The organism is Campylobacter sp. RM5004, assembly GCF_022369455.1.
Taxonomy (GTDB): Bacteria; Campylobacterota; Campylobacteria; order Campylobacterales; family Campylobacteraceae; genus Campylobacter_E.
In genome coordinates this window covers 1,554,194-1,784,879 of sequence record NZ_CP059599.1, presented here as the reverse complement: position 1 = coordinate 1,784,879, position 230,686 = coordinate 1,554,194, and the positions used below count along the sequence as shown (strand labels likewise).

At 29.2% G+C, this 230,686-nt stretch carries 219 protein-coding genes, 4 tRNA genes and 3 pseudogenes (2 of these 226 cut by a window edge); 138 read left to right on the top strand and 88 right to left on the bottom strand.

Annotated elements, in window-relative coordinates:
• Positions 1–171, bottom strand: partial view of an urease accessory protein UreD gene (locus AVANS_RS08840; RefSeq protein WP_239817516.1) — the 5' portion only. The gene continues 567 nt to the left of window position 1, outside the view; only the first 171 of its 738 coding nucleotides appear in the window; the start codon lies at positions 169–171; the stop codon falls past the left edge of the window.
• Positions 168–779 (bottom strand): urease accessory protein UreG, encoded by a 612-nt coding sequence (gene ureG, locus AVANS_RS08835; RefSeq protein ID WP_239817515.1) that lies wholly within the window; start codon positions 777–779, stop codon positions 168–170. Before ureG ends, AVANS_RS08840 begins: the two co-directional genes overlap by 4 nt.
• Before the next feature lie 327 nt (positions 780–1,106).
• On the opposite strand from ureG, the gene AVANS_RS08830 reads away from it, so the two are divergent.
• Positions 1,107–2,174: a DMT family transporter gene (locus AVANS_RS08830; protein WP_239817514.1), complete on the top strand. Its 1,068-nt coding sequence runs from the start codon at positions 1,107–1,109 to the stop codon at positions 2,172–2,174.
• Between the two features lie 32 nt (positions 2,175–2,206).
• Here AVANS_RS08830 and AVANS_RS08825 read toward each other — a convergent pair whose 3' ends face one another.
• Positions 2,207–2,686: a hypothetical protein gene (locus AVANS_RS08825; protein WP_239817513.1), complete on the bottom strand. Its 480-nt coding sequence runs from the start codon at positions 2,684–2,686 to the stop codon at positions 2,207–2,209.
• A gap of 36 nt (positions 2,687–2,722) precedes the next feature.
• Here AVANS_RS08825 and AVANS_RS08820 point away from each other — a divergent pair, with 36 nt between their 5' ends.
• On the top strand, positions 2,723–3,328 hold the full coding sequence (locus AVANS_RS08820) for a YigZ family protein (RefSeq protein WP_239817512.1): 606 nt from the start codon (positions 2,723–2,725) through the stop codon (positions 3,326–3,328).
• A gap of 2 nt (positions 3,329–3,330) precedes the next feature.
• Positions 3,331–3,705: a hypothetical protein gene (locus AVANS_RS08815; RefSeq protein ID WP_239817511.1), complete on the top strand. Its 375-nt coding sequence runs from the start codon at positions 3,331–3,333 to the stop codon at positions 3,703–3,705.
• Between the two features lie 141 nt (positions 3,706–3,846).
• Here AVANS_RS08815 and AVANS_RS08810 read toward each other — a convergent pair whose 3' ends face one another.
• Together AVANS_RS08810 and AVANS_RS08805 are read right to left on the bottom strand one after the other, a co-directional pair.
• On the bottom strand, positions 3,847–4,443 hold the full coding sequence (locus AVANS_RS08810; RefSeq protein ID WP_239817510.1) for a peroxiredoxin: 597 nt from the start codon (positions 4,441–4,443) through the stop codon (positions 3,847–3,849).
• Positions 4,444–4,603: 160 nt separating this feature from the next.
• Positions 4,604–5,125, bottom strand: a complete 522-nt coding sequence (locus AVANS_RS08805) for a hypothetical protein (protein WP_239817509.1) — start codon at positions 5,123–5,125, stop codon at positions 4,604–4,606.
• A 71-nt stretch (positions 5,126–5,196) separates the two neighbouring features.
• Between AVANS_RS08805 and AVANS_RS08800 the strand changes: the two are divergent.
• The 6 genes and pseudogenes from AVANS_RS08800 to AVANS_RS08775 all read left to right on the top strand — a co-directional run.
• Positions 5,197–7,359, top strand: a pseudogene (locus AVANS_RS08800) (flagellin); the annotation flags it as partial.
• 327 nt (positions 7,360–7,686) lie between these two features.
• Entirely contained in the window at positions 7,687–8,853 is a 1,167-nt protein-coding gene (locus AVANS_RS08795) for a glutathionylspermidine synthase family protein (RefSeq protein WP_239817507.1), read from the top strand.
• A gap of 13 nt (positions 8,854–8,866) precedes the next feature.
• Complete coding sequence (locus AVANS_RS08790; RefSeq protein WP_239817506.1) at positions 8,867–9,910, top strand: iron-containing alcohol dehydrogenase; 1,044 nt, start codon at positions 8,867–8,869, stop codon at positions 9,908–9,910.
• Positions 9,910–10,842 carry a D-2-hydroxyacid dehydrogenase gene (locus AVANS_RS08785; protein WP_239817505.1) on the top strand — a complete coding sequence of 311 codons (933 nt, stop codon included), beginning with the start codon at positions 9,910–9,912 and terminating at the stop codon, positions 10,840–10,842. The genes AVANS_RS08790 and AVANS_RS08785 overlap by 1 nt, the downstream gene beginning before the upstream one ends.
• Positions 10,832–11,302 carry a hypothetical protein gene (locus AVANS_RS08780; protein WP_239817504.1) on the top strand — a complete coding sequence of 157 codons (471 nt, stop codon included), beginning with the start codon at positions 10,832–10,834 and terminating at the stop codon, positions 11,300–11,302. Before AVANS_RS08785 ends, AVANS_RS08780 begins: the two co-directional genes overlap by 11 nt.
• A 98-nt stretch (positions 11,303–11,400) precedes the next feature.
• The gene (locus AVANS_RS08775; RefSeq protein WP_239817503.1) at positions 11,401–13,509 is read left to right on the top strand and encodes an autotransporter outer membrane beta-barrel domain-containing protein; all 2,109 of its coding nucleotides are present in this window, start codon (positions 11,401–11,403) and stop codon (positions 13,507–13,509) included.
• A 157-nt stretch (positions 13,510–13,666) separates the two neighbouring features.
• Here AVANS_RS08775 and AVANS_RS08770 read toward each other — a convergent pair whose 3' ends face one another.
• From AVANS_RS08770 to AVANS_RS08755, 4 genes are read right to left on the bottom strand one after another with little or no spacing between them, the layout of a single operon-like run.
• Positions 13,667–14,470, bottom strand: a complete 804-nt coding sequence (locus AVANS_RS08770) for a metal ABC transporter permease (RefSeq protein ID WP_345772315.1) — start codon at positions 14,468–14,470, stop codon at positions 13,667–13,669.
• Positions 14,448–15,173 carry an ATP-binding cassette domain-containing protein gene (locus AVANS_RS08765; RefSeq protein WP_239817501.1) on the bottom strand — a complete coding sequence of 242 codons (726 nt, stop codon included), beginning with the start codon at positions 15,171–15,173 and terminating at the stop codon, positions 14,448–14,450. The genes AVANS_RS08770 and AVANS_RS08765 overlap by 23 nt, the downstream gene beginning before the upstream one ends.
• On the bottom strand, positions 15,170–16,438 hold the full coding sequence (locus AVANS_RS08760) for a DUF1007 family protein (RefSeq protein WP_239817500.1): 1,269 nt from the start codon (positions 16,436–16,438) through the stop codon (positions 15,170–15,172). Before AVANS_RS08760 ends, AVANS_RS08765 begins: the two co-directional genes overlap by 4 nt.
• Complete coding sequence (locus AVANS_RS08755; protein ID WP_239817499.1) at positions 16,401–17,822, bottom strand: ZinT/AdcA family metal-binding protein; 1,422 nt, start codon at positions 17,820–17,822, stop codon at positions 16,401–16,403. The genes AVANS_RS08760 and AVANS_RS08755 overlap by 38 nt, the downstream gene beginning before the upstream one ends.
• A 121-nt stretch (positions 17,823–17,943) precedes the next feature.
• Here AVANS_RS08755 and AVANS_RS08750 point away from each other — a divergent pair, with 121 nt between their 5' ends.
• The 6 genes from AVANS_RS08750 to AVANS_RS08725 all read left to right on the top strand — a co-directional run bounded on the left by AVANS_RS08750 (position 17,944) and on the right by AVANS_RS08725 (position 26,526).
• On the top strand, positions 17,944–18,300 hold the full coding sequence (locus AVANS_RS08750) for a transcriptional repressor (protein WP_239817498.1): 357 nt from the start codon (positions 17,944–17,946) through the stop codon (positions 18,298–18,300).
• Positions 18,293–19,150 (top strand): cytochrome c peroxidase, encoded by an 858-nt coding sequence (locus AVANS_RS08745; protein ID WP_239817497.1) that lies wholly within the window; start codon positions 18,293–18,295, stop codon positions 19,148–19,150. The genes AVANS_RS08750 and AVANS_RS08745 overlap by 8 nt, the downstream gene beginning before the upstream one ends.
• A gap of 2 nt (positions 19,151–19,152) precedes the next feature.
• The gene (locus tag AVANS_RS08740; RefSeq protein ID WP_239817496.1) at positions 19,153–21,801 is read left to right on the top strand and encodes a GGDEF domain-containing phosphodiesterase; all 2,649 of its coding nucleotides are present in this window, start codon (positions 19,153–19,155) and stop codon (positions 21,799–21,801) included.
• 48 nt (positions 21,802–21,849) lie between these two features.
• Entirely contained in the window at positions 21,850–23,556 is a 1,707-nt protein-coding gene (gene ilvD / locus AVANS_RS08735; protein ID WP_239817495.1) for a dihydroxy-acid dehydratase, read from the top strand.
• A gap of 216 nt (positions 23,557–23,772) precedes the next feature.
• Positions 23,773–25,095, top strand: coding sequence for an anaerobic C4-dicarboxylate transporter (locus AVANS_RS08730; protein ID WP_239818552.1), 1,323 nt, complete (start codon positions 23,773–23,775; stop codon positions 25,093–25,095).
• A gap of 63 nt (positions 25,096–25,158) precedes the next feature.
• A complete protein-coding gene (locus AVANS_RS08725; RefSeq protein WP_239817494.1) occupies positions 25,159–26,526 on the top strand; it encodes a sodium-dependent transporter in 1,368 nt (455 codons plus the stop codon).
• 40 nt (positions 26,527–26,566) lie between these two features.
• On the opposite strand, the gene AVANS_RS08720 is transcribed toward AVANS_RS08725, so the two are convergent.
• Complete coding sequence (locus AVANS_RS08720) at positions 26,567–26,743, bottom strand: hypothetical protein (RefSeq protein WP_239817493.1); 177 nt, start codon at positions 26,741–26,743, stop codon at positions 26,567–26,569.
• A gap of 159 nt (positions 26,744–26,902) precedes the next feature.
• On the opposite strand from AVANS_RS08720, the gene AVANS_RS08715 reads away from it, so the two are divergent.
• The 12 genes from AVANS_RS08715 to AVANS_RS08660 all read left to right on the top strand — a co-directional run bounded on the left by AVANS_RS08715 (position 26,903) and on the right by AVANS_RS08660 (position 37,524).
• Entirely contained in the window at positions 26,903–29,011 is a 2,109-nt protein-coding gene (locus tag AVANS_RS08715; RefSeq protein ID WP_239817492.1) for an FTR1 family protein, read from the top strand.
• Positions 29,008–29,544, top strand: a complete 537-nt coding sequence (locus AVANS_RS08710) for an iron transporter (protein WP_239817491.1) — start codon at positions 29,008–29,010, stop codon at positions 29,542–29,544. Before AVANS_RS08715 ends, AVANS_RS08710 begins: the two co-directional genes overlap by 4 nt.
• A 61-nt stretch (positions 29,545–29,605) precedes the next feature.
• Positions 29,606–31,009 carry a Fe-S-containing protein gene (locus AVANS_RS08705; RefSeq protein WP_239817490.1) on the top strand — a complete coding sequence of 468 codons (1,404 nt, stop codon included), beginning with the start codon at positions 29,606–29,608 and terminating at the stop codon, positions 31,007–31,009.
• 9 nt (positions 31,010–31,018) lie between these two features.
• Positions 31,019–32,302 carry an FtsX-like permease family protein gene (locus tag AVANS_RS08700; protein ID WP_239817489.1) on the top strand — a complete coding sequence of 428 codons (1,284 nt, stop codon included), beginning with the start codon at positions 31,019–31,021 and terminating at the stop codon, positions 32,300–32,302.
• Complete coding sequence (locus AVANS_RS08695) at positions 32,289–33,428, top strand: FtsX-like permease family protein (RefSeq protein ID WP_239817488.1); 1,140 nt, start codon at positions 32,289–32,291, stop codon at positions 33,426–33,428. The genes AVANS_RS08700 and AVANS_RS08695 overlap by 14 nt, the downstream gene beginning before the upstream one ends.
• Positions 33,429–34,079: an ABC transporter ATP-binding protein gene (locus AVANS_RS08690; protein ID WP_239817487.1), complete on the top strand. Its 651-nt coding sequence runs from the start codon at positions 33,429–33,431 to the stop codon at positions 34,077–34,079. It begins immediately after the preceding gene.
• Positions 34,072–34,533, top strand: a complete 462-nt coding sequence (locus AVANS_RS08685; protein ID WP_239817486.1) for a thioredoxin-like domain-containing protein — start codon at positions 34,072–34,074, stop codon at positions 34,531–34,533. Before AVANS_RS08690 ends, AVANS_RS08685 begins: the two co-directional genes overlap by 8 nt.
• Complete coding sequence (locus AVANS_RS08680) at positions 34,530–34,994, top strand: TlpA disulfide reductase family protein (protein ID WP_239817485.1); 465 nt, start codon at positions 34,530–34,532, stop codon at positions 34,992–34,994. The genes AVANS_RS08685 and AVANS_RS08680 overlap by 4 nt, the downstream gene beginning before the upstream one ends.
• Positions 34,994–35,833 (top strand): hypothetical protein, encoded by an 840-nt coding sequence (locus AVANS_RS08675; RefSeq protein ID WP_239817484.1) that lies wholly within the window; start codon positions 34,994–34,996, stop codon positions 35,831–35,833. Before AVANS_RS08680 ends, AVANS_RS08675 begins: the two co-directional genes overlap by 1 nt.
• A gap of 188 nt (positions 35,834–36,021) precedes the next feature.
• Positions 36,022–36,471, top strand: a complete 450-nt coding sequence (locus AVANS_RS08670) for a type II secretion system protein (RefSeq protein WP_239817483.1) — start codon at positions 36,022–36,024, stop codon at positions 36,469–36,471.
• 81 nt (positions 36,472–36,552) lie between these two features.
• Positions 36,553–37,026: a type II secretion system protein gene (locus AVANS_RS08665; RefSeq protein ID WP_239817482.1), complete on the top strand. Its 474-nt coding sequence runs from the start codon at positions 36,553–36,555 to the stop codon at positions 37,024–37,026.
• Positions 37,027–37,065: 39 nt separating this feature from the next.
• Positions 37,066–37,524, top strand: a complete 459-nt coding sequence (locus AVANS_RS08660; protein WP_239817481.1) for a type II secretion system protein — start codon at positions 37,066–37,068, stop codon at positions 37,522–37,524.
• A gap of 66 nt (positions 37,525–37,590) precedes the next feature.
• Here the strand turns inward: AVANS_RS08660 and AVANS_RS08655 are convergent, their stop codons facing one another.
• The 4 genes from AVANS_RS08655 to AVANS_RS08640 form a co-directional block, all read right to left on the bottom strand.
• Positions 37,591–38,223: a hypothetical protein gene (locus AVANS_RS08655; RefSeq protein ID WP_239817480.1), complete on the bottom strand. Its 633-nt coding sequence runs from the start codon at positions 38,221–38,223 to the stop codon at positions 37,591–37,593.
• A gap of 106 nt (positions 38,224–38,329) precedes the next feature.
• Positions 38,330–38,683, bottom strand: coding sequence for a 50S ribosomal protein L20 (rplT, locus tag AVANS_RS08650; RefSeq protein ID WP_239817479.1), 354 nt, complete (start codon positions 38,681–38,683; stop codon positions 38,330–38,332).
• Between the two features lie 81 nt (positions 38,684–38,764).
• Positions 38,765–38,959: a 50S ribosomal protein L35 gene (gene rpmI, locus AVANS_RS08645; protein ID WP_239817478.1), complete on the bottom strand. Its 195-nt coding sequence runs from the start codon at positions 38,957–38,959 to the stop codon at positions 38,765–38,767.
• Between the two features lie 58 nt (positions 38,960–39,017).
• A complete protein-coding gene (locus AVANS_RS08640) occupies positions 39,018–40,163 on the bottom strand; it encodes an MFS transporter (protein ID WP_239817477.1) in 1,146 nt (381 codons plus the stop codon).
• A gap of 100 nt (positions 40,164–40,263) precedes the next feature.
• On the opposite strand from AVANS_RS08640, the gene AVANS_RS08635 reads away from it, so the two are divergent.
• The 9 genes from AVANS_RS08635 (at position 40,264) to AVANS_RS08595 (ending at position 51,181) form a co-directional block, all read left to right on the top strand.
• Positions 40,264–41,595 carry a signal recognition particle receptor subunit alpha gene (locus AVANS_RS08635; protein ID WP_239817476.1) on the top strand — a complete coding sequence of 444 codons (1,332 nt, stop codon included), beginning with the start codon at positions 40,264–40,266 and terminating at the stop codon, positions 41,593–41,595.
• A gap of 91 nt (positions 41,596–41,686) precedes the next feature.
• Positions 41,687–41,911: a 30S ribosomal protein S16 gene (rpsP, locus tag AVANS_RS08630; protein WP_239817475.1), complete on the top strand. Its 225-nt coding sequence runs from the start codon at positions 41,687–41,689 to the stop codon at positions 41,909–41,911.
• Positions 41,911–42,156, top strand: coding sequence for a KH domain-containing protein (locus tag AVANS_RS08625; protein WP_239817474.1), 246 nt, complete (start codon positions 41,911–41,913; stop codon positions 42,154–42,156). Before rpsP ends, AVANS_RS08625 begins: the two co-directional genes overlap by 1 nt.
• The gene (gene rimM / locus AVANS_RS08620) at positions 42,146–42,667 is read left to right on the top strand and encodes a ribosome maturation factor RimM (RefSeq protein WP_239817473.1); all 522 of its coding nucleotides are present in this window, start codon (positions 42,146–42,148) and stop codon (positions 42,665–42,667) included. Before AVANS_RS08625 ends, rimM begins: the two co-directional genes overlap by 11 nt.
• Positions 42,667–43,383, top strand: coding sequence for a tRNA (guanosine(37)-N1)-methyltransferase TrmD (gene trmD, locus AVANS_RS08615; RefSeq protein WP_239817472.1), 717 nt, complete (start codon positions 42,667–42,669; stop codon positions 43,381–43,383). Before rimM ends, trmD begins: the two co-directional genes overlap by 1 nt.
• Positions 43,373–43,729, top strand: coding sequence for a 50S ribosomal protein L19 (rplS, locus tag AVANS_RS08610; RefSeq protein ID WP_239817471.1), 357 nt, complete (start codon positions 43,373–43,375; stop codon positions 43,727–43,729). Before trmD ends, rplS begins: the two co-directional genes overlap by 11 nt.
• A gap of 28 nt (positions 43,730–43,757) precedes the next feature.
• The gene (locus AVANS_RS08605) at positions 43,758–44,237 is read left to right on the top strand and encodes a GNAT family N-acetyltransferase (protein ID WP_239817470.1); all 480 of its coding nucleotides are present in this window, start codon (positions 43,758–43,760) and stop codon (positions 44,235–44,237) included.
• 203 nt (positions 44,238–44,440) lie between these two features.
• The gene (locus AVANS_RS08600; protein WP_239817469.1) at positions 44,441–49,660 is read left to right on the top strand and encodes a hypothetical protein; all 5,220 of its coding nucleotides are present in this window, start codon (positions 44,441–44,443) and stop codon (positions 49,658–49,660) included.
• Positions 49,661–49,822: 162 nt separating this feature from the next.
• Positions 49,823–51,181 carry a sodium:alanine symporter family protein gene (locus AVANS_RS08595; RefSeq protein WP_239817468.1) on the top strand — a complete coding sequence of 453 codons (1,359 nt, stop codon included), beginning with the start codon at positions 49,823–49,825 and terminating at the stop codon, positions 51,179–51,181.
• 47 nt (positions 51,182–51,228) lie between these two features.
• On the opposite strand, the gene AVANS_RS08590 is transcribed toward AVANS_RS08595, so the two are convergent.
• Positions 51,229–52,302: a hypothetical protein gene (locus AVANS_RS08590; protein WP_239817467.1), complete on the bottom strand. Its 1,074-nt coding sequence runs from the start codon at positions 52,300–52,302 to the stop codon at positions 51,229–51,231.
• Between the two features lie 160 nt (positions 52,303–52,462).
• Here AVANS_RS08590 and AVANS_RS08585 point away from each other — a divergent pair, with 160 nt between their 5' ends.
• Positions 52,463–52,915 (top strand): Dps family protein, encoded by a 453-nt coding sequence (locus AVANS_RS08585; RefSeq protein ID WP_239817466.1) that lies wholly within the window; start codon positions 52,463–52,465, stop codon positions 52,913–52,915.
• Positions 52,916–52,956: 41 nt separating this feature from the next.
• On the opposite strand, the gene AVANS_RS08580 is transcribed toward AVANS_RS08585, so the two are convergent.
• The 3 genes from AVANS_RS08580 to AVANS_RS08570 form a co-directional block, all read right to left on the bottom strand.
• A complete protein-coding gene (locus AVANS_RS08580) occupies positions 52,957–54,225 on the bottom strand; it encodes an MFS transporter (protein WP_239817465.1) in 1,269 nt (422 codons plus the stop codon).
• 65 nt (positions 54,226–54,290) lie between these two features.
• The gene (locus AVANS_RS08575) at positions 54,291–55,049 is read right to left on the bottom strand and encodes a class I SAM-dependent methyltransferase (RefSeq protein WP_239817464.1); all 759 of its coding nucleotides are present in this window, start codon (positions 55,047–55,049) and stop codon (positions 54,291–54,293) included.
• Between the two features lie 9 nt (positions 55,050–55,058).
• Positions 55,059–55,826 (bottom strand): MetQ/NlpA family ABC transporter substrate-binding protein, encoded by a 768-nt coding sequence (locus tag AVANS_RS08570; RefSeq protein WP_239817463.1) that lies wholly within the window; start codon positions 55,824–55,826, stop codon positions 55,059–55,061.
• Between the two features lie 276 nt (positions 55,827–56,102).
• Here AVANS_RS08570 and AVANS_RS08565 point away from each other — a divergent pair, with 276 nt between their 5' ends.
• The gene (locus AVANS_RS08565) at positions 56,103–57,212 is read left to right on the top strand and encodes a hypothetical protein (protein WP_239817462.1); all 1,110 of its coding nucleotides are present in this window, start codon (positions 56,103–56,105) and stop codon (positions 57,210–57,212) included.
• A 70-nt stretch (positions 57,213–57,282) separates the two neighbouring features.
• Here the strand turns inward: AVANS_RS08565 and AVANS_RS08560 are convergent, their stop codons facing one another.
• Complete coding sequence (locus AVANS_RS08560; RefSeq protein WP_239817461.1) at positions 57,283–58,578, bottom strand: alanine/glycine:cation symporter family protein; 1,296 nt, start codon at positions 58,576–58,578, stop codon at positions 57,283–57,285.
• A 147-nt stretch (positions 58,579–58,725) separates the two neighbouring features.
• Between AVANS_RS08560 and AVANS_RS08555 the strand changes: the two genes are divergently transcribed.
• The 9 genes from AVANS_RS08555 (at position 58,726) to AVANS_RS08515 (ending at position 68,079) form a co-directional block, all read left to right on the top strand.
• On the top strand, positions 58,726–60,222 hold the full coding sequence (locus AVANS_RS08555) for an inorganic phosphate transporter (protein ID WP_239817460.1): 1,497 nt from the start codon (positions 58,726–58,728) through the stop codon (positions 60,220–60,222).
• 8 nt (positions 60,223–60,230) lie between these two features.
• Positions 60,231–61,577: an MFS transporter gene (locus AVANS_RS08550; RefSeq protein WP_239817459.1), complete on the top strand. Its 1,347-nt coding sequence runs from the start codon at positions 60,231–60,233 to the stop codon at positions 61,575–61,577.
• Positions 61,574–62,554 (top strand): nucleoside hydrolase, encoded by a 981-nt coding sequence (locus AVANS_RS08545; RefSeq protein WP_239817458.1) that lies wholly within the window; start codon positions 61,574–61,576, stop codon positions 62,552–62,554. Before AVANS_RS08550 ends, AVANS_RS08545 begins: the two co-directional genes overlap by 4 nt.
• Positions 62,538–63,341, top strand: coding sequence for a hypothetical protein (locus AVANS_RS08540; RefSeq protein ID WP_239817457.1), 804 nt, complete (start codon positions 62,538–62,540; stop codon positions 63,339–63,341). Before AVANS_RS08545 ends, AVANS_RS08540 begins: the two co-directional genes overlap by 17 nt.
• Complete coding sequence (gene argH / locus AVANS_RS08535) at positions 63,338–64,717, top strand: argininosuccinate lyase (RefSeq protein ID WP_239817456.1); 1,380 nt, start codon at positions 63,338–63,340, stop codon at positions 64,715–64,717. Before AVANS_RS08540 ends, argH begins: the two co-directional genes overlap by 4 nt.
• A 237-nt stretch (positions 64,718–64,954) precedes the next feature.
• Positions 64,955–65,974, top strand: coding sequence for a hypothetical protein (locus AVANS_RS08530; protein WP_239817455.1), 1,020 nt, complete (start codon positions 64,955–64,957; stop codon positions 65,972–65,974).
• A 2-nt stretch (positions 65,975–65,976) separates the two neighbouring features.
• On the top strand, positions 65,977–66,540 hold the full coding sequence (locus AVANS_RS08525; RefSeq protein ID WP_239817454.1) for a hypothetical protein: 564 nt from the start codon (positions 65,977–65,979) through the stop codon (positions 66,538–66,540).
• Complete coding sequence (locus tag AVANS_RS08520; RefSeq protein ID WP_239817453.1) at positions 66,541–67,083, top strand: hypothetical protein; 543 nt, start codon at positions 66,541–66,543, stop codon at positions 67,081–67,083.
• A gap of 15 nt (positions 67,084–67,098) precedes the next feature.
• A complete protein-coding gene (locus AVANS_RS08515; protein ID WP_239817452.1) occupies positions 67,099–68,079 on the top strand; it encodes a hypothetical protein in 981 nt (326 codons plus the stop codon).
• Positions 68,080–68,158: 79 nt separating this feature from the next.
• On the opposite strand, the gene AVANS_RS08510 is transcribed toward AVANS_RS08515, so the two are convergent.
• From AVANS_RS08510 to AVANS_RS08495, 4 genes are read right to left on the bottom strand one after another with little or no spacing between them, the layout of a single operon-like run.
• A complete protein-coding gene (locus tag AVANS_RS08510) occupies positions 68,159–68,884 on the bottom strand; it encodes a thioredoxin domain-containing protein (RefSeq protein WP_239817451.1) in 726 nt (241 codons plus the stop codon).
• A 27-nt stretch (positions 68,885–68,911) separates the two neighbouring features.
• Positions 68,912–70,633 carry a selenocysteine-specific translation elongation factor gene (gene selB, locus AVANS_RS08505; RefSeq protein ID WP_239817450.1) on the bottom strand — a complete coding sequence of 574 codons (1,722 nt, stop codon included), beginning with the start codon at positions 70,631–70,633 and terminating at the stop codon, positions 68,912–68,914.
• On the bottom strand, positions 70,627–71,733 hold the full coding sequence (locus AVANS_RS08500) for an AAA family ATPase (protein ID WP_239817449.1): 1,107 nt from the start codon (positions 71,731–71,733) through the stop codon (positions 70,627–70,629). The genes selB and AVANS_RS08500 overlap by 7 nt, the downstream gene beginning before the upstream one ends.
• 28 nt (positions 71,734–71,761) lie before the next feature.
• Positions 71,762–72,013, bottom strand: coding sequence for a hypothetical protein (locus tag AVANS_RS08495; protein WP_239817448.1), 252 nt, complete (start codon positions 72,011–72,013; stop codon positions 71,762–71,764).
• Positions 72,014–72,164: 151 nt separating this feature from the next.
• Here AVANS_RS08495 and AVANS_RS08490 point away from each other — a divergent pair, with 151 nt between their 5' ends.
• Together AVANS_RS08490 and AVANS_RS08485 are read left to right on the top strand one after the other, a co-directional pair.
• Positions 72,165–73,145, top strand: a complete 981-nt coding sequence (locus tag AVANS_RS08490; RefSeq protein ID WP_239817447.1) for a PLP-dependent cysteine synthase family protein — start codon at positions 72,165–72,167, stop codon at positions 73,143–73,145.
• A gap of 9 nt (positions 73,146–73,154) precedes the next feature.
• On the top strand, positions 73,155–73,571 hold the full coding sequence (locus AVANS_RS08485; protein WP_239817446.1) for a DUF1090 family protein: 417 nt from the start codon (positions 73,155–73,157) through the stop codon (positions 73,569–73,571).
• A gap of 38 nt (positions 73,572–73,609) precedes the next feature.
• Here the strand turns inward: AVANS_RS08485 and AVANS_RS08480 are convergent, their stop codons facing one another.
• Positions 73,610–74,164 (bottom strand): YceI family protein, encoded by a 555-nt coding sequence (locus AVANS_RS08480; RefSeq protein ID WP_239817445.1) that lies wholly within the window; start codon positions 74,162–74,164, stop codon positions 73,610–73,612.
• Positions 74,165–74,257: 93 nt separating this feature from the next.
• On the opposite strand from AVANS_RS08480, the gene AVANS_RS08475 reads away from it, so the two are divergent.
• The 6 genes from AVANS_RS08475 to AVANS_RS08450 all read left to right on the top strand — a co-directional run bounded on the left by AVANS_RS08475 (position 74,258) and on the right by AVANS_RS08450 (position 80,482).
• Complete coding sequence (locus tag AVANS_RS08475; RefSeq protein ID WP_239817444.1) at positions 74,258–75,442, top strand: saccharopine dehydrogenase family protein; 1,185 nt, start codon at positions 74,258–74,260, stop codon at positions 75,440–75,442.
• Positions 75,443–75,527: 85 nt separating this feature from the next.
• Positions 75,528–76,958 (top strand): hypothetical protein, encoded by a 1,431-nt coding sequence (locus AVANS_RS08470; protein ID WP_239817443.1) that lies wholly within the window; start codon positions 75,528–75,530, stop codon positions 76,956–76,958.
• Entirely contained in the window at positions 76,959–77,330 is a 372-nt protein-coding gene (locus tag AVANS_RS08465; RefSeq protein WP_239817442.1) for a hypothetical protein, read from the top strand.
• Positions 77,331–77,339: 9 nt separating this feature from the next.
• Positions 77,340–77,960, top strand: a complete 621-nt coding sequence (gene lpoB / locus AVANS_RS08460; protein ID WP_239817441.1) for a penicillin-binding protein activator LpoB — start codon at positions 77,340–77,342, stop codon at positions 77,958–77,960.
• Positions 77,954–79,285 (top strand): DUF6844 domain-containing protein, encoded by a 1,332-nt coding sequence (locus AVANS_RS08455; RefSeq protein ID WP_239817440.1) that lies wholly within the window; start codon positions 77,954–77,956, stop codon positions 79,283–79,285. Before lpoB ends, AVANS_RS08455 begins: the two co-directional genes overlap by 7 nt.
• 9 nt (positions 79,286–79,294) lie before the next feature.
• The gene (locus AVANS_RS08450) at positions 79,295–80,482 is read left to right on the top strand and encodes a CsgG/HfaB family protein (RefSeq protein WP_239817439.1); all 1,188 of its coding nucleotides are present in this window, start codon (positions 79,295–79,297) and stop codon (positions 80,480–80,482) included.
• A gap of 53 nt (positions 80,483–80,535) precedes the next feature.
• Here the strand turns inward: AVANS_RS08450 and AVANS_RS08445 are convergent, their stop codons facing one another.
• From AVANS_RS08445 to AVANS_RS08415, 7 genes are all read right to left on the bottom strand, one after another.
• Entirely contained in the window at positions 80,536–81,675 is a 1,140-nt protein-coding gene (locus tag AVANS_RS08445; RefSeq protein ID WP_239817438.1) for a hypothetical protein, read from the bottom strand.
• A 95-nt stretch (positions 81,676–81,770) separates the two neighbouring features.
• Positions 81,771–83,117 carry an APC family permease gene (locus AVANS_RS08440; protein WP_239817437.1) on the bottom strand — a complete coding sequence of 449 codons (1,347 nt, stop codon included), beginning with the start codon at positions 83,115–83,117 and terminating at the stop codon, positions 81,771–81,773.
• 255 nt (positions 83,118–83,372) lie between these two features.
• Positions 83,373–84,353, bottom strand: coding sequence for an OmpA family protein (locus AVANS_RS08435; protein WP_239817436.1), 981 nt, complete (start codon positions 84,351–84,353; stop codon positions 83,373–83,375).
• Positions 84,354–84,378: 25 nt separating this feature from the next.
• Complete coding sequence (gene rpsI / locus AVANS_RS08430) at positions 84,379–84,768, bottom strand: 30S ribosomal protein S9 (protein ID WP_214117629.1); 390 nt, start codon at positions 84,766–84,768, stop codon at positions 84,379–84,381.
• Position 84,769: 1 nt separating this feature from the next.
• Entirely contained in the window at positions 84,770–85,189 is a 420-nt protein-coding gene (gene rplM, locus AVANS_RS08425) for a 50S ribosomal protein L13 (RefSeq protein WP_214117630.1), read from the bottom strand.
• A 138-nt stretch (positions 85,190–85,327) separates the two neighbouring features.
• On the bottom strand, positions 85,328–86,677 hold the full coding sequence (locus AVANS_RS08420) for a sodium-dependent transporter (protein ID WP_239817435.1): 1,350 nt from the start codon (positions 86,675–86,677) through the stop codon (positions 85,328–85,330).
• Between the two features lie 2 nt (positions 86,678–86,679).
• Positions 86,680–88,035, bottom strand: a complete 1,356-nt coding sequence (locus AVANS_RS08415; protein ID WP_239817434.1) for a sodium-dependent transporter — start codon at positions 88,033–88,035, stop codon at positions 86,680–86,682.
• A gap of 103 nt (positions 88,036–88,138) precedes the next feature.
• On the opposite strand from AVANS_RS08415, the gene truA reads away from it, so the two are divergent.
• On the top strand, positions 88,139–88,870 hold the full coding sequence (truA, locus tag AVANS_RS08410) for a tRNA pseudouridine(38-40) synthase TruA (protein WP_239817433.1): 732 nt from the start codon (positions 88,139–88,141) through the stop codon (positions 88,868–88,870).
• A 53-nt stretch (positions 88,871–88,923) separates the two neighbouring features.
• Here truA and AVANS_RS08405 read toward each other — a convergent pair whose 3' ends face one another.
• Together AVANS_RS08405 and rpe are read right to left on the bottom strand one after the other, a co-directional pair.
• Positions 88,924–89,697, bottom strand: a complete 774-nt coding sequence (locus tag AVANS_RS08405) for a 3'-5' exonuclease (protein ID WP_239817432.1) — start codon at positions 89,695–89,697, stop codon at positions 88,924–88,926.
• The gene (gene rpe, locus AVANS_RS08400; protein ID WP_239817431.1) at positions 89,697–90,344 is read right to left on the bottom strand and encodes a ribulose-phosphate 3-epimerase; all 648 of its coding nucleotides are present in this window, start codon (positions 90,342–90,344) and stop codon (positions 89,697–89,699) included. The genes AVANS_RS08405 and rpe overlap by 1 nt, the downstream gene beginning before the upstream one ends.
• 119 nt (positions 90,345–90,463) lie before the next feature.
• Here rpe and rpmB point away from each other — a divergent pair, with 119 nt between their 5' ends.
• From rpmB to AVANS_RS08350, 9 genes are all read left to right on the top strand, one after another.
• Complete coding sequence (gene rpmB, locus AVANS_RS08395; protein WP_214117022.1) at positions 90,464–90,658, top strand: 50S ribosomal protein L28; 195 nt, start codon at positions 90,464–90,466, stop codon at positions 90,656–90,658.
• Positions 90,659–90,673: 15 nt separating this feature from the next.
• Complete coding sequence (locus AVANS_RS08390) at positions 90,674–91,798, top strand: potassium channel protein (protein ID WP_239817430.1); 1,125 nt, start codon at positions 90,674–90,676, stop codon at positions 91,796–91,798.
• Between the two features lie 70 nt (positions 91,799–91,868).
• Positions 91,869–92,090 (top strand): DUF465 domain-containing protein, encoded by a 222-nt coding sequence (locus AVANS_RS08385; protein WP_239817429.1) that lies wholly within the window; start codon positions 91,869–91,871, stop codon positions 92,088–92,090.
• A gap of 17 nt (positions 92,091–92,107) precedes the next feature.
• On the top strand, positions 92,108–93,199 hold the full coding sequence (locus AVANS_RS09595; protein ID WP_275583444.1) for a methyl-accepting chemotaxis protein: 1,092 nt from the start codon (positions 92,108–92,110) through the stop codon (positions 93,197–93,199).
• A gap of 131 nt (positions 93,200–93,330) precedes the next feature.
• Positions 93,331–93,417 (top strand) — tRNA-Leu (locus AVANS_RS08370).
• Positions 93,418–93,438: 21 nt separating this feature from the next.
• Positions 93,439–93,648, top strand: a complete 210-nt coding sequence (locus AVANS_RS08365; protein WP_239817428.1) for an alkylphosphonate utilization protein — start codon at positions 93,439–93,441, stop codon at positions 93,646–93,648.
• A 5-nt stretch (positions 93,649–93,653) separates the two neighbouring features.
• The gene (locus AVANS_RS08360) at positions 93,654–94,958 is read left to right on the top strand and encodes a CDC27 family protein (protein ID WP_239817427.1); all 1,305 of its coding nucleotides are present in this window, start codon (positions 93,654–93,656) and stop codon (positions 94,956–94,958) included.
• Positions 94,959–95,015: 57 nt separating this feature from the next.
• The gene (locus tag AVANS_RS08355; protein WP_239817426.1) at positions 95,016–97,223 is read left to right on the top strand and encodes a FecR domain-containing protein; all 2,208 of its coding nucleotides are present in this window, start codon (positions 95,016–95,018) and stop codon (positions 97,221–97,223) included.
• Between the two features lie 9 nt (positions 97,224–97,232).
• Positions 97,233–99,446 (top strand): FecR family protein, encoded by a 2,214-nt coding sequence (locus AVANS_RS08350; protein WP_239817425.1) that lies wholly within the window; start codon positions 97,233–97,235, stop codon positions 99,444–99,446.
• 14 nt (positions 99,447–99,460) lie between these two features.
• Here the strand turns inward: AVANS_RS08350 and AVANS_RS08345 are convergent, their stop codons facing one another.
• Positions 99,461–99,904, bottom strand: coding sequence for a hypothetical protein (locus tag AVANS_RS08345; protein WP_239817424.1), 444 nt, complete (start codon positions 99,902–99,904; stop codon positions 99,461–99,463).
• Positions 99,905–100,149: 245 nt separating this feature from the next.
• Positions 100,150–100,476, bottom strand: a complete 327-nt coding sequence (locus tag AVANS_RS08340) for a rhodanese-like domain-containing protein (RefSeq protein WP_239817423.1) — start codon at positions 100,474–100,476, stop codon at positions 100,150–100,152.
• A 113-nt stretch (positions 100,477–100,589) separates the two neighbouring features.
• Between AVANS_RS08340 and AVANS_RS08335 the strand changes: the two genes are divergently transcribed.
• The 8 genes from AVANS_RS08335 (at position 100,590) to AVANS_RS08300 (ending at position 107,391) form a co-directional block, all read left to right on the top strand.
• Positions 100,590–101,903, top strand: coding sequence for a cation:dicarboxylase symporter family transporter (locus AVANS_RS08335; protein WP_239817422.1), 1,314 nt, complete (start codon positions 100,590–100,592; stop codon positions 101,901–101,903).
• 218 nt (positions 101,904–102,121) lie between these two features.
• Positions 102,122–102,748, top strand: a complete 627-nt coding sequence (locus tag AVANS_RS08330; protein ID WP_239817421.1) for a hypothetical protein — start codon at positions 102,122–102,124, stop codon at positions 102,746–102,748.
• Between the two features lie 149 nt (positions 102,749–102,897).
• Complete coding sequence (locus AVANS_RS08325) at positions 102,898–103,476, top strand: hypothetical protein (RefSeq protein ID WP_239817420.1); 579 nt, start codon at positions 102,898–102,900, stop codon at positions 103,474–103,476.
• Between the two features lie 25 nt (positions 103,477–103,501).
• Positions 103,502–104,575 (top strand): hypothetical protein, encoded by a 1,074-nt coding sequence (locus tag AVANS_RS08320; RefSeq protein WP_239817419.1) that lies wholly within the window; start codon positions 103,502–103,504, stop codon positions 104,573–104,575.
• A 148-nt stretch (positions 104,576–104,723) separates the two neighbouring features.
• Positions 104,724–105,326 (top strand): hypothetical protein, encoded by a 603-nt coding sequence (locus tag AVANS_RS08315; protein WP_239817418.1) that lies wholly within the window; start codon positions 104,724–104,726, stop codon positions 105,324–105,326.
• 9 nt (positions 105,327–105,335) lie between these two features.
• Positions 105,336–105,977 carry a hypothetical protein gene (locus AVANS_RS08310; RefSeq protein ID WP_239817417.1) on the top strand — a complete coding sequence of 214 codons (642 nt, stop codon included), beginning with the start codon at positions 105,336–105,338 and terminating at the stop codon, positions 105,975–105,977.
• A gap of 29 nt (positions 105,978–106,006) precedes the next feature.
• The gene (locus tag AVANS_RS08305) at positions 106,007–106,858 is read left to right on the top strand and encodes a hypothetical protein (RefSeq protein WP_239817416.1); all 852 of its coding nucleotides are present in this window, start codon (positions 106,007–106,009) and stop codon (positions 106,856–106,858) included.
• Positions 106,843–107,391 carry a cysteine peptidase family C39 domain-containing protein gene (locus AVANS_RS08300; RefSeq protein ID WP_239817415.1) on the top strand — a complete coding sequence of 183 codons (549 nt, stop codon included), beginning with the start codon at positions 106,843–106,845 and terminating at the stop codon, positions 107,389–107,391. Before AVANS_RS08305 ends, AVANS_RS08300 begins: the two co-directional genes overlap by 16 nt.
• Positions 107,392–107,447: 56 nt before the next feature.
• Here the strand turns inward: AVANS_RS08300 and AVANS_RS08295 are convergent, their stop codons facing one another.
• Entirely contained in the window at positions 107,448–107,828 is a 381-nt protein-coding gene (locus AVANS_RS08295) for a hypothetical protein (protein ID WP_239817414.1), read from the bottom strand.
• Between the two features lie 195 nt (positions 107,829–108,023).
• Between AVANS_RS08295 and AVANS_RS08290 the strand changes: the two genes are divergently transcribed.
• Positions 108,024–109,469: a DASS family sodium-coupled anion symporter gene (locus tag AVANS_RS08290; RefSeq protein WP_239817413.1), complete on the top strand. Its 1,446-nt coding sequence runs from the start codon at positions 108,024–108,026 to the stop codon at positions 109,467–109,469.
• A gap of 151 nt (positions 109,470–109,620) precedes the next feature.
• On the opposite strand, the gene AVANS_RS08285 is transcribed toward AVANS_RS08290, so the two are convergent.
• Complete coding sequence (locus AVANS_RS08285; protein WP_239817412.1) at positions 109,621–111,318, bottom strand: mechanosensitive ion channel family protein; 1,698 nt, start codon at positions 111,316–111,318, stop codon at positions 109,621–109,623.
• Positions 111,315–111,953, bottom strand: coding sequence for a carbonic anhydrase (locus tag AVANS_RS08280; protein ID WP_239817411.1), 639 nt, complete (start codon positions 111,951–111,953; stop codon positions 111,315–111,317). Before AVANS_RS08280 ends, AVANS_RS08285 begins: the two co-directional genes overlap by 4 nt.
• Before the next feature lie 106 nt (positions 111,954–112,059).
• Between AVANS_RS08280 and AVANS_RS08275 the strand changes: the two genes are divergently transcribed.
• From AVANS_RS08275 to AVANS_RS08195, 17 genes and pseudogenes are all read left to right on the top strand, one after another.
• Positions 112,060–112,737, top strand: coding sequence for a Bax inhibitor-1/YccA family protein (locus tag AVANS_RS08275; RefSeq protein ID WP_239817410.1), 678 nt, complete (start codon positions 112,060–112,062; stop codon positions 112,735–112,737).
• An 89-nt stretch (positions 112,738–112,826) separates the two neighbouring features.
• Positions 112,827–113,078, top strand: a pseudogene (secG, locus tag AVANS_RS08270) (preprotein translocase subunit SecG); the annotation flags it as partial.
• Positions 113,079–113,151: 73 nt separating this feature from the next.
• Positions 113,152–113,709: a ribosome recycling factor gene (frr, locus tag AVANS_RS08265; protein WP_239817409.1), complete on the top strand. Its 558-nt coding sequence runs from the start codon at positions 113,152–113,154 to the stop codon at positions 113,707–113,709.
• A gap of 2 nt (positions 113,710–113,711) precedes the next feature.
• Positions 113,712–114,134: an RDD family protein gene (locus AVANS_RS08260; RefSeq protein WP_239817408.1), complete on the top strand. Its 423-nt coding sequence runs from the start codon at positions 113,712–113,714 to the stop codon at positions 114,132–114,134.
• Positions 114,127–115,149: a ribonucleotide-diphosphate reductase subunit beta gene (locus AVANS_RS08255; protein WP_239817407.1), complete on the top strand. Its 1,023-nt coding sequence runs from the start codon at positions 114,127–114,129 to the stop codon at positions 115,147–115,149. The genes AVANS_RS08260 and AVANS_RS08255 overlap by 8 nt, the downstream gene beginning before the upstream one ends.
• Positions 115,139–115,774 carry a protein-L-isoaspartate(D-aspartate) O-methyltransferase gene (locus AVANS_RS08250; protein ID WP_239817406.1) on the top strand — a complete coding sequence of 212 codons (636 nt, stop codon included), beginning with the start codon at positions 115,139–115,141 and terminating at the stop codon, positions 115,772–115,774. The genes AVANS_RS08255 and AVANS_RS08250 overlap by 11 nt, the downstream gene beginning before the upstream one ends.
• A 187-nt stretch (positions 115,775–115,961) precedes the next feature.
• On the top strand, positions 115,962–117,701 hold the full coding sequence (locus AVANS_RS08245) for an outer membrane protein transport protein (RefSeq protein WP_239817405.1): 1,740 nt from the start codon (positions 115,962–115,964) through the stop codon (positions 117,699–117,701).
• 13 nt (positions 117,702–117,714) lie between these two features.
• Positions 117,715–119,232: a long-chain-fatty-acid--CoA ligase gene (locus tag AVANS_RS08240; protein WP_239817404.1), complete on the top strand. Its 1,518-nt coding sequence runs from the start codon at positions 117,715–117,717 to the stop codon at positions 119,230–119,232.
• Entirely contained in the window at positions 119,219–120,883 is a 1,665-nt protein-coding gene (locus AVANS_RS08235) for an ATP-binding protein (RefSeq protein ID WP_239817403.1), read from the top strand. Before AVANS_RS08240 ends, AVANS_RS08235 begins: the two co-directional genes overlap by 14 nt.
• 43 nt (positions 120,884–120,926) lie before the next feature.
• Positions 120,927–122,378, top strand: coding sequence for an IMP dehydrogenase (gene guaB / locus AVANS_RS08230; protein WP_239817402.1), 1,452 nt, complete (start codon positions 120,927–120,929; stop codon positions 122,376–122,378).
• Positions 122,375–122,599, top strand: coding sequence for an exodeoxyribonuclease VII small subunit (xseB, locus tag AVANS_RS08225; RefSeq protein ID WP_239817401.1), 225 nt, complete (start codon positions 122,375–122,377; stop codon positions 122,597–122,599). Before guaB ends, xseB begins: the two co-directional genes overlap by 4 nt.
• On the top strand, positions 122,596–123,384 hold the full coding sequence (locus tag AVANS_RS08220) for a carbon-nitrogen hydrolase family protein (protein WP_239817400.1): 789 nt from the start codon (positions 122,596–122,598) through the stop codon (positions 123,382–123,384). The genes xseB and AVANS_RS08220 overlap by 4 nt, the downstream gene beginning before the upstream one ends.
• Complete coding sequence (locus tag AVANS_RS08215; RefSeq protein ID WP_239817399.1) at positions 123,359–124,012, top strand: ThiF family adenylyltransferase; 654 nt, start codon at positions 123,359–123,361, stop codon at positions 124,010–124,012. The genes AVANS_RS08220 and AVANS_RS08215 overlap by 26 nt, the downstream gene beginning before the upstream one ends.
• A complete protein-coding gene (locus tag AVANS_RS08210) occupies positions 124,009–124,848 on the top strand; it encodes a DMT family transporter (protein ID WP_239817398.1) in 840 nt (279 codons plus the stop codon). The genes AVANS_RS08215 and AVANS_RS08210 overlap by 4 nt, the downstream gene beginning before the upstream one ends.
• Before the next feature lie 9 nt (positions 124,849–124,857).
• Positions 124,858–126,162: a UDP-N-acetylmuramate--L-alanine ligase gene (murC, locus tag AVANS_RS08205; RefSeq protein ID WP_239817397.1), complete on the top strand. Its 1,305-nt coding sequence runs from the start codon at positions 124,858–124,860 to the stop codon at positions 126,160–126,162.
• Complete coding sequence (locus AVANS_RS08200) at positions 126,159–126,482, top strand: hypothetical protein (RefSeq protein WP_239817396.1); 324 nt, start codon at positions 126,159–126,161, stop codon at positions 126,480–126,482. Before murC ends, AVANS_RS08200 begins: the two co-directional genes overlap by 4 nt.
• A gap of 189 nt (positions 126,483–126,671) precedes the next feature.
• On the top strand, positions 126,672–127,868 hold the full coding sequence (locus tag AVANS_RS08195) for a sugar MFS transporter (protein WP_239817395.1): 1,197 nt from the start codon (positions 126,672–126,674) through the stop codon (positions 127,866–127,868).
• An 85-nt stretch (positions 127,869–127,953) separates the two neighbouring features.
• On the opposite strand, the gene AVANS_RS08190 is transcribed toward AVANS_RS08195, so the two are convergent.
• Positions 127,954–128,679, bottom strand: a complete 726-nt coding sequence (locus AVANS_RS08190) for a pyrroline-5-carboxylate reductase (RefSeq protein ID WP_239817394.1) — start codon at positions 128,677–128,679, stop codon at positions 127,954–127,956.
• Positions 128,679–129,086, bottom strand: a complete 408-nt coding sequence (gene fliW / locus AVANS_RS08185) for a flagellar assembly protein FliW (protein ID WP_239817393.1) — start codon at positions 129,084–129,086, stop codon at positions 128,679–128,681. The genes AVANS_RS08190 and fliW overlap by 1 nt, the downstream gene beginning before the upstream one ends.
• Before the next feature lie 82 nt (positions 129,087–129,168).
• Here fliW and bamD point away from each other — a divergent pair, with 82 nt between their 5' ends.
• Complete coding sequence (gene bamD, locus AVANS_RS08180) at positions 129,169–129,831, top strand: outer membrane protein assembly factor BamD (protein ID WP_239817392.1); 663 nt, start codon at positions 129,169–129,171, stop codon at positions 129,829–129,831.
• Positions 129,832–129,868: 37 nt separating this feature from the next.
• Here the strand turns inward: bamD and glsA are convergent, their stop codons facing one another.
• Positions 129,869–130,780, bottom strand: a complete 912-nt coding sequence (gene glsA, locus AVANS_RS08175) for a glutaminase A (RefSeq protein WP_239817391.1) — start codon at positions 130,778–130,780, stop codon at positions 129,869–129,871.
• A 292-nt stretch (positions 130,781–131,072) separates the two neighbouring features.
• Here glsA and AVANS_RS08170 point away from each other — a divergent pair, with 292 nt between their 5' ends.
• From AVANS_RS08170 to AVANS_RS08145, 6 genes are read left to right on the top strand one after another with little or no spacing between them, the layout of a single operon-like run.
• The gene (locus AVANS_RS08170) at positions 131,073–132,560 is read left to right on the top strand and encodes a flavocytochrome c (protein WP_239817390.1); all 1,488 of its coding nucleotides are present in this window, start codon (positions 131,073–131,075) and stop codon (positions 132,558–132,560) included.
• Positions 132,561–132,905, top strand: a complete 345-nt coding sequence (locus AVANS_RS08165) for a cytochrome c3 family protein (protein WP_239817389.1) — start codon at positions 132,561–132,563, stop codon at positions 132,903–132,905.
• Positions 132,902–133,414: a NapC/NirT family cytochrome c gene (locus tag AVANS_RS08160; protein ID WP_239817388.1), complete on the top strand. Its 513-nt coding sequence runs from the start codon at positions 132,902–132,904 to the stop codon at positions 133,412–133,414. The genes AVANS_RS08165 and AVANS_RS08160 overlap by 4 nt, the downstream gene beginning before the upstream one ends.
• Positions 133,414–134,073 carry a response regulator transcription factor gene (locus tag AVANS_RS08155; RefSeq protein ID WP_239817387.1) on the top strand — a complete coding sequence of 220 codons (660 nt, stop codon included), beginning with the start codon at positions 133,414–133,416 and terminating at the stop codon, positions 134,071–134,073. The genes AVANS_RS08160 and AVANS_RS08155 overlap by 1 nt, the downstream gene beginning before the upstream one ends.
• Positions 134,036–135,661, top strand: coding sequence for a HAMP domain-containing sensor histidine kinase (locus AVANS_RS08150; protein WP_239817386.1), 1,626 nt, complete (start codon positions 134,036–134,038; stop codon positions 135,659–135,661). Before AVANS_RS08155 ends, AVANS_RS08150 begins: the two co-directional genes overlap by 38 nt.
• The gene (locus AVANS_RS08145) at positions 135,654–136,889 is read left to right on the top strand and encodes an FAD-binding protein (protein ID WP_239817385.1); all 1,236 of its coding nucleotides are present in this window, start codon (positions 135,654–135,656) and stop codon (positions 136,887–136,889) included. Before AVANS_RS08150 ends, AVANS_RS08145 begins: the two co-directional genes overlap by 8 nt.
• 86 nt (positions 136,890–136,975) lie before the next feature.
• On the opposite strand, the gene AVANS_RS08140 is transcribed toward AVANS_RS08145, so the two are convergent.
• From AVANS_RS08140 to AVANS_RS08055, 18 genes and pseudogenes are all read right to left on the bottom strand, one after another.
• On the bottom strand, positions 136,976–139,996 hold the full coding sequence (locus tag AVANS_RS08140) for an autotransporter outer membrane beta-barrel domain-containing protein (RefSeq protein ID WP_239817384.1): 3,021 nt from the start codon (positions 139,994–139,996) through the stop codon (positions 136,976–136,978).
• Between the two features lie 118 nt (positions 139,997–140,114).
• The gene (gene mreC / locus AVANS_RS08135) at positions 140,115–140,861 is read right to left on the bottom strand and encodes a rod shape-determining protein MreC (RefSeq protein WP_239817383.1); all 747 of its coding nucleotides are present in this window, start codon (positions 140,859–140,861) and stop codon (positions 140,115–140,117) included.
• The gene (locus AVANS_RS08130) at positions 140,854–141,891 is read right to left on the bottom strand and encodes a rod shape-determining protein (RefSeq protein ID WP_239817382.1); all 1,038 of its coding nucleotides are present in this window, start codon (positions 141,889–141,891) and stop codon (positions 140,854–140,856) included. The genes mreC and AVANS_RS08130 overlap by 8 nt, the downstream gene beginning before the upstream one ends.
• Positions 141,888–143,102: an ATP-dependent Clp protease ATP-binding subunit ClpX gene (clpX, locus tag AVANS_RS08125; RefSeq protein ID WP_239817381.1), complete on the bottom strand. Its 1,215-nt coding sequence runs from the start codon at positions 143,100–143,102 to the stop codon at positions 141,888–141,890. The genes AVANS_RS08130 and clpX overlap by 4 nt, the downstream gene beginning before the upstream one ends.
• Positions 143,095–143,883 (bottom strand): acyl-ACP--UDP-N-acetylglucosamine O-acyltransferase, encoded by a 789-nt coding sequence (lpxA, locus tag AVANS_RS08120; RefSeq protein WP_239817380.1) that lies wholly within the window; start codon positions 143,881–143,883, stop codon positions 143,095–143,097. Before lpxA ends, clpX begins: the two co-directional genes overlap by 8 nt.
• A complete protein-coding gene (fabZ, locus tag AVANS_RS08115) occupies positions 143,880–144,323 on the bottom strand; it encodes a 3-hydroxyacyl-ACP dehydratase FabZ (protein WP_239817379.1) in 444 nt (147 codons plus the stop codon). The genes lpxA and fabZ overlap by 4 nt, the downstream gene beginning before the upstream one ends.
• A gap of 143 nt (positions 144,324–144,466) precedes the next feature.
• On the bottom strand, positions 144,467–145,519 hold the full coding sequence (gene flhB / locus AVANS_RS08110) for a flagellar biosynthesis protein FlhB (protein WP_345772314.1): 1,053 nt from the start codon (positions 145,517–145,519) through the stop codon (positions 144,467–144,469).
• Complete coding sequence (gene nadC, locus AVANS_RS08105; protein ID WP_239817377.1) at positions 145,519–146,349, bottom strand: carboxylating nicotinate-nucleotide diphosphorylase; 831 nt, start codon at positions 146,347–146,349, stop codon at positions 145,519–145,521. Before nadC ends, flhB begins: the two co-directional genes overlap by 1 nt.
• On the bottom strand, positions 146,350–147,465 hold the full coding sequence (dapE, locus tag AVANS_RS08100; protein ID WP_239817376.1) for a succinyl-diaminopimelate desuccinylase: 1,116 nt from the start codon (positions 147,463–147,465) through the stop codon (positions 146,350–146,352).
• On the bottom strand, positions 147,458–149,260 hold the full coding sequence (locus AVANS_RS08095; protein WP_239817375.1) for a GGDEF domain-containing phosphodiesterase: 1,803 nt from the start codon (positions 149,258–149,260) through the stop codon (positions 147,458–147,460). The genes dapE and AVANS_RS08095 overlap by 8 nt, the downstream gene beginning before the upstream one ends.
• A gap of 9 nt (positions 149,261–149,269) precedes the next feature.
• Positions 149,270–151,456, bottom strand: coding sequence for an endonuclease MutS2 (locus tag AVANS_RS08090; RefSeq protein ID WP_239817374.1), 2,187 nt, complete (start codon positions 151,454–151,456; stop codon positions 149,270–149,272).
• Positions 151,440–152,375, bottom strand: coding sequence for a tRNA-dihydrouridine synthase (locus tag AVANS_RS08085; RefSeq protein ID WP_239817373.1), 936 nt, complete (start codon positions 152,373–152,375; stop codon positions 151,440–151,442). The genes AVANS_RS08090 and AVANS_RS08085 overlap by 17 nt, the downstream gene beginning before the upstream one ends.
• Positions 152,353–153,363, bottom strand: coding sequence for a hypothetical protein (locus AVANS_RS08080; RefSeq protein WP_239817372.1), 1,011 nt, complete (start codon positions 153,361–153,363; stop codon positions 152,353–152,355). The genes AVANS_RS08085 and AVANS_RS08080 overlap by 23 nt, the downstream gene beginning before the upstream one ends.
• Before the next feature lie 9 nt (positions 153,364–153,372).
• On the bottom strand, positions 153,373–153,825 hold the full coding sequence (locus AVANS_RS08075) for a 23S rRNA (pseudouridine(1915)-N(3))-methyltransferase RlmH (protein ID WP_239817371.1): 453 nt from the start codon (positions 153,823–153,825) through the stop codon (positions 153,373–153,375).
• Positions 153,822–154,655 carry an acetyl-CoA carboxylase, carboxyltransferase subunit beta gene (gene accD / locus AVANS_RS08070; RefSeq protein ID WP_239817370.1) on the bottom strand — a complete coding sequence of 278 codons (834 nt, stop codon included), beginning with the start codon at positions 154,653–154,655 and terminating at the stop codon, positions 153,822–153,824. The genes AVANS_RS08075 and accD overlap by 4 nt, the downstream gene beginning before the upstream one ends.
• Positions 154,656–154,663: 8 nt before the next feature.
• Positions 154,664–156,998 (bottom strand): annotated as a pseudogene (bamA, locus tag AVANS_RS08065) (outer membrane protein assembly factor BamA).
• A gap of 28 nt (positions 156,999–157,026) precedes the next feature.
• Positions 157,027–158,388, bottom strand: coding sequence for an NADP-specific glutamate dehydrogenase (gene gdhA / locus AVANS_RS08060; protein ID WP_239817368.1), 1,362 nt, complete (start codon positions 158,386–158,388; stop codon positions 157,027–157,029).
• Between the two features lie 171 nt (positions 158,389–158,559).
• On the bottom strand, positions 158,560–159,939 hold the full coding sequence (locus tag AVANS_RS08055; RefSeq protein WP_239817367.1) for a TrkA C-terminal domain-containing protein: 1,380 nt from the start codon (positions 159,937–159,939) through the stop codon (positions 158,560–158,562).
• Positions 159,940–159,969: 30 nt separating this feature from the next.
• Between AVANS_RS08055 and AVANS_RS08050 the strand changes: the two genes are divergently transcribed.
• Positions 159,970–161,172, top strand: a complete 1,203-nt coding sequence (locus AVANS_RS08050; protein WP_239817366.1) for a tRNA guanosine(34) transglycosylase Tgt — start codon at positions 159,970–159,972, stop codon at positions 161,170–161,172.
• Positions 161,173–161,275: 103 nt separating this feature from the next.
• Complete coding sequence (locus tag AVANS_RS08045) at positions 161,276–161,704, top strand: hypothetical protein (protein ID WP_239817365.1); 429 nt, start codon at positions 161,276–161,278, stop codon at positions 161,702–161,704.
• Positions 161,705–161,735: 31 nt separating this feature from the next.
• Here AVANS_RS08045 and AVANS_RS08040 read toward each other — a convergent pair whose 3' ends face one another.
• From AVANS_RS08040 to thyX, 4 genes are read right to left on the bottom strand one after another with little or no spacing between them, the layout of a single operon-like run.
• Complete coding sequence (locus AVANS_RS08040) at positions 161,736–162,101, bottom strand: DUF305 domain-containing protein (protein ID WP_239817364.1); 366 nt, start codon at positions 162,099–162,101, stop codon at positions 161,736–161,738.
• A gap of 60 nt (positions 162,102–162,161) precedes the next feature.
• Positions 162,162–162,680, bottom strand: a complete 519-nt coding sequence (locus tag AVANS_RS08035; protein ID WP_239817363.1) for an isochorismatase family cysteine hydrolase — start codon at positions 162,678–162,680, stop codon at positions 162,162–162,164.
• On the bottom strand, positions 162,677–163,543 hold the full coding sequence (locus tag AVANS_RS08030) for an MqnA/MqnD/SBP family protein (protein ID WP_239817362.1): 867 nt from the start codon (positions 163,541–163,543) through the stop codon (positions 162,677–162,679). The genes AVANS_RS08035 and AVANS_RS08030 overlap by 4 nt, the downstream gene beginning before the upstream one ends.
• Entirely contained in the window at positions 163,530–164,153 is a 624-nt protein-coding gene (thyX, locus tag AVANS_RS08025) for an FAD-dependent thymidylate synthase (protein ID WP_239817361.1), read from the bottom strand. Before thyX ends, AVANS_RS08030 begins: the two co-directional genes overlap by 14 nt.
• Before the next feature lie 63 nt (positions 164,154–164,216).
• On the opposite strand from thyX, the gene AVANS_RS08020 reads away from it, so the two are divergent.
• From AVANS_RS08020 to AVANS_RS08000, 5 genes are read left to right on the top strand one after another with little or no spacing between them, the layout of a single operon-like run.
• Positions 164,217–165,386, top strand: a complete 1,170-nt coding sequence (locus AVANS_RS08020; RefSeq protein WP_239817360.1) for an MFS transporter — start codon at positions 164,217–164,219, stop codon at positions 165,384–165,386.
• A gap of 38 nt (positions 165,387–165,424) precedes the next feature.
• A complete protein-coding gene (gene recA, locus AVANS_RS08015) occupies positions 165,425–166,456 on the top strand; it encodes a recombinase RecA (protein ID WP_239818550.1) in 1,032 nt (343 codons plus the stop codon).
• Positions 166,434–167,639, top strand: coding sequence for a phosphopyruvate hydratase (eno, locus tag AVANS_RS08010; RefSeq protein ID WP_239817359.1), 1,206 nt, complete (start codon positions 166,434–166,436; stop codon positions 167,637–167,639). The genes recA and eno overlap by 23 nt, the downstream gene beginning before the upstream one ends.
• Positions 167,639–167,908 carry a hypothetical protein gene (locus tag AVANS_RS08005; RefSeq protein ID WP_239817358.1) on the top strand — a complete coding sequence of 90 codons (270 nt, stop codon included), beginning with the start codon at positions 167,639–167,641 and terminating at the stop codon, positions 167,906–167,908. The genes eno and AVANS_RS08005 overlap by 1 nt, the downstream gene beginning before the upstream one ends.
• The gene (locus AVANS_RS08000; protein WP_239817357.1) at positions 167,898–168,650 is read left to right on the top strand and encodes a UDP-N-acetylmuramate dehydrogenase; all 753 of its coding nucleotides are present in this window, start codon (positions 167,898–167,900) and stop codon (positions 168,648–168,650) included. The genes AVANS_RS08005 and AVANS_RS08000 overlap by 11 nt, the downstream gene beginning before the upstream one ends.
• Before the next feature lie 33 nt (positions 168,651–168,683).
• Here AVANS_RS08000 and AVANS_RS07995 read toward each other — a convergent pair whose 3' ends face one another.
• The 15 genes from AVANS_RS07995 to AVANS_RS07925 form a co-directional block, all read right to left on the bottom strand.
• Positions 168,684–169,634: a hypothetical protein gene (locus tag AVANS_RS07995; protein WP_239817356.1), complete on the bottom strand. Its 951-nt coding sequence runs from the start codon at positions 169,632–169,634 to the stop codon at positions 168,684–168,686.
• Positions 169,635–169,758: 124 nt separating this feature from the next.
• Positions 169,759–170,340 (bottom strand): hypothetical protein, encoded by a 582-nt coding sequence (locus AVANS_RS07990; protein WP_239817355.1) that lies wholly within the window; start codon positions 170,338–170,340, stop codon positions 169,759–169,761.
• 3 nt (positions 170,341–170,343) lie between these two features.
• Positions 170,344–172,737: a molybdopterin-dependent oxidoreductase gene (locus tag AVANS_RS07985; protein ID WP_239817354.1), complete on the bottom strand. Its 2,394-nt coding sequence runs from the start codon at positions 172,735–172,737 to the stop codon at positions 170,344–170,346.
• 440 nt (positions 172,738–173,177) lie between these two features.
• The gene (locus tag AVANS_RS07980) at positions 173,178–173,996 is read right to left on the bottom strand and encodes a hypothetical protein (protein ID WP_239817353.1); all 819 of its coding nucleotides are present in this window, start codon (positions 173,994–173,996) and stop codon (positions 173,178–173,180) included.
• A gap of 82 nt (positions 173,997–174,078) precedes the next feature.
• Positions 174,079–175,281, bottom strand: a complete 1,203-nt coding sequence (gene pepT, locus AVANS_RS07975; protein ID WP_239817352.1) for a peptidase T — start codon at positions 175,279–175,281, stop codon at positions 174,079–174,081.
• A 3-nt stretch (positions 175,282–175,284) separates the two neighbouring features.
• Positions 175,285–176,841, bottom strand: coding sequence for an AbgT family transporter (locus AVANS_RS07970; RefSeq protein WP_239817351.1), 1,557 nt, complete (start codon positions 176,839–176,841; stop codon positions 175,285–175,287).
• Positions 176,842–176,967: 126 nt separating this feature from the next.
• Positions 176,968–177,052: transfer RNA gene (locus AVANS_RS07965), tRNA-Leu, on the bottom strand.
• Between the two features lie 4 nt (positions 177,053–177,056).
• A tRNA-Arg gene (locus AVANS_RS07960) sits at positions 177,057–177,133 on the bottom strand.
• A 52-nt stretch (positions 177,134–177,185) separates the two neighbouring features.
• Positions 177,186–178,256, bottom strand: coding sequence for a GGDEF domain-containing protein (locus tag AVANS_RS07955; RefSeq protein ID WP_239817350.1), 1,071 nt, complete (start codon positions 178,254–178,256; stop codon positions 177,186–177,188).
• Complete coding sequence (locus tag AVANS_RS07950) at positions 178,253–179,323, bottom strand: GGDEF domain-containing protein (RefSeq protein ID WP_239817349.1); 1,071 nt, start codon at positions 179,321–179,323, stop codon at positions 178,253–178,255. Before AVANS_RS07950 ends, AVANS_RS07955 begins: the two co-directional genes overlap by 4 nt.
• A gap of 1 nt (position 179,324) precedes the next feature.
• Positions 179,325–180,395: a GGDEF domain-containing protein gene (locus AVANS_RS07945; RefSeq protein ID WP_239817348.1), complete on the bottom strand. Its 1,071-nt coding sequence runs from the start codon at positions 180,393–180,395 to the stop codon at positions 179,325–179,327.
• A gap of 1 nt (position 180,396) precedes the next feature.
• Positions 180,397–181,461, bottom strand: a complete 1,065-nt coding sequence (locus AVANS_RS07940; protein WP_239817347.1) for a GGDEF domain-containing protein — start codon at positions 181,459–181,461, stop codon at positions 180,397–180,399.
• 42 nt (positions 181,462–181,503) lie between these two features.
• Positions 181,504–181,602 (bottom strand) — tRNA-Sec (locus AVANS_RS07935).
• A 31-nt stretch (positions 181,603–181,633) separates the two neighbouring features.
• Positions 181,634–182,215, bottom strand: a complete 582-nt coding sequence (locus AVANS_RS07930) for a molybdenum cofactor guanylyltransferase (protein WP_239817346.1) — start codon at positions 182,213–182,215, stop codon at positions 181,634–181,636.
• Entirely contained in the window at positions 182,205–183,458 is a 1,254-nt protein-coding gene (locus AVANS_RS07925) for a 3-isopropylmalate dehydratase large subunit (protein ID WP_239817345.1), read from the bottom strand. Before AVANS_RS07925 ends, AVANS_RS07930 begins: the two co-directional genes overlap by 11 nt.
• Before the next feature lie 61 nt (positions 183,459–183,519).
• On the opposite strand from AVANS_RS07925, the gene AVANS_RS07920 reads away from it, so the two are divergent.
• The 7 genes from AVANS_RS07920 to AVANS_RS07890 all read left to right on the top strand — a co-directional run bounded on the left by AVANS_RS07920 (position 183,520) and on the right by AVANS_RS07890 (position 191,170).
• Complete coding sequence (locus AVANS_RS07920) at positions 183,520–184,800, top strand: NFACT RNA binding domain-containing protein (RefSeq protein WP_239817344.1); 1,281 nt, start codon at positions 183,520–183,522, stop codon at positions 184,798–184,800.
• Complete coding sequence (locus AVANS_RS07915; protein ID WP_239817343.1) at positions 184,797–185,108, top strand: hypothetical protein; 312 nt, start codon at positions 184,797–184,799, stop codon at positions 185,106–185,108. Before AVANS_RS07920 ends, AVANS_RS07915 begins: the two co-directional genes overlap by 4 nt.
• Before the next feature lie 10 nt (positions 185,109–185,118).
• Positions 185,119–185,844, top strand: a complete 726-nt coding sequence (locus tag AVANS_RS07910) for a CDP-archaeol synthase (RefSeq protein WP_239817342.1) — start codon at positions 185,119–185,121, stop codon at positions 185,842–185,844.
• Positions 185,841–186,914: a 1-deoxy-D-xylulose-5-phosphate reductoisomerase gene (locus tag AVANS_RS07905; RefSeq protein WP_239817341.1), complete on the top strand. Its 1,074-nt coding sequence runs from the start codon at positions 185,841–185,843 to the stop codon at positions 186,912–186,914. The genes AVANS_RS07910 and AVANS_RS07905 overlap by 4 nt, the downstream gene beginning before the upstream one ends.
• Positions 186,907–188,184 (top strand): M99 family carboxypeptidase catalytic domain-containing protein, encoded by a 1,278-nt coding sequence (locus AVANS_RS07900; protein WP_239817340.1) that lies wholly within the window; start codon positions 186,907–186,909, stop codon positions 188,182–188,184. The genes AVANS_RS07905 and AVANS_RS07900 overlap by 8 nt, the downstream gene beginning before the upstream one ends.
• Positions 188,181–189,503 carry an SH3 domain-containing C40 family peptidase gene (locus AVANS_RS07895; RefSeq protein WP_239817339.1) on the top strand — a complete coding sequence of 441 codons (1,323 nt, stop codon included), beginning with the start codon at positions 188,181–188,183 and terminating at the stop codon, positions 189,501–189,503. Before AVANS_RS07900 ends, AVANS_RS07895 begins: the two co-directional genes overlap by 4 nt.
• Positions 189,504–189,769: 266 nt before the next feature.
• Positions 189,770–191,170 (top strand): DASS family sodium-coupled anion symporter, encoded by a 1,401-nt coding sequence (locus tag AVANS_RS07890; RefSeq protein ID WP_239817338.1) that lies wholly within the window; start codon positions 189,770–189,772, stop codon positions 191,168–191,170.
• A gap of 6 nt (positions 191,171–191,176) precedes the next feature.
• On the opposite strand, the gene miaA is transcribed toward AVANS_RS07890, so the two are convergent.
• Positions 191,177–192,049, bottom strand: coding sequence for a tRNA (adenosine(37)-N6)-dimethylallyltransferase MiaA (gene miaA, locus AVANS_RS07885; protein WP_239817337.1), 873 nt, complete (start codon positions 192,047–192,049; stop codon positions 191,177–191,179).
• A gap of 52 nt (positions 192,050–192,101) precedes the next feature.
• Between miaA and AVANS_RS07880 the strand changes: the two genes are divergently transcribed.
• From AVANS_RS07880 to AVANS_RS07805, 16 genes are all read left to right on the top strand, one after another.
• On the top strand, positions 192,102–192,965 hold the full coding sequence (locus tag AVANS_RS07880; RefSeq protein ID WP_239817336.1) for a UbiA-like polyprenyltransferase: 864 nt from the start codon (positions 192,102–192,104) through the stop codon (positions 192,963–192,965).
• On the top strand, positions 192,965–193,453 hold the full coding sequence (locus AVANS_RS07875) for a hypothetical protein (protein WP_239817335.1): 489 nt from the start codon (positions 192,965–192,967) through the stop codon (positions 193,451–193,453). Before AVANS_RS07880 ends, AVANS_RS07875 begins: the two co-directional genes overlap by 1 nt.
• Positions 193,443–193,955 (top strand): helix-turn-helix domain-containing protein, encoded by a 513-nt coding sequence (locus tag AVANS_RS07870; RefSeq protein WP_239817334.1) that lies wholly within the window; start codon positions 193,443–193,445, stop codon positions 193,953–193,955. The genes AVANS_RS07875 and AVANS_RS07870 overlap by 11 nt, the downstream gene beginning before the upstream one ends.
• A gap of 9 nt (positions 193,956–193,964) precedes the next feature.
• Positions 193,965–194,933, top strand: coding sequence for a GTP 3',8-cyclase MoaA (gene moaA, locus AVANS_RS07865; protein WP_239817333.1), 969 nt, complete (start codon positions 193,965–193,967; stop codon positions 194,931–194,933).
• Positions 194,933–195,664: a 7-carboxy-7-deazaguanine synthase QueE gene (locus AVANS_RS07860; protein ID WP_239817332.1), complete on the top strand. Its 732-nt coding sequence runs from the start codon at positions 194,933–194,935 to the stop codon at positions 195,662–195,664. The genes moaA and AVANS_RS07860 overlap by 1 nt, the downstream gene beginning before the upstream one ends.
• Complete coding sequence (locus AVANS_RS07855) at positions 195,661–196,239, top strand: 6-carboxytetrahydropterin synthase (protein WP_239817331.1); 579 nt, start codon at positions 195,661–195,663, stop codon at positions 196,237–196,239. The genes AVANS_RS07860 and AVANS_RS07855 overlap by 4 nt, the downstream gene beginning before the upstream one ends.
• Positions 196,239–196,625, top strand: a complete 387-nt coding sequence (locus AVANS_RS07850; RefSeq protein ID WP_239817330.1) for a hypothetical protein — start codon at positions 196,239–196,241, stop codon at positions 196,623–196,625. Before AVANS_RS07855 ends, AVANS_RS07850 begins: the two co-directional genes overlap by 1 nt.
• Positions 196,606–197,265: an RsmE family RNA methyltransferase gene (locus AVANS_RS07845; RefSeq protein ID WP_239817329.1), complete on the top strand. Its 660-nt coding sequence runs from the start codon at positions 196,606–196,608 to the stop codon at positions 197,263–197,265. Before AVANS_RS07850 ends, AVANS_RS07845 begins: the two co-directional genes overlap by 20 nt.
• Positions 197,266–197,322: 57 nt before the next feature.
• On the top strand, positions 197,323–197,523 hold the full coding sequence (gene rpmE / locus AVANS_RS07840; RefSeq protein ID WP_239817328.1) for a 50S ribosomal protein L31: 201 nt from the start codon (positions 197,323–197,325) through the stop codon (positions 197,521–197,523).
• The gene (gene rsmI / locus AVANS_RS07835) at positions 197,523–198,338 is read left to right on the top strand and encodes a 16S rRNA (cytidine(1402)-2'-O)-methyltransferase (protein WP_239817327.1); all 816 of its coding nucleotides are present in this window, start codon (positions 197,523–197,525) and stop codon (positions 198,336–198,338) included. Before rpmE ends, rsmI begins: the two co-directional genes overlap by 1 nt.
• Positions 198,335–199,021, top strand: a complete 687-nt coding sequence (rlmB, locus tag AVANS_RS07830; RefSeq protein WP_239817326.1) for a 23S rRNA (guanosine(2251)-2'-O)-methyltransferase RlmB — start codon at positions 198,335–198,337, stop codon at positions 199,019–199,021. The genes rsmI and rlmB overlap by 4 nt, the downstream gene beginning before the upstream one ends.
• Positions 199,014–199,973, top strand: coding sequence for a hypothetical protein (locus AVANS_RS07825; RefSeq protein ID WP_239817325.1), 960 nt, complete (start codon positions 199,014–199,016; stop codon positions 199,971–199,973). Before rlmB ends, AVANS_RS07825 begins: the two co-directional genes overlap by 8 nt.
• Complete coding sequence (locus AVANS_RS07820) at positions 199,973–200,767, top strand: hypothetical protein (protein ID WP_239817324.1); 795 nt, start codon at positions 199,973–199,975, stop codon at positions 200,765–200,767. The genes AVANS_RS07825 and AVANS_RS07820 overlap by 1 nt, the downstream gene beginning before the upstream one ends.
• Positions 200,767–202,011 carry a homoserine dehydrogenase gene (locus AVANS_RS07815; RefSeq protein WP_239817323.1) on the top strand — a complete coding sequence of 415 codons (1,245 nt, stop codon included), beginning with the start codon at positions 200,767–200,769 and terminating at the stop codon, positions 202,009–202,011. Before AVANS_RS07820 ends, AVANS_RS07815 begins: the two co-directional genes overlap by 1 nt.
• 83 nt (positions 202,012–202,094) lie before the next feature.
• Positions 202,095–203,291, top strand: a complete 1,197-nt coding sequence (locus AVANS_RS07810) for a NifS family cysteine desulfurase (RefSeq protein WP_239817322.1) — start codon at positions 202,095–202,097, stop codon at positions 203,289–203,291.
• Positions 203,291–204,259: an iron-sulfur cluster assembly scaffold protein gene (locus AVANS_RS07805; protein WP_239817321.1), complete on the top strand. Its 969-nt coding sequence runs from the start codon at positions 203,291–203,293 to the stop codon at positions 204,257–204,259. Before AVANS_RS07810 ends, AVANS_RS07805 begins: the two co-directional genes overlap by 1 nt.
• A gap of 132 nt (positions 204,260–204,391) precedes the next feature.
• Here AVANS_RS07805 and AVANS_RS07800 read toward each other — a convergent pair whose 3' ends face one another.
• On the bottom strand, positions 204,392–205,069 hold the full coding sequence (locus AVANS_RS07800) for a hypothetical protein (RefSeq protein WP_239817320.1): 678 nt from the start codon (positions 205,067–205,069) through the stop codon (positions 204,392–204,394).
• A gap of 155 nt (positions 205,070–205,224) precedes the next feature.
• On the opposite strand from AVANS_RS07800, the gene AVANS_RS07795 reads away from it, so the two are divergent.
• Complete coding sequence (locus AVANS_RS07795; protein WP_239817319.1) at positions 205,225–206,184, top strand: hypothetical protein; 960 nt, start codon at positions 205,225–205,227, stop codon at positions 206,182–206,184.
• Positions 206,185–206,191: 7 nt separating this feature from the next.
• On the opposite strand, the gene AVANS_RS07790 is transcribed toward AVANS_RS07795, so the two are convergent.
• The 4 genes from AVANS_RS07790 to sstT all read right to left on the bottom strand — a co-directional run bounded on the left by AVANS_RS07790 (position 206,192) and on the right by sstT (position 212,539).
• Positions 206,192–207,082, bottom strand: a complete 891-nt coding sequence (locus tag AVANS_RS07790; protein WP_239817318.1) for a hypothetical protein — start codon at positions 207,080–207,082, stop codon at positions 206,192–206,194.
• 525 nt (positions 207,083–207,607) lie between these two features.
• Positions 207,608–209,620 (bottom strand): ATP-dependent helicase, encoded by a 2,013-nt coding sequence (locus AVANS_RS07785; protein ID WP_239817317.1) that lies wholly within the window; start codon positions 209,618–209,620, stop codon positions 207,608–207,610.
• Positions 209,617–211,314, bottom strand: coding sequence for a M3 family oligoendopeptidase (locus tag AVANS_RS07780; protein WP_239817316.1), 1,698 nt, complete (start codon positions 211,312–211,314; stop codon positions 209,617–209,619). Before AVANS_RS07780 ends, AVANS_RS07785 begins: the two co-directional genes overlap by 4 nt.
• Position 211,315: 1 nt before the next feature.
• Positions 211,316–212,539 (bottom strand): serine/threonine transporter SstT, encoded by a 1,224-nt coding sequence (gene sstT, locus AVANS_RS07775; RefSeq protein WP_239818549.1) that lies wholly within the window; start codon positions 212,537–212,539, stop codon positions 211,316–211,318.
• Between the two features lie 105 nt (positions 212,540–212,644).
• On the opposite strand from sstT, the gene metK reads away from it, so the two are divergent.
• The 9 genes from metK to AVANS_RS07730 all read left to right on the top strand — a co-directional run bounded on the left by metK (position 212,645) and on the right by AVANS_RS07730 (position 228,142).
• Entirely contained in the window at positions 212,645–213,844 is a 1,200-nt protein-coding gene (gene metK / locus AVANS_RS07770) for a methionine adenosyltransferase (protein WP_239817315.1), read from the top strand.
• A complete protein-coding gene (locus tag AVANS_RS07765) occupies positions 213,841–214,728 on the top strand; it encodes an L-lactate dehydrogenase (RefSeq protein WP_239817314.1) in 888 nt (295 codons plus the stop codon). Before metK ends, AVANS_RS07765 begins: the two co-directional genes overlap by 4 nt.
• Before the next feature lie 41 nt (positions 214,729–214,769).
• A complete protein-coding gene (locus tag AVANS_RS07760) occupies positions 214,770–217,022 on the top strand; it encodes a DEAD/DEAH box helicase family protein (RefSeq protein ID WP_239817313.1) in 2,253 nt (750 codons plus the stop codon).
• Between the two features lie 10 nt (positions 217,023–217,032).
• Positions 217,033–219,510: an AAA family ATPase gene (locus AVANS_RS07755; protein WP_239817312.1), complete on the top strand. Its 2,478-nt coding sequence runs from the start codon at positions 217,033–217,035 to the stop codon at positions 219,508–219,510.
• Positions 219,507–220,664, top strand: coding sequence for a restriction endonuclease subunit S (locus tag AVANS_RS07750; RefSeq protein ID WP_239817311.1), 1,158 nt, complete (start codon positions 219,507–219,509; stop codon positions 220,662–220,664). The genes AVANS_RS07755 and AVANS_RS07750 overlap by 4 nt, the downstream gene beginning before the upstream one ends.
• A 190-nt stretch (positions 220,665–220,854) precedes the next feature.
• On the top strand, positions 220,855–222,312 hold the full coding sequence (locus AVANS_RS07745; protein WP_239817310.1) for a type I restriction-modification system subunit M: 1,458 nt from the start codon (positions 220,855–220,857) through the stop codon (positions 222,310–222,312).
• Positions 222,313–222,320: 8 nt separating this feature from the next.
• Positions 222,321–224,510, top strand: a complete 2,190-nt coding sequence (locus tag AVANS_RS07740) for a PD-(D/E)XK nuclease family protein (RefSeq protein ID WP_239817309.1) — start codon at positions 222,321–222,323, stop codon at positions 224,508–224,510.
• Positions 224,507–227,155, top strand: coding sequence for a UvrD-helicase domain-containing protein (locus AVANS_RS07735; RefSeq protein ID WP_239817308.1), 2,649 nt, complete (start codon positions 224,507–224,509; stop codon positions 227,153–227,155). The genes AVANS_RS07740 and AVANS_RS07735 overlap by 4 nt, the downstream gene beginning before the upstream one ends.
• 486 nt (positions 227,156–227,641) lie before the next feature.
• Complete coding sequence (locus AVANS_RS07730) at positions 227,642–228,142, top strand: hypothetical protein (protein WP_239817307.1); 501 nt, start codon at positions 227,642–227,644, stop codon at positions 228,140–228,142.
• Here the strand turns inward: AVANS_RS07730 and AVANS_RS07725 are convergent.
• The 4 genes in view from AVANS_RS07725 to ccsA are tightly spaced (at most 3 nt apart) and all read right to left on the bottom strand, a layout consistent with a single transcriptional unit that may run on beyond the window.
• Positions 228,113–228,775 carry a ThiF family adenylyltransferase gene (locus AVANS_RS07725; protein WP_239817306.1) on the bottom strand — a complete coding sequence of 221 codons (663 nt, stop codon included), beginning with the start codon at positions 228,773–228,775 and terminating at the stop codon, positions 228,113–228,115. The genes AVANS_RS07730 and AVANS_RS07725 overlap by 30 nt on opposite strands.
• On the bottom strand, positions 228,768–229,529 hold the full coding sequence (surE, locus tag AVANS_RS07720) for a 5'/3'-nucleotidase SurE (RefSeq protein ID WP_239817305.1): 762 nt from the start codon (positions 229,527–229,529) through the stop codon (positions 228,768–228,770). Before surE ends, AVANS_RS07725 begins: the two co-directional genes overlap by 8 nt.
• Before the next feature lie 3 nt (positions 229,530–229,532).
• Complete coding sequence (locus AVANS_RS07715) at positions 229,533–229,949, bottom strand: hypothetical protein (RefSeq protein WP_239817304.1); 417 nt, start codon at positions 229,947–229,949, stop codon at positions 229,533–229,535.
• Positions 229,946–230,686: the 3' end of a cytochrome c biogenesis protein CcsA gene (ccsA, locus tag AVANS_RS07710; RefSeq protein WP_239817303.1), read on the bottom strand. 2,007 nt of this gene lie beyond the right edge of the window; 741 of the gene's 2,748 nt are visible here — the last part of the coding sequence; its start codon lies beyond the right edge, outside the window; its stop codon occupies positions 229,946–229,948. The genes AVANS_RS07715 and ccsA overlap by 4 nt, the downstream gene beginning before the upstream one ends.

Here is a 230,686-nt window from a genome sequence, read left to right as displayed (position 1 = left end):
ATCGCCTTCTAACAAACCACCGCCTAGTGTGCTAATATAAGCAAAAAATTCGCTATCTTCATCAGGGCAATCCACACCATAATTAACTGGAACCCTTAATAATTTTAGCATTCCATATTGGTAATGTTCTACTAACTTATTTTTAATAAGTTTTATATTTAAAACATTCACCCTAAGCCTTTAAGAAGACAATTTTTCTCAATCCAGTTAATAACACTTTCTAAACCTTCATCTTTTTTAAGGTTTGTAAAGAAAAATTCTTTATCTTTTCTAAAGTGCATTGTGTCATTCTTCATAACCTCTAAATTAGCGCCAACATAAGGAGCTAAATCGGTTTTATTGATTATGAATAAATCAGACTTAATCATTCCCGCACCAGCTTTGCGTGGGATTTTTTCACCTTGAGCAACGTCAATTACATAAATACTAAAATTTACTAAATCAGGACTAAATGTAGCAGCTAAATTATCCCCGCCACTTTCTAAAAATAATAAATCTAGATTAAATTTCTTTTGAAGTTCTAAAAGTGCCGCTTCGTTCATAGAAGCATCTTCTCTAATTGCAGTATGAGGGCAACCCCCAGTCTCAACACCTATAATACGATCAGGCGATAAAACGCTATTTTTTGCTAAAAATAAAGCATCTTCTTTAGTGTAAATATCGTTTGTTACAACACCTATTTCGTAATTTTTACTCATCGCCCTTACTAATCTTTCAATAAGCAAGGTTTTACCAGCTCCAACAGGACCTCCGACACCTATAATTACAGGTTTTTTCATAACAATCCTTTAAAAAATAAATTAATTGTCTTTTTAGTGTAGTTCCTTGTAGCTTAAAAATAGCTTAATTGTTTGAAATTTAAAAGCATTATATAAATAATTTATTTAATATTTATTAATAAATATATATAAAAACTTTAATTTTTTTAATATTTAAAATAATTTATATAAATATAATATAAATTTAAATTAAAAAAGTAAAAAATAACAAATTATTTATAAAGTTTAAGATTATTTTAATTTTATTGAACTTACAATTAAGTCAATGAATTTTCATTTTATTTAAATTTGAAAATCATTTAAAACATTTTTCACTAGGAGAACATCATGAATGATGATTTAAGGGGAAATGCCACGGCTATGACGTATGTCATATTCTTGACTGGTATTTTATTTCTTTCTTTTACTGCACCTTGGCAAAAGTTATCAAACTTTGACCCAGCAACAGGTGCTTTTATGCGTTGCTTGATAGGAACTATCTGCCTTATTCCTTTTGCTATGATGGAAGCTAAAAAAATCGGTAAGCTTACAAAAAAAGGTGTTTGGCTATCTATTTTAGCTGGACTTGTTTTAGGTATTGACTTTACTGCTTGGAACTATTCAATTTTCTTCGTTGGTTCAGGTATTGCTTCAATTCTTTTAAATATTCAAGTAATTATGCTACCTGCGTTAGCATTTATTACAGATAGAGAAAGAATTCCGTTTAGTTACTACTTCATTGCACCTATAATGCTTGCTGGTGTTATCTTAGCTGGTGGTGCGTTAGAGAATGGTATCGTTGATCCAAATGGACCACAAGTAGTATTTGGAACAGGTATTATGGCTGTTGGAACAATCTGCGGTCTTACTTCAGGATTTTGCTATGGTATTTACCTATTCGCAAGTAGAAGAGCGGGAAGAATTGGAAATGGTCAAGTTGTTCAACCTATCTTAATTTCAAGTGCTGCTCAACTTGTAGCTCCAACTATATGGGCATTTATTATCACAGGTAATGGTTTTATTTTTGATCAAGGCGTTATGGTTGATACTGCTTTAGGTATCAAAGCTATGCATTTAGACCAAACAAAAATTGAAGCTTTAACAAGTGTATTTGATAATGTTGCTGTGGGTGATCCTATTACTACAACTAACTGGCTTTGGATGATAGTTTTAGGAACTGCAGGTCAAGCTGCTGCTTGGACATTTGCTCAACATGGTTCTGTTAAGTTAAACCCAACTTTAGGTGCTGGTTTATTAATCCTAAGCCCAATCGCTACTGTTGCACTTATCGGACCTATTATGTTTGGTGAGAGCTCATCTATGCTACAAAAAGTGGGTGTTGTAATGGCACTTCTAGCTGTTGCTTATCAAAACGGCTTAATTACTGCTTTAATGAATAAAATTAAAGGCAAGTAATTTTTAAAATCTTCCTATTAATATAGGAAGATTTATTCACATTCTTTACTAATACTTAAATCGTATTCACAAGCTATATTTATATAAGCTTTCTTTTCATCGCCTTTTAGCTCATTTGCTTCATCTAAAAATAATTTAGCGCTCAAATATTTCACTGCGTTATTTTGAATAACTTCATTATTTTTACAACCATCGTTAAGTAGTTCGCATTTTTTATAAGAATAATTAGCTAAAGCACAAAGCATAGGCTCATCTTCATTGCAAGCTTTTGCGTATAATTCATAGGCTTTTTTATAATTTTGTTTTTCTAAAGCCTTGCTAGCATCTTTTGTAATAGAAGAATTTGAATTAGAGTTTGCGACACTTAAAGTAGATTTTCCTATTTTATAAATTGCTTTTATTGGCAAAGTTACAGCAGCTATTACAATATCACTAGCCAAAGATGCAACACCAGTAATTACAGAACTACAACCTAAAAAAACAAATGCAAGTAAAGTAAAAATTATTTTCATATTCAATCCTTTAATAAAAAACGCTAATATTAATAAATGAAAGTTTTAAAATCACCTTGTTTTGATAGTTTTGAAGTAAAAGGCTCAAAATTTTTATGTTTTTTTGAACCACTTAGTATAAATGAGAATGTTCACACTAGACAAGAAGAACTAAGAGCCGAGCATTTTAAATGCGTTCATGTAGTATATGCAAGTAGAGTATTAAACGAATTCGGGCAAATCGTAGAAAATCAAAGCGATGATGGAGAGCCAAAAGGAAGTAGTGGAGCACCTGCACTTAATGTATTAAGGGGAGCTAATATAGTTAATGCTGTTTGCTATGTTGTAAGATATTTTGGTGGCACATTGCTTGGGGTCGGTGGGCTTGTAAGGGCTTATTCAAATGCTGTAAATCTAGGAATTAACAAAGCTTATGAGTTTGATTTGTTGATTGATTATGTAAAAAAAGAAAGCTTTTTTTTAGACTTAGAGTATTCTCAAGTAAATAAAATTAGTTATATTTTGGATAAATTAGAGATTAAATATAATAAAGAATTTGGAATAAATGTAAGATTTATTTTAGAACTTAGTGAAAGCGAAAAAGAAAATCTTGAAAAAGAATTAAGCGAATCAATGCTTAAACTAAAAGAATATAAGGGATAAAAATGAAAAAATATATGATAGTTTGTGGTTTATTATTTTTAAGCGCTTGTGGAAACGAAGATATTAAAAATAGCGTAAAAACTTGTATGAATGATATTGCTACAAAGCCAAATGAAGCTTTATTTGATAAATGTTTTTATTATGAAAACGAGTTTCAAAGACAATTAAGTATAAATTTTGAAAATATTTTGCCAAAATTATTTGATAATTACGGCGGAATTAATGATATAGAAGTTGAAATTTTAAACAAAAATGAAAAAAGTGCAAAAGTTCAAATAATTACAAAATTTAAAAATGGCTTTGTAAAAAGCGAAAAAAGAAATATGATAAAGTTTGACAAAATTTGGAAAATGTCAGCTGAAATCATAAAAGACTAATTCCTATTTCAAATTCCACGAAAATTTCAAAGAATTTGAAATTTGATTTAACAAAATACTACAAATAATATTTATATGAATGAAAAATTTTGAAAATATTTAGAAGATTTATAATAGCTAGGGAAAGCCCCTAGCATAAAATTATAGTTTATCGCTGTTGTTAGCTAGATAATCAGCTACGCCTTTTGGATCAGCTTTCATTGCTTTATCGCCTTTGTTCCAACCAGCTGGGCAAACTTCGCCATGCTCGTTTGTAAATAGCATTGTATCAACCATTCTTACCATTTCATCAATGTTTCTTCCTAATGGTAGGTCATTGATTACTGCGTGGCGAACTGTTCCGTCTTTATCTAATAAGAATGAGCCTCTTAGTGCTACTGCTTCATCAAATAATACATCAAAACCACGAGCGATTTCTTTTGTTAAGTCTGCTACAAGTGGAAATTGAACATTACCGATACCGCCTTGATTTACTGGAGTGTTTTTCCATGCAAAATGGCAAAACTCGTTATCGCCACTAATTCCGATTACGTTAATTCCTCTTTCTTGAAAATCTTTAAATCTTTTATCAAATGCAATAATTTCGCTTGGGCATACAAATGTAAAATCTTTTGGATAAAAGAATACTACTGTTCCGTTTTTACCCATATTTTTATATAGGTTGAAATTATTATCTATTGTATTGTTTCCTAATACAGCTGGAGCTGTAAAATCAGGTGCTTTTTTTGTAACTAACATTTTGTTTCTCCTTATTAATAATTTTTATTAGTAGAGAAATTATAAACATAAAAGTTAATCATTTTGTAAATAACACTAAAATTATCCTAAAAAATTTTATAAATATTTTAAAGATTTGAAGTTTTGGTATTTTACCTACCTTATTTTGGTAGGTAAATTCTTATTCAGCAGCTTTTTCTTCTAATTTTTTTAATTTATTTTTTGCTTTCTTTTCTTCTTTGCTGATTTTTTCATTTGCTTTGTGTTCTAATTTATTAGAATCTTTTTTCATTTCTTCTTTGAATTCTTTTTTAGCATTTTCTTTGTTTAGTTTTTTATCTAATTTCTTTTCTTCTTTTTCTTTCTTAGCTTTGATTTTTTCTAAATCTTGCTTATGTTTGTTTTCAATTTTTTCTTTTTTTTCATTTATTTTTTCTTGTTTTTTTGCAAGTTTTTTGCTTTCATAGTCGTATTTTGTATCAGCTTTAATAGTTTTTAATTTTTCATTATCTATTTTGCCATCTACACAATTTTTGCTAATTTCACTTTTTTGTTTTTTAAGATAATCAAGTCTTTCAGGATTTTCTTTCTTTTGATTTTGAACCTTTACGATTTGCTCATCTAATTTTTGTAAAACCTTATCACAGCTAGTAGCCGCAAACATTGAACTCGCTAGAGTTAAACTTAAAAGTATTTTTTTCATAATTTTCCTTTAAAATAAATTAGAAAAAAATTATAAAAATATTTAATAAATAATTAGAAACTCCCCCACCATTAAGCGCTCACGCTAATGCTTCTATGAACAATAGAGCTATTGATAGCTCACTTTCAAAGCTAAACTCAGGTTTTAGAATTAATAGTGCTGCTGATGATGCTTCAGGTATGGCAATTGCAGATAGCTTAAGAAGTCAAGCTAGTTCACTTGGTAAGGCTATTATGAATGCTAATGATGCTATTGGTATTATTCAAACAGCTGATAAGGCTATGGATGAGCAAATTAAAATACTTGAAACTATTAAGAATAAAGCTATTCAATCAGCTCAAGATGGTCAAACAACTGAGACAAGAAAGGCGCTTCAAGCTGATATTTCAAGACTTATGGAAGAGCTTGATAATATTGGTAATACTACATCATTTAACGGTCAAAAGCTACTATCTGGAACGTTTTCAAATAAGGAGTTTCAAATTGGTGCTTATTCAAATGAGACTGTTAAGGCTAGTATTGGGGCAACTACAAGTGATAAGATTGGTTTAACTAGGTTTGAGACTGGGCATAATGTAAGACAAAGTGACCTTGCATTAGGAGATAAGATTAATTTAACATTTAAAAACGTAGATGGGATTAATGACTTTACATTTGAACCTGTACAAATTACTAATGGCAATAAAGTTGGTGCTGGACAAGGTTTAGGTTCATTAGTTGAAGCTATTAACAAAGCTACTGATAAAACTGGTGTAAAAGCTTCTGTTACAGTTGAGAGTGTATTCGAGCAACCTATTAAAGCAGGAACTACATTTGAAGGCTTTAGTATAAATGGTGTAACTATTGGCTCAATTGAAGTTAAAGACAAAGATGGTAACGGTGCTTTAAGAGCTGCTATTAACTCAGTTAAAGATCAAACGGGAGTAGAAGCTTCTGTAGATAGTAAGGGTAGGCTTGTATTAAATAATAGAGATGGTCGTGGTATTAAGATAACTGATGGGGTGGATAAGAACTTAGATATTGCTGCAAATCAAGGTGTTAATAATCCAGATAAGCATGTTTTATATACTTCAGGTGCTGCAGGTAATGCAACAACTACAGAAGGTCAAGCTGCTATGGACTTAAGTTTAAAAGCAACTTGGGCTGGTGGTGGTGTTACTAATGCTGGTGCTGGTAACACAGCTATTACTGGTACTACCAATTCAATTTTAAATGATAAAAATACATTTGAAGAAGTTCAAGCAGCTCACTATGAACAAGATGCAAGAATTGCAGCTGATGGATATAGACAAGGAAAAGCTATTAAGCCTGCAGCTGATGGTAAGGTAAATTTACAAAATGTTACTGCTGAAGCTCAAGGTGCTTTACATGCCTTAGCAAATAATGGTACCCAACAAACTCCAGAAGGTCAAGCTGCAGCCGCAGCTTTAACCGCAATCAAAGCAAATCATGATAGTTTAGATGATGCAAATAAAGCTATTGATAATGCTATGAAAGCTCTTCAAAAGTTAGTAGATGGTGGTAAGGGCTTAACAATGGATAAAAATGCTGCGGAAGATGCTATGGTTGCTCATGCTTTCCAACAATTCTTAAAAGGTCTTAAAGAAGGTTTAAATGAAGGTGATAGAAATGGTTTATCTGATATGATAGGTTTAAATAATGACAATAAGACCAACTTCGGAAGACTTAGCCTTGTATCAACTAACGGTAAAGACATAGTTGTAGAAGCTACTAGAGATTTTGTGAATAAAGATGGTAAATTAGAAACCATGAATATTACTAGCTCTATAGGTTATGATAAAAACGTTAGCGAAAAAACTGTTTCATTAAGAGAAACAAACTCTAAGATTGATAAAGAAACAGCAGATGCAATGGGTTATAATTCAAACGATTGGCAAGCAAGTGAAACTGCGGACAATAAGAATGGATATGCAGCAGGTGTTATGACACTAAAAGGTGCTCAAGCTATGATGAATATTGCTGAATCAGCTCAAAAAGCTCTTGAAGCAATTCGTTCAGACCTTGGTTCTGTTCAAAACCAACTTGTTTCAACTGTAAATAACATTTCAGTTACTCAAGTAAACGTTAAAGCTGCTGAAAGTAATATTAGAGATGTTGACTTTGCAGAAGAAAGTGCTACATTTAGTAAGCACCAAATACTAGCTCAATCAGGTGTTTATGCAATGAGCCAAGCTAACGCTGTTCAACAAAACGTAATGAGATTATTACAGTAGTAATAATAGAAGTTTTTAAGGTGCTTGTCACCTTAAAAACGACTAAGGTTATTACAGTAGTAATAACTAAAATAATATTAAAGGTGCTATTCTTAGCACCTTTTTTACTTCTTTAGCTTTTTAAATATATTTATTTAATGAAAATCAAACAATAAACCAAAGCATAAAGCTTTAGTTTAGAGATAATGAGAGTGAATTTGTTTGCTTAACATCTTTTATATTTTTAGCTTTTTTTGTTTTTAAATTTATTTTTTTAAATTCCTATTTCAAATTCTTTTTTAAAAATCTTTGCTAAAATCTAAACTTTATCAAATACAAGGAAAAATAATGCAATTTTTAAACATAAATAAATTACCTAAAGAAAACTTAGAAAATATGGGCTTTACTTGGCATACAGATGCTGATGGTTCGCCTTATGTTGATGACAAATTAATAGTAATTAGCGAAAAAGAAGCGAATAATTATTATGAAGCTTGTAATGAGCTTTATGATATGTTTGCAAATGCTGGTGAATATGCAATATCAAATAATCTTTTAGATAAACTTGGCATTCCTTTTAATCTTCACGAAATTGTGAAAATGTCTTGGGAAAACGATGTTCATTGGCATTTATATGGGCGATTTGACTTAGCTGGTGGGCTTGATAATTTACCTATAAAATTGCTCGAGTTTAATGCAAACACTCCTACGGCTCTTTTTGAAACTGCGATTTTACAATTTGAGCAACTTAGGCTTAATAATCTAAAAGAAGTTAATCAGTTTAATCATACTTATGAAGCTATTGTTGATAATTTTAAAAGACTTGCAACTTTAGATGAAGATGTGAGTAATTTTGATGAAATTTATGAAGGCTGGAAAATCCTATTTACTAGCGTAAAAGACGCTGAAGAAGAGCTTACTACAAGACTTCTTATGCAAATGGCAAAAGACGCTGGGTATGAGTGTGAGTTTGCTTATATTGAAGATGTAGAATTTAGCGAAGATGGAGTGTTTTTAGGTGATATAAATTATGAGTTTTGCTTTATGCTAATTCCTTGGGAAATCATAGCTATTGAAGAAAGCGAATTAGCACACTTGCTAACAAAAATCATTAAAAATCAAAAAGCAATCATTCTAAATCCAGCATATACCTTGATGTTTCAAAGCAAAGCTATTTTAGAGCTTTTATGGCAGCTTTATCCAAATCATAAATATTTATTAAAAACAAGTTTTGTGCCTTTAGAAAATACAAAGCAAGTTAAAAAACCATTCTTTGGAAGAGAAGGTGCAAATATTACGATTTTTGATAAAAATGGCGAAATTATTACGAAAAGTAACGGCGAGTATGAAAATAATGGCTATATTTATCAAGAATTTGCAGAACTTAATCATTATAATGAAGAGTTTTATCAAGCAGGGGTATTTTTCGCCTACGAAGCTTGCGGACTCGGCTTTAGAAAAGGCAATGCAATACTTGATAATTACGCAAAATTCGTAGGCCATATTATTAAATAAAAAGGAGTAAAAAATGCAAGAGATATTATCTCTTACTTCTTTTGTAGTTAATACAGATATAAAAGAGAATTTAAAACAGGAATTACAAAAATACAAAAGTATTTTAATAATAGCAGGTAATACTGCTTATTCTAAGTTTAAGCATAAATTAGATTATGCTTTAACTAGTGATTTTTATCTAACACATGCTAAAGAATGTTCATATTTAGATATTAATAAAATCTTAAATGAGTGTGAAGGAAAATCTTTTGATTTGGTTTTAGCTATTGGCGGCGGTAAGGTTATTGATACTTCAAAATATATAGCAAATAAGCTTAATTTAGAAATAATAACTATTCCAACAATTGCTGCAACTTGTGCTGCGGTGTCTGCTTTATCGGTTATTTATGAAGATGAGAAATTTAAAGAATTAGCTTTATTTAAAAATCCACCTTTAAAAACTTTTATTGATTTAGAAACCATTAAAAACGCTCCTAAGAGATTTTTAATAGCAGGTATTGGCGATACTATGGCTAAATTTTATGAGTTTGATTTGCAATTAAAATACGCAAAAGCAAATAATATAAGAGTAAATTATTCAAATCACTTAGGCAAGATTTGCAGTATTTTATGTAAGGATTTAAATTACGAATACGCAAAATCTTTAAATGATGATTTGAGTTTTAAAAATGTCGTTATGTCAATCATCGTAAATACTGGCTATGTTTCACGCTCAATAAATATTGAATACAATGGTGCTTTTGCACATGCAACTTGCTATGCGATAAGCTATGATAAATTAGTTGAAAGAGAGTTTTTACACGGAGAATTAGTAGCTTTTGGTGTTTTGGTTCAATTGGTGCTTGAGAAAAACTATGATGAATATGAAAGATTAGTGAAATTTTATAAAGAAATTAATCTTCCTACAAAATTAAGTGATTTTTCAAATACTTTAGATACTAGCAAAATTGCTGAATTAATTTTGGCTTCAAGCGATGTAAAAAATCTAATTAGCTTAGGTTTTAAAGTAAATAAAGAAGATTTAAAACAAGCTTTAATTTATAAAAAGGAGATTTAATGAAGATTGTATTTTTAGACGCAAATACCTTAGGTGGAGAAAATATTGACGCTTTTAAAGAATTTGGCGAAGTTGTTGTGTATGAAAAAAGTGCAGAAAATGAAGTGCTAGAAAGATTAAAAGATGCAAATGTAGCAGTGATTAATAAAATAAAAATGAGCCGTGAAGTAATGCAAAATTGTCCTAATTTAAAGCTAATTTTAATTAGTGCAACAGGTATGAATACGGTTGATTTAGATGCTGCAAAAGAGCTTGGAGTTGTAGTTAAAAATGTAGCTGGATATAGCACAAAAAGTGTTGCTCAGCATACTTATGCACTATTGCTAGCTTTAATGAATGAAACGCTTTATTATAATGAATATACCAAAAATAATGAGTGGTCTAAGAGTGAGTTATTTTGCGATTATTCAAGAAGAATTCACACAATAGAAGGCAAAACTTGGGGAATAATTGGACTTGGAGCAATTGGAAGAGATGTTGCAAAAATAGCTCAAATGTTTGGAGCAAATGTAATTTATACAAGCCTTAGTGGAAAGAATAATAATCCTGATTTTAAACAAACTAGCCTTGAAGACTTACTAAAAACTAGCGATATTATTAGCATTCACGCTCCACTTAACGATAAATCTTATAAACTAATAGGCGAAAAAGAATTAGCAATGATGAAAGATGATGCGTATTTACTAAATCTTGGTCGTGGTGGAATAATTGATGAAGCTGCACTTGCAAAAGCTATTGATAATAAAAATATTAGAGTAGGGCTTGATGTGGTTGAGTTTGAACCTATGAGAGCTGATAATCCATTGCTAAAAGTTAGCAAAAAGCAAAATCTTATAATTACTCCGCATATTGCTTGGACAGCTTGTGAGTGTGTAACAAGACTTGTAGGAATGATGGTAAATAATCTAAGAGATTTTTTAAATGGCAAATAAGCTTTATTTAAAGCTTTATATTAAATTATTTTTAGGGCTTATCTTAGCCCTAAGCCTTAGTTCTTGTGTTAAGCAAACGCCTAGCACAACGATTAATATTACTCTAAAAAGTCCTTTGATAAAGTTTAAAGGGCAAGGATTTTTAAGAAATCATAAAGGCGATTTAAGCCTTGATTTATACACGCTTGGAAAATATGTAAATACTCTAAAAATTAATGAAAAAATCTGTTTTGATGGCGAGTGTTATACTAAAAAAAGCTTTAATGAGAAGTTTTTTGGAAAATGGTATTATGATGATTTGTTAAAAGATATAATTGAGTGCAAAAGCATATTCCAAAAGAAAAATTTCACAAAAACTCAAGATGGTTTTATACAAAAAATTGATGATATTGAATATCAAACAAGTAATTTAAATTGTAGCTTTTCATTAAATAAAACAACAATTAAAATAAATAAATAATAAATTTTATTACTAAGCAATATTTTTTTAATAATAATCTTAAACTGATTAACAAAAAAAGTGCTAAACTTTTAAAAACTTTTTAACAAGGAGAAATTATGAAAAAAGTATTATTTTCATCAGTTTGTGCAGTGGCACTACTTGGTTCTAATGTATATGCAATAGAGAGTAATAGTGTAGGTAATAGTTTAGAAACTTTTTTAAGTCAAAAAACGGATTTAGAGAATAAAATTAATACTCAAAAAATAACAATTACCCAAAAAGAAGGAGATGTTAGCTTAGCAAATGAAGGTTATAGTAAAAAATATCAAGAATTTTTATCAGCTAATAAAGGTATTGAAAGTGCTACGCTAGTTGCGGGAGATAAAGAAGGTTTAAAAAATACAGCAGAAAGAGAACATGCAAGTATAGTAAATCAAGGCAATATCTTGAATACTCAAAAACAAAATTTAGATTCACAATTAACTGGAATAAATGATCTAATAAACAAACAAAATACAACTATTTCTGATTTGACAAGCCAAATTGCAACTTCTCAGGCTAATTTAACTGCTAAAAGAGAAGCTTATGAAAATTTAGTTAAAGAACTAGAGCCTTTACAAGAAGAACGCAAACTTTTGATAGCAAAAGAAGAAGAAACAACAAAAGCACTTGCAGCGGCAAGAGAAGAATTAGCTAAAAATCCTGATGATACAGTATTACAAAACAAAGTTGCAGAAGCCGTTAAGGCACAAAATGAAGCGCATTTAGCAGTAAGTATGAATGATGACAAATTTACACCACTAACATCAAAAAAAGATGCAGCTCACTATGATTTCATAACCGTAACAGAACAACATAACGATTTGGTTTTTAAGAAAAGAGATGAAGAAAAAAATCTTGAAACTTACAAATCAAATTTAACTTTAAAACAACAAGAAATCCAAGCTCATGAGCAAAAAATCGCAGATAATTTAGCAAAACAAGCAGAAGCAAAAACCAAAGTAGATGAAACTATGAAGGTTTATAATGAAGCATTAGCAGCAGTTGAAACAGCTAAGCAAAATCAAGCTAGTGTAAAAGCTGAATTAGATGCAGCAAGTTTAGCTTTAACTCAGGCTCAAAACGAATTAAATACTGCTAATCAAGATTTAGCTAAATTAGAAGAGGAACTAAAAAATCTTCAATCAGATATCGCAAATAATACAGAAGTAGGTAAGCAGTCTAAAGAAGAAATGGGAGAAAATTATAAAGCAAGCACGCAAGAGCTAGCAAACAAACTAATTACCTTAAGTGCAGAAAATAACGGAGATTTAAGCACAGCAACTCCTGAAGTAAAAGCACAAGCACAAGCAATAGCAAATGAAATTGCAAGCGTTATTATAAACGAGCAAAAAAGCGAAATCTCAAGCGATGTTTTAAGTTCTTTAAATGTAAGCATTAATAATATGAACAAGCGCTTAGGAGAAATTCGTGGCTTAAATGAAGATTTAGGCGTATGGTTTAGAGCTTATGGTGGTCGCTTTAGTAATGATAATAGCCATTTTAATTACTATTCAACCCAAATCGGTGCTGATAAAAAAACAGATTTTAATAACGGCGATTTAATAGCGGGTGCATTATTTGGCTATGATAAAGTAAATTCAAATGCAAAATCAAAAGGCTTTAATGTAGGCGGATATTTAAGTTATATTAGTAATGATGGATATTTTGCTGATTTAGTGCTTAAATATATTCACACAGGCTACGATAAAGCTGGTATCAAATCTCAAAACTCATTCTTAGCAAGTGTTGAGAGTGGATATAGATTTAATATTTATCAAAACACTTATTTAGAGCCAAGTTTAGAATTAATCACAGGTTATGTAGGAAAATATGAGGCACAAATTGGCAAAAACACAATCAGCACAAAATCTTATGTTCCACTAATTATTAAACCACAAGTTTTTGCTGGATATAGTGTAAATGACTTTACTTTTAGAGCTGGAGTTGGTGCGATATTAGATACTAAAAAACACACAGCAAATATTTTAATCAATGATTTAGTAAAAGGAATAAACGCAAGTTCAAGCGTAAAACTTGATAGCAATAATCGTGGTTTTGTTAGTTTAGGTGGCTCATATAAATTTAATGACAATCTAAGACTTAATTTAAGTGTAGAAAGAAGCTTTGGCTCAAGTCTTACAAACGATTATGAGATAAACTCTACTATTAGATATACATTTTAATTTTAGAATTTGAATTCGGAATTTCCGAATTCAAATTCTTTTCAAAAAATCAATCAAAAACAAAAAGCAAAAAAGATTTGAATTTTACTCATAAAACAAAGGAATTAAAAGTGAAATTGAGTGGAATTTGAATTTAGAAATTCCTATTTCAAATTCCTTAAATCTTTTTAAATATTTTAAACAAATAAGCAAGAAAAAAGCAAAAACAAGCAAGCAAAATAATGCAAGCTCCACTACTTAATTCATAAGCAATGCTAAGCACAAGTCCGCCAAGGCAAAACATAAGAGATAAGATAACAGAAACTACCATCATAGACGAAAGCCTAGTGCAAAACATAGATGAGATATAGCTAGGAATGCAAAGTAAAGCAAGTATTAAAACCATTCCAACAACCCTTAAGCTAATTACAATACAAATAGCAGACGCAATTATTAGCATATAATAAATTAGATTTGCATTTACTCCATTTGCCTTGCAAAACTCACTATCAACGCTAACTCCTATTAATTGTCTATAAAATACAAACGCCATTAAAATAAAAGCAATATCAGCTATTATCATAATCAAAATATCAAATCTCTCAACCGCTAAAATAGCTCCGAATAAATAGCTAAAAACTACGGAATTTGAATTAGGACTTAAATCGCTTAGCAATATCCCCACACTCATTCCAAAAGCCCAAACCACGCCTATTACAGCATCTTGATTTTTGTAATTTTTTGATAAATATGCAATAAGTATTGCACAAGCTATTACAAAAGCTAAGGTGCTAAGCATTGTGCTAATTCCAAAATAAAGCGAAATCCCAAGCCCACCATAAGCTGCGTGAGTAATCCCGCCAACCATTGCTACAAGACGATTTGTAAGCACTAAAGCACCTATAATCCCACAAGCAATACTTACTAAAATTGCCGAAATAATTGCGTTTTGAATAAAACTATAATTTAGATATTCCATAATTTTCCCATATATCAATTTCACATAAATTATTTTTATGTGCTGCTAAATGCAACAACCTATTATTATCAATTCCTTTTGTATTTTTATGTATATGACAAGTTCTGCATATATGAATTAATTTGTTTGCATAAGTGCTAATTAAAGCTATATCATGACAAACACAAACTATGCTTATGCCTTTTTGATTAAGTTTTTTTAATAATTCAAATACTTCAATCTGCCCTTTAGCATCAATGCTAGCAGTTGGCTCATCAAGTAATAAAATCTTTGAATCACTCATCATAGCTCTTGCTATTAATACTCTTTGTTTTTGTCCGCCACTAAGACTTGCGAATTTTTTATTTGCTAAACCACTTAAACCTAAATCATCAAGCAATGCCAAGGCTCTTGATTTTTCTTCTTTTGTATTAAAAAAGAAAGAATATTTATGAATAGTTCCCATTAAAACAACATCTAAGACATTAATAGGAAAGCTAGGATTTATCTGAGCAATTTGCGGAACATAGCTTAATTTATCCGTTGTAATTTCAATACTACCTTTACTAGGTTTTAATAAGCCTAATAATAATTTTAAGGTAGTGCTTTTTCCACCGCCATTTGCTCCTATAATTCCTACAAATTCATTATCTTCTATACTAAAACTAACATTGCTTAAAATCTCTTCACTATCGTATGCAAAACATAAATCATTTACTTTTATCATTGAAAAAATCCTATATATAAGCCAACAAATATAACAAAAATTAAGCTTATAATTTCTAATTTCTTACTAAATTTAAATCTAGTTACAATAAATGCACTCAAAAATATAGCAAGGCTCATTCCAAGTGCTATCAAAATTGCTGCTATAAAAGCAACAGCACCTAAACTTTGTATAAAACCAATAACCAAAATAAGCCCAGGACAAGGAAGCAATCCTATGCTAAAAGCCAAGAAATTATCAAGTGCTTTTTCGTTTTTTACTACTTTTAAGATTTTACTATTATTTGCTAGTTTAAAACTTTTTATATTATTTGGTTTTTCTACTATATTTACGCTTTGTTTTTTTGATAATTTTAAATAAAGCAAAATACAAGCTAATAAACTTATTAAAAATCCTGAAATTTTACTTAGATTAAACAAGCTAAAAATAGAAAAAAACCCAGCGATAATAAAAGCATTAATTAAATGAATAAATCCTACTTTTAGACTAAAAAATAATATTTGTTTTTTTGAGTTCATAAAATAAGCTGCTGTTATGCTTTTGCCATGACTTGGTAAGAGTGCGTGCAAAAAGCCATAAATTAAAGCAATAGGATATAAAAGCAAACTATTATCTTTTAATAAAGAAATCATCTTGCTTTGTAAAGCAGCTAAAAACTTAAGCATATTTTCATAAATGCTAATTCCTGTTTCAAATTCTTTTGATTTTTCTTCAATTTTTGTAGTTGTAGCTTGAATAAAAGTTGGTGCTTTAAATTCGTAATAAACAGCGTTTAAATTTATGTTTTCATTAATGCTAAAATCTTTTACTTGATATGAGTTTTCTTTTATTTTAAAATTAAAAAATCCATCAAGATCTTCAACGCTTAAAACCAAAACCCTATCAATTTTCGGAGTAAAATCATAATCTATAAAATACTCTAAAACAAGTTCTTTATCAAAACTTACTTTAATATCTTTTACAATAAACTTAATATCAATGCTTTCTCCAAAAGGCAAATCATAATATTTTAAAGTAGTTAAAAATTTTCTAGGCAATAAATAATCAAGCAAAGCAGCTTTAACCTTGATTAATTCGTTTTCATCTAAAGTTTTATCATTATTTGTATCGTAGCCATCTAGCAAGGTTTGTGAAAAATTTGAAGAAAATTCCCAAGAAATGGAATTTCCTTTAAAGCTTACATGTGCTGTTGGTGTGTATAAAGAACACAAAGCACATGCGTATATATTAATGCTTAGAACAATTATCGTTAATAATCTTAGCAAAGTTTAAAAGCTCCTTTGATATTTCGTTTGAAAGTTGGTTTATCTCAATGATTTTTAAGCCACTTTCATTGTGAATGCTTTTAGCTAATTTATCATCAAATTGTGGTGCTTTTAAGATTATGCAAGCTTTTTTGTCTTTTGCAATTTCTATGATTTTTGCTAATTCGCTAGGTTTTATATCTTTTCCTTCAAGCTCTAAAGTATATTCATTTAAGCCATATCTTTTAGCAAAATAACCCCAAGCAGGATGAGAACTAATAAAGCCTTTTATATTCACATTTTTTGTTAAATCATATATTTTTAAGTTTAATTCATCTAATTCTTTTTCATATTTTTTTAGATTTTCATCAATATTTTTTGCATCTTTTGGATAAATTTGTTTTAAAGCATTTGCTGAATTAATCGCAAGTTGCTTTAAGATAATAGGGTCAGTCCAAATATGCACATCAATACTTGAATGCTCGTGATGATGGTGTTTATGTTTGTGATTATGTGCTAGATGATGAATTAAATCTTCTTTTATTTCATCGCTTGACATATCGCTATGATAATATGTAGGCCAATTAATCATTTCTTTTAACAATTCTTCTTGACTAGAATTTCCGAAAAATATATGAAAATGCTCTAAATCTTTCGTAGGTTTAATATTATGATCGCTAAATTGCACATATTTAAACGGACTTTTATCGTTTGTTGCTTCAAATAAATATCTTACGCCTTTTTTTCCTGATTCGTAGGTTAAGATTTTAAATCCTACATATTTGTAATTAGATTTTATGCTTTTATTGTTTTGAATAAACTCAATGCTATCTTTTGTGATTATGATTTTTTCAACATCTGTTTTATAACCATCTAAATAATACTTTTTGTATTCTTCTTTGCTTTTGTCTTTTTTATCTTCTGCTTTTAATTTATAATACTCATCAAAATCACCATTTAAAGCGTAAGGATAAATTGATTGCCAAGCTCCAATCCAATCACTTAAATCTCTATTCTTTACATTAACATCATCAAATACTCCATTATGAGCGTCATCATCGTGTTCATGGTGATGTTCGTTTAATTCTTTATGAAAATATGTGTTTTTTTTGATATTTTCATCAATTTGAATTATCTTTATATTTGTGTTTTCGGCTAATCTTTTAAGCCAAACTTCTTCAATCTCAACTCCTATTCCTAAAAATACTTGAGCTTTGCTTAATTCTAGCATTTGCTTTGGCTTTGGCTCATAAGTATGTGGGTCTGCGCCTGCTGGCATTAGTGTTGTTATTTTTGCATTAGGGAGTAATTTTTTTACGATTTCAGCTTGTGGCAAAATACTAACGCCTACATTATTAGCAAATAAGCTAATGCAAGCAATTGAGCTTAATAATAGTTTCTTCATTGCAATTCCTTTTCATTAATGTTTTAAAGTTGCTAGTGTAGTAAATAGTTGCTTAAATGCAACTTAGTTGCAAAAAATAAATTAGGTTTAAATTTTAATTTTTTTTGCTATTATTCACGAGATGAATTCAGTTAAGTTATTAAAAAAACATGATATCGGTATTACAGAACTTAGGATTTTATTATTAGATGAGCTTTTAGCTGCTAAAGAGCCTATGTGTTTTGATGATTTCAAAACAAAGGCAAATAAAACTACATTTTATAGGACAATGGAGCAGTTTCAAAAGGCAAAATTAATAAATAAAATTGAGCTTGATGGCAAGGGCTATTATCAAATAAATAAGGGTAATAATGCTTTATTTGTTTGTGATATTTGTCATCATACACAAGATTTAGCATTTCCAAGTATTGATAAAATTCAAGTTAGCTCTGTTTTGGTAAAAGGCGTTTGCAAAGATTGCAAGGATAATAATGAATAAAATATTTTTTATTTTTGCTCTTTTATTAACCTTATTTGCTGATGAGAATGTTTATAAACCAATTGCTAGTATTCCTTATGATAAAGATTTGGCTAATTTAGGAAAGCAATTATATTTTGATGTTAATTTAAGCCCAAAAAAGCTTTCTTGTAATTCCTGTCATAATCTAAATTTAAGTGGTAATGGCACAAATAATTCAGGTATAAACACAGATAATGAAAACAATCCTCCTACTGTTTTAAATATAGCTTATTCAAATCTATTTTTTAAAGACGCTAGCATAACGGATTTAAAAGAACAAGTAAAAAGAACTTTAAAAACCGATATGGATATTACTCCTAAAGAATTTAATAATAGGGTTAAATTTAATGTTAAATATCAAAAATTATTTAATAGTATAGGTTTAAGTGCTAATTACGATAATTTAGTAAATGCTTTAGTAGAATTTGAAAAAGCTCTTGTTACGCTAGATTCTCCTTTTGATTTATATTTAAAAGGCGATAAAAATGCAATTAGTATGCAGGCTAAAAGGGGTTTAAAATTATTTAACTTTTACGGATGTTCATCTTGCCATAATGGAAATAATTTTGGCGGAAATATAATGGCAGAAATTAATAAAAGCTTTTCAGTAGGTTGTAATGTTAGTGATGGAAAAGTAAAAGTTCCAACTTTAAGAAATGTTACAATAACCGAGCCTTACACTTATATAGGAGCTTTTGTAAATCTTAGCGATATGATTAGAGCAATGTCGGTGTGTCAATTAGGAATAATTATGCCTGATGAAGATGTAGATGATATAGTTGAGTTTTTAAAAACTTTAGAAGGAAAAAGACCTAAAATTTTGGAATAATAATGAATAGAGAATATAAAAATATAGAAATAAAAACTTTCGTTCAAAGAATTTTACAGATTTTTATAACTGCTTTAATGGTTGGTATTTTTGTTTGTACAGGAATATTTTTTACAAAACTTCATAAAATTGATGTAAATTACGATATAAACAATCATATTCATGAAATTATGCTTGATAATCAAGAGTTAATGTTAAATATTGAAAGACCAAGTATTTATGCAAATTTTGAAAGTAGTGGAAGAAAATTAAGTGAAATTGATACTAAAACAAGTGAATTAATAGCTTTATTGAAAGAAAATAGGCAATTAAATAAAGCAGAAGAAGAAAAATTATCACAGAGTTTAGAAAAATTAAAAAATTATGTAAAAGAATTTAATAGCTTATTGGGAACTAGCGGAAGTGATTTTAAAAGCTTTAACGTTTTATATGCTCAATCTAAATTAATTGATGTAAAGCAAAATGTTTTGGAATTTATTTTTGCAACTAAAATAAGCATTAGTTCTATTAAAAACTATGTTGATTTTCTCGATACATTGATTGAAAATAATAATAATTTAATTTTAGAATATAAAAACACAATGGCAAGCTTAAAACAAGAAAGTAAAATAAAAACTGATGATATAAAATTATTAGAAGATAGGATAAAAGCAGTTGATGAAGAAAAAACCTATCTAATTCTTTCAAGAAAATTATTGCATGGTGTTAAACAACTTCATGAAGAAAAAGAAGAAATCAAAAATTTCACAGATTTTGAAAATATTCTAACTCAATTAAAACTTCAAGTATTAACAAAAATAGAGCATTTAGAAACTACAAACGAGCAATTAATATTAGTTGGTGCTATTTTTGCTGTTTTACTTGTGTTTGTTACTTTTATTATTTTCAAGTATAGCCTTGATTTAACAAGGGCTTTAGATATTTTATACAAGGCTTTTTTAAACTCTCCAATTCAACAAATTTTAATTAATACAAAAAACAAAAAGAATTTATATATTGAGTATGTAAATGATACTTTTACCTTTAATATAAACACACCAACAGAGCAAAGCGAAAATGTAAGAAAAGCTCAAGCTATGAACTTTTATGATTCTTTACATGGTGTTATTGATTTAAATGACAATGCAAAGGGTTTTGATTACGGAACGCTTATTCAAGAAAGCCATAACAAAATTCAAGAATATAATGAAAATGATATTACAGGTAGAAAAGAAACAAGGTTTTTTTCTATTTTTAGAAAAAGTATAGGTGATAATATTGAGCTTATTAATAAGGTTGATGTAACCAAAAAGATTTTACAAATTAAAGACTATAAAACTAAGCTTGATAATATGCAAAAGAAGTTAGATACCGATAGCTTAACTGGTTTATTATCATTACAGGCTTTACAAGATAAAGAATTAAAAGATGATAAGTCAAATAAAAATAACATATTTTTATATTTAAAAATTGATAATTTCAATGATTTAAGACTTAATTATTCAACAATTATGATTGATGAAATCATAAAAACTTTTGCAAGGTCTTTAAAAAATGCTTTAAATGTTAAAGATAACGATGAGGTTTTAAAAACTACAAATATATATCATTTACAACTTGATGAGTTTTGTATAGTTTATAAAAATCACGAAGAAGCAATGGCAGCAGCTGATTTAATCCAAAAACATTTTAAAGCAAAAAATGTAAATCCTATAATGGGTAAGAAAAACAAGTTTGAACTTCAAATTAATCAAAATATGGAGCTTAAAGACTTAGAATTAAACATAGGAATTTCTAGTGAGCGTGATATTAGAAAGACAAATCAAGAAGTAATCAATAGACTTGCTCAAGCAATTCTTGCAAGTTATGAAACCATAAAAACAAAAGAGCCTTATTGCGTATATAAAGAAGGTTTAAGTATAGAAAAACAACACGCAGAACAGCAAAGAGTAGTAGCACAAATAAGGTATGCCCTTGATAATGATAAGATTTTTGTAGTTTGTCAAGGCGTTCATAATTCACTTACTAAAGAAGTAAGTTATTATGAAGTATTAGTAAGGCTAAAAGATGAGCATAATAATATAGTTTCTCCGGGACTTTTCTTAGATGTTGCAAGAAAAGTGGGTCTTTATAAAAATATTCAAGAAGTAGTTATTAATAAAGTTTTTGATTTGATAGAAAATTATCCTGAAGCAAAATTTAGTATAAACCTAGCAAACTCAGATATTATCAATAAAGAAACTAGAGATGTATTTGAGAGCAGATTAGCTAGGTGCTCTCGTCCTGAAGCTTTATGTGTTGAGATTTTAGAGAGTGAAAGTATTGATAAATACGATGATTTATCAAATTTCTTAACTTCAATTTCTTTAAGGGGTTGTAAGATAGCAATTGATGACTTTGGTAGTGGATATTCAAACTTTTATAGATTATTAAAAATCAAGTTTGATTATTTAAAAATTGATGGTTCTATTATTGAAAGCTTGGTTGTTGATAATAATGCTAGAACCGTTCTTGAAACGCTAGTAGGCTTTGCTCATAAGCAAGGTTATGAAGTGGTAGCTGAGTTTGTTAAAAACCAAGAGATTTTAAAAATAGTTCAAGATTATGGGATAGAAAAGGCTCAAGGCTATGAGCTTAGCAAACCTGAAGAACCGCACAATATTTTTATTTAGAATTTGAATTAGGAATTTGAAAATCTATTAATTTAAAAAGGAGCAAGAATGAGAAGTGATGTTATTAAAAAAGGCTATACAAAAGCACCTAGCAGGTCGCTACTTAGAGCTGTTGGATTAAAAGATGAAGATTTTGCAAAGCCATTCATAGGAGTTTGCAATAGCTTTATTGAGATTATTCCAGGGCATTTTTATTTAAATAAATACGCAGAGATTATAAAAGATGAGATTAAGAAAAACGGCTGTGTTCCATTTGAGTTTAACTGCATAGGTGTTGATGATGGTATTGCTATGGGGCATAGCGGAATGCTTTATTCACTTCCTAGCCGTGAATTAATAGCAAGTAGTGTTGAAACGGTAATGAATGCTCATAGCCTAGATGCAATGATAGCAATCCCAAACTGCGATAAAATTACTCCAGGTATGATAATGGGAGCATTAAGGGTAAATGTTCCGACCATTTTTGTAAGTGGTGGAGCAATGGCTGCAGGAAAGCTAAAAGATGGCTCTCAGATTGATTTAAATACAGCCTTTGAAGCAGTTGGGGAATTTGAAGTTGGCAAAATTGATGAAGCGAAATTAAAAGAAATTGAATGCGCTGCATGTCCAGGTGCTGGAAGCTGTAGTGGAATGTTTACAGCAAATTCAATGAATTCTTTAATGGAGAGCCTTGGTATTGCACTTAAAGGAAATGGCACTATTTTAGCACTAAGTGCCCAAAGAGAAGAATTATTAAGAATTGCAGCAAGAAGAATTTGCGAAATTGCAAAAAGCGAAGAGCTAAGCGAAAAATATAAAATTAGAAATATTTTAAATAATAAAAGCCTTAAAAATGCTCTAGTTTGTGATATGGCAATGGGTGGAAGCACTAATACAATCTTGCATACTCTTGCAATTGCAAAAGAAGCTTATGCTGACGAAATAAACTTAGAATTAATGCATGAAATCGCTCAAGATACTCCACATATTGCAAAAGTAAGTCCAAGCTTGCCAGGAACTCATATGCAAGATGTAGGAAGTAGCGGTGGAATATATGCGATAATGAATGAAGTTAGCAAAAAAAGCAAATTCTTTAGCAAAGACGCACTTACTATTAGTGGAGAAAGTATCGGCGAATTAATATCAGGAATAAATCCTGATGGTAAGGCTATTAAAACGCTTGAAAATCCATATTCAGAGCGTGGGGGGCTTTGCGTATTATTTGGAAATATTGCAAAACAAGGTGCTGTAATTAAGGTTGCAGGAATTGTTGGAGATAAGGTATTTCGTGGAAAATGCGTTTGCTTTAATTCTCAAGATGAAGCAATCGCAGGAATTAGCAGTGGAAAAGTAGTAGCAGGTGATTGCGTTGTAATTCGCTATGAAGGTCCAAAGGGTGGCCCTGGTATGCAAGAGATGTTAAGTCCAACAAGTCTTATTATGGGTAGGGGCTTAGGTGCTTCGGTTGCCTTGCTTACTGATGGAAGATTTAGTGGTGCAACAAGGGGCTTTAGCGTAGGACACTGCTCGCCTGAAGCTGCTGAAGGTGGAGAAATAGGACTTATAAAAGATGGCGATATTATAGAAATTGATACTATCAAATGCACTATAAATCTATTAATAAGCGATGAAGAAATGGCTAAGAGAAAAGCAGAGTTTAAGCCTATACAAAAACCACTTAATTCAAGATGGCTTAGAATGTATAGAGCGCTTGTTAGCAATGCAAGTAATGGTGGCGTGCTAGATATCGATGGCTTAAATGAGATGAAAAACTAAGAATTTAAAATAGGAATTTCGCAAAGAAATTCCTTGATTATTATTAAAAATATCTTAATTTAAATTTTTAATTTACCTAATTCAAATTCTTTTTTATTTTTTAATAATTTTTATTTATTATTAAAATTTTTAATTGTAAAATTGCATAATTTTAAAGGAGTGGCTATGAAAAACGATTCGTTTTTAATGATAGCATTATTGCTATTTTGTGTTTTGATGAGTTCTTTTGGTTTTTTAGACCTTGCAATTGTTTTATCAGTAATTTTCATAGGTGTTAGGCTTGGTGGAATAGCTATTGGATATACTGGTGGAATAGGCGTTATTTTATTAGGTGTTTTATGTGGAATAAAGCCTGGTGAAATTCCAACTTCAGTAATTTTAATCATAATGTCAGTTATTGCTGCAATTTCGGCTATGCAACTTGCTGGTGGGCTTGATTATTTAGTAAGTGTAGCTGAAAAAATCCTTAGAAAAAATCCTAAAAAGATTAATTATCTAGCACCTACAATTACTTATTTTCTAACGATTTTAGCAGGCACAGGTCATACTGCTTTTTCTATGATTCCTGTAATTGTTGAAGTTGCAAAAGAGCAAAATATCAAGCCAAAAGCACCGCTTAGCCTTGCAGTTGTATCAAGTCAAATAGCAATTACAGCAAGTCCTGTTAGTGCTGCTGTTGTTTATCTTAGTGGGGTTTTAGAAGGTTTTGGATATTCTTATATTGCAATGCTTGGGGTTTGGATAGCAAGTACATATTTAGCTTGCATAATAACAGCATTTTTAGTAACTAAGTTTAGCAATCTTGATTTAAGCAGCGATGAGTATTATCAAGAATTATTAAAAAAAGGCGAAATCGTAAAAAAAGAAAAATCAACTCAAATAATTAGCAAAGAAGCAAAATTAAGCGTTGCAATTTTTATTATCGGAGTTTTAGCTGTAGTTTGTTATGCAACTTATCTTTCAGGCTTAAAAGCTGAGCAAATAATAATCCCACGAGATAGTGCGATTATGTGTGTAATGCTTAGCATTGCAACTTTTATTGTCTTAGTTAGTAAAATTAATACTTCTAAAATCATTGATACAAGTGTATTTAAAAGCGGTATGAATGCTTGCGTATGCGTTTTAGGTGTTGCATGGCTAGGTGATACTTATGTAAGCGCTCATTCAGCTGAAATAAAAGATTTTGCAAAAAATCTAGTAGAGCAATATCAATTCTTATTAGCATTTGCCTTTTTCTTTGCAAGCATGCTTTTATATTCTCAAGCAGCAACAGCAAAAGCAATTGTTCCATCAGTAATAGTTGCTCTAGGACTTAGTGAAAATCCAGAAAATGCAAAGATAATAATCGCTTCTTTTGCAGCAGTTTCAGCGCTCTTTGTGTTACCAACTTACCCAACTTTACTTGGTGCTGTTGGTATGGATGATACGAAAACTACTAGAATAGGAAGATATGTATTTAACCATTCTTTCTTTATTCCAGGGGTTTTAATGATTATCTTAAGTGTTGCATTAGGATTTTTATTTGTAAAATTTATTTAAAATTTACTTGCAATTAATATTGTTTTTTGTATAAAATGTATCCTTTTTACACAAAGGATACATATGAAAAGACAAACTTGGACAAATAGATTAACATATATTTTAACCGTTGCAGGTGCTACCATAGGATTTGGAGCTACTTGGAGATTTCCTTATATGGTTGGAGAAAACGGCGGCGGTGCTTATGTTTTATTATTTATAATAGCTATGTTTTTAGTAGGTGTTCCTATTATTTTGGTTGAAAATATTATAGGAAGACGCGCTCATAAAAATAGTGTAGATTGTTTTAGTAAAAAATGGCAATTTGTAGGATATTTAGGGCTTTTTGGAAGCTATGCAATTATGGCTTATTATATGGTTTTGGGTGCTTGGGTAATTAGCTATATTGTAAATATTATTACAAATAATTTAGATTTAACTCAAGTTATAACGGCTGAGCAAACAAGCTTACATTATGTAAATCATATTGAAAAATCTCCTTTAATGATAGCAATTTATACTTTTGTATTTGTTTTAATTAACTGGATTATTTTAAGGCGTGGAGTTATTGATGGGATTGAGCGATCGGTTAAATACTTAATGCCATTATTATTTTTATGCTTAATTGCTATGGTTATTAGAAATGTTACTTTAGATGGAGCATTAGAAGGAATTAAGTTTTATTTATACCCTGATTTTAGTAAGATAACTCCAAGCATTTTTTTATATGTTATAGGACAAGTATTTTTTGCATTATCACTTGGATTTGGTGTGATGATTACGCTTTCAAGTTATCTTGATAAAAAAGAAGATTTATTAAAAACAGCAGTAATTACAGGTGTTGTAAATACTCTTGTAGCAGTTTTAGCAGGTTTTATGATATTTCCATCACTTTTTTCATTCGGATTAAGTCCTGATGCAGGACCTTCGCTAGTGTTTAAGACTTTGCCTATTGTATTTTCAAATATGCATTTTGGAAATATTTTTGCTATTGTATTTTTTGTATTATTACTTACAGCAGCACTTACTACAAGTTTGCCGATTTATCAAGTAATAATTTCGGTTTTAGAAGAAAAGTTTAAAATTTCAAAGAAAACTTCAATTAATTTAGTTTTAGGTGGAATTTTTGTTTTAGGAAATATTCCTGCATTACTTAGCTATGGTGTGCTTGATGATGTTTTGATTTTTGGAAGAAATATTTTTGATACATTTGACTTTGTGAGTGGAAATATTTTATTTGTAATTACTGCATTATTATGTGTTTTATATGTTGCATTTATTTTAGGTAAAGATGAAGCATTAAGAGAAATTAGCAATGATTATGAATTAAAAAACCCTATTTATAAAGCATGGTTTTATTATATAAAATACATAATTCCTGTTGTAATTATTATTATTTTTATTAGTGGATTTGAGAATTTAAAATCGTATATTCTTGGATTTTTTAATTAATACTACGATTTAGCTTAGCTAAATCGTAGAAATTTGTGTTTTACTTAACTTCTTCTTTTACTTCCATTTGTTCTTGAACATTTTCTGTTGTTGTTTGCTCGCTTGTGCTATTTACGCACTCAGCACTTTTGCATTCTTCAGTATTTACTGCTTCAACTTCAGCAGCACATAAATTAAGACCTAAAAAGGCAACTAATACTAAACATAATCTTTTCATTTTTCTTCTCCTCTAAAAAATGTGGCGAAATTGTAAGAGCGAAATATTAAAAATGGTTAATAACTTGAAAAATTTTTTATCAATTTTATTCCTAATTGATAAATTATGAAAAAAATAATAAGTATCATTTAGATTTGATTTATTTATAAGTTTTAGAATATGCGAAAAAATTATAAAGGCTTACTTGTGAAAAAATTATTATTTCTTATTTGTATTTTAGTAACTTCAGTAATTGCTAGAGATGATGTTGATTATTTTAAAGAAAAAGATTTGATTATTGAAAAGCTTGATAAAGGTTTAGAAGCTTATAAAAAAGGCGATGCAGCGACAGCAAGACAACTTGCAAGCGAAGCATATTTTCAGCATTTTGAAAATATGGAAGGGCCAATCGGTAGAAATATCGGAAAAAAAGGCTTTTTTATGGAGAGAAAATTTACTAATCTAAGAAGCTATTATGGAAAAGGCGAAAGTATTAATAAAATTGAAGCTTTAATCTATGGTCTTAAATTAGATTTAGAAGAAGTAACGCCTATTATTCAAGATGGTTTTAAGATTAAAGCCGTAGCATCTGATCCAAATTATGATAAAGCAAAAGCAGAAATTAATGCAAGAGAAAATTTATTAAAGTCTTGCATTGAAGGCGAAATGATGTTTGGCTCAAATGAAAGCGATGCAAGAACTAAATGTGAAGAGCAAAAAGCTGCTGAAATTGCACTTTTAGCAAAAGAAGCAAGTGGAGAAGTGCAAAAGCCTGTAATGCAAAAGCCAGTGTATGATAGTCTTGAAAGTCTTCAAGCTGCTGCTTCAATTGATCCTAGACTTCAATATGTTTATGATTTATTAAGCGAAAAATTTGATGAAGCAATGCAATATAACAAGCTTGGAGAATACACAAAAGCTGCTGATACAATAGGCTCAGCAAGAGAAGAAATTTATATAAATACAAATATAGAAATACTAATCAACGCTACAAAAAATATTAATATGAGAAGCAAATTAAGAAGTTTTGGTAGTGATATTCGTAGTGGTAAAGTTAGTGAAAATGATATGAGAGAAAAAAGCGAAGAATTGCTTAATGAAATATTTGAAGTAATGACAGAAATTGATGAAAGCAATCTTGGTAAATTAAAGCTAGTTGGATATGTTGATGAAACAAAAAATGTTGATTATACCCAAGTTGCAACCGATATTAAAATCGCACTTACAAAAATAGTTCAAGATTATGAAAATGTAGGTGAAAAAGCAAGTATTAATTCTCTTCAAAGTGTTTATTTAGATATTTTTGAAGCAAAAGGTATGGAGAGTAAAATAGGTGCAATTGATTCAAGCGTTAAATTAGCGATAGAAGAGAAATTTACAAAAGGAACAGCTTTAATTAAAAGCAAGGCAAGCAAAGAAGAGTTACAAGCTAATTTTGATGAATTAAATAAATTAATTGCAAGCCAACTTGATAAGATTAGTGATACTAGTGTATGGTTTTTATTCATATCATCTCTTACAATTATTTTAAGAGAAGGCTTAGAAGCTTTAATTATAGTAGTTGCAATAATTTCATACATAATTCAAAGTGGTAATAAAGATAGATTAAACATAGCATATTCAGCTTTAGGAACGGGCGTTATTTTATCATTTATAACAGCGTTTATTGTTTCATATTTTATTAGTAATTCAGGTCAAAGTAGAGAGCTTATAGAAGGTGTTACAATGCTAATTGCAGTAGCCTTGTTGTTTTATGTTGGCTTTTGGTTGCTTAGCAATGCAAGAAATAAAAAATACGCAAGTAATCTAAAAGAACAAGCAAAAATGGCAATTACAAGTGGTAGTGCAAAAACTCTATGGTGGACTGTATTTTTAGCAGTATTTAGAGAAGGTGCTGAGACTATATTATTTTATCAAGCGTTACTTATAGATTCAGGTTCAAGCGCTGGTTTAGGTGCTGTAATAGGCGGTTTAGCATTAGGTTTAGTTATTTTAGTAATTTTATATTTCTTACTTAAAGCAGGAGCTATTAGAATACCTATAAAACAATTTTTCTTATTAACCTCAATTGTGATTTTTTATATGTGTTTTGTCTTTACAGGCAAAGGAATTATGGAACTTGTTGAGGGCAAGGTCTTAACTCCACATCTCATATCAACGCCATTTGAAAGTATTACATGGCTAGGGCTTTACCCTTATTATGAGAGCTTAGTGTTACAGGCAATAATCCTTCTTCTATTAATAGGAGGAGTTCTTTATATGCAAATCAAATCAAAGGAGAAACAATGAAAAAGTCATTGCTTAGTTTAGTTGCAGGTGCTTTCTTAGCTACTTCAGCATTCGCTGGTGAAGTTGAAATCCCAACAATTGATGGAGCAGAAAGCTATAAATTACATGGTATGGAAATAGCAGCAGTTTATTTACAACCAATTGAAATGGAGCCAAGAGGAATTGATTTAGCTGCATCATTAGCTGATATTCACTTAGAAGCTGATATTCACGCTCTTAAAGAAAATCCAAATGGTTTTCCAGAAGGTTTTTGGATGCCATATCTTACAATAGGTTATAAATTAACAAACCTAGATAATGGTAAAACAAAAGTTGGAAAGCTTATGCCAATGGTAGCTGATGATGGCCCACACTATGGTGCAAACATTAAAATGGATACAGGAATAGGTAACTATGAATTAGAATTTGTAATTGACAATCCTGAAAAACAAGGTTTTGGTCGCCACGTAGATAAAGAAACAGGTGTTGATAAGTGGTTTGATACATTTAACGTAAAATATAAGTTCAAATACACCGGAACACCTGATAAATAAGCCTTAAAAAATAGAAAGCTAATTTAGCTTTCTATAAAAATATACAAAAATAAGGACAATAATGAGTATTTATTTTATACATTTATTTCTTGAAGCTTTTGTTATTAGCTTTTTTACATCATTTGCTTGCAAAAATCATTCAGTTTATAAGATTTTAATTTCTGCATTTGTTGGTTTTATTTTTGGATATATTGCATTTTATATCATAAACTACGAAAAGCAAAACAGAATAGGATTAATCATTGCCGATAGTGTTTTGATAATTTCTTTATTATTAGTATTTTTAAGAAATATAAAAATATTTGCAATATCAAGCGTATTTTTAATAGCCTTTGCGTGTGCTATTAGATATTTTTTATTAAGTGCAAATTTTGTTATATTTGAATCTAATTTAATAGATACTGAAGGGGTTTTAAATTTCGGTTTTATTTTATTAGCTTTTTTTATATGTGCCGTATTTTTTATAAGTTTTGTATATTCTACTAAGCATGTAAAATCAAAAATTAGTATTTTAATAGCAATTATTTTGGCTTTAATGTTTATAAATGAATGTTTAGCTGAACTTGCTTTATATGGAATGAAGACAAGAAGTATCGGAGCTTTAAGCGATAGCGACGCACTTTTAAGCTATATAGGAAAGAGTAAGCATTATGCTGAGTTTTATTATTATATTTGCTTAATTTTAGGCATTATTTATGTTGGATTATGCTTAAAACTTCGCCCTAAATATACTCAAAAACAAGGCGATTTTGATATTGTTTATAGGCAAAACAAAAACCTTACAAGCACAATAAACACTCACTTTAGCATTACATTTATTTTAAGTGTTTTAGCTTTTATAATCGTTTTATTTTATGATCTAGTTGCGTCTAAGCCTATTAGTATAGATGAGCCTTTAGTAATTGCTCCAAAGAGTAAAACTCATTTTGAGTTTGAATTAGATAAAGTAAGTGATGGAAAATTACATAGATATGCTTATATTTCAAGCTCAGGTAAAAAGATTAGATTTTTTATAATCAATCGTTTTGCTGGCAAAATCACTCCTGTTGCTGTGTTTGATTCTTGTATGATTTGTGGGGATTTAGGATATATTTTAAAAGAAGGCGAATTAATCTGCGTTGCTTGTAACGTAAGGCTATTTTTACCAAGTGTAGGCAAGGCAGGTGGATGTAATCCAATTCCACTAAATTACGAAGTAGATGAAAAAAATAATAAATTATTAATTAAAGTAAGAGATGTTTTAGATGGGGAAAATTATTTTAGTGAAGTTGTTGAAATTGAAGTAATTGACCCTGTAAATCAAGATAAATTTTTAAACTCAAAAGCTAAAAAATCTTATATGTATAAAGGTATAAATTATTATTTTAGCACTGATGAAAGCTATGAAGAATTTAAAAAAGACCCTAGCAAATATGTAAGCTCAAACGATAATGCGCCTTTTAGATTAAATGGTTATCAAAGTTAAGGAGAAGCAATGTTTTTAAGAATTATAAAAAAATCAATTTTTGGCAACTTAACTCAAAAACTTCTTAGTTTTGGCACTATTTTTCTAGCTTGTTTGTTACTTGCTTGTATGTTAAATATAACTTTAGGCGTTGGTAATGAGCTTACAAAAGAGCTTAGAAATTATGGTGCAAATATTAGCGTTGTGCCACAAGGTTCAGCACTTAGTATTGAAGTAGGAAATAAGACTTTTAAACCATTTGAGAATAAAACATATTTAGAATTAAAAGATTTACACAAAATAAAAGAAATCTTTTGGAGAAACAATATAACAGCTTTTGCTCCGTTTAAAGATGAAGTAGCAAAAATTAATGGCAAAGAGATTAAAGTTTTAGGCACTTATTTTGATAAAAATATTCCTATTGATGGCGAAGAAGATTACAAAACTGGAATCACAGGCTTATTTCCTTTTTGGAAAAGCGATAAAGATTTTGTAAATGATGAAAGCAATATCCTAGAAGCAAATATAGGAAGAGAATTTGCAACTAGATTTAATCTTAAATCAGGCGATCAAATTGATGTGGAATTTGAATCAGGAATTAGAACTTTTAAAATTGTAGGAATTATTGATAATTTAGGCGAATATGATAATAAATTGCTTATAAGTATTGATAAATTAAATGAGATTTTAGGTTCAAAACCAACTTATGAAAGAGCCGAAGTTTCAGCGCTTACAATTCCAGAAAACGACCTTGCTATGCGTGCAAGACATGATAAAGATAGCTTAGATGCAGTTGAGTTTGATAAATGGTATTGCACTGCTTATGTTAGCTCAATTGCTTATCAAATAGAAGAAGACTACAAAGGTGCAAGTGCAAAAGCACTTAGCAAGGTTGCTGATGCTGAAAGCTCAGTGGTTAAAAAAATTCAAGGCTTAATGGGAATAATCTTTTTAATTTCATTAGTAGTTGCAAGCGTAGCACAAGCTTCGCTTATAAATAGCGATGTTTATAGACGCTCAAAAGAAATAGGCTTATTAAAGGCTTTAGGAGCGAATAACTTACAAATATATTTGATATTTATGGTTGATTATTTATGTGTTAGCTTGGTTGCTAGTGTGTTTGGAAGTATTTTTGGATTTTTTGTAAGTGATTTAATAGCTTTAAATATCTTTTCTCATAGCATTGCTTATAATTTTATTATTATTTTTATTTGTATGTTTTTTGCTAGTTTAATCTCAATTCTTGGCTCATTAATAGCTACAAAAAACTTTATAAAACTAGAAATCGTAGAGGTGCTTTATGGCAGGAAATAATTTTTTCATAACTCAAGTTAAAAAGAGTATAGGGTTTTCAAAACAAAGATTACTTATAATTTTAATTTCTATTTTTATGGGAACTGCTGTTGCGAATGCGTTTTTAAATATTTATTTTGACATAGATAATAAAATGAGCAAAGAGCTTAAAAGCTATGGTGCTAATATGATTTTAAGTGCTAAAGATAGCGATTATGTAAATATTAGTGATGTAAATAATATAACATCACAAATAACAAGCTCAAAAATCTTAGCAATTTCGCCTTATTTATACTTTACCCCTAGTTATTCAAGTAGGCAGATTTTAGTCGCTGGAGTTAGTTTTGATGAGTTTAGAAAAATCAATAAATTTTTAACTATTTTAAAAGGTAGTTTAAGTCCTAGCGAATACAGCAAAGCTGATAGTATTTATTTAGGAATTGATTTAGCAAATACAATTGATAAGAAAGTTGGCTCAAAACTAACCTTAAACTATAAGCAAGATTTAGGATTAGTTGAAAAAACTTTCGTAGTAAAAGGCATAATTTCTAGTGGAGATGAAATTGATGCAATGGCGTTTATTAATTTAGATTCAGCTAAAGAGTTTTCAGGTGTAAAGGATAAATATTCTTATGCTTCTTTAATAATTGATGATAATTTTGAAAACCTATCAAAGCTAAGTGCAAGTATTAATAATGAAAATGCAGAGCTTAAAACAATTCCTAGTGTTAGCATTAAAGAGGGTGCAATTTTAGAAAAAATTAAAGGCTTAATGTTTTTAATCTCTATTGTAATTTTAATAATTAGTTCAACAAGTGTTAATACAACGCTTAGTTCAATTATATTTTCAAGAAAAAAGGAAATCGCTTTACATTTAGCCTTAGGGGCTGCTAAAAGCGATATAGTAAAATTATTTGCTAGTGAAGTTTTTATACTTACCTTAATCGCTTCATTATTTGGCTCAGTTGGTGGGTATTTATTAGCACAATTTTTAGGAGCAATTATTTTTAATGCTAGTATTGATTTTAGATTAAGTGCGTTTGTAATAGCGATTTTAATTTCTTTTATTTTTGCTATTCTTGCTGCATATTTTCCTATCAAAAAAGCTTTAAGCATAGATATCGTAGGTAATTTAAGAGGAGAGTAAATGAGTATTATTAAAGTTAGTAATTTACACAAAAGATTTGATAAAGCACATGTTTTAAAAGGTCTTAGTTTTGAACTAGAAAAAAGTCGTTGGCTTAGTATTGTAGGTAAGAGTGGAAGCGGTAAAACAACGCTTTTAAATATCTTATCATTGCTTGATAATGCAAGTGAGGGCGAATATTTTTTAGATGGCATTAATGTAACTCATTTAAGCGAAGTTGATAAGCAAAAAATCCGCCGTGAAAAAATAGGACTAATCTTTCAACAATTTCATTTAATTCCATATTTAAGTGTTTTAGAAAACGTTATGCTAGCTCAATATTATCATTCTAGCATTGATGAAAGCGATGCAAAAAAGATTTTAGATAAAGTTGGCTTAGCTGATAGATTAGAGCATTTGCCAAGCGAGCTAAGTGGTGGTCAGCAACAGCGTCTTTGTATAGCAAGAAGTCTTATAAATAATCCTAGCATTTTACTTGCTGATGAGCCTACTGGTAATCTTGATGAAGAAAATGGAGAAATTGTTTTAGATATTTTTAAACAATTAAGAAGTGAAGGTAAAACAATAGTTTTAATCACGCATAACCCTGATTTAGCAAAAAAAGCTGATGAGATTATCACTATTAAAGATGGTCTTATTGTAAATGAATAAATTATTTTTAATAGTTTTTGCTTTATTTTTTGTAGCTTGCGATAATGCAAAGCTTAGCCTTAATGAAAAAGCTCCTGAAATATTAGCTAAGGATACAAAAGGTAATAATATTAAGCTTACAAGGCAAGGTATTGAAATAGTTGAGTTTTGGGAGAATGGCTGTGCTGCTTGTCTTAAAGTAATGGCTAGCCTTAATGATTATGCGCTAAATAATAATATAAAAATTTATGCAATTAATTCAATTGATGATTTAAAAACTATTAAAAAGCACGAAAATGAACATAATTATGATGCTATGATTTTTTTAAAAGATCAGCAAGACATAACTTGGTCAAGGTATGAAATATTTGCAGTTCCGACTTTATTTATCTTAAAAGACGGCGTTTATGTTGAAAAAATCTTAGGCGATAGGGGATTTAATTATATACAAGAAAAAATCAAAGGATATTTATGAGAATTGTTTTAATGCTTTTATGTTTGATTTTTTGTGCTTGTAAGGATGAGTATTTTTTAACACTTAATTCAAAAGAGCCACTTAGTTTAAAATATAATGCCAAAGAAAAGGCTTTAAAAGGTCTTGATGAGCCTTTTATGTTGTTTTTTTATTCTAAAGATTGTGGAGTTTGTGAAAAACAAATTCCCATATTAAATGAATTAAGCAAGAATTATAAAATAATAGCTGTATTAGGAAATATGAAAAATAAGGATATGGCTGTTAAGAATTTAAAAGGTGTAACATTTACAACTATTTATGATAGTTTAGATGTTGAGTATTTAAGCAATGTAGTAGGGGGTGTTTATGGAGTTCCTGCTATGTTTATTTATGATAACAATGGTAAAATGGTAAAAAAGTTCATCTCTTTAACTCCAAAATCAGTTTTAGAAAAGGAGTTAAGAGCTGTTAAAGGAGTTTGATGAGAATAATTTGTATTATTTTTTGTCTAATTTTTAGCTTGTATGCAAAAGATTATGATAAAAGTAATTTTTCAAGCGTTATAAATGCGTGCAAAAATAACAACTCTAATGCTTGTATTTTAGCAATTAGGCTAGGCTTACATATAAATAAGCCCTTTGTAGTAAAAGGTATGTCAAAAAATCTATGTGATAAAGATAATTCAGGCTATGCGTGTGCTTTTTATTCTCATATATCATTTAGCTATTTTGATGAACTAAGCTATCAAACCAGCCTTGAATACGATAAGAAAGCTTGTGATTTAGGTTATATTAGTTCTTGCATAAGCCTTGCTATTGTTGATAAGGCAAAATATAGCGAAGAAGGCAAAAAAGCCTTTATGTTAGCTAGTGAAAATTCTTTACATAAAGCTGCTTTATTATTTAATGCAATTTCTTGTGATGGTGATATAGAACAAGCTACTTTAATATGTGAAAATCTTTGCAAAAGTGGAGATTTAAAATCTTGTATGGGTTGTAAGGATTATTATATTATTGATGATGATGACTTGCTTAAAATAGCTTTGAAAAATACCGATAAAAACTGCGAAAAAGATGTAGAAAAATGCATTAATTTATACCATGCTTATGGAAGAATTGAAGATATAGATAATAGGGTTAAAATACTTATTAAGCTATGCGAAAAGGGCGATTATATGCATTGTAATTCAAACAATAATATAGATGAAAAGTATTTAAAAAAATATGAAAAAGAACTAAGAAAAGCAATTTATAAAGGTTGCAAGATTAATAAACTTTTATGCAACGAATTTCCATTCCAAAAAGGCTTTTGGTCTAAATAATTCTAACAATTACGAAATAGGAATTAGGTTCTAATTCCTATTTTAAATTCCTTTTATATCCACACGATTTATCCTATGCTAAATAAAGATTAAAAATCATTTTTACACTTATTATTTTCTTTAATAATAGCCTTAAATTAATTTTACTTTTGTGTAAATAAAGTGAAATTAATTTTAAGGAGATAGCCATGAAAAAGGGCTTTACAATGATTGAGTTGATTTTCGTAATCGTAATTCTAGGAATTTTAGCAGCAGTTGCTATTCCAAAACTAAATGCTACAAGGGATGACGCAGAAATTGCAAAAGCGGCTAGCAACTTCTCAACAGTTATCAGTGATATCACATCTTATTATACAGCTAAGGGTAAATTTGCTACAAATTTATCAGATATGACTAATGTGGCTTTAAGTGCAACTGGCGGTTTCGCTATTAAAGGTGAAGAGTGTGCGATATTTACCGCAACAGATAGCACTTTAACTATTAAACAGGGTTCATCTTTAAAAGGTACACCTAAACCTATCTGCAAATCTTTTGATGATGTAAGTAGTATTGCAGCTATTTTAGGAAACAAAAAACTTTCTGCGCATGGTGACACAGGATATAAAATCGAACTAGGTGGCGGAAATATTTCTTTCTAATTTCACTTTATTTGATGAAATAGTTTTAAGCCAAGTTAGAATTTATCCTAACTTGGCTTTTTTAAATTCTAAAGGATAAATATGAAAAAAGCATTCACGATGATTGAACTAATATTTGTAATAGTAATTTTGGGTATCTTAGCTGCAGTTGCTATTCCTAAACTAAACGCTACTAGAGATGATGCTGAATTAGTTAAAGGTGCAAGTGACTTTGCAACGGCGATAAGTGATATAGCATCTTATTATACAGCTAATGGAAAATTTGCAAATAAAATACAAGATATGACAAATGTTGTATTACAGCCTCACATATATGGAAATAAATCTTCAGCGCATATTTACCTAAAAAAACTAAATTGCGTAACAATCAATGCAGACACAAATGGTAGTGATATTAAAATCTTCGCATCTCCTGATTATAATAAAGGTATTTGTGTTAATTTTTTTACAAATAGTTCTGTTAGTCAGATTATGGGCGGTTCAGATATTAAAAATCATTTAAGAGAGTTAGATGCTTATAAGATTAGTTTGGGTGCAGGCAATGTTTCGTTTTAACCTAGAAACTAATCTAGGTTAATTCATTTAAGGAGCTTAATGAAAAAAGCCTTCACTATGATTGAACTAATATTTGTAATAGTTATTTTAGGAGCATTAGCAGCAGTTGCAATTCCTAGATTAAGTGCTACTAGAGATGATGCCGAGATAGTAAAATCAGCTCAAAATCTAGCTATATTATTAGAAGATTTAAGCTCATACTATACAACTCAAACAAACTTTAGTAGCAATTTAAAAGATATGACTTCACAAGAATTAAAAGATGATAAATTTTTTAATATTAAAAATACTGATTGCTTAGAAATAACTACTGATGAATATTTCATAGTAGTTAAAAAATTAAAAACAAAAAGCGAAATATGTGATAAATTACTAAACCTTAATTCAGTAATACAAATACTAAAAGGTAGAATTTCAAAAACAAATACTAATTTTACCGATATTTCTAAAAGCGATATTGTTTATATTCCAGTAGGTGGAAGTAATATAAGTTATTAGAATTTGAAATAGGAATTAGAATCTAATTCCGAATTCAAATTCTTAGCTTTTTAGTTATTAAAAAGCTTATCTTATATTATCTAACTTCTCGCAAGCGTATTTAAATCCTAATTCACAAGATTTTCTTAAAAATTCTAAAGATTTATTTTCGTAATGTTGCGCTACTTCATAACAACTTTTATTATCTTTGTTAAAGCAAGCATATTTATATAAATCAAGTGCTTTTTCTTCATTTATATTAGTACCTGTTCCATTGAAATACATATTTGCTAGATAATAACAAGATGAGTAATTTTTGTTTTCGCATTCTGCTGTATATAAGTCAAAAGATTGTTTATAAATTTTTTCATAATCTTCGCATTTTGTATAATTTACTTCGCAGTAATTTGCATAATCATAACAAGCTTCCGCGTTATTATTTTTACATTGTTCTTTCGCTATTTTAATAGTCTTATTTTTATATTTTTTGCTTAATTTTGAATTTTCTAAAATATCAGAATATTTGTAAATATCGCTTAATGCCTTGCAAGCGTTATAACTTTCGTATTTTTCACAAGCTATTTTATAATAAACGCTAGCGTTTTTTTCATCTTCTCTATCAAATTGATAAAAATTTGCATTTTGCATACACTCTTGCAAACTAGCACATTCGTTTGCACCTAAAGTTAAACCAAGTAATAAAATTGATAATTTTTTCATACTAACTCCTTTTTTAAAGCTAGTAATTTTAGCAAATTTTTGAAAATGTATATATGAAAAAAATAAGAAATAAAGAAAATCCTAGCTAATTTTAGCTAGGAAATAATTATAGTGCTTTTTTAGCTGCTTCAGCAATTTTTGCAAATGCTGCTGCGTCGTTCATTGCCATATCTGCTAGAACTTTTCTATCTAGTTCAATTCCAGCTTTTTTAAGACCATTCATAAATCTTGAATAGCTTAAATCATTTAAACGGCATGCCGCATTAATTCTAATAATCCATAAACGGCGGAAATCTCTTTTCTTGCGGCGTCTATCGCGGTAAGCATATACCAAGCTTCTTTCTAATTGTTCTTTAGCTTTTCTAAAGTGTTTTCTACGACCGCTATAAAAACCTCTAGCTAATTTTAATAATTTTTTATGTCTTCTGCGTCTTACTACGCCTGTTTTTACTCTTGCCATAATTTCTCCTTTTAATGGCGTTTGCCTAAAGCAAATCTTTCCCGAAACGGGGGTAACGAATGATTAAAAAATCAAAAACTCTTATTTCATACAAAGCATTTTAAGAACACGGCTCTCATTTGTAGCATGAACAAATTTTGCTGTTCTTAAATCACGCATTCTTTTTGCAGGCTTTTTAGTTAAAATGTGGCTTCTAAAAGCTGAACCACGTTTAATTTTGTTTTTGCCTACTCTAAAGCGCTTAGAAGCACTTTTTACGCTCTTCATTTTTGGCATAAGCTTTCCTTTTTGTTGAATTTTCTAAAAAAGAAGAATAGATTTTAGCATAAAAAGTTTATATATAGCTTATTTTATTTGAAAGTAAGGCAAAAATAAGCAATAAAGAGCTAATGATTATCATAAAAATAATTGAAATATCAAAATTTCCACTCAAATCTTTAAAATATCCAAAAATAATAGGTCCTATTGTTGCGATTAAGTACCCAACACTTTGTGCCATTGAGCTAAGATATACGGTAGTTTCACTATTTTTTGACTTTATTGCAATCATAGTTAGTGCAACTCCAAAAATCCCACCAACAGGAATAGAAAATAATAAAGCAGAAAATATCAAAATATATATATTTGAACTAAGTAAGCATATAAAAAATGCAAATATATTGCTAAAACAAACTAAACATAAAAGCAATGTATTATTGCTTGAATTTGCCATTTTGCTAGGGATAAAATATGCAGAAAACATAGCACAAAATTGAAATAATATAACGATATTTGTGGCTGCGTCGTTGCTTAAATTAGTTGCTAAAATGCTAGGATACCAAGTAATTATCGTATAAAATACACAGCTTTGTAAGCCCATAAATCCTGTTATTATCCAAGCTTTTTGGTTTTTAAAAATGCCTAAAAAATCTTTAAATTTTTTAAGATTTTGTTTTCTATTTAATCTATTATTTTTAATAAAAGGAAGATAACAAAACAATGCAATAATTGCAAAAACAACCCAACAAAACAAAGTTCCGCTTAAGCCTATGTATTCAGCTAAATAATGCCCAAAAACTCCAATTAAGCTAGAAACACTTAAAATCATTCCATAAATTGCCATAATTTTGCCTATATTTTTAAAATTATTTTTGATAAAACTTGGCATTAAAACATTTAAAATTGCAATTCCTAAGCCTATTAAAATAGTTCCAAAAAATAAGAAGAAAGTATTAAAAAATGCCCTTGTAAATAAACCTATAATAATTAAAATAATTGCAGAAAATACAGCTTTTGTGTTTGGTAAAATAGGAGCTATTAAAGAAAATATGAAAAAGCATAAAAGTGGCAAAGAACTTAATATTCCTATTTGGGTTGAATTAAGCTCATAAGAAAGCATGATTTTATCAACCAAAGGGCCTATTGCAGTTATCGGTGCTCTTAAATTAAGTGATATAAAAATTACACATAAAATGCTTATTAAAAAATAATTTTTTTTCATAATTTTCCTTTACAAAACTATAAAAAAATATATTAAACAATTATAAAGCATTTAAATATATAATTGTTTCTTTTTAAATTTTTATATAAGGAAGTTTTTAATGTTTGAATTAATTAGTGATTCTTTTAAGCAAGCAGTAAATAAATTAAAAACAATAGATGATGAAAAAGCGTTAAAAAACGCAATGGAAACACTGAAAAAATCTTTACTAAAAGCTGATGTTCATTTTAAAGTAACCAAAGAATTATTAGTTAATGTAGAAAACGAAGTAAAAGCAAAAGGAATAGGTCAAAAACACTTCCTAGATGCTATTAAAAACAATCTTACAAACATATTAACACCAGAAAATAAGATTAGCGAATTTAGATTTTCTCCAAGTGGCTTAACATCAGTTATGATGATAGGTTTGCAAGGTGGCGGTAAAACAACTAGCACAATTAAATTAGCTAACTATTTAAAGCTAAGAAAGAAAAAGGTCTTAGTTGCAGCGTGTGATTTACAAAGACTTGCAGCGGTAGAGCAATTAAGACAATTATGCGAAGCAAATGAAATTGATTTATTTTCAATGGATAGCAAAGACCCTTGCGAAATTGCATCTGAAGCATTAAAAAAAGCAAAAGATAATTTATACGATGTTTTATTAGTAGATACTGCTGGTCGTTTAGCAATTGATGAGCCACTAATGAATGAGCTTGCTCGTGTAAAAGAAATTGTTAATCCTTATGAGAGTTTTTATGTAGCTGATGCTATGAGTGGTCAAGAAGGTGTAAAAACTGCTGAAATCTTCAATGAAAAAATAGGAATTAGTGGTGTTATTTTAAGTAAATTTGACGCTGATACTAAAGGCGGGGTTGCTTTAGGTATAGCAAAATTATTAAATCTACCTTTAAAATTCGTAGGTATCGGAGAAAAAGTAGGAGATTTTGAAAGCTTTGTGCCTGAAAGAATTGTTGGCCGTATAATGGGTGAAGGTGACTTAGCGACTTTAATGGAAAAAACTTCTGCTGTATTTGATGAAAAAGAAGCAAAAATTTTAAGCAAAAAGATTAAAAAAGGTGAATTTAACTTCAATGATTTTATAAACCAATTAGAAAGTGTTAAGAAATTAGGTAATTTAGGCTCATTAGTTGGAATGATACCAGGACTTAGTGGGGTTGCAAATAAAGTTAAAGATATAGATTTAGAAAGTTCAAAAGAAATGATACATATTAAAGCTATGATTAGCTCAATGACACCAAAAGAAAGAGAAATGCCAAGTCTTTTAAATAATGCAAGAAAAGCAAGAATTGCAAAAGGAGCAGGACTTTCTCAAATGGAAGTTAATAGATTTTTAAAACAATTTGAAAATGCTTCAAAAATTGCTAAAAAACTTTCAAAAGGTGGTATGAAAGGTTTAAGTTCTATGTTAAATCAAGGAAATTTTCCAAAATAATAAAAAATTTTTAAAGCTTTAAACTTATTTAAAGCTTTTTTATAGACAATTTTTGTTTATAAAAAATCTTTAAATCAATCAAGGAGAAAAAATGACAGTTGTAAGACTAACAAGAATGGGTAGAAAGAAACGTCCTTTTTATCGTATAGTAGTAACAGACAGCAGAAAAAGAAGAGATGGTGGCTGGATTGAAAGTATTGGATATTATAACCCAATGAGCGAACCAGAAACAATTAAATATGATGCTGAAAGACTAGCTTACTGGAAGAGCGTTGGTGCAAAACTAAGCGATCGTGTAGCAAGAATTACAAAATAATGGTAAAAGATTTTATTTTTACATATGCAAAAACAATAGCCGCAAATCCTGAGCGGCTAGAGATTTTTGTAGAAGAAAAGCAAGATAATTTAGTAGATATTGTTATTATGGCTACTAAAGTTGATGCAGGAAGACTTATAGGTAAGTCAGGTAAAATAATCACTGCTATAAAAACAATAGCTGTTAATAATAAAAACACTCAAAAATTAAATTATAAAATCACGGTAAAAACTTTTGATGAATAATTTGGTTTTTGTTGCAAAAATAGGTAAAACTCATGGATTAATTGGGTTTTTAAAACTTCATAATAAAAGTGATTTTTACGAACAATTTAAGCCAAAGGCTGAATTTTTTGATAAAAATGGTAAGAAATTCATTATAAAATCTTTTGATTTTAATAATTCTTTAATTCAATTTGTAGGATATGAAGATATAAATAGTGCTAAAGAATTAGTAAATATGGAGCTTTATTCAAGCGTTGAGAATACTAGAAAGAATATTAAATTAAATAAGAACGAACATTTTTATTTTGATATCATAGGACTTTTAGTATATGAAGAAGATGAGCTATTAGGTAAAGTTGTAGATATTCTTGAGACTGGAGCTAATGATTTGTTAGAAATTAAAACAGATATAAATTTGCTTAATCAAGGAATGCCAAATAGTTTTTATATCCCATTTCATGATAATTTTATAATCTCAGTGAACGAGTGTATTAAGGTAAAAAATTCTAAGGTTATTTTAGAAAACTCATAATGACATTTAATTTTATAAGTTTATTTCCAAATTTAATTGAGAGCTACTTTAATGAAAGTATTTTAAAAATTGCAAAAGAAAAAGAACTTATAAAATTAAATTATGATAATCCAAGACTTTATTCAAAACATAAACATAACAAAGTAGATGATACAAAAATCAGTGGCGGAGCAGGAATGCTTATGTCTTGTCAGCCTTTATTTGATTGCTTAGAAAATTACAAAAATACTCATATTATTTTTTTAAGTCCAACAGGAAAACCTTTTAAACAAATTGATGCAAAAAGATTAGCTCTAAAAAATGAAATAACTTTCGTATGCGGAAGATATGAAGGAATTGATGAGCGTGTTTTTGAAAATTATGCTAATGAAGTTTTTAGTATAGGAGATTTTGTATTAACTGGTGGAGAATTAGGCGCTTTATGTTTGTGTGATGCCATTGCTAGAAATGTAAAAGGTGTGTTAAATGAAGAAAGTTTGGTTGAAGAAAGTTTTGAAAATTATTTGTTAGAAGCACCATCTTTTACCAAACCTTTTATATATGAATACAAAAAAAATAATATTTTTAATAAATTTTATTCAATTTCAAGTTTTGTTAAGGGTAATCACGCTAATATTAACCTTTTAAAAAATCATCTATCGTTTTGCAAGACTAAATTCCACCGCCCGGATTTACTTGCCAAGCACAATAATTTAAGGAAAAACTATGAGAAATAAATATATTGAGCAATTTGAAGCTAAGCAAATTGAAGGTAAAAATGTTCCAGATTTTAGAGCTGGTGATACTTTAAAACTTGCTATTCATATTAAAGAAGGCGATAAAACAAGAGTTCAAAATTTTGAAGGTATTTGTATAGCTCGCCGTGGTCAAGGCACAGGTGAAACTTTTATGGTTCGCAAAATAGGTGCAAATGGTGTTGGAGTTGAGAGAATATTCCCAATTTATTCAGATAGTTTAGAAAGCATAAGTGTTGTTCGCCGTGGTAAAGTAAGACGCTCAAGACTATTTTATCTACGCAGATTACGCGGTAAAGCTGCAAGAATTAAAGAACTTAAACGCTAATATTACGGAGATTTTCTCCGTTCTTCTTATGATTGAAATCAAAAAAGCTTCAGAAAAAGATTTAGATTTAATTTTGAGTTTTATTAAAAAACTCGCAGAATACGAAAAACTATCAGATTGTGTAGTTGCAACTACTGAATTATTAAAAGAATGGTTATTTGAAAAAGAAAAAGCTTATGTTTTAATAGCATATTATGATTTTAAACCTGTTGGCTTTGCTTTGTATTTTAATAATTTTTCAACATTTTTAGGAAAATGTGGCATTTATCTAGAAGATTTGTTCGTAGATAGCGATTATCGTGGTTTAGGAATAGGCAAGGCTATTTTTCGTGAATTAGCCAAGATTGCTTATGAGAATAATTATGAAAGAATTGATTTTTGCTGTTTGAATGACAATGAACCAAGTTTAAAATTTTATGAAAAAATCGGAGTATTTAGGCAAGATGATTGGGGAATGCTAAGATTAGATAAAATAGGCATTGATAAACTAGCTAATAAAAAAATTTAAATTCATAATTCAAATTCTTTTTAAAATTTTTGCATTTACTTTATAATTTAAACAATGCATTTTAATGTAAAAATTTATAATAATTTCAAATAAGAATTTATCTTAATCAATGGACTTTAGGGCAAAGTAATTAATCATAATTTTGTTAAAATGAAACATTTAATTTTTTATGAAAAATAACGATTACAAAATAAGGAAAACTCATGAAATATAAATTAAGTTTATCATTATTAACTTGTTTAGCAATCAGCGGGGGGGGGTATTTATTCGCAGAAGAATTGAATTGCAGTGGGATTAGTCCTTGTGATTTAACAAATAAAACAATTACAGTAACAGGAACTCAAAATATAACACAAGATATACAAGGAAATGGAGCAAATATCAGTGTTACTGGAAATCTAACAGCTAATAATATTACTTTAACAGGTGGTAGTTTTAAAAATGATAAAAGTGGACAAATTAATATTACAAATCTTAATGGGAGCGGTACTGCTTTTACTGGTAGTGTAGGTAATGGTGCTTTATTTAAGGTAGATAATTTTACTTTAAAGGATAAATCAAATTTTTATATTTGGCACAATAATACTGGTAATACATTTGTTAAAATAGGAACTTTAACACTAGATAATTCTTCTTTTTCTAAAAACTCAAGTGTTGAAATAAACAAAGCTATTATGACAAATGGTGCAGATTATGCAAATCATTTTTATGGAACAACTATAAATGAATTAGAAATAGATAGTACTTCTAAATTTAATAATGCTCAAGGTGGTTCTACTATTAAAAAAGTTACAAATGTAAGTCAGAATGGAGCCAAAGCAACAATTAATGCAGGTGGTGGTAATTTAACAATAGGAGATTCTGCAAATCCTACACAAAATTCTATGACAAATATAGATATCAAAGGAGGTGGTTCTTTTGAAGTTATTAATATGAAACTTGATAGCACTAATAAAATAGATGTTAGTGGTAATATTGTTTTAAATGGAAAAATAGATATTAATAGTATGGATTTATCAAAAGCAACTTCTACTCCAACTTCACATAAAATTGTTATTAAAGATAATTCTAATGTTGTAATTACAGATACAAATCTCACAAATCAATCTATAAATGCAAATAGTTCTAACGATAAAAATGGTTCTTTGACAATTAAAGGTGGAATTTTTAATAATGTTAATATAGGTGGAGCAGGAACTAATTTAGCAAATCTTACTCTTGATGCTATAAATATAGATAATGGTGGATTAAATAAAAACAACAATATAACAGCTCAAAATATAACAATTAATAATATTACAACTTCTAATAATGCAAATATTAATGCGAAAACAAAATTAAACATAACTGGTTCAACTTTAAATAATACAAACAATATTAACGCAGCTAATGCAGAAATAGGAACTTCTACAATAGGAGCGAATATTAATGTAAGCAAAGAACTAAAAGTAACAAATGGAGCTAATTTAAACGGCAGTGTAACAGCAGGAACTATTATTGCAGAAAGTGGATCTGTATTTAATGGCACTACAAAGGTTAACGATAGCATCATAGCAAATGCAGGTTCAAGTTTTAAAGGCAATGTAAGTGCAACTAATAAAATTACTTCAACAGGTGCTACATTTGATGGCATGGTAACTGCAAAAGATTTAGAAAGTTCGGCAACATCTAAATTTAATAACAACATAAACATTACAAATTCAATCACTGCAAGTGATACAACATTTGCTAAAGATGTTACTGCAAACACAATCACAGCAAATAATGGTTCTAACTTTAACGCTAACACCACAGCGACTAGCAAAATCACTTCAAATGGTGCTACATTTGGTGGCACAGTAACAGCAAATGAGCTTGAAACCTTAGCAGATAACAAATCAACATTTAGTGGTAATGTAGATATTGCAACTTCAATTACGGCAAATAATGCAGATTTTAAAGGCAATGTAAGTGCAACTAATAAAATCACTTCAACAGGTGCTACATTTGAAGCAGAAATAAAAACAGCATTCTTGGAAGCAAACGCTAATTCTAATTTTACAGCTACTAGCAATGTAAATGCAACAGATATTAAAGCAACAGGTTCTACATTTAGTGGAAACATAGTTAAAAACAATTCAATCACAGCTGATAGCTCAACTTTTGAAAAAGCAATTGATACAAATACATTAACAGCTACTAACAACTCAAGTTTCAAAGGAAATGTAACAGTAGCTAACAAACTAACTTCAAATGGTGCTATATTTAACGGCACTGTAACAGCAAATGATTTAGAAACCTTAGCAGGAACAATATCTTCAAGTTTTGCTAGCACAGTAAATGTTACAAACACACTAACATCAGCTAATGCTAAGTTTACAAACAATGTAACAGCAGGAACTATCACTGCAAACAATGGTTCAAGCTTTGGTGGAATTACCACAGCTAACACAATCACAGCTAATAGTGGCTCAGTATTTGATACTACAAGTACTGTAAAAGCAAACGATAATATCATAGCAAATGCTGGTTCAAGCTTTAAAGGCTCAACAACAGCAACTAATAAAATCACTTCAAACGGAGCTAGTTTTGATGGTACGATAAATTCAGCATTCCTAGAAGCTAACACAGGCTCAACATTTGCAGCTACAAGCACTGTAAATGCAACAGATATTAAAGCAACCGGCTCTACATTTAGTGGCACAATAACTAAAAACAATTCAATCACAGCTGATAGCTCAAGCTTTGCTAATGCAATCGATACAAATACACTAACAGCAAGTAATGGTTCTAAATTTAATAGCTCAGTAAAAGCAAATAATTTAGAGACTTTAGTAGGAACAACAGCTTCAGAATTTGCTAGCACAGTAGATGTTATAGATACATTAACATCAGCTAATGCTAATTTTAAAGGCAATGTATCTGCAAAAGAAATAATAGCTAACGATAAAGCAATTTTTAGTGGCGTAGTAACAGCAAGCGATACTATTACAGCAAACACTGGTGCAAACTTTACAAGTGAAGTTAATTCAAACATACTAATAGCAAATAATGGTTCAGTATTTGATACAGCAAGTAAAGTAAATGTAAAAGATAGCATTATTGCAAATGCGGGTTCAAGCTTTAAGGGTAGTGTAGCAACTGATTTCTTAGCAGCTGAAAAAGGTGCGGAATTTATAGGAACAACAGATGTAAGACAATTATACGCTAATGGCTCAGTATTTGGTGGTAAAGTAAGCATTAATTGTGAAGATCCAGCTGTTTGTGGTTCAGTAATTAGTGGCTCTACTTTTAGTGATTTAGAATTAAAAAACAATACTCAAGCAATCATTGATTCTGGTTCAAAAGTTGCTAATCTAACTCTAAGCGATAATACAATGGCTAAGCTAGATAACAATTCAAACATAGGTAATCTAACTTTAACAAACCAAGCTAATAAGGTTTTAATAGAAGGTGGTTCGCAAATCACAGGAACTATTGAAAACCACGGCGAAATCTATGTAAATAATGGAACAATCTCATCAGTTATTACAGGTACAGGTGATTTATTCACTAATCAAGTAACCTATGAAAAAGATGTAAGCCTAAGCGATATAAGAAATAGTAGCAATGCTACTTATAAAGGCGATACAAAAGTAAGCAATAATGCAGAAGTAGATAATAGCACATTTAATGGAATGCTTAATGTTGATAATAAGCTTACTGCATATCAAGGAAACAAGTTTAATATAGTTAAAGCAAATAGCGCTGATTTCTTATACGATGCAAATAAAGGTGCTAGTAAAGATATAACAGCAAATGATATTAATGTAACTACTGGATTAGTAATTGATAATATCAATGTAACTTCTAATAAAATTAGTGCAAACATAGCAACTATTAAAAATAGTGCTAATGTAAGTTCTTTATTAACAGGTGCTAGCGATGCGGCTACTAAAGTTTATGATGCAAATATTACCAAAGGAAATACTTATAATGTAGATAATTCAACCATTAAAGGTGGTATAAGAGCTGATAAACTAAATACAAGCAAGTCAAGCATTCATGGTCAAGTTGCAACTAATACTTTAAATGCTACAAATACGACATTTTACATCTACGGAAATGGATTTGGAGAAGATGATTCTTTATATAAAGGATATAGTGGAGCTATAATTGCTAGAGAAGGTGCAATTGGCGGTGGAAATAGAATTCAATTAGCTAATACAAATTTAAGTAATTTAACACAAGGTTTCGTTCCTGTTGCTATCATTAAACAAAGCACACCTACCGGAGGCGTAGTAACAGCAGCTACAACTTCAAGCATAGGAGAAGACTTCTTTAAAGTTACTTATAAATCAAAGTTAGCAATGTATGAATTAGTAGATAAATACAAGCACTTTAGTGATATTAATGGTAGTTATGTTTGGAGTGTTGGAGTTAGTGGAGAAGACTTAGTAAATAATACAAACATAGATAGTGTAATAAGCGGAGCAGATAGCACTAACATAGCAAATGGTGCAAACAATAATTATAATCTAACAAGCCTTGAAGTAGAAGTTGGCGATATGTTTAAACCTACTGAGTTTGATAAAGAAGCAATAGATACAGCTAAGTTCATTCTAACAAGCCCTGATTATATAATTAGAACTAAAAACAATACTTTAAGTAAAAGATTTAGAGCTTTAAAAGATTATAAATTAGGCAATGGTTTTTGGCTTGATAATCAAATGGGTTATGCAAAGTATGAATACAACGCAATCCGCTATAAGAATATGAGCGTTGGAATTGATAAGACTCATGAGTTTAATAATTCAGATTTAACTCTAGGTTTAGCTGCTAGTGTTGGTAGAGCTGAGACTAAAGGTAATTTAAGCTCAGATGCTGATTCTAAAGGATTTGGAATTTATGCGCTAAATAAATTTAATAATAATGTTTTTATAGGTGCTAATGCTTTCTATCACAATATCGCAAGCTCTTATGAAGCAAAAATGCTAGATGTAAAAGCTAATAAAAGCCACAATGTATATGAAGCAAGTATTGAGAGTGGTGTTAGATTTGGAGATAAGGTATATTTCGAACCTAGCTTAAAATATCATCTAACTTCATATAAACCAACTGCAATTAATCAAGAAGGTTTAGTATTAAAAGGAGATAGTCAGTTAAAGCATGAATTAGGAGTTGCTTTAGAAGGTGGATTTAAAGTGCCTAATGTATTTGATGCGTATTTAGCAGTAGGACTTAGCAAAGAATTAAACCACAAGCCTGATTTAATCTTCATTGATGAACTTAAAATACAAAACAAAGTAGATGGAAGTAAAGGTGATACTAGTGTAGGAATTAATTTCGGGGTTGATTATAAACTAAGCCCTAATGCTTCATTTAATATAGACCTAGGAAGCAATCTATACACTAACTCAGATAAAGAACTAAAAGGAAACATTGGTTTTTCATATAAGTTTTAATTCTTAATTCCTAATCCAAATTCTTTTAGAGTTTGGGTTGGGATTGATATAATTTATTAAAAATTTTTTATTAAATAGTTGTTTTTACACTATAAATTAAGCTAAATCTTTAATTTTTTTGCTACACTTTATACTTTTTAACTTTAAAACAAGGTTTTTCATATGGATTTTCACAGTTTTATTGAACAAATAAACGGCGTTTTAGTTGCCTATGTGCTAGTATTTGCTCTTGTTGGAATAGGGCTGATTTTTACAATTTATCTTGGCTTACCACAATTTCGCTATTTTAAAGAAGGTCTTAATGCAAGTTTTGGCGATTTATTTAAAAAGGGCAAAAACAAAAACTCAGGTATTACAGCTCTTCAAGCTATGATGATTTCAATCTCAGCTCAAGTTGGAACAGGAAATATCATAGGCGTTGCTACTGCTATTAATTTAGGTGGTGCTGGGGCTATTTTTTGGATGTGGGCTAGTGCATTTTTAGGAATGGCTACTATTTTAGCTGAAGGTGTTTTAGCACAACGCTATAAAGTATGGCAAAATGGACATTATATAGGTGGTCCTGCGTTTTATATAAAGCTTGGTCTTAAAAAGAAATTAGGCGCTAAATTTTGCAATTTTTTAGCAGGATTTTTCGCTATTGCAATCATTATTGCTCTAGGTTGTGCAGGTCAAATGACACAAAGCAATTCAATTTCAGGCTCAATTCATCAAGCATTTGGAGTAGATTTAAAAATTACAGGAGCAATTACAGCAATTATTGCAGGGTTTGTGGTAATTGGTGGGGTTAAGAGAATTGCTAGATTTGCTGAACTTGTAGTGCCTTTTATGGCTATATTTTATGTTTTAGTTGCAGTATATATTTTAATAACATTTCACGAAAATATTGGTAATGTATTTTCTATGATTTTTAAGCAAGCTTTTGGACTTGAAGCAGTAGCTGGTGGTGCTGTTGGAATTGGAATAAAAGAAGCTATTAGATATGGAGTTGCTAGAGGGCTTTTTGCTAATGAAGCAGGTATGGGAAGCACTCCACACGCACATGCAAGCGCAACTACTAAAAACTCTGTTTCTCAAGGTTTTGTTGCTATGCTTGCAGTATTTATTGACACTGCATTTATTTGCACAGCAACTGCTCTTATAATCTTACTTAGCGGTGCTGATTTAAGCTTAAGCGGAATTGAGCTTACAACTTCTGCATTTAGCATAGCTTTTGGAAGTATTGGTGTAAAACTTCTTGCAATCTGCCTTGTGTTTTTTGCATTTACAACTATTATTGGCTGGTATTATTTCGCACAAATTAATGTGCAATATCTATTCTCAAACAAAGCTTTGCCTATATTTAAGGTAGTATTTGTTTTATGTATTTTTATAGGTGCAATGCTTAAGCTTGATTTAGTTTGGAGTATTTCTGATTTATGTAATACTTTAATGGTATTACCGAATGTTTTAGCATTATTTTTATTAGCTCCTATTGTAAAAAAAGAATTAGTAAAATTTAACGAAAGTAAGAAAAAATAATTTGTAATTCCTATTTCAAATTCTAGAATTTGAAATAGGATTTTGTTTTATAGTTTTGAACTATCAAGTTCTTTAATTAGTTGTATCATATCCACATTATTGATTTTAAAGTTTATATTTTTGATATCTTTTTCAAGTTGTTCGTCTGAATATTTTCCACTATCTTTATCTGCAATAGCTTGTAAAATATCAAATTTGTTTTTTATCTCAAAAACTTGTGCAATTTTGTGTGGTTTGTTTTCAAAAATTGTATTTATTAAATCAGCTAAAGGCTTAGGAGCTTTGTTTAGGTCTTTATCAATGATATTTTTTATATTTGTTAAGTCATTGTAAATTACTAAATTAGTATTTAATTTATTAAGTAAAAGCGTTCCTACATAATCTTCTGCTTTTAATCCTGCTAATTTATTACTAGAACTTGTGCTATTTGGATTTTCTGTATCGTATTTCATTCCGTATTTTTCAAACATATCAAACATTTTTGCTAAAACATCAAAATCAAAAACTACATTAAATTCGTTTTTGTTATTTTTACCAAAAATTCTCGTATTTATTTGCATATTGCCATTTTTTGTAATGTTTTTACCCGTAATATTGCTTGAGATTTCGTATTCATCGCCTGCAATCTTAGTTAGTTCAGACAAATTAGCATTTACAAGACTTTGATAAGCAAGCATACTATTTACAACATGACCAATTGTAATTGATTCAATTTTGCTTTTTGTATAAACTTCTTTTGGCATAGATTCAAGTGCTTCTTTAATGCTGATTTCACCTTTTTTATTGCCTGTATAAATAGCATTTGTTTCTAAGCTAATATTTTTAACATGAAGAATATCAAGCTCAACACCACCACCATTAGGATTATCAATATTTATATCTATACTAGCATTTTTGCAACTTATATAAGAGCTTTTATTTTCGCACTTATATCCATCGGTTTTAAGGCTTACTGGTGTGCCTGTTGCTAAATAAACTAGAGCATTAACAGCTGCAAAAGATTCTTTTAATTCTTTATTAAGCCCATTTTCAAAATTTTTAGTAGCTTCATCGCTGATTTTGTTGCCACCACATCCTATGAAAGCAATTGCTACTGCACTTAAAGCAAGTAATTTTTTCATAACATCTCCTTTTTTTGTAATTTATAAAGTATATCAATATGTTTTTAATAAAAGAGATTATTAAAATTATCTTTAAATAATAAAAATTATTATTTGATAAATTTTTAATTAATTATTTTGAGTTATAATTTCAAAACAAATTCAAATTAAAGGAGACAAAATGTCATTAGAAAAACAATTATTACAATTACAAGCTGATGCTCACGCATTATTTTTAAAGTTTCACAACTATCACTGGAATGTAAAAGGCTTACAATTTTTCGCTCTTCATTCATATACTGAAGAAGCTTACGAAAAAATGGCTACTATGTTTGATGATTGTGCAGAAAGATTATTGCAATTAGGACATAAAGCAATAGTTTGCCCAAAAGTTTTAATGGAAACTTCAAAAGCCCCTACAACTGATAAAACTTGCTTTGAGGCAACTGAATTAGTAGGTTTAATTTTAGCTGATTATGAATACTTACTAGCTGAGTTTAAAAAGCTAAACAAATTAGCTGAAGATGCAGGCGATACAACAACTGCAGCTTATGCTCAAGAGCAAATCGCAGGATATGAAAAGTCAATTTGGATGCTAAAAAGCACAGGTGCAACTAGCTGCTGCGTTAAGTAATTAATAAAAAGAATTTGAAATTCCTATTTCAAATTCTTTTCTTAAAATAAAGCTTTTAATTCTTCTTCACTTAATTTTGCACGATTGTATTTAATCAAATAAAAATCATCTTTTTTATTAATATCAATTATAAATTCATTTTCTACTTTAGGTAAGCTTGTAGATTTGTAAGTTTTATAATCATTCGGATTATCCATGTTTTTTAGCATAACAAACCAAGCTACACAAATAATTGCAATAATTATTAAAAACTCATCATGTAAATTTGCTTGCATAAAAACACCACACAAAAACGCTCCTAAAAACGAGCCAAAATATCCGCAAGAATTAGAAAATCCTAAAACTAAGCCTTTTTGTCTTGCTTTGCAAATCTTAGAAATTGAGCTTTGCATAATAGGTTCATGTAAGCAAAATGCAATGAAATACATCACAACAGCTAAGAAAAATAAATAATAATTTGAGCTTAAAAACACAAGTGAAGATAAGCAAAATAAAGCAACTCCGCTAAGTAAAATCGTTTTGCTTTTGCCTTTTGATTCGCCTACAACTCCACCAACTCCCATCGCTAAAAATCCAAAAAACATAGCAACACTATAAACTATCCACAAATCATCGCTATTTTTATGAAATACATTTACAAAACTAAGTGGAATTATCATAAATGTGCTTGAAGTTAGCATTTTTTGTAAAAAACAGGTTATATAAAGTTTATTTAGATTTGCACTTAAAAATGCTTCTTTAAAAGGGATTTTATCTTGCTTTTGCCAAGCTGTTTCTTTTGGCAAAAACCACAATAAAACAACACATAAAACACTTAAAATCGCACTAATATAAAATAAAGCCCCAAGACCAAAAAAACTAGCAACAAGAGAACCACTCACAATAGCTACAACAAAGCTAAGTCCAATAGCACCGCCCATTAAAGCCATTGCTTTTGCTCTATCTTTTTCACTTGTAAGATCAGCAATCATCGCAGTTGCAACACCGCCAATAGCCCCCATACCTTGCAAAATCCTACCAGCTAGCATGGTATAAATATCATTTGCATTAGCACAGATTAAACAACCTATTATAAAAATAATTAGTCCTATAAACATTGTTTTTTTACGCCCGATTTTATCACTAATAGCTCCGAATGGAATGCTAAAAATCATTTGAAATATCGCATAAATACCAACAATAAGACCTGCTAAAACATTATTAGCTCCTTCTAATTCATGCGAATAAAGGCTAATTACAGGCAATACTATAAAAAGTCCAAAAAATCTTGATGCAATTATAAAGCTTAAAATTATGGTGTTTTTATTCATAATCTATCCTTTTTGATAAAAGATTATTTTACTCCTAATTTTATTTACCACTAATTTAATATGAATTATTTTTCAACGCAAAATAAAGCCCAGCTTAGTTCTTGTTTGTTTAAATCTTTGTCATTTTTGAATAATTCTTGTAATTTTTCATCTTGAATAGGATTTAGTGTTTTGTAAGAAAACTCAACGCTTTTTTTCAAACTTTCATAATCTTTATAATAATTTTCATTTTTTATGCTTATTTTATCAAGTGTGAAAAAATATCCTAATTCGTGCAAAATATTTGCCGCATAAATATAATTTGGAGTTGCGATTATATCTAAATCTAAGGCATTTATTATTTTTTCATGAATGTAAGAATTATCTATTTTATAAGTAAAATAAAGTCTTTTATTGCAAACTTTAAGCAAGGTTTTTAAAGCACTTTCTAAGTCTAAAACATCTAAACATCTACTAGCATACACCAAATCCCAAGAGCCGTTTAAATCATCAAATGAGCCATTAATAATCTTAGCATTAGGGCAATTTTGTTTAGCAATTTCTAGCATTTTAGATGAAAAATCACATAATGTAATATCGTCTAAATTAGAGTATTGTGCTAAAAAGCCACTCCCACAAGCAAAGTCAAGCAAACTAGAACAATCTTTAAAATTAACCCTTTTTAAAAACTCTTTAACATAAATTTCATGCTTTTTAAAATCACTAAAACTATTAGCTTTTTTATCCCATTCATTAGGACTTTTGCTCTTAAAATCACTTAAGCTCTTTTGCTCTTTATATAAAGAAGCAAAAGAGATTTTAGAAATATTTGCAGCTTTTAGCATATTTATCCTTTAAAAACTAGGAATTAATATATCCTTGAAATTTTTATTTAAAAATTCTCTCATTTTTTCACTTTGCATTGCTTTAAGAAGAACTTTTGTTTTTTGAGAGTTTATATTTTTACTCTTAACAGCTAAAACGCTTGCATAATCACTTGTGCTATCTTCATGCAGTATTGAATCTTTAATAGGATTTAGCTTAGCAAGTAATGCGTAATTTGTATTAATTACTGCTAAATCGCACTCATTTAGGGTTCTTGTTAATTGTGGTGCTTCTATTTCTTTTATATTAAGATTTAGTGGATTTTTGCTTATATCTAAAATGGTTTTTGTTTTAGAGTTTTCGCTAAATTCTATCAAATTACTTTTTGCTAATAATTCTAAAGCTCTAGTTCCATTAATAGGATCGCTTGGAATATAAACTAAAGCATTTTTAGGCAAATCTTTTATATTTTTTATAGTTTTTGAATAAGCTGCCATAGGTCCTATAAAAATCTTTCCTGCACTTACTAAATCACTTCCACGCTCTTCGTTAAAGCTATCTAAAAAAGGCTTTGTTTGGGTAAAATTCGCATCTAATTCTTCATCATTTACTGCATAATTTGGCAAAATATAATCATTAAATTCAACTATTTTTAATTCATAACCTTGCTCAGCAACTAAGTCTTTTACATTTTCTAAAATCATTGCAGTTGGATACGGAGTAACACCTATGCTAATTATTTTATCATTAGCATTTACTAGACCTAACAAACATAAAGATATTAATAATTTTTTCATAATTTTCCTTTAATTATTTTGTAATTAGAAGAAAATGTTTATCATTTTCTTTCTAGCTATTCGCTTGCTTTATTCTTAATTTATGCGTCTAGCTAGAAAGTTTTAGCTAGACGCTATCGCATCTGCATCATTGAAGTTCCTTTTTTGTTTTTTCAATACTACTTATATAGATTTAATAAGTGTATATTTTTTATAATATTTATCATTTTATGTGTAGTTATGAAACTATTTTAGGAATACTTTTTGCTTTTTAAATAAAACGTTAAAGGAAGATAAATGAGGGTAGAAAGTATTTCAATTTTTGATGAAGCAAAACTTCAAAAAGCTCAAAAGGCTGCAGGTGTTTCGTTTTCATCTATTTTTGCAAGTGAGTTTGCAAGGGTAAATCCTAAGCTAGAAACTCAAGCTGAGTATTCGCTAGATAAAGACATAATAGACGCTTCAAATATTTTTATAGATAGGTTTAACGATTCAAGATTTAAAGTATTTGATAACGATTTAACAAAAATCAACGCTAGTATTTCTAAACAAAACGAATTGATGAAAGCTAGAGTTTTTAATAGCACGGAATTTGGTTATAGTGTTGATAGTAGTGGCTTTTTAGGAGCTGATTTTAACAAGGCTGCTAATTTGCCAGATGATTTTAAAATACATTCAAGCACGCTTAAAGAAATCTCAAGGCAAAGTAATCTTATGACTATGCCACAGGTAGGAATTTTTAATAATATTTATGAAAATATTGATTATGCAGACACTATCAAACATCAATTTAGATTATATGAGCAAATCGTAGGAGATGTAAATAACTTTAGCAAAGATGATATTTCTAATATGCCAAATTATGTTGATTTAATAGGGCTTAAAATCAATAATGGCTACACATTTGATTATTCACAGGCAAATGTAGGAAATAAATATTATGAGAGTAAAGATGATGCTTTAAAAATAGGCTTTAAGTTTGATTATGATTTAAGTGTAAATAATAGTAGAAAACTTAATTTTGATTTAAGTCCATACATAAAAGATGGCGAGATTTCTAATGCAGGATTATTTGTTAGTTTTCTAGGTGGCACACAAGGACTAAAAGTAAGTGATAGCGGTGCAACTAAGATTAAAGATGAATATAAAGAAAGAATGCTTATAGAAGATGCTTTAAGCAAACTAGACCCAAAAGAAGGCATAGATATTTCAAAGCTAGAATTTCTAACAGGACTTAGCAAAGAAAAAATCCAAGATTATTTAGACAGATTTGAAGATGAGAAGAAACTAAGCAAAAAGGTAAAAGAGCTAAGCCAAAGCCTAGCAGTAGACGCTTTACTAAACAATAATTATTCAAATGATTTTAGAACTAGTGCTAAAGATTTTTATAAAAGAGTGCAAATATAAAAATATTTTTATTAACTAGGTTTTTAGATAAAACCAAGGCTTAAGAATTTGAAATAGGAATTTCAAATTCTTAGTTCCAAGCTGGGGTATTGCTAGTGTTTAACTCTTTAAAGTCTTTGTTAGATTTATAATTTTTAATACTTTTTAAGACTAATTTTCTTAACATAAAAATCGCAATTAGATTTATAATAGTTGTAAAAAACATTAAAAAATCAGCCAAATTCCATACAAATTTTAATTCAGCTAAAGTCCCCATAAAAACACATAAAATAGCTATGATGTTAAATATTATTAAAGCTGTTTTGCGTTGTGTAATAAACAATAAATTAGCCTTAGAATAATAATAATTGCCATAAAATGAAGTAAGACAAAACAAAATTATAAAAAAGCTTAAAATAAACGAGCCAAAATCTCCAAAATAAAATCTAAAAGCTTCATTAATTTCGTAATTTCCCTTAGCAAATAAAACAAACACAGCACTAGCAGTGCAAACTAATAAATCCATAAGAACAGAAAAACTTTGCACAAAACCTTGCTCGCAAGGATGAGCGCATTCTACACTAGCAGCGACATTTGGAGCGCTTCCCATACCTGCTTCATTTGAAAATAATCCACGCTTAGCACCTATTACAATCACACTTCCAAGCAAGCCACCACCTGCACTATTTAGATTAAAAGCATTATAAAATATTTGCAAAATCACATTTAAATCAAAATATCTAATAAAAACATAAAGAGCAAGAAGCAAATAAGAAACAATCATAAAAGGAACGATTTTTTTACCAAAACTTATTCCATTAAAAAATATAAAAGCAGCAACAAGCGTGATTAAAATCTCACTATATTTAAAATCAAGATGATTTTTAATACTAAAACCAAGCAAAGCATTAAAGCCTACAATATCAGCAAGGATTAAAAATATAGCAAAACATATAGCAAGAGTGTTTAAACCCAAGCCATATTTTATATAAAACGCCACTCCACCATAATACTTTTTATCATCTTTACGCTTATAAATTTGAGCCAAAGTGCTTTCGCAAAACGCACTCGCAGCTCCAAAAAACGCAAAAACCCACATCCAAAAAATAGCCCCAGAACCACCAGTTGAAATAGCAATGCTAACGCCTATTATATTTCCAACGCCTATTTTTGCTCCACTAGAAATCAAAAAAGCTTCATAAGAGCTTAGGTTTTTTTCTTTTGGTTTATTTAATAAAATCTTAAAAATATTTTTAATATGAAGTTGTGGAAATGCTAAGTAAAACGAGAAAAACACCCCCGTAAAAATCAACATAAAAACTAAAATATTTGAATACAAATAATCATTAATCAAGTTTAAAATTTCGGCTAATTTATCAAAATACATTTTTTCTCCTATTTTAAGATAATAAAAAAATAAGTTTATAAAAGAGTAAAAAAGCCTTTACGATAATTTTACAAAGATTTTACATTCAAGAAAACTAAGCCTTTCTTTTTAGTCTATAATTAGCCATATTTTTATTAAAGGAAAGGTATGTCAAGAGAAAACATTGTAATAACGATAATTTTTGCTATCGTTTGTGTTAGCTTTTTGTTTTGGGGCTATTCAACCACTAATTCTTATGTGTTTTTTACAATAGCTGCTATTTTTGGAGTATTTTTAGCTTTTAATATAGGAGCAAACGATGTTGCAAATGCTTTTGGAACTAGCGTTGGAGCAAAAACACTTAGCATTAAACAAGCTTTAATAATAGCTGCGATTTTTGAGTTTAGTGGAGCGTTTTTTGCTGGTGCTGAAGTAACTGCAACTATTAGAAGTGGAATTGTTAGCGTTAAAGATAATATAGAGCCTATTCATTTTGCTTATGTTATGATGAGTGCTTTATGTGCTGCTAGTGTTTGGATATTTATAGCTACATTTAAATCTTTACCTGTTAGCTCAACTCATTCTATCGTAGGTGGTATTTTAGGTTCAGCCTTAGCACTAGGTTTTATTTCACAAAATAATTCAAGTGAAGTTAGCTGGAGTGGAATAGGAACTATTGTTTTAAGCTGGTTTGTTTCTCCTGTTTTAGGCGGACTTTTAAGTTATTTTGTTTATTCTTTAGTTTATAAGTTCATAGTAATTCCAACAAAAGAAAAAACAATAGCTCTAAAGCAAATCAAAAAAGATAAAGAAGAATATAAAAAGCAATATATAGATGATTTTATGCAAAGCGAAAAATCAAAGCAATATAGCGAACTTTACGGCATTTTACTTAACGAAAAGGGCGAATATTCAAATAGATTGAAAGAATTCTCAAAGCGTGAAAAAGCCGTTGATGTTAGTGGATTTTTAAGCAAACGCATACCTGTTTTAGCTGCTTTAATTGCTTTTGTAATCTCATCTATGTTATTTTTTAAAGCTTTAAAAAATGTTGATACAGGACTAAGTCATTTTAGCCTTGCTTTAATAATTTTATTAATTACTATAAGTGCTTATATAATCTGCGTTGGAATTATTAATATTATGAAAAAAGGCGAACCAAAAAAAGCAGTAAATCGTATTTTTTCATGGTTTCAAATCTTTACAGCTTGCACCTTTGCCTTTTCGCACGGAGCAAACGATATTTCAAATGCAGTTGGACCATTTGCAGCGATTTTAGATATTTTACATACCGATAAAGTAAATCCAACTTCAGCAGTGCCAACAATAGTAATGCTTGTATTTGGTATATCATTGGTTGCTGGACTTTGGTTTTTAGGAAAAAGCGTTATTAAAACCGTTGGTAAAAATCTAGCAAAAATAAAGCCAACCACAGGCTTTAGTGCTGAGTTTGCTTCAGCTATTGTAATTTTATTAGCAACTCAACTAGGAATTCCAATTAGCTCAACTCATATTCTAATAGGAGCAGTTTTAGGAATCGGCGTATTTAATAAAAACGCAAATTGGAAAATGATGAAACCAATAGGCTTAGCATGGGTTATTACTTTACCTGCAAGCGCATTGATGTCTGCGTTATTTTTAAGCTTACTTTATTATTTATTTTAGGAGTATTAATGAATCAAATTCAAGATGACATTTTAAAAACAAGTGAAGGCAAGAAGTCTTTTAAGAATGCAATAATTAGTTGCTGGTTAGGAACTGCTATGGAGTATGCAGACTTTGCATTATACGGCCTTGCAGCTGCAACTGTTTTTAGTGAGATTTTTTATCCTGAGCAAACGCCTATAATCGCTCTAATGCTAAGCTTTGCAACCTTTGGAGTAGGCTTTGTTGCAAGACCTATTGGAGCATTATTCTTTGGTAAGATGGGTGATAAATATGGTCGTAAAAAAGTTATGATGATAACTATATTCTTAATGGGAATTGCTACAACTTTAATAGGCTTTATTCCATCTTATGCAAGTATTGGTATTTTTGCACCATTATTATTAGTAGTTTTAAGATTCTTACAAGGTTTTGGTGCTGGAGCCGAGCTTAGTGGTGGAGCTATTATGTTAGGCGAATATGCACCTAGTAAAAATCGTGGTTTAGTATCATCAATAATAGCTTTAGGCTCTAATAGTGGGACATTAATTGCTAGTGGGATTTGGTTTTTACTTAGCTTTATGAATAAAGAAGACTTTTTAGAATGGGGCTGGAGATTGCCTTTTATATTTAGCTTTTTAATAGCTTTATTTGCTTTATATTTAAGACGCTTTGTAGGAGAAACTCCTGTATTTGCAAAGCAACTTGAATTAATGCAAAACACAAGAGAAGAAAATCTAAAATCATACACTGAAGACAACAAAAGCTTTTGGCAAAGAACAAAAGCATTTTGGATAATGGTGGGGCTTAGAATTGGAGAAAATGGACCTTCATATTTAGCTCAAGGTTTTATCGTTGGTTATGTAACTAAGGTGCTTTTACTTGATAAACAAGTTGCAACTACTGGGGTATTAATTGCTTCAATTTTAGGCTTTTTAGTAATTCCTTTAGCAGGATTTTTAAGTGATAAATTTGGTCGTCGTATTATGTATAGAATATTTTGTTTATTGCTTATGATTTATGCAATTCCTGCATTTATGTTGCTTGATAGTAAAGATGAAATAATCGTAATTAGCGTAATTGTTGTAGGAATGTGCCTTGCATCACTTGGTATTTTTGGAGTTCAAGCAGCTTATGGAGTTGAGATGTTTGGTTGCAAAAATCGTTATACAAAAATGGCACTAGCAAAAGAAATAGGTGGTATTTTATCAGGTGGAACTGCACCAATGCTCGCTAGTTTTTTCCTAAGTCTTACAGGTAATTGGCACTTAATTGCAGCTTATTTTATATTAACTGCTGGAATTGGATTTGTTACTACATTTTTTGCTCCTGAGACTAGGGGTAGGGATTTAAATTTAGTTGAAGATGCTATATGAAAATTGTAATTGACACCGATATAGGAAATGGAGTTTGCGGGGCTAATACTGATGATGGATTAGCTCTAGCACTTGCACTTGCAAGTAAAAAAATTGATTTAAAAGCGATTACTACATTAAGTGGTAATGTAAGTAATCATCTAGCTTATGCAGTTGCAAGGAATTTGATTTCGGAATTAGGAGTAAAAGTTCCTGTATTTTTAGGCTCAAGCAAGGCTTTATTAGAAGATGAAAAGCCTTGGAGAAAAAGACTTGATGAGAGTGTTTATAATTTTAAATTAGAGCATTTATGGCAAGATTTTAAGCCTATTAAAACTTATAAAAACGCCAAACATAACGCTGTTTATAAATTATGCGAATTAGCAAGAGTTTATAAAAATGAGCTTATTGTTTGTGCCATTGGACCGCTTACAAATATCGCTCAAGCCTGTGTTTTAGATAGTAATTTTGCAAAAAATGTAAAAGAAATTGTAATTATGGGCGGGGTATTTGATATGAGTAAATACCCTAAGGATACTAATTTTGGCTTTGACCCTGAAGCCGCTAGAATAGTCTTAAGAAGTGGGGCAAAAATCACACTAGCACCATACAATATCACAATGCAAACAAGCTTACAGCATAGTGATTTAGAAGAAATTAGAGCAATTAATAATAAATTATGTGATTTTTTATACAAAAGCATAAAACCTTGGATAAGTTATGCAGAGCTTACAAGGGGTAGCATTGGCACTTGGATACATGATGCTTTAGTGATTGCTTATTTGCTAGATTCAAGTATTTGTAAAAGTGATGAGTATTATGTAGATGTGGAAACTTGTGGCGAAGCAAGGGGCAAAAGCACAAGATATGATAAAGTTCTTAATATGAATATAGGTATTGATACTTCTAAATTAAGCCTTGTAAAGGTGTTAAGAGATATTGATAATGAAAAATTACTAAGATTAATAAAGGCAACTTTAGATGAATTTAGCAATTGATATAGGCTCAAATACTTTAAAAATAGCTGTTTTTGATGAGGTTTTAAAAAACTATGAAAAGGTTTTAAACTTAGGGCTATTTTATGAAAATGAGTGCATTAATGATGAAGGAATTAAGGTTTTAATTAATGCACTTAGCGAGCTTGAATATGACTTAAGCAAGGCAAAAGTAGTTGCAACGGCTATATTTAGAAAGAGCAAAAACGCTAACGAGATAGCAAAATTACTTGAGCTTAGATTTGGCTTTAAGCTTAGAATATTAAGTCAAAGCGAAGAAGCAAGGCTAACTAGACTTGGGGTTGGGCTAGATGGAGATTTTACCTTAGTTGATGTTGGTGGGTATTCAACAGAAATTAGCTCAAATGATAAAAGCTTAATGCTAGATATAGGACTTTTATCATTTTATAAGCATGTAAAAGCAAATAATTTAGATATAAAAGACTATGCAAAAGAGCTTTTAAGCCCATATGAAAGTGAATTAAAGAATTATCCTAGACCTATTGTTTTAGCTTCTAAAACAGGTATATTTGCAAAGAGTATTCAAGCAAACACGCCTTATAATGAGATAGATGATTTAGTATATCATAATTCAAAAGTTAATAAAGATGAATTAAATAATCTAATAAATTTTATTGAAAACTCAAGCAAAAAGGAAAGAGAGCTAATGCTAGGAGCTAATAGAGATTTTGCAGTATATTGTGGGGCATTTTTTATAAATAACTTATTTAAAGACTATGAGTTTATAATCTCAGCTTATGGATTAAAAGAAGGAGTATTAAAAGAATGAAATTGTGGGGTGGAAGATTTAGCAAAGCTACTAATACTTTAGTAGAAAACTACACAGCAACTTTACCATTAGAAAAAAGACTTGCCTTAATAGATATAAAAGGAAGCATTGCACATGCAAAAATGCTAAAAAATCAAGGCATTATAAATGAGCTTGAAGCTAATGAGATTTTAAAAGGTTTAGAACTTATAAAAGATGAGTTTTTAAACGATACTTTTAGCTTTAATATAAGCGATGAAGATATTCATATGGCTATTGAAAAAAGGCTAAAAGAATTAATAGGAGAAAGTGCAGGCAAGCTGCATACAGCAAGAAGTAGAAACGATCAAATAGCAGTAGATGAGATAATGCAAATGAAGGAATTTGTATTAGGAATTAGAGCTAATCTAAAGGACTTAATGCAAGAGATTTTAAACCAAGCTAAGACAAATTTAGATTTAATTATGCCAGGATTTACTCATCTTCAAACAGCTCAACCGATATTATATTCTCATTGGATTATGGCTTATTTTTGGATGTTTAAAAGAGATTTTGATAGATTTGGCAATCTTTTTAACTCACTTAATGAATGTCCTCTAGGCTCAGCTGCACTTGCAGGAACAACTTTTAATATAGATAGATTTTTTACAGCCCATGAGCTTGGCTTTGCAAAGCCAAGTGAAAATAGCATTGATAGTGTTAGCAATAGAGATTATATGCTTGAGTTTTGTAGCGTGAGTGCGATTTGCTTTAGCCATCTTTCACGCCTTTGTGAAGAATTGATTATATTTAATTCAAATGATTATAAATTTATTGAGCTAAGCGATGATTTTTGCACAGGTTCAAGCATAATGCCACAAAAGAAAAATCCTGATGTATGCGAAAAAATGCGTGGCAAAACGGGTAGGGTATATGGTAATTTAATGGCAATGCTAACTATTATGAAAGGCTTGCCACTTGCATATAATACCGATATGAGCGAAGATAAAGCAAATGTTTTTGATACTCAAGATACTTTGCAAGATAGCTTAATAATCATTACAAATTTACTTAAAAACCTAAAACCTATTAAAGAAAATATGTTAAAAGCTGCAAAAAACGGCTACTCAAATGCTACTGATTTGGCTGATTATTTAGCAAAAAAAGGCGTGCCATTTAGAAAAGCTCATGAAATTACAGGAAAGCTCGTAAGTTATGCAATTAATAAAGGCAAAATGCTAGATGATTTAAGCTTAGAAGAATTAAGGCTTGAATGTGATTTAATTGATGATGATATTTATAAAGCAATTGATTTAAATACTTGCGTAAATCTTCGCAACTCATATGGTGGAACTTCAAAAGAAGCAGTATTAATTCAGCTTAAAAACGCAGAAGATTTGTTAAAGAATTTGAATTAGCTTTTTTAAAACAGCCGATATTTGCATAAAGAAGTGATTATGCAAATATCTAATTTAGATAAATTATCAAGTAATATTTCATTAAAACCACATAAATAATTTTTCAAAAACGATTATAAAAGTTGATAATAAAGGGTTTAAATTCCTATTTCAAATTCCACAAATTTTTAAAGAATTACGAAATAGGAATTAAATAATTTTAATAAATGCCGATATTAATAATTAAAAGGGGTAATTATGAAAATATCGGCGAATTCTTACGCAATGTATCAAACAATTAATGTGAATAAAAAAGAAACTAATAACGAGATTAAAAAAGTAGATAATAAAGTAGATGATAAAAAGGTAGGAGTTGTATTAGGATACGGAGTTGATAAAGATGGCTTTTTTACAAGTGATTTTAACAAAGCAGCAGGAATTCCTGATAATTATAAAATCCACAGCGATAGTTTAAAATCTCTAGTAGAACATAATGAAAATGCAATATCACTTTATAAAACTTGTAAATCAATTGATATAGCAAAAAGCGTTGGTAATGCTTATAATATTGTAAGACAAGTTATAGGAGATGAATTTTTAAACTCAAACGATAGTTTTTCTAAAGATACTTTATCAAATACCCCGCATTTATATGAAATGAGAAAAAGCACCTTAGAAGTTACTCAAATATTTGATAATGATGAAAAATTTAATGATTATTTTAAATCTAAAGATTATTCTAATATTTTTTCAAAGCACAAAGACACATACGCATTATCAACTATTTTTGGTGCAGATGATAATATTTTTAATTATTATGAAACACGAGATGATAATATTTACGCTAAATGGCTTAGTAGCTCTGCTTCAATTTGCTGGAATCCACATGAAGAACATTATAAAACCGAAAGCAACGAATACACAAAAGGTGGCTTATTAATTGCAGCTCTTAAAAGCAATTATTTTTTAGTAGAAGGTGAGCGAACTGATTATGCTAAGCAAATAGGAGAGGATAGATTTGCTCCTATGGATAGGTTAAATTATGGTGCTGTGCCAAAAGATCTTAGCTCATTAAAATTACAAAATGTAGATGGGTTTGATGGTAAAGAATTTGAAAGCATTATGAAACGATATCAAAAACTATTATATGAAATGCTAATTGGCAAAAGCCTAAAAGCTCCTAAAGATATAGATAGTTATGAAACCTTTGAAGAGTTTTTGCAAGAGGCTTTAAAATACAGCCAAAAAGATATAAACATATTTGATATGAGAGTTTAATCATGACAATTTCAAACAACAATCAACACATTTTGGATTTAAAGCAATTATTTTTAAGAGATGAGATAAAGACTGACAAAGATTTAAACGCTAAGCCAGTAAGTGATTTAAAAGGTATTTCTAATTTATATAATCACGATAATTGGGGCAAGAGTTTTAGTGGGGTTAGTAAGAATGGCGAAGTTACTATTTATGGTAGATTGCTAGGACTTGATGATAAAAGCAATTTAAATGAATTAAGCGAACTTTTAAGCTTTATTATGACTAATTCAAATTCGCTAAACGGACAAATCGCCTTAAATGATGAGCTAGAAAGCTTATTAAATAGCGATTTAAGTATACAAGAATTTAAACCTAGATGGCTTTTAGCAATTACTAAGGATTTAGCAGCAAAAGAGCTAGAGACTAAAGAGATTAAAAGAGAGCCAATTGAAGTAAAGAGTGATTTTAAAACCTATAAAGAAAACTTAGCAAGCTTAGTTAAGACATTAAGGGAGCAAAAAGATAGTTATGATGCTTATGTTTTATCTATGCTAGAAACTGAGTTTGTAAATAAAAGGGTTTAAATGCAGATTAATACTAACTTGCAAAATAATTTCATAGCTAATAAAGATTTAAAAAAGATAGATTTAAGCAAAGAGCTTAGCCAGATTACTAAGCCTAATGATATGTTTGATTTGTTTTTGCAAGTTCAAAATGATTATAAGACAGATAGTATTTATCAAAGAGCTTTTGCAAAGCATTCAGATGTAGAGATTAAAAAAGATTTGCAAAGCTTTTTACAAGCAAATCCTATAAATAGTAGTAGTGGTAGCTTTACATATCATGATGATTTAAGATTTAATTTTAGTGATGATGAAAGGCTTTTTAGATTATTTGCAGATGAAAAAATAAGCATAGATGATTTTAAAAAAGAATATCTAAAAATAAAAGCCGAATATGAAGAAGAGCCTTCTAAACCCATAGAAGTAAAAGGAAATGATGTGCGTGAGAGTATGCAAGAGATTTTAAGCAAACTTGATATTCGTAATATCAAAGATGAAAGAGATTTATTAGCTTTATTTTTAGCTTATAAAGACGGCGAGAATTTATATGATAAAAGGGTTTAAACTAAAGGAGAGATTATGCAGATTAATTCAAATCTTAATGCTAATTATATAAACAATGCAAAAGTAAATTCAAATAACGAAAAGCTAAAAGCGACAAGCGAAGATAATGTAAAAGAACAAATAGCGACTTTTCAAGATAATTTAAAAAAGCAAGTTGCAAATTTGTTAAAAGATGTAGCACAAGATGAGTGTGGCACTTATGACCCACACGATACTCAAAGAATACTTTTAGGTGTAAGCGAATCTAAAAACCCAGAGCTATATGCTATGCTTGAAAGCGAGTTTATGGAAGGTATGCTTTTTTATGGAATGAGTAAAAAAGAGCGAGAATACTGGATAGAAACGGGCAAGAGTGTCGGAGCTGAAGAAATGGTAAAAGTGATTAATTCTTTACATCCCGCACTTTTTAACGAAAACGATGATAAAAAGGCTCTTTTTAAACTAGAAGCCTTACAACAAAACACAAAGGCTAATAATATTTATAATCAAGCATTTATTAAAAAAGATTCAAAACTTTTAGAATTTTTAGAGCAAAATAAGATTATAGGAGTTAAATTTTCTATCGATAATGCAGAGTTTGGGGATATGAGTGTGCCTAAGTTTTATCTAGCAAATATGTATGAAGATAGCAGTATAAAGCTAGGAGATGTTTTTTGTGGGAGCGGTGGCTTTGCTGATAGGCTTATGGATTTATTTGCCCTTGATGATATTGATGAGTTTATGGCTGGATATTTGGCATTAAAAGAAGAAGTTGATTTATACAAAGAGCAAAACGGCTTAACAGAGCATTTTGGGGAGCCAAAATCACAAGAAGATTCCGAAAAAGATGAAAGCGTAAAAAGAAAACCCATAGAAGTTAAGAGTGATTATTTGCGTGAAAGCATGGAGGATATACTTAGTAAAATTAATAAGCAAAAAATAAAAGATGAAAGAGATTTGCTAGCTTTATTACTAGCTTATAAAAATGGTGAGAATTTATATGATAAAAGGGTTTGAAATTCCTATTTCAAATTCCACGATTTTTTCAAAGAATTTAAAATAGGAATTTGAATTAAGAAATTCAAATTCCAAAAAATTATTTTACTTTTACGTTTGTAAATACTGAAGGCGTTGAATTAATTCCCATTTTGAAGATTTTTTCATTCACTTTTTTTAAGTATTCAGCTTGTTTTTCTTCTGGAATATCTTTTAATTCAACTGAATCTTGGTAGTATTTTTTTAAGATTGCGATTTTTTCACTATCTGTTTTAGCTTTTTTAGCTTCTTCTAAAATAAGCATACTTTTTACTAAAGCTTTAGGGTGCATTGGTAAAGGGCTTAGAACGAATTTAACATTTGCTTCTTTTAAATCTTCTTCAATTGCGTCTAAGTGTTTTCTACAATAAGGGCAATCTGGGTCGCTAAATACAACGGTAGCTACATCGCTTTTTTTATCGCCTAAGCTAACTAACATATCAGGATTTGCTTTTACAAAATCGCCTGATAATTTGCTTAATTTTTCGTATTTTTCTTTTTCTTTTTTAATAACAAACTCTTCTTTTAAGTCTATGCTTTCTTTTATATTTAACATAGTAGGTGTTCCATAAACTCCATCGCTAAAGAATATATCAGAGCCTAAAACATTTCCATCTTTTACTATATTAAATTCAATCATTTCAAAGTTTGTATTAGGAACTTTATCAATTTTTACAATTTCTACATCAGCTTTAGTAATACTTTTGATAAACTGCGCAACTTTATCGCTTATTGCACTTGCACTTAAAGCGCTTGCAACAGACATTGCTAAAATTATTTTTTTCATACTAAATTCTCCTTAAAAAATTAAAACTTAATTTTGCATTAAATAGCGTTTATTGTCAATATTTTTTACACCTTTTAAAGTGTCTAAGTATTCAAGTAAAGAAATAGCGTATTTTCTACTCAAATTATATTCATTCTTAAGCTCTTGCACCCCAACGCCAAGCTTTAAAAGTCCTTGAATATTTTTAACAAACTCATCTAAAGCAATAACGCTTATAAAATAATTGTGAGCTAGTCTTTTTACTTTGTTTTTAGAACATAGTCTTTTTATAATATCATCGCCACTTTTTCTATCTAAGTTTAGCTCATCATAGATATTATAAGGAGCTTTTGGGGTTAGTGAGTTTAGCTCTTTATAGATTTTTTCTTCATTATTTTCTAATAATTTTTCTATTTTTTCGCCTTTTTTATGATAAAGCCCATTATTTAATTCTAAAAAATCTAAGTCTTTTAAAGCCAAGTCACATAAAAACTCATCAGTTCCTAAAGATTTTTCTAAGCTTTTTGCACTTTGTAATGAATAAGGATTTTTTATAAAAAGATTTTTGATTTGAGTTTTGACTTCTTCTAAAGCTTTTTTAGTATAAACACAAGCACCTTTAATATCTACAATCTCTCCTACTATTTTTGCATATTCTAAAGCTTGTTCGGTGCTTAGATTAAATCTTTGCGGAGCACAAAAAAGCCCAAAACCTGTGCTGTGATTTTGATTTAATAAAGCAAAAGCACTCTTAAAATCTTTTTGCTCTAAGGCTCTTAAAAGCTCAATCATTTTTGCTTTTTTTAGTGGCTCAGTAAGTGGATTTAGCACCACTCCACCAGCAATAGCACGAGCATTTTTTAATATCACAAAAGGCTCATTAAAGCTAAGAGCGATAGGTTTTTTTAATACAAATTTCGCATATTTTTCATAATTTAAATATTTAGCTTCAATTTGCTTATTTGCAGCACAAAAAAGCACATTTTCATCATGCTTTAAATCACCTTCTAAGGTAGTATAAATCTCATTTGCGCTTCTTAAATAACCTTTAGAATAAATTATATTTCCTACTTTTAATTCACCTTTAAAAACAAAGGCAACTCTAGCAGGTGCATTTACGCTATCAACGCTTTTATGCTGAACTTCAATTGACTTTATTTGAATATTTTTGTTTTCATCGCTTATGTAGTTTTTGCATTCAAGTTTGCCACTTTTTAAAATCCCTGTTGCTACAAGCCCAACGCCTTTTACATTAAAAATCCTATCAACATTAATTTTTAATGCAAAATCTTCATAATTTGGCACAGGAAGACTTAATAAATACTCTTTTAATTCGTTTATTCCTATATTTTTTGTAGCACTTACTAAAAATGTTTTAATAGGTGTAAAGTCTAGCTTTTTTAGTATTTCTTCTTTTTTTTCATCTAAATTTTGCCATAAATCAATTTTGTTTAAAACTAAAATTATATTTTTTACACCCATAATTTTTAAGATAAAAATATGCTCTAAAGTTTGTGGCATAAGACCTTCATTGATATCTACAACTAGCATTGCGTATTCGCTTTGCACCCCGCCTATCATTGTTTTTACAAGGCTTTCATGACCTGGCACATCAACAAATGAGATATGCTCTAGATTTGAAAAGCTTAAATCAATTGTAATTCCACGCTTTATTTCTTCAGGGGTGTTATCTCCACTAAAATTATTTAAAGCTTTTATTAAAGAAGTTTTTCCGTGGTCAATATGACCTGCGGTTGAGATTATTAACATTTATATAGTCCTTCCTTTCTCCATATTGCGAAATTTTTTTCATATCCTATGCTGTAATCTTCATAAAATTTCGGACAATTTATAGCCATTTCTTGAGTTTTGTTTGGCTCATCGTGTGGATAGATATAAAATTTTTCTTTATCAGGATGATTATTGTCTAAATAAGTAGGTATTTCTAAAGCTTCATTATGTTTTACATAATCTAAGGCTTTATTAATTGCAAGATATGATGAATTAGACTTCTTAGAATTTGCTAAGAAAACTACGCATTGTGAAAGTGTAATCCTTGCTTCAGGAAGTCCTATGTCTTTACAAATTTGAAGGCAAGAATTAGCCATTACTAAAGCATTTGGATTAGCATTCCCTACATCTTCACTTGCAAATATACAAAGTCTTCTAGCAATGTATAAAATATCAATTCCTGCATTTATCATTCTTGCAAGATATAAAATAGCAGCATTTACATCACTTGCTCTAAGGCTTTTAATAAGTGCTGATGTGAGTAAAAATTCATCTTCTTTATTGCTAATAAATTGCGGTCTTAAGGCTTTTAAAATTTCAAGCGAAATATTGCCAAAAATATTTGCATGATGAAAAAGATTTAGCATTGCTCTTGCGTCATTTGAGCTTGATTTTATTAAATAATCTTTCACTTCTTCGCTTAAATTTGGTTCAACTTGTTCTAAAATCTCTTTTAATTCATCGTAGCTTAAAGGCATAAATTCAAAAAATAATAATCTAGAACATAAAGCCTTATTTAATGAATATAAAGGATTATGAGTGCTTGCTGCTAGAAAATAAAAGCTATTTTCTTCTAAAGGTTTTAATAACACATCTTGAACGCCTTTATTTAAGCGATGAATTTCATCAATAAAGACTAAGGGTTTAAAAAGGCTGTTTTGCTTTATAATTTTTCTAAGCTCTTCAACGCTAAAACTAGCACCATCAAATTCGTAAAAATTAGTATTTAATTCTTTTGCAATAAATCTTGCAAAAGTAGTTTTGCCTACTCCGCTAGGTCCATAAAAAACACTATGTGGAATTTCTTTAGCTTTTAAAAATTCATTAAAAATTTCTCTTACTTTACTTTGCCCTACCATTAATATCCTTTAAGGGCATTGTAATGATTTATTTTAATAACTTAGCAAAGCCTAAAGCAAAGTTAATGTATTTTCCGAATCCAAATTCTTTTAAAATTAATAATGAAATCTCTTTTAAAATATCAGGTTTTTGTGATTTTATAATTTCATCTTTTTTAAATACATATTTATTTACAAATTCACTTGCTTTATTTACTAGCACTTGAGTTTTTTTAACTTTTTTTGGTTTTTTAAATAAGTTAAAAAAAGATTTAGCTATTTTTTTAATAAAAGAAAACATAACTCTAACCTTTTTGATAATAATTTTATAAATTATAATCACTTTTGATTAATCTGTGATATTGTTTTTTATAATCTTTATTGAAATTGTTTTTAAATTTATTTTTAACTTTAATTTACTAGAATTAATTTTTTTCATTTAAGGAGAAAAAATGCAAAATAGATTAAATGATTATGCAAAATTAGTAGGAAATACTCCTTTAGTAGAAGTTGAGTACTTATATAAAGGTAAAAAAAGCAAGAGCTATTTTAAATTAGAATATTTTAATCCAAGTGGCTCGATAAAAGATAGAATGGCTTTACAAATTATGCAAGAAGCAATTAGTTCTGGCAATTTTAAAGAAGGTATGAGTATAGCTGAAGCAACAAGTGGAAACACAGGGATTGCTTTTAGTGCATTAGGTGCGTTTTTGGGTGCTAAGGTTGAGATTTTTATGCCTGATTGGATGAGTGAAGAACGCAAAAAATTAATTAAAAGCTATGGAGCAAAATTAAGAGAAGTTAGTGCTAGCGAAGGTGGTTTTGAAGGTAGCGTTAGGCTTGCTGATGAGAGTGCTAAAAATGGCAATGTGTTTTTACCACATCAATTTGAGAACGAAAGCAATGTAAATGCTCATAAAAAAACAGCTCAAGAAATAGTTGATACATTAGCTAAACACAATCTTAAGCCTGATTGTTTTATAGCAGGTGTTGGAACTGGTGGAACTGTTATGGGTGTTGGCTCGGTATTAAAGCCATTAGGGGCTAAGATTTGCCCACTTGAGCCTGAAGGCTGTGCTAGTATGAGTATTCCTGGCGAAAATGCTGAGCATAGAATACAAGGAATAGGAGATGGTTTTGTTCCTAATATCGTAAAATTAAATGAGCTTGATGATATTATTGTTGTAAATGATATTGATAGCGTTATTATGGCTCAAAAATTAGCAAAAATCGGTCTTGGAGTTGGAATTTCAAGTGGTGCAAATTTCTTAGGCTGTATAAAAGCAAAAGAGCTTTTCGGAGAATGCGTAAGCGTTAGTGTATTTGCTGATGATAATAAAAAATATTTAAGCACTGATTTAATGCAGGAAATGCAAAATGAAGAAAGATTTTTAAGCAACAAAGTTGAACTAATCGGATTTAAAGTATTATAAGGAGAAGATATGAAAAAATTATTATTACTTAGTGCAATTGCAAGTATTGCAATGGCTGATTGCTCTTATAAAATTCATAAGCTAGAGCGTGAGCTTAGCTATGCGAAAGAATATGGAAATTATTATAGAGTTAGAGGTTTAGAAAACGCTTTAGCTAATGTGAAAGCTCATTGTGGTGGCGGATATTATAATGATTATTACGCTAGAAAAGACGCAATAAAATACAAAATTGATGATTTAGAAGATGAGGCTGAGCGTAAAATTGATAGAATTGAAGATAAGCTTGATGAATTAAACGATATGAAAGATACGATGAGTAAAGAAGAATATAAAAGAAAAAAGGCTGAATTAAAAGCTGAAAAAAATCGTATCAAAAGAGAATATAAAGAGCAAAAAAGATCTTTAAAAGAAACTTATAATTATTAAGAATTTGAATTCGGAAATTCCGAATTCAAATTCCTTTCTTATTTTTTATCTGCTTCTGCAAAAACCGAAACTTTAATATCGTTTGAGATTAAGCTATCAGCTGTATCTTTTGCAACATTAAAATCTTTTCTTAATAAATCAAGATTTAAATCAAATCCTAATTTTGTTTTATCTCCTATGTTTGCAACGCCGTTGATTGTAACATCAAAAGCTACTTCTTTTTTAACGCCGTTGATTGTTAATTCGCCTATCATTTTTCCTTGTGAATCGCTAATCTTTTCGTATTTGCTCATAACAAAAGTTAGTTTTGGATTAACTTTAGCATTTAAAAAATCACTCGCTTGAATATGCTCATCTCTTTTTGCGCTATTTGTATCAACACTTGCTACATCAACACTTGCATTAAATACTTTAAAAGTTTTGCTTGCTTCATCAAAATCAATCATTGCATCAAAGCTTTTAAATTTACCCTTAGCATTTGTTACAAGCATGTGTTTTACACTAAATTCAACGCTCGTATGAACCTTATCAAGCATGAACTCACTAGCACTTAAAAGTCCTGCTAAACTTAAAGCTAAAAATAATTTCTTCATAATATACTCCTAAAATAAAATGAGATAATTATAATCCCATATAAAAGTTAATCATTATCATAAATATTTTATCATTAAGTAAAAGGAGAAATCATGAAACATTTATTAATAATTGGAGCTGGTGGGGTTAGCCGTGTAGCAACTTACAAAGCAGCTGAATACAAATACTTTGACAAAATCACACTTGCTAGTAGAACAAAAAGCAAATGTGATGAAATTGCAAGCTTTATTAAAGAGCGTTTAGGGGTTGAAATTGCAACCGCAACAATTAATGCTGATGATACAAATGCAGTTGTTAAGCTTATAAAAGATATTAATGCTACGATTTTATTAAATGTGGCTTTACCTTATCAAGACCTTACTTTAATGGATGCTTGTAGCAAGACACAAATCCCTTATATTGATACAGCAAATTACGAGCACCCAGATTTAGCTAAGTTTGAATATAAAGAACAATGGGCTAGACATGATGATTTTGTAAATGCAGGTGTTCCTGCACTGCTTGGAAGTGGGTTTGATCCAGGTGCAACGAATGTTATGTGTGCTTATGCACAGCAATATTTATTTGATGAAATTCATACAATTGATATTATGGATTGTAATGCAGGCGATCACGGCTATCCTTTCGCAACGAACTTTAACCCTGAAATAAACTTAAGAGAAGTTAGCGCGAATGGTCGTTACTGGGAAGAAGGCAAATGGATTGAGACTAAGCCACTTGAGATTAAAGTAGAGCACGATTATCCTGAAGTTGGCGTTAAAGATAGCTATTTGCTTTATCATGAAGAGCTTGAAAGCCTTTGCAAAAATATAAAAGGGCTTAAAAGAATTAGATTTTTTATGACTTTTGGACAAAGCTATATTCAGCATATGAATTGTCTTAAAAATGTTGGAATGCTAGGAATTGAACCTGTGGAGCATCAAGGAATGAAGATTATTCCTATTGAGTTTTTAAAGACGCTTTTACCTGATCCTGCAAGTTTAGGTGCTAGAACAAAAGGTAAAACAAATATAGGCTGCATTATAGAAGGTATTAAAGATGGCAAGGCTAAAAAAGTATATATTTATAATGTATGTGTTCATGAAGAATGTTTTGCTGAAACTGGCGCTCAAGCAGTAAGCTATACAACAGGAGTTCCTGCTGCAATTGGAACATACTTAATCGCTAGTGGAAAATGGAGTGGCAAAGGTGTGTTTAATATGGAAGAATTCGACGCACAACCATTCTTTGATGAAATGAATAAAATGGGTCTTCCGATTAAGATTATAGAGCTTTAAATTATAAATGCTAATAGAAATATTAGCATTTTGTTTAATCTTTATTAATTTTATTTAAATAAACTAACATTTTTGAAAGGGAAAAATGTTAAAAAAAATATCTTTTACACTTATTTCGGTTTTTCTTCTTAGTGCTTGTTCAGTGCAACAATTCTTAGGATATGAAAGCGCAAATAATGAAAAGCTTTCTAGAATTTCTACTAATAATTGCGATTTTACAAATATAAATAGTCTTGAATTTGATGAAGAAGGGCTTAAAAGCGTAAAAGATGAACTTTATAATGGGACTTTTTATGGTTATCAAATGTTTTTATGTAAAAACTATAAAAACAGCATAAAAGCTTTTGATTTAGTAGAAAACGCTCATAAGAACAACGATGAAACAAATATAGCATTGCAAGTTGGTAAAGAATTATTAAAAATGCTATTAAATGATAATATCTTAGATTATACAGGCAAAAATTATGAAAAAATGCTTGTAAATACTTATAAAGCAATGGATTATTTAGCTTTAGGTGATTTTGATAGTGCTGGAGTTGAGATTAATCGTGCTTTAGATAGACAAAAAAGAAATAAAGAATATTATGAAGGCAAGATTAATTCTTTGCTTAACTCAAGTAGTTTTAGCCCTAAAGAAAAAGATGAGGTTATGCAAATAGCAAGTTCTGTGAAAATACCTTATTATGAAGCTTACAAAGATTATTCAAATCCTTTTGTTAGTTATTTTGCAAGTTTGTTTTATATTCTTGATGATAGGCCTTCACTTGCGATTAATTTATTACAAGAAGTTTATACTCAAGAGAAAAATATTTCAGTTTTTCAAGACCATGCTTTAGTAGTAAATAATTTTAATTATAAAAAAATACCTAATAAAATTCGCAAAAATATAGAAAAATCAAAAAACGATAAATATATTTGGCTAATTTATGAGAATGGCAAAACAAGAGCTTTTGGTGAGATGAATTTAAGTATTCCAATAATTTTTTACCAAAAAGATGCAGAAAATGTTGAATATGCTTTATATTTAAAACCTACTTCAGATAATAATCATCTAGTAATAACTTCGGTAGTTTTTTCTATACCTATTTTAAAATATAGTAGCGATTCTTATATATTTTTATATGCAAATAACAAAAAAACTTCACAAATAAGCAATATGGATAATATCGTAACAGCAGAATATCAAGCAGCTTTGCCAAGAGAAATAGCTAAATCTTTCTTAAGTACAGTTGGTAAAACTTTAGCTAGTGTAAAGGCAAATAAGAAAAATTTATTAGCTGGTGTGGGTGTTGATTTGGCAAATAATCTTTTAAATCATTCTGATACAAGACATTTTGTAGGTTTGCCAAAAAATTATCAAGTAGCAAGAATTGCAAATAATGGCAAATTAGTAGTCAAAAGTCCTGAAGGTGTAGAGATTTTAAATACAGAACTAGATACAAATAAACACTATGTAATTTTAGTAAAAAGTCCAAATTATGGGATTTTTTATACTCATATTTTAAAAGGAAGATAAATGAAAAGAGCAATATTTTTAGGTGTAGCAATGCTTTTTAGTGCATGTGTTAGCAAACAAGTAGTGGCAAATAATAATTGCCCTAATGTGATTTTTACTGATGAGACTTTACAAAAAAACTTAGTTTGTAAAGAGCTAACTAATAAAAATCCAAATAATTTAGTAATTGAAATTCAGCTTTTAAATTCTAGTAAAAAAGAAATTAATCTAGAAGCAAAACAAAGCTTTTTTGATTCAAATGGAATGCATATTGCAAATCTTAAAATGATAAATCAAAAGCTTAATTTAAAAGCACATGAAAGTGGGTTTTTAAGATTTGGAGCACCAAATAATACAAATTTTTACAAAATTGAAATAATAAAACCAAAATAAGGAGAAAATATGAAAAAAACGCTTATGTTTTCATTAGCACTATTATTAAGCGCATGTGCTAGTGCGCCTAGTTATGTAGTTGATGAAACAAAAAATGGCAAAAATCAACCTGTTTCGTTAGGTATTGATGATATAGATTTACAAAATGCAGCAAGAGATATGATTAATTCTATGTTAGCAAGTCCTGTTTTTGCGACTAGTAATCCAAACGAAAGACATGTTCTAGTGATTAGTAGAATTATCAATGATACTATGCAGCATTTTGATACTGATATATTAATCAAAAAAATAAGAATCGCACTACTAAATTCAGGAAAAGTTTATGTAACAACGGCTATTGGAGCAAATGGTGCAGAAGATAAAATGAGTAAAGATATTAGAAGTTTAAGAGATGATGATGAATTTAATCAAAAAACAATAGCTAAAAAAGGGACTTTAATTAGTGCTAATCGTTCTTTAAGTGGAAAAATTATTCAAAGAAATACAAGAATAAAAGGAACTTTTAGTGATTCTCAAAGGGTTGATTATTATTTTCAATTAACCGTAACAAATCTTGACAATGGCTTAGCTATTTGGGAAGATGAAATCAAAATAAATAAATTAGGTTCAAATAGGAGTGTAGCATGGTAAAAAAAGCCTTATTAAGTATAGTTGCAGCAAGTTCATTATTAGCTGTTAATTGTGATGCGCCAAATAATAATATAGAAGATTTATTAAGTTGTGCAAAAAGTGAATTATTGTTAAAAAATCCAAATGCAAAAGTATATTTGCAGACAATTTCAGTTCCGAAAAATCAGCAAGACCCTCAGTATTATGATTTTTTATTTGCTAAATATAATGAAGCGTTTTTAAAAATTAAAGCTCAATTAGCTTTAAAAGTAGCAGGAGAGTTAATAACAAGCGAAATAGCTAGTAAAGATGATAAAAGCAAAATGCCACCAGAATTAGTTGAAGAGTTTTTAAATAAAGAAATAGAACGCCAAAAAAGAATAAGTGAAAATAAAATTGAAAATGGATTTTTTGATAAATTAATGGGCAAAATCTTTAGCGATAGCGAAGAAGCACCAGCTTATCAATTAAAACCAGAGCAAGAAAAAGAGTTAAAAATCCAAGCAAAACAAACTTTATATAGTAATAGTTTTAAAGAAAAGATGAATAAAGTAGCAAGAGAAGAAATAGCAGGTTTAATTCCTTATGAAAACTTCATAGTAGTAAATGATAATGGTGAAACTGAAATAGGAATAGTTGCATACACATCAGCAAAATCAAGAGAATTAGCAAGAGCTTTAGCAAGTGGATATAAAGCAAAAGCAGCAAAAAACGAAAACGCTTGTAAAAGTGCTGATGAAGTAGTTTCAAAAATCGGTGGAAGCGATGAGAAAATAAATAAATTAGGCTTAACTTTCTTTTATAATGAAGAGTGCCAACCATCACTTTTAGCTTATGGAATGGATTCTTATAAGGTAGAAGAAGGAATGACTAATGAATATAAAAACTCAAGCTACTCAATGGCTCAAGCACTTGCAGAAAAAGCTTTAGCTAATTTTGTAAGCTCATCAATTTACACATATACAAATGCAGAAAAAGTAACAGAAAATATTCAAACAGCTTATAAAGAAATAGTAGAAGATAATAGTGGCAAAAGAGCGACTGGTGGCAAGCAAACCACAGCCAATAGCTATTCTCACTTAGAAGAGTTTTTTAGCTCAAATGCTCAAATGAGTTTAGTAGGTGTTGAAGTAGCTAATAAATGGACTAAACAATTTGATGATTTTGGTGTTGCTGGTGTGATTTTATATTATTCTCCTTCAAGTGTTGCAGGTGCAAAACAAGAAAGATTAGAAATAAAAGGTAATTTAGATAATAAGAGCAAACAAGAAGCAAAAGCTAAAGGTGCAAAGCCTGCAAATGCTAATATCATTCGTTCTAAAAATATAGAAGTTGATGATTTTTAAGGTTAAAAAATGAGATTTTTAATTGTATTTTTATTATGTATTTTTGCAAATGCTAGTGTAGTTACTAAAAGCTACACTAGTAAAGCAATAGGCGAAGGCTATGGTAAAACTTATGAAGTAGCAGTTGATAATGCACTAGCTGAAGCAGTTCTTAAACTAAACGGAGCAAAGATTCAAACAAGCACAAATGTAAGTTCTGATTTAAGCTCTATAAATAATGAAAATGAGCTATATAAAAGATTTAATCAGCAAATCAGCAAAGCTACAAATGGTCGTTTTAGTGCTTTTGAAGTGCTTAGCAAAGAGCAAACAAGCGATGGTTTTAGAGTTGTTGTAGAGATTAAAAAAACTAGCACTATTAAAAGCTATAAAGCTCCAGGAATGCAGACAAATCGTAATAAAATAATCGTAGCACCTGCACTTGATCCAAATAATTATTCTTTAATGGGAAGAGATAGCGAGCAAGTTTTAAGGGATTTAAGATTTAGAATAGAAAGCAATATTACCAAAACTCGCAAATTTAATCTACTAGATAGACAAGCAGGAGAAGCTTTAGCTACCGAAAGAGAGATTATAGAGCAAGTTGGGGCTTTAGATGAAGCGCTAAAATTAGGCAAAAATTTAGGAACTGATTATATTTTACTTTATAGCATAAGTGATGCACAAACTAGCAAAGGCAAAGAAATAGCAATCACAGGCTCTAAAACAAAATCAAAGGTAAAAATCTATGTAAATTATCAAGTAATTGTATTTGCTACTAGAGAGATTAAGTTTTCTGATAGTGTTGATTTTGAGTTTGCTACGAATGATTACAATGAGATTTTAAATAATATTGCTAATTCTATTGTGTTAAATACTCAAGCAGCTATTTATCCACCAAAGATAGAAAAAGTTACTAAAGATAATTTAGCAGTATTTACTCAAAAATTGCCTTTAAATACAAAACTAGAATGCTACAAAAGAGGAGAGAAAATCTATGATAGCTATACAAAAGAGCTAAATGGATATGAAGAAGAATATATGTCTTTAGTAGAAGTTATAAATGCAAATAGCAAAACAAGTTATGCAAAAATACTAGATGGCAATATAGAAAAAGGTTTGGTTTGTAGATTTAAACAAAGCAATACCACAAATGATGCTAACGGTAAAGATGTAAAAGATGTAATCCCTGTAAATGGCGGTGGATTTATATTCTAATAATATAAGCAAATTCCTATTTCAAATTCTTAAAAAAGAATTGCGAAATAGGATTAAATTTTAATATCTAACGCTTTAACCTTATTAAAGCTAAAAGCTAGTTTTAAAAACTCATCATAATTTAATTCGCTAATGTTTTTATTTGGATTTTCCATACCCATTAACTCTCTTATTTTTCTCATAAATTCATCAGCTTGTTTTTGTTCAGCTTTTTTATTACTACTAAAAAATCCACTATTAGGACTATATAAGGTTTTAGTATAATTAGCACTTCCTAAAATAGCACTTCTTTGGCTTAATGGTTTATCATAAGCATTTAATTGAACATAATCTTTCAGCCATCTTGGCATACGCTCAACTTCAGCACTCGTAAAGCCATTTTCACCCCTCGCCATTACTTGCATTCCTAATGCTTTATCAAATGCAAAAAATGTAGCCGAGCTAATTTTTCTATCATAACCATTTAATTTACCTTTATATGTGCTTTCTCCTTCAATTAAAGTTGGGTTTGATTTTAATATACCTATCAAAAGCCCACCTTTTGATATTTCGCTATTTTCATTTATATAGTTTTGCTTTGCTACATCATAATCACCAAAATATCCACTAAATCTAGGATCTTGCTTGACATTGTCAGGTGGAAAAACATTTGTGTTTGGTAAGGTTTTATCATTATTATCAAAAGAATAAAATAAGGGATGATGAGTTTGGTAAAGTTCATTTTGAAAAGTCATTCCGTGATTATTTTCATAATCATCAGATGAATGTAAAATTTTGTTGATTTTGATTTCATCACTCCTTGCTTGAATATAACCTTGTGGAAATTGCTTTATATCTTCGGTATTAAAAAATTCTTTAGAGTTTAAAAAGTCCTCACTTACAACTTGGCTTAAGACTTTATAAGCATTTCCAACGCTTTTTGCTATATCAATTTCATAAAATGGTCTATGAGCCAAATATGATTTTTCGTTATTTTCTACTAGATTTTTTAAAGTATCGCTGTGGATTTTATAATTATCTGGAATTCCTGCGGCTTTGTTAAAATCACTTGTAAAAAAGCCATCTTTATCAACTCCGTATCCTAATATAACTCCTACCTTTTTATCATCTATTTTTTTAATCTCGTTATTAATTTCTTTTTTATAAATTTGCTTTGTTTGATATGTTGAATAAGAATTAGCCGATATTTTCATAATTACCCCTTTTAATTATTAATATCGGCATTTATTAAAATTATTTAATTCCTATTTCGTAATTCTTTAAAAATTCGTGGAATTTGAAATAGGAATTAGTTTTTATTGCAAGTCTTGTTAAAACTTATTAGCACAATGATAAATGCAACAATAGGAGCTAATAATATTTCTAAAAAATAAAATTTATTAGTATTTTCATCAGGATTTACAAAACTCAAAACCAAAGCAAATAATACGCTAAAAAGACCTAAAATCGCTAAAAAATAACTAAGAGCCTTGTTTTTAATATCAAAATCTTCGCCTTCGTTCGCATAATTTTTTAATTTAAAATATGCAAAAAACATTGCGATATAAGGTAAAAAATAAGAAACAGTAGTAAGTGAGCTAAGTGTCCAGTAAATGTCTTGAGAATTAGTAAAAAACGCACAAAATAAGCAGATTATGCTAACCAAAAAAGCTTGAAAAAATAATGCTCTATAAGGTGTATTGTATTTTGGATGTGGTTTTGCTTCGTAAAATTTAATAATACCTTCTTTTGATGCGCTAGCTAGCATATAAATTGGAGCAATTAGCCATGAATTAATTTGACCTAAAGTTCCTATAAAAAGACAAAAAGACATAATTTGAGTAAGATGATTTATGCCTAATAGTTTTTCAGAATACGAAATCGCTTGCATAATTCCGTCTAAAATATCAGTATCTTTTGCAGGATATATTACATTTAGGCAAAAAGTTCCTAAAATATAAATGCCAACTATTAGCAAGGCACTAAGAAAAATTGCTTTAGGATAATTTTTTCTAGCATTATCAACCTTAGCTCCTATCATGGTGCTAAGTTCAAGTCCAGCAAAGGCAAACATCATCGTGCTTGCAAAAACCAAAGTATTTAAATCAAATTCTATTAAATATCCTGAATTATAAGGGGTTTGGATTTTGCCAACATTAAAATAAAATATTAAACTTACTAAAATTAATAGTAAAGTAGGTAGTAATATTCCTAAATAAACAAAGATTTTATTTATAAACTTAGTGTATTCAAGACCTTTGTAATTAATATAAGTTAAAGCTAAAAAGCTAAATATTGAAAAAGCTGCTATGAAATATGATTTTGCTTTAATATCAAAAATAAAAGCTAATGAATTTGCTGCAAAATAAAGCATCATAGGAAAAAAAGTTAAGCAAGATAATAAGTAGCATATAAGACAAAAATAAGCAATCCTTACACCAAAAGCTTTATTAATCCATAGAAATATTCCACCACTTTTTTGAAATTTTGAGCCAAGTTCTCCACAAATTAAAGCAAGTGGCACAAAAAATCCAAAAGCTACAAATAACCATAAAATAATTGAACTAGCTCCGTATTGAGCAACATAAGGGATTTGTCTTAAAGAAAAAATCCCGATTAGATTCATAAAAACAATGTCTTTAATGCTTAGTTTCATTTCTTACTCGCTTAATAAAATGAGCGAATAATACTACTAAATCTTAATAAGATAAACAAAATTATAAATATTTTAAAAATTTAATAAAATATGGATTTTTAATAATATTAAAAGAGTTGGTTATATGGATTATTTTTTAAATTCCTAGTTTAAATTCTTATAAAAAATTGAGAATTTGAATTAGGAATTTGAAAAAGTTTTGAGTTTCAAAGAAGTAGTAAAATAGGTTTCACTAAAAAGTGAAACCTAAATAAATTATTGGCAGATGATTTTTAATTCAACTCTGCGGTTTGCTGCACGGCCTTCTTTAGTTTTATTATCGCCGATTGCGTTTTGCTCACCAGCCCATGTTGGGTTGATTCTATCTTCGCTAACACCAGCTTTAACTAATTCAGCTTTAACAGCTCTTGCTCTTTTTTCTGATAATTTTTTGTTATAAGCTGTTGCACCGATTGAATCTGTATATCCTGTAATGTTTGCAAAATATGCAGGTTCTTCTTTAATTAATTTCGCTAAGCGATTAATTTCTGGAATGTAATTAGCAGTTACATTGCTCTTATCAAAACCAAAATTAACTTTTACCATTTCAAGGTCATAGCAAGCTTTTGGTTTTGGTTGTGGTTTTGGCTCAGGTTTAACTTCAACTACTGGCTCAGGTTTAACTTCAACTGCTGGAGCTGGAGTTGGAACTACTTCTTCTTTTTTACCATCAAAATTGAAGATTACACCTAATGTGCTAATTAAGTGGTGATCTGCGTGGCGGAATTTGATTTGGTCGCGAACTTCTGCTCTTAAACCAAAGCTCTTATAAATTTTGTATTTTAAACCAACACCATAATGACCAAACATTCCGTTTTTATTGTCATATAGATTTTCGCTAAAGTTCTCATAACCAACACCTAATAAACCATAGAAATCAAAGTTAGTATCACCAACTTTAACTGGTAATATTAAGTTTAAGTATCCTCTATCAATACCTACTGGTTTGTGGCCTGAATTATTGATACTTTTGTATTCACCTTTTTGGTGCTCGTAACCAATTTCAGTTCCTACTGAACCATACATATAACCAATTCTTAATCCATAACCAAATTTATTCATAAGGTCAAGATTTCCTTCTGGTACATTGTATGTAGCGATAGGGCTTATTTCTAAGCCTTCAAAATTAATACTACTTGCGTTTGCACTTACAGCTAACACTGCAGCTGCACTTAAAACTAAACTCATCTTTTTCATAAATACTCCTAATTTAAAATGAAAATTAACGTTTGCTAAATTGTGGTTTTCTTCTTGCTTTTCTGCGTCCGTATTTTTTACGCTCAACCACACGACTATCACGGGTTAATAAACCTTGTGGCTTAAGTAAAGCTCTAAAATCAGCACTCATAGCTGCTAAAGCTCTAGAAATTCCGTGTCTTAAAGCTTCTGCTTGAGCGTTATAGCCACCACCTAAAGTGCTAGCAGTAATATCCATAAGACCTTCTTGCTTAGTAACTAATAATGGTTGAACTACTTTTAATTTAATAGCTTCGTGTCCGCCTAACCAAGTATTTAAATCAACACCGTTAACTATAATTTTACCACTTCCAGCCTTAGCCCAAACTTTAGCTATTGCAGTTTTTCTTTTACCTGTTGCATAAACTTTTGCCATTTTACTTTCCTTTTACCTGAGCTGTATGTGGGTGTTCGCTACCTGCATAAACTTTTAATTTTTTAAGCATAGCACGACCTAAAGTAGTCTTAGGAAGCATACCACGAACTGCTAATTTATATAATTTTGCTGGATTATTTGCTAATAAATCACCGAATTTCTCACTCTTTGTGCTTCCAAAATAGCCCGAATGTCTGTGATATAATTTATCATCAGCTTTGTTTGTTCCAGTAAATTCTGCTTTAGATGCATTGATAATTACTACATAATCTCCGCAATCAACATTTGGTGTATAGCAAGGCTTATGCTTGCCCTTTAAAATTGTCGCAACTTCTGTTAAAAGACGACCGAAACGCTTACCTTCAGCGTCTACGATTATCCAATCTCTTTTAACTTCGTTTGGCTTTGTTATTTTTGTCATGATTTTACCTTTGCCAAAATTTTTTAAAAAGGTGATTATATGTTTTTAAACTTAAATAATACTTAAATTAAGAAAAGATTAAGAAAAATATTTCCTAATTTCAAATTCCAAAAAGAATTTGAATTAGGAATTTAAATTTTATAAAGAATTTATCATAATTATAGCGATTACGATAGGGCAAATAAATCTAATAAATACAAACCAAATATTAAAACCAACTTCACTCATATAAGGCACAAAAAGATTTTTTAATTTATTAATATCTACAAAAAATCCTACAAATATGCAAGTAACAATCGCAGAAAGTGGCATTAAGATATTTGAAGTTAGATAATCTAATATATCAAATAAGTTTTTGTTAAAGAATGTAAAATAAGATGAATAATCTTTATTAAATCCTAAAATACAAAAAACCCCCATAATATAAACAAAAATACCTATATAAACTAGTGCAAGTTTCCTTGATATGCCAAATTTATTTATTAGATAAAACGCAAATGGCTCTATCATAGAAACAGCACTTGTAAGTCCTGCAAAAAGTAATGCTATAAAAAACGCAACCGCTAAGATATTTCCTACAATGCCAAGATTTGAAAACAAACTCATAAGGCTAACAAAAATTAAGCCAGGACCTTGCTCGCTTGCATTTGCTCCGTATTCAAATACGAAAGTAAATACAATAAGACCCATCATAATTCCAACTAAAATATTTATAAAAATAATTGATAAAGTTGATCTAATAACATTAGTATTCTCAGGCAAACTTGCAGCATAAGTTAAAACAACACAAACACCCATAGATAAACTAAAAAAGCTAAGCCCTAAAGCATCTAAAATTAGCGGGATATTTAATTTACTCTCAGTAATTAAAACACTAAAATCAGGTCTAAATAAAAATTCAAAAGCTTTAGAAAATCCATCAAATGTAAAGCTATATAAAAGCATTAAAATTAGCAAGATAAAAAGTGCTGGCATCATCCACACATTCATTTTTTCTATTCCACTTTTAATTCCTTTGCTAACAACCCAAAATACCATTATAAAAACTATACTAAAGCAAATAATTTGAGATATTAAATCACTTGAAATTAGATTGCCAAATAAAGCTCCTGCTTCTTGAGTATTCTTTGGTAAGCTAAAAAAGCTTAAATATATATATTTTAAAATCCAACCAATTACTACACTATAAAAGCATACGATTAAAATCGCACCTATCATAAAAAATCCTGCAAACCCCCAAGCTTTTTTATTAGATTTTGCTAAATCGCTAAAAGCATTTACAGCATCTTTTTGAGTTATTTTACCAACGCTAAGCTCTCCTAAAAACACCATAAAAGCAATTAAAAATGTAAGGATAAGATAAAGTAAAATAAATACAGAACCACCATTAGTTCCAACCATAGTAGGAAATTTCCAAGCATTTCCAAGCCCAACGGCAGAGCCTGCCATCGCTAAAACAAAGCCAATTTTAGAAAACTGCTCTCTCATTTTTATCCTTTAAATTTGAAATACACAATAACAAGCACTGCAATAGGTGCAACAAATCTTGCAAAAAATATCCATATTTTAAAACCAAGTTCGCCCATGTAAGGAACAAAAGTTTCTTTTAAATCTTGTTTGCTAATAAAAAATCCAACAAATATAGCAGCCATAAAAGAACCAAATGGCATAATGATATTTGAGCTAAGATTATCTAATATATCAAAGAAATTCATTCCAAAAAATGTTAAATTAGCTTTATAGTCGTTAAGGCTTGAAAAAATACATAAAAGCCCTAAAATATAAACTACAATCCCTATTAAAACTATGGCTTTAATTCTTGAAAAATTGAATTTATTAATTAGATAAAACACAAAAGGCTCAATCATAGAAACAGCACTAGTAATGCCTGCAAAGAATAAAGCAATAAAGAAAGTAAATGCTAAAATTTTTCCTAAAAATCCTAATTTAGCAAACAAAGAAATAAGACTTATAAAAATAAGTCCAGGACCTTGTGCGCTAGGATCAGCGTTAAATTCAAAAATAAAGCTAAAAACAATAAGCCCCATCATAAGACCTATTAAAAGATTTATGAAAATTATATATAAGGTTGAGCTTACAAAATTAGTCTTTTCAGGCAAACTAGCCGAATATGTAATAATACTACCAGCTCCAATACTTAAAGAAAAACAAGCAAGTCCTAAAGCAGATAAAAAAGAATCGTGATTAATTTTGCTAAAATCAGGCATGAATAAAAAGTTAAAAGCATCTTTAAAGCCATTTTGAGTAGCACTATAACAAAGCATTAAAAGTAGCATTACAAATAAAGTTGGCATCATAAATACATTTAGCTTTTCAATGCCATCTTTTACACCTTTTGCAACGGTGTAAAAAGCTATAAAAAACACAACGCTAAAACATACTACTAAAGCACTTAAATTAGTTTCTACTAAACTAACAAAAAGCTCTTGATTAATGGCAATTTCAGTGCTTAAAGAATTGATATTTAAAATCGTAGTAAAAGCATAATAAATATAATAAATTATCCAACCGATTATCACACTATAAAAACTAACTATTAGCAAAGCCCCAATCATTGTAAAACCTACTAAAGACCAAGCTTTTTTATGTTTTGGTGCTAAGTTATAATAAGCACTTGCAGGATCAAGCCTAGAAGCTTTACCTATATATAATTCACACAAAAATATAACAAATCCAACACCTAAAGTAAGAATGATAAAAAGCATAACAAATGCCGAACCACCATTAGTCCCAACCATAGTAGGAAATTTCCAAGCATTCCCAAGCCCAACAGCAGAACCAGCAACGGCTAAAATAAATCCAATTTTAGAAAATGTATTATTCAAAATAAGCCCTTCTTTTTGGTTTTTAAGGTTAAAACTTTCATTCTATAATAATTTTTAAAAATTTGTATAAAAAAATGAGAAAAATTACAAAAAAGGTTAAAATTTGGATAAAAATCTCACTGAATTTACTTACAAAATGATTTTAAGCTACGATGGTTCAAGGTTTTTTGGCTCTGCAAAACAGCCTGATTTAAAATGCGTGCAAAATACACTTGATAATGCCTTGCATTCGGTTGGAGTATTTAAGCCAAGCATTTTTGCAAGTAGAACAGATAAAGGCGTTCATGCAAAGTGCAATGTAGCAAGGATTTCATCACCTTATAAGCTAAATGAAAGCTTTGTAATAAAAAAGCTTAATAGGATTTTAGATGGAATTTATATTAGGAATTTAAGCCTTTGTGATTTTGAGCCTAGATTTGATGCAAAGATTAGAAGTTATAGATATATTTTCGCTAAAAACCACAATGCTTTTTCTAAGGCTTATTTTAGTGTTTATGAAAAAGATTTGGATATTAATTTGCTAAAACAAGCGATAAAATTATATGAAGGTGAGCATGATTTTGCTTTATTTTGCCTAAGTCTTGATGATGATAAAAACAGCATTAGAACGATTTATAAAACTAGAGTTTATGAGTATAAAGATTTTGTTATTTTAAACTTTTTTGCTAATGGGTTTTTAAGGGGGCAAATTAGGCTTATGGTTGATTTTTTGCTTAAAATTAATGAAGGAAAATTAAGCTTAAATAATTTAAAAGAGCAAATAAATTGCGAGATTATTCACTCACGCACACTAGCTAAACCTAATGGGCTTTATTTAAAAAGCATAACTTATTAAATTCCTATTTCAAATTCCAAAGATTTTGCAAAGAATTTGAAATAGGAATTAGATTATTTTTTCATTTTGGAACGAGAATATAAAATCAAGTCATTACTTGTTTTAATCAAACTTCCTTTTAAAGTATTTATACAATGATTTAAAATAAAAGCACAAGCTTTTGCATCGCTTAAGGCCCTATGATGAATGCTAGTAATTCCTAGTTCATTTTTTAAACTATCAAGCCCGTATTTATCGCATTCAATACAGCGACGTGCTAGCATTATTGTGCAAAGCTTTCTATTAATTAATGGTGCATTTAAATGCTCTAAGCTTTCTTTAGCGATAAAACCATAATCAAAAGAAACATTATGAGCTACAAAAATCGCATTACCTAAAAACAATCTAAAATCAGCTAGAACTTTTGCACTTTTTGGAGCGTCTTTTAGCATTAAAGCATTAATTCCAGTAAGTTCTGTGATATTTTCAGGAACTTCACTTGCATAAATAAAGCTTTCAAACTCATCTAATATTTTGCCATTTTTAACCTTTACAGCACCTATTTCTATGATTTGTCCGTTACTAATAGAACCTGTGCTTTCAATATCAACAACGCAAAAGGTTTCATCTTGAATTAATTTATTTCTTGAGTTTAAAAACACTTCTTGATTTTGTTTTAATGTGATATCAAGACCTAGCATTAAAAGTGTATCGTAGTCTAGCTCTAAACCTAGAGCATTTTCATATTGATTTTTTAAATCTTTATAATTTAAACTATTTGTCATTAATCGTTCTAAAATCTTATCGCAATTAATTATTTGCTTTTTATAAAGTTCGTTATAATCCATCAAAATTCCATTTTTAAAGAATTAATAGCTGTCTTATAATCATTTGAGCTAAAAATATAGTTACCTGCAACAACAATATCAGCTCCAGCTCCTTCAATATCTGCAATATTTAGCCCATTTACTCCGCCATCAACTTCTATAAAGCACTTATAATTATTTTTATCTATCATTTCTCTTAAATCTTTTATTTTTTTAAGAACACTAGGAATAAAACTTTGTCCGCCAAAGCCAGGATTTACACTCATTAAAAGAACCATAGAAACTTCGCTTAAAATATATTCAATTTCATGAAGATTTTGATGTGGATTTAATACGATTGCAGGATTTACGCCTTGTTTTCTTATATATTCAATAAGTCTTAGTGGATGAGTGCTTGCATCAATATGAAAGCTTAAAAATTTAGGTTTAAATTCTAAAAATAAATCAACAAATTTATCAACTTCTCTTACCATTAAATGAATATCTAAAGGCACTCTAGCAACTTTAGCTACGGCTTTTGCCGTGCAAGTTCCTATGCTTAGATTTGGCACATAATGTCCGTCCATTACATCAACATGTAATAAGTCAGCACCTGCATCTTCAACTTTTCTTATATCTTCGGCTAAATTCAAAAAATCAGCAGACAACAAACTAGGAGCTACATACATTTTTATTCCTTGAAAAATATTTTTTATAGAATATCATTAAAACTTAAAAAAAAAATTAAGCTTAAGATGCTATCATTAATGCTTTTAATTTTTAAAAGAATACAAAAAAAGGATTTACAATGTCAAAATTTTGTCAATTAACAGGTAAAGGTCCTATGGTAGGAAATAATGTTAGCCACGCTAACAACAAGACAAAAAGAAGATTTTTACCTAACTTACGCACAATTCGTATAGATTTAGGTGATGGCACAACTAAAAAAATTAGAGTTGCAGCTTCTACATTACGCACACTTAAAAAAAGAAGAGCTAACTAATTTTAAAGAAATTTTATGAGCTTTTTTAAAAAGCTAAGTAAATTACTTGGTTGGGCTGAAAGTGGAAAGCCCGAAGTAGATGTAAATACTGAACTTTACGAACAATTAAGACCTTTTCGCCTTCCTTTAATAGCTGTTGTTATTATGATGCTATTAGGGGCGATTGGGTATATGATTACTAGCAATTTTTCTTTGCTTGATGGTATTTATCAAGCGGGAATGACTTTTACAACTCTAGGTTATACTGAAGTAGCTGAAATAACTCCGGCAGGAAGATTTTTTACAATTTGTTATGTATTACTCGGTTTTGTTACTTTTACCTTTTCAATCGGTATTGTGATTGAAGTTTTAAAAAAGGGCGAATTAACAAGATTAATTAAGGAAAAAAGAATGCTTTATAAAATCGCAAGGCTTAAAAATCATTATGTTATATGTTATCACAATGAATTCACTCAAGAATTGGCAAAACAATTTAAACAAACTTACACACCTTTTGTAGTGGTTGATGATATACCTGATTTTGAGAAAATTGCAGAAGACAATAAGTATCCATTTTATGTAAAATGTCCTCCACATAGTGATTTAGCATTTTTAAAAACTCATCTTTCAAGCGCAAAAGGAATTATATCGCTTAGCCCAAATTCAGCCGATAATATAGCAATAATTGCAAGCGCAAGATTGTATGAAAAAGATATAAAAAGAATTAGTCCTTATTCTATAATTACGATTTCAAATTCCGAGCACGATGCTGCAAGACTTAAAAAACTAGGCGCAAATACCGTTGTTTTAGCTACAAAATTAGCAGCACAAAGACTTAGTGTAGTAAGTGTAAGACCTGAGATGGAAAATCTATTAGAGCAATATTTATATACAAGAGATCAAAGTATTGATATTGAAGAAGTAAAAGTTCCTGATGAAAGCTGGGTAAGATTTAGAAGATTAAAAGATGTTGCTTTTAGACAGCTTGCAAATGTTAGCGTAATAGGTATTAAAGATGCTAATAATAATTTTTTGCCTATGCCAAAGGGTGATGCGATGATTGGAACGGGGACAAAATTATTACTAATAGGAACTCCTGAAAGTATAAAAGAAGTAAAAAAAATCATTAAAAATAAGCAAAGTCCAGATAATTTAAAATAAACTATAAGTGTTATCAATTTGTAATTTATTTTAGTTAAAATTGCGTGAAAATTATCACTAAGGAGCAATCATGTTACATGAACATAGAGAATTAATTACATCTTTAAAAGGTAAAGATGCACATTTTGACAGATTATTTGAAGCACATAATGATTTAGATCACAAAATCAAAGATGCAGAAGAAGGCAGAGTTCATTTAGATGATTTAGAAATTGCTAGAATGAAAAAGGAAAAATTAAAATTAAAAGATGATTTAAATAATTACTTAAATTCAATCAAAAATAAAGCATAATTTAGAAAGGGGTATTAATGTTTTTTAACAAAGATAATTCCCACGAATTAGAACTGCAAGATAAACTTAAAAAAGCTCTTGCAGAAAGGGAAAGACTAGAAGCAGAAATTGCGAGCTTAAAAGCTGAAATTACTGCGAAACAAACTTATGAAGAAGAAGAAAAGGTTAAATTTTCTTTATTTGACATAATGGTAAAAGGCATGAAAGAAAGCGTATCTTTCGTTCAAAAAGATATTGAAGGTGATTTATCAAGAGCTAAAGAAATTGAAACTCTTTCAACAGATTGTGTTGATATGATAATAAATCTTAAAAAAGTTTCAGAAAATATCATTACTTCCCTTGAGCAAATTACGGAATCATCAAGTAAATCTCGTGATACAGCACAAAACCTTCATAGAAGTGTTGATGAAATAACAAATGTTATTAATTTAATTAAAGATGTATCAGATCAAACAAATTTATTAGCTTTAAATGCAGCTATTGAGGCAGCTCGTGCGGGTGAGCATGGTAGAGGATTTGCTGTGGTTGCTGATGAAGTTAGAAAATTAGCTGAAAAAACACAAAAAGCAACAGCTGAAGTAGAAATGAATATTAATTTATTAAAGCAAAATGCTAATGAAATGTTTACTCAGAGCGAACAAGTAGAACAAATTTCACAAGATTCTAATGCACATATAGGAACATTTTCAGAGCAATTTGATAAATTAGTTCATATTTCACAAGATATTAAATTTAATGGTAGTGCAATTAAATATGAAGTATTTACATCATTAGTAAAGCTTGACCATATCTTATTTAAAGCAAATGGATATGCAAATGCACTAGGCGAAAATCCAACTAAATTAAGCGATCATTTTAGTTGTCGTTTAGGTAAGTGGTATCAAAATGAAGGTAAAGAAATGTTTGGACACATTCCTTTATATTCTAAGATTGAAACACCACATAAAGAAGTTCATGAAAGTATTAATCAAGCACTTGAGCAAATTTCACATGGACAACTTGCAAGCAATAGTAAAGAAATTATTGAGCTTTACAAAAATGCTGAAAAATCAAGCCTTGATTTATTTATGATTTTTAGACATTTATTAGGTGAATTTTTAAAGAAATAATAATTAAGTCTAGCTTTTTGCTAGGCTTAAAATCCTAATTCAAATTCTACAATATTTTTAATATAAAAAATATTAAAATAATAGTAATTTTATTTTAATATAAGCATATTTTATTATGATACTCATTTTTAGCCCAAGTGGTGAAACTGGTAGACGCGCTAGACTCAAAATCTAGTAGGAGCAATCCTGTGTCGGTTCGAGTCCGACCTTGGGCACCACTACAATATAAAGGAAACAATATGCCAAGAGACGCAAACGGAAACGAATTACAAGCAGGAGATAATGTTAGCGTTATAAAGGATTTGAAAGTAAAAGGTAGTTCTTTAACAATCAAAAGAGGGACTAGTGTTAAAAATATTAAACTTACTTCAAACGATGACGAAATAGAAGCTAAAGTAGATAAGCATGGGGTTATAGTTTTAAAAACTTGTTTTTTAAAAAAGGCATAATATTTATGAAAAAATTGGCAATTTTATTACCGCTTAGTCTATTTGCTAATAATGCTTACACAGACTTGCAAAGTAACTATCAAAATAATAATTACAAAAGAGCTTATGAAATTTCATCAGATATTTGTAAAAACTCTTGTGCTGATATAGACCTTAATTTAATGATGGGTAAAAGTGCCTTTAAATTAGGTATGTATGATGAAGCACTTGCTGCTTTTGATAGGGTATTAGTTCTTGATGAAAATAATGTTGATGCAAGATTACAAAGTGCAATTATTTATCAAAAAAGTGGAAATTATGAATTATTAAAACTTGAGCTTGAGAGCTTAAAAGATGATGAAAGATTAAGAAAAGAAGAAAAAATTCTTGTTTCTAATATGCTAAAAGGTATTAAAAAACAAGAAAAATCAAAAGCTCAAATAAACACACCATACGCAAGTGTAAGCGTAGGATATGGATATGATAGTAATCCAAAAAAACAAAATCTAAAAGATAGCTATTTGCCTATACCACAACTAGGGATTAAATTTCCTATAAGTGGTGCAAAGCATGAACCTGCTAGCAGTGTATTAGCTAATCTAAATGCAGGTTATAAAAAGCAAGTAAATGATGTTTATGACTATGATATAAATGCTAATTTTTATAATAAATATTATATAAAACCTATTGAAGAAGATTTTCAAAATTTAAGCGTATTTACTGCATCTATTAATAATGGATTTGACATTTCAAGACAATTTAAACTAAATATTTTATTATCTTATGATTACATAGTTTTAAAGCATAAAAGATATTTAAATACTTTTACAGCCGATGTTTCTGGCGATTATTATATGGAAAATGGAATATCTTTAGGACTTGGTTATACTATTAATCATAATAATTATTTAAATGAAGAACATAAAGAAAACGATTCGAACCATCATAGTATTTATGCAATGAGTAGATTAATATCTCAAAGAAGTATGGTTTATTTAAAAATGGCTTATGATATTGAGCAAACTAGTAGAGTAAAAGAAAGTACAAATAATTATAAAGAATATTCTATTACTTCAGGTATTATTTATATGCTAAATAAACAAGTTATGTTAAAGGCAAGTTTAGGTTATTCTGCTAGTAAATATAAAGAAACAATTTTTACTAATCAAAGAAATGATAAATCTATAAGAGTTAATTTTGGTGCTGAATACAATATGGATCATCACAATATTTTCTCAGCAGATTTAGGATATGATAAAGTAAAATCTACACTTGAATATAATTCTTACGATAATTATTTTCTTAATTTAATGTATAAATATAAATTTTAAGCTTATTCCTTTCAAAACTATGTTATAATTTGTTAATATTTTTTGAAAGGAATGTTTATGAAAAAACTCATTTTGTTATTAAGTGTAATAACACTAAGCTATGCAAGTATAGGTAAAATCTCAGCAATTAGAGGAGATGCAGTAGTTATTTCAAATGGTTCTGAAATACAAGCTGTATTAAATCAAGAATTAGAAGAAAGCGATATTATAAAAACAGGTAATAACGCAAGATTACAAATAATATTCAATGATAACACGGTAACAACTTTAGGAAAAAATACAAGCTTAGAAATAAAGCAGTATTTATTAGATGGAAAAAATTCTAAAGTTAATTTAGTGGTAGATGAAGGAAGCTTTAAAGTAATTACAGGAGAAATCTCAAAACTTGCAAGAAAAAATTTCTCTTTAAAAGCACAAACAGCAACTATTGGTATTAGAGGAACAGTATTTGTTGGAGAAGTTGGATTTAATGTAAATAAATTAGCTTGCTTACAAGGTGCAATTGATGTTAAGTTAGGAAATAAAACTTCACTAATTAATTCAGGAAAACAAATAAGCTTTAAAGATACAAAAGTAATTAAAATAGAAAATTTAAAAGCAAATGATTTTTCTTTAACAAAAGCTAATATTATTCAAGAAAAACAAGAAGTAATTCAAGAGAAAAAAGAAGAAAAACAAAGCCAAAACAAAGTAAGTAGTATTACTCTTAGCTCAGACATTAAAGCTCAAAATCCGAATTCAAATTCTAAAAACACTTTAAAAACAGAAGAGCAGATAAATATTGCAAATGAAGTTAATCAAGAAGTGCAAGACCTTATAAGTCAAAAAACATCTATACCTTGGATAGAATTAACTCCTGCTAAACCTATTGATACTTCAGCCAAAACAGAAAGTACAAACGATGAAACACCTTGGATAGAATTAACACCTGCTAAGCCAAGTGATAAAACTTCTTGGACTGAATTAACCCCTGCTTTTAATAAATACTTTGATAATAATGATAAAGGCATATATTATTATGGAGATAACAAAAATAATACAAAAACAGCAGCCGAACTTAATTTAAACAATATAAGCTTAAGTCTTTATAATAGAGAATTAAATTCAGATAAATCTGTGAAAGTATTTGATGTTTATAATTTAGATGGTAAATCAAATACGATAAGCACTCAAAGATACAACAATAATAGTATAAGACCTGCAACTATTGATGAAGCAACTTATAATTTAAACAACTTCTCTATAAGCAATCCAGAAGGTAAAAATAATCTAGTTTATAATTCTAACTACGCTAGTTTTGAAGCTAACAAAGATGAATTAAAAGCGCAATTGTTAGGATTTAATTATGATTTAGCAAAATCAGATTTAGAATACTTTACAACTTTAAAAGATGATTGGGGTAGCTTTAAAGATAATGTTAATAAAAACAATCAAGAATTTTCAAATTATTATGTAGGTAATGATTCTTTAGCAAAATTAGATTTTAAAAACCACACCTTAACTTATTATTCAAAGAAAAGTAATATGAAAGATGGAAGAGATGAGTATGGATTAAAACAAGTTGTAATTCATAAAGATTTTTTACAAAGAAAAGATTTTGATGCGAAAGACTTAGAATACGAAGCATTTAAACTATTATATGTAGGTCCTGCGTATATTCAAGATAATAAAGATGCTTACAAGTTAGATGCAATTATTAATAAAGAACATATAAGTTATTTAGCTAATAAAAATAATTTAATTATGAGTGTTTCTGATATTCAAGATAGCCTTAATATTTCAAATGTTGATGAATTTAATGCAAAATTATCAAGCTGGGAAAAAGATAAAAATACATTTTTTGAAAAATTTTATGTAAATCCTACAAAAGAATTTTATTATTCAAAAAATGAAAATTATGTTAAATTAAAACCTAGCGATTCATATTTTGCTTCTTATAATAAATTAGATAATGTAAGAAGTATATTTTTTGAATTAGATAAGAATAATTTATTAGGAATTTATAATAAAAATAATAATATAACTAAGTTTAGTCCTAATACAACACCTCGTTTAAAGGTTGAAGATAGCGAATATAAAGTAGATATTGTAAGCCAAGACGCAGATAAAACTTCAATAGTTTTAAAAGCAAGTCCAAATGAGGCGGTATTAAAAATTAATAGCAATATAGATGGCGATAATATTAATGTAAAAATTGATGATTTAAAGAAATCTATTGAAAAAGACAAAATTAACAAATTAATAAAAGACTTAAAAACTAAATAAGGAAGTAAGATGAAAAAACTCATTTTGTTATTAAGTGTAATAACACTAAGCTATGCAAGTATAGGTAAAATCTCAGCAATTAGAGGAGATGCAGTAGTTATTTCAAATGGTTCTGAAATACAAGCTGTATTAAATCAAGAATTAGAAGAAAGCGATATTATAAAAACAGGTAATAACGCAAGATTACAAATAATATTCAATGATAACACGGTAACAACTTTAGGAAAAAATACAAGCTTAGAAATAAAGCAGTATTTATTAGATGGAAAAAATTCTAAAGTTAATTTAGTGGTAGATGAAGGAAGCTTTAAAGTAATTACAGGAGAAATCTCAAAACTTGCAAGAAAAAATTTCTCTTTAAAAGCACAAACAGCAACTATTGGTATTAGAGGAACAGTATTTGTTGGAGAAGTTGGATTTAATGTAAATAAATTAGCTTGCTTACAAGGTGCAATTGATGTTAAGTTAGGAAATAAAACTTCACTAATTAATTCAGGAAAACAAATAAGCTTTAAAGATACAAAAGTAATTAAAATAGAAAATTTAAAAGCAAATGATTTTTCTTTAACAAAAGCTAATATTATTCAAGAAAAACAAGAAGTAATTCAAGAGAAAAAAGAAGAAAAACAAAGCCAAAACAAAGTAAGTAGTATTACTCTTAGCTCAGACATTAAAGCTCAAAATCCGAATTCAAATTCTAATAATGCAATTAAATTAGAAGAACAAACTATAAAAGAAGAAATAATTGCAGATAATTTAGAAAATTATTTAGATAATAAATTAGATAATGAAAATAAAGAAGAAAATGGAAATACCAAACCTATAATTCCTATAAATCCTAGCAAACCTATAAATGATAAATATTTCACACATGCAGATACTAAAAATTTTTATTATTCATCTAATGCGAATTTAAACGATGGAAGCATAAAAAAAGATGCTGCGGAATTAAATGTTAAAAAAGGCAATTTAAATATTTATTCTCAAACAACAAATGGTTCTAATACAACTGATTTTAAAAAGATAAATATTTACGGAAACCAGTATGTGAATATTTCAAAAACAACAGATAATGCAAACGCTATTAAGAATACTCAACATACTATATTAGTTCCTACGACTTCTAAACTTGATGGAAATAGCAATTATGTTTTAAATTCTGAACATAGTTCGTTTTATTACAGCGCAAACAAAGAAGAATTAAAGGCACACATATTAGGCGATAGATTTGAAATGTTAAAAGATACAGGAAATAATTTTATTGATTTGAGTAAAAATTGGGTTGAATTTGAAAAGTATCTTTCTGAAAAAAATAAAGATTTCTTTAGTTCAGTTGATGTAAATAAGGATTTTTATTACCACAATAGTTTGGAATCAATTCGCTTAAGTTTAATAAATCCTTCTATTACTTATTATTTTGCAAACAATTACAGTAGTAAAAAACTATATGCAGACTTAAAATATGCAAATAAAATATACTATACAGAATCAAACGCTTCTGGAGAATATTATATGAGTAAAGAATTTGCTATAAATAATAAAACAATTTCTCCTATTGATGGTTCAGGTCCTTTGAACATAAATGCTAATGCTAGTGGTAGTAGTGGAAATGCTACATTAAAATTAGAAGCTGATAAAAAGTATGCTGATTTTTCTTTTTCTAATTTAATTAAAGAAACCATACTTGCTTCTTCAAGCGATTCAAAAAGCGTTCATGAGTTAAATAAAACTCAATTTGATAAACATGTTAATAAATATAAAGAAAAATATTTTGCCGCAGATGATGATAAAAACTTTTATTATTCAGGTCAGGGTAGTTCAATCAAATTAAACCCTGTAAAACAATCAGTTGATAGCTATATTGTTTATAATGCTGGTCTTGGCGATATATTTAGAATTACTTTTGATAAGAATTTCGGAGATGCTACTTATATACAAAGAAGTAATGGCACGGTTTTAGGCGTATATGATACTCAAAAATACGATATAAATAATATAAAATCAGCATCAAACGATTATTCATTACAAGTAGAAAGTAAGCAATCAAGTGATTATATCTTCCAACTAAACGCAGATAAAATTGGAGCGGAATTAAAAGGTAGTTTGGTAATACAAGGTAAAAAATTTAATGTAAATTCAGATAGATTGCAGCACGTAGATGATCCGACTGGTTACAAATTAATAAAAGATACCTACGAAAAAGCATATAAACAGAAAAAATAGGAGATTTATTTCTCCTATATTTGAGATAATTCTCCTAATAAACTTCTTAATTTATCATTTCTATATTTAATCTCACTAACACATTTTTTGGCAATATCAATACACATGCTAATGAAGTTTGCATTCTCGTCTTCTTCTATTTCAGTATTTGTTTTTGATTGAATTGTTTCTTGGTTTATACAGTTAAAAATATAAGTCATTACTTTAAGACTAGGAATAAATAATAAATATTTTTTATCTTTATATATTATAAATTGCTCTTGTGTTGTATTAGATACTAGATTTATAATTTCATATTTAAGCTCATCAAATGGAACTTCCGGAAAATCTTTTGCTACATTATTAATAAAAATTTCATCGTTAAATCTATCTTCTTCACTTTGCTTAAAGATGCTTTCATTACTTATTAAAATTTCTATTTCTTTTAATATTTCAACAGCCCTTTTGTAATCTCTCATTTTTAACCCCTTAAAAACAATTAATTATTACATTAATATTACAGAAAAATAAAAAATAAAGGTTAAAATATTATAATTTTTATTTAATTAATATATTTAAATAATTTTTAATACTTAAGATTTATATAATTTTATTTTTAGAATTATTGCAAATTGAAGCTTATAATATATTAAAATTTTATTTAAAATTAGAATTTGAATTTCCGAATTCAAATTCTAATTTTGTTACATTAAGTAATAAATAATTAATTTTTTATCATTTCTGGGTAATTTTGACACATTGCTATTATTCCACCCATTAAATTATAAGCTATTTTTTCTTCTTGGTTTAAGAATTCGCACAACATACTACTTCTAGCACCACTTCTACACATAATCACCAAAGCTTTATCACTTTCTTTGTATAATTTTTCAAAATAGCTCTTTACTTCATCTTCTTTGGCTGTATTAAAATCTATCGGATACAAATGAGTATTTTTAATGCTTAATTCATTTATTTCTTCAATAGTTCTAATATCTACTATTAAATGCTTATTTAGGTCAATTTCTTTTGCGCTAATGTTTGTATTCATCTCTTTCCTTTGTGTAAATTTGTAACATTATTATTATTTTTTTAAATCAAAAAATCATAAAAAAATATTTTTTTGGATATTATGAACGAATATTATTAAAAAAAGGGACATAAATGAGAAAATATTTAAAAAGTCTTATTTTTTGGGTTATCGTTGGATTAATCCTTGGAATTGTTGTAGGTGCTATGCCTCCTATTAAAATAGAAAGCTTAGGTATTGAAAATTTAGCAATATGGTCAAAAGTTTTTATTGATATGTTTATTAAAGCCTTAAAGCTGTTAATAGGACCTATTATATTTGTTATGATTATTTTAGGAATTGTAGGACTTGGAGATATTAAAAAAATCGGCGGTATTGGTGTTAAAGCTGTAATTTATTTTGAAGTAGTAAGTACTTTAGCTCTAATAGTAGGTATTTTTATGGCTAAAGTTATGCAACCTGGTGTTGGAATGAATCTTGATGTAAATGCGCTTGATGCAAGTAGTGTTGATAAGTATATTAAAGCTTCTCAAGGAGAGCAAGCAGGTTTTTGGGGTGTTATAAAAGGAGCTATTCCGCAAGACATAGTAAGCCCATTTACAGATGGCAAGACCTTGCAAGTATTATTTATCGCTTTATTTACTGCATTTATTGTAATCACTCTAAAAGAGCAAGATAGAGAATATATCAAAAAAGCTTTAGAAGTATTTCAAGCATTTGTATTCAAAATCTTAACATTAGTTATGTATTTTAGCCCATTTGCAACATTTGGTGCTATGGCTTATCTAATTTCAAAATTTGGTTTAAGCTCACTTGTAAATATGGGATATTTATTGTTCGTAATGCTTACAGCTTGTTGTGTTTTTATATTCGGAGTTTTAGGAGTGATTTGCTATTTTGCGAAAATAAATATATTTAAGTTCATTAGATTTATTGCAAAAGAGCTTTTAATAGTATTTACAACTAGCTCAAGTGAGAGTGCATTATTACCACTTATGAAAAAATTAGAAAAGGCAGGGATTGATAAAAGCTGTGTAGGTTTAGTTTTACCTACTGGATATAGCTTCAACCTAGATTGCACTAATATTTATTTAGCAATGGCTGTAATTTTCTTAGCACAAGCGTTTAATATAGATATTACACTTTGGCAAGAAATCACAATATTACTTATTTTAATGGTTACAAGTAAGGGTGCTGTTGGGGTTACTGGAAGTGGCTTTATCGTTCTTGCTGGAACTCTTAGCTCTTTAGGAGATAATTTAATTCCTGTGGCTACAATCACCGTTTTACTTGGAGTTGATAAGTTTATGAGTGAAATGAGAGCCTGTGGAAATCTTTGCGGAAACTCAGTAGCTTGTCTAATAGTGGCTATTTGGAATAAACAAATTGATATGGAAAAATTCCGCTACGCATTAGATCATCCGAATGATTACAAAATCCAAGATTAAGGAATACTTTTTGCTTTTGATATTTACTTGCTACGAAAGGATATCAAATGCAAATATTAGAAGAAGCGTTTTCTTTAGTTGCTGTGCTAATTTGCATAGCTACATTTTTTATAAAGGTAAATAAAGAAAATCAACAATAAGGCTTTAATTAAGTCTTATTGTTTTAAACTATTAATTTTTTTTAAATCTTGCCGATATATGAAAAACGGGGGTTTAAAATGAAAATATCATCAAATTCTTATATTACAGCAATTAACAAACACAAAACTACAAGCGAAAATACAAACGATAAACCTTACTATGAAGATGGCACAGCTACTTTAGAGTATCTTAAAATAGCTCAAGAAAAGTTAGAAAATGATCCGACTTACAATCCTTTTAATGATAGAAACTTAGGTAAAAGCGAAATACTTAATCTAGCTTTATTTGGGGCATTAGACCCTGATATTGTAGAACAAAGAAAAATAGAATGGGAAAATACTCCAAAAATTGATACAGAAGAATTAGTAAAAACTCTAAATAAACTTTTCAAAAATTTAGATAAATTAACTTCAGATAGCCTAAGTAATGAAGAAAAAAATAAATTAATGAAAAGTATTTTTTCTAATACAGATGAAGATTTGCAAATATCACAATCTAAAGAAGAAATTAAGCAAGAAGAAAAAGAAGAACAAACTAAAGAAAAACCATTCAAACCCATAGAAGTAAAAGGTAATGATGTGCGTGAGAGTATGCAAGATATTTTAAGCAAACTTGATATTCGTAATATTAAAGACGAAAGAGATTTATTGGCTTTATTTTTAGCCTATAAAGACGGCGAAAATCTTTATGATAAAAGGGTTTGAAATTCCTATTTCAAATTCTTATAAATTTTAAATAGAAATTAAGAAAATATTACTAAAAGTAACAAATATTTATTTAATTTTTAATATTAAGTTTTATTTAAAATTTCTTAAGATATTATGAGATTTTATCTCAATTCAAAGGAGAAAAAATGTTTAAAAAAACATTAAAAGTTTTATCTTTAGTTGCTATTTTAGGCTTAAGTGCTAATGCTAATGATTTATTAGCAGATATTAGCAAAGGTGCTATAAGTGATAGTTCATTAGGTGTTAAGGTATTAAACCCAGAGCAAATGAGCGAAGTTCGTGGCGGGTATATTGTAAGCTATTTCAATACTACATTTTATAGTGCAAATTTATTGCAAACAAATCATGTGGTATTGTTTGGTGATAATGAATTAGATAAAAGAGCAGTATATATGTATGGTTATGATTTTCAAAAAACTGATAATGCATCATATATGCAAAAAAATGAATTTAATGAAGCAATAGTTGGATTAATGAGTGGAGAATTGTTGGCAATTTCTTTTACACAAACAAAAATTCCTCAATTTATAGGAAGTCAATATAGTTATAGTTATGATCCGAAAGCTGTAAATTACTATACTGGTAAAACTAGAGCTATGACGGGTAATTCTTGGCTTAGAAATTTAACACTTAACAAAGCTATTAGAAATGATATTTATATGCAAGCTGTAAAAGAGCATGGTAATTTTGCATTAGGGTTCTAGTAGAACCCTACCTAAAGGAATAATTATGAAAATAAATTCTTATTCAACATATCAAACAAAGCAAATTTATAAAAAAGAAACTAATAACGAGATTAAAAAAGTAGATAATAAAGCAGATGATAAAAAGGTGGGTGAAGTTTTAGGATACGGAGTTGATAAAGATGGCTTTTTTACAAGTGATTTTAACAAAGCCGCAGGAATTCCAGATAATTATAAAATCCACAGCGATAGTTTAAAATCTCTAGTAGAACAAAACAATAAAGCTCATATAATAGGTAAAAGATTTATGGAAATTGATATAGCAAAAAGCGTTGGAAATGCTTATAAAGTCTTAAGCCAAGTTGTAAGTGAAGATTTTTTAAACTCTAAAGAATTTTTTAGCAAAGAAGATATTAAAAATTTGCCATGTGGGTTTGAGATAGATAATAGCACCTTTAGTGTAGGCAAGATTTTACAAACTAGATATGATTTTGAAGATTATAATGATAAGAATATTCATGCAAGAGATTTTCAAAGAATAAAAGGCGCTGATACATTATTTCATTATGATGGTAATGGAAAAATGGATATGTTTCCTGTGCATAGCGATAGTTTTTCTCAAGGTTATTCTATTTTATGGGACGCTAAAGGCGATAATTACAAAAATAATCAAGGAGATGTAAGTCGTGGTGGAATATTAATAGCCGTATTAAGAAATAATCATTTTTTAGTAGAGGGTGAGAGAACTTATTGGGGCAAGATGAGTGGTGGGGATAGATTTGTAGATTATAAAGAATTCGCACAAAATGTCGCAAAACCACTTAATTCTATGGTAGCAAAAGGTTTAATAACACAAAGCGATATTTCAAAAATGCCAAAATGGCTAGCAGATGAAGCAAATAGATTATCACAAGATTTTAAAAGAGCAAGAAGTGAAGAATTAGCAAAAGAATATAAAAAAATACTAAATTGGTATGAAAAACTAGCTTATGAAATGATAAGTGGTAAAAACCTAAAAGCTCCTAAAGATATAGATAGTTATGAAACTTTTGAAGAGTTTTTGCAAGCGGCTTTAAAATATAGTCAAAAAGATATGAAGTTATTTGATATGAAAGTTTAAATTCCTATTTCAAATTCTTATAAATTTTAAATAGGAATTAAGAAAATATTACTAAAAGTAACAAATATTTATTTAATTTTTAATATTAAGTTTTATTTAAAATTTCTTAAGGTATTATGAGATTGTATTTCAAAACAAAGGAGAAAAAATGTTTAAAAAAACATTAAAAGTTTTATCTTTAGTTGCTATTTTAGGCTTAAGTGCTAATGCTAATGATTTATTAGCAGATATTAGCAAAGGTGCTATAAGTGATAGCTCATTAGGTGTTAAGGTATTAAACCCAGAGCAAATGAGCGAAGTTCGTGGTGGGTATATACTATCAAGTGTATTGCAGTATAATGGCATGGCATTTGTATTGGCTATCCCTCATCCAATAACCGAGTTAGGAGTTGATACATCAAACTTATCATCTCATGGATTATGTCCTTTAGGACAACTTCAATGTTATGCAAATCCTACTACTAGAGAGCATATTGATAGAAATCAAGGTAGATATGTAGATTATATTAGTGCATTAGGTGGCAGAACTGCTAAGGATCATGTTTTATTATACGGTATAAAAAATACAAATGTGGGTAATGGAGTTATGGCACCAACTACTCATGTATATGCTGTAAAAAACGAGTATTTATATATGCCAGAGTATTGGTTTGACAATGAAGTTACGAATAGTTTTCAATTAGAATATAATCAAGTATTAAGAGAAATAAAACAAGCAGTAGGAACAGATTTGCTAAGAATGGCAAGATAAGGATTTGTTATGATAGTTAATGGAGTAAATAATTTTTCAAATACTTATGCAAATGCGCTTAATAATAAAAACTCACAAAATAAAGCAAATGATGGGGCTAGTTTAGAATATCTAAAACTAGCCCAGCAAAAGCTAGAAAATGATCCAACTTACAATCCTTTAAATGATAAAAACTTAAGCATAGGCGATATAGCGACTTTTGGCACATTTGGAGCATTAGACCCTGATTTAGTAGAAGAAATAAGCAAAGAATCTATGAAAAATTGGGTAGAAATTGATAAAAAAGAGCTTGATAGAGTGCTAAATTCGTTAAATATGCCATCTTTAGGTTTGCCTAAAGATTTTCCTTTAGGTTATGTAGATAGCAAGAAAATGCCAAGTAAAGAAGAATTACAAGCTAGAGTTAAAGAAAAAGAAAATTTAAGAAATAATGCAATAAATACAAAAGAAGAAATTAAGCAAGAAGAAAAAGAAGAACAAACTAAAGAAAAACCATTCGAAGCCATAGAAGTAAAAGGCAATGATGTGCGCGAGAGTATGCAAGAGATTTTAAGCAAACTTGATATTCGTAATATCAAAGATGAAAGAGATTTATTAGCTTTATTTTTAGCTTATAAAGACGGCGAAAATCTTTATGATAAAAGGGTTTGAAATTTTATATTTTAATTGAAAGGAAGAGTTTGAAAAAGTTATTTTTTATAGCATTTACTTTAAGCTTTTTATTTGGCTCTGATGCTATTACTATTGATAGTCTTTTTAAAAGACAAATCGGACTTAGAAGCATTACAAGTCTTAGTTTAATCACTAGCGGAAATGCCAATATCTACACAAGCTATCCAAGTCTAATAATAGGAGGCGATCCTGTGATTTGGACTGATAATAAAAGGCTAAGTTTGAATGAAACTTTGATATATTCATTTAATAACAAGCTTGATTTTATAGCTTCTCTTGGTGCTAATGCTACTAGAAATGAATATAGTAATTTCTTTACTGGTGAGCCAAAAAGTGAAACTCATTATTCATTTGAGAGCTTGTGGCTTGGGTTTAATTATAGATTTGATAGCTTTAGTGATAAAATACTTAGTTTTTCTTATCAAGCAGGGGTAATTCAAAGAGAAAAAGCACTTGATACAAATAAAAGCTTTCATTTTAAATCACACTCAGCTAAGCTAAATCTAAGAGGTTATAGCGACCCTGCTATTTGGGGTATTTATATGGGTTTTACATATAATGATACTAGGACTTTTGATAAACTAGCGATAAATTATGGAAATTCTTATAATTTTGGTGCAAATCTTAGCATAGTATTAAGCCCTAAAATCACGCTTGATTTAGAGGCTTCACAGAGTTTTCAAGCAGCCCAGAAGATAAACGGCGTAAAATATACAAATCTAAGAAGTATCCCAACATATAGCGTAGGTTCAACTTATAGTATAAATGATGATACAAGCATAAGCTTTAATGCTAGTTTAGGTGGTGGCTCAGCTGCTCCTGATAGTGTATTTGGCATTAGTCTATGGCAAAAATTTTAATATTTTTTATACTGCTTACTAATCTTTATGCTGAGTTTGCAGTAAAGTCTTATAAAGAATTTAAAAACGAATCAGTAGTAAGACAAAGCTATGAAGAATCTTGTGGGGCAAGTAGCATAGCGACCTTGCTAAATCTAACAAATATCAAGCGTTTTAGCGAAAAAGATATTTTAGAAGTTTTAGATAAAAATACTAATATGCTAAGTTTTAATGAATTAAACAATGCCTTAAACAAGCTTGGCTTTTATGCAAAAGCTTATAAACTAAATCGCATTATATTTGAGCAAATATTTACGCCTTTTATAGTAAAGATTGAAAACGATCCTAGATTCCCACATTTTGTAGTGGTAAATAATATTAAAGGAGATTTTGTAAAAGTATATGATCCAAGCTTTGGCGAATATCTAAGCTCTAAAAAAGAATTTTATAGCGTATGGGATAAAGATGGTTTGGGTGGTTATGCTCTAATAATAAAGCCAAATATTACAAAAGAAATAGAACTAAATCTACCACGCCCAAGTCAAATAAAATAAAGCTAATTCCGAATTCAAATTCTACAAATTTTTAAAGGAATTTGAAATAGGAATTATCATTTTATATTTATTAAAATATCGTTGTTTTTATATGTATTTTTTGGCTTTTTTGTAGGTTTTTCGCCATTTATTGTAATTTGTATATATTCGCTTGGATCTTGCTTTTTAATAGGTTGAATAATTTCTTTTACTTCTTTTATTTCTTGCTCTTCTTCTTCAAATAATATATCAAGAGCTTTTTTGAGCTTTCTTAGTTTTTTTTCATCTAATTCGTTTAATTTTTGACTTATATTAATTTCATTTGTATTATATAAATCAATTGGTTTTGTAGGGTCAGTCCAGTTTGGATTCGCATCAAGTGGTGGAGTATCTCCGGGAAAATCTAGCGTATATGAAAATAAATTCAAACTTAATAAAAATATTAATACTTTTTTCATCTTTTATCCTAATTAAATTTAAAATCTTATAAAAAGACATAAAATATCCAATTAATTTATAAGTTTTTTATAAAAAAATTATAAATTATGTTACCTTACTACACAATTAAAGCTCAAAAAAATGATTTTAAATATATTTTATAGATAATTTCGCTAAAGTAATAATTATTTTTTAATTTCATTTAAGGAGAATTAATGAAACGAGCAATTTCTATTATTGCATTAATCATTATTCCATTTTTATTTGCTTTTGTGCTTCCTTGCCCAAATGGTCTTAGCGAAGCTGCATGGGTAATGTTTGGAATATATCTTGCTGCTGTTTTAGGTCTTGTATTTAAGCCTATTCCTAATTCAATGGTGCTAATTACTGCTGTTGCAGGAACTGCACTTTTTATGGGTAAATATTTAGGCTCAGCTAAAGAAGCTACTAAACAAGCTTTAAGCGGTTATGCTAGTGCTACTACTTGGATTATTGTTTCTGCTTTTGCTTTAAGCATTGCCTTTACTAAGACAGGTCTTGGTAAAAGATGGGCTTATTTTTTAATAGGTAAGCTTGGTAAAACTACTTTAAGACTTGGTTATGTTACGGCGTTTTTAGATTTAATAGTATCTCCAGCAACTCCTTCAAATACTGCAAGAGCTGGTGGTATAGTGTTTCCTATCGTAAATTCAATTGCACAATCTTTATCAAAAGATAAGGTAGAAACAGAAAATAGAGTAGGTGCATTCTTAGCTTGTAATGCTTATATGAGCACTAAGATGACTTCGTTTATTTTCGCTACTGCAATGGCTGGAAATATGCTTGTTATAGGTTATTCAAACGATATTTTAGGAACTAGCCTAAATTGGGGAAATTGGGCTGTTGCTATGATAGTTCCTGGTATTGTGTGTTTATTAGTAATTCCTTTTATTGTTTATATTTTTGTTCGCCCTGATATTAAGACAATAGATAATGTTGCTATTGCTAAACAAGGTTTAGAAGAGTTAGGAGAGATGAAAAGAAGTGAAAAAATGCTTGTTTTAATCTTTATTCTTGCTTTACTTGGTTGGTCTGTTCCATCGCTTGCAAGCTCTTTATTTAACTATAAAATAGATATAGATGCAACTGCTGTTGCTGTTGGTGCGATGAGCTTATCTGTTTTATTAGGTGTTTTAAAGTTTGAAGATATCGCAGGTTCAAAAGAATGTATCGGAACGCTATTTTGGTTCGGTGGTATTATGTCGCTATCAAGTATGATGAATAAACTAGGGTTTTTTAAATGGCTTGGAACATTTATTGAATCTAATATGAACTTAAACCTAAGCCCTTTACTTGTGCTAATATTAATAGGATTTATTAGTATAATCGTAAGATATTTATATGCTTCTGCAACTGTGTTTATCACAACGCTTTTACCTGTGTTGTTTTTAATAGGTAAGAGTGCTGGAGTTGATCCTTATTTATTAGCGTTTTTATTAATTACTACAAACTCTTATGGTGGAGCATTAACTCACTTTGGTGGCCCTGCTGCTTCAGTTATTTTTGGTGCTGGCTATAACACTGTTAAAGAATGGTGGATAACAGGATTTGTAGTTGCTATGGTATCTTATGTATTATGTCTTGCTGTAGGACTTCCATACTGGGGTCTTTTAGGACATTAAGCTTATATCCTAATTCAAATTCCTTGGAATTTGAATTAGGAATTAGAATTTTTATATTTATCCAAAACTTATTTTTAATCGTTTTAATATTTAAAGCGAATTAGCTTTCCTAATCCAAAAAACTTAAAGAATTTGAATTAGGAATTATAAATTAATCTTTAGGTAATTTTTCTACATAAAGACTTGTTGATGGGAAGGCAAAGCTTAAGCCATTTTTTTCAACTATTTTCATTACTTCCATTAATATTTTGCTTTTTTCATCGTAGTATTGTTTTGCACTAATGCTTTTAATATAAAAATAAAGCTCTACATTAATACTACTTGCAGCAAAATCATCAAGCCAAACATAAATAGATGATTTAAATCCTTCTAAATCATTTACAGAAATTAGGTTTTGCTTGTAGAAGTTTTTGTTTTTGTGCTGAAAGATTTCATCGTTTTCATTAGCGATTATTTCATTATTATTTAAAAGTTCTTTTAAATCATTTATAAAATTTTGTATTTGTTCGGTTGTTGAATCGTATGTTAGGCCTACGCTTAATTTTACTCTTCTTCCATATTTTCTCTTAGAATAGTTTTTGATATTTCCGTTTAATATAGTTGAGTTTGGTATGAATACTAAGCAGTTATCAAAAGTTCTTATTGTGGTTTTTCTAAGACCAGTTTCAACGATAGTTCCTTCTATTCCATTCACTTCTACCCAATCGCTTTGAGAAAAAGAATTATCAAAAAGCATTAAAACCGATGCAAAAAAGTTCGCAATTATATCTTTAGCAGCAAGAGCAACAGCCAAACCACCAATTCCAAGCGAAGCAATGATTGCCGAAATATCAAAACCTAATTTTGCTAGTATTATTAAGATTGTAATTATTATGATAATAAAATCTATGATTTTTAAAATTAGGTTGATTATTTCTTTTTTACCACTTTTTAAGGCTAATTTTGACATTAAAATTAAACCATAAGAATTAATTATGTTTAGAATTAACCAAGCAATTATTATTGTATTTATGATTGATAAGATCGTTAAAATTATAGGCATTACAGCTGCAGGATAAAACGCTATTACAAAGCACAGCCAAATCCCATACATATAAAATAATAATGTTAAAGGCTTGGTTATATCTTTTAACGATTCGTTTATTTCGTGCTTTTGTTTTTTGATTAATTTTAAGAAAACAAAATATATTAATTTTAAAATTATCTTTTTAAACATAAATATAAACAATAAAATAATGCAACAAATTATGATTTTTCCAGGATTTAAGTATTTGCTTACTTCTTTAGGGAAAAAACCATTTAAATAATTGATAAAATTATCGGTTTTTAATTCTTGAATTAAATAATTACTTTCAAAAACATTAGCGTTTAATCTTAAGTATGTAAGTATTTCTATGTAAGAATTAAGATAAACTAATTCTTCATCTTTTACTTTTTCGCTATTTAGCTCTTTAATGCTTTCGTCTATAATGTCTTTTATGCTTTCATTATCAATTTTGCTATCATTAAAAACATTGTTTGATTCAATTAAAGTTTTATAAAATTCTAATTTTATTTTCTTTAATTCACTACTTATTTTTTCTTTTTTGAAATCTTCTAAAAGTTTGTTATTTAGATTGTTTTTATCAAATAAAGTTGGTAGTATTGATAGGATTTGATTTTTTTTGTTTTTATACTCGCTTATTTCCTGATTGATTTTATTTTGGTTTATTGTTTTATCTTCGTTTTTGCCTAATAATATATTTAAATCATTGATTTTGATATTATAATCAATATATTGATTTATATTATCAACTAAATTATTTGCATATACAAACACACTAAATAATAATATTAAAACAACTCTCATTGTAAATCCTTTAATGGTTTAAAATGTCCATCAGCTGGACAGTATTCATAAATCTCAGCAGTTTCAATTAGAAAATACCAAGCTCTAATGGTAAGCTCGTTATTATCAACTCTATTTTGAACATCAGGGTAGCCTAATAAGTTTTCATAACTATTTAAAACATTTGCCTTTTCTATCATCCAAGACCTTAGGGCGTATTGTCCTTCAAAATGGCTTAATTCAAGAGTGTAATCAACTTGTTTTTTAATATCATCTAATAAAGAAACCCATTTTTTTACGTTTGGTAAAACTTCAGCTTTTTTGCTAGGTATATCTTTACAACCCCCGCAATTACTATGACCGCAAATTATTATGTTTTTTACATTTAAAGCATATAAAGCGTATTCAATAGCAGAAGTAGTAGCCAAATATTCATCTTTAACCCTATAAGGCGGGATAATGTTTGCTATATTTCTTATTACAAATAGTTCCCCAGGCAAAGTTGAGGTTATTAGATTTGGAATTACTCTTGAATCAGCACAACCTATAAATAGTGTGTGTGGATTTTGTTCTTCTTTTAAATCTTTAAACAAATCCTTATGTTCTAAAAATCCTTCTTGCATAAATTGCAAGGCGCCTTTTATTAATTTATCCATCGTTTATCCTTGTTAAAAAGCAAAATTATATAAAAAAATTTCAATGAGATATTAACTAACTTAGCTATAATCAAGAGCTTTTAATAAATTTAAACAAGGAGAAAAAATGAGTTTATACGAAAGAACTCGTGCTAGTTCAGCTATTCGTTCAGACGCTGCGATTTTTGTAAGAGATACATATATGTATTTTGCTCTTTCGCTAGTTGCTGCAACATTAGGGGCTTATTTAGGTGCTACATATTTAGCTAGTTTTTTAGTTGGCAATATTTGGGCTAGTTTAGGAATTCTTGCTGTAGAAATTATATTAATTATGGTATTGAATACAAAAAGAGAAGTAACTAATGGTGCTATTGCTATGTTATTTACATTTGCATTTATTAGTGGTCTTAGCCTAACAGGTATTATTTATATTACTTTACAACACCCAGCAGGTGCTGAAATAATAGCTCAAGCTTTATTTTTAACAACACTTGCTTTTGCAGGACTTAGTGTATTTGCATTTACAACAAAAAGAGATTTTAGTGTATTTAGCAAGGCACTTTTCATTGTTTTATTAGTTGTTATCGGGGCATCTTTATTAAATCTATTTTTTCAAAGCCCAGTTTTACACCTAGTAATTTCTAGTGTTAGTGCTATTTTATTTAGCTTTTTTATCATTTATGATACACAAATGATAATTCGTGGTGCATATCAAACACCTATTCAAGGTGCAATTGCTTTATACCTTGACTTTATTAACTTATTTATATCTCTTTTAAATATCTTAAGAAGTATTAGAGATTAATTTTTAAGCCTTCAATTTTGAAGGCTTTTAACTTATTTTAAATTTTATAACATATAATACAAACTTTATTTTTAAACGAAAGAAGTAATATGAACACAATTTTTATCGCAATTCAATTTATCTTAGTAGTAATTATTTGTGCTTGTGTATTAATGCAAAAAAGCTCAAGTATAGGTTTAGGTGCTTATAGTGGTTCAAATGAGAGTTTGTTCGGAGCAAAAGGTCCTGCTGGATTTTTAGCTAAATTTACCTTTATAATGGGTGTTTTACTTGTTGCAAATACAATCTTTTTAAGTTATAGCTATAACACAAAAACTAGTGAAAGTTTAGTAAATAAATTAGAAAACGCTAGCAAGCAAATTCAAGAAACTAAACCACAAGCATTACCAGAATCAATCAAGTAAAAGGACGAAAATGTTAAGTGAAATTTATTCAAAACAAAAAGAACAAAACGAAAAAGCTCATAATGCTTTAAAAAAAGATTTTATGACCTTAAGAACAGGTAAAGTAAATATTTCTATATTAGATAATGTTTTTGTAGATTATTATGGAAATCCAACTCCATTAAATCAAGTTGCAACTATTTTAGCAACTGATGCTACTACAATTACAATTAGTCCTTGGGAAAAATCTATGATTAAAGCGATTGATACAGCAATCAAAGCAGCAAATATCGGAGTAAATCCAAATGCTGATGCAGATGGCGTTAAATTATTTTTCCCTCCAATGACAAAAGAACAAAGAGAAGAAAACGCAAAAGCAGCAAAAGCAATGGGAGAAAAATGCAAAGTTGCTATTAGAAATATTAGAAAAGATGCAAATGATGCTGTTAAAAAATTAGAAAAAGATAAAGCAGTAAGCGAAGATGAAGCGAAAAAAGCTTACGATGAAGTTCAAAAAATTACTGATTTAGCAATTGCTAAAACCGATGAATTAGTAAAAGAAAAAGAAACACAATTACTTAAAGTTTAAAAATGGCAAAGGCTAAGGTTTGTTTAGCTAGTCTTTATGATAAATTAAAAGCTGGCATTGTTGATATGTTTATGATAATGATGCCAATACAATACTTTACTACCTACATTTTAGTAGGTAGTGCTTCAGAATATAGACAAAGTCAAAATTTTATATTTTTAGCTACTTTTTTATATTTTTTAATAATTTTATTATTTTTATTTTTTAAAGGTCAAACTTTAGGATATAAATATTTAGGCTTGCATTTAAGAAATAAAAATGGTAAAAGAGCAAGTTTTTTACAGATATTATTAAGGTTGGTATTGTTTGTGCTTAGCTTTTCTTTAATATTTGGTATGATTTTTCCGTTCTTTAGAAAAGATAGGCAATATATACATGATTTATTTTCAAATACTTTAGTTCTTAAGGAGAAAAGAGATGAATAGAAAAAGAATATATAATCCTCAAAGCAATGAAGATTTAACTGCTAGAAAGGTATTTGGCGGTAATCCTCAAGGTATTTTAAATTTTACTAAAGCAAAATATGAATGGGCTTTAAAATTATGGGATTTAATGGAAGCTAATACTTGGTTTCCTAGAGAAGTTGATACTACAAAAGACGCACTTGATTATAAATGTAATTTAACTACAAGTGAAAAAAGAATGTATGATTTAGTATGGTCTCAGCTAATTTCTATGGATAGCTTTCAAACAAACAACCTAGCTGATAATATCAATCCATACATAACAGCACCAGAAATTAACGCTGTTTTAGCAAGACAAGCTTATGAAGAAGCAAACCATTCTAAAAGTTATGCCGTAATGGTTGAAGCTATTTGTGATGATACTGATTTAATATATGAAATGGAAAAACACGACGCTACATTAAGAAAGAAAAATGATTTTATTTCAAGTCTTTATGAAGAATTAGCAGGCGATGTAACGGAAGAAAAATTGCTTTATGCAATGGTAGCAAATCAAATCCTAGAAGGAATATATTTTTATAGCGGTTTTACTGCTATTTATGCACTTGCTCGTGCAGGTAAAATGCTTGGCTCAGCTCAAATGGTAAGATTTATTCAAAGAGATGAAATAACGCATTTATTATTATTTCAAAATATGATTAATTCAGTTAGAAAAGAAAGACCTGATTTATTCAACGAAAAAACAATCGCAAAGATTTATGAAATGTTTGAGCGTGCTGCTGAGCTTGAAATTGAATGGGGCAAATATATCACTCAAAATCAAATTATGGGCTTTACTGATGATATAATTACAGAATATATTCATTATCTTGTAGATTTAAGACTTAGTTCTATTGGTTTAGAGAAAAAATATAATGCAAAACATCCTATTAAATGGGTTGATGATTTTTCTAAGTTTAACGACCAAAAGAGCAATTTCTTTGAAAGCAAGGTTACAAATTATAGTAAAGGAAGTTTGAATTTCGATGATTTTTAAGGATATTTACGAACAAGAAAAGTGTGCAAGACTTGCCGAAAATATTGCTAGCGAAGTAAATATTAGCAAAGAAGTAAAACTTGCATTTGCTAATACTCCTAGAGAGATTTTTATGCCTATGAGTAATTTTGCTTATGAATTACATGCTATGCCACTAAGCTCTGATCAATGGATTAGCTCACCTATTACGGTAGCTAAAATGACTATGGCGCTTGAGCCTGTTGGGGCTGATAGTGTGCTTGAGATTGGCTGTGGTAGTGGCTATCAAGCTGCACTTTTATCTAATTTAATAAGAAGAGTATTTTCTTTAGAAAGAATTAAAGAATTATCAAATAAAGCGATCAAAAACCTTGATACTATAAAAGCAAATGTATATGTTCGCCACGCAGATGGTAATAATGGGCTTAAAAACTATGCACCTTATGAGAGAATTTTGCTTTCGGCATATACTCAAAAAGTGCCTGATGTATTGTTTTCTCAACTTGAAGTTGGTGGGATATTAGTAGCTCCTGTTGGTAATGCAAGCAAACAATACATTACAAAATATATTAAACATAAAGACAGAATAGAAGAAATAGTTCTTGATTCTTGCACTTTTGTTCCTATGCTAAGTGGCCTTGAATAAAATCAATTTCCTATTTCAAATTCCACAAGAATTTGAAATAGGAATTATAAATTAAAGTTTATTCTACAAATAAAGAAAATTAATACAAATACTAAATAAGGTAATTTTTATCTTTTATAAAGAAAAATTAATATTAAAAATATATAATCAGCTTTCCATTTAAAAAAATTAAGGAAAAATTGAGTAAATGAATAAGATTTTCTTATCATTTGTTGTTAGTGGTAGCTTACTAGCATCAAATTATAAGCTTGTTCCGCTAAGTTCAGACGGAATAGCTTTATCTAGCTCAAATTTAGCAAAGAGTTTTAGTGCCGATGCGGCTTTTATCAACCCAGCAAATATGGGATTTTTAGGACAAAATCCACAATTGCATTTTAGTGCTAACTATTATAATGTTACAGGTTCTAGATTTGAAAACCACTTAACAGAGGTTGGTGGCGAACCTTATTATAATGCAAGCGATGCACATGGAAAAGAATTCACATTTTTCTTGCCTACATTAGCATTTGTTTATCCTATTAACGAACAACATTTCGTTGGATTTGCAGGTTATACAGATTTTGCAGGCGTTTATGGTTGGAATAGTGATTATGCAAAAGCATTAACCGATACTATGGATATTCGTGGTGGAACTTTGGCTTTATCGTATGCGTTTAAGCCAACTAGCGAACTTAGTTTAGGTGCAAGCATTACAGCAAATCATACAAGGCTTAAATTTAGCCTAATGAAAGATAACGCTATGAATCCTAGATATACGTATAAGAATGATTATCCGATTTGGACTTATACAGATAAAGATGGTAATCTAGTTGAAAGACACAAATCATGGGTTTATAGTGGTAATGTAAAGACAGATAATGGGTATAAATTTGGTTATAAGTTATCTTTAACTTACGCACCTAAGTATTTTGATGAAAAATTAAGATTTTCTTTACTTTATAATTCTTCATACAAAAACGAATTTAAAGGCAATATGGATTTTAAAATGACCAAGTTTGCTATGTATGATTTTGCTAGTGCAATTATGTATGCACCACAATCTAATGGGGATAGTATTGCAAGTATAATGCCAAAGTTTGATTTTGCCATCAAAAACAATCCTGCGCTTTTGAATAATCCGAAATTTCAAGAGTTGTTGGGAATGGCTACTGGTTTAGGTAGTTTAAAATATGACATGGATAATGGAAATTTTGATAAAGTTGTTGGATATAATGGCTACGCAAGTGCAAATTTTTTATATCCTGCTAATGCAAACTTTGGTATTGCTTATGAATATGGCAAGCACGAGTTTATGTTTAACATGGGAAGAACATTTTGGAGCAAATCAAAAAGTACAGATTTAAAAATTGCTACCCCACAAATGCCTAAAAGTTTAGAATTATTAGCTGGAACCGTTGGTGGAATGTGTGCTGGTGTTAATCCTGCTACTGGACAAGCATTACCTCAAGCATCTAATTGTTCATCTTTTGATGAATTGCAAAAAGTTGTTGCTCAAGCTATTACAATGCTAAAAGCGCAAAATCAATTAAGCGATAGAGATACCCAGCAAATGCAAGAATATTTTTTCTCATCAGTTCTACAAGCTAGTTTAGAAAATGGTTGGAAAGATACTACATTATTAAGTTTTGGTTATAGATATAACTATGATAAAGATTTATCACTTATGCTAGGCTTTTCAACAGAAGATAGCCCAGTAAGACGCGAAAAAATATCTTTTTTAGCAAAAGATAGTAGAATGTATAATTATTCTTTAGGTTTTGAATATAGAATAAACAAACAATTAAAAGTAACAGGAGCAGGAGCTTATCAGCATTATGCAGATGTTAAAGTAGATAATGTAACCGATAATATTCTAATCCAAACAAAAGGAAAATTCTCAAATCAATCAAATCAGATTGTAAATTTTGGGGTTAATTACGAGTTTTAATTAAAGGAAGTTAATGCAAAATTATTATGAATATTTGGAAAATTACTCAAAATTAAGCAGAATTGCTATATTTGATAACAATGGTAAAATAAGCTTTAAAGAGTTAAAAAATCATGTTGATAAAATGATAGCATTTTTGCAAAATCACGGAGTTAAAAGCGGCGATAATGTAGCTTTTATTATGAGTAATTGCAAAGAATTTATGATTTTATATTTTGCAATAACTGCCTTAAAGGCTGTCGCAGTTCCTATTAATACTATGCTTAAAAAAGAAGAATACAGCTATATTATAAAAGACTGCGACGCAAAATTATTAATAGTTTCAAGAGATATTAAAGAAGCTGCTGAGCTTGTTAGTGAATTTGGTGATATTACGCTTTTTCACTCATTTGATAATAGCTTAAAAGATGGATATTTAGCTGCTTATTTAGATTATGCACCGGTTTATAATTTTAAATGCGATGCAAAACTAAGCGATAGCGTTCATATAATTTATACATCAGGAACAACAGGACTTCCTAAAGGCGTATTATTAAGCTATAAAAATATTTTATCAAATATAACATCAGCTCAACATGATTTTAAGATTAAATCAAGTGATAGAGCTATTGCATACTTACCTATGTTTCATAGTTTTACTTTAACAGCAGTTTGTTTATTACCTTTACTTTCAGGCTGTTCGCTTGTGATTGAACGCTCTGTTTTACCATTTTCTAATGTGGTTAAGCAAATACTTTTAAAAAGAGTTACGATATTATTTTCAGTTCCTGTTATTTTAAATGCCTTGCTTAAAGCTAAGCTTCCTTGGTATTTTATGTGGTTTCACAAAATTAGAATAATAGTATCAGGCTCAAGTGCTTTAAGCGAAGGCACTCTTAAAGCTTATAAAGAAAAATTTAAAAGAACAGCAGTATTAGAAGGATATGGCTTAAGCGAGTGTTCGCCTATTGTTGCAGTAAATCGCTTAGAAAAGCAAAAGGCTAATTCAGTAGGTTTGCCTTTACATGGATATGAAGTAAAAATCGTAGATGATGAACTAAAAGAATTACCTATCGGAGAAATAGGAGAATTAATAGTAAAGGGTGATTGTGTAATGCAAGGCTATTACAATAAACCTGAGCTTACAAGCGAAGTAATAGAAGGCGAATGGCTTAAGACTGGCGATATTGCTAGACTTGATGAAGATGGCTTTATTTATATTGTAGATAGAAAAAAGGATATTATTATTTCAAAAGGAATTAATATTTATCCAAGAGAAATTGAAGATGTTATTATGCAACTTAACGAAGTTGATTCTTGTGCTGTAATTGGCGTAAAAGATAATGAACTTGATGAGAGCGTTGTAGCTTATGTTTGTTTAAAAGAAGGTGTTACACTAAACGCACAAGAAATCCAAAGGCATCTTAAGAAACATTTAGCAAATTACAAAGTTCCTAAAGCTATAATTTTTAAATGTGAATTACCAAAAAATGCTGCGGGAAAAGTTTTAAAAAAAGAATTAAAAAAAGAGTTAGAAATTGGAAAAAATTAAAGAGTTTTTAAGCGATAATTACGAAGAAAGTTTTTTATATTTAAAATTATTAAATCAAGGTTTAGCTAAAGAGTCTTGCGTTATTTTAAGAACAATGCTAAATAAAACTATAAAATCACGCTTTGGGATTAAATTTCATAGCATAGTAGAAGATGCTTTCAATGCTCACACAACTGCACAAATGGTTTCGTATTTACCATTTTTTATAGAGCTTTATGAAAAAAAGTTTATTCAAGAAGCAAGTGGAAAACAATTTAATTATAAAGATAACGCTGGGCTTATTTTATTTCAATCAATAGCACTTACAAGATATGCTCATGTGTTTTTTAATCTTGCTAATGAATTTGATGGAGCAAGAGTTATTAGTGATAGTGAATTAGAAGAATATAAGCATAAACCTTATACTGATTTAAGCGTTTATTTAAATGATTGTTTTGATATGATTGATGCAAGGATTAAGCTAGAGTTTTTAACATCTGATTTAAGACTTGATTTAATCAATACAAGACTTAAAAACAGCCCTAAATTTCATAATCCTTTTAATGAATTAATGAAGGATTATGATTTAAGCGCAGAAGAAACACTTATCATAATGGCTTTATTAAAAGAAGAGCTAACAGGTTCTAAAAAGCCTTTACATTACGAAGAATTATTAAGCATAATAAATCCTTATCAATTAGAAAAGATTAGAAATTATGAGTTATTAAGCGATGATTCAAAGCTTTTAAGCAATGAATTAGTTGAATATGTAGGAAACGATAATAGATTTATAATAAGCGATAATGTTATTAAGTATTTCTTCCCACATAAAGGCGAAAATATAAAAGCCATTGTTGAAGAGCTTAATTTTTTTGAATATTTAGAAGTTCAAGAAATTGATTTAGTATTAAGTAAAGATGTTAGCGATCTTGCTACAAGTCTTAAAAAACGCCTTACAAAAAGCGTAGCAAAAAGACTTAAAGACTGGGGAATTGTAAAAGATGATGTTTTAAGAGCTAATATAATCTTTTATGGACCTCCAGGCACAGGTAAGACTATGAGTGCTAGTTATTTAGCAAAGACTTTAAAAAGAGAAATAATAACCCTTGATTGCTCTAAAGTATTAGATAAATATGTAGGTGAAAGCGAAAAGAATGTTCGTGCAATTTTTGATAATTATAAAGCGATTAGTAAGAGTGTAAAAACTCCGCCTATTTTATTATTAAATGAAGCAGATCAGTTCTTAAGCACAAGAAGTGTTGCAAGTCACGGAAGTGAATTAATGCATAATCAAATGCAAAATATTTTCTTAGAACAGCTTGAAAAATTTGATGGTATTTTAATTGCTACAACTAACTTTTTAGATAGTTTAGACCCTGCATTTTCAAGAAGATTTGAATATAAAATCAAGTTTTCTAATCCGAATGAATTAGAGCGTGAAAAAATATGGAAATTACATTTGCCAAAAAATGCGGAATTTGAATCAGGATTTAAGATTGATGATTTAAAAACTTATGAATTAAGTGGCGCTCAAATTAAAATGATAGTAAAAAATACAGCAATAAAAGTCGCTCAAAGCGATGGAATTTTTAGATTAGACGATTTTAAAGATAGCATTCAAAAAGAATTAAACAACGATTTTTCTAAAGAAATAAAAATGGGCTTTAATTAATAAAAAGCCCTTATAATAAATTAAAAAACGAAAGGAAAATCTAGTGAATATTATTAAAAAAGCCCTTACATTTGAAGATGTTTTATTAGTTCCACAATATTCAGAAGTTTTACCAAAAGAAGTTGATATTAGCACAAGACTTACTAAAAATATAAGATTAAATATGCCATTAATTTCAGCAGCGATGGATACTGTTACAGAACATCGTGCTGCAATTATGATGGCAAGGCTTGGCGGAATTGGAATAATTCATAAAAATATGGATATAGAAAGCCAAGTAAGAGAAATAATAAGAGTTAAAAAAAGTGAAAGCGGAATTATTTACGATCCTGTTTTTGTGAATGCAAATGCTAAAGTAAGCGATGCTTTAGCTATTATGCACGAATATTCAATTTCAGGTGTTCCTGTAGTTGATAGTGATAAAAAACTTTTAGGGATTTTAACTAATCGTGATTTAAGATTTGAAACCGATTTTAGTAAATCAGTTGAAGATGTAATGACAAAAATGCCATTAATTACAGCTAAACAAGGCTGCACTTTAGATGAAGCTGAAATTATTTTTAGTAAAAATAAAGTTGAAAAATTACCTTTAGTTGATGATAACAATGTTCTTTGTGGTCTAATCACTATTAAGGATTTAAAAAAACGTAAAGAATACCCAAATGCAAATAAAGATAAATTAGGAAGATTAGTTGTAGGTGCTGCTATTGGAGTAGGGCAACTTGATAGAGCTAGAGCTTTAGTAAATGCAGGCGTTGATGTATTAGTTATGGATAGTGCTCACGGACATAGTAAAGGCATAATTGATACTTTAAAAGAAATCAAACAAGAATTAAATATAGATGTTATAGTTGGAAACATTGCAAATCCTAAGGCTGTTAAGGATTTAGCATTAGCAGGAGCTGATGCGATTAAGGTAGGAATTGGACCAGGAAGTATTTGCACCACTCGTATTGTAAGCGGGGTTGGTGTGCCACAAATTACTGCGATTAGTGATTGTGCTGAGGCTGCAAAAGAGTTTAATGTGCCTATAATTGCAGATGGCGGTATAAAATATTCAGGTGACATTGCAAAAGCACTAGCAGCTGGTGCAAGTAGCGTAATGATAGGCTCACTTTTAGCAGGAACTGATGAAAGTCCAGGAGAATTTATCACCTATCAAGGAAGACAATACAAAAGCTATCGTGGAATGGGAAGTCTTGGTGCTATGGCAAAGGGAAGTTCTGATAGATATTTTCAAGAAGGCACAGCAAAAGAAAAGCTTGTTCCTGAAGGAATTGAAGGAAGAGTTCCACATACTGGAAGTATTAAAAATGTAGTATTTCAGTTATTAGGTGGTCTTAGAAGTTCTATGGGATATAATGGAGCTAAGGATATTTTAGACTTTCAAGAAAAAGCTGAGTTTGTAGAAATTACAAGTGCAGGGCTTAAAGAAAGCCATGTTCATGATGTAACAATTACAGCAGAAGCACCAAATTATAAGGTAAATCAATGAAAAAGACTTATGAAGAAATTTGTGAGATTTTAGATGAGAAATTAGCAATAATAGAAGATGAAAATACGCCCTTATTTGACTTAGTAGATGCTTATAAAGATGGTATGAAATTAATCAATGAAGCTAGAGATTTATTAGATAAGGCTAGTAAAGATATAGAAGAATTTGAACAAAACAAATCAAGTTCAATTAGTATTGATACAGAAAGATTACCATTTTGAAAATCGCAGCTCTTCAGCTTAGCACTCAAGCTTTAAGCAATGCTAGGCTTGATTATTATTTAAGGATTTGTGAGCAAAAAAATGTAAGGCTTGTTGCTCTTGGCGAATATGTTTTAAATAATTTTTTTACAGAATTAAAAGTAATGCCAATAGATTTAATAAAAGAACAAAGCAAAGTAAAATTACAAGCCTTAAAAGAATATAGTGCTAAATATAATTTATGTATCGTTGCACCCATTGTTTTGATTGAAAAAAACGAGCCGATAAAAACTTGCGTAGTAGCAAATAATGGCAAGATAAAATATATAAATCAGCAAGTATTTATGCCATATTCACATTGGAATGAAGAAGAATATTTTAAAAATAAAAAAGATAAAATCAAACTACAAACCTTTAAATGCGATAATTTTAAAATAGGTGTTTTATTTGGTTTTGAAATACATTTTGATGAGTTTTTTAAAAAGGCAAATGAATTAGATTTATTAATCATTCCTACTGCAAATACTTATAATTCAAATGCAAGATGGTGTGAGCTTATAAAAATGAGAGCTTTTTTAAATAATATCAATATTTTAAGAATTAATCGTATAGGTGTGAGCGAAGTAAATGAGCTTGAGTGGAATTTCTATGGCAATAGCTTTTTATGCAATGCTTATGGCGATATTATTCAAGAGCTTAGCAATGCTGAAGAAGTTTTAATTTCTGATATTGTTAAACCAAATGATGCGGCTAAGTTTTGGAAATTTAAGGAAGTAAGAAATGAAATCAACAAACGCCTTTTATGAAAGGCAAGCTTTATTATTAAAAGATAAGCAAAATAATTTAGAAAATAAAGAAATAATAATAATTGGAGCAGGTGGGCTTGGCTCAAGCATAGCTTATGCTCTTGCTAGTAGTGGGATTAAGAGTATTAGTATAGTTGATTTTGACATTGTTAGCTTAAGTAATATTCAAAGACAAATTATGTTTAATTTTAGCGATGAAGGAAGAGCAAAGGTTGATTGCTTTACTAAGCTAAAAGAGCGTTCATTTTGTGATATTAAAACTTATAAAATGAGCGCAGCAGAGTTTTTTGCTACAAATCCTAAGGCAGATTTGATTATGGATGCGACTGATAATTTATCAGTAAGAAGTGAAATTGATAATTTTGCTAAAGCTAATAATATTCCTTGGATTTTTGCTAGTGTTGAAGAGTTTTTCGTAAGTGCTAGTATAGTAAAAAATAAAAAAATAGCATTTAATAAAGAAATCAAAAGAATTAAGCCACAAGCAACTCCTTTTGTTATGTTTAGTGCTTCGTATGCTAGTATTTTAGCCTTAAAATATTTAGCTGGTTTTGATATAAAAGTTGATTATTTATATTATTTTGATTTCTCAAAAGATATTTTAAATCTTAGTAAGTTTAATTTATGAGCCATCAAGAAAAATCGTTTTTTTTATTAATATTTGCGGTATTTATTTGGGGTGCATCATTTTTGCCTACTCAATGGGTTTTAAAATACATAAATAGCTATGAATTATTATTTTATAGGTTTTTAATAGCGTCTTTAGTGTTTTTTGTGATTGCAAGAAAAGATATATTAATTCATTACAAAAAAACATATTTTTATGGCTTAATAACAGGCTTTTGTATGGCATTAGCCTTTATTTTTCAAACAATAGCGCTTACTCATACTCAAAGTTCTAATGTTGCGTTTTTAACAGGATTAGAAGGAATTATCGCTCCATTTTTGTGCTTTTTTATAAGCAAAGCAAGGCTTAGTTTTAAAATATTTTTCTTAGCATTACTTGCTTGTTTTGGAATGTTTTTATTTAGCGATGCAAATTTTAATAATTTTGGAAAAGGCGAATATTTAGCGATAATTTGTGCGTTTTTCTTCGCACTTTTGGTTGCTTTAAATGATAAATTTTTAAAATCAAATGATTTAAATACTTTTATATTTTTTCAGTTTTTAGGTAGCACTATAATTTATTTAATTTCTGCTCTTTCCTTTGCTAATTTAAGCATAATTCCTATTTCAAATTCTAAGGTTTTAATGCTTATTTTAATATCGGCTTTAGTATTTACAATATTTTGTTTTTTTGCACAAAATTACGCACAAAAACACTTGCATCCTAGCAAGGTTGCTTTGATTTTATTACTTGAGCCAATAAGTGCAGGGATTTTAGGAAGTTTTTTTGGAGAAACATTTACAATATTACAATTATTAGGAGCAGGGCTTATTTTAATAGCTCTAGCATTTTCTTAAAGGATACAAATGAAAAAAATATTTTTTATAGGTATAGGTGGGATTGGACTTAGTGCATTAGCTAGATTTTTAAATGAGCGTGGAGTTAGTGTTTTAGGAAGTGATGTATATGAGAGCGAATTAGTAAAAGAACTAAGAGCTGAAGGCATAGCAGTTTTTATAGGTCATAGTGCTTCAAATCTAAGTAGTGATATTGATTTAGTAGTTCATTCAGCTGTTATTCGTGAAAACAATCCTGAAATAAAAAAAGCTAAAGAATTAGGCATAAAAGTATTATCAAGAAAAGAAGCTTTGCCACTTATTTTAGATAATAAAATGCTTTTTGCAGTAGCAGGAGCACACGGCAAAAGCACTACGAGTAGTATCCTAGCAAATATTTTGCAAAGCTCATTTATTATCGGTGCAGTAGATAAAAGAGCTGGCAAAAATATGATGTATAAAAAAAGTGAAAGTTTAGTTTTTGAAGCTGATGAGAGTGATAGTTCGTTTTTAAATATAAATCCATATCTTAGCATAGTAACGAATGCTGAGCCTGAGCATTTGGAGCATTATAACCACGATTTAAACGCTTTTTATAAAGCTTATGAAGACTTTTTAAAACAAAGTAAAATCCGCGTTATTAATGCTGAAGATGAATTTTTAGCTAAAGTTGATATTGATTGCGAAAGATTAATTCCTAGCGAAGATATTACTAATCTTGAGTTTAGTGTTAAGGATTATTTGCCTTTTATATCGTTTGATTTAAGAGATTTTGGTCGCTTTAGCGTGCAAGGTCATAGTGAGTGCATAGCAATTGATGCTGCTTTGGCAATTCTTGCTGCAAGATGTGTTGGGCTTAGCCTTAGCGAAATTAAGCAAAATCTAAAAGATTTTAAAGGTATTAAAAAGCGTTTTGATGTTTTATTTGCTAATAATACTAGAGCAATTATTGATGATTATGCACATCATCCAACAGAAATAAAAGAAACAAAAAAGGGCATATTTGCATACGCAAAAGCACTTGGAATTAAAGATAGTATTGCTATTTGGCAACCACATAAATACACAAGATTGCTTGATAATTTAGAAGGTTTTAAAACTTGTTTTGAAGGATTTTCAAAGCTATTTATAATGCCTGTTTATAGTGCTAGTGAGAATGAAATTAAGATTGATTTAGCCGAGCATTTTCCTAATGCAAAATTAATTTTAGATATAAAAAGATTTGATGATAAGATAAAAATCATTTCAAATGATGGCGAAGAAATATTAGAAAATGGCGTAATTGTTGGATTTAATGCAGGAGATTTGACCTATAAATTAAGAGGTTTAAAATGATTAGATTTGCAATATTTTTGATTTTATTTTTTGTATTAATCGGAGTTTGCGTTTATTATAAAAATTATTTTAATTCTAAGCTTTATATTGCGGTTATTTCTCTTATTGTTGCTACATTTGTAGTTGGTTTTATTTATACAAGCCTTGATAATTCAAGTGGAGTTTTAAAGCAAGATATTTTAAATATTTATAAATCAGGTAAAGAATTAGATTGTAATGGTGTAAAAGTAAGCAATAAAACTCACGGATTTGACAACGGAACTTCAGTATTTATTGATAATAAAAACTATCAAAAAATAGATATGTTTATATGCAAATAGGAAGTAATTTCCTATTTCTTAATTTTTCTAATCTTTTTATATCAAATTTTAAAAATCAAATTCCGAATTCAAATTCTTTTATTAAAATGTGTATAAATTACACACTTGTTATTTTTTATTGTGAAAAATTGTAAAAAATCTTATAAATTAGTTTAAAATGACTTTTTATTTTATTTATTAAGGAAAATTATGAAAAGCAATTCATTTTCATTAGCTGTATTAACAGCCTTATTTTTTATGATGGGTTTTTTAACCGTTTTAAACGATATTTTAATCCCACACCTTAAAGAACTTTTTGAATTAACTTATTTTCAATCATCTTTAGTTCAATTTTGCTTTTTTGGAGCATATTTTATAACTTCAGCGTTTTTTGGTAAGCTAATTCAAAAAATTGGCTATCAAAATGGCGTTGTGGGTGGATTTTTCTTAGCTGCATTAGGTGCAATACTATTTTATCCAGCAGCAGGAACTCATAGCTATGCTATATTTTTAGGTGCTTTATTTGTTTTAGCAAGTGGCGTTGTGTTGCTTCAAGTTACCGGAAATCCATTCGTAACTTTATTATCACCTAGCGGTAAAGAAGCAAGAAACCTAGCTTTAGTTCAAGCGTTTAACTCTCTTGGAACAACCGTTGGACCATTCTTTGGAGCTTTATTTATATTAGCTTCAACAAAAGATTTAAGCTTAGAGCAAAAGGTAACTTCAGTTCAATTGCCTTATTTAGGCATTGCAGTTGCGTTGATTGTTTTAGGAATTTTTGTAAAGTTTTTTATCAAATTACCTGATGTAAGAATTACTGCAGAAGAAATCAGCGAAAACGCACACGATACAAGAACAAGTGCTTGGCAATATAAACACTTAGTTTTAGGTGCTATTGGGATATTTTGCTATGTTGGAGCTGAGGTTGCAATCGGTTCATTTTTAATTCTTTATTTAATGCCTATTTTAGGAATTGCTGAAAGCGAAGCTGCTAAAATGATAGCTTATTATTGGGGCGGAGCTATGGTTGGACGCTTTGTTGGAAGCTATATAATGAATTATATTAAACCAGCTTTGTGCTTAGCATTTAACGCTATTATGGCTATTGTTTTATTAGTTTATGCGATTATGATAGGGGGCGAATTTGGAGCTTATGCTATTTTAATGGTAGGCTTTTTTAACTCAATTATGTTTCCTACTATTTTTTCACTTGCTACAAATGGGCTTGGTCGCTGCACTTCAGAAGCTTCTGGGATTATTTGTATTGCAATAGTTGGTGGGGCTATTGTGCCACCTATTCAAGGTTTAGTTGCTGATAGCATGAACTTACATATTTCATTTATTATCCCTGCGATTTGTTATTTATACATATTATTCTTTGCTACTAAAGGTTATAAATGTAATTAAGAATTTGAATTCGGAAATTCCGAATTCAAATTCTCTTAATTAAAAGTAAAACATATTAGGATTTATAGGTTTTATTAAAAATGTATTAAACTCCAGCACTTTCTTTAATAGCTTTTATGAAAGCACTTCTTATAGCCTTGTCTTCTAAAACATTTACGCCTTTTATACTAACTCCTGCAGGAGAGCAAACGCCTTCTTTAATAAGTGCGGGATGATTATTTGCGATTAAACTCTCAAAACTAGAAAATAAAGCTCTTGTTAATTCATAAGCTTTTTCGTTTTTAAGCCCTATGCTAAGCCCACCATTTGCAATAGCTTCAGCAACTAAAGCTAAAAAAGCAGGAGCACAGCCATTAATAGCCATTGCTAAGTTTAATTCCTTTTCGCTTTCGCATTCAATTGCACTTCCAAAAGTTTGAATTATTTCTAAAGATTTTTGAAAATATTCATTATTTTTATTTCCAACATAAGTGGTGCAAGATTTGTTATATTCTGCTGCTATATTTGGCATTATTCTTAGATAGTGTTTAGCGTTTATTTTTGTTAATTCATTTAGCGAAACTCCAGCTAAAGGACTTATTATTATTTTTGCTTTTTGGCCTAAAAATTTATTACTAATTTCATCAAGATTATATGGTTTAAAGCATAGAATACATATCTTATCGTTTATATTAAAATTATCATAATGAATTGAGTTTTCGCAATTATTTTTGTTTCTAACTACAAAAATAGTTTGATATTTTTTATTTAATCCTTTAGCAATGGCTTTAGCCATCTTGCCATTGCCAAGAATATAAATGCTTTCTTGCATTATTTAAGTTCTTCCATATTTTGTTGCAAGAAATTTTTAATTTTTTCTGTTGGGTGATAGAAAGGATATTGATTTGGATCTAAAATAATTTGAGCCATAGTTTTGTTATCGTAGTTTAAAATAACAGGAGCTAGCATATTTATTGTAGATTCTTCAACGCTTTTATTTAAGATTAAAATATTATAAATTTCAATATTTGAATTTGCTGTAACTTCAAGCAATGCTTTATAAGATAAAGGCATATCAAATTCATATTGCTTACAAATTGTATAAGGATTTAACATAGTAAATGTAAAACCTTTGCCATCAACACTCTTAAGTCTTGCAAAGCAATCATACATTTTTTCTAATTCAACCTTAGTTGTATCTTCAAAACCTAAAATAGGCATTTTAACATCAAATATCATGATTTCTCCTTTAAAAAATTAATGTAAGTATATAATAAATATTTAACATTAGAACTTATAATCGCCGCTTAAAGGAAAATAAATGAAAAAACTTAATATTTTTTTACTAATCTTATCATTATTATGTTTTAGCGCTTGTGCTAGCAAGAAAGAAATGTTTGATGATTACAACTTAAGCGATAGTGCTTGGCTTGAAAAAATCATAGAAAGTGTGAAGAAAAACGATTTAGAAAAGGCTGATAGTGAGTATATTTCACTTTATAGCGAACATATTAATAGCCCACTTTTAGCAAGTGCAATGCTAATTCTTTCACAAGCTCACGCTAAAGAGCATGAATATTTATTAGCAAATTATTATATTGATGAATACATTAAATTATATGGAAATTCTAATAATTACGAATGGCTTAGTTATCTTAAAATTAAGAATAATTTTAATGCTTTTTCTTTGCCTAATAGAAATCAATATTTATTAAACGAAACTTTAAAAGAAATTGATGCGTTTTTATTTACTAATAAAAACTCGCAATATTCTCCTTTAGTAAATAGCATAAAAACTAAATTAAACCTAACAAAATTAATGCTAGAAACTGATATAAGAGATTTATACAGAAGAATGGGTCATGATATTAGCGAAAGTGTTTATGATGAAAAGATAAAAAATAATGAGCTAAACGATATAAAATATATAAAACCAAGACTTCCATGGTATAGAAAACTATTTGAAAGTAGCTATGCTTTATAATTAATTCAAATTCTTTTTAAGAATTTGAATTAGGAATTTAAAATATTGATAAATCAAGCGTATTAGATAAAGCTTCTAAAATCCTTACCCCACCTATTGAATTACCCTTATTATCAAGTGAAGGTCCGTATAAGCCAATTCCTAATTCTTTAGGTACTAGCGAAACCATTCCACCACCTACGCCACTTTTACAAGGAAGCCCAACTCTTAGAGCAATCTCACCTGATAAATCGTAAGTTCCACAAGTTAGCATTAAGCTTTTTATTATTTTTGCAATCTTTTTGCTAATTACTTGCTTACCATCTTTAAAGCCATCATTTGCTAAGAATAAGCCTAATTTAGCAAGGCTTTGTGTATTTGCTAAGATTGAGCATTGCTTAAAATATACTTCCAAAGCCTCTTCTACATCGCCTTCTATTATTCCATCATTTTTCATAAAATATGCTAAGGCTCTATTTTTATTACCTGTTTTGTTTTCACTTTCATAAATTTCATTAGATAAACACGCTGTTTCATCATCACAAATATAGCGAAAAAACTCAAGCACTCTATTAAATTTCTCATTAGCATTTTTGCCTTTAATAGTTGATGCAACTGCAATTGCACCTGCATTTATCATAGGATTAAAGGGCTTTTTTGTATTTGAACTCTCTAACTTCATAATAGAATTAAAAGCATCTCCACTAGGCTCAACCCCAACTTTAGAAAATACATATTCATAACTATTATCAAGTAATGCAAGCATTAAGGTTATTATTTTTGAAACACTTTGAATGCTAAATCTAGTTTCATAATCTCCTGCACAATAAATATTATGATTTTTATCAATAACACAAACACCTAAAGCATTTATGTTAGCTTTGCTAAGTTCAGGAATGTAGTTTGCTAACCTTCCTTGTCCTAAAAATTGAATATTATCTTTTACTAATTTTTCTAATAATTGCTGCATATTAAACCCTTAATTTTTTGTTGTAATTATAAGGCAAATTCGCATTAATCTTAAATTCTATTTCGCAATTCTTTTTATTTTTTGCCACTTTATTGCCACAAAGTGTTTTTATAATTTACTTACAACTTATTACAAAAAATATAAAATTTTTGTTTTTATAATTATTAAGTTGTATAACATCTCTCTTTAAATTATGTAAAAATAATTCCTAATTTTTGTTAGGAATTATTTTGCCACTTTTTTGCCCTTTAGTTTTTTTAAAATTGCTTGATTTTTTTAAAAAGGAGATTTAATGCTAAATAGAAGAAATTTTATCAAAGCAGTTGCAGGGACGACAATCGCAGTTCCTAGTATTTTAAGCGCTAATGAAAGCGTTAAAAAAGATATTAAATTTGATGAGATAGCAGATGTAATCATCGTTGGAAGTGGCGTAAGTGCTCACATATGTGCTGCATATTTGGCAAAAAATAAGGTAGATGTTTTAATGATTGAGAAAATGGATAGAATGGGTGGAAACTCAGTTCTTTCTCAGCAAGATTTTGCTGTGCTTAATTCGGATTTACAAATTAAAGCAGGTATAAAAGATAGCGAAGAATTATTCTTAAACGATTTAAATAAAGCTGGAGCCGGATATAATCATTTAGAACATTCTTTAAGAATTATAAGAAACTCAAATGAAGCTTATGAGTTTGCAAAAAGCTGTGGGGTTAAATATGCTGATAAGCTTAAGTTCTTAGGCGGACATAGTGTTGCTAGAAGTGTTGAAACTATCGGCGGTGGCGGTGCTTGTATAAAGGCATTGCACGAGTTTTTCTTAGCAAATAGAGGAAGATTTAAAAACGAAACTAAAAGCGATGAAATCATTCAAGATGAAAATGGCAAAGTAATAGGTATAAGCGTAAGAGAAAATTATAGATTCGATAGAAACCTAGCAAATGATGATAGGCAAAATTTAAGTGGAGTTAAGAAAAATTACAAAGCAAGACTTGCAGTAGTTTTTGCAACTGGTGGATTTAGCCGTGATGTTGAGTTTAGAAGTATAGTAAATCCTAGATTAAGACTAGCAAAAAGCCCATCAAGTTTAGGTCAAACTTCGGGTGCGTTAAAGCAAATGCTAAAAATCGGAGCAATTCCAACTCAATTAGCGCTTAGTAGATTTTCTTTTGGGATTCCAACGGAGGATTTAATTTATGGAATTATGGTTGATGTAAATGCAAAAAGATTTTTAAACGAAGATGGCGATAGACAAGGCTTATCAAATAAAATCCTAGCACATATGGAAAAATTAAACACCACAAGCTATCCAACTATTATTTTTGATAGCACAGGTTTTGCTAATTCGCATGACCCAAATAGAATGCAAAGCTTCATAATAGCAGGAAAGATGAAGAAATTTGATACCTTAGACGAACTTGCAAATCATTTTAAACTAAATAAAGATGAATTATTAAAGAGCATGCAAACTTATGAAGATGGTATTAAAAACAATAAAGATGAGTTCAAAAAAGATTTAAGCAAGATTAAAAACTCTAGCATGAGTAAAGCACCTTTTTATGCAATGACAGCTGCACCTGGGCTTAGCTATACACCGGGTGGTGTTTATGCTGATATAAATATGAGAGTTTTACATATTAGTAATTATGAACCTATAAAAGGACTTTATGCAGTAGGCGAAGCAACAGGTGGCGTTCATGGACAAGCAAGACTTACGAGCTGTTCTATTCCTGATTGTATGACTTCAGGTATTGCTTGTGCGAAAGATATTTTAAAAGGAGTGTAAATGCGAAAATTATTAATGATTTTAATGTTTAGTATTTTTGCACTAGGTAATGAATTTGCAATCAAGCCACACCATGTTGATGTGAAATTAAAATGCACCGATTGTCATAAAGAAGCAAATGAAAAGGATTATAAAGCACTTGATTCTAATGCCTGCCTTACTTGTCATGGAACTAAAGAAAAATTAGCAAAAAGGCTTGATTTTTTAAAGGGTAAAAACCCACATAATAGCATTCACGATAATGCTAATTTAAATTGTTACACCTGTCATAACGAGCATAAGCCTTCGTTTAATATGTGTAATACTTGCCACAATACTAAAACTTGGATGAAGGAGATAAAATGAAAAAAACTATTATTTTTGTTTCATCTATTGTAGTTTTAACTTTAATTTTTGTGTTCTTTTCTCATAAGGCTATTGAAATGACTGGCGATGATAGGTTTTGTGCGAGTTGCCATGTAATGCAGCCGATGAAGGAAGCTTATATTAAAGATGTTCATGGTGGTAATAATAATTTAGGTATTAAAGCAAATTGCGTAGATTGTCATTTGCCACATGATAATATATTTAATTATTTAGGCACTAAAGCTTATAATGGTATTAAAGAATTAAGTATCACTGCTTTAGGCAAGGATAAAGATATTAATTGGCAAGATAAATTAGAGCATAGAAAAGATTATGTTTATGATAGTGGCTGTATGAGTTGTCATCAAGATATAACCAAAGTAAATTCAAAAAACGAAATGCAAAATATTATGCATAAAAGATATTTAGATTACGCAAATGAATTAAAATGTGTAAGTTGTCATACTCATGTAGGTCATGATGGTTTAAGGGGTGAATTAAATAAGTGATGAAAAACTACACTATTTTATATGCTGAAGATGATTTAAATCTAGCAAATCAAGTTATTGATTTGCTAGAACTACTTGATTTTAAAGTATTTTATGCAAAAGATGGCTTAAGTGCTTTAGAGATTATTAAAGAAGAAAAGATTGATATATTATTGCTTGATATTTCTATGCCAAGACTTGATGGCTTAAAATTATTAGAGCAAATTAGACAAAATGATAATAAAACTCCTGCTATTATGATTACTGCCTTAAGTGATTCGCAAACTTTATTAAATGCTGTTGAGTTAAATATCTGCAAGTATTTAGTAAAGCCTTTTGATAGATTAAAACTTGAACTTGCTTTAGATAAAGCGATTAAGCAAATTAATAATTTGGTTAAATTAAGCAAAAATGTATATTTGGATATGGTTACAAATGAATTATTAGTAAATGATGAGGTTAAAAAACTTAGCAAAAAAGAGTTTTTATTGCTTGAAATATTATTAAAAAGTAGCCCAAATATAGTTGATTTTTATACAATTTGCGAGTATGTTTATAATGATTATGATGTAAGTTCTGATGCTATTAAATCACTTGTTAAAAACCTTAGAAAAAAGATAAATGATAAAGGAATAATCCATAATGCAAATGCTCGTGGGTATTACATCAAAACTACTTAATATAAGCATTCGTAAAAAAGCCTTTATATTTGTTTTAGCGCTTATTGTTTTTGTTTGTATTGTGCTTAATTTTTTATATATTTCTTTACATAAAAACTATTTATTTCAAAGCAAAAATAATTTTAATGATAGATTTGAGTATTTTTATAATGATTTTTTAAATACTTTAAAAAAGAATGCTTTTAGCATTAGTTATGAGTTTAGCTCTAATTTAAATAATTTAAAAAATAATGAAAAATTAGTGAAATTAAATCAACTTTTTTTAAATCTTAGCTCAAACGAAGAGTATTTAAAAGATATAAAATTGTTTTTATTAGATGAGAATATATGCTTTACAAAAGATAAAATTATGTTAGCTTGTAAATACAATAATAATTCAGATATTTTGCTAAGATTTGATAAAGAGCCTTATTATTTAATTAGTTTAAAAATCAATCAAAATTACGCAATGACTTATAAAATCAGTGCTAAAAAACTATTAGATTCTCTTATTATTCAAGATAATTTCTTAGCAGCATTAAAATACAAAAATGAGTATTTTTATAACGAAGCAAATTGGCAAAATAAAAGCAAATTATTAAAATTAGATGATGATATTATTAGTCTTGATGATAAGTATTTTATAAATAGCGAACTTAAACTAAATAATGATTTTTCAATACTAATTGTAAAAGATATTACAAAAGAATATATCCATCATCTACAAATCTCAAAAAAGATTTTTATAATAAGTTTGGTTTTAATATTAATTGCTTTTGTTTGTGTGTATTTTGTCTTAGGATTTTTGATAAATAAGCTCTTAAAAACAGAAGAGAAATTAAGAAAATTAAATGCTAATTTACAAAGCGAAATTGATTTAGCCGTAAATACTATAAAAGACAAATTAGAAGAAAATAGACAAAAAGAACAAATGCTAAATCATCAATCAAAACTAGCAGCATTAGGCGAAATGATAGCTTGTATAGCTCATGAATACAGACAACCCCTAGCAACCTTAGGTGCAATTTCAAGCTATCTTGAAATAAGCCTTGAAAAGAATAAAATTGATGATAAATTTAAAAATAAATTAAAAGAAATAAATCCTATTTTAAGCTATATGTCAAAAACGATTGATGATTTTTATGATTTTTTTAAGCCAAAAGATGAAAAGCTAGATTTTTATATTTATGAAGCTATTAATAATGCTATTACGATTTGTAATGCGAGCCTTAAAAGAAATGGAATAATTGTGCTTTTAAAACTTGATGAAAGTATTAAAATAAACTCTTATAAAAATAATTTATCTCATATATTAATTAATCTTATCACAAATGCAAAAGATGCTTTAAATAACAGCAAAAATCCTTTTATAATAATTAATTTGTATTCTTACAAAAATAGTGTTTATATTAGCATTAAGGATAATGGCGAAGGCATTAAAGATGAATTAAAAGAAGATATTTTTAAGCCTTATTTTAGCACCAAAGGTGGTTCAGGACTTGGGCTATTTATGATAAAAAATATTTTAAAAAAGGATTTAAACGCTACAATTTTTCTAAAAAATAGAAAAATCGGAGCGCATTTTTGCATTAGGATAGATAATGAATGAATTATTTTGCTTAATTGTGGGCGGTGGGCTTAGTGGTCTAGTTTTAGCTAATTTATTAGCTGATGAAAATATTTTATTAATTGAACAAGACGAACAATTAGGCGGAGTAACTAGCTATATGAATTTTGCCGCATCAAATACTAGCTTTCAAGCATTAGCAAATATAAAAGATGATAAATTTTATGAAGATTTAGTATCTTATTCGCCTAATTATTCGGACTTTTCTATGCTTAAGGTCTTAAGCGAAAAATCATCACTTGCAATAGAACTTTTGCAAAGTTTTGGCGTGGAATTTGAATTCGGAATTAAGAATAGTTTTAATCATCAAATTCCAAGAGAATTAAGCCCTTTAAAAGACGCTAAACAAAGCGTAATAAATCCACTAATAAATAGATTAATTAGCAAAAATGTAAATATTTTAACAAAGGCGAAATTAGTTGATTTTAAAGATAATTTCGCAAGTATTTTATATAAAGATGAAATCTTAAAAATAAAGGTGAAAAATATAGCCTTTTGCACGGGTGGCTTTTCAAATGATAAGGATTTTATAAAAATCCATTATCCACTAGCATTTTATGCTAAAACTCTAAGCAAAAATAATGCTAATTCTCTTAAAATTATGCTTAAAAATAGTGCAATTCCAACTCAGCTTAGCTTAATGAGGTTTGCTTTTATTTTGCCTATGGAGATTTTTAAATATGGGATTTTGATTAATTCAGATTTTAAAAGATTTGTTAGTGAAGATAAAGGAAGACAAGAATTAGCAATAGCTATTTTAAATGAGTTTAAGCAGGGTAAAAAAGTAAAATTACTTTTAGATAATCATGGAATAAATTATATAAATGATACGAGTAATTTTAAGAAATATTATTCTTTAAAAGACATTGATGAAAGGCTTATTAGAGTTGTAAATGATTATAATTTAGGCATTATTAATAGAATTGATGAGTTTGGCAAAAACCTAAATAATATCGCTATAAAAGAGATAAAAGAAAGCTTGTTTTATTTATGTGATGTTGATGTTTATTTAAACTATACTTTAGGCGGGGTTAAGTCTAATACGAACGCACAAATTATTGATATTAATACAAATAAAGCAATTGATAATATGTTTGTAATAGGAGAAGCTAGTGCAATGTTTGGCGAAGCAAGGCTTAGTGGAGTTGCAAGCACGGCTTGTGTTGTATTTGCTATGAACGCAAGTAAAACAATGCTTGTAACGACTTAATTAATTTACTTAGATTTAAAATAATAAAATTTTGTGGAATTTGAAATAGGAATTAGAAAATCCCCTAAATTAATTAGGGGATAGTTTTAGAAGCTATATCTTATAACTGCATTGATTTGATTATCTATATTTAAATCAGCTCCGAAAGTTCTTTCATAGCCTAGGTTTAATCTCAAATTATCATTAAACTTATAATCGCCTGTTAGGTTTAAATAAAATTTATTATCTCTTTTACCTTCTATTATCTCACTTGCTTTGCTTGATTTTGCGATTATTTTAGTATCACTTGGCTTGTTAACATCTATAATATAACCAGCACCTAGTCTTAAATTAGCATTATCATTTACTTTAAATCCTGAGAATATCGCAGGTTTAAGATGTAAATTAGAGTTAGCCTTACTTGTAATGCTTATGGCATTATTTTCTAAATTAGTTTTAGGTGTATAATCAAATATCGCTTCTATGCTAGGCTCAACATAAAATCTATTTAAATCAAATCTTTTTCCAAGCTCAACGCTAGCAACAAATCCTGTCTTGCTATCTTTTAAATCTTTTAAAAGTTCTGAATTGTATTTAACTTTATAATGATTTGCTTTAATTACTAAATCAGCATATAAATCATCGTTTGAAATATAACTTGCGTATAAACCAAATCCGTAATTATCACTCTTTAAAACATCGCTAGATTTAGAATTAGAAACATTAGCCATAATTCCTGTAATTACCTTGCCATCTGCAAAATCACTAGCCTTATCAGCTCCAAATTGAACTTCAGTTGAATTAAGTTTTACATCATCTATACTTGCATTTGTATAATAAGCTCTAGCCCAAATACCTAATTCTTTATCTAAACCTCTAATTTCGCCTAATCTTTTATTCATATTATTCCAAGCAAAAGTATTGATTAGTTTTATTCCTTTTGAAATAACTTGAGCTTGTGCTTTAGCTTTTTTGTTGATTTTTATATCTTTTATAAAATCATCTGCTATTTGATTTTTATCACTTGGAGTAGTTGTGCCTGTATTAGGTTTATTATCAGGAGTTGTTACGCCAGTATCTGGATTGCTTGGGTTTTCAGGGTTAGTTACACCTGTGTCTGGATTATTTGTATCAGGCTGATTTGGAGTTTCATCTGTAGTATTTGATACATAATTGCTATTTGCAAGATTATTTAAATATGAATCTAATACTTCACTATCCATATCGCTTGAACTTTGATTTACTAATTTACCTAAAGCGCTTGTTTTATCGCCATTTGCAATGCTAGCAATATTGTCTGCATTAAGCCCTGTATCACTTACTTTGCCATTTTTTGTAGTAGTGATTGCATAGGTTAAATAATCTCCTAGCATTGCACTAGCTATATAATCATTATTAATCACATAATCACTTATGCCATCGCTAATCTTATAATCTTTAAAAAAAGTTGCTAATTCTGCTGTTCCTGTTCCTTTTTTAAGTATTGCTAAAGGTAGGTTTGCGTTTATTTTACTTGTATCAAGCTTATTATCGCTCATAACATTAAGCAATACTAATTCATTGTTTGCACCACTTGTGTTTTCTCTTGAGATTATTACACCTGTGTAGCTTTCTTTGTTTGCTCCTAGATAATAAGCTGTATTATTTGATGTAAGATTGTTTGCTAGAACTCTTTTTGCGATTTTTGAATTGTTTATGTTTAAAATTCCTGCTCTAGCATTATTTGTAGCTACTACATTATCTAATGTTACACTGCTATTATCTAAAGAACCATAAAAAGTAGCAGCTGTTATAATTGGTTCATTTAAATATTTATCTGAAAATAAATCTTCATCACTAAAGCCTGATATTTGCATATTGATTAAAGAATTACTAATACTACCTTCACCTATAATACTTCCACTTGTATTGTAGTCTTTGCCTGTATCAAGGCTATCGATCTCATATTTTTTAGTTCTAATTGTATTTGATGAATTAAACTCGCTTTTTTTACCACTTGTATCTGCTTTAAGTATTAAAGACCTAGTATTAATACTGTTTTTAAATTTGCTTGCATAAGCTTCTAAATTAAAATAATTAGTCATAACACCTTGAACATCAGTATTGTGCAATTTTAAATTATTTGCACTATTGTCTAAAAGATTATTTGAAGCTTTAATTAAAGAATTTGATATTGTTACAAATTTAGGATTTTTACTAGAAAAATCACTTCCTGTAAAATAAATATTATCAATAATCGCATGATCTATCGTGCCTTCATCAATATGCTGAATATTATTTAAAATTATTTTATTAGTTGCTGTTCCTTTAATATTGATATTTTTTGTATTATCTAATGTATCAATTATGCCTTTATCGGCAGTAAAATCATCGATAAAACTTGCGTGGGAAATATCACTATTTGTAGAAATCAATGTCTTAGCTCCACCAACAGATGAAACTTTACTATCAGTTAATACCACATCATCTATTTGATAAATTCTACCCGTTATTTCACTATTTAAGGCTTCAAATTTATCTCCTACAATTTTATTGCTTGCTACTGTGCTATCCTCAATAGAGCCTATTTTAGAATTAATTGCTAAAGTGTTAAGATTGCTATATATTTTATCTACATAAGTATTTGTCAATGTAACTTTACTTACATTGCTGTTGATAGTGTCTATAATGGAATTAGTTACATTTACTAAGCCATTATTAGTTAGAGTTGATATATAGCTATCAGTAATAGTGGTGTTTTTGTTATTTTCTATTGTTAAATTACCATAAGATTTGTCTATATTGATTTTATTACTATTTTTAATACTTGCATTTGTATCAAAATAAGTATTATTAAAGCTTATATCAAATGCTTTTTGATTACTTTCAATATTGTAATAAGCATCTTTTATATTAGGAGCATTTAATTCAATAGAATTAATATTAGTAAGATTGGTTTTAAAATAACTTGCATCATGATTTGTTCTAAATGGATTTGTTAAGCCATTATGAGTTTTTGCATCAAATGAATTAATAGCATCAAGATTAACTACGCTAGTAGCACCAAATAAGTTTGAAGAGATGAACAAACTTGCAATTAGTGAGAGCTTAAATACCCCCCCCCCCGTGTAAGAAAAATTGTTTTTCATAGCTTTCCTTTAAAATAAAATAAAATCTCATTATAAATTAAATTAATTAATTTAAATTATTCTTATTAAATATTTTTAAAATACATTTATAAAAATTTCGTGGAATTTGAAATAGGAATTAGATTTTACTAACTACATAAACATATCTATAAGGGCTAAGGGTTTTTGTGTCTTCTAAAATAGCTTTTTTATAACCTGCTTCATCAATTATTTTGCTTATTTTTCCAACATAAATACCTTCAGGAAAAATCAAATCCTTTCCACTCGTATAAACCTCATCGCCTATATTTAATTCATTATAATCGGTAATAAAATTAATATATATTGCGTTTTTGCTACCTTGTAAAATCGCTGGAGTTTTGCTTTTGCCTACGATAACAGAAAAGGCACATTTATCATCATTTAAACTTAAAGCATAAGCTCTATTGTCATTAGAAAACATTATGCCAACGGCGTTGTTTTCATAAACAAGTCCATAAGTAATATTTGGCTTAATATCTTCATAATTCATCCAAAATTTTGTCAAGCTTCCGATTTTTTCATAAGATAAAACTCTTGTTAAATTTAATTCAAAATCATATTTTTTAAGATTGTGAGCTCTTGCTAGATTATTGTATTCAAGCAATAAATTATCATATAAAATCTTGTATTCTTTAAGGCTTTTGTTTTCTTGGTTTAATTCTTCAATTTGATTTACTTGATTAAAGTATCTTGAAATTTTTTCTCTTGTGTAATCATATGCGTTAAAAAATTTGCTTAAGAAAAAATCATTAACTCCTAAAACTGCATTCCTTACATCAGCTACTAAATAGTATGAACTTGCAAATAATGCAGTAATTAAGAGTAATAATTTAAACTTATTCATCATTTACTATTTGTCTTAGTAATGATATTTCTTCTAATATTTTTCCAGTTCCTCTTGCAACGGCGTGAAGTGGCTCATCGGCAACATATACAGGTAATTTTACTATATCGCTTAAATACTTATCAATTCCACGAATTAATGCACCACCACCGGTTAAAACGATACCATTTTCTACAATATCGCCTGCAAGTTCAGGCTTTGTGTTTTCTAATACAAATTTAAGTGCATCAGCGATTTCTTTTAAAGGTTCTTTTATAGCTTCACGAATATCTTCGCTACTTAGTTCAACCTTGCTTAAAAGTCCTTTTACTTGGTCTTTTCCTTTTACTACTATTGTTAATTCTTCTGGTAGTTGGATAGCTGAGCCTACTTGTATTTTAATATCTTCGCTAGTTCGCTCACCTATTATTAGATTGTATTTTTCTTTTACATAATTTACAATTGAGCTATCTAGCTTATCTCCTGCTGTTCTAATACTTTTTGCTGTATGAAGACCACCTAAAGTAATAACACCTATTTCAGTAGTTCCGCCTCCTATATCAACTACAAGTGAGCCAACAGGCTCTTGTACTGGAAGATTTGCTCCGATTGCTGCTGCCATTGGCTCTTCTACTAAATAAACTTCTCTAGCACCTGCACTTAAAGCACTTTCTCTTACAGCTTTGCGTTCAACTTGAGTTAGACCATAAGGAACTGATATTAATATTCTAGGGCGTAAAAAGCTCTTTCTTCTGTGAGTTTTTTCTATAAAATAGCGTATCATTTTCTCAGTCATATCAAAATCAGCAATAACGCCATCTCTCATAGGGCGGATTGCTTGAATATCGCTTGGAGTTTTGCCTAACATTTCTTTAGCTTCTTTACCAACTGCTAGGATTTTGCTTTTTCCGTATTTTGTATGCTGAACTGCTACAACGCTTGGCTCATCAATAACTACGCCTTTATCTTTTACTAATACTAAAGTATTAGCCGTTCCTAAATCAATCCCCATATCACTTGAAAATAGTCCTATTAAATGGTCTAATATCATTTATTATCCTTAATTTTTAAAAATACAGCGTCGCCTTCGCCATTAACGAAATCTTTATTTATAATAATTTCATAACCTTCGTATTTGTCTAAATCAAACATTAAATCAAGCAATAATTGCTCTAAAATACCACGAAGTCCTCTTGCCCCTGTTTTTCTATCAAGTGCTTTTTTAGCAATTGCTAATAACGCTTCTTTATCAAACTCAAGTTTTACCCCATCAAATTCAAAAATCTTTTGATATTGTTTGATGATTGAGTTTTTTGGCTCAATTAAAATTCTTACCATATCATCTTCGCTAATTTCATTAAGACTTGCAATCGCATGTAATCTTCCAACTAGCTCAGGAATAAGTCCGAATTTAATTAAATCATCAGGCTCAATGTGTGAATAAAGCTCATCTTCACTAAGTTTTACGCTAGTTGTATCAAAGCCCATTACATTTTCGCCTTGCTTTTGCTTTAAAATCTCTTCAATACCGTCAAAAGCACCACCACAAATAAATAAAATATTTGAAGTATCTACTTGAATGAATTCTTGATTAGGGTGTTTTCTACCACCTTGTGGTGGAACATTTACTATGCTTCCTTCAATGATTTTAAGCAATGCTTGCTGAACGCCTTCGCCGCTTACATCTCTTGTGATTGAACGATTTTCTCCCTTTCTTGCGATTTTGTCAATCTCATCAATAAAGATTATCCCACATTCTGCACGCTCAACATTATAATCAGCTGCTTGTAAAAGTCTTGTTAAGATATTTTCAACATCTTCTCCAACATATCCTGCTTCTGTTAAGCTTGTAGCATCACATATTGCAATAGGAATATCTAAAGCTTTTGCCATTGTTTGAGCTAGAAGTGTTTTTCCACTTCCTGTTGGTCCTACTAATAAAACGTTTGATTTTGCAAGCTCTACATCACTTTCGTTTGTATTACTCATAAGTCTTTTATAATGATTATGAACGCTTACGCTTAAAACTTTTTTTGCTCTTTCTTGACCTATTACATAATTATCTAAATGAGCTTTTAATGCTTTTGAGCTAATGTCTTTTAAACTATCTGCTATGTCTTCTACTGCTAATTCTTTGTCTTTTGTATCATACATTTTAAAAATAACACTAGCACAAGTAGGACAAATAGTATTACCTTTACCATTTGAAAGCAAGTCAAATGGATAACTCTTACCACAAAAACCACAAATATTATTACTCACTTCTATCACCTTTTGTTGGAATTCCACGCTTAGTATTTAATATAAACGAACACATTTTTAATACTTCAGGACAAGTTGAGCTCTCATATAAAGCTTTTGCTCTATCGCTAATTAGCCCTGTTTTACTTCTAAAAATCTTACTAAACGCATCACTAATTTCATTAATTTTATCTTTATCTAAATGTCTTCTAAGCCCTACTAAATTAAGACTTCTAACATAGGCACGATTGCCTTCTGCTAAACAAAAATGCGGTAAATCTTGAGATAAGGCTGAAGCACCACCTAGCATACAATAATCGCCTATTTTAACCCACTGATGAACAGGAGTAAGTCCGCCAATTACACTAAATGAACCAACTTCAACATGACCTGCTAAAGTTACGTTATTTGCTAAGATTATATTATCAGCTAGAGTGCAATCATGAGCTATATGAACATAAGCCATTATAAAGTTATTTTTACCTACTCTTGTATAACCATCACCTTTTTGCGTTCCGCAATTAATCGTGCAAAATTCACGAATGGTAGTATTCTCTCCTATAATTAAAGCTGAAAAATCATCTTCTTTATATGAAATATCTTGAGGAATATCTCCTAAAATAGCATAAGAAAAAATCTTGCAATTATTTCCTATTTTTGTATTTCCTAAAATTCTTGCACCACTTTTAATAATGCAATTATCACCAATTTCTACATTACTTCCTATATATGCAAAAGGCTCTATGCAAACATTTTTGCCTATTTTTGCACCATTTTCAATTACTGCTAAATCTGAAATCATTTATCTACTATCATTGCTTTTAAAATTGCTTGAGTGCATAATGTATCACCTACATAAGCCTCGCCACTAAATACCCACATAGCTCCACGATTTTTAACAACGCTCATTTTATAAACTAATTGATCGCCTGGCTTTACAGGTGATTTAAATTTCACATCTTCCATACCTGTAAAATAAACTACTTTGCTCTTAGGATCAACGCTATCTTTCATACTTTGGAATGCTAAAATTCCTCCAGTTTGAGCCATACCTTCTAAAATTAAAACTCCTGGATAAATAGGGTGTCCTGGAAAATGACCTGCAAATACTTGATCACTTATACTAACATTTTTATAGCCTAATACATAACCTTCATCTAAATTAATTTCTGTTATTTTATCTACTAATAAAAATGGTGGTCTATGTGGTAAAATTTCTTGAATTTGCATTACATCTAACATTACTATTCCTTTACTATGTTTAAAGGAAATAATTGTAATTTCAGCAATTAAACAAAGTGTAATAATTAGGGCTTTTTAATGATTTTTGCTAAAGAATTTGAAATAGGAATTAAACGAAATTCCTATTTCAAATTCTTTGAAAATTATCTATTCATATTAGCAATAATTCTTAGAACTTCTGCAGTTGCTTTATATAATTCAACAGGTATTTCATCTCCTACTTCGCAAATCTTATAAAGAGATCTTGCTAATTCTCTTTGTTCATAAATAGGAATATTATGCTCTCTTGCTATTTCTCTTATTTTAAAGGCGATATTATCAACTCCTTTTGCTAAGACTACTGGAGCTTTATGCTTTGTTTTATCGTAAGCAAGTGCGATTGAATAGTGGGTTGGGTTAGTAATTACAACATCAGCATTAGGAACATCTTGCATCATACGATTTCTTGCTGCTTGCATTTGGATTTGCCTAATTTTTGCTTTTACTTGCGGGTCTCCTTCCATTTGCTTGTATTCATCTTTTATCTCTTGCTTACTCATTCTAAGCCCTTTAAAATATTGAAAACGAACTATAAAAATATCAAGTATTCCAAATACTAAAAACGAGCATATAACAGCTCCAAAAAGTATGATGATTTTATCCCTTAACCATGCCATTTGCTTAATTAATGGAAGTATTGCCAAATGGCTAAGTCCTGGCAAAAAGCTATAAATAAAATATCCAACTATGCCAAAAACTACGCTAACTTTTAAGATAATTTTTACAAGCTCAACTAATTTCTTCATTGAAAGTATATTTTTAATGCCTTTTAATGGATTGATTTTACCAAAATTAGGCATTATGGGTTTAAGTGTGAAATTAAATCCTATTTGCATTACATTAGCAATTACTCCTGCAATCGCAATTGCAATCGCAAGAGGTAATACCATTAAAGTAAGTTCAAGTAAGGTCTTAATACCTATTTTATAAAGCAATTTTCTATCAATTTCACTGCCTATTAAACTCTGATAATAAACATATAAAGCTGTAATTCTTTCATGCAAAAAATACACCCAAAACAAAGCAAAGCCAAAACCAACACAAAGAGTTACAAGTGCTGCCACGTCTTGACTTTTAGCGACGTTTCCTTCTTTTCTGGCGTCTTCTATCTTTTTGTCAGTGGGTTCTTCCGTTTTTTCTGCATCATCAGCCATAATTACTCACCAAGTCTTATAGAAAAATCAACCCAAGTTGCCTTATAAATATTTGAACCTGAGCTTACTACATCAACTCCGCTTTTAGCATACTGGACTATGGTATTTTCGTTGATATCTCCACTTGCTTCTAAAATAACTTTTATACCTAAACTATCTCTTAATTTTACGATTTCTTCACATTCTTGCGGGCTCATATTATCAAGTAAAATCGCATTAACATTAGCATTAAAAGCTTCTTTTACTTGCTCAAGTGTATCGCATTCAATTTCTATTGGAGTATAGTAAGGGATTTTGCTTCTTAGCTCTTTTATGAAAGCTTTTAAATCTTTTACGCCAACTAAATGAGTATCTTTTAGCATTATGCAATCATCTAAACCTAAGCGATGATTTTGCCCACCACCACAGCGAATTGCGTATTTTTCAAAAACCCTTAAACCAGGTCTTGTCTTTCTAGTATCAAGCAAAGCCACATCATAATCTTTAATTAAAGCCTTCATTGAAGCAACTTTTGTAGCAATCCCGCTTGCATGCTGAATAAAATTAAGTATGGTTCTTTCACTCATTAATAAAGTTGTCTTAAGTGCTTTAAACTTTGCTAAAATATCGCCTTTTTTAAAGCTTTGCCCATCTTTTATAAATAATTCATATTCAATATTTTGCATTTTGCAAATCTCTTTAAAATAAGGCTCTCCTGCAAAAACTCCATCACTTTTAGCTTTTAAACTTGCTTTTATAATGTCGTAGTTTTTAAGTTGTGAAAATAAATCTCCCCTGCCTAAATCATCATTTAATTCTTTTTTGATTAATTCAATTTCACTATTAATTAACATTTAACTCCTTTCGCAAATGTTCAAAAATTCTAAAAATACATCGCTTAAAGCACAAACTTCACTAAACGGCACGCTTTCATTAATTGCATGGATTTTATCATTAACAACTCCAAGCTCACAAACATCAACACCGTATTTTGCAAATAATCTTGCATCGCTTGTGCCACCTTTTGCATTAAGGCTAGGATTTTTAAAGCCTTTATTTTCTAAAGCTAATTTTAGATTTTTAACTAGAATTGAATTAGCGTTTGTATAAAATGGCTCTGAACTTTGATTAATCTCTAATTCATAATTTAAATTCTTTAGATTTTGTTCTAAAAATTCCTTTAAATCTTGTTTAGTTGTAAGAGGTGAGTTTCTTACATTTAGCATTATTTTAAACTCACTAGGAGTTACATTAGATGCACCAATTCCTGCATTTACATTAGTAATTACAATCTTGCTAGGCTCAAAAAATTCATTACCATTATCTAAATCAAATCCAGCGATTTTTGATAAAAATGAAGCTCCTAAATGCACTGGATTTATACATTTTGCAGGATATGCAGCATGACCTTGAGTGCCTAATATCTTAATATTTGCATGAATGCTACCCCTACGGCCTACCTTTATACTATCGCCGAATTCTTTTTCGCAAGTTGGCTCTGCAACTATGCACATATCAGGCAAATCATTGCGAATATTTAGTTCATCTAAAACCATTATAACGCCGTCTTTTCCATCGCCTTCTTCATCACTTGTTAAAATAACACTAATTTTTCTTATATTTTTTATATCATTTTGACTAAATTGTTTTATAGCATGCAAAAATGCAGCCACTCCGCTTTTCATATCTTGAGTGCCACGAGCAATTATTAAATCATCTTTTATAATAGGGTAAAAAGGCTCGCTGTCCCAGCCATTTCCAGCAGGAACTACATCAATATGACCACAAAAGCAAATATGCAAGCCTTTTTCGTTAAAAGTTTTGCTTAAGATTTGATTTGAAGTTTCGTTTCTTTTAATTATTTCTTCACTAAAATCAGCTAAAAATTCTTTAGTTATTTTATAACAATTACACGCATTTGGCGTAACGCTTGGCTCTTTTAAAAGTTCTAAAAATAATTTCTTAAGCATCTTTTTCCTTTAATTGATAAAAGTCCAAATCAATTTCTTCTTGAGAAAAAGTTGGGCTTGGTTTTCCTAAATAAAATCCTTGAAACTCATCAACGCCGATTTCTACACATTTATTAAATATATCTTCAGTGCAAACAAATTCAGCAACGGTTTTAATACCAAGAGATTTAGAAAATAGCACAATTGTTCTTGCTATTTTTTCGCTTTTTTCATCATTTGTGATATTTTTTATAATACTTCCATCGATCTTTATGTAATGTGGCATAAGCTCTAATAAATAAGCAAAATTACTAAAGCCACTTCCAAAATCATCTATGGCGATTTTACAGCCTAGTTCTTTTGCTCTTTTTAAGAAGTCTTTTATTTTTTCATTTTGTGAGACATTTTCATCTTCTAATACTTCAATAACTAAGCGTTCAGCTACACCTGTTCTTCTTAAAAGATTTATGAATTTATTGTTTTTAGCACTATCTATCATATCTCTTCCGCCTAGATTTATAGTAAGCGTTATATCTTTATTCTCAACTAAAGTTTGCACTACTTTTTCTATTATGAAGTTTTCTATTATTTCATATTGCTTCATTTTAATTGAAACTGCCAAAAACGCACCTGGAGTGATAACTTCCGTTCCTTCTGGAGTTTTTTTCACAATTCTTACAAGAGATTCAAATTTTAATATGTTTTTATCTTTATCAAAAATAGGTTGGAAAAATGGCAAAATTTCATCTTTTACAATAGCGCTTTGAACTCTTTTCGCTGTGCTTAATTGATTGAAATATTCTTTTTCTTCATCTAAGAATTTTGAATAACATACGAAGTTTTTATTATCTTTTTTAGCTCTTTTTAAAGCAATGAAAGCTTTTTTAAGAGTATTTTCGTTTTCTAAACAAAGCCCCATTGTGATGGTTAATACTATGCTTGCTGTTTGATTATTGTATTCTATGCTTAAGTCTTTATTTTTAAGCTCTTGCATAAGTTCTGTTACTAATTCTTCATATCTTTGCTCATCTTCTATACTATCTTCTAAAAGTGCAAATAAATCCCCATCTAATCTATAAACCTCTAAGCCATTATCACTAGCAAAATCGCTCATTATTAGTGCAATATGCTTTAATAAATTATCAGCAGTATTAGAGTCAAAATAATCATTAATCTTTTTAAACTCATCAATATCTACTAATAAAAGTTTTGGATTTTTCATCAAAATTATTGATTTTTCTAAGCTTCTTTTATTTTTTAGCTGAGTTAATGGGTCAATACTAGCTTCAATTTCAAGCTTTTCTATTCTTTTATTATAAGTTGAGATTATTCTTTGGTATTGATTTTCTATGGCTTTTTTTTGTTTATATAAAATAAACATCAAAATAAAAAAACAGGCATTTAAAAATAAAGGCACATAAAGTTGATAAAACCTTGAATTAGTAAGATAAAAATCATCACTAAATCCGTAATAAACGCCATCTTGTAATTCATAATGTTTTATTTCAAAATGATTTTTATTAAGTTTTGTAGCTTGGTAAATCTCTTCATCTTTAATTAAATCTTGCAATTCTAATTCGCTTAATTTTGGCTCTTTTCCACTTTTTACAATGATTTTGCCATTTTCTATTGTGAATTCATCTAGTTCAGGTAGGGTTTTTGTTTTTTCTTTATTCATTAAAGAATGAAGATAGCTTTCTGCAAATAATTTCACATAATTTCTTGAATCCATAAAAAGATATAGATTAAGCAATAAAAAAACACTAACTAATAAATATAAAACATTTTTTATTTTTTTAAAATCCCTAGCTTCCATATTAACGCCTTATAATTTTATAATCTTAGCTCCAAACCCACCAGCATTTGCAGGTGCATCGCTAAAACTTTTTATGCTTTTGCTTGATTTTAAATATTCTTTAACAGCTGCTGCTAAACGACCAGTTCCGATTCCATGATACACAATCACTTCATCAAATCCTGCAATCAAAGAATCTGAAATAAATTTATCAAGCAAATCAATTGCTTCTTCGCTTCTTAAACCATGTAAATCTAGCTTTACGCTTGCATTACTTACGTTTTTTTCATAAGTAACTTTGCTAGAATTTGATTTAGGAATTTCGCTACTTGCTTTTAACATTGAAATATCAAGTTTTAATTGTAGCATATCAGTTTGCACGGTTGCTATATTTTTGTTTAATGCGATGATTTTGCCTTTAATTTTTTCATATTTTACAAAATCACCTACCTTAAAATCAGCTCTTTTAACAGCTTCAGGTTTTATTTGCTGCTTTAGTGCATTTGCTGCATTAATTTGTCTTTGCTTGTCTTTTAAGTCGCTAAAATCAAGAGTTTTTTTAGCGGCATTTATAGCTTTAAAATACTCGTTTTCTAATTCATTTCTTCTTTTTTTGTATTCATCTTGAAGTTTGTTTTCTTTGTCTTTTAAGTTTTCTAAAAGAGAGTTTAGCTTGTTTTCTTTTTTTTCATTATTTGCTATTAGCATTTTAAGTTTTGCATCTAGCTCTAGGTTTTTATTTAGCATTTCATTTATATTTTGCTCAGCTTCACTAAAGCTTTTTTTAGCAAGCTCAATTAAGCCTGCAGGAATTCCATATCTTAAAGCTGTTTCGTAAGCATAAGATTTACCAACAATTCCAGCTAAAAACTCATATTTAGGACGCTCATTTTTAATATCATATAAAGCTGCTAATAGACTAACTCCATTTTCTTTAGCAAGTAGCATTGCAAGTCTTTTATGATGAGTTGTGATTATTAATTTTCCATGTTTTTTAAGCTCACAAATTAGGGTAAAAAATAGCGAACTTGCTTCTTCAAAATCAGTTCCTAATTCAATCTCATCAACTCCTAATAAGAAGTTTTTCTTTCCATTCATTTTTGCAAAAGCTAACATTCTTCCTGCAAAGGTTGATATATCGTTTTTTGCCATTTGTGGGTCTTCTATAATGCTTATATATTCTTTAAATGCACTTATTTTTGATTTATTAGCGTTAATTCTCATAGGAACTAAATATTTAGCCATAAAACTAGCTGCCATTAGGCTTTTAAGTAACATTGATTTTCCACCAGCATTTACACCTGTTATTAATAATACTTGTTCGTTAAACTCAACACTAACAGGCTTTGGATTATTTAGTGCAGGGTGGCAAAACTCACTTAAGATTATTTTTTCATCATTGCTTGGAGCAATAAAGCTTAAATCCTTTTTCTTAGCAAAATTAACCCTTGCAATATAGCTATCAATTAAATCAAATTCTTTATTTATAAATTTTAAAAACAATAAGTGCTTTGATAAAATTTCACTAAATTTTTTGGCATATTCGTACTTTTTCTCATCTGCTTCGTTTTGCAGTCTTCTTATGCCTTGCTTATAATTTGAAATATTATTAGGTTCAACATAAAATCCCCCACCGCTACTTCTTGAGATAATATTTGCTTCAAGAACTTTTGCAAAACCACCCCTAACTAACAAGCATTCAGTATTTAAAATAAAGTGAATTTGCGTATCTATTAAATAGCTTTCAAGGTTTTTTTGATTTATTGTAGCTCTTAGGCTTTGGCTTATGCTTTGATTTAGCTCTTTTATTTTTGCTTTTATATTTACTAAACTCTCATCGCTATCTTCATCGAATTTATCATCTTTAAAGTATTTTAAAATATCTTCAATTTCTTTAGGAATTACGATTTTTTCAAGATATTTTTGAAAGGAATTTGAAAACGGAATTTGGGCTAAGTATTTAAAATAATTTATAATTTTTATAAACTCTTCAATCTCATCAAGGTGTAAAACACCCTTTTTACTAATATGATTTAAAGCATTGCTTAAATCTTTTACGCTTTTTATTTCTTTTAATTCATATTCGCATAATTCATTTATTCTTGCAAGGTGTAAGTTTGTATCGCCTTGAATAAACAAAGGCTTACTTCTTGCAAACATTGCAAATAATTCATCTAAATACTCAACTAAATCAAGGTTTTTAATAATTTGTTGCATCAAAAAACTCTTTTATAATATTAAACATAATCTTAGGTTCATTTATGCGATTTACTTCATTTCTAAATTCACTTGCATTTGCTAAGCCTTTTGAATATTCGTGCAAGTGCTTTCTAAATAATGAACAAGCATAATCTTTATATAAATCACACATATATTCAAAATGAGTTAAGATAATTTCGCATTTATTTATATCTTTAGATTTTCCTTTAATTTCTGAAAAAATCCAAGGATTTCCGATAGCATTTCTTCCTATCATTAAAGCATCTGCGTTTGTATGCTCTAAAACAACTTTGTGATTTTCATAAGATATATCGCCGTTTGCTACGATTTTGGTTTTTGCTAAAGATTTTGCTAGTTTAATAGCATCGTAATTTACTTTAGCGCTATACATTCCAGCTCTAGTTCTTCCGTGAATACTTATAAAATCTAATTCTAATTCATTTAGAGCTGTTATTATTTTTTCTATTTCGCATTCATTAAATCCTAGCCTAATTTTAACGCTTGTAGTTCCTACTTTATTGTTTGATTTTATAATATCTAGCAAGGATTTTAAAGTATCTAAATCTTTTAAAAGTGCTGAACCTGCGTTTTGTTTTATTACTTTATTTACAGGACAACCGCAGTTAAAATCAATTCCGTGAATGTTTTCTTCGTTATTTATGATTTCAACTGCTTTTTTTATTATTTCTTTGTTTGAACCTGCTATTTGGGCTATAAAAGGTATTTCGCTTTTATCTTTTTCTAGCATTGTGCGTGATTTTTCGCTCTCATATACAAGAGCATTTGAGCTAATCATTTCGCTAATTGTAATATCACAATCAAATTTTTTTACAAGTCTTCTAAAGGCAAGGTCGCTAAGACCTGCCATAGGTGCTAAAATTAAAGGTTTAGAATTAGCAAATAAGTTTGTCAACATCGTATGTTTTACCTTGTTCTTTTAAAAATACTATTAGTTTAAAATCTTCTAAATTAGCTTCACTACTATAAATTTGCTCTATTAATTCATCAATTAATGCAAGTTTTGCAAGTAAATATAAATAAGCTCTAAAGGCTAATTCTTTTTCATTTTTTAATTTATAAAAAATCCCTTTTATACTCTCAGGCTCAAGCTTAGTAAATAAATCTTTTGCTATATCTAAATACTCGCTTTCATTAAAATCAACACTAAAAATCAAAACTTCAAGCTCAGCATTGCTTAGACTTAAATCATCGTTTATAAATCTATTTAAAAGTATTTTTACATCTTCTTTGCTTTTTTGGATTTTAAGAGTTTTAATATTTGCATAAAGTCCGTTTAGCATTAAATTATTGTAAGCACTAAGGCTTATTTCATCGTTGATTTCATCTTGATTTTTGAGTAAATTATAAGCATAGTTTAAATCATGTTTAGCTTTATTAGCTTCATTTTTTAAGAAAAGTTCATTATCTTTTCCTAGCTTAAAAGGTTTTAAATCACAGATTTCTCCGTTTTCAATCATAGCTCTTATTGCTATTGCATTGTTTAATTTATCCCCTAAAGCTCCTGCTTGTTTGTAATAAAGCGATTTTACTAATTCGCTTGCTTCTTGAAATTCTTTTGTTTTAAATTTATAGCTATTGTTTTTTTCTAATACTAATTCTTCTAAGAAATTTTCAAATTTTTTCCCGTCTTTTACTAGTCTTTTTTTTGCAAAATGTAGTGATAAAAACGAAGAATAAAAATAAAGTAAAGCAAAAACCATATAAACTGCTAAAGGTAAGCCAACCCAAATTACGTTTTCAAATTCCAAAGTTTTTTGATAATTAAAAACGCTTATTTCAACAGCTCTTTTAGTAGCTAATAAATCATGGAAAAATACAATTACAATAAAGCCTACTATAATTAAATACAAAATAGAATAAATAAAAAAGTTTCTAATTTTCATAACTCCCCTTTATTTGTGATAAGGATGATTTTTGTTTATACAAAAACCACGATAAATCTGTTCTAGTAACACAATTCTAGCTAATTCGTGTGAAAAGGTAAGCTTAGAAAAGCTTAAAACATAATCACATTCATTTAAAAACTCATCGCTAAATCCATAAGCTCCACCGACAAAAAAATTAATCTCATTTTTATCTTTTAATAAACTTGCAAACTCAATACTATCAATGCTCTTACCCCTTTCGCTTAGTGCTATGCTAAAAGGTTTTTTGTAAGGCATATAAGCTTTTGCATATTCAAGTTTTGCTTCATTTGAGCCTAAATCTTGAGCTTTTGCAATTTGTTTTGAAAAAACATTATTTAAACTAAGCTTTGAATGCTGATTTATAAGTTTTATAAATCTATTTTCAATCTCGCTTAGTTTTTCTAATTTTTTTTGAATAAAATAAATATTTATATTCATTTAAAATATCGTAAAAAATCGCTTAAAAATTCACGCTGATTAGCTCTAGTTACGATAGCATCAATAAGTCCATGTTCTAATAAAAACTCGGCACTTTGAAATCCTTCAGGTAAATCAGCGCCTATTGTTTGCTTAATTACTCTAGCTCCTGCAAAGCCGATTTGTGCCATAGGTTCAGCGATAACTAAGTCCCCAAGCCAAGCAAATGAAGCTGATACCCCACCAAAAGTAGGATTTGTAAGAATTGATATATAAGGAAGTCTTTCTCTAGCTAGTAGTTTTAAGGCTGCTGAAGTTTTTGCCATTTGCATTAGTGAATAAGTGCTTTCTTGCATTCTAGCACCACCACTTGCACTTATTATTATTAGTCCTTCTTTTTTCTCCATAGCTCTTTGAATTGCACGAACTATTTTCTCACCTTCAACACTACCTAAAGAACCACCCATAAAAGAAAAATCAAACACACATAATTGAACGCCAATTCCACCGATTTTGCATTCTCCTGAAATTACCGCACTTGTTCTTCCTGTTTTTTCTTCACTTTCGCTTAAGCGTTTTTTATAGCTTTTTGAATCTACGAATTTTAAAGGGTCATTTGCTCTTAAAGTTTTATCATATTCTATAAAACTTCCTTCATCTACAAGCATTTCAATACGCTCTTTAGGACTAATTTTCATATGTAATCCACATTTTGGGCAAACATTAAAACAGCTTGCTACTTCTTTATAATACATTAAAGCATGGCAATTATCACACTTTACCCAGTGATTTGGTGCTTCACTTGGTTTTGGTTGAGCCTTTCTAAAGTTAAAAATATCTGCAAAATTCATTTTATCTCCTAAAATTGACTTCCTATACTAAATTCAAAAGTATTTGTTTTATCTCCTGCTTTTTTATCAAGAGGTTTTGAGAATACAAACACAAGTGGCCCCATAGGAGTAGTCCAATCAAGACTAATTCCTGCACTTTGTCTTTTTATCTCGTTTAATTTCTTTTCGCCTATCATACCATAATCATAGAAAATTGAACCACGAAGTTTTAATTTATTTATTAAAGGGAAATTTATTTCAGCACTTGAATTAAGCGAAATTGCTCCCCCTTTATCATAAGGATAAGCGATTATTCCATTACCTGGTTTATTTACCTTTGAGTGTGTTGCAGGGTCATAATATCCTATTCCTTTTGGGGTGATAGAATCGCTTTCATATCCTCTTACACTTCTTAAACCACCAAGATATAATCTTGAGTTTATAGGAGTGTTTTTATAATTAAATAGTTTATTAAATGAAGTTCTAAATCTAAAGATTAAATCTGTATCAAAATCTTCTTTTAAGCCTTTGTAGTATTTAAAATCAAAAGCGAATTTTTTATATTTTTGATCGCCTCCTAAACCTACATAAGTAAATGCAGCTCTACTATAAATACCACTTCTTGGCAAGTAAAAATCATCAGTATTGTCAAAATAAATATAAGGAGTAATAGCTGATTTTTTTGATTTTCCTAATTTTTCACCACTTGCTATCATTTCAATAGTTGCTTTTCTTAAATCACTTTGCTCGTAATTATAAATAGCACCAGCTCCCCAATATCTAGCAAATTCTCTTCCTATGCTAAGCTCTAAACCATTGTTATATTCTTCGTAAGTATCCCAATCTCTTTTATAGCTATATATATCAAAACCGCTTGAAAATTTTGAATCAAACAATCTAGGATTATTTAAAAAGATTTTACCTGTTACATCTTTGTCTGATTTTTCAACATTAACTCCGCCATACATTCCACTACCTAAGATATTTCTATCGCTAACAGAAGCATTCATTAAAAATCCATCAGCAGTGCTATATCCAACGCCACCTGTAATTGAGCCTGTTGCTTTTTCTTTAACTTCTACTAATAAATCAATATCTCCTGTAAAGCTAGGTTTTGGAGTGATATCAACTTCTTCAAAATATCCGGTTTTTTTAAGTGCAATTATGCTATCGTTTAAGTCAGTTTTGCTAAATTGCATACCTTCAGTAAGGTAAAGCTCTCTTCTTACTACCTTATCTAAAGACTTGTCATTTCCTTTAACAATCACTTCACCTATATTATAAATCTTGCCTAAATTAACTTTAAAATCAATTTTTACTAAACCATCGCTATCATTTTTGGCAATATCAGGATAAACTTCTGCTAAAGCGTAGCCTTTATCTTGGAATTTAGTCTTTATAAACTCAATATCAGAGCGAATTTTTTCTGAGTTTATGTATTTTCCTTTTTTACTTCTTAAATCTTTTATATTGATTTTTAACTCATTTTCTAAAGGATTTTCTATGCTTATTTCTTCTATTTTATAACGCTTGCCTTCGTTTATATAATAAGTTAATTCAGCTTTATAATTTTGCATATTTGCTTCTAAATAAGGACTTGAAACATTAGCATCAAGATAGCCTTTTTTCATATACTCATCTTTAATTCTTGCTGAATCATTTGGAAGTTCGGTTGAATATAATTTACCATCATTAAAACCCCAAAACCAGCCTAATAATTCTTTTTCTTTATTTGCTATTACTGGGTCAAAATCACTATAATTAAGCTTATTTGCTCCTATTAAATTAACTTTTTTAATAGTTATTATTTCTCCACGATTTATATTGAAATTAAGCACAACAGCATTATTTTCTAAATCTTGGGTCTCAACTTCTACAACGCTATCGTAAAAACCACGAGATTGATAGTAGAGAATGATTTTTTCTTTTGCTTCGCTTATTTTTCTTTCATTATAAGCTTCACCTTTTTTAATACTTAAAAATGATTCAATTTGCTTTTTATCATTACTTGAAGTTCCTTTGATATTTACTTTTGCGATGAATTGCTTTTCTACTACATGAAAAGTAAGCTTTCCATTATTTTCATCTACATAAATATCATCAAAATATCCATAAGAAAATAGATTTTTTACAGCATTATTAATCTTGTATATATTTATTTCATCATTTACTTTTAAATCTATTGCCTTTAATGCTTGTTCTGCTGATAAATGATATAAGCCTTTAAATTCAATATCACTTATAGTGTTTGCATATAAAAAAGAGCTAATAGCACTTACATATAATATTGTTTTCATATTTAACCTGATTTTTTAATTTTAAAGGGAAATAATAATAAAAGAAAGTTAATGTTAAGTTTGTCAAAAAAGCCCTAAAAATAGGGCTTTTAGGCTTAAATATAGCCTTGGTCTATCATAGCATCTGCAACTTTTTTAAAGCCTGCAATATTTGCACCTGCAAGTAAGTTATGCTCAAAGCCAAAATCTTTTGCAGTAGCTGAAGTTCTTGCATAAATATCTTTCATAATCTTATGTAATTTCTCATCAACTTCGCTAAATGTCCAAGAAGTCATATTAGCATTTTGTTGCATTTCTAATGCGCTTGTAGCAACTCCACCTGCGTTTGCTGCTTTTGCCGGTGCATAATACATTTTGTTTTCTAAAATGAACTTTTGAGCATCAAGTGTGCAAGGCATGTTCGCACCTTCAGCGATTAATTTACAACCATTTTTATGGAGATTTTTTGCATCTAGCAAGCTTAATTCGTTTTGTGTAGCACAAGGGAAAGCATAATCACAAGGAATGCTCCAAATACCATTAGTTCCTTTTTCGTAATTTACTTTAGATACAAATACTGCACCTTTTTTGCGATTTGCATAATCACTTACACGAAGTCTTAAATTTTCTTTCACTTCTTTTAATAAATCTAAATCAATTCCGTCTTTATCATATACATAACCATCGCTATCGCTTACTGCTACAACTTTTGCTCCATATTGATTTAGCTTTTCAATAGTATAAATAGCAACGTTTCCACTACCTGATACAACGCAGGTTTTTCCTTCAAAGCCTTCGCCTTTTTCTTTTAATAATTCATTAGAAAAATACACAGTTCCATAGCCTGTTGCTTCTTTTCTAACTAATGAACCACCCCAGCTAATTTTTTTACCTGTTAGGGTTCCATCAAATTTAGAAGTGATTTTTTTATACGCTCCAAACATATATCCAAGCTCTCTAGCTCCAACACCAATATCTCCTGCAGGAACGTCGGTTGAATAACCTATGTGTTTGCTAAGTTCACTCATAAATGCTTGACAAAATCTCATAATTTCTGCGTCGCTTTTGCCTTTTGGATCAAAGTTTGCTCCACCTTTACCACCGCCTATATAAAGACCTGTTAAAGAGTTTTTAAAGATTTGTTCAAATGCTAAGAACTTTAAAATATCAAGATTTACAGTTGGGTGAAATCTAAGCCCACCTTTATAAGGTCCAAGTGTGCTAGAAAATTGCACTCTATAACCAAAATGAGTTTGTGCTTTACCACTATCATCAATATATACAACTCTAAAAATTATTGTTCGCTCAGGCATTACAAGTCTTTGCAATACTGCGTGTTGCTCGTATTGTTTATTGCTTTCTAACAATGGTATAACTGATTTTAAAACTTCAGTTGCACATTGTAAAAATATAGGTTGTCTAGCTGAATAAGTTTTGATTAATTCAAGCGTGTCATTTACATAAGATTTTGCACTCATATTCTCTCCTTTAAAAATTAAAAAAACATTATACAAAAAAATTAAAAAAATTATGAAAATTTTTTAAGAATTTTTTATGAAAAAAATTAGAGAAAAATTTTAATTTTTTTTGAAGATAAATTTTAAAGAATTTGAAATAGGAATTTGCTTTAATTCCTATTTCAAATTCCGTTAAACTACTGGTATAAACAGCTGATAATTATCGTCTAATACTTCATATAGCTTAGAAAAATCATTTGATAAATATTTTAATGTATTAGTATGTAATAATTGTTTTTCAAATCCAAGACAATGGATAATATAAGGATTGAATTTTAAGTCTAATAATGGATTTTTGCTCTTGTATTCTACTAATTCAAGGTTTTTATTAAAAAATTGCGATTGCATATTTATATGCTCTATTAAATCATCATTTACAGGGTTTGCATTGTCAAAATAAAGTAACTTTGCATCAAGATTTAATAATAAAGAAATATCTAATAAAGTAGAAGTTAAATTCTCCACGCCAAGCGAGCCTGAGCTTATACAAGCTATTGAATTAAGCTTTGCAAAATCAACTTTTCCAACCTTTAAAACAGGCATAGAACTATCGTATAATTGCTCCATATTTTTTTTGAAAATTTCTTTGCTTACAATAAATAGCCCAGAATATACATTGCAAAACTCAAAAATCGTTTCTTTTACCGATGTAGCTTCATATTTAATATGGACTATTATTGTCTTTCTTTTTAATTTCTTTAATTTTTCTAATGATTTATTTAGAGTTGGGTTTATTACATAAAAAATTAGCTTAATACTATTTGTTTTTGCATGCAATAAAAGTGCTGTATTTATTAAATTGTCTATATTTGTGTCAATTTTCATATCAATAATTACACAAATTGTATCTCCATAAGGGCTAGGAAATTGTCCAACTTGACCTTTAATCCTTGAAAACATAAGGTTTAAAATATTTGGATCTCCTACTAAAACAAGCTCATCATTTGCTAGTATTTGAGTATCTGGCTTTGGCAAAATTATTTGATTATCTCTATAAATTAGAGCGATTTTATAAAATTCTTGAGCAATCGCATTTATATGTTTATTTGCATAAATTGAGCCAACAGGCACAAAAACTTGCATTATTTCGCCAATTCCAAGTCCAATATCTCTTGCAATCATAGGCATATTTGGCAAAATATCTATTAGATGATTTGTAGTGCTTTCTTCTTGATTTACTAGAGTGCAAAAGCTATCGTTTTCGTATTCTTTATTATTTGATAAGACTACAATTCTTACACGCTTAGCAATTTGTCTAATCGCATCATAAGCAAGTCTTGTGTCATCTTTTTCGTCTAATAAAATATATACTAATTCTAATTTATCATCTATGTAGTTTTTAAGTCTAGCAGCGTTTGTTGGGTCAATTTTAATATGAGTAAAATTGTGTTTAAAAGGAATATCTTCTTGGCAAACGATTATATATTCTTTTGTGCTATCCTTAAACCTTGTTAATTCTTTTAGAAAATGATTTGCTACGCAAACCTTAGCTAAAATTAATATTTTTTTCATAACAACTCCAATTTTAAAGGAAAGATTATAATGAAATTTGATTTATATTCAAGCGATAATTTTGCTAGACTTGGCAAGGTAACAACGGCTAATGGAGAGTTTAATACCCCTTGTTTTATGCCTGTTGGAACTCAAGCTTGCGTAAAAGCTCTTGATGCAAATGATATGCAAAATACTTTAGGTGCTAAGATAATCTTAGCAAATACTTATCATACATATTTAAGACCAGGTGCAAATATCATTGCTAATTTTGGAGGGCTTCATAATTTTACAAAATATAAAGGTTCTTTTTTGACAGATAGCGGGGGATTTCAAGCATTTTCGCTAAGCAAAAATACAAAACATAGTGATGAAGGAATTATGTTTAAAAGCCACATAGATGGCTCAATTCATAATTTTACTCCTGCAAGTGTGCTTAAAACTCAGTATCTTTTAAATAGTGATATTTGTATGGTTTTAGATGATTTGTGTGCTTTACCTGCAAGTGATGAAAGGATTAAGGCAAGTCTAAAACGCACGATTTATTGGGCTAAATTATCGCTTGAGATGAAAAAAGAATTTAAAAATAATGATGAAGAAACTTTGCTTAAAAGATATTCAAAAGAGCTTTATAAACTAGAGTTTAATAAGCTTTATGATGAAGAGATAAAAAGAGAGCAAAATATTTTCGCAATTATTCAAGGCGGAACTAATAAAACTTATAGAAAAGAATGCCTTGAAGGTATATTAGAATGCGAAAATGAGCATTCTTTTGATGGCTTAGCTATCGGTGGGCTAAGTGTTGGAGAGCCAAATGAATTAATGTATGAAACGGTAGAAAATCTAACTCCTTTAATGCCAACGAATCGCCCTAGATATTTAATGGGGGTTGGAACTCCACTTGATTTGGTTGAAAATGTCGCTCGTGGGGTTGATATGTTTGATTGCGTTATGCCTACTAGAAATGCTAGAAATGGGACTTTATTTACAAGTTTTGGCAAGATAAATATAAAAGCAAGTTCAATGAAACTTGATAAAAATCCAATAGATAGTAATTGCTCTTGTTATGCTTGTAAAAACTTTAGCCGTGCTTATATTCATCATTTATTTAAAGCAGGTGAGATTACGTTCTTTCGCTTAGCAAGTTTGCATAATCTACATTATTATTTAAATTTAATGCAAGAAATTAGAACAAATATAGCAAATAAAACCTTTGATAATTTTTATAAAAACTTTAAAGAAATTTATAAATAATTTTTAAGAATTTGAAATAGGAATTACAAACTTAATAATGGCAGTTTTTACTGCCACTAAACCTTTTTAAAATATATCCGATTTAAGGCAATAAGCATTACTTATGAGCATTAGTAATTCTTTAAATCTTACTTTAAAATATGATAAAAACCTTGATGGTATTATTACATTTGCTGAGTTTATGGATGTTGGCGAGAAGGGATATTTTGAAGATAATTTAGAAGCAACTAATAATAAAAACAATGAAGATTTGATTAATACATATAAGCTTACAAATACAGATAAATTAAAAGAAAAAGAGCTAGAAGAATTAAAAAAATTAACAGCCTTAGCAAAGCTAAAAAATCAAGGCTTAGAAAGTCTTACAAATGATGAAAAGAAACTCTTAAAAGATTTTTCTATAAATCTTAAAATAAGCGAAGATAAATTAAAGGATTTGATTAGTAGCGATAAATTAAAAGATTTTATATCTTATACAAAAGACTTTATAAATGAACTTAGCGAAACAAAATTGCTTGATATAAAAGCTTAATTAGTATAAACCCCTAAAAATAGGGGTTTAATTAATGATGATTGTGGTTTGAATGCTCTGGATATTTATAACCTTTTTTGTCTAAATATTCTTGCATAAATTTAATTTCTGCTTCTTGGGCTTTTATAATATCTTCTGCTAGTTTTTTAATGCTTTCATCTTCGCCGTATTTTAATACGATTTTCGCCATATCAACAGCGCCTTCGTGGTGTGGCAGCATACCTACAACAAATGATAAATCAGGGTCTTTTTCAACCAAACCTGCATTCATTTTTCCATGCATTTTTGCCATACTTTCGTTTAGCTCATTTTGCATAGCTTTAAAATCGCTATCGTTTAAAGTTTTTGCATTTACGCTAAGACTTAACGCAAACGCTGCTAAAAATAATAATCTCATTTTTCTTCCTTGTTTTAAAAATAAGTTCGTATTATAAAAATAAAAAGTGTCAAAAAAGTGTTAAATTATATCTATATGAAGATTTTTTAAAATATCTAAAGCTTTGTTATGCAAATCTTCATCATAACTTGCGGTTGCGTTTTTATCAATAAAAATTCTTGTATTTGGCTTCGCAGCTTTTATGATGATAGCATTTGATAAAACGCAAATATTACTTACAAGCCCAACAATTTCAATATTTGCATAATCTTTATTAGCTAGATAATTTCCAAGTTCAAGTGAGCCAAAAGTATTCTTATAAAAGCATAAATGATTTTTAGCTAAATCATCAAATTTTTTGTAAGCTTTAACTCCGTAAGTTTCATTAATGCAGTGTTTTATAGGTAGTTTTTGCCCTTCTAAAGTGTCTAAATAATCATCATAATGCAAATCAAAGGTAAAAATTATATCATCATTATTTTTTAAATATTTTTCATATTTTTCTAAGATAATTGGCTCTAAGGATTTGGCTTTTTCAAATCCTAGTGAGCCATTTATAAAATCATTTTGAAAATCAACAATTACCAAAAGATTTTTCATGAATTTCTTAATCCTTCGTATTCTGTTGGGATTAAATTATCCTTTGTTTTACAAGGACTAAATCCTAGTTTTTCTCCTAGTTTAAATAATATATCAAGAGATTTTATTTGCTCATCGCTTAGGCTTATACTCTCATCATTTGCATAAAGGCTTAGATATTTATTAAGCTCAGCTTCATTTACTCTAACTTCGTTTTTACTAAGCAAAATGCGACTTAATGAAGTTTTATTTTTAGTAGCAACTTCTACTGCACGAGTTAGTTCATTTTCAATCTTAATTGCATCACTTAGCATTAAAGACCTACGAATTGCCATTCCACCAAGGGGTAAGCTTAAAACTTCGCCACACTCAGCCTTGCAAAACTCAGCCCAAATATCCCAAATCTCACATTCAACCCTAAGTTTATCACTATAATTAAGAATACTCTCATGTATTAATACCCCAGCATCAACACTGCCATCTAAAACAGCATTTTGAATATCTAAAAAATTCATATATGTTATTCTTGCATTTGGATATTTTAAGCGAAATAAAAGAGCATTTGTGGTGTTTTCTCCACTTAAAGCAACTTTAAAATTAGGCTTTAAAACCTTATCTTTTAGAGTGATTAATTTTGGTCCATAGCCATTGCCAAAGCTTGTTGCACATCTTAGCAATGCATATTCACTTTGTATTTTTGGATACACAGCAAAAGAAATCGCACAAACATCATAAATATTATTTAAACTTGCTTTGTTTAAGGTCTCAATATCATCAGCAATGCTAGTGTAATTAAACTCTGAACTTATCCAACCATAGCGGATTGCTGCATACATAAAAATATCATCAGCATCAGGGCTATGAGCAAGACTAATTTGCTTCATTTAAGCAACCTTTGAAAATAAATTTATGCTCTTTAGGTAAAGCTTCATAAATATTAAATGCAAGTTCTCTAATCTCTTTTAATGCGGCTTTACTTGTTCTAAGAGTTAAAAAATTTTGTAAAGCTCTTGCATTTATACTCCAAGTAAGCTCAGTTTTATAGCATTCTGGTAGGGCATATTTTGCAATATCTTGTGTCATACCTTCAGCATTTAAAATAATTCTTAATTTTTCTAAAGCACAAATACTAGCATTATCAACCAAGCGATTTCCAGTTAGCACAATATATCTTTGAGCGTTAGCAAAATCAAATTCCTTAAACTCACTTTCATTTCTTAGTTCTTTTAATGTATATCTAGTGCTTTTTACAGATAAACTTGCCATTCTATGTCTTGCTAATTCTTGCAAGCATGCTCTTGAAATGCCTTGGATATAGAAATTATAATGCAAATGCTCTAAAGTGCTTGAATGCTTATAAATATTACCTATACGATTGATTAATTCGCAGTCTTTTTCTCCGCCATTATCACCTTTATCAAAACTTTGCCAACAAGTTCTCATAGCATGAGAGCATATATTTAACGGGGTGTGATTTAGTAGTGTAATTCTCATTATTTGCCTTTAATTTGATTTTTTTCATTATAGTTTTTTTATATAAATCTTAAGGAAACTTCAATGAATATGCTAAAAATCTCAATCTTAAGTATTTCTTTAGCAACCGTTACTGGTGGAGCTGCTGTTGCACCTGCATTAGGTCTAATTGCTAAGCACTTTGCTAGTGAAGATGAAATTTTAATAAAATTAATTATTACTTTGCCATCGCTTTTCATTATTTTATCTAGTCTTGTTTTTGCAAAATTAGCTAATTTTTTAAATGTCAAACAACTTGCCTTTATAGGATTTACATTATTTATTGTAGGTGGTATTAGTCCGTTTTTTTTAGATAATATTTATCAAGTTTTATTTTGTAGAGCAATTTTAGGACTTGGAACTGGATTTTTAATGCCACTTAGCGTTTCATTGCTTGGTTTTTTGTTTAAAAAAGAAGAGCAAGGAAAATTAATGGGACTTAGTGCAATGTGCAATCAATTAGGTGCAGTAATTACCGTTAGCTTTTCTGGGTTTTTAGCTTCAATTTCTTGGCAATATAGTTTTTTAATATATCTTTTTGCTTTAGTTTTATTTATTTTAAATATGATTTTTTTACCTAAAATAATAATCGCACAAAAAGAAAAGAAATTAGATTTAAGAAATGTAAAAAACCTAAGCGGAATTTATATTAATTTATTTTTTATGCAAGTTTTATTTTTTAACTTCACTAATAATTTTTCTATAATTTATCAAAAAGAGCAAATCATAAGTGCAAGTTTTATCGGTGTTATTATGGGGCTTAATGGTTTATTTGGTGCAATTGCTTCAATGAAACTTCAAGCCTTGATTAAAAAAATTAGAACAAAGATAAAAATTACAGGTGCAATTCTTTATATTTTGGCGTTTTCTTTATTTTCTATTAGATTAGATGAACCTTTTAGTATTTTAGGTATTAATATAATGCTAATTATAGGAATTATTGCAGCTATTTTAAATGGTCTTGCAGTTGGATTTACTCTGCCGTTTTTATTTTCTCAAATTAGCACAAGAAGTAAAAAGCAAAATCTAGCTACAAATATGGCGATAGCTAGTATTGCAACATTTAGCGGACAATTTGCAAGTCCTTTGATTGATGAAATATTAGAAAATATATTTAATTTACATCATCCAAGAGATGCTTTTTTAATCGCTTCATTTTTAGCGATATTATTATTTATTTATAATCTTAGGTTAAAAATCAAATTAAAGAATTAATTAAAAGGAAAGGTATGGCAAAAGCAAAAGAAACAACAATAATTGATGATAAAGCAAAAGCCCTAGAAGCCGCACTTAAAGGCATTAATAAAGCTTGTGGAGAAGGTGCTATTGTTAGATTTGGTGATAAGCCTATCGTAAAGGCTGAGCCAATTAGCACAGGTTCGCTTGGGCTTGATATGGCTTTAGGAATTGGTGGAGTTCCAAAAGGAAGAATAATTGAAATCTATGGACCTGAAAGTAGTGGTAAAACAACTCTAACTCTTCAAATAGTTGCATCAGCTCAGAAAATGGGTTGCACGTGTGCTTTTATTGATGCTGAACACGCACTTGATCCTGTTTATGCAAAAAATCTAGGTGTAAATATTGATGATTTATTAGTAAGCCAACCAAGTTGCGGTGAAGAAGCGCTTGAGATTGTAGAGCGTTTAGCAAGTAGTGGTGCAGTTGAATTAATAATAGTCGATAGCGTTGCAGCACTTACTCCTAAGGCTGAAATTGATGGAGAGATGGGCGATACTCATGTAGGTCTTCAAGCAAGATTAATGAGCCAAGCTTTAAGAAAGCTTACTTCAGTTGTTAGCAAGATGAATTCAATGGTAATTTTCATAAACCAAATTCGTATGAAAATCGGTCAAATGGGTTACGGAAGTCCAGAAACTACAACAGGTGGAAATGCACTTAAGTTTTATGCTAGTGTTAGAATTGATATTAGAAAAGTAGCTACATTAAAACAAGGTGAAGAGCCTATCGGAAATAGAACTAAAGCTAAGATTGTTAAAAACAAGGTTGCGCCTCCATTTAAAACAGCGGAATTTGATATCATGTTTGGCGAAGGAATTAGCTATGAGGGTGAGCTAATTGATTATGGAATTAAGCTTGATATTATTGATAAAAGCGGTGCTTGGCTTAGCTATGGTGGAAGCAAGTTAGGTCAAGGTAGAGAAAACGCTAAGATATTCTTAAAAGAAAACAAAGAAATAGCAAATGAAATTGCAGAAAAAATTAAAGCAAGCATAGGTGATGATATTACATTAGAAGGAGATTTTGGTGAAAGTAGCGAAGATTGATGCGCTTGAGGTGCTAGATAGTAGGGGTAATCCTAGCGTTAAAGTAAAAGTTGTTTTAGAAAACGGAATATGTGGTGAAGCAATAGTTCCAAGTGGGGCTAGTACTGGGATTAATGAAGCTTTAGAATTAAGAGATGGCGGTAGTTATTTTTTCGGTAAAAGCGTAAGTAAAGCAGTAAATAATGCAAAACATGTTGGTGCTGGAATTATCGGTAAAAATGTGTTAAATCAAAGAGAAATAGATGAGCATTTATTAGCTGTTGATGGGACTAATAATTATTCAAGCTTAGGTGCAAATGCGGTATTAGGAGTATCAATGGCAGTTGCAAAAGCAGCTGCTAATGCTTGCAATTTGCCACTTTATAGATATTTATGTGGAGAATTTACAAATCTTCCAACCCCTATGCTAAATGTATTAAACGGCGGAGCTCATGCAGATAATAATATAGACATTCAAGAGTTTATGCTACTTCCAACAGGCTTTGATACATTTAAAGAAAAATTATTCGCAAGTGCAATTACATATCATACTTTAAAAGATATTTTAAAGAAAAAAGGCTTAAGCACAGCACTAGGAGATGAAGGTGGCTTTGCTCCAAATCTAAATAGCAATGAAGAAGCTATTGAATTATTACTTGAAGCTATTAATAAAGCAGGATTTAGTGGTAAGATAAATCTAGCTTTAGATGTGGCTGCAAGTGAGCTTTATAGCGATGGTTTTTATTCTTATGAAGGCAAAAAACTAAGCAGTGATGAGATGATAAACGAGTATGAAAAACTCTTAAAATATCCTATTTTAAGTATTGAAGATGCACTTGCTGAGCAAGATTATGATGGCTGGATTAATCTAACTAAGAAAATAGGTTCAAGAACTCAATTAGTAGGAGATGATTTATTTGTTACTAATGTGAAATTACTTCAAAAAGGCATTGATGAAGGTATGGCAAATGCAATATTAATTAAGCCAAATCAAATAGGCACAATCTCTCAAACAATTGATGCGATAAAACTAGCTCGTGCAAATAATTATAACGCTATAATGAGTCATAGAAGTGGCGAGAGCGAAGATAATTTCATAGCAGATTTTGCAATGTGTTGTAAGTATATTAAAACAGGAGCACCTGCAAGAGGCGAAAGAACTGCAAAATATAATAGATTATTAGAAATTGAAGCAGGGTTTTAATGCAAGAATTATTAGAAAATAATAATTATAAAAAGTCTAAATTTAGGATTTTTACAAAGGGCATTTTAGAAATTGCCCTTTATGTAATTATTGTATTTTTTGGACTTTTTACGATTTTGTTTTCTAAATCATCAATAGAGACAATAATGGTGCTTGATACTAGAATAGAAAAATTAAAATATCAAATACACGAATTAAACAAAACTAACGCACAATTACAAAAAGATTATTTTGAATTACTAAGCATTCAAGGCGATTATGATAATTGATTTTTCAAAATATTCAAGCGTAAGAATAGGCGACGCTTGTGAAGTAAAAGTGCTAAATGAAAGAGTAAAAACCGATTGTTTTGTGATAGGCAATGCAAGTAATTTGCTAATAAATAAGCCAAAAAACTTAGCGATTTTAGATGATTGTTTTGATTATATAAAAGATTGCAAGGATTATTTAGAAATCGGAGCTAAGACAAACTCATATAAGATTTTTAATTATTGTAAGAAAAATGATTTCACAGGTTTGGAGTTTTTATCGCATTTACCAGGTCAAATGGGTGGTATTACAAAAATGAATGCTGGTATGAAAGAAACTGAGATTAAAAACTACATTTTAGAAGTAAATGTTGATAATGAATGGATAATGCCGAATTTTTCATATAGAAGCAGTGATATTAAAGGCACAATTTATGCAATCAGGCTAAAGCTTGAAAAAGGTTTTAAGCAAGAATTAGTAGAGCAATTTAGCAAAATGAGAGCAAATCAGCCAAAGGGCTTTAGTTTTGGCAGTATTTTTAAAAATCCAAGTGGTTTTAGTGCTGGTGCGTTGATTGATAAGGCTGGACTTAAAGGCAAGATTAAAGGCGGAGCAAAAATTAGCGAAATACATGCAAACTTTTTAATCAATTTTAATAAAGCAAGTTTTAACGATGCAAATTATCTTATAAATTTAGCAAAAGATGAGGTATATAAGCATTTTAATATATTGCTTGAATGTGAAGTTATTATTTTAGATTAAGCTAATTCCTATTTCAAATTCTTAAAATCGGAATTAGACTTTTATATCAAGCAATTTTATTTCGCTAAGTTCATTTATAAAGTCTTTTGTATAAGATATAAAATCTTTTAATTTATCGCTACTAATTAAATCCTTTAATTTATCTTCGCTTATATTAAGATTTATAGAAAAATCTTTTAAGAGTTTCTTTTCATCATCATTAAGCGCATCTTGACCTTGAGTGTTTAATTTCTCTAAGGTTGTTATTTTTTTTATTTCTTTTAATTCTTTTTCTTTTAATTTTTCTATACTTGCTAAGATATTAACTCTAGGAATACTCATAAAAGGCTGATTATCTTCATAGTATGCAATCCCAAACTCATCTAAATAATCCTTATCAGTGTTCCAATACTCACTTGCTGTTACCTTACCATCTAAGTCTTTGTCCCAATTTATCACAATATCTAATGCTTTACTTAAATCAGATTTGCCTTCAATACTATTTGCTGTTCTATTTGAAACATAAGTTTCATCTATATTTGTTGCCTTTAAAAAATATTCTTTATTTTTATCTTGTGCTACTTCATAATTTACATTGACTAAATCAAATAAATCCCAAGCTTCATAAGCCGTAATTTCTCCATCGTTATCTTTATCAGCTGCAAGGTAGTTTCTTTTATACGCTACATCAGCAAACCAACCAGCTACAAAACTTGCTGCATCTTTATCTAAAATAATGCCTTTATTAGTATTAATAAAATTATCTTCACTAAAAAAGTCTTTTAATCTATTTATATTGCTTTCGCTAAGTTTTACTCCGATATTATCTTTATCAAGTCTAAAAAATACATTGTAATCTTGTTCTTTATTTGTCTTAAAGCTAAAAGAATTTGAAGTAATACTTGCATTTAATTTATTTGTTTCATCAGTGCTTAATTCTTTGCTTTTTATATCGCTTTTGTTAGCTATTGGAGTGTTTTTTACTTGCGAGATGTCTATTTTCATAAAATTTCCTTAATGCTTATTGCTTTAAATCGGACATATTACAAAAATCTTAATTCCTATTTCAAATTCTTTTAAAATTCACAAGAATTTGAAATAGGAATTTCAAAAGAAATTCCTATAAGTTTTATTTAAATGCACCGTTACTTGAATGTGCTTGCATGTAGCGTAATATTCTATCTTTTTGCTCGTCAGTGATTTTTGCGTTCATTTGCATTGCACCTAAATATGCGTCCCACTCATCAAGTGCGTGTTCGCTAGGAGCATGAGCTGCGTGACAACTCGTGCATGAATCATAATAAAATACTTCAACGCCTTCAAATGCTGCATCTTTATCGCTTGTTAAAGAGCTAGATTTTACCCAAAAGCTCATTTCAGGCTTAGCACTTTTGCTAACTAGGTAAATAAATTCTCCATCTTTACTAAAAGCTAATTTATCTCCTACAACTTCACCCGCAACGCTAACCTTACTTAAATCGCCTTTAGTTTCTAGTAATTTTACTTGAGTGCCTTCAAAAATTGTTCCTATTTCTTTTTTATTATCATCTAGCATTGCTACTTTTTCATCTAAGATAAATCTTACATCTTTTGCAAAAACTTGCTTTACTGCTTCCATTTTTGCAGGAGTTGGTAAAAATATTTGCTTATAATCAGGTTGGTAAGCAAATAATGATGCAGCTGCTAAACTAAGTCCTATAATTTTTTTCATTTTTTACGCTCCTATAATAGTTGGTGGTGTTATGTTTTTATATGGTTTTACCACTTCGTTAGCATCAAGTTTTTTAATAGCTACTAAGCATGTATTTACGCTTGTTGCTTGTGCCATTTGCGAAGTTGGTCTTGAAGATGTTAGTACATTCACATGGCCTTGATTACATCTTGCGTTGTCTTTGTCATCTTCTGGATCATACCAAGCACCTTCTTGAATAGCTATAACGCCACTTCTAATATTATCGCTTACATAAGCACCTGCAAGTAATCTTCCACGATTGTTATAAACTTCTACAACTTCTCCGTGTTTAATACCAAGTTTTTTAGCATCTTCTGTGTTAATTACTACTGGCTCACGACCTTGGATTTTGTATAAATCTCTTATCCAAGTGTTATCAAGTTGAGAGTGGATTCTATATCTTGGGTGTGGGCTTAGTAAGTGGAATGGGAATTTTTTGCTTAAATCTTTATTTCCTAAATACTCAGCTGGTTCAAACCAAGTTACATGACCTTTGAAATCAGGTAGGTTATAATCAGCAAATTTTTGTGAATAGATTTGGAATTTTCCACTTTCTGTTGCTAGTTTGTTATTTACTGGATCTTTTCTAAAATCAGCGTGGCGAACATATTCGTAAGCTTCTTTTGGAGCTTTAAAGTGAAGTGAGCCTTTTTCCCAGAACTCATCAAATTCCATTTCATTTATACAATCGCTTTTTTCATAAAAGCTTCTAATCCATTCTAAATGATCTTTTTTACCACCGCTAAACTTAGCTAATTCTCTTTCGCCAAATCTCTTTGCTAATTCGTAGAATACATCGTAATCATTGCGGCTTTCATATACAGGCTCGATTACTTTTTTCATAGCATAAACCCAATCTTGTGAGTATGAACCACCAAAGCTTATATCATCACGCTCAAGTGTAGTTGTAGCAGGGATTACTATATCAGCCATTTTTGCCATCGGAGTCCACCATGGTTCATGAACTACTACGGTATCAAGCTTTCTTAAAGCATAAATTAATTCATTTGTATTTGGGTGATGTCCTAAAACGCTTGCACCTGCAACATAGAACATTTTAATATCTGGATATGTGAAAGTTTTACCTTTAAAATTAATAGTTTTATTTGGATTTAAAATCGCTTCACTTACACGGCTTGCAGGAATATTTATATTAATATTATTTTTTCCTTGTGGAAGACCAACAGGAAGTAATGCACCACTAAATGCTCCACCAGCTGAGCAATAATGCATAGAAAATCCAAATCCACCACCAGCAAGTCCAACTTGTCCTATCATGCAAGCAAGAGTTATGATAGCCCAGTCAGCTTGTTCTCCATGATGTGCTCTTTGATTTGCCCAGTTACCTGCTAGGAATGTTCTTTTGCTAACGAATAAATTACAAAGTTCTTTGATTTTTGCTGCATCAATACCGCAAATTTTTGCAGCCCATTCAGGAGTTTTTTCAACACCATCAGTTTTTCCTAATAAATATGGTAAAAACTTATCAAATCCATCTGTATATTTTGCTATGAAATCTTTATCATATTTTCCGCTCTTATATAGATAATGGCACATTCCTAAAATCATTGCTACGTCAGTATTTGGAACGATTTTTATCCATTCTGCTTTTGTGATTTCTGCAGCTTTTGTGTATTGTGGGTCAATGTTTATGAACTTAATATTTGATGCTGCGTATTTTTTAAGCCACTCATCGTTTTCACGATTTGCTACTTTATAATCTATTTGATTGTCTTTATAAATATCGCAACCCCACATTACATAAACTTCGCAATTTTTAATCATTTGCTCATAGTTTGTTTGTAGGCTATAAACTTCCAAATCACCTGCGATAGCAGTATTTACTCTACCAGCTGCTCCGTTACTATATTCGCCATCAGTGCCTATTGCTCCGCCTAAAACGGTGTTAAAAAATCTACCTGCTACTGCGTTGCAGTTGTGTAGTAAGCCAACATGACCCCAACCACCATAACTAGCGTTGAAGATATTTTCAGGTTTTGTTTCTTTTAATTTTTTATAAAGCAAGTCAAGTGCTTTTTCCCAAGTTACACGAACGAAAGGCTCACGACCTCTTAAATCTGGGCGATTTTTACCTTCTAAGAAGCTTTTTCTAACGCAAGGATATTTAATTCTTGTATCAGAATATGTTCTATCAATAATAGCTTTTGTAATTACGCTTGGATTTTTGTCGCTTTCGTGTGGAGTAAGGTTGATTACTTGTCCTTCGCTATTTACATCTGCGGTAAATGCACCAAAATGTGTAGCGTGTGGGATTTTTTTAATATCATAAAAGTTTGTAGCAGCACTCATATGGCTAGAGATTGCACCTGCTGCAACTGCTGAACCTTTAAGAAAAGTTCTTCTTGAAATTGCCATAATTTCTCCTTTGTAAAATAATAAGGGAACATTTTAATTAACTTACGTTATAAGTAAGTTAAAAGGTTATTTTTATCTGATTTGGAATAATAGAATTTGAAATAGGAATTAGGAAGTGTTTGTTATATTAAAAAAATATTTTAGAATTTTTATAGTTTTATTTTGTTTATTAGAATAAATATTTATTTAAAATCTTTTTAATAAAAATTAATTTATAATGTTATTTGCTTTTTGCCTTAGGCTGTTAGGGTGGAAAGGTGGTAATATGGGAGAAACTATTGTTCTAATCGTTTTAATCATAGCTTTACTTAGAACCTTAAGAAAGTTCTAGCAAAGCACTACTTTTAAAAACCTTAATTAAATTATAGTGAAGCACGGCTTAGCATAAGCTTAAAGCAATTCACCTAACCCTAGCAAATTAGCCGTGTTTTGCTAGGTTTTTACACATATTTAAGTAATTTTATTCCGATTACAAAATAATCAATCACTAAGCCTAAAGCGAATAGCATTAAAGGGCTTATATATACTAATGCCTTATTCTTATATTTTACGCATAGAATTATGCCTATTATAAGCCCTAAAATACTCGCTAGATAGTTTAAAACAAATGCCTTTAAGGTGTAGTAATTAAAGCTTTCTATATCGCCTACATTTGCACTAAGTCCTAAGGCTTTGTCCGTTGCTGTTATTTCATTTTTTGCATTTTTACTTAATTCATATTCGTTAAAATGAGATTTTATAAAGATATTAAATACTATTTCATCATAGCTTGAATTCATCTTTAAAGCCTTGTTATAATCTTTTTTGTAATTATCTAACCAAGAGTTTTTTATATTACTAGCATTTAATACTGCATAATAGCTTTGTAATTCTGATTTTAAATCATCATAAAGCCTACTACCCCTATGATAAACAAAATCGTTAAAGTCTTCTAATTTTTCTCTTTTATAAGCTTTCTCTTTTAAATCCTTTGCATAATTAGAATATACATCTATATCAATTCTATAATGCTTATAAAAATTTTCATCCTTTCTATCTTTTTCTGATAATCTATGCATTTTCATTACATCATCTTGAACTGCTTTTGCATACTCAACTATATCTTTATAATCTTTGCCATAATCCTTATAATGGCTAACAACTCCTTTTATCATCTCATCGCTAAATCTGTTTTCGTTTTTTAGCATAGTGTAGTATTCATTATAATTTGTAGCAAATAAACTATTTAATACCATTATTAAAAAAACTATATATCTCATTAAAACTCCTTTATGTATAAATATTTATAATTTATGTGAGTGATTGAAGTTGAAATAGGGTTTAAATTCCTATTTCAAATTCTTATTTTGAATACAGCTTTACTAGGTTTAATGCTACTTCGTAAGATTTTTCAAGTGATTTTACAGGTAAAAATTCAAATCTTGAATGAAAATTATGCGCTCCTGTGAAAAAATTCGGAGTAAAAAGCCCTTTAATACTTAAAGCACTTCCATCTGTTCCACCACGCATTGCAATTGTTTTTGCTTTTACATTTGACATTTTAAAAGCTTCGTATAATTTATCTAAACTATCTTTATTGTTATCATTTAAAGCATCTTTTAGGTTGTAATAAGTATCGCTCATTTCTAATGTAAAGCTTGCTTTTTTGTATTTATTTTGCATAAATTCAACGCAAGTTTTTATATAAGATTTTTTTTCTTCAAATTTCGCTCTATCATGATCACGAATATTTAAATATACATTAGCTTCATTTTGATTTGAATGCATTTCGTTTATCCAAATATAGCCTTCTTTATCTTTTGTATTTTCAGGAGTTTGTAATCTATCAAAAAGATTTATAAACTCATTTGCTAACAAGGTTGGATTTAACATAACCTTATAGGCATTCATAGGATGAGCTGATACCCCAACGATATTAAGCTTTGCGCTAGCAGCATTAAATGTCTCATACATTAGTTCTCCAATTTCGCAGCAATCAATCGTATAAGGATGAGTTGTTCTAAAATCATCTAAATTAAGCTGTTTTGAGCCTAAAAGTCCTATTTCTTCATCAGGAACAAAAGCTAAGAAAATATCAGGATGATTTATTTCGCTTGTTTTAAGAGTTTTTACAAGGTTCATTATAACAGCAATTGCAGCCTTGTTATCAGCACCTAAAACAGATGAGCCATCGCTAAAAATTATATCTTCGTTTAAGTATTGCTTAATCTCAGGGCGTTTGCTAACTTCTAAGATAGCATTTCCTAAGTCTAAATCCTTGCCTTCAAATTTTAATATTTGTGGCTTTACAACAGGGCTAAGTCCTACATCAATAGTATCAAGGTGAGCTACAAAGCCTAAGCTAGTTTTACTTTTATCACCTTCTAAAAGAGCTGTTAAAATGCCATTATCATTAAGCTTTATCTCACTAAGTCCTAAGCTTTCTAATTCGCTTTTTAATACCTTTGCAAGCTCTAATTGACCTTGGCTAGTAGGAGTATTACTCTTACTAGCATCACTTTGCGACGAAATTTTTACATATCTTAAAAAATCTTCAACTAACATAACTTAGCCTTTAAAATCATAAGTATATGTAGATTCAAATCCTAATGGAATACCTAAAGCCCAGAAAATAAATAAGCTTCCTACAAGTGCAATCCATAACGCGATACCAAAAGGTAGCATTAATGAGCTTAGCGTTCCAACTCCGGTTTTTTTGTAGTATTTTTGGCAATAGCTTATAACTAATGGATAGAATGGAAACATCGGTGTCATAACGTTTACCGCACTATCGCTTGTTCTATATGCTGCTTGAGTAAGCTCTGGACTAATTCCTAAAAGCATTAGCATAGGAACGAAAATTACGCTCAAAATTGCCCATTTTGAAGTTGCCGATGTAACAAATATATTTAAAAAGCTTGTAAATATAATAACCCCTAAAACGGTGAAAACTGAAGGCATATTCATACTCTTTAATAATTCAGCACCTGAAATTGCCAATAATGTTGAAAGGTTTGATGTATTAAATACATATAAAAATTGCCCACAAACAAAACAAAATACTATAAATGTTGTTAGAGTATTTAAGCTACTTGCAGCCATTTTTGATAAATCGCTTGAAGTTTTGATTGAGCCACTTATTTTTCCATATACATAGCCAGGAATTGCTAAGAACAAGAATACTAAAGGAACAATAGCTTTCATTAAAGCAGCATCAGCACTAGTAAGTGAGCCGTTGCTTCCACGCATAACTGAGTTTTCTGGAATAGATACAGCAAATAAAACAACAGCCATAAATATAAATGTTAAAGTTGCACCCCAATAAGCTTTGTTTTCAATACTTGTAAGCTTTTCGTTTTCTAAATGTGCAATTTTGCAATCACTATCAATAGGCATAGTTTTATTAAGCATAGGCTCAATTATTTTGCTACTTACAAACCAACATGCAGCAATTACACTAAAGGTTGAAAAAATACTTAAAAAATAATTACATAAAACATTTATATCAATGCTAGGATCAATCGTTCTTGCAGCTTTTTGAGTGAATTCTTGCATTAGTGGATCAACAACACTTGGAATATAACAAGCACTAAATCCGCCTGCTAAAGCAGCAAATGAAGTTGTAATTCCAGCTATTGGATGACGACCCGCACTATAATACATAGCAGCTGCAATTGGCATTAAGAATACATAAGCACTATCAGAAACTATGTGGCAAATTATAGAAATAATAATAACAACAGGAACAACGATATTTTTTGGAACAATTCCTATCATTTTGATAAGTAAAGCTCTAATATACCCACTTCCTTCGGCAATACTTACACCCAAAGTTGCAACTAAAACTAATTGTAAAGCAGGAAATGTTATAAAGTTAACGCCTAATCTTACGATAAGTTCAGTTAAATTATGCATTTCAAACATATTTTTCACTACGATTTTTTCGTGACTTACTGGGTGAACATAAGAAAAATCAATAAAGCTTAAAGCAAAACTTAAAAGCATTACAATAAAAAATGCAATTAAAAATAAAATTGTAATATCAGGTAATTTGTTTCCTAATACTTCAATTTTGTGTAAGATTTTTTCAAATCCATTTCGCTTAATTTGTTGGTTTTCTACCATTAAAGCTCCTTTTAAGAAAATAAAAGCTTCAATGTTACTATATTTTCTAGTTTTATGCAAAAAATAATGTTAATTTTATGTTAAATTGTAACTTTTGGTAACAGAATTTGAAATCGGAATTAGAAGTGGTGCGGATGAGAGGACTTGAACCTCCACGCATTGCTGCACCAGATCCTAAGTCTGGCGTGTCTGCCAATTTCACCACATCCGCTAAGTGGTACGCCCAAGAGGATTCGAACCTCTGACCTACGGCTTAGAAGGCCGTTGCTCTATCCAGCTGAGCTATGAACGCATCTAAAAATAAAAGCTGTATATTATCTTAATAAAATTAATTTTTGCTTAAATTATATTATGTTTTTAATAATTTTATTTCTTCCTGTATTTTTTGCTTCGTATAAGCATTTATCAACTTTTGTAATATATTCATCTAAAATATTGCTTGCAAAACTGCTCTCTACATAGACAAAACCTATGCTAACACTTGATTTAAGCCCTTCAACTGAAAATATAGAATTTCCGTATTCTGCCCTAAAGTTTTCACAAGTATTTTCAAAATCATATTCTGATACATTGTAGGCTAATACTAAAAATTCTTCTCCACCCCATCTACAAATTAATTCCGTATGTTCTCCAAAATGTTTTTTCATAAGGTTTGCGCAATTTTTTAATACTTCATCACCTATACTATGTCCATAAGTATCATTTACTTTTTTGAAAAAATCTATATCAATTAAAGCTATGCCAACTTTATCAGTAATAACCAAGTCTTCTATGTTATCAAGAAAACACCATCTGTTCATAAGCTTTGTAAGATAATCAAAATTAGCACTTTTATCTAGCTTTTTATTTAAGCTTTGTCTATTTTCTAATTCAATATATATTTGTTTTCTTAGAACATTTGATACTAGTATGAAAATAGAACATACTACAAAGGCATTAATACATTTAAATACAAATTTAGCATTATCTTTAAATAGATGAAGTGGAACTTCCAAGGAATAATTTTCTACACAAAATAAATAATACATAGTTAAATAGTATGCTAAAGATAGAGTTGCAATTATATAAATTATCCATCTTTTTGAATAAATTCCTATATAGCAATAAGTAATCATAGGTAAAATATAATATTCAAATCCATATCCCCACCCAAGATAATAAATAGAACTTGATGAAAATACAACAGCAGCAAAAAAGACAACAGCTACACAAGCGTTAAAATTATTGCTTTTGACAAAAACTAAGGATATTAAAAACAATCCTGATAGCATAAAATATGATAAAAATAAGTAAGGTATATCATTAATTAGCATAATTAAAGCATAAACTAAATTAAACACTAAAAGAGCTTTTATAATTCTTTCTACTTGTAATACTTTAATCAGCTCTTCTTTTCTTTTTAAAAAATTAATCATATTTGTCCTAAAACTATGGTTTCTACTTTATTTTTACCACTTTTTTTGCCTTGATATAGTGCATTATCTGCCTGTGATAGCATATAATCAATACTCTCAACTCTTAAAGAATAGCATATTCCAAATGTAATTGTGGTTTTCCTAGCATTGTAGCCATCTTTATGTGTAAAATTAGAAAATTCATTTCTTATATCATCAATTAATTCTTCACACTCATCTATTCCAGAACCTGTTATAAATATTAAAAACTCTTCTCCACCCCATCTTGAAACATAATGAGATTGTTTTTTTGCTAATTTGTCTTTAATTATTTTTGCTGTATTTTTTAAAACAATATCTCCAAAATTGTGTCCGCACTCATCATTTAGGCTTTTAAAATTATCAATATCACCTAAGACAATAGCCATTGAACGGATTTGATCTTTTTGAAAATAACTATGATAAGTTTTTAGTATCTCATTCATTGCACGACGATTTAAAATACTAGTTAAATAATCATAATCAGCTTTATTTTGTAATTTAAGATTTTCTTTTTCAAGATTTCTTGCTTCGTTTTCATCTATACTATTTGTATAGCTTGAATAAAATATAACAACTAAAGCCATATTAACAACATTAAAAACATAAAAAAATGTCTTATATTCACTTTCATAATTAGGAATATCTTTAGTTACACATAAAACAACTAATACTAGTATTACTTCAAAAGCACCTATAATAAAAGGGTATCTTGAGTTTCTAAAATCATGAATATATCCAAGTGATAGTATTGTCATCATAACTATTAAAAATCCATACCCTTGACCTAATATATAAGTGCAAATTGAGCATGATATTAAAATTGAAAGATGTGTAAAATAAACTGCAATATTATGAAATTTATCAAATCTAAAAGTAATTATCGTAAATATTAAAGCAATTAAAGCTTCAATAATTTTTACTTTAGCCATTACATGAATATTTAAAAAGTAAAAGATAGTTCCATAAGTTGTATGTGTTAGTGTAAGCAAAATCATTGTAATTTTAACGATTTGCTTAATATTGTCTATTTTTCTAATGTCATTCATGTTAAGTGCTTTTTGATACTATTCTATTTCTTCCAGAATTTTTTGCTTTATATAATAAATCATCTACTTCTTTAATATATTTGTCAAAATCAACATAAGAAAAATCATTGTCTATATGCAAACATCCTATACTTGCACTCACCTTAAAATCACCACCGCAAAATTTAGAATTATTTAAATCAAGTCTAAATTTGTTGCAAGCTTCATAAAATTCTTCGTTAGAGCAACCTAATGCAAATATTAAAAACTCTTCTCCGCCCCATCTAGCTATCATATCTGTGTATTTACTAAAATTTATTTTAATACAGCTAGCAGTTACTCTTAATACTTCATCTCCTACGCTATGTCCGTAGGTATCATTTACTTTTTTAAAAAAATCTATATCAATGATTGCAAAATGAAAAGGTTTTTTATATTTAATCAAATGGACTTTTTCCATAAAAGCCCAACGATTTAATAAATACGTTAAAGGATCAGTTGATGCGTTTATGCTTAATGCTTCATTTATATTTTCTTTTAATTCTATTGTTTTATAGGCTTTAACTTTTACAAAATACATTACCAAAATTATTGTAACACAAGCTACAAAACTATGTATGATATAAAAAACTCCATTTATATTTTTGCCATATATAACGAGTTCATTAGATAATGAAAAATGTTGAACTTCCATGAAAAAATATAGTAATTCAAAAATAATACTCTCTAAAATAGCTATTGAATAAATTGTAATCTTATTATCAAATTTTCCTACATAACAAAAGGCTATGCAAGGAATTAGATAATATTGTGCTCCAAAGCTCCAACCAAAATAATAGACCATAAATACTGAATATATAACACATACACAATGAACTACATACGCGATACTATTTAATCCTATTGTTTTTTGTCTTATAAAAAAGCATATATATATAAATGCCAAAAATAAATTGATATACATAGGAAATGTATGTCCTGTGTAAGCAAAAAATGCAGATAATGTTAAATATAAAAGAGAAAATATTGCTAGTATATATTTTCCTATTTTGCTTGCAATTACGATGTCTTCGCTACTTAAGATACTATTCATATTAACCTAACTTTACCGATTTTACTCTATTTTTACCCGAATCTTTAGCTATATATAGTGCTGAATCTGCTTTTGTAATCAATAAATCTTTATTATAAACATTGTTTGAATAGCTAAATCCCATGGAAATACTTACATTTGTGCTATTTAATTCATCTTTTATTTCTAATTTTTCTATTATTTTTCTAATATTTTCTAATAAAGCATAAGTTTCATCATAGGAATAATCAATAAATAAAATTAAAAATTCTTCTCCACCCCAACGAGCTACGAAAATATTTGGATTTAAATCGTATTCTTTTTTAAATACTTGTGAAACTTTTTTTAATACTAAATCTCCAAAATTATGGCCATAAGTATCATTTAAATGCTTGAAGTTATCCAAATCACCTATTGCAACCGATAAAGAATTGATTGTTTTCTCTTTTAAATTCTCTAATTTCTCATCTAAAATATCATTCATCGCACGACGATTTAAAAGAGTTGTTAGATAATCGTTTTCTGCTTTATATTGTAGATATTCTTTTCTATCGTCTAGCTGTTTGATTATCTTTGAATTTTCTCTATCGTTTAGCCAGATATAAGCAAGTAGAGTTACTACCATGAATAAAAAGTTTGCAATATTTATATAAGGCATAAAAGGATTTGGATAGTTTGGCGTATCTTTTGTAAGATATAACATAACAAAAAACGCAGTAGCTTCAACTAAACAAATACCTATTGGAACTAAAAAAGTATTAAAATTTTGTAAGTATGCTAAGGATAGTAAAAGTACTATAATCATAGTAAAGCCATATCCCCAACCAAGCATAAAAGTGCAATAACAACAAGAAAATAAAATATCAAAATGAGCGTAAAATACTGCTAATCCTATTCCTTTATTTTTACAAAATACAAAATAAGCAACTATTATTGAAATAAATAATTGAGCAGTAACAACAGGTAATAAAAAATAAAGACCTGTCAAGCTAAAGCTAATCATATATATAACATGCACAAGGCATATTATTATTACTGTAGCTTTGATTATGTATTCAAAATTATTAACAATTCTTACTTTACTCAATTTTTCCTACTTTAAATTCTTAAATTTAACTATATACTACACTGGCTAGAGAGTGAGGGAATCGAACCCCCCGCAGAATAGTCAACTATCCCACCACAAGATTTGAAGTCTTAGGGCTACACCAGTAGGCCAAACTCTCCACGAAAAAAGGCTTATTTATACCATATTTTGTTTAATATTTATTACTTTTTAAGAACTTTTTAAAATCATCTTTTGTATTCATATTTAAAAAAGTTTCATCATTTTTAAAGCTTAAAGTATTAGCCTTAGTTTTATTAAAAAAATCCTTTATTTTGCAATTTTCATTAAATTCGTTTAAATATATAAAATCACTTTTTTTATAAAATCCACACAAAAAGTGAGTTTTAATGCTTTTTGCAACCACTGAAGTTTTGTGTTTTTTATGCTTATAATAAAGCCTTTTTATAGCACTTTTTTTAATATTTACAAAATCTACTGCGATTACAAAAACGGAATTTGAATTAGGAATTTCATTTTTTGCAAAAGTCTTTAAACCATTGATAGGATGAAAGTATTCATATTTATCTTTTAAGAACTTACATTTTAAATCATTTGGCTTAGTTTTAGCACAAAAATAAATTTCATTAAACAAAGGATTTAGTTTTTCATATAAATAATTAATTAGGCTAATTTCACGCTTTTTATAATTAAAGCGTAAGTTAGCCTTATCTTGTCCCATTCGGCTTGATTTTCCACCGCCTAAAATTAGGCAAACACTATTTTTAAAGTTCATCAGGAGAACAGATATAGCCTTTGATTGCACTTGCAGCTGCTATTGCACTATTTGCAAGATAAACTTCAGAAGTTCTTGCGCCCATACGACCTACGAAATTTCTATTTGTAGTAGATATACAACGCTCACCATCAGCTAAAATCCCCATATATCCACCAAGACATGCACCGCAAGTTGGATTACTAACAACAGCACCAGCTTCAGCAAATATATCCATTAAGCCTTCTTTTTGAGCTTGTAAAGCAATTTTGGTTGTTGCTGGAGTTATAATCATTCTAACATCACTATGAACTTTTTTACCTTTTAAAATATTTGCTGCAATTCTTAAATCATTTAGCCTTCCATTTGTACAAGATCCAACAAATGCTTGATCAATTTTTACCTTTTCACTTACAGCTTGTTTGATACTTTTTCCATTACTTGGTAAGAATGGGTAAGCTACCACAGGATCAAGTTTATCTAAATCAATTTCAATTACTCTTTCATAAACAGCATTAGGTAAATGGCTAAACTCTACACCCTTTCTTTTTAACGGAACTGATTTTAAAAACTCTCTTGTAGTATCATCAACAGCACATATTCCATTCTTTGCACCTGCTTCAATAGCCATATTGCATAAGCTAAAGCGGCTATCCATATCAAGCTCTTCAATCCCAAAAAACTCTAATGACTTATAAAGCGCTCCATCAACGCCTAAAATTCTAATAATTTCTAATATTAAGTCTTTTCCATATACCCAAGGCTTTAATTTCCCACGAAATTGCACTTTAATTGCACTTGGCACTTTAAACCAGTTTTTACCAGTTATCATTGCGTATGCTAAATCAGTACTTCCCATTCCAGTAGCAAATGCTCCTAAAGCTCCATGTGTACAGGTATGAGAATCCGCTCCGATTATTACATCGCCTGGGCTAATAAGTCCATTTTCAGGTAAAAGTGCGTGCTCTATTCCCATATTTTTTTCATCAAAAAGATATTTTAAATTATGTTCTTTTGCAAAATCTCTACTAATTTTTGCTTGATTTGCACTTAAGATGTCTTTAGCAGGAATGTAGTGATCTAGCACTATTGCAAAGCCGTCAGGATTAGCTAATTTTGTAGCACCACTCTTTTTAAATTGTTTGATTGAAATTGGAGTTGTAATATCGTTTCCTATTACCATATCAATCGGACAATCAATTATTTCTCCTGCTTTTACATCACGACCTATGTGATGAGCAAATATTTGTTCTGTTAAAGTCATAATTTTCCCTTTTTTCTAGTTTTATTAATTTTAGCCGTTAAAATTAAAAAAAGGATTAAAAATGAATTATTATGATTTAGTGCAAATTAAGGACTATTTAAAGCAGTATAAAAAAATAAATCGTGCTTATAGAATTAATGATAATTGTTTATGTATTGAGTTTAAAGAAAAATTATATTTTGATTTAACAAAAGGCAAAAGTGCGATTTATAGTGGTAACTTATATGCTAAAGACTATAATAGCCCCTTTGATTTACAGCTTAAAAAAATGCTTTTTAATGCTGCTATTTTAGATATAAATGTACCTACTAATAATAGAATTTTAGAATTTAAACTAGCTTTAGCACATGCTTATAAAAGATTAGAGTTTTATTTGGTGCTTGAGTTTTCTGGCAAATTTACAAATGCACTAATTTTAGATGATAAAAGAAACATAATAAGTGCTTTAAGATATGGTAAAAATAATCTTAGAGACATTTTACAAAATGAGCCTTATATTGATTTAGAACCCACAAAAATCACTGAAAAAAATATAAAAATTATTGATTTTCAAGAATATTTTGCAAATATTTTTAATAAACTTCAAAATGAGAAATTAAACTCACTAAAAGCTCAAAAAATCTTAGAAATAAATAAAAAAATAGAAAAATTACAAATATTAATTTCTTCTTTAGAAGATGAAGAGATTTTAGAGCAAAAAGCAAAATACGAATACGCAAAAGGCGATGCTTTAAAAGAAAATCTATATAAAATCAAAGATTACGAAAGAGAATTTGAAATAGGAATTTACAAATACAATTTAATAAATTCAGCTAGATATGAGCTAAATAATATTTATAAAAACGCTAAAAAATTAAGCCAAAAAGCAAAAAATATAAGCATAGAAAAAGATAATTTAAATGAAAAAATAGAGATTTTGCAAAATCAACTTCAAGCAATAATTTGCACTAAAGATGAGGTATTTTTACGCTCACTTTTTGCTAAGCAAAATAAAAAAGGCAAAAGCGAGCAAAATCCAAATGTTCTTAATTTTTATGTAAATGATTATAAAATAAGTGTTGGGCTTAACGAAAACGCAAATGAATATTTGCTAAAAAATAGCAAAAAAGATGATTTGTGGTTTCATTTAAAGGATTTAAAAGGCTCACATGTAATAATCTCAAGTAACAAAAAAAATTACGATATAGACTTAATTTATCATGCAGCAAGTCTTTGTGCTTGTTATTCAGGTAAAAAAGATGGTAATTTTTTAGTAGATTTTACAAAAAGAGCAAATGTAAAAATTATTGAAAAAGCTTACGTAAATTACGTTAATTACGATACTATAAAGGTTTTTTTATGAGTGTTAGTGGTATAGGAAATATAAATTATATAAATCAAAATCAAGGCGTAGCAATTGATAATCTAGCAAAACATAACGCAAAAATGTTTGCAGATGAGCAAATAACTTTGGTTACTCCTGAAGTAAAAGTGATAGAAGAAAGTAGCGAAAGTGCAAAAACTAGCACTGATTTAGATGAAGAAAAATCTTTTCAAGAACGCCCTAAAAAAGAGCATAAAAAAGCTAATTTTTTTGGCATAGAAATAGAAGAAGATGAAGATTGCGAAGAAGAAATTAAAGAAAATAAAATATTTGATAAGTTGGTTTAAAGGAGTTTAAATGCTTAATGAAAAAGTAAAAACAGGTTTAATTTTTGCAATTTTTGCAATAATTTTTCTTGCTATAAATTCATATTATTTATGGCTAATTGTGTTTTTATTAGCTAGTGTTATTGGTTATTTAGAAGCTTGTAAATTATTTAAAACTGAAGCTAATTATTTGGTTTTAGCTTTTGGTTTAATAATGAGTATATTTACTCAAACGCCTGTAATGTCAATGATATTTGCAATTATTGTTTTTGCATCTTACATAGCGTATAAGCAAAAAGATTTAAAAGCACTTTTGCCTTTTTTATATGCTAGTTTAGGGATTGCGTTTATATTTGAATGTTACTTAAGATTTGGATTAAGTGGTTTTATATTATTACTTTTAAGTGTTGTATTATGTGATAGTTTTGCATATTTTGTAGGTAAAAAATATGGAAAAACTAGCTTTAGCCCAAGCTCTCCTAAAAAGACCTTAGAAGGTGTTGTAGGTGGGGTTTTAATTAGCACTATTGTTTCTTCAATTTATTCATATTTTGTGATTAATTTAGGAGTTTTAGAAAGCTTATTTGTTACATTTTTAATGGCATTTTTTGCTGTGTTTGGCGATTTATTTGAAAGCTACTTAAAACGCCTTGCAGGAGTAAAAGATAGTGGAGAGCTTTTCCCTGGTCATGGTGGGGTTTTAGATAGAGTTGATGCTTTAATTTTTGCAAGTATTATAATGGTGGTGATATTATGAAACCAGAAATCGTAAGTCTTTTTGGCTCAACAGGCTCAATCGGAGTAAATGCCTTAAAAATCATCAAACAAGCAGATATTAAGCTTGAATGTATAAGTGCTTATAAAAACTATGAATTATTAAACGAACAAATAAAAATGTTTAATCCAAAAATAGTTTTAGCAAGTGATGAGATATTAGATAAGGTAAATCATTCTAATAAATATTCAATCAAAGATGCTTTATTTGTTATGGAAGATTTAAAAAGTGATGGAATTATTAATGCAATTGTAGGCTTTGCGGGGCTAAAAATATCTTTAAAAACTCAAGAATTAGATAAAAAATTATTCCTAGCAAATAAAGAAAGCTTGGTTGTAGCTGGTAAGTTTTTAGATTGTCTTAGTATTTCTCCTATTGATAGCGAACATAGTGCATTAGCAGCGCTTCTAAGGGGTGTAAAACACCCTAAAAAGCTTACTATTACAGCTAGTGGTGGAGCGTTTTTTAAATATAACGAAGTTGCAAATCTAAAAGCAAATGAAGCCTTAAAGCATCCTAATTGGGATATGGGAGCAAAAATTACTATTGATAGTGCAACAATGACAAATAAGCTTTATGAATTAGTAGAAGCTAAACATTTATATCCAAATATAGAATTAGATGCAATAATTGAGCCAAGCTCAAACATTCACGCATTTTGTGAAAGTGTAAATGGTGCTATGAGTGCTTATTTTAGCGTGCCTGATATGAAGCTTAGCATTGCAAATGCGCTTTTAGGAGAAAGTGAATTTCAAGCTTGTGAATATATTGATATTTTAAAATTAGGAAAATTAGAATTTTTTGAAATAAATCCTAACAAATATCCTATTTTTAAACTAAAAAATGATTTATTGAATAATCCTGATTTAGGAGTGATTATAAATGCTGCTAATGAAGAATTTGTTTATAAATATTTAAAAGATGAATGTAAATTCTATGATATTAGCAATGCAGTATTTAAAGCTCTTGATAAATTTAGCGACGCTAAAATAAATACTATTGATGATGTATTTAGCTTAGATAAATTAACAAGAGAGTTTGTGAATGCTTAGGATTTTTTTAGTCTTTTTAAGTATAAATTTATTTGCACTTAATTTTACTATAAATACTCTTGGAGAGTGCGATAAGGTTTGTGATAATACGGTTTTAATCTTTGGTGGAATACAAGGAGATGAGCCAGGGGGATTTCATGCTGCAAGCTTGCTTTTAACTGATTATAAAATTAAAAAAGGAAAAGTAATTGTAGTGCCAAATCTAGCATTTGATTCTATTATTGCTAGAAGTCGTGGAGAATTTGGAGACTTAAATCGCAAATTTGCTGAACTTAGCGAAAATGATCCTGATTATTACACCGTTGCATTAATCAAAAAAATAATCACAATGCCAGAAATAAAGCTAATCATAAATCTTCATGATGGTAGTGGCTATTATTCTCCACATTATATAAACAAAGATAAAAACCCTAAAAAATGGGGAAATTCTTGCATAATAGATCAAGAAGTAATAGATGCTAAATATGGTAATTTAAATGAAATTGCTGATAAGGCATGTGAGAGTATAAATAAAAAACTACTTCATAAACTTCACAGCTATCATTTAAAAAATACAAACACAGCAAAAGGCGATGAAGAAATGCTAAAAAGCCTTACTTATTATGCTATTACTCAAGGAAAAGCAGCTTATGCAAATGAAGCTAGTAAAAATCTTTTAACCCATGAAAGAGTTTATTATCATTTACTTGCGATTGAAAGCTATTTAGAAGCTGCCGGAATTGAGTTTGAGCGTAGTTTTGAGCTAAATCCAAAAGAAGTAAGAAATGCAATTGAAAAACCGATTTTAATTAATTTAGAAAATCGCTTTTTATTAAGTTTGCAAAAGCCAAGAGATAGAATAAATTTCGTTCCTATAAAGCTACCTTTTAATTACAAAGCAAGTAATGAATTAACAGCTATTTTTAAAAGTAAAAATGATAATGGTTATGTAGTGCAGTATGGAAACAGATTTCAAACTAAATTATATTTAGAAAAAAATGTTGAATATAGCGATATTATAAATAAATTAGATTTAGTCGTAGATGGAAAAGAAATAAGCACGGAATTTGCTAAATTAATTGAAGTAAAAAAAGACTTTTTAGTAAAAAAACAAGAAAATGTAAGAATTAATATCATAGGTTTTAATGGTAAGGGCAGTGAAGATAATATAAAGCTTGAGCTTAAAAATATGCAAAAGCAGTATTCGGTAGATAAAGCAGCAAAGATTTATAGAATTGAAGCTTATGAAGAAAACAAATTTATAGGAGCAATATTAGTTAAGTTTATATGAAAAATTATATATTTTTTCTTTTTATTTTATTCTTTTCATCTTGTGCTTATAATGATGATTTTATCTTGCCATCGCAAGATTTAAGCGATTATGAGAGCAAGGATTTTTATATTAATGATGATATTTCTGCTAAGCTAAAAGATGATTATTTAAATAACTTTTTTAGTGCGTGGAGCGATGAGAAGGCTAATATTAATATGAACGAATTTGCAAATAATTTGCTAAACGAAAAATCATATTCAGAAAATTATCAGCCTTATGATAAAGAGTTTTTAAAGCAGTTAATTAACAATGCTGATTTTAAGAATTTGAATTCGGTTTTTAAAAACGCAATCATCATACATTCAAGCAATGTAAGGCTATTGCCAACTAAAAAGCCAAGATTTAAAAATCCAAATCTTGCAGGCGAAGGCTATCCGTTTGATTATTTACAAAATTCTTTCATTTATGCTTATACGCCTGTTAAGATTAGTCATTTTAGCAAAGATTTTGGTTGGAGTTTTATTTATAATAGTTTTATAGTTGGCTTTGTTGAAGATAAAAATATCGCTTTTATTAGTGATGATGATTTAAATGCTTTAAAAAGCTCACAAGATTACATAAGCCCTAAAAAAGACAAAATCCCTTTAATTGATAAAAATAATGATTTTGTTGAATACGCAAGAATAGGAATGCTCTTAGCACTTAGTAAAGAAAGTGCTAATTATTACACTATAAAAGCATTTAAAAAAGGCATAAATAATCAAGCAAAATTAGTAGAAATTAAGGTTAATAAAGAAGATTTTTTTAAGCTAGGTTCAAGTTTTTCAAGCAAGGATTTAAAAAATATTGCTAATGAATTAATAGGTCAAAATTATGGCTGGGGCGGAATGAATGGTAATAGAGATTGCTCGGCGTTTTTAAAAGATGTTTTTGGAAGTTTTGGTATATATTTAAAAAGAAATTCGCAAGATCAAATAATGCAAAAAGACTATTTAAATAGGTCAAATTTCATAAATATAGGCAAATTAAACAATAAAGAAAAATATAAATACATAAAAACACACGCAATTCCTTTTGCAAGTTTGCTAGCCCTTAAAGGTCATATTGTTTTATATCTTGGTGAGTTTAATGATAAAATGTATATCTTGCATAATCTATGGGGTATTAAAAATTATAATAGCGGTAAAGAAAGCAGAATCGTTGTAGGCAAAGTTGCAATCACTACAATAGATGCAGGAAGCAATCTAAAAAGCGTTAAAAATAGCGATGTTATATTAAGTAAAATTTATGGCATTAGAAATCTTTTTATAGATGAGATTAGCTACATAGAAGAATGATTTATCTTAATTTAGGGCTAAAATTCTAAAGAATTTGAATTAGGAATTTAAACTTCTTTTAAATAAGTTAAAAGCAAATTCCTATTTCAAATTCTTTGGTTTTTATCAAATGATTTTTAAACTAATTTGTAACTATTTGTATTATTTTAATAACTTGTAACTTTAAGTAATACTTTTTTGTAATTTTTATGATATTTAAAACTCCATCAAAATTTCTTTTATATTTTTTGATAATTTATTGATGTAAATCAATTAAGGAGGGTTTTATGCAAGAAGAATTGTTTGTAGATGATAGAGCCAAAAGGCTTAAATCTTGGCTAATTATCGCTATTGCAATTGTTTCAAGCGTTGCTTTGTATTATTTGTTACCTTATGATACAAATGCAAACAAAGGTTTAGCTTTGTTACTTTTTGTAGCGATTATGTGGTTTAGTGAGGCTATTCATATTTCTATGACGGCTATTTTAGTTCCTGTTATTGCTATTTTTATCGGGGTAGGTAAAAGCAATGCTGATGGGAGCTTTTCTGCTTTTAGTATCAAACAAGCTTTGGCTAATTTTTCTGATCCTACTATATTTTTATTTTTTGGTGGTTTTGCACTAGCAACTGCACTTCATATGCAAAGCATTGATAAAAAAATTGCTATGAAGATTTTATCGCTTTCTAAATCTCATTTAGGAGTAGCTATAATTGCAATATGTATTGCAACTGCAGCCCTTTCAATGTGGATATCAAATACAGCAACAGCAGCTATGATGTTACCACTTGTAATGGGTATTTTAAGCGAGCTTGACCCTAAAAAGGATAGAAATACCTTTGTTTTTGCACTTTTATGCGTTGCGTATTCTGCTAGCATTGGAGGGCTTGGAACTATCGTTGGCTCACCACCTAATGCAATCGCTTCTCAGGCTTTAGGGCTTGATTTTGCATCTTGGATGAAAATAGGAACACCTTTAATGCTAATGATTTTACCTTTAATGATTATTGTTCTTTATTTTGTATTTCGTCCTAATTTATCACAAAAAATTAATATGCAAATAGAAGAAATCCCTTGGACAAGGCCAAGAGTTGCAACTTTGATATTATTTAGCGTAACTGCACTTGCGTGGATTTTTAGCAAACCACTTAGCAAACTAACAGGCATTCCGTTTTCTGATGCTTTAATCGCTCTTAGTGCAACTACTGTTATTGTGGTGCTTCATCTTGCGACTTGGGAGCAAATCTCAAAAGGAACTGATTGGGGAGTTTTAATATTATTTGGTGGTGGTTTAGCACTTAGCTCAATTTTAAAAGATTCAGGAGCTTCGCTTATTTTAGGTAAAGAAGTTGCAAGAATATTTGGAGATTTTTCTACTTTAGGAATTATTTTTGTAGTTTGTACTTTTATAATAATTCTTACTGAATTTACAAGCAATACTGCTTCAGCGGCTTTATTAGTTCCTGTATTTGCGACTATTGCTAGTAATATGGGAATGCCTAAAGAAATCTTAGTTATGGTAATAGGAGTTGGTGCAAGCTGTGCTTTTATGTTACCAGTTGCAACACCGCCAAATGCTATTGTTTTTGGAACAGGACATATAAGACAAAAAGATATGATAAAGGCGGGTGGATATTTAAATATAGGCTGTGTTATTATTATTTCATTGTTTGTATATTTTTATTTTTAAGCGAGATTATTTTAAAATCTCGCTTAATTTATCAAAGCAAATTCCTAATTCAAATTCCGTTGAAATTTCAAAGGTATGAGCGTTAAATTTCTTATTAAATGTGCGTTGTCTTTTAGCAAGTTGTCTTGTATGAATTGTAATTAATTCTTTTAAATCTTCTTTTTTAATTCTTCCTTCATAGCAATCTATTATTTCTTTTGCTCCAATTGATTGTAAGGCTTTTGTATATCCATGTAATTTATATTGATTTATCACTTCATTAAAGGCATTAAGTTCTAGCATTTGCTTAGTTCTTTGCTCTATTCTTTTGTTTAATTCAACTTTGTTCCATAAAATATCATAAATTAAAATATCTTTTATTAAAGACTCTTGAGTGTTATTTTTAAGCCAAAGGCTTGGAATTTCATTTGTAGTTAAATAAATGCTATACCATTTATTTAAGCGATACTTATCATTAGCTGCGATTTTGCTATCTTTATCAATACTTTGCATTAGATTATAGATTTCATCAAGGCTTAAATTATGCTTAATATCATCAATTTTAGGGCTTAAGCCATTAATTAAAGCGCTTAGATAAAATCCACTTCCACCTACTATTATTAGATTTTTTTCATATTTTTTTGCATAATTTAAAGCATTTTTGTATTCATCAAAATAAAGCCCTACATTATAATCATCTTTAACGCTAATTAGATTTATTCCAAAATATTTAACTTCATTAAGCATAGCATTATCAGGCTTAGCATTTATAATATTTAGCTCTTTATATAAACATAAGCTATCAAGACTTAAAATCACTGCATTATGCTTTAGAGCAAGCTTATGAGCCAAGGCTGTTTTGCCACTTGCTGTTGTTCCTATTAGGGCTATTTTTTTCATTTTTATCCTTAAATCTTAATTAAAATATTATAAACTAGCATAAAGGATAGTTATGCAAAAGTTAAAAAATATTTTAGAATTAATTGTGTTTAAGCATAGCATTTTTGCTTTGCCGTTTTTATTAGTTTCAATGCTTAGTGCTATAAAATTATATGATTTAAGCTTTAATGATATTTGGCTTAAGTTTATTTTGGCTCTTCTTTGTGCTGTTAGTGCAAGAAATTATGCAATGGCGCTAAATCGTTTGCTTGATGCAGATATTGATATCTTAAATGAAAGGACAAAAAATCGTCCTAGCGTAGATGGTAGGGTAGGTAGATTTAATTTAGCTTTATTTATAATTGCTAATGCTTGTATTTTTGTTCTATTAGCATATTTTATAAATGAATTGTGCTTTTATCTTAGCTTTTTTACACTTATTTTACTTGGTTCTTATTCTTTATTTAAACGCTTTTCATATCTAGCTCATATAATTTTAGGTTTATCATTAGGTTTTGCTTGTGTTGCTGGAGAAATTGTGCTTACTAATAGTGTTAGTTCTTATTCTATAGCTTTATGTTTTGCTGTTTGTTTTTGGACTGCTGGATTTGATTGTTTGTATGCTTTACAAGATTTAGAATTTGATAAAAATCAAGAATTATTTTCAATTCCTTCATGTTTTGGAGAAAAGGCTACATTATTTATCGCTGCTATTTTTCATTTAATTGCGTTTTTGTTTTGGCTAGTATTTTTAGCTAGTGTAAATGCTGGATTTTACGCATATTTGGGCTTAATTATTGTAGGGCTTATGCTTATTTTAGAGCATATTATTGTAAGAAAAAATACAAAAAATATTGAAAGAGCTTTTTTTGATATTAATGCTTTTATTAGTATATTATTCTTAGTATTTTTTATAATTGATTTAAAGGTTAGCTAATGATTATGTATGAAACAAGATTTAAGATTGAATATGAAAAATGTGATGAATTAAGCGATAAATTTTTACAAGAATATAACGCTATGAATTATCATAAATCTTTGCAAGATTATAGACATAGAGCTTCTAAAATGGATATGTATCCTGAAGATAAATTGTTTTTTGAAATGCTTTGTGATATTAAAAGAGATATTTTAGAACTTAAAAATCTTAAAAAAGATGAATTAATAACTCTTAGTGATGAAACATTTGCTAATGCAATTAATTATGATTTTATTAGAGTTGATGGCGTTTTAGAAGTTAATCAAAGCTATTATGCAAGGCTTGTTTTAGTAGATAGAACCATATCTTGCTGGCTTAAGGCTATTAGCGAAGATACTTTCAAAATCACACAAATGAAAAGATATGATCAAGAAGGTTTAAATATTTTCGTAGCAGATACGCAAAGAAATCTAATTCATATTAAAAAGGAAAAAAATGGGGATTGATTTAATAATTTATATTGTTTTTATAATTTTTATCATTTTAATGTTTTTGTATGTAAGGCTTACATCAAGAGATTTAAATGATAAATTAGATGGGGTTTTAAAGGCTATTGATGAAAATTATAAATCAATTCATAGGCTAGAGCAAGTTGTTGAAAAGATGAAAATCGCTGAAATAAATCATTCAAAACAAAACGAATTTAATGATAATATTATGCAAAATTGCGAGTTTTTAATACATTCTATTATTGATGAAAGAATTAATGAATTAAATAGTGATTTAGGCATTATTCAAGAAAGTATTCAAGAAGTAACCAAAAGTCAAGATAGCAGAATTGCTAACTTAGAACTAGCAACCGAGCCAATCTCTAGGCTAAAACCTGATGATGATTCTACTAGAATGCAGATTTTAAAGCTTTATGGCGATGGCAAAAGCGTTGATGAAATCGCAAGTCTTTTAAATAAAAGTCCACAAGTAATTAATATAATTTTAAAAAGTTTATAAGGTTTAAAAATGTTAATAGATTCGTATGGAAGAAGAATAAATTATTTAAGAATTTCACTTACTCAAAGATGCAATTTTAGGTGTTTATATTGTATGCCAAAAGTTCCTTTTAATCATGTGCCAAAAGAAAATTTATTAAGTTATGAAGAATTGTTTTTATTTGCAAAATTATGTATGGATAAAGGCGTGGATAAAATCCGTTTAACAGGTGGAGAGCCACTTGTAAGAGCTGATTTAGATAAATTTATAAAAATGCTAATTGATTATAAAAGCGATTTAGATTTAGCACTTACTACAAATGGCTATTTATTAAAAGAACAAGCTGCTAAACTAAAAGCTGCTGGACTTGTAAGAATTAATGTTTCTTTAGATACTTTAGTGCCTAGTAGGGCTAAGTTAATTTCTCAAAAAGATATATTAAAAGAAGTTTTAGAAGGTATTGAAGAAGCCTTAAGAGTAGGGCTAAAAGTAAAGGTAAATTGTGTTCCTTTAAAAGGCATTAATGAAGATGAATTGTGCGATTTAATACTTTTTGCAAAGCAAAGAAATATCCAAATAAGATTTATTGAATTTATGGAAAACGAACACGCTTACGGACAATTAAAAGGCTTAAGAGAAGCTGAGATTTTAGGTAAAGTAAAAGAAAAATATGAAATCACAGCTTTAGAAAAAGAGCCAAATTCACCTGCAAGTTTATTTAAAATTAACGAGCTTGATTATGTTTTTGGTGTGATTAATCCACATAAGCATGATTTTTGTGAAAGTTGCAATCGCTTAAGACTTAGTGCTGAAGGATTTTTAATACCTTGCCTTTATTTTGATGAGGCTATGAGTATTAAAAAAGCTTTAAGAGATAAGGATATCAATAAGGCTTTAAGTATTTTAAATACGGTTTTAGAAAACAAACCTGAGAAAAATAAATGGGGCGAAGATGATAATAAAAGTTCAGCTAGGTCGTTTTCGCAAACGGGTGGATGATGAAGCTAGTTGAAGAGTTTTTGAGTATTCAAGGTGAAGGAATTTTTGCTGGAAAATTAGCTTATTTTATTCGTTTTGCGGGTTGTAATTTCTCTTGCTTTGGTTTTGGTGTTAAAAAAAGTAAGAATAATAAAGAATTTATAGGTTGTGATACTTTAAGAGCTGTTTATACAGCAGATTTTAGCGATGAATACAAAGAATTTGAAATAGGAATTTTAAAAGATAAATTAAGCTCATTTAAGCACAAACCTATGATAGTAATTACAGGTGGAGAGCCTTTAATTCATCAAGAAGAGCCTGAATTTATAGAGCTTTTAGAGTATTTAACGAATAATGATTATTTGGTTCAGTTTGAAACAAATGCTAGTATAAAACTAAAAAATTATGATTTTTATAAAAAATGTTATTTTGCAATGGGCGTAAAGCTTGAAAATAGCAAAATGCCAAAAAATAAAAGAATTAATCACGAAGCAATTAATTCAATTATAAATAATTCAAAAGGAGCATTTTTTAAAATCGTTTTAGATAAGTTTGATTTAAATGATACTAGCGAATTACTTGCTTTAAGAAAAGATTATTCTAATAATGATTTTTATTTAATGCCAAAAGGCTCAACTAATAAAGAATTAAGTATGAATGCAAAAAGTGTTTTAGAATACGCAATTAATAATGGTTTTAATTATACTGATAGGGTGCATATTAGAATTTATGATGATTTGGAGGGTGTATGAGAATAGGAAAATTATTTGAGTTTGAAAACGCTCATATAGTTAGATTTTGTAGCTCAAAAAGGTGCAAAACTAGCATTCACGGACATTCATATAAACTTGAATTAGTATTAAAGGCAAATACACTTGATAAGGCTGGAATGGTCTATGATTTCGGACTTTTAAAAGGCAATATTAAGCAAATTATAGATGCCTTTGATCATAGCACTTGCCTTTATATAGATGATGATAAAGAATATTTAGAAGATATTAAAAAGCATTCAGCAAGATGGATAGAACTACCTTGTAATATCAGTGCAGAAAATCTAAGCATAGTATTTTTTATATTAATTTCAATTATTTTAAAAAACACCCAAATGCATAATAATGAAAGCGTAAAAGTTGATAGAATCAAGCTAAACGAGACTAGAACAGGCTGGGCTGAATGCGAATATGAAGATGCGTTTTATAATGATTTGCCTATAATTGATATTTCTAAAATCACATTTTCACAAGCTATTTTAGATGATTTTAGCGACCCTAGATTATTAGAAAAAATAAAAAATAATGAAATTTTTATAAATCCTAAGGAAGTTTAATGAGCGATTTTATTAGCATACATTTGTTTTTTGTCTATATTTTGGTGTTTTTAGAAATTTTATATTTTGTTTTTTCGCAATATCTTAAAGACATTCATAAATATATTTTTAGAATTAGAGTGCTTTTACCTGCATATTACACCATAATTGCTTGCGTGTTTTTTACAGGGATTTTGCTTGAAGCAATGAAAGGCTTTAATGATTTTAGATTTTTGATGTTGTTTGGATTAATTTTAATTCTTGCAATTTCTATCTTTCAATTTATTAAGTTTAAAAAATATAGAAGAAGTAAAGAATATACGAAATTTAAAAAACTAAGCTTGTTTTTAGAACTAGCAAAATTACTTATTATGATAGGACTTTTTAATGTTTTATTATTTTTCTAAACTTGCTGGAGATAGTGAAATTAGGCTTGATAGCGAATTAGTAGCTCACTTTAAAGCAAGAAGACAAAGCTTAGGAGATATCGTAAAATTAAGTAAATTAGATGGACTATTGCACGAATACGAAATCGTATTTATGCAAAGAAACGATATTAGATTAAGTCTTAAAAATACTTTTGAATTTAAAACAAATAAAAGCGGAGTAAGATTAGCCCTTGCAATGATAGAAATAGATAGTATTTTAGAAATTGCTCCTTATTTAAATGAATTAGGGCTTGAAGAATTATTTTTAGTTTATACAGATTTTTCTCAAAAATCTTATAAATTTGATGAGAAAAAACTAGCAAAGCTTGAAAAGATTTTGCATAATTCAAGCTCACAATGTGCAAGAGCCGATATTTTAAAAATTACTATTTTAAATAGCTTAAGTGAGCTTGCAAAACTATATAAAGATTTTATTTTGATTGATTTTAATAAAAACGACTTATGTGAATTTAATAAAGATTGTTTATATGTAATAGGCCCTGAAGGCGGATTTAGCGAAAAAGAAAGAAAATTATTCAAAACTCAAGGCTTAAAAATATCAAATATTTTAAAGGCAAAAACTGCAGTAATTAGCATAAGTGCAAAAATTTTAATGTAGATTTAATGTAATTTAAGATACAATCTGCGTTTTTATTTACGCAAAAAAGGAAATATTATGAAAAAAGACATTCACCCAGATTATAAAAATTGCACCGTAGTTTGTGCTTGTGGAAATACTTTTGTTACTAAATCAAATAAAGAAGAATTAAGAGTAGATATTTGTTCAAATTGCCATCCATTTTTCACAGGTAGTGAAAAAATCGTAGATGCTGCAGGTAGAGTTGAGAAATTTAAGAAAAAATATCAAATGCAATAATGCTTTATTTCGTTCCTACACCAATAGGAAATCTAGGCGATATCTCATATCGTGCTTTAGAAGTCTTACAAGTTTGCGAGTTGATTTTTTGCGAAGATGTGCGAGTTTGTAAGGCTTTAATTAACTTACTTAGTGCTAAATATAATATAGATTTTGGAAGTAAAAACTACATATCATTACATTCACATAATGAAAAAGAATTTGATTTTTCAAATATTGATTTTTCAAAAAATATAGCTTTTTTAAGCGATGCAGGAATGCCTTGCATAAGTGATCCTGGAATTTCATTAGTAAAATATGCTCAAGAAAATGATATAAAATATTGCGTAATTCCTGGTGCAAATGCTGCTATTACAGCACTTGTAGCTAGTGGATTTAGCGATAAAGAGTTTATATTTTTAGGATTTTTAAATATCAAAAAAAATCGTCAAGCACAAATAGAAAATGCACTAAATCAAGCTTATCCTACTATTTTATATGAAGCACCTACAAGAATTATGGATTTGATACAAGGTATTGCTAAAATTGATGAAGATAAGGAAATATTTTTAATTAAAGAAATATCAAAAATGTATGAAAAAACATACAAAGACAAGGCAAAAAATTTGGCTAAATTGCTAAAAAATGAGAACTTAAAAGGCGAATGGGTAGTAGTAATAAATAATCAAATTCCTAATTCAAATTCTAGTATCTCAAGCGAAGATATTTTAAGTCTTAATATTTCTTTAAAGGATAAGTCAAAATTACTTAGTAAATTAAACGGACTTAGTCCAAAACAAAATTATGAAAATTTATTAAAAAGTGAAGAAAAATGATTATTTATGGCAAACAAGTGTTTATGCACTATCTTAGCAAAGCACCAGAAAAAATAGAAGAAATATATTTAGCAAAAGATCTAGATAAACAAACTTTTAAAGATATTAATAAAATAGGTAAAAAAATCACAAAACTTGATTTTATAAAAGCTCAAGCAATGGCTAAGGGTGGAAATCATCAAGGTTTTTTAGCAAAAGTTAGCGAGTATGAATTAGCTAATATTAAAGATTTTAAAAATATGCAAAAAATTGTAATCTTGCATGAGTTAAGTGATGTAGGAAATATAGGCTCAATTACTAGAAGTGCTTATGCTTTAGGCTTTGATGGGATAATTCATTCAGGAAATAATGTTAATCTTGAAGCTGTTATGAGAGCTAGTGCAGGTGCTTTGCTTGAGATGAAATTTACTCAAACTAAAGATATTTTAAGCTTGATTAATGAGTTTAAGCAAATTGGTTTTAATTTTTATGCAGCAAATCATTCAGAAAATGCAAAAGAGCATAATAAAATAGCTTTTGCTCCTAAATCAGCTTTAATTATGGGAAGTGAAGGAAAAGGCTTAAGTGCTAAGATAATAAGAGCTTGTGATTTAGAAGTAAAAATTACAATGAAGAATAATTTTGATAGCCTAAATGTTAGCAATGCTTTTGCTATTTTAGGAGATAGGATAATGAATGAATAATTTAGATTATTTAAAAAGTTTTTCGGTAAAAGAAATTGCCTCAAAAACACATTTAGATGAAGCTAGAATAAAGGCTATTATTAATAAAGATTATGAGAGTTTAAGTAATGTTAATGTGGCTATGAATATTAAAATCTTAGAGCGTGAGTATAATATAGACTTTAGCGAATGGCTACAAGAATATAATGAATACAAAAGCAATAACCTTACAAATACTAAGAATTCTTTAAAAGTAAAGCCAAAGGTAATGGGCTATAATTCAGGTAATGAATCAAGCAGTAATTTAGCTTATTTTATCTATCTTAGTATAGCTACGATTGTTGTAATTGCAGGGGCTTTTTATTATTTTAATTATTATAATGAAGACACCGAAGAAGTAAAAGAAACTCCACAGCAACTTGTAAAAGAAGAAGTAAAAGAAGAAATAATAATACCTTTAGAAGAGATTAAAAAAGAGCCGATAAAAGAAATCATAAAAGAACCTATAAAAGAAACCAAACAAGCTCAAGAAGTAAAAGAAGAAATCAAACAAGAAGTAAAAGAAGTAGAAGAAAATAAGCAAGAAATTATTAAACCTATAAAAGAAGAAGTTCAAGAAAATACAGAAATTAAAGAACTCAAAGATACCCCAAAACCAAAAGAAGAAATCAAAGAAGAAGTAAAAGTAGAAGTAAAAAAAGAAAACAAATTATTACTTACTCCAAGCACTAAAGCATGGGTTAGTGTAAAAAATCTTAAAACAAAAGAAACTAAAAATTATATGGTTACAAAAAATGTAAGCTTTAATCAAGATTCTTTGATTTTCGTAGGAAATAATTTATTTTCACTATCTTTAAACGAAACGAATGTAGAACTTCCTAAAAATAGCGACCCAAGATATATATTATTTAAAGATGGAAAAGTTAAATTTATAACACAAAAAGAATATTCTAAATTAGACAAGGCGAAATGATGAAAAAATTATTATCTTTATTAGTATTTAGCTCTTTAATATATGCAAGTTCATCTTATGAAATAGCTTCTAAATTAGTAAATGATAGCTCAAAAGATGCTAAGCTTAGATTATTATTTCCAAGTGGTTCTTATATGCAAGGTGGAATGCCAAATATTAAGGCAATTACGCAAGTTTTAAAAATGAATTCATTACTTACTTACGCATATAACGATGCTTTAAATATGCAAGTAAAATTTAAAGCAAAGGCAAAAGCTGGAATATTTTTAAAAGCAATAACTCTTGCTTATGAGCAAATCGGAATTAATTATTATTTAATAAGCGAATACTCAAAAAACAACGATGAAATGAGCGTTGCTTTTACTATTAATTCAAAATTTAGCATAGACCCAGGTTCTTTATATGAAGCTTTGAGAAAAACAGGTGTTTATATAGTAGATGCTAAAAGAAATGGCAATGAATTTAGCTATGAATTAGACTTTAGTAGAGCAAGTATTCAAGCAGATTTTATGCTAAATAGTGGAAGCTTATTAGAACTTAGTAAGCCGCTTGATTCTTATTTTATAAAGATTAACAATGTTTCAAAGCTTATTATTGATAGAAATCTAAATAATATTTGGTATCCAAAAATTGAATTTTTAGATAAAAATCTTAATCTAATTTCAACCTATAAAAGCGATAAATCATTTAAAGAATTAAATCTTGCAGTGCCAAAAATGTGTGCTTATATAATTATAGGAGATGCATTTACTTTAGAAAATATTAAGCTAGGATTAAATATAAAAGGAATGTAATGAAAATAGCATTATTAGGATTTGGAACGGTTGCTAGCGGGGTAGCAAAATTAATAGAAACAAATAAGGAATTAATAAAAAAACGCCTTGGAAAAGATATAGAAATATCTTTAGTTTATTCAAGAACACATAAAAACAATTGTCCTTATAAACAAACAAATAATTTTGAAGATGTTTTAAATAGCGATGTTGATGTGGTTTGCGAGCTAATGGGCGGGACAACATTTGCTTATGAGTGTATAAAACAAGCTTTAGCTAAAGATAAGCATGTAATTACAGCAAATAAAGCCTTGCTAGCTTATTATCGTTACGATATTGAGAAAATGCTAAAGCCAAATCAATACTTTGGTTATGAAGCTAGTGTTGCTGGTGGAGTGCCTATTATTAAGATTATTAAAGAAGGTTTGAGTGCTAATAAATTTAATTGTATAAAAGGTATTTTAAACGGCACATCAAATTATATTCTAACAAAAATGCAAAACGAAGGAATAAGCTACGAAATAGCCTTAAAACAAGCTCAAGAATTAGGCTATGCTGAAGCAAATCCTTCGCTTGATATTAATGGAATGGATGCAGCTCATAAGCTTACGATTTTAGCAAGTTTAGCTTATGGGATTAATGTTAAGCCTGAAGATATTTTGGTTCAAGGAATTGATAAGATTAGCAATGATGATTTTTATTTTGCAAAGGAATTTGAATTCGGAATTAAGCTTTTAGCAATCGCAAAGCAAAACGAAGATAAAGTAGAAATAAGAGTTCATCCTACTTTAATAGACAAAAATCACATTTTAGCAAGTGTAAATAATTCTATGAACGCAATTTTATTAAATGACAACGCTTTAGGAGAGAGTTTATATTATGGAGCAGGTGCTGGTAGTCTTGAGACTGCTAGTGCGGTTTTAAGTGATTTAATGCAAATTGCTGATAATAAAACTCGCAAAATGTTAGGCTACAATGAATTGCCAAAAGTAAACCTTGTAAGTATTAATGATATAAGTTCAAAATACTACCTAAGACTTTGCGTAGATGATAAAATAGGCGTTTTAAATAAAATTACAAGTTTTATGAGTAATAATGAAATTAGCATAGATAGCCTAATGCAACGCCCATCAAAAAATCAAACAAGAACGATTTTTATAACAACACATATTGCAAATGAAGCAAAAATTACTAAATTGCTAAGCGAGTTACAAACTCAAGAATTTGTAAAAGGTGAAATTAATTTAATTAGAATTGAAGAATAATAATTCATTTAATAATTTGGAATATTATTTATAAAAGATAATTTTTATCCCATTTTTAAAATGGTTAAAAAGAAGGAAAAAATATGAAAGAGATTTATTTAGATAATAACGCTACAACGATGATTGATCCTAGCGTTTTTGAACTTATGAAACCATATTTAGAAAACATTTATGGTAATCCAAATTCGCTTCATCGTTTCGGACAAGCAACACATAAGCCACTAAATGAGGCTTTAGATAAATTATATTCAGGTTTAGGTGCAAGTGATTTAGATGATGTAATCATTACTTCATGTGCTACTGAGAGTATTAACTGGGTTTTAAAAGGTATTTATTTTGATGAGATTTTAAACAAAGATAAAAACGAAATCATAATAAGCGGAGTAGAGCACCCTGCAGTTGGAGCTACCTGTGCTTTTTTAGAAGCAAGACTTGGTGTAAAAATCAAAACCTTACCTGTAAATAGCGAAGGCACTTGCAATGTGCAAGATTTAAAAGAAATGATAAGCGACAAAACTGCGCTTGTAAATATCATGTGGGCGAACAATGAAACAGGAATGATTTTCCCTATTAAGCAATTATGTGATATTGCTCATGAGCATGGGGCTTTATTTCATACAGACGCAACTCAGGCAGTAGGTAAAATCAAAGTAGATTTTAGAAGTGCAGGGGTTGATTTTGCTTCATTTTCAGCTCATAAATTCCACGGACCAAAAGGAGTTGGTGGGCTTTATATTAAACAAGGCTTAAAGCTTACTTCGTTACTTCATGGCGGAGAGCATATGGGTGGCCGTAGAAGTGGGACATTAAATGTTGCAGGAATTGTTGGAATGGCTGAGGCTTTAAGGCTTGCAAATTTAATGCTAGATTACGAGAATTCACACATAAGAAGATTAAGAGATAAACTTGAAGATGAGATTTTAACTATACCTGATGTTAGTGTGGTTGGAAGTAGAGAAAATAGAGTTCCTAATACTATTTTAGCAAGTATTAAAGGCGTTGAAGGCGAAGCAATGCTTTGGGATTTAAACAAGGCTGGCATAGCTGCAAGCACAGGAAGTGCGTGTGCATCTGAAAACCTTGAGAGCAATCCTATAATGGAAGCTATCGGAGCTGAAGCTGATTTAGCCCATACTGCACTAAGACTTAGTTTAAGTAGATTTAATACAGAAAGCGAAATTGATTATGCAGCAGAGCAAATCAAAATAGCTGCAAAGCGTTTAAGAGCAATTTCAAGCACTTATGCTTATACACCAAGCTTTCTTAAAAAGGATAAATAATGGCAAAGAATAATTTAATAAGCGGTTCAATTTGGGATGAGTATTCACAAAAAGTTCAGGATTTAATGAATAATCCAAGACACATGGGAGAGCTAACTGAAGAAGATGCGAAAGCAACTAATACAAAGCTTATTGTAGCAGATTTTGGAGCTGAGAGTTGTGGAGATGCTGTTAGGCTTTATTGGTTAGTTGATGAGGCTACAAATATCATAAAAGATGCTAAATTTAAAAGCTTTGGCTGTGGAACAGCGATTGCAAGTAGCGATACTATGGCAGGTTTATGTATAGGAAAAAGTGTTGATGAAGCTGTGAAGATTACAAATATTGATGTTGAGTTTGCTATGCGTGATAATCCAGAAACTCCTGCAGTTCCACCTCAAAAAATGCATTGTAGCGTAATGGCTTATGATGTTATAAAAGCTGCAGCTGCTCAGTATAAAGGTGTAAATCCTGAAGATTTTGAAGAAGAAATAATAGTATGTGAGTGTGCAAGAGTTAGCCTTAAGACAATAAAAGAAGTAATAAGATTAAATGATTTAAAATCAGTTGAGCAAATCACACAATATACTAAAGCAGGTGCGTTTTGTAAATCTTGCGTAAGAGCTGGCGGACATGAAAAAAGAGAATATTATCTAGTAGATATTTTAGCTGAAACTAGAGCGCAAATGGATAAAGAGCGTTTAGCAAAAGCTACACTAAGTGATAATTTTGATGATTTAACTGTTGTAAAACAAATTAAAGCTGTAGAAGAGCTATTAGATGCTGAAATTCGCCCAATGCTTCATATGGATGGCGGTGATTTAGAAGTTATTGATATTCAAAAAGGCAATGATGGTATGTGTGATTTATATATTCGCTATTTAGGAGCATGTAGTGGCTGTTCTAGTGGAAGCACTGGGACATTATATGCGATTGAAAATGTTTTACAAGAAAACTTAAGTCCAAATATAAGAGTAATTCCTGTATAATTTATGGCAAGTTAAATTGCCATAAATTTTAAGGAATTTGAAATAGGAATTTCAATATCTGTTTTAAATTGCTAATCTTAAAATTACAAAAGACTTTCCGAAATTTAAGTTCCATTTTTACTAATACTTAAATTAACTAATTCCTAATCTTATTTTATTGTTTTCTCCTAGTTTTAAAAGTTCATCAAATAATTTATCCTTTTCTTTATCAAAATCAAATTTAAAGCTTTGTTTCATTAGTTTTTCTTTATCTACAAATTCATCCATTGAAATTCCATGTTTTTTAAAAATAGCTTGTAATTTAGGGTGATCAAGTCCTACACTTCCAGATGGTAAATCAAAATTATTCATAAATTCTTTTGATGATTTTTTAGCAAATTCAATTATTTTTAATTCTAAATCAGGTGTTATTTGATAGTTTTCTATGATTTCTTCTGCAGTTTTTAAACCTTCGTAATCTAAATCATTTTTAACTGATTCTATTTTTTTAGTCTCAACTATCCCACAAGCTTCTAAGAACATCATTACTCCTACATCTTCTTTAGGTAATCTTGCTATATAGTCATCTGGGGTTTCTTTATCTTTCCTAGGAGTGTGCCATTCAGTTGGGAAAAATAAACAATGTCCATAATGTAACCAAGCAAAATCATCTTCAGCATTTGATATACACTTATTAATTAGTTCATCATTTATAGTGTTTGCTGCTTTACTTTGAGCTTGTAAGGCTTCTTCAAATGAAGTGTTTTTATTATCTTTTAAATTATTTGTCTTAGTGTAAGAACTAAGAACAATCCTATCATTTATTATCATTTGCTCTCCTTTAATGTAATTTGATAAGAAGTAGCAAAATATGTTCCTCTTAATTAAAAGAATTTGAATTAGGAATTTGAAAAATTATTAAATTTTTATAAATGTTTTGATATTCTATTATTTAGAATAATTACTAAATTAATGTGGGTAAAAATATGAATATCACTAAACCTATTTATAACCTTACTTGGTCTAATTTTAGTTTTTTAAAAGACACTACTTTAAAGCAAACTAGTTTAATTGATGAAAATAAACTAAGTGATGAAGAAATTAATCAAATTAATATAACAAGCATTACAAATGATTTTAAATATAAAACCAATAAAGAGCAAGATTACAATACATTCTTTTCATTTTTAAACGAAAATATAGGAGTAAAATTAGATGAAAAAAATTTATTAAGAATGCAAGATTTTTTTGACAATGATAATTTTATTAAAAATAATAAAGGTTTTATATTAGATAAAAGTGCTGCTAGTTTTATTGGTTCTTGGTTTAATGAAATTGCATTTAATCAAAATTTTTTAAATGCAGATACCAATAAAGATGGTTTTTTAAATAAAGCAGAGATGCTAAATACATTCAAATCTACAGCTTATAATCAAGGTAATATTTATGAGCGTTTTGGTGAAGTTGATTATAAAATAGCTAGTTTGTTAGGGGAGTTAAAAAATTACACTAGTATAAGTAATGCATTAAATAAGGTAATAAGCGATGATACTAATTTTGATTTAAGAATAACCGGTAAAGAAGCTTATGGGGTTAGTGGAATTGCTAGAAGTGTTGATATTAATTTAAACAATATTGATAAAGCAAAATTAGAAGAGTTGATGAAAAAAAACATAGAAGAAGAATATGAAATGTTAATTAAATTAGCTGCAATTTTAGCAAAGGCTGAGAGAAATGATAAGTTAAGCGATGATGATATAAAAGTTTTAAAAGCTTTTAATATGGATTATCAAGATAAAATAAATAATATTTCAAAAGAATTTAAAATAAATAAAAACGATTTAGAAAACATTATTAACAACGATAAACTAGATGAATTCGATGATTTTTTAAAAGATTTTTTACAAGATTTAAGTAAGGTAAAATTACTAGATATTAGAGTTTAAATTAAGATTAAGCTTTTAAATCTAGCAATTTATAATCTTTAAGCTCATCAATTAGCTTTATACTAAAATTGCAAAAATCTTCTAAAGTATTTTTGTCTTTTAATTCTTTTTCTTTATCTTCATTTATTTTTAAAGCATTTGAGTTTTTAAATAGTTTTATATCTTGCTTTAGTTTTCTTATGCGATTGTTTTCTTCATTTATTGCGTATTCTTTTAGCTTTTTGTCTATTTTAGGTTTTTCATCAAGTTCAATTTTTTCGCTATATTTATATAAGTTTTCTAAGTCTTTTAGATATTTTTCTTTACTCTCGTTTAGCACAAGTTCATCTAAAGTTAATGAACCATCTTTGTTTTTATCCTTTAAAATAGTATCGCTTAAATCCTTTGAAATAGTATTGTGAGCTTCGTATATTTCATCACTAATATAATCTCCTTTAGCGTTAAGTTCTACATTAGTAATTTGCAATAAATTATATTCGTTAATTTCACCATTAAGCCTTATACCTAGTCTTGAGTTTAATATCTCTTCTTTGCTAAGCACTGCGTTTTGGCTAACTTCTAAAAATTTATTAGCAATCTCACTAAACCAACCCGCTACATAATTAGCCGCATCTCCTTTTAAAATAGTTTTTCCATTTTCATCTAAAAAATCATTCTTATTAAAAAAGCTTTTTAAATCTTTTAAAATATCTTTATCTAAGCTAATTCCTACGCTTTTATTATCAAGGCTAAAAAATACATTTAATTCTTTATCACTTGTTTTATATTCAAAATTATTTGTTTTTATATCTTTTCTTATTTGGCTTAGATTTAGGGTGCTATTTACATCAGCTTTTTTACTAACACTTGTATTTATACAAGAACTTAAATCTACGCAAAACCCATCTATTTTTAGCATTTTTTCTCCTTTATTTAACTTATATCGGTTAATTTGAGAAAAAATTGATAAGGAATTTGAAATAGGAAATTAAGTTTTTAAAAATTTGAATTTCTTATTTTAAATTCCTTTGAATTTATCTTGAAAATACATTGAAAAAATTAAGGAATTTGAAATAGGAATTTCAAGTTTTGTTTTTTAGTGATTGTTTTTTTGAATTGAGATATTTTTTAAATTATTTAAGGGGAAGGGAAGGAGACTTGAATTGCGAAGTCGTTCTCCTTCCCTTCCCCTTAAACCCCTTCCCATCCACTGACAACGCTACTTAAGGGAAAAATTGCCTAAAACTCATAACCTTTTTATTCGCTTACGCTCATAAAAAGCCAAATGAGTTTTTTAACGGCAATTTTCCATTATTTTTTACTGTAATTTTGTTCACTAACGCTCACAAAATTACTTTGAAATTCTTAGTTTAAATTCTTTTATTTTTGTGATAGAAATTTGTAGAATTTAAAATAGGAATTTGAAATTACGATTTGTGTAATTTCAAATAAGAGTTAAAAAGCTTTTGTTTAATTTTCTTATATTTCCTTGAAAATTAACGCTGATTGTGTTGTTTTCTACATTTGTTACTTTGCCTATGCCAAATAATTTATGAGATACTAAAGCATTTATTTTAAACTCTGAGCTTTCTTCTTTTACTTCTTCTTTTGCTTTAATAAGCATTATTTCGCTTACAAAAATACTTGGATTTGTTAAATCGTATTGAAAATAAAATTTCTTTTTAGCCCTAGTAATTGCTACATATAAAAGTCTTCGCTCTTCTTCAATATCAACCCCGCCACCCATAAAAGCGCAAGGCATTTTGCCATTATCACAATCAATCAAAAATACATAAGAAAACTCAAGCCCCTTGCTAGCATGTATGCTTAAAAGATTTATGCATTCATTACTTTCTTTTAGGATTTGCTCTTGTAAGATGATTTTGTTTAAAAAATTAGTAAGTTTAGTAATATCAGCATTAAAGCCACATTCTCTTCTAATAATATCAAAAAACACCGAGCAGTTTTCTTCTCTTGCCTTTACATTATCAAATAATTTATGAACTTCTAAGCCTAATAATTTATTTAAAAATAAAGCAAATTTATCTTGCGTATTGGTAAAAAGCTCCACAAAATCATTAATTTCTTTATTTTTAAAACTTGCTAGATTATCCTTTAGGCTCTCAAGTAAAGAAAGCTTAGTAGCATTATTTTCAAGCTTTTCTAAGGCTTTTTCACCGAACTTTCTTTTAGGCATATTTATGATTTTTTTGAAAGCTAAATTATCATTATGATTAATATAAAGCCTTAAATAATTTAAAAGCAGTTTTATCTCAGCTCTTTCAAAAAACGGCACCGAGCCTATTACTTTATAAGGAATATTTTCGCTAATTAGCCTAGGTTCAATGAAATTTGCACTCATATTCATTCTATAAATAATACAAATCTCACTAGGTTTTACATCGTTTTCTATAAGTTTTTTTATCTCATAAACTACTTCATGATAATTTTCAAGCCTAGTAATATCATCATCTATTTTATTATTAGTAAAAAGCTCTTTTCCATATCTTGATTTATTGTTTGAGATTACATTGTTTGCATGAGTTAATATAGTTTTCGTGCTTCTATAATTTTCTTCAAGTTTTATTATCTTTGAACCCTTAAAATCATCAGCAAAACCTAAGATATTTTGCACCCTTGCATGGCGAAATGAATAAATGCTTTGATCATCATCACCAACTACTACTATATTTTGATGAGCCGTGCAAAGTAGCTTTAATAATTTTAATTGAGCTAGGTTAGTATCTTGATACTCATCTACCATTATATAAGAGTATTTTTCGCTTACTTTTTTTGCAGTTGCTGGATTTTGCTTTAAAATATCGTGCGGTAAAATGATTAAATCATCAAAGTCAATTAAATTATCTCTAGTTAAAATTTCTTCGTATTTTACATATATTTCGTGATTTGTATTTGCTGTTTCAAATTCCAAAGTATTTTTTACTTCTTCTATATAAGCAAGAGCTTTTTTCGTTTCATCGTTTAAAAATTCTCTTTCTTCTTTTAAAATTTCTTTATCTTTTTTATCTTTTACTAAGAAATTAATATCATCTAGCCTAATTTTATCTAAGACTAGGCTTTTTATAATGTCTTTTTTATCATCAGTATCAATTAGCCTATAATTTTTTCTTCTACGCCCATCAAGTAATTCTATATATTCACTCAAAAACTCCATTCCAAAGCTATGAAATGTGCTAAGAGTTGGCAAATTTCCACTAAAGCCAATATCGTTTAGCATTGAAACTGCTCTCTCTTTCATAGAAGCTGCAGCTTTATTTGTAAATGTAAGGCTTAAGATTGATTCAGGACTAATTCCAACTTCGCTTATTAGATAAACTAATCTACTAATCATAGTTTGGGTTTTACCTGTTCCAGCACCTGCTAAAATTAGCAAACTTCCATCTACAAAAGTAGCCGCCTCTTTTTGAGCGGGATTTAGTTTATCTAAATAACTCATTCACAAAACTCCTGAACCATTTTTGAAATTTCATTTATACCTAATTGCCAAAACTCATCGCTATTTAAATCAAGACCAAAAAGAGCAACCAACTCAGCCGGTGATTTAGAACCCCCACTTGCTAAAAACTCAGTATAAATATCCACAAAATTAGGGCATTTTCCACTCTTATAAAGTCCAAATAAAGCTAAAACTAATAATTGCGCATAAGAATAAGCATAGCAATAAAACGGCGAATGTATAAAATGTGGAATATAACTAAACCAATATTTATATTTTTTGCGTAATTTTACGCTAGAGCCAAACATTTTTTGCCCTTCAGCTAGCCATAAATCGCAAAGCTCATCTACACTTAATTCGCCTTCGTGATTATGTAAAGCAATTTCGAAATTTGTAAAATTAATTTGTCTAAAAAAGGTTGCGAAAATATCTTCAATTTTACTTGCTAGAAGTGCTTTTTTCTCCTTTGCACTAAGCGTATCTTTAATAGCGTCATAAGTTAGCATTTCAGCAAATACACTAGCAGTCTCAGCTGTGGTTAATGGTGTGTTTGCATTAAAATATCCAAGCTTTTGCCCAGCTAAACTTTGATGAATTAAATGCCCTAATTCGTGAGCTAAGGTAAATAAATCTCTTTGATTATTTGTATGATTTAGCATTACGAATGGTTGTGGATTTATACCATAGCTAAATGCTCCACCACGCTTATTTTTAGCTGGATATACATCAAGTGCATGATTATTTAAAGCTTTTTGCATAATATCAGCAAATTTTGGACTAAATTTATTAAATGTATCTTTTACAACTTTACAAGATTTTTCAAAATCCCAATCATTGCTAGTATCAGAGTAAAGCGGTGCGTATCTATCATAATCTTTTAGCTCTTTTAAGCCTAGAATTTCACGCTTTTTATTATAATATTTTTCTACCAGATGATAATTGCTTTCAGCAACTTTGATTAAACTCATAACGCTTTCATCACTTATTTGATTGCTTAAATTCCTTGCTCTTAAAGGATTTTCATATCCTCTTAATTCGCATTCGGTTTTGTGATGATTTTTAATCATATTAAAAATAAAGCTTAGAGTTTTGATATTTTTCTTAAGTCCTTTTGTAAGTGCGTCGGCTGCTCTTTTTCTTAAAGCTCTATCAGGGCTATAAAGTTTGCTTAATAATTCTTCTTCGCTAATTTTTTCTAAATCAAGCTTAAAAGTAATATTGCTTAAATACTCATCAAATAATCTTGAAAAGGCTTCATTTCCATTTACGCTCATTTTCATAAATATTTGTTCGTTACTCTTGCTTAGCTGATATTTTTTGCTCTTTAGCCAGTTATTTAGCATATATGAGTATTCGCTACTTTTGTTTGCAATTTCTTGTGCGTTTTCAAGTTCGCAAAACTCAATTTCAAAAAATACTAATTTTGAAGAAATTTTTGTGCAAATTTCGCTTATTTCTTGCAAAAATGCTCCGTTTGAGCTATCTTTTGCAAAGTTTAAATAAGCATAAGCACCAGCTTTGCTAAGTCCTTCGTAAATATTTTCTAATTCTTTAATTCCTATTTCAAATTCCACGCATTCGTTAAGTTTATTTTCGTATTTACTAGCAAAATCATCAGCTCTTTTTTCTAAATCTTTTAAATTATTGTATAAATCTTCTTTGTTTTTATAAATTATGCTTAAATCCCATTCCATTTTAAACCCTACTTAAATCTATTTGTGTATCAGAGCAAATCGCAGAAAATAGCACATCAGTTGAGCTATTTAGTGCAGTTTCAACGCTATCTTGAATAACACCTATTATAAAGCCAACTCCAACTACTTGCATAGCAATATCATCGCTTATCCCAAATAACGAGCAAGCAAGTGGAACTAAAAGCAAAGAACCCCCAGCAACCCCACTAGCCCCACAAGCAGCAAACGCAGCTAAAAAGCTTAACAATAATGCTTGTGTAAAGCTTACATTAATTCCTAGAGTATGCACAGCCGAAAGTGCTAATATAGCAATGGTTACGGCAGCTCCTGCCATATTGATGGTTGCACCTAGTGGAATTGAAACTCCATATAATTCTTTATCTACATTGATTTTTGAGCAAAGTGCCATATTTACAGGAATATTTGCAGCCGAACTTCTAGTAAAGAAAGCATAAATTGCAGAATGTTTTAAACAAACCCAAACCAAAGGATAAGGATTTTTCTTAGTTACAAAAAATACTATTAAAGGATTTATTACAAATGTTACAAATAGCATAGTGCCAACCAAAACTACTAATAACATCGCATAATTTGCCATTGTTTCAATTCCTGTTCTTGCTATATTTGAGCTTACAAGTCCAAAGATTCCAAATGGTGCTAAGCGAACAATAAATGCTACGATTTTAATAGTTCCTTCGTTAATATCTATAAAAACTCTTTTTACTTCTTTTGAGCAAGTCTTAAGTGCAATTCCTGCTGCAATTGCCCAAGTTAAAATACCTATATAATTTCCGTTAGCTAAGGCTTTTACAGGGTTTTCAACCATACTAAATAATAAATCTTGAAATACTTTAATAACACTACTAGGTGGGATCAAATCAGTATTTTGTGGGATTTCTAAAATTAGCTTTGTAGGGAATAAAAACGACGCTACAACAGCACAAACAGAAGCTAAAAATGTCCCTATTAAATATAAAATTATAACTTTTTTAATTTTCTTTGTTCCATCTCCGTATTCTCTAGTAGAAATCGCACTAAGCACTAAAATAAATACTAAAATTGGAGCAATAGCTTTTAATGCACCTATAAAAAAATTACCCAAAAGTGAAGTAAAATCAACCAAACTAGGAACAAAAATTCCAACAATAACACCTAAAATAATGCCTATTAGTATTTGCACGATTAAATTAGTGCTTTTATACCTTGTAATAACTGAACTTAGCATACTCATAAACTCTCCTTAAAAAGGAAAAAATATAGCAAATCACTCTTACAAAATATTAACTATAAAGGCTAAAATTAAGCAAAAATTTATTATAAAGGATAATAAATGTATTTATTCACAAGTGAAGTAGTTAGTGCGGGTCATCCTGATAAATGTGCTGATATTATTGCTGATACCATAGTTGATTTGCATATAAACTATGATAAAAATGCTCGTGTAGCAAGCGAAGTTTTCGTAGCTGGTAAAAATGTAATAATCGGCGGAGAAATCAAATCAAATTTAAAAGTTAGTCAAGAAGAATACGAAGAATTAGTAAAAAACGCTTTAATTAAGATAGGTTATAAAGAAGATTCACATTTTAGCAAGGCTGAGTGCTTACACCCAAGTGATGTTAAAGTGCAAGTTTTATTAAACGAACAAAGTAATGATATTAATCAAGGTGTTGATCAAAAAGACGGCGAAATAGGAGCAGGAGATCAAGGTATGATGTTTGGCTTTGCAAGTAGTGAAGCGCCTGAGTTTATGCCTGCTGCAATTTATTATGCAAGATTAATTTGCAATAAAGTTTATGAATACGCTTTAAATAATCCGCATGAGTTTGGAGTTGATATTAAAACTCAAGTTACAATTGATTATGAGAGCAAAGAAAATTACGAAAATTGTAAGCCTAAAAAAATCCATACAATAGTAGTTTCAGCTCCAAGTGTGAGTTCTTTAAGCCTTGATGAGGTTCGCACAAAAATTATGAGTTTAATAGAAAACTCAGGCTTACCAAAAGAATTATTTAATAAAAATGATTGCATTATTTATATTAACCCAACAGGTCGCTATGTAAATCACTCAAGCTTACATGATAGTGGTCTTACAGGTAGAAAACTAATAGTAGATAGTTTTGGTGGGTATAGCCCAATAGGTGGGGGTGCTCAAAGCTCTAAAGATTATACCAAGGTTGATAGAAGTGGGCTATATGCTGCAAGATACATTGCAAAAAATATCGTAGCAAGTGGCTTAGCTAAAAAGTGCATAGTGCAAATTAGTTACGCAATAGGTATTGCAAAACCAACAAGCGTAAATGTTGATTGTATGGGAACAAATACAAGTGTAGATGATAATATTTTAAGTGCATTTGTTGAAAGCAATTTCGCTTTAACTCCTAGATGGATTAAAGAAAAATTTAGATTAGATGAGCCAAGTAAAGCAGGATTTTCTTATGCTGATGTGGCAACTTACGGACAAGTTGGCGTTGCGTCATATCCTTGGGAAAAGCTTGATAGCGTTGAGATTTTTAAAAGTTTAGCGAAATGAAAGTAGGAATTGTTGGATTAGGTGCAGTTGGCAGTGCAGCTTCTTTTATGATTGCAAGTTGCAATATAGCAAACGAACTTTATTTGTTTGATAAGATTCAAGGTCTTGCACTTGCAAGTATGCAAGATCTTGAAGATTCGTTAGAATATACGAATTCAAATTCTAAAATAATCGCAGCAAATAATTTAAGCGAATTAGTTCAATGTGATGTTATTGTTCTAGCTTATACAGCTTGTATTGAGCCTGATAGAACACTTGAGCTTAAGGCAAATTATGAACCTTTAAAAGAAATTATCAAAGGCTTAGATGGTTTTAAAGGTATTTTTGTAATCGCTACTAATCCAAACGATAGCATAGTTTATTATGCTCAAAAATTAAGCAAAATTGATGCTACAAAAGTAATAGGGACAGGAACTACCTTAGATAGTGCAAGAGTAAAGATTGAGATAGCAAAAAGAACTAATGTTTCGTATAAAAATATAAATGCTTATATGTTAGCAGAGCATGGAGATACTCAGTTTTTATATGCTAGTAATGCTAGTATTGCAGGTAAAAATATAAGCGAATTTAATTTAAATTTAGAAGAAATTGAAAACAAAGCTCGTTTTAAAGGCGGAGAGATTTTTAAGGTTAAAGGTAAAACGGAATTTGGAATAGGAAGCACGATTGCAAGAATTATTAAGGCTATTAAAGATGATGAGAATTTAATCACGCCTTTAAGTTTCGTTCAAGGCAATTTGGCTTATTCTCGCCCTGTTATTTTAGGCAAAGGTGGGATTAAAAAAGTTCTTGATTTAAATCTAAGCGAAAGCGAAAAAGAAAAGTTAGAAATTTCAAAAAACTATATTTTAAAAACCATAAACTCAGTTGTTAATTTTTTATAATTTTTGTTTAATATACCTTTAAGATATTAAAGGGGTTAAAATTGTTAGAAAACGAAACTAGAACAAAATATATTGACACAAAGCTAGAAAACGCTGGGTGGCTTAAGGAAAACATTAAGAAAGAGTATTATTTCACCGATGGTAGGATACTAATCGGCGGTAAGCGTGGGGCTAGAAAATTCGCTGATTATCTACTACATCACAAAAACAACAACCTAGCAATAATAGAAGCCAAAAGGATAGGCAAAGACTGCCAAGACGGCTTACAGCAAGGCAAAGAATATGCAAAAATCTTAAATATCCGCTATGTGTATTCAACCAATGGGCGTGAGCTTTATGAGTATGATATGCATTTGTCAAAAGGCGAATTTATAGATGAATTCCCAAGCCCTGATGAGCTTTATCAAAAAACCTTTGGCGAGTTAGCAAAGCAAAACCTTTTAAGCCAAAAAGAGCTAATAGTAGAAAACAAACAGCTAAGATACTATCAAAAAATAGCCGTTGATAGCGTGATAAAAGGCATTTTGCAAAACAAATCAAGAATGCTTCTAACCTTAGCCACAGGCACAGGCAAGACCACCATAGCTTTTGCGATAGTTACAAGACTACTTAGCGCTGGATGGAACAAAGATAGCGCCAAAAGAAAACCAAAAATCCTTTTTCTATGCGATAGAATAAGCCTAAGAAATCAAGCCTTAGGAGAGTTTAACCCCATAGAAAATGACTGCGTCAGCCTAGAATCAAGCCAAAAAGATGGCATGATAAAAAGTGCAAATGTGTATTTTGGCATATATCAAAGCCTAGCAAGTGAAGACAAAAATTACAACGAGTTTTACACCAAATTCCCAAAAGACTTTTTTGACCTTATAATCATAGATGAGTGTCATAGGGGCGGAGCGAACGAAAACGGCTCATGGCAAGAGATTTTAAAATACTTTGAAAGTGCCATTCAGCTAGGCTTAACAGCCACACCAAAAAGAGATGATAATATAGATACTTATAAATACTTTGGCGAAAGTATCTATAAATACAGCCTAAAAGATGGCATAAACGATGGATTTTTGACCCCGTATAAGGTAAAAAAGCTAAGCACAAGCCTAAGCGATGGCTATATTTATAGCACTGGCGATATAGTAAAAGGGGAGCTAGAAAAACCCCGCTATAAATTTAGCGAGTTTGAAAAAAACATAAGCATACCAGCCTACAACGACCTAGTAGCAAGGCTAATCCTAGAAAATATGGAAGATTCTATGGATAAGACCATCATCTTTTGTGCCAATCAAAAACACGCAAGTGAAATAAGACACTACATTGATAAACACAAAAGCGTAAATCACAATGATTATTGTGTAAGGGTTACTAGCGATGAAGGTAAAATCGGGCTTGATTATCTAAGCCTTTTTCAAGACAATGACAAAGCCTACCCAGTGATACTCACAAGCTCAAAAATGCTAACCACAGGAGTAGATGCTAGAAATGTTAGAAATATAGTTTTGCTTTCAAATATCGCATCTATGGTAGAGTTTAAACAAATCATAGGCAGAGGAACTAGAGTTTATAAAGGCAAGGATTTTTTCACGATAATTGATTTTACTAATTCAACCGAGCTTTTTTATGATAGCGAGTGGGACGGCGAGATGATGAGCGATGAGCCTATCAAGCTAAAGCCAAAGAGCAAAGAAGAAAAAGAACCAAAAGAAATCACAAAAAAGCCAAGCAAAGATAAGCCAGTGGTATATCTTGGCAAATACCCAAGATTAGAAAAGGTAGAGACAAAATACATCCTAAACGATGATATCCCACTAAATACCAAAGAGTTTTTAGAAGCAGTGCTAGGCAAAGTAAGAGCAGTTGTAGCAAACGAACAAATGCTAAGGCAGATTTGGAGTGAGAAAAAAACTAGGCTTGAGTTTTTAAAGACTTTAGAAGCAAATGGCATAAGCGATGAAGATTTAGAAGAGCTAAAGCATATACTAAATGCTGATGATTGTGATTTGTATGATGTGTTTGCTTATCTTAGCTTTGGGGCGTTTAAAAAGAGCAGAAAGGACAGAGTGCAAAGCCTTAAAAATACGGAGTTTATAAAGGATATTAAAGATGATAATGCTATGGCTTTTATGAATTTCTTGCTTGATAAATACGAAAGATTTGGCATAAAAGAATTTGACGCAGGGCTTGGCACCTTGCTAACAAATAGCACACTAGATAAGGACAAAATCGCACAAGGCTTTGGCTCAAAAGAGCTATTAAAGGCAAGTTTTGAAAAGCTCCAAGAAGAGCTTTTTAGGGTATAAAGGAGATTAAATGATACAACAATTTAAAGAAATTAATTTTGGTTCTTATAAAGATTTTAAATGGAAATTCACTAGCAAAGAATACGATTTTAATAAAATAAATATTATTTATGGTCGTAATTATTCAGGCAAAACCACTCTTTCAAGGATAGCTAGAAGTTTTGAGCTTAAAAACATTCATAAAGACTTTGGTGGTTCTAGCTTTAAAATATCTTTAGAAAATGGTGAAATCACTGAAAAAGATATAAAAAATCAACCACTAAATATCAAGGTTTATAATAGTGATTTTGTAAAAGATAATTTAAGTTACTTATATGATGATAATGGAGACATAAAAGGGTTTAAAACTCTAGGAGAAAAAAATACAAATCTACTTAAAGAAATAGAAGAACTAGAAAATAAGCTTGGTAAAAAAAGCTCTGATGGAGAGAATGCAAGCGGTTTGTATTTAGAATTAGAAGTTTTAGAACAAAAATATGACAACATAGAAAAAGACATAATAACAAATGTAAAAAGTTTTAATAATATTACCGATAAAGCTAGCGAGATTAAAAAAAATAAATTTTTTAATAATCAAGAGAATAACTATAATAGAAGAATACTAGAACGAGAATTAGAAGAAATATCTAACAAGCACAATGAATTGAGTTTGTTTGCTAATAATGAGTTGAAATATTTAAGCGATGACGAGCAAATCAAGTTTCAAGAAATTATAAAAGATGATAAATTAAACTCAATAATATTTAATATTGGATTTAACGATAAAAATTTTATAAATATATTTAATGAGTATAAAACACTCTTATCAAAAGCAATTACAGACAACAGCAAATTAAATTCTAACATAAGAAAATGGCTAAAAGACGGATTTGAAATACATTCACATGGGGATAATCAACAATGTCAGTTTTGTAAAAATATTCTCTCAAAAGAAAGATTAGAAGAGCTAGAAAAAATAGTAAATTTTAATAGTAATGAAAAACAAGAACTAGAACAAGAGTTGGAAAAATTAAAAAATACAATTATAAAAAATAAATTAGAAACAAGCAAATTGCTATGTGATATTAATAAAGACAATTTTTATTCACATTTTAAAGGAGAATTTGAAGAAAATGAGATTAGCTTAAAAATATCTATTCAAAAATACAATGCTATATTTGATAAATTCATATCAAATATAGACAAAAAACTTGAGAATATATTTGATTCAATAGAGATAGCAGAAGAAAATGATTGCTCATCAGATATAAATGAAATTTTAAATAAAATTAAAAAATTATGCAATGATAACAACGCTTATGGAAATGAATTAGAGAAAAAACAAGAAGATGCAAGAAAACAATTAAGACAAAATGAAGTTTTGAAATTTTGGAAAGATTTTGGCTATGATGAAAAAATTAGCAAAAAAGAAGAATTAGAGAAAAATAAAAATAAAGTGAAAAACGAAAAAGATAATAAGCAAGATGAAATTACAAAAATAGAAGATAAAATTAAAGCCAAGCAAGAAGAACTTTCAGACCTTGATTTATCAGTAAAAAATATAAATACATATTTAAAATCATATTTTGGACATAATGCTTTAGAAATTGAGATTGGAGAAGATAGCAACGAAAGACAAACTTTTACTATTTTAAGAAACAAAAAACCCGCAAAAAACCTAAGTGAAGGCGAATGTAGTTTGGTGGCTTTTTGCTACTTTATAGCGACTTTAAAGGCGGAAGATAATACATTAAAGCCTATAATTTGGATTGATGACCCTATCTCAAGCCTTGATAATAATCATATATTTTATATTTTTTCTCTTATAGAAAATGAGATAGCAAACAAAATTCTTTTTGAACAATTATTTATATCTACTCATAATTTAGATTTTTTAAAATATTTGAAAAGATTAGAAGTAAAGAAACAAGAAAACGAAAATAAAAAATATGGTTTAAAATACTATTTCATTGAAAAAAACATTCATGAAAATAGAGAAACGAGCGAGATTAAAGAATTGCCTACATACTTAAAAGAATACACAACAGAATTTAATTATCTTTTTAAACAAATTTATAAATTTAAAAATCTTAGCGATGAATATAGTGAAGATTTAAAAGCTACACTTGTTTATAATTTTGGAAACAATTTAAGAAAATTCCTTGAAATTTATTTATTTTTTAAATACCCAAACAATTTTAAAAGTTTAGGCAAGGAGCAAATTGAAACATTTTTTAAAGATACATATCAAGATGATGAGCTTGAAGAAAATAAAAGAGTAATAGCAAGTATTATAAACAGATATCAAAATGAATATTCGCATTTAAGAGAAATACCAGATAGGGGAATGCAACCTATTGATATAGAAGAAACTAAAAAAATAGCTAGTTTTCTTTTAGATACGATGAAAAAAAATGATGAAAAACAATATAAAGCTTTAGAAGATAGTATTTTAAGTAGCTCAGATACTACAACAAACAACGAACAAAGCAAAAAAGGCAATAAATGACAAAATTACCGAATGGTTGGGAAGTTAAAAAGCTTGAAGAAGTTTGCGAAGTTTCAAGCTCAAATCTAGCCTTAAAAGATGTAAAAGATTTAGATGGCAAATACCCTATTTACGGAGCTAGTGGGATAGTTGCTTGGGCTGATTTTTATCATAAAGAAGATGAAATTTTAGGCATTGTAAAAGATGGGGCGGGATTTGGTAGGGTGTTTATTTTACCACCTAAATCATCTGTAATTGGGACTTTAAATTATCTAAAAAACCTTGAAAATACTAATTTAAAATATTTGTATTATTTTCTTAAAACCATTGATTTTTCACAATATGTTTTTGGTGCAGCTATCCCACATATTTATTTTAAAAATTATAAAAACGAGCAAATTCCATTGCCACCATTAGAAGAGCAAAGGAAAATCGTAAAGATACTTGATGAAAAATTTGCAAGTATTGATGAGAGTATAAGGCTAGTAAAAGATGATTTGCTAAGCCTTGATGAGTTGTGGCAAAGTATCCTAAATGATAGCTTTAACCCCCTAAAATCAAAGCTAGACAACGATACCTACACACTCCCACCCACTTGGAAATGGGAAAAACTCGGGGATATTTCTACTATTGTTGGTGGTGGAACACCATCAAAGAACAATAGTGAATTTTGGGAAAATGGAACTATATCTTGGGCGTCTGTAAGAGATATGAATGATGATTTTATTTTAAAAACTGAACTATCAATAACTCAAAAAGGTTTAGAATGTAGTTCTGCAAATTTAGTTGATGATAGATATGTGATAATAGCAACTAGGGTTGGGTTAGGCAAGGTATGTTTAATAAATAATCCAATCTCATTTAATCAAGACTTAAAGGGTGTTTTACCTAGCGATAAATTAAATAAAATATTTTTGTTTTATTACTTTAAAAATATTGCTTCTTATTTGGTAGGTATGGGGATTGGTGCTACCGTAAAAGGAATTAAATTAGATGTGGTAAAACAAATCCAAATCCCATTGCCACCATTAAAAGAACAAGAGCGTATCGCAAAAGAGCTAGAAAGCAAAGCAAAGACCATAAAAGAACTAAAAGAGCTTTATACAAAAAGGCTAAAAGACTATGAAGAGTTAAAAGAAAGCTTACTAGACTTAGCCTTTAAGGGTGGCTTGTGAGTGGAATTTAAATCCGTAATTTAGCTTAAATTTCGTTTGTTTGGAAATGGAATTTGAATTAGGAATTTCGTTTGTTTATAATTTCAAACAAGTGACATTTGAGCCAAAAATACACGAAATAAATTCTAAGCTTGATATGTTAAAAAATTCAAAAAATTTTAACATATAAAAAAGATATAAAAGGACAAAAATGCAAAACAAAATAGACCAAATAACAGACATTTTAAGGCGTGATGATGGCATAAGTGGGGCTATGCATTATACGGAGCAAATTAGTTGGATACTATTTTTAAAATTCTTAGATGATTATGAAAAAGAGCTTGAAGAAAAGGCGTTTTATGATGACAAAGAGTATGTAAGCATATTAGATAACAAATTTGCATGGAGTAGTTGGGCAGCACCTAAAAAAGAAGATGGCACACTAGATATCAAAAACGCCCTAAGTGGTGATGATTTGACTAATTTTGTAAATAATGAACTTTTTGTCTATCTTAAAAGCTTTAAAAATAACGATGATTTTAAAAGCATTGAGTATAAAATCGGCGGTATTTTTGAAAATATTGACAACAGAATAAGCAGCGGACACACGCTAAGAGATATCATAAATATCATTGATGAATGCAGCTTTAGCAAAGATGATGATGCGTTTGCATTAAGCCTAGTGTATGAAAAACTGCTAAAAGATATGGGGAGCGATGGGGGAAATAGTGGGGAGTTTTACACCCCAAGACCACTTATAAAAGCTATCGTTGAAGTGATAGACCCAAAGGCAAATGAGCGTGTGTATGACCCTGCAAGTGGTAGCTGTGGGTTTTTGTGTGAGAGCTTTTTGCATGTGATGAGAGATAAAACAAGCCTTAGCAATGATGAGATAGATTTTATGCAAAATGACGCCTTGCACGGCAAGGAAAAGACCCCGCTAAGCTATGCAATGGGTGTGATGAATATGATTTTACACGGCATAAAATCTCCAAATATCATCAAAACAAACACGCTAAATAAAAAAATCACCGATATAAGCGAAGATGATAGATATGAAATAATCCTAGCAAATCCACCATTTGGTGGCAAAGAAAAAGAGCAAATCCAAAACAACTTTTTAGTAAAATCAAACGCCACTGAGCTACTATTTTTACAACATATCCTAAAAAGCCTTAAAATAAACGGCAGATGTGCTGTGGTAGTGCCTGAAGGAGTGCTGTTTCAAAACTCAAACGCCTTTACAAGTGTAAAGCAAGATTTGGTAAATGAGTATAATTTGGAGTGCGTTTTAAGCCTACCTAGCGGGGTGTTTTTGCCTTATAGTGCTGTAAAGACTAATGTACTGTTTTTCTCACTTGGTAAAAGGTTTTTAAATGATAGTGATGAGGTGTATTATTATGAGCTAGTGCCACCTTATAAACTCACTAAAAATAAGCCTTTAGAATATGAGCATTTTAAGGATTTTTTAGCTTGTGTTAAGGAGCGTAAGGTTACTAATAACTCATGGCTAGTAAGTAAAAGTGAACTTGCTAGCAAAAACTATGATTTAAGTGCAAAAAATCCAAATATAAAAGAAGAAAAAGAGCTAAGAAGTGTAGATGAAATCCTAAAATCATTAGATGAGAACCTAGCAAAATCATCTAAGCTTTTAAAGAATTTGAAATAGGAATTAAGATGATTAAAAAAGACTTGATTATATTTTCTAACTTAAGGCAGATAAAAGATTATATAAAAAATCTTAAAAATGATGGTTTTTTTGCGACTACGATTAGTATTAATGAGTTTTTTCAAGATTATGCGATAAATGATAAAAGAAGAGCGACCGAAGTAGAGCAAATCATCGCAATGAATAGAGCTTGTAATAAAACTAAAGATTATAAAAAGCTTAATTTTTCAAATGATTTTTTAAGTTTTTTAAAAAATAAAGAATATTTATTCTCATTTTTTAGCGAATTAAATAGCCAAAAAGTAAGCATAAATGATTTAAGAAACAATGATTTATATAGCTTTTTTGATGAATATTTAGACATTTTAGAAGAGTGTTTAAAGCATTATAAAAATGAACTAGATAGCCAAAATTTATATGATGATATAACGATTAATGAGCTTAGACCTAATTATTTTTTATTAAATCAATTTAAATCAATTACCTTTTATTTAAACGGCTTTTTAAAGCAATATGAATTAGAATTTTTTGAAAAGTTATCAAATGAAACTAATGTAAAAATCATCACAAATATAAGCGATTACAACGCAAATTTATTAAAAAAATCTTTTAAAATAGACTTTAAGCCAAATTATACTTATACTCTAAGCTTTAATAATTCTTGGCAAATCTTAGAGCAAACTGGGCTAAATTATAATAACACTATAAAAACTGCTTCGTTTAAAAGCTCAATTTATCAATACATTTACGCACTTAGCCTAATTTCAAAATATTATCAAGATGATAAACAAATTGCACTTATTATGCCAGATGAAAGTGTTGCAAGTAGCTTAAAAGCTCTTGATATTCATAATTATTTAAACATAGCAAGTGGGCTAAACTCAAACGAAATCGCACAAAAACTAAATGCTATTTTAAACGAAGATGAAATAGCAACTTTGCAAAAAAAATTGCTAGGTTGTATTGAGCTTAATAAAAATGATTTTGATAAATTAAAAGAGCAATTATTAAGCCTTAGCAAAAACGCTGAAGTTAAAGAAATCTTAAAAAATCGCCTAAATGAAATAAAGCTTTTAAATGATGAGTTTAAATTAGACTTTTCGCAAATTATCAAGCTACTTGATGCTAATAACATTAAAATTTCTCATACAAACGGCGGAAATGTTGATGCTCTAGGAGTGTTAGAAAGCCGTGGAATGAGTAAGGATATAGTAATCGTTCTTGATTTTAACGATGATTTAGTGCCAAAAAGAAGTGTGAATGAAATGTTTTTAAACAACGCAGTTCGCACAAAGGCTGGGCTAATTAGCTATTCTGATAGAGAAAATCTACAAAGACATTATTATAAAGAGCTTTTTAATGCTAAGGAAGTTTTTGTTTTATACCTTGAAAACGAAGAAAAATCACCTGCTAGAATGCTAAAAGATTTTAATTGTGAAAAACAAATCGTAGATGAAAAAGGACTTATAGAATCATTTTTAAAGGCATTTAATGGCAAAACAAAAGCAAATGAAAACATACTTGAGCCTGATTTAGAACTTATAAAAAATCATGATTTTTTTGCAGAGCCACTGAGTTTTTCAAGATTATCATGCTATTTAAACTCGCCTTATGAATACTATTTAAAATATATTTTAAAACTAAGTGAGCCAAGCAATTTAAACGAAAAAGCAGCAATCGGATTAAAGGTTCATGAGTTTTTTCAAAATGTTGATTTTAAGAATTTGAAACAGGAATTTGAAAAAGAGCTAAAAGATAATTTAAGCCCTATTGATTATGCTTTAATATACGATAATTTAGATGAAATCGCGTATTATATTAACAATAATCAGCCAAATGCAAAATGTGAAGAAAAAATCTCGGGTAAAATCGCAAATATTAACGCTTACGGAATTGCCGATAGAATAAATGATGAGCTAATAATTGATTATAAGACTTCAAACAAACCAAACTCAAGCAAAAATCATGAAAAACAATTAGCCTTTTATGCAATGCTTTTAGATAAGCCTTTAATAAAAACAGCTTTAATTTATCTAAAAAGCACCCGTGGAGCTGTGCTTGAATGCAATAGATTTGATAAATTATCTAAAGAAATTGAAAACGATATCGCAATGCTAAAAGATGGCTTTGTTTTGGATAAAAACGAAAACGCTTACGGCTATTATCATCTAATAATCAATAAAAAGGATAGAGCATGAAACATATCGCATTATCAGCAAGTGCTGGAAGTGGCAAGACATTTACCTTAAGTATTAGATATATTGCTCTAGTTTTACGAGGTGCTAGCATTAATGATATAGTAGCTCTTACATTTACAAAAAAAGCTGTAAATGAGATGAAAGAAAGAATTACAAATGTATTTTTAAATCTTGAAAATAGAGCTGCTGAGCTAAAAGTTTTGCAAGATTCATTAGGCTTAAGTGCCGAGCAAATCATAAATACACGAAATAAATTCTTAAAAAACTTTAAAGAAGATGAACTCAGGATTTATACTTTTGATAGCTTTTTTTCTAAGATTTTAAGGCTTTTTGCAACGCATGAGGGCTTAAGCGTTGATGCAGAATTAATTGATTATTTAGACATTAAAGAAGAGTTTTTAAAGTCTTTAGATACAAATGAAGCTATAAAATTAGTAAAAGATTTAAAAGATTTTAATATGAGCTTAGGAGATTTTTTAAACTGGCTTGAGAGTTTATATCTAAATTATACAGGCGAAAAAATCATAAATGATACGGAGTTTATCAGCCCTTTTGATGAGTTTTTAAGGCTTAAAGATAATTTTACTGGGGCGAATAAAAAAGTAGATGAATGGCTTGGCAAAATTACGGATTTAAATTCTTTACTTTCTAGCTCACTTTTAGACGCTGGTAAATCAAATGTGCAAAAAGCTTTGGAACTTCCGACTTTTGCAGCAGCTTATGAAGAATTATTATCAATCGTTGCTAAATATTACGGCTTTTTAGAAAGTAATCAATTAAAATTATGCTTTAATTATTTAGATAAATTTAGCGAAGTTGCTAAAAACTATCATAAAGAGCAAAATATTTTAAGCTTTAGTGATGTTGCGATTTATGTTCATAAAATATTGCAAAATAAGGATTTAAAAGACCTTTTTTATTTTAGACTTAACTCAAACTTAAGCCATCTTTTAATAGATGAGTTTCAAGATACTTCAGTTATTCAATATGAAATCATTAAGCCTTTGGTTGAAGAAATAGTGGCTGGAATTGGCATAGATGATAAGCAAAAAAGCTTTTTTTATGTAGGAGATAAAAAGCAATCAATTTATTCATTTAGGGGTGCTAAGCAAGAAGTATTTGATTTATTTCATAAAAATAAAACCTATAATATAACCTTGCAAAATCTTGATACTAATTATCGCAGTAAAAAAGCCATAGTAGAGTTTGTAAATAATAATTTTAAAAATCTTTATGATGATTATTACGAGCAATTAGTTGCAAGTAAAGAAAACGGAGCTGTAAGCAAAATAATTACTGAAAATTACTTAAATGATGTTTATAAAAAAATTGCAAGTTTGCTACAAAATGGAGCAAAATTAGATGATATTTGCATACTTACAAGAGATAATGCAAATGCAAATGAAATAGCTAATTTTTTAAATGAATTTGGCTTAAAAACTAATGTAAATAATAATTCTTTGTTAGTTTCAAAAATGAGCGTTAGGGTTTTAATAGAATTTGCTAAATACTCTCTTTTAGAAGATGAGATTTATGGCTATTTTGTAAAATCTGTGCTAGGCAAGGATTATTCAAAGCTTAAAATTGATATTACAAAAAGCGCTTATGAGATTTATAATGAGATAATCACTCATCTTGATTTATGTAAAGATGAATATGTTTTAGAGTTTTTAGATGATATTAGCTCTAAAGATTTTTTAGATACTATTTTTAATCTTAGCACTAAACTTGCATCAAGCAATGAAGCAAAAGGCATAAATATCATGACAATTCATAAAAGCAAGGGCTTACAATTTGAGCATTTAATCTGCGTTCATTTAAGTAAAAATGCCCCACATGATACAGGGCTTAAAATTGAATATGATTTTTCTAGCCATAAATGGTATGGCTTTAAAAAAGACGCTAGTGCTATTAGAAATCTTAGATGTGTATATGATAAAGATTATGCAAAAAAGCTTGAAATTTATGAAAACACGAAAAAAAATGATGAGATAAATACCTATTATGTAGCTTATACAAGAGCGATTAGCTCACTTTGTATCGTTATGAATGAAGGAGCTGGGCTTAGCGGGATTAATTATGCTGAAATTACTAATGAGAGTTTAGATGATGATTTGCTTAATTTTAGATATAAAGAAAATGAAGCAAGTGTTGTAAATATTAGCTATGAGTTTAATCCTTGCGTGCCACTTCAAAATGTAAAGACTAAAGAGTTTAGCACTGATGCGATTATGTTAGGAAACGCATTTCACTATTTTTGTGAATTAAGCGATTTTAATGATGAGAGTTTAAATGAGTGCTTAAGACTTGCGTATAATAAGTTTAATCAGGTAGATTTTGATAAATTAAAAAAACTTTGCGAAGATTTGCTTAAATGTGTGGAGTTTAAAGAACTAATCAAAAATCATCATTTGGTTAAAGAATATAACTTTTTGTATGAGAATAAAGTGAATAGAATAGATTTATTAGCTATTAGCAATGATGAGGTTAAGATAATTGATTATAAAAGCTCATTTTTTAATAAATCTTATGAAAAACAGCTAAAAACTTATGAAAACTTTATAAAAACTAATTTTTCTAATCACAAAATTAGCTCTTATGTAGTGTTTTATGAAAATGAAAGTTTTAATATAAAAAGAATTTGAAATTCCTATTTCAAATTCTTTGAAAGTTCTTTAATCGCAAGAGAAGAAAGCATTAGCCTAATTTAGCTTGTTATATTCATATGAGTTGCGTTTTAGTAGTGTTATAATGCTAACTAGTTTTTATGTTAAGTTTGCTCTTATAGACAAATTAAAAATGAATTTTTAATTAAATAAAATCATGAACAATCTTACTAGACTTAGCAACCTTGCTAAATCTAATAAATATCAATCATTTTAGTAAAATAAATATTTATATCTATATAAGCCTTAAAAAAGAATTTCATAACGTATGGGATAAAGATGGTTTTGGTGGATACACTTCAATAATAAAGCCAAATATTGGCAAAAGATAACAGCTAAATTTACCACGCCCAAGCAAAATAAAATAAAGTTAATTCCGAATTCAAATTCCAGATGATTAAATTTTTAAGTTTAATTTAAGGGGGGGGGTTATCATTCTTTTTGAATTTTTTAAAAGGAGATTTTATGAATATTTTTTTAGGCGATAGGTCACGTGAATTATTAAAAGATGAAAATGCTTTAAGACAAAAAGTAGCTGGGTTTTTAGCTGAGCCAGAACAAACTCAAAATGTTATGACAATGACAAATTTATTATTATCAGGGCATAAGCAAGATAAGGTTTTGATTTATGATTTTATGCAATTGCCGTTTTTTTGGATTTCTGGATTTTTTATTGAATTTTCTTTTGTATATAGAAGGCTTTGGACAGCCTTTTTTATATCATTTACGGTTGATTTTATAAGCTTGATTGTTGAGACAATAATTATATCTTTTTTGGTATATGTTGCTTGTATATTTGTTTTTGGTAAATTGCATTATTATTTTTTAATTAAAAAATTTATTGAAAGTACGGATTTAGGATTAGAAACTAATAATAAATGCGCTCCTAATATGGCAGGAGTTATTATATTAGGAATTTGCGTATTTCTTTTATTGTTACTTTTTATTAAAGCTAATGTTTTGTAATTTTTGTATTGCTAAGCTTGAAAGCATTAACCCCATTGAGCCTGTCATTCCCATAAACGAGCCTAAACCTTGACACATAGGCTCTTCTTCACTATAAGTCATTTTAAACTTACCTTTAAACTTGCGTTTTTTAAGCTCAAGTCTAACAGCTTTTGCTAAAGCACACATTTTGGTTTTATCCCAATTAGCAATTTTTATTTTTGTAGGATCAATTCTTTTTGCAGCTCCACCAGAGCTAATAAATTTAATTCCTTTTTCATAGCAAATTTCAGCTAAATCACACTTAGCCTTAACATCATCAATACAATCAATCACTAAATCAAATTCTTTATCCTTTAAAAACTCTAAAAAGCTTTCTTTAGTAATTAGTAGCTCATAACAATTTGCATTATAAAACTTAGCAAAAACACTAGCTTTACTAAGTCCTGTATTTTCAGAATGTAGTTGGCGGTTGCAATTTGTTATATCAAAATAATCCTTATCAATTCCGCTTACATTAATCCCAACTCTTGCAAGCGAGCTAAAACACATTCCACCAACGCCACCAAGCCCACAAATTAAGACCTTTTTATTTGTTAATTCTTCGTAATTTTCGGCAAATAAAAGCCTTGACCTTGTATATTTATCATTCATTTTCTAGCCACTTTTTAACTTTTTTTATTTCTTTTTTTGCTGTTAGATTTAGCTTTATTGGGGTTATACTTGCATAGCCACGTCTTACAAAATCAATATCATCATTATTTGCTTTTACCTTGCTTAAATCATACAAGCTATCTAGCCAATAATACTCTAAGCCCCTAGGATTTTTTTGCATTTTGCTTGAGAATACATATCTCATTTTACCCATTTTACAAACTTTATAACCTTTATAATCACTCTCGCAACTTGGATAATTTACATTTAAAAATCTTCTTTTTTTAAGTGGATTTGTCTTAAGTAATTTTAAGATTAATTTAACGGCAAGTTTGCTTGAGCGTTTAAAATCTACTTCTTTTTCATAAAGTTGTGAAAAAGCAATGGCATTTACTCCACATAAAACGCTTTCCATACAAGCAGCTGCCGTGCCTGAATAAGTAATATCTTCGGCTAGATTTGCTCCATTATTAATCCCACTTACTACTAAATCAGGTAATTTATCCTTAAAAATAGTGCAAAATGCAAGATTTACGCAATCACTCGGAGTGCCATCTTTTAAAGCATAATAATTTTTCTTTATTTTTACAAAGCTTAGTGGGTGATTTAGGGTTAGTGAGTGTGCGCATGCACTTTTATTAGACCAAGGAGCTACTACAAAAACTTCTAAATCTTTAATTTTTTTAAGTCTTTTTCTAAGAGCAATAAGACCTGCTGCGTCGTATCCATCATCGTTTGTAAGAAGTATTCTCATATTTTACCTTTTCATATCAAAATCTATAAATAAACCTATTTTTTTATTATTATTTAATAATTCTAATCTATATCTCATAGTGCTTAATAAGCATGAGCTTACTACAAAAACGCTTTCATAATCGCCATTTTCTAAGCGCTCAAATTCAGCTTTTATTACTCCCATATCCATATTAAGCCCGTATAAATTAAGGCTTAGATTATCGTATTTAGGTAAGCCTTTAATTATTAATTTAGATTCTTCCATAAAACGAATAGGGCGGTTTAGTATCTCAAAGCTAATTTGCTTTCCTTTAAAGCTAACTTCGCAAATATCTTTATTTATAGAGCATTTAAGCGGAGTATTTAAGTAATTTTCATCAATTTTTTCATCATTACAAGCAATAAAAAAAAGTGCTATTAATATTAAAAAAGCTTTCATTTTTTACTCCTAAAAACTGCAACTAAACTAAAGATTAGCAATACTAAAACGCTAATTATTAGCCAAGAAGGTGAATTGAAATTACTTTGTTCTCCTGCATAAGAATGCTTGCCAACTAGATAATAATTAACCCCAAAATAAGTCATTAAAATTGAGCCAAAACTCCATAAACTAAGCAAACTTTTAATAAGTTCTGATTTTAATTTTAAATGAACTAATATTGCATAAATTAAAATACTAATTAAAGACCAAGTTTCTTTAGAATCCCAGCCCCAGTATCTTCCCCACGATTCATTCGCCCAAATAGCACCTAAGAAATTGCCACAAATTAATAATAATAAGCCTAAAAGATTTGCTAAATGCATTTGAATTAGTGCTTTTTCGTAAGGTCGTTTTATGATAATACAAACTAATTTTACAAATGCAATTAAAGCACTTAAAGCAAAAAAGCCATAAGAAGCAGTAATTAAGCTAACATGAATGCTAAGATAAGGAGAATTTAAAACAGGAATTAGGTTTGTAATTTGTGGATTTATATCGTTTAAATGAGCAGTCATTAAGACAGCAACGCTAAGTAATAAACATAAGCTTAGCAAGAGATTTTTTCTAAATACAAGTCCAGCAAAAACAGAGCTTAAAGCAATATAAATTAAACTCTCATAAGTATTGCTAAGCGGAGCAAATCCAGCCACAAAGCCCCTTGTAATGATTAAGGCTAGATGAATTACAAAAAGAAT

Coding starts and splice junctions, on each gene's coding strand:
- rpmB (WP_214117022.1), top strand. CDS start 90,464: ATGTCAAAATTTTGTCAATTAACAGGTAAAGGTCCTATGGTAGGAAAT.
- lpoB (WP_239817441.1), top strand. CDS start 77,340: ATGAAAAAAACGCTTATGTTTTCATTAGCACTATTATTAAGCGCATGT.
- AVANS_RS07735 (WP_239817308.1), top strand. CDS start 224,507: ATGAAACATATCGCATTATCAGCAAGTGCTGGAAGTGGCAAGACATTT.
- AVANS_RS08775 (WP_239817503.1), top strand. CDS start 11,401: ATGAAAAAAGTATTATTTTCATCAGTTTGTGCAGTGGCACTACTTGGT.
- AVANS_RS08255 (WP_239817407.1), top strand. CDS start 114,127: ATGAATAGAAAAAGAATATATAATCCTCAAAGCAATGAAGATTTAACT.
- AVANS_RS08200 (WP_239817396.1), top strand. CDS start 126,159: ATGATTAGATTTGCAATATTTTTGATTTTATTTTTTGTATTAATCGGA.
- AVANS_RS08095 (WP_239817375.1), bottom strand. CDS start 149,260: ATGGAAGCTAGGGATTTTAAAAAAATAAAAAATGTTTTATATTTATTA.
- AVANS_RS08280 (WP_239817411.1), bottom strand. CDS start 111,953: ATGGATAAATTAATAAAAGGCGCCTTGCAATTTATGCAAGAAGGATTT.
- AVANS_RS08355 (WP_239817426.1), top strand. CDS start 95,016: ATGAAAAAACTCATTTTGTTATTAAGTGTAATAACACTAAGCTATGCA.
- AVANS_RS08250 (WP_239817406.1), top strand. CDS start 115,139: ATGATTTTTAAGGATATTTACGAACAAGAAAAGTGTGCAAGACTTGCC.
- AVANS_RS08490 (WP_239817447.1), top strand. CDS start 72,165: ATGCAAAATAGATTAAATGATTATGCAAAATTAGTAGGAAATACTCCT.
- AVANS_RS08260 (WP_239817408.1), top strand. CDS start 113,712: ATGGCAAAGGCTAAGGTTTGTTTAGCTAGTCTTTATGATAAATTAAAA.
- AVANS_RS07795 (WP_239817319.1), top strand. CDS start 205,225: ATGAATATCACTAAACCTATTTATAACCTTACTTGGTCTAATTTTAGT.
- AVANS_RS08090 (WP_239817374.1), bottom strand. CDS start 151,456: ATGCAACAAATTATTAAAAACCTTGATTTAGTTGAGTATTTAGATGAA.
- AVANS_RS08435 (WP_239817436.1), bottom strand. CDS start 84,353: ATGAAAAAGATGAGTTTAGTTTTAAGTGCAGCTGCAGTGTTAGCTGTA.
- AVANS_RS07730 (WP_239817307.1), top strand. CDS start 227,642: ATGAATATTTTTTTAGGCGATAGGTCACGTGAATTATTAAAAGATGAA.
- AVANS_RS08520 (WP_239817453.1), top strand. CDS start 66,541: ATGCAGATTAATACTAACTTGCAAAATAATTTCATAGCTAATAAAGAT.
- murC (WP_239817397.1), top strand. CDS start 124,858: ATGAAAAAAATATTTTTTATAGGTATAGGTGGGATTGGACTTAGTGCA.
- AVANS_RS07905 (WP_239817341.1), top strand. CDS start 185,841: ATGAAACCAGAAATCGTAAGTCTTTTTGGCTCAACAGGCTCAATCGGA.
- AVANS_RS08670 (WP_239817483.1), top strand. CDS start 36,022: ATGAAAAAGGGCTTTACAATGATTGAGTTGATTTTCGTAATCGTAATT.
- AVANS_RS07790 (WP_239817318.1), bottom strand. CDS start 207,082: ATGCTAAAAATAGATGGGTTTTGCGTAGATTTAAGTTCTTGTATAAAT.
- AVANS_RS08825 (WP_239817513.1), bottom strand. CDS start 2,686: ATGAAAATAATTTTTACTTTACTTGCATTTGTTTTTTTAGGTTGTAGT.
- AVANS_RS07780 (WP_239817316.1), bottom strand. CDS start 211,314: ATGGAATGGGATTTAAGCATAATTTATAAAAACAAAGAAGATTTATAC.
- AVANS_RS08240 (WP_239817404.1), top strand. CDS start 117,715: ATGCAAAATTATTATGAATATTTGGAAAATTACTCAAAATTAAGCAGA.
- accD (WP_239817370.1), bottom strand. CDS start 154,655: ATGAATTTTGCAGATATTTTTAACTTTAGAAAGGCTCAACCAAAACCA.
- AVANS_RS08765 (WP_239817501.1), bottom strand. CDS start 15,173: ATGATAAAAGTAAATGATTTATGTTTTGCATACGATAGTGAAGAGATT.
- AVANS_RS08190 (WP_239817394.1), bottom strand. CDS start 128,679: ATGCAAGAAAGCATTTATATTCTTGGCAATGGCAAGATGGCTAAAGCC.
- AVANS_RS08195 (WP_239817395.1), top strand. CDS start 126,672: ATGAAAAGCAATTCATTTTCATTAGCTGTATTAACAGCCTTATTTTTT.
- fabZ (WP_239817379.1), bottom strand. CDS start 144,323: ATGTTAGATGTAATGCAAATTCAAGAAATTTTACCACATAGACCACCA.
- AVANS_RS07875 (WP_239817335.1), top strand. CDS start 192,965: ATGATTATGTATGAAACAAGATTTAAGATTGAATATGAAAAATGTGAT.
- AVANS_RS09595 (WP_275583444.1), top strand. CDS start 92,108: ATGTTTTTTAACAAAGATAATTCCCACGAATTAGAACTGCAAGATAAA.
- rplS (WP_239817471.1), top strand. CDS start 43,373: ATGAGAAATAAATATATTGAGCAATTTGAAGCTAAGCAAATTGAAGGT.
- AVANS_RS08445 (WP_239817438.1), bottom strand. CDS start 81,675: ATGAAAATATCGGCTAATTCTTATTCAACATATCAAACAAAGCAAATT.
- AVANS_RS08390 (WP_239817430.1), top strand. CDS start 90,674: ATGAGCTTTTTTAAAAAGCTAAGTAAATTACTTGGTTGGGCTGAAAGT.
- lpxA (WP_239817380.1), bottom strand. CDS start 143,883: ATGATTTCAGATTTAGCAGTAATTGAAAATGGTGCAAAAATAGGCAAA.
- AVANS_RS07920 (WP_239817344.1), top strand. CDS start 183,520: ATGAATTATTATGATTTAGTGCAAATTAAGGACTATTTAAAGCAGTAT.
- pepT (WP_239817352.1), bottom strand. CDS start 175,281: ATGTTAGTTGAAGATTTTTTAAGATATGTAAAAATTTCGTCGCAAAGT.
- AVANS_RS08130 (WP_239817382.1), bottom strand. CDS start 141,891: ATGATATTAGACCATTTAATAGGACTATTTTCAAGTGATATGGGGATT.
- AVANS_RS08675 (WP_239817484.1), top strand. CDS start 34,994: ATGAGAATAATTTGTATTATTTTTTGTCTAATTTTTAGCTTGTATGCA.
- AVANS_RS08470 (WP_239817443.1), top strand. CDS start 75,528: ATGTTAAAAAAAATATCTTTTACACTTATTTCGGTTTTTCTTCTTAGT.
- AVANS_RS08740 (WP_239817496.1), top strand. CDS start 19,153: ATGAATAGAGAATATAAAAATATAGAAATAAAAACTTTCGTTCAAAGA.
- AVANS_RS08155 (WP_239817387.1), top strand. CDS start 133,414: ATGAAAAACTACACTATTTTATATGCTGAAGATGATTTAAATCTAGCA.
- AVANS_RS07990 (WP_239817355.1), bottom strand. CDS start 170,340: ATGAAAAAAATTATAGGACTTAGTTTAGCAGCTGCATCATTATTTGCT.
- AVANS_RS08480 (WP_239817445.1), bottom strand. CDS start 74,164: ATGAAGAAATTATTTTTAGCTTTAAGTTTAGCAGGACTTTTAAGTGCT.
- AVANS_RS08545 (WP_239817458.1), top strand. CDS start 61,574: ATGAAAATTGTAATTGACACCGATATAGGAAATGGAGTTTGCGGGGCT.
- AVANS_RS07725 (WP_239817306.1), bottom strand. CDS start 228,775: ATGAATGATAAATATACAAGGTCAAGGCTTTTATTTGCCGAAAATTAC.
- AVANS_RS08510 (WP_239817451.1), bottom strand. CDS start 68,884: ATGAAAAAAATAATTTTAGCAATGTCTGTTGCAAGCGCTTTAAGTGCA.
- AVANS_RS08170 (WP_239817390.1), top strand. CDS start 131,073: ATGCTAAATAGAAGAAATTTTATCAAAGCAGTTGCAGGGACGACAATC.
- sstT (WP_239818549.1), bottom strand. CDS start 212,539: ATGCTAAGTTCAGTTATTACAAGGTATAAAAGCACTAATTTAATCGTG.
- AVANS_RS07815 (WP_239817323.1), top strand. CDS start 200,767: ATGAAAATAGCATTATTAGGATTTGGAACGGTTGCTAGCGGGGTAGCA.
- AVANS_RS08150 (WP_239817386.1), top strand. CDS start 134,036: ATGCAAATGCTCGTGGGTATTACATCAAAACTACTTAATATAAGCATT.
- AVANS_RS07970 (WP_239817351.1), bottom strand. CDS start 176,841: ATGGTAGAAAACCAACAAATTAAGCGAAATGGATTTGAAAAAATCTTA.
- AVANS_RS08450 (WP_239817439.1), top strand. CDS start 79,295: ATGAGATTTTTAATTGTATTTTTATTATGTATTTTTGCAAATGCTAGT.
- rpmI (WP_239817478.1), bottom strand. CDS start 38,959: ATGCCAAAAATGAAGAGCGTAAAAAGTGCTTCTAAGCGCTTTAGAGTA.
- AVANS_RS07980 (WP_239817353.1), bottom strand. CDS start 173,996: ATGAGATATATAGTTTTTTTAATAATGGTATTAAATAGTTTATTTGCT.
- AVANS_RS08075 (WP_239817371.1), bottom strand. CDS start 153,825: ATGAATATAAATATTTATTTTATTCAAAAAAAATTAGAAAAACTAAGC.
- AVANS_RS08340 (WP_239817423.1), bottom strand. CDS start 100,476: ATGAATACAAACATTAGCGCAAAAGAAATTGACCTAAATAAGCATTTA.
- AVANS_RS08055 (WP_239817367.1), bottom strand. CDS start 159,939: ATGAAAAAAATATTAATTTTAGCTAAGGTTTGCGTAGCAAATCATTTT.
- AVANS_RS07825 (WP_239817325.1), top strand. CDS start 199,014: ATGAATAATTTAGATTATTTAAAAAGTTTTTCGGTAAAAGAAATTGCC.
- AVANS_RS08345 (WP_239817424.1), bottom strand. CDS start 99,904: ATGAGAGATTACAAAAGGGCTGTTGAAATATTAAAAGAAATAGAAATT.
- AVANS_RS08750 (WP_239817498.1), top strand. CDS start 17,944: ATGAATTCAGTTAAGTTATTAAAAAAACATGATATCGGTATTACAGAA.
- AVANS_RS08035 (WP_239817363.1), bottom strand. CDS start 162,680: ATGAAAAATCTTTTGGTAATTGTTGATTTTCAAAATGATTTTATAAAT.
- AVANS_RS08700 (WP_239817489.1), top strand. CDS start 31,019: ATGTTTTTAAGAATTATAAAAAAATCAATTTTTGGCAACTTAACTCAA.
- AVANS_RS08785 (WP_239817505.1), top strand. CDS start 9,910: ATGAAGATTGTATTTTTAGACGCAAATACCTTAGGTGGAGAAAATATT.
- AVANS_RS08295 (WP_239817414.1), bottom strand. CDS start 107,828: ATGAAAAAAGTATTAATATTTTTATTAAGTTTGAATTTATTTTCATAT.
- AVANS_RS07895 (WP_239817339.1), top strand. CDS start 188,181: ATGAAAAATTATATATTTTTTCTTTTTATTTTATTCTTTTCATCTTGT.
- AVANS_RS07785 (WP_239817317.1), bottom strand. CDS start 209,620: ATGAGTTATTTAGATAAACTAAATCCCGCTCAAAAAGAGGCGGCTACT.
- AVANS_RS08585 (WP_239817466.1), top strand. CDS start 52,463: ATGTCATTAGAAAAACAATTATTACAATTACAAGCTGATGCTCACGCA.
- AVANS_RS08420 (WP_239817435.1), bottom strand. CDS start 86,677: ATGAGAGAGCAGTTTTCTAAAATTGGCTTTGTTTTAGCGATGGCAGGC.
- AVANS_RS07870 (WP_239817334.1), top strand. CDS start 193,443: ATGGGGATTGATTTAATAATTTATATTGTTTTTATAATTTTTATCATT.
- AVANS_RS08360 (WP_239817427.1), top strand. CDS start 93,654: ATGAAAAAATTGGCAATTTTATTACCGCTTAGTCTATTTGCTAATAAT.
- AVANS_RS08680 (WP_239817485.1), top strand. CDS start 34,530: ATGAGAATTGTTTTAATGCTTTTATGTTTGATTTTTTGTGCTTGTAAG.
- AVANS_RS07855 (WP_239817331.1), top strand. CDS start 195,661: ATGAGAATAGGAAAATTATTTGAGTTTGAAAACGCTCATATAGTTAGA.
- AVANS_RS08275 (WP_239817410.1), top strand. CDS start 112,060: ATGAGTTTATACGAAAGAACTCGTGCTAGTTCAGCTATTCGTTCAGAC.
- AVANS_RS08805 (WP_239817509.1), bottom strand. CDS start 5,125: ATGAAAAAAATACTTTTAAGTTTAACTCTAGCGAGTTCAATGTTTGCG.
- AVANS_RS08290 (WP_239817413.1), top strand. CDS start 108,024: ATGAAACGAGCAATTTCTATTATTGCATTAATCATTATTCCATTTTTA.
- AVANS_RS07845 (WP_239817329.1), top strand. CDS start 196,606: ATGTTTTATTATTTTTCTAAACTTGCTGGAGATAGTGAAATTAGGCTT.
- gdhA (WP_239817368.1), bottom strand. CDS start 158,388: ATGAGTGCAAAATCTTATGTAAATGACACGCTTGAATTAATCAAAACT.
- AVANS_RS08715 (WP_239817492.1), top strand. CDS start 26,903: ATGCGAAAAAATTATAAAGGCTTACTTGTGAAAAAATTATTATTTCTT.
- rpsP (WP_239817475.1), top strand. CDS start 41,687: ATGACAGTTGTAAGACTAACAAGAATGGGTAGAAAGAAACGTCCTTTT.
- surE (WP_239817305.1), bottom strand. CDS start 229,529: ATGAGAATACTTCTTACAAACGATGATGGATACGACGCAGCAGGTCTT.
- nadC (WP_239817377.1), bottom strand. CDS start 146,349: ATGTTAATTAATAGTGAAATTGAATTAATCAAAAAAGAATTAAATGAT.
- AVANS_RS08790 (WP_239817506.1), top strand. CDS start 8,867: ATGCAAGAGATATTATCTCTTACTTCTTTTGTAGTTAATACAGATATA.
- AVANS_RS07820 (WP_239817324.1), top strand. CDS start 199,973: ATGAAAAAATTATTATCTTTATTAGTATTTAGCTCTTTAATATATGCA.
- AVANS_RS08500 (WP_239817449.1), bottom strand. CDS start 71,733: ATGGTAGGGCAAAGTAAAGTAAGAGAAATTTTTAATGAATTTTTAAAA.
- AVANS_RS08215 (WP_239817399.1), top strand. CDS start 123,359: ATGAAATCAACAAACGCCTTTTATGAAAGGCAAGCTTTATTATTAAAA.
- bamD (WP_239817392.1), top strand. CDS start 129,169: ATGAAAAAACTTAATATTTTTTTACTAATCTTATCATTATTATGTTTT.
- AVANS_RS08405 (WP_239817432.1), bottom strand. CDS start 89,697: ATGGATTATAACGAACTTTATAAAAAGCAAATAATTAATTGCGATAAG.
- AVANS_RS08690 (WP_239817487.1), top strand. CDS start 33,429: ATGAGTATTATTAAAGTTAGTAATTTACACAAAAGATTTGATAAAGCA.
- AVANS_RS08685 (WP_239817486.1), top strand. CDS start 34,072: ATGAATAAATTATTTTTAATAGTTTTTGCTTTATTTTTTGTAGCTTGC.
- AVANS_RS08710 (WP_239817491.1), top strand. CDS start 29,008: ATGAAAAAGTCATTGCTTAGTTTAGTTGCAGGTGCTTTCTTAGCTACT.
- AVANS_RS08595 (WP_239817468.1), top strand. CDS start 49,823: ATGGATTTTCACAGTTTTATTGAACAAATAAACGGCGTTTTAGTTGCC.
- AVANS_RS08245 (WP_239817405.1), top strand. CDS start 115,962: ATGAATAAGATTTTCTTATCATTTGTTGTTAGTGGTAGCTTACTAGCA.
- AVANS_RS07880 (WP_239817336.1), top strand. CDS start 192,102: ATGCAAAAGTTAAAAAATATTTTAGAATTAATTGTGTTTAAGCATAGC.
- AVANS_RS08695 (WP_239817488.1), top strand. CDS start 32,289: ATGGCAGGAAATAATTTTTTCATAACTCAAGTTAAAAAGAGTATAGGG.
- AVANS_RS08565 (WP_239817462.1), top strand. CDS start 56,103: ATGAGGGTAGAAAGTATTTCAATTTTTGATGAAGCAAAACTTCAAAAA.
- AVANS_RS08085 (WP_239817373.1), bottom strand. CDS start 152,375: ATGTTGACAAACTTATTTGCTAATTCTAAACCTTTAATTTTAGCACCT.
- AVANS_RS08665 (WP_239817482.1), top strand. CDS start 36,553: ATGAAAAAAGCATTCACGATGATTGAACTAATATTTGTAATAGTAATT.
- AVANS_RS07995 (WP_239817356.1), bottom strand. CDS start 169,634: ATGAAAATAGACATCTCGCAAGTAAAAAACACTCCAATAGCTAACAAA.
- AVANS_RS08815 (WP_239817511.1), top strand. CDS start 3,331: ATGAAAAAATATATGATAGTTTGTGGTTTATTATTTTTAAGCGCTTGT.
- glsA (WP_239817391.1), bottom strand. CDS start 130,780: ATGCAGCAATTATTAGAAAAATTAGTAAAAGATAATATTCAATTTTTA.
- mreC (WP_239817383.1), bottom strand. CDS start 140,861: ATGAATAAGTTTAAATTATTACTCTTAATTACTGCATTATTTGCAAGT.
- AVANS_RS07860 (WP_239817332.1), top strand. CDS start 194,933: ATGAAGCTAGTTGAAGAGTTTTTGAGTATTCAAGGTGAAGGAATTTTT.
- AVANS_RS08720 (WP_239817493.1), bottom strand. CDS start 26,743: ATGAAAAGATTATGTTTAGTATTAGTTGCCTTTTTAGGTCTTAATTTA.
- ilvD (WP_239817495.1), top strand. CDS start 21,850: ATGAGAAGTGATGTTATTAAAAAAGGCTATACAAAAGCACCTAGCAGG.
- AVANS_RS08605 (WP_239817470.1), top strand. CDS start 43,758: ATGATTGAAATCAAAAAAGCTTCAGAAAAAGATTTAGATTTAATTTTG.
- AVANS_RS08030 (WP_239817362.1), bottom strand. CDS start 163,543: ATGAAGCAAATTAGTCTTGCTCATAGCCCTGATGCTGATGATATTTTT.
- xseB (WP_239817401.1), top strand. CDS start 122,375: ATGAAAAAGACTTATGAAGAAATTTGTGAGATTTTAGATGAGAAATTA.
- AVANS_RS08730 (WP_239818552.1), top strand. CDS start 23,773: ATGAGTTCTTTTGGTTTTTTAGACCTTGCAATTGTTTTATCAGTAATT.
- AVANS_RS07755 (WP_239817312.1), top strand. CDS start 217,033: ATGATACAACAATTTAAAGAAATTAATTTTGGTTCTTATAAAGATTTT.
- AVANS_RS08210 (WP_239817398.1), top strand. CDS start 124,009: ATGAGCCATCAAGAAAAATCGTTTTTTTTATTAATATTTGCGGTATTT.
- AVANS_RS07740 (WP_239817309.1), top strand. CDS start 222,321: ATGATTAAAAAAGACTTGATTATATTTTCTAACTTAAGGCAGATAAAA.
- AVANS_RS08300 (WP_239817415.1), top strand. CDS start 106,843: ATGGCAAAAATTTTAATATTTTTTATACTGCTTACTAATCTTTATGCT.
- AVANS_RS07945 (WP_239817348.1), bottom strand. CDS start 180,395: ATGAATAGTATCTTAAGTAGCGAAGACATCGTAATTGCAAGCAAAATA.
- AVANS_RS08830 (WP_239817514.1), top strand. CDS start 1,107: ATGAATGATGATTTAAGGGGAAATGCCACGGCTATGACGTATGTCATA.
- AVANS_RS08160 (WP_239817388.1), top strand. CDS start 132,902: ATGAAAAAAACTATTATTTTTGTTTCATCTATTGTAGTTTTAACTTTA.
- AVANS_RS08795 (WP_239817507.1), top strand. CDS start 7,687: ATGCAATTTTTAAACATAAATAAATTACCTAAAGAAAACTTAGAAAAT.
- AVANS_RS08385 (WP_239817429.1), top strand. CDS start 91,869: ATGTTACATGAACATAGAGAATTAATTACATCTTTAAAAGGTAAAGAT.
- AVANS_RS07950 (WP_239817349.1), bottom strand. CDS start 179,323: ATGAATGACATTAGAAAAATAGACAATATTAAGCAAATCGTTAAAATT.
- AVANS_RS08515 (WP_239817452.1), top strand. CDS start 67,099: ATGCAGATTAATTCAAATCTTAATGCTAATTATATAAACAATGCAAAA.
- AVANS_RS08820 (WP_239817512.1), top strand. CDS start 2,723: ATGAAAGTTTTAAAATCACCTTGTTTTGATAGTTTTGAAGTAAAAGGC.
- AVANS_RS08335 (WP_239817422.1), top strand. CDS start 100,590: ATGAGAAAATATTTAAAAAGTCTTATTTTTTGGGTTATCGTTGGATTA.
- AVANS_RS08705 (WP_239817490.1), top strand. CDS start 29,606: ATGAGTATTTATTTTATACATTTATTTCTTGAAGCTTTTGTTATTAGC.
- miaA (WP_239817337.1), bottom strand. CDS start 192,049: ATGAAAAAAATAGCCCTAATAGGAACAACAGCAAGTGGCAAAACAGCC.
- AVANS_RS07745 (WP_239817310.1), top strand. CDS start 220,855: ATGCAAAACAAAATAGACCAAATAACAGACATTTTAAGGCGTGATGAT.
- AVANS_RS08000 (WP_239817357.1), top strand. CDS start 167,898: ATGATAATTGATTTTTCAAAATATTCAAGCGTAAGAATAGGCGACGCT.
- metK (WP_239817315.1), top strand. CDS start 212,645: ATGTATTTATTCACAAGTGAAGTAGTTAGTGCGGGTCATCCTGATAAA.
- AVANS_RS08330 (WP_239817421.1), top strand. CDS start 102,122: ATGAAAATATCATCAAATTCTTATATTACAGCAATTAACAAACACAAA.
- AVANS_RS08525 (WP_239817454.1), top strand. CDS start 65,977: ATGACAATTTCAAACAACAATCAACACATTTTGGATTTAAAGCAATTA.
- AVANS_RS08755 (WP_239817499.1), bottom strand. CDS start 17,822: ATGAAGAAACTATTATTAAGCTCAATTGCTTGCATTAGCTTATTTGCT.
- argH (WP_239817456.1), top strand. CDS start 63,338: ATGAAATTGTGGGGTGGAAGATTTAGCAAAGCTACTAATACTTTAGTA.
- AVANS_RS08780 (WP_239817504.1), top strand. CDS start 10,832: ATGGCAAATAAGCTTTATTTAAAGCTTTATATTAAATTATTTTTAGGG.
- AVANS_RS08350 (WP_239817425.1), top strand. CDS start 97,233: ATGAAAAAACTCATTTTGTTATTAAGTGTAATAACACTAAGCTATGCA.
- AVANS_RS08625 (WP_239817474.1), top strand. CDS start 41,911: ATGGTAAAAGATTTTATTTTTACATATGCAAAAACAATAGCCGCAAAT.
- AVANS_RS07930 (WP_239817346.1), bottom strand. CDS start 182,215: ATGAACTTTAAAAATAGTGTTTGCCTAATTTTAGGCGGTGGAAAATCA.
- AVANS_RS08050 (WP_239817366.1), top strand. CDS start 159,970: ATGAAATTTGATTTATATTCAAGCGATAATTTTGCTAGACTTGGCAAG.
- AVANS_RS08560 (WP_239817461.1), bottom strand. CDS start 58,578: ATGTATTTTGATAAATTAGCCGAAATTTTAAACTTGATTAATGATTAT.
- rplM (WP_214117630.1), bottom strand. CDS start 85,189: ATGACAAAAATAACAAAGCCAAACGAAGTTAAAAGAGATTGGATAATC.
- AVANS_RS08570 (WP_239817463.1), bottom strand. CDS start 55,826: ATGAAAAAATTATTAATATCTTTATGTTTGTTAGGTCTAGTAAATGCT.
- AVANS_RS07810 (WP_239817322.1), top strand. CDS start 202,095: ATGAAAGAGATTTATTTAGATAATAACGCTACAACGATGATTGATCCT.
- AVANS_RS08575 (WP_239817464.1), bottom strand. CDS start 55,049: ATGCTAAAAGCTGCAAATATTTCTAAAATCTCTTTTGCTTCTTTATAT.
- AVANS_RS08315 (WP_239817418.1), top strand. CDS start 104,724: ATGTTTAAAAAAACATTAAAAGTTTTATCTTTAGTTGCTATTTTAGGC.
- AVANS_RS08475 (WP_239817444.1), top strand. CDS start 74,258: ATGAAACATTTATTAATAATTGGAGCTGGTGGGGTTAGCCGTGTAGCA.
- AVANS_RS08465 (WP_239817442.1), top strand. CDS start 76,959: ATGAAAAGAGCAATATTTTTAGGTGTAGCAATGCTTTTTAGTGCATGT.
- AVANS_RS07915 (WP_239817343.1), top strand. CDS start 184,797: ATGAGTGTTAGTGGTATAGGAAATATAAATTATATAAATCAAAATCAA.
- AVANS_RS08485 (WP_239817446.1), top strand. CDS start 73,155: ATGAAAAAATTATTATTACTTAGTGCAATTGCAAGTATTGCAATGGCT.
- AVANS_RS07985 (WP_239817354.1), bottom strand. CDS start 172,737: ATGGCAATTTCAAGAAGAACTTTTCTTAAAGGTTCAGCAGTTGCAGCA.
- ureG (WP_239817515.1), bottom strand. CDS start 779: ATGAAAAAACCTGTAATTATAGGTGTCGGAGGTCCTGTTGGAGCTGGT.
- rplT (WP_239817479.1), bottom strand. CDS start 38,683: ATGGCAAGAGTAAAAACAGGCGTAGTAAGACGCAGAAGACATAAAAAA.
- AVANS_RS08440 (WP_239817437.1), bottom strand. CDS start 83,117: ATGAAACTAAGCATTAAAGACATTGTTTTTATGAATCTAATCGGGATT.
- AVANS_RS08810 (WP_239817510.1), bottom strand. CDS start 4,443: ATGTTAGTTACAAAAAAAGCACCTGATTTTACAGCTCCAGCTGTATTA.
- fliW (WP_239817393.1), bottom strand. CDS start 129,086: ATGATATTTGATGTTAAAATGCCTATTTTAGGTTTTGAAGATACAACT.
- AVANS_RS07765 (WP_239817314.1), top strand. CDS start 213,841: ATGAAAGTAGGAATTGTTGGATTAGGTGCAGTTGGCAGTGCAGCTTCT.
- AVANS_RS07850 (WP_239817330.1), top strand. CDS start 196,239: ATGAGCGATTTTATTAGCATACATTTGTTTTTTGTCTATATTTTGGTG.
- AVANS_RS08310 (WP_239817417.1), top strand. CDS start 105,336: ATGATAGTTAATGGAGTAAATAATTTTTCAAATACTTATGCAAATGCG.
- AVANS_RS08640 (WP_239817477.1), bottom strand. CDS start 40,163: ATGAAAAAAAATTATTTTTTAATAAGCATTTTATGTGTAATTTTTATA.
- rsmI (WP_239817327.1), top strand. CDS start 197,523: ATGCTTTATTTCGTTCCTACACCAATAGGAAATCTAGGCGATATCTCA.
- AVANS_RS08040 (WP_239817364.1), bottom strand. CDS start 162,101: ATGAGATTATTATTTTTAGCAGCGTTTGCGTTAAGTCTTAGCGTAAAT.
- AVANS_RS08145 (WP_239817385.1), top strand. CDS start 135,654: ATGAATGAATTATTTTGCTTAATTGTGGGCGGTGGGCTTAGTGGTCTA.
- AVANS_RS07955 (WP_239817350.1), bottom strand. CDS start 178,256: ATGATTAATTTTTTAAAAAGAAAAGAAGAGCTGATTAAAGTATTACAA.
- AVANS_RS08455 (WP_239817440.1), top strand. CDS start 77,954: ATGGTAAAAAAAGCCTTATTAAGTATAGTTGCAGCAAGTTCATTATTA.
- AVANS_RS07925 (WP_239817345.1), bottom strand. CDS start 183,458: ATGACTTTAACAGAACAAATATTTGCTCATCACATAGGTCGTGATGTA.
- AVANS_RS07805 (WP_239817321.1), top strand. CDS start 203,291: ATGGCAAAGAATAATTTAATAAGCGGTTCAATTTGGGATGAGTATTCA.
- AVANS_RS08660 (WP_239817481.1), top strand. CDS start 37,066: ATGAAAAAAGCCTTCACTATGATTGAACTAATATTTGTAATAGTTATT.
- AVANS_RS08165 (WP_239817389.1), top strand. CDS start 132,561: ATGCGAAAATTATTAATGATTTTAATGTTTAGTATTTTTGCACTAGGT.
- AVANS_RS08550 (WP_239817459.1), top strand. CDS start 60,231: ATGAATCAAATTCAAGATGACATTTTAAAAACAAGTGAAGGCAAGAAG.
- AVANS_RS07750 (WP_239817311.1), top strand. CDS start 219,507: ATGACAAAATTACCGAATGGTTGGGAAGTTAAAAAGCTTGAAGAAGTT.
- AVANS_RS08580 (WP_239817465.1), bottom strand. CDS start 54,225: ATGAATAAAAACACCATAATTTTAAGCTTTATAATTGCATCAAGATTT.
- dapE (WP_239817376.1), bottom strand. CDS start 147,465: ATGCTTAAGAAATTATTTTTAGAACTTTTAAAAGAGCCAAGCGTTACG.
- rpsI (WP_214117629.1), bottom strand. CDS start 84,768: ATGGCAAAAGTTTATGCAACAGGTAAAAGAAAAACTGCAATAGCTAAA.
- AVANS_RS07800 (WP_239817320.1), bottom strand. CDS start 205,069: ATGATAATAAATGATAGGATTGTTCTTAGTTCTTACACTAAGACAAAT.
- AVANS_RS08635 (WP_239817476.1), top strand. CDS start 40,264: ATGTTTGAATTAATTAGTGATTCTTTTAAGCAAGCAGTAAATAAATTA.
- selB (WP_239817450.1), bottom strand. CDS start 70,633: ATGTTAATAATCTCAACCGCAGGTCATATTGACCACGGAAAAACTTCT.
- AVANS_RS08005 (WP_239817358.1), top strand. CDS start 167,639: ATGCAAGAATTATTAGAAAATAATAATTATAAAAAGTCTAAATTTAGG.
- rpmE (WP_239817328.1), top strand. CDS start 197,323: ATGAAAAAAGACATTCACCCAGATTATAAAAATTGCACCGTAGTTTGT.
- AVANS_RS07715 (WP_239817304.1), bottom strand. CDS start 229,949: ATGAAAGCTTTTTTAATATTAATAGCACTTTTTTTTATTGCTTGTAAT.
- AVANS_RS08020 (WP_239817360.1), top strand. CDS start 164,217: ATGAATATGCTAAAAATCTCAATCTTAAGTATTTCTTTAGCAACCGTT.
- AVANS_RS08495 (WP_239817448.1), bottom strand. CDS start 72,013: ATGTTTTCTTTTATTAAAAAAATAGCTAAATCTTTTTTTAACTTATTT.
- AVANS_RS08540 (WP_239817457.1), top strand. CDS start 62,538: ATGAATTTAGCAATTGATATAGGCTCAAATACTTTAAAAATAGCTGTT.
- AVANS_RS08655 (WP_239817480.1), bottom strand. CDS start 38,223: ATGAAAAAATTATCAATTTTATTACTTGGTTTAACTTTAGGTGCAAAC.
- frr (WP_239817409.1), top strand. CDS start 113,152: ATGTTAAGTGAAATTTATTCAAAACAAAAAGAACAAAACGAAAAAGCT.
- AVANS_RS08725 (WP_239817494.1), top strand. CDS start 25,159: ATGAAAAGACAAACTTGGACAAATAGATTAACATATATTTTAACCGTT.
- AVANS_RS08045 (WP_239817365.1), top strand. CDS start 161,276: ATGAGCATTAGTAATTCTTTAAATCTTACTTTAAAATATGATAAAAAC.
- moaA (WP_239817333.1), top strand. CDS start 193,965: ATGTTAATAGATTCGTATGGAAGAAGAATAAATTATTTAAGAATTTCA.
- AVANS_RS08080 (WP_239817372.1), bottom strand. CDS start 153,363: ATGAAAATTAGAAACTTTTTTATTTATTCTATTTTGTATTTAATTATA.
- AVANS_RS08325 (WP_239817420.1), top strand. CDS start 102,898: ATGTTTAAAAAAACATTAAAAGTTTTATCTTTAGTTGCTATTTTAGGC.
- AVANS_RS08745 (WP_239817497.1), top strand. CDS start 18,293: ATGAATAAAATATTTTTTATTTTTGCTCTTTTATTAACCTTATTTGCT.
- AVANS_RS08285 (WP_239817412.1), bottom strand. CDS start 111,318: ATGAGAGTTGTTTTAATATTATTATTTAGTGTGTTTGTATATGCAAAT.
- rpe (WP_239817431.1), bottom strand. CDS start 90,344: ATGTATGTAGCTCCTAGTTTGTTGTCTGCTGATTTTTTGAATTTAGCC.
- AVANS_RS08320 (WP_239817419.1), top strand. CDS start 103,502: ATGAAAATAAATTCTTATTCAACATATCAAACAAAGCAAATTTATAAA.
- AVANS_RS07910 (WP_239817342.1), top strand. CDS start 185,119: ATGCTTAATGAAAAAGTAAAAACAGGTTTAATTTTTGCAATTTTTGCA.
- trmD (WP_239817472.1), top strand. CDS start 42,667: ATGACATTTAATTTTATAAGTTTATTTCCAAATTTAATTGAGAGCTAC.
- thyX (WP_239817361.1), bottom strand. CDS start 164,153: ATGAGAATTACACTACTAAATCACACCCCGTTAAATATATGCTCTCAT.
- AVANS_RS08530 (WP_239817455.1), top strand. CDS start 64,955: ATGAAAATATCGGCGAATTCTTACGCAATGTATCAAACAATTAATGTG.
- rlmB (WP_239817326.1), top strand. CDS start 198,335: ATGATTATTTATGGCAAACAAGTGTTTATGCACTATCTTAGCAAAGCA.
- AVANS_RS08600 (WP_239817469.1), top strand. CDS start 44,441: ATGAAATATAAATTAAGTTTATCATTATTAACTTGTTTAGCAATCAGC.
- AVANS_RS08555 (WP_239817460.1), top strand. CDS start 58,726: ATGTCAAGAGAAAACATTGTAATAACGATAATTTTTGCTATCGTTTGT.
- AVANS_RS07900 (WP_239817340.1), top strand. CDS start 186,907: ATGCTTAGGATTTTTTTAGTCTTTTTAAGTATAAATTTATTTGCACTT.
- AVANS_RS08140 (WP_239817384.1), bottom strand. CDS start 139,996: ATGAAAAACAATTTTTCTTACACGGGGGGGGGGGTATTTAAGCTCTCA.
- AVANS_RS08590 (WP_239817467.1), bottom strand. CDS start 52,302: ATGAAAAAATTACTTGCTTTAAGTGCAGTAGCAATTGCTTTCATAGGA.
- AVANS_RS08365 (WP_239817428.1), top strand. CDS start 93,439: ATGCCAAGAGACGCAAACGGAAACGAATTACAAGCAGGAGATAATGTT.
- AVANS_RS07890 (WP_239817338.1), top strand. CDS start 189,770: ATGCAAGAAGAATTGTTTGTAGATGATAGAGCCAAAAGGCTTAAATCT.